Source organism: Mesorhizobium sp. M0833 (assembly GCF_040319905.1).
Taxonomy (GTDB): domain Bacteria; phylum Pseudomonadota; class Alphaproteobacteria; order Rhizobiales; family Rhizobiaceae; genus Mesorhizobium.
Genome location: NZ_JAMYOQ010000007.1, coordinates 54,974 through 229,894, shown reverse-complemented (window position 1 = coordinate 229,894; position 174,921 = coordinate 54,974). Strand labels below are relative to the sequence as shown.

Annotated in this window: 176 protein-coding genes, 2 tRNA genes and 3 pseudogenes (1 of these 181 running past the window's edge); 90 read left to right on the top strand and 91 right to left on the bottom strand. The window is 63.5% G+C overall.

What is annotated here, in order from left to right:
* Positions 1-286: 286 nt before the first annotated feature.
* Together NKH98_RS11150 and rplS are read right to left on the bottom strand one after the other, a co-directional pair.
* Positions 287-1,084: a transporter substrate-binding domain-containing protein gene (locus tag NKH98_RS11150; protein WP_254817834.1), complete on the bottom strand. Its 798-nt coding sequence runs from the start codon at positions 1,082-1,084 to the stop codon at positions 287-289.
* Positions 1,085-1,340: 256 nt separating this feature from the next.
* On the bottom strand, positions 1,341-1,880 hold the full coding sequence (gene rplS / locus NKH98_RS11145) for a 50S ribosomal protein L19 (protein ID WP_254817835.1): 540 nt from the start codon (positions 1,878-1,880) through the stop codon (positions 1,341-1,343).
* A 356-nt stretch (positions 1,881-2,236) separates the two neighbouring features.
* Between rplS and NKH98_RS11140 the strand changes: the two genes are divergently transcribed.
* Entirely contained in the window at positions 2,237-2,989 is a 753-nt protein-coding gene (locus NKH98_RS11140) for a sulfite exporter TauE/SafE family protein (protein ID WP_023679781.1), read from the top strand.
* Here NKH98_RS11140 and trmD read toward each other — a convergent pair.
* Both trmD and rimM read right to left on the bottom strand, forming a co-directional pair.
* Positions 2,971-3,669, bottom strand: coding sequence for a tRNA (guanosine(37)-N1)-methyltransferase TrmD (gene trmD / locus NKH98_RS11135; RefSeq protein WP_352751445.1), 699 nt, complete (start codon positions 3,667-3,669; stop codon positions 2,971-2,973). The genes NKH98_RS11140 and trmD overlap by 19 nt on opposite strands.
* Positions 3,666-4,265 (bottom strand): ribosome maturation factor RimM, encoded by a 600-nt coding sequence (gene rimM / locus NKH98_RS11130; protein ID WP_352802821.1) that lies wholly within the window; start codon positions 4,263-4,265, stop codon positions 3,666-3,668. The genes trmD and rimM overlap by 4 nt, the downstream gene beginning before the upstream one ends.
* A 115-nt stretch (positions 4,266-4,380) precedes the next feature.
* Between rimM and NKH98_RS11125 the strand changes: the two genes are divergently transcribed.
* Together NKH98_RS11125 and NKH98_RS11120 are read left to right on the top strand one after the other, a co-directional pair.
* On the top strand, positions 4,381-5,319 hold the full coding sequence (locus tag NKH98_RS11125) for a tyrosine recombinase XerC (RefSeq protein ID WP_254817838.1): 939 nt from the start codon (positions 4,381-4,383) through the stop codon (positions 5,317-5,319).
* 85 nt (positions 5,320-5,404) lie between these two features.
* Positions 5,405-6,472 (top strand): TraB/GumN family protein, encoded by a 1,068-nt coding sequence (locus NKH98_RS11120; RefSeq protein WP_352802152.1) that lies wholly within the window; start codon positions 5,405-5,407, stop codon positions 6,470-6,472.
* A gap of 373 nt (positions 6,473-6,845) precedes the next feature.
* On the opposite strand, the gene NKH98_RS11115 is transcribed toward NKH98_RS11120, so the two are convergent.
* The 10 genes from NKH98_RS11115 to mdh form a co-directional block, all read right to left on the bottom strand.
* Positions 6,846-7,175, bottom strand: a complete 330-nt coding sequence (locus NKH98_RS11115; RefSeq protein WP_352898341.1) for a hypothetical protein — start codon at positions 7,173-7,175, stop codon at positions 6,846-6,848.
* A gap of 58 nt (positions 7,176-7,233) precedes the next feature.
* Positions 7,234-8,640: a dihydrolipoyl dehydrogenase gene (gene lpdA / locus NKH98_RS11110; protein WP_352898340.1), complete on the bottom strand. Its 1,407-nt coding sequence runs from the start codon at positions 8,638-8,640 to the stop codon at positions 7,234-7,236.
* Positions 8,641-8,658: 18 nt separating this feature from the next.
* Entirely contained in the window at positions 8,659-9,414 is a 756-nt protein-coding gene (locus NKH98_RS11105; RefSeq protein WP_352898338.1) for an SDR family oxidoreductase, read from the bottom strand.
* On the bottom strand, positions 9,411-9,866 hold the full coding sequence (locus tag NKH98_RS11100; RefSeq protein WP_502894229.1) for a hypothetical protein: 456 nt from the start codon (positions 9,864-9,866) through the stop codon (positions 9,411-9,413). Before NKH98_RS11100 ends, NKH98_RS11105 begins: the two co-directional genes overlap by 4 nt.
* A gap of 95 nt (positions 9,867-9,961) precedes the next feature.
* Positions 9,962-11,263 (bottom strand): 2-oxoglutarate dehydrogenase complex dihydrolipoyllysine-residue succinyltransferase, encoded by a 1,302-nt coding sequence (gene odhB, locus NKH98_RS11095; protein WP_352738341.1) that lies wholly within the window; start codon positions 11,261-11,263, stop codon positions 9,962-9,964.
* Between the two features lie 29 nt (positions 11,264-11,292).
* Positions 11,293-14,280, bottom strand: a complete 2,988-nt coding sequence (locus tag NKH98_RS11090; protein ID WP_352898336.1) for a 2-oxoglutarate dehydrogenase E1 component — start codon at positions 14,278-14,280, stop codon at positions 11,293-11,295.
* A gap of 131 nt (positions 14,281-14,411) precedes the next feature.
* Positions 14,412-15,314 carry a succinate--CoA ligase subunit alpha gene (gene sucD / locus NKH98_RS11085; protein WP_352479658.1) on the bottom strand — a complete coding sequence of 301 codons (903 nt, stop codon included), beginning with the start codon at positions 15,312-15,314 and terminating at the stop codon, positions 14,412-14,414.
* A gap of 49 nt (positions 15,315-15,363) precedes the next feature.
* The gene (locus tag NKH98_RS11080) at positions 15,364-15,735 is read right to left on the bottom strand and encodes a cupin domain-containing protein (RefSeq protein WP_254817847.1); all 372 of its coding nucleotides are present in this window, start codon (positions 15,733-15,735) and stop codon (positions 15,364-15,366) included.
* A 4-nt stretch (positions 15,736-15,739) separates the two neighbouring features.
* Positions 15,740-16,933 (bottom strand): ADP-forming succinate--CoA ligase subunit beta, encoded by a 1,194-nt coding sequence (sucC, locus tag NKH98_RS11075; protein WP_352898334.1) that lies wholly within the window; start codon positions 16,931-16,933, stop codon positions 15,740-15,742.
* Positions 16,934-16,974: 41 nt separating this feature from the next.
* Positions 16,975-17,943 carry a malate dehydrogenase gene (mdh, locus tag NKH98_RS11070; protein ID WP_352898332.1) on the bottom strand — a complete coding sequence of 323 codons (969 nt, stop codon included), beginning with the start codon at positions 17,941-17,943 and terminating at the stop codon, positions 16,975-16,977.
* Positions 17,944-18,175: 232 nt separating this feature from the next.
* Here mdh and NKH98_RS11065 point away from each other — a divergent pair, with 232 nt between their 5' ends.
* On the top strand, positions 18,176-18,604 hold the full coding sequence (locus tag NKH98_RS11065) for a GNAT family N-acetyltransferase (RefSeq protein ID WP_352898330.1): 429 nt from the start codon (positions 18,176-18,178) through the stop codon (positions 18,602-18,604).
* 34 nt (positions 18,605-18,638) lie between these two features.
* Here NKH98_RS11065 and zapE read toward each other — a convergent pair whose 3' ends face one another.
* Both zapE and NKH98_RS11055 read right to left on the bottom strand, forming a co-directional pair.
* Positions 18,639-19,841: a cell division protein ZapE gene (gene zapE / locus NKH98_RS11060; RefSeq protein ID WP_352898328.1), complete on the bottom strand. Its 1,203-nt coding sequence runs from the start codon at positions 19,839-19,841 to the stop codon at positions 18,639-18,641.
* A gap of 144 nt (positions 19,842-19,985) precedes the next feature.
* Positions 19,986-20,525, bottom strand: coding sequence for a protease inhibitor Inh/omp19 family protein (locus NKH98_RS11055; RefSeq protein WP_352898326.1), 540 nt, complete (start codon positions 20,523-20,525; stop codon positions 19,986-19,988).
* A gap of 315 nt (positions 20,526-20,840) precedes the next feature.
* Between NKH98_RS11055 and NKH98_RS11050 the strand changes: the two genes are divergently transcribed.
* From NKH98_RS11050 to NKH98_RS11015, 8 genes are all read left to right on the top strand, one after another.
* Entirely contained in the window at positions 20,841-21,851 is a 1,011-nt protein-coding gene (locus tag NKH98_RS11050) for an MBL fold metallo-hydrolase (RefSeq protein ID WP_352898324.1), read from the top strand.
* Between the two features lie 71 nt (positions 21,852-21,922).
* Positions 21,923-22,084 carry a DUF1328 family protein gene (locus NKH98_RS11045; RefSeq protein ID WP_031195454.1) on the top strand — a complete coding sequence of 54 codons (162 nt, stop codon included), beginning with the start codon at positions 21,923-21,925 and terminating at the stop codon, positions 22,082-22,084.
* Positions 22,085-22,158: 74 nt separating this feature from the next.
* The gene (dapF, locus tag NKH98_RS11040) at positions 22,159-23,043 is read left to right on the top strand and encodes a diaminopimelate epimerase (RefSeq protein WP_352898322.1); all 885 of its coding nucleotides are present in this window, start codon (positions 22,159-22,161) and stop codon (positions 23,041-23,043) included.
* Positions 23,043-24,344: a tRNA (N(6)-L-threonylcarbamoyladenosine(37)-C(2))-methylthiotransferase MtaB gene (gene mtaB, locus NKH98_RS11035; RefSeq protein ID WP_352898319.1), complete on the top strand. Its 1,302-nt coding sequence runs from the start codon at positions 23,043-23,045 to the stop codon at positions 24,342-24,344. The genes dapF and mtaB overlap by 1 nt, the downstream gene beginning before the upstream one ends.
* 11 nt (positions 24,345-24,355) lie before the next feature.
* A complete protein-coding gene (gene ftsY, locus NKH98_RS11030) occupies positions 24,356-26,188 on the top strand; it encodes a signal recognition particle-docking protein FtsY (protein ID WP_352898317.1) in 1,833 nt (610 codons plus the stop codon).
* A gap of 61 nt (positions 26,189-26,249) precedes the next feature.
* On the top strand, positions 26,250-26,924 hold the full coding sequence (locus NKH98_RS11025; protein ID WP_352898357.1) for a septation protein A: 675 nt from the start codon (positions 26,250-26,252) through the stop codon (positions 26,922-26,924).
* Positions 26,925-26,992: 68 nt separating this feature from the next.
* A complete protein-coding gene (locus NKH98_RS11020; RefSeq protein ID WP_352898314.1) occupies positions 26,993-27,613 on the top strand; it encodes a pyridoxamine 5'-phosphate oxidase family protein in 621 nt (206 codons plus the stop codon).
* A gap of 33 nt (positions 27,614-27,646) precedes the next feature.
* The gene (locus tag NKH98_RS11015) at positions 27,647-28,180 is read left to right on the top strand and encodes an NADPH-dependent FMN reductase (protein WP_352479670.1); all 534 of its coding nucleotides are present in this window, start codon (positions 27,647-27,649) and stop codon (positions 28,178-28,180) included.
* Between the two features lie 7 nt (positions 28,181-28,187).
* On the opposite strand, the gene NKH98_RS11010 is transcribed toward NKH98_RS11015, so the two are convergent.
* Positions 28,188-28,397, bottom strand: coding sequence for a tautomerase family protein (locus NKH98_RS11010; protein ID WP_352802176.1), 210 nt, complete (start codon positions 28,395-28,397; stop codon positions 28,188-28,190).
* Positions 28,398-28,429: 32 nt separating this feature from the next.
* Positions 28,430-29,347, bottom strand: a complete 918-nt coding sequence (locus NKH98_RS11005) for an SMP-30/gluconolactonase/LRE family protein (RefSeq protein ID WP_352802177.1) — start codon at positions 29,345-29,347, stop codon at positions 28,430-28,432.
* Between the two features lie 262 nt (positions 29,348-29,609).
* Between NKH98_RS11005 and NKH98_RS11000 the strand changes: the two genes are divergently transcribed.
* On the top strand, positions 29,610-29,777 hold the full coding sequence (locus NKH98_RS11000; RefSeq protein WP_254817861.1) for a hypothetical protein: 168 nt from the start codon (positions 29,610-29,612) through the stop codon (positions 29,775-29,777).
* Between the two features lie 34 nt (positions 29,778-29,811).
* Here the strand turns inward: NKH98_RS11000 and NKH98_RS10995 are convergent, their stop codons facing one another.
* The 4 genes from NKH98_RS10995 to ccmA all read right to left on the bottom strand — a co-directional run bounded on the left by NKH98_RS10995 (position 29,812) and on the right by ccmA (position 32,040).
* Entirely contained in the window at positions 29,812-30,387 is a 576-nt protein-coding gene (locus NKH98_RS10995) for a DsbE family thiol:disulfide interchange protein (protein WP_352898310.1), read from the bottom strand.
* Positions 30,384-30,551 (bottom strand): heme exporter protein CcmD, encoded by a 168-nt coding sequence (ccmD, locus tag NKH98_RS10990; protein ID WP_352479673.1) that lies wholly within the window; start codon positions 30,549-30,551, stop codon positions 30,384-30,386. The genes NKH98_RS10995 and ccmD overlap by 4 nt, the downstream gene beginning before the upstream one ends.
* A 126-nt stretch (positions 30,552-30,677) precedes the next feature.
* Positions 30,678-31,343: a heme exporter protein CcmB gene (gene ccmB / locus NKH98_RS10985; RefSeq protein WP_352479674.1), complete on the bottom strand. Its 666-nt coding sequence runs from the start codon at positions 31,341-31,343 to the stop codon at positions 30,678-30,680.
* Positions 31,344-31,431: 88 nt separating this feature from the next.
* Positions 31,432-32,040 carry a heme ABC exporter ATP-binding protein CcmA gene (gene ccmA / locus NKH98_RS10980; RefSeq protein ID WP_352898307.1) on the bottom strand — a complete coding sequence of 203 codons (609 nt, stop codon included), beginning with the start codon at positions 32,038-32,040 and terminating at the stop codon, positions 31,432-31,434.
* 283 nt (positions 32,041-32,323) lie between these two features.
* Here ccmA and acnA point away from each other — a divergent pair, with 283 nt between their 5' ends.
* Positions 32,324-35,014 carry an aconitate hydratase AcnA gene (gene acnA, locus NKH98_RS10975; protein WP_352898304.1) on the top strand — a complete coding sequence of 897 codons (2,691 nt, stop codon included), beginning with the start codon at positions 32,324-32,326 and terminating at the stop codon, positions 35,012-35,014.
* A gap of 42 nt (positions 35,015-35,056) precedes the next feature.
* Here acnA and NKH98_RS10970 read toward each other — a convergent pair whose 3' ends face one another.
* The gene (locus NKH98_RS10970; protein ID WP_352898302.1) at positions 35,057-35,728 is read right to left on the bottom strand and encodes a ceramidase domain-containing protein; all 672 of its coding nucleotides are present in this window, start codon (positions 35,726-35,728) and stop codon (positions 35,057-35,059) included.
* A 175-nt stretch (positions 35,729-35,903) separates the two neighbouring features.
* On the opposite strand from NKH98_RS10970, the gene NKH98_RS10965 reads away from it, so the two are divergent.
* Together NKH98_RS10965 and NKH98_RS10960 are read left to right on the top strand one after the other, a co-directional pair.
* Entirely contained in the window at positions 35,904-36,653 is a 750-nt protein-coding gene (locus NKH98_RS10965; protein WP_352802182.1) for a DUF1223 domain-containing protein, read from the top strand.
* Between the two features lie 477 nt (positions 36,654-37,130).
* Complete coding sequence (locus tag NKH98_RS10960) at positions 37,131-37,517, top strand: DUF2794 domain-containing protein (protein ID WP_254817869.1); 387 nt, start codon at positions 37,131-37,133, stop codon at positions 37,515-37,517.
* Between the two features lie 4 nt (positions 37,518-37,521).
* On the opposite strand, the gene NKH98_RS10955 is transcribed toward NKH98_RS10960, so the two are convergent.
* The 4 genes from NKH98_RS10955 to NKH98_RS10940 all read right to left on the bottom strand — a co-directional run bounded on the left by NKH98_RS10955 (position 37,522) and on the right by NKH98_RS10940 (position 42,459).
* Positions 37,522-38,091, bottom strand: a complete 570-nt coding sequence (locus NKH98_RS10955; RefSeq protein ID WP_352898299.1) for a GNAT family N-acetyltransferase — start codon at positions 38,089-38,091, stop codon at positions 37,522-37,524.
* Positions 38,092-38,200: 109 nt separating this feature from the next.
* Entirely contained in the window at positions 38,201-38,980 is a 780-nt protein-coding gene (locus NKH98_RS10950; RefSeq protein WP_254817871.1) for a Bax inhibitor-1/YccA family protein, read from the bottom strand.
* A 219-nt stretch (positions 38,981-39,199) separates the two neighbouring features.
* Positions 39,200-41,749 (bottom strand): ABC transporter permease, encoded by a 2,550-nt coding sequence (locus NKH98_RS10945; RefSeq protein ID WP_352898296.1) that lies wholly within the window; start codon positions 41,747-41,749, stop codon positions 39,200-39,202.
* Complete coding sequence (locus NKH98_RS10940) at positions 41,749-42,459, bottom strand: ABC transporter ATP-binding protein (protein WP_352479681.1); 711 nt, start codon at positions 42,457-42,459, stop codon at positions 41,749-41,751. The genes NKH98_RS10945 and NKH98_RS10940 overlap by 1 nt, the downstream gene beginning before the upstream one ends.
* A gap of 108 nt (positions 42,460-42,567) precedes the next feature.
* Here NKH98_RS10940 and NKH98_RS10935 point away from each other — a divergent pair, with 108 nt between their 5' ends.
* From NKH98_RS10935 to NKH98_RS10920, 4 genes are all read left to right on the top strand, one after another.
* Positions 42,568-43,212 carry an arylesterase gene (locus NKH98_RS10935; RefSeq protein ID WP_352898293.1) on the top strand — a complete coding sequence of 215 codons (645 nt, stop codon included), beginning with the start codon at positions 42,568-42,570 and terminating at the stop codon, positions 43,210-43,212.
* Positions 43,213-43,349: 137 nt separating this feature from the next.
* Positions 43,350-43,946, top strand: a complete 597-nt coding sequence (gene thpR / locus NKH98_RS10930) for an RNA 2',3'-cyclic phosphodiesterase (RefSeq protein ID WP_352898290.1) — start codon at positions 43,350-43,352, stop codon at positions 43,944-43,946.
* A gap of 6 nt (positions 43,947-43,952) precedes the next feature.
* On the top strand, positions 43,953-44,249 hold the full coding sequence (locus tag NKH98_RS10925; protein ID WP_254817876.1) for a 4a-hydroxytetrahydrobiopterin dehydratase: 297 nt from the start codon (positions 43,953-43,955) through the stop codon (positions 44,247-44,249).
* 92 nt (positions 44,250-44,341) lie between these two features.
* Positions 44,342-44,704 carry a YkvA family protein gene (locus NKH98_RS10920; RefSeq protein WP_352650233.1) on the top strand — a complete coding sequence of 121 codons (363 nt, stop codon included), beginning with the start codon at positions 44,342-44,344 and terminating at the stop codon, positions 44,702-44,704.
* 40 nt (positions 44,705-44,744) lie between these two features.
* Here the strand turns inward: NKH98_RS10920 and NKH98_RS10915 are convergent, their stop codons facing one another.
* A complete protein-coding gene (locus tag NKH98_RS10915) occupies positions 44,745-45,353 on the bottom strand; it encodes a methyltransferase family protein (protein WP_352898286.1) in 609 nt (202 codons plus the stop codon).
* Between the two features lie 363 nt (positions 45,354-45,716).
* On the opposite strand from NKH98_RS10915, the gene NKH98_RS10910 reads away from it, so the two are divergent.
* The 3 genes from NKH98_RS10910 (at position 45,717) to NKH98_RS10900 (ending at position 48,166) form a co-directional block, all read left to right on the top strand.
* Positions 45,717-46,223, top strand: a complete 507-nt coding sequence (locus tag NKH98_RS10910) for an invasion associated locus B family protein (RefSeq protein ID WP_352802194.1) — start codon at positions 45,717-45,719, stop codon at positions 46,221-46,223.
* A gap of 261 nt (positions 46,224-46,484) precedes the next feature.
* Positions 46,485-47,717, top strand: a complete 1,233-nt coding sequence (gene rlmN / locus NKH98_RS10905) for a dual-specificity RNA methyltransferase RlmN (RefSeq protein WP_352898283.1) — start codon at positions 46,485-46,487, stop codon at positions 47,715-47,717.
* Positions 47,714-48,166, top strand: coding sequence for a hypothetical protein (locus tag NKH98_RS10900; protein ID WP_352898281.1), 453 nt, complete (start codon positions 47,714-47,716; stop codon positions 48,164-48,166). The genes rlmN and NKH98_RS10900 overlap by 4 nt, the downstream gene beginning before the upstream one ends.
* 46 nt (positions 48,167-48,212) lie before the next feature.
* Here the strand turns inward: NKH98_RS10900 and NKH98_RS10895 are convergent, their stop codons facing one another.
* Positions 48,213-48,854, bottom strand: a complete 642-nt coding sequence (locus NKH98_RS10895; RefSeq protein WP_352898279.1) for a LysE family translocator — start codon at positions 48,852-48,854, stop codon at positions 48,213-48,215.
* A gap of 168 nt (positions 48,855-49,022) precedes the next feature.
* Here NKH98_RS10895 and NKH98_RS10890 point away from each other — a divergent pair, with 168 nt between their 5' ends.
* The 4 genes and pseudogenes from NKH98_RS10890 (at position 49,023) to NKH98_RS10875 (ending at position 51,615) form a co-directional block, all read left to right on the top strand.
* Positions 49,023-50,246 (top strand): argininosuccinate synthase, encoded by a 1,224-nt coding sequence (locus NKH98_RS10890; protein ID WP_352898277.1) that lies wholly within the window; start codon positions 49,023-49,025, stop codon positions 50,244-50,246.
* A gap of 161 nt (positions 50,247-50,407) precedes the next feature.
* Positions 50,408-50,728 carry a hypothetical protein gene (locus tag NKH98_RS10885; RefSeq protein ID WP_352898275.1) on the top strand — a complete coding sequence of 107 codons (321 nt, stop codon included), beginning with the start codon at positions 50,408-50,410 and terminating at the stop codon, positions 50,726-50,728.
* A gap of 21 nt (positions 50,729-50,749) precedes the next feature.
* A pseudogene (locus tag NKH98_RS10880) lies at positions 50,750-51,144 on the top strand (argininosuccinate synthase); the annotation flags it as partial.
* Positions 51,145-51,318: 174 nt separating this feature from the next.
* A complete protein-coding gene (locus tag NKH98_RS10875) occupies positions 51,319-51,615 on the top strand; it encodes a hypothetical protein (RefSeq protein ID WP_352898273.1) in 297 nt (98 codons plus the stop codon).
* Positions 51,616-51,739: 124 nt separating this feature from the next.
* Here NKH98_RS10875 and NKH98_RS10870 read toward each other — a convergent pair whose 3' ends face one another.
* Positions 51,740-52,534, bottom strand: a complete 795-nt coding sequence (locus NKH98_RS10870) for a lytic murein transglycosylase (protein WP_352898355.1) — start codon at positions 52,532-52,534, stop codon at positions 51,740-51,742.
* Between the two features lie 185 nt (positions 52,535-52,719).
* Between NKH98_RS10870 and NKH98_RS10865 the strand changes: the two genes are divergently transcribed.
* The 7 genes from NKH98_RS10865 (at position 52,720) to rpsP (ending at position 59,760) form a co-directional block, all read left to right on the top strand.
* A complete protein-coding gene (locus NKH98_RS10865; RefSeq protein WP_352898272.1) occupies positions 52,720-53,967 on the top strand; it encodes a flavin monoamine oxidase family protein in 1,248 nt (415 codons plus the stop codon).
* Positions 53,968-54,057: 90 nt separating this feature from the next.
* The gene (locus tag NKH98_RS10860; RefSeq protein WP_352898271.1) at positions 54,058-55,152 is read left to right on the top strand and encodes a zinc-binding metallopeptidase family protein; all 1,095 of its coding nucleotides are present in this window, start codon (positions 54,058-54,060) and stop codon (positions 55,150-55,152) included.
* Between the two features lie 63 nt (positions 55,153-55,215).
* On the top strand, positions 55,216-55,818 hold the full coding sequence (locus NKH98_RS10855) for a DUF1236 domain-containing protein (RefSeq protein WP_352898270.1): 603 nt from the start codon (positions 55,216-55,218) through the stop codon (positions 55,816-55,818).
* A 147-nt stretch (positions 55,819-55,965) separates the two neighbouring features.
* Entirely contained in the window at positions 55,966-56,934 is a 969-nt protein-coding gene (locus NKH98_RS10850; RefSeq protein ID WP_352898267.1) for a CPBP family intramembrane glutamic endopeptidase, read from the top strand.
* 411 nt (positions 56,935-57,345) lie between these two features.
* Positions 57,346-58,974, top strand: coding sequence for a signal recognition particle protein (gene ffh, locus NKH98_RS10845; protein WP_254817889.1), 1,629 nt, complete (start codon positions 57,346-57,348; stop codon positions 58,972-58,974).
* Between the two features lie 7 nt (positions 58,975-58,981).
* Positions 58,982-59,308: a chorismate mutase gene (locus tag NKH98_RS10840; protein WP_352479697.1), complete on the top strand. Its 327-nt coding sequence runs from the start codon at positions 58,982-58,984 to the stop codon at positions 59,306-59,308.
* Between the two features lie 50 nt (positions 59,309-59,358).
* On the top strand, positions 59,359-59,760 hold the full coding sequence (rpsP, locus tag NKH98_RS10835) for a 30S ribosomal protein S16 (RefSeq protein WP_352898264.1): 402 nt from the start codon (positions 59,359-59,361) through the stop codon (positions 59,758-59,760).
* A 73-nt stretch (positions 59,761-59,833) separates the two neighbouring features.
* Here the strand turns inward: rpsP and NKH98_RS10830 are convergent, their stop codons facing one another.
* Positions 59,834-60,097 carry a YMGG-like glycine zipper-containing protein gene (locus NKH98_RS10830; RefSeq protein ID WP_023680734.1) on the bottom strand — a complete coding sequence of 88 codons (264 nt, stop codon included), beginning with the start codon at positions 60,095-60,097 and terminating at the stop codon, positions 59,834-59,836.
* 142 nt (positions 60,098-60,239) lie between these two features.
* A complete protein-coding gene (locus tag NKH98_RS10825) occupies positions 60,240-60,650 on the bottom strand; it encodes a DoxX family protein (protein WP_352898261.1) in 411 nt (136 codons plus the stop codon).
* 253 nt (positions 60,651-60,903) lie between these two features.
* On the opposite strand from NKH98_RS10825, the gene NKH98_RS10820 reads away from it, so the two are divergent.
* Positions 60,904-61,311, top strand: a complete 408-nt coding sequence (locus NKH98_RS10820) for an ACT domain-containing protein (protein WP_352898259.1) — start codon at positions 60,904-60,906, stop codon at positions 61,309-61,311.
* A gap of 522 nt (positions 61,312-61,833) precedes the next feature.
* Here NKH98_RS10820 and NKH98_RS10815 read toward each other — a convergent pair.
* A complete protein-coding gene (locus NKH98_RS10815; RefSeq protein ID WP_352898258.1) occupies positions 61,834-62,868 on the bottom strand; it encodes an aspartate-semialdehyde dehydrogenase in 1,035 nt (344 codons plus the stop codon).
* Between the two features lie 455 nt (positions 62,869-63,323).
* Between NKH98_RS10815 and NKH98_RS10810 the strand changes: the two genes are divergently transcribed.
* The 3 genes from NKH98_RS10810 to NKH98_RS10800 all read left to right on the top strand — a co-directional run bounded on the left by NKH98_RS10810 (position 63,324) and on the right by NKH98_RS10800 (position 66,726).
* The gene (locus NKH98_RS10810) at positions 63,324-65,171 is read left to right on the top strand and encodes a DEAD/DEAH box helicase (protein ID WP_352898256.1); all 1,848 of its coding nucleotides are present in this window, start codon (positions 63,324-63,326) and stop codon (positions 65,169-65,171) included.
* An 88-nt stretch (positions 65,172-65,259) separates the two neighbouring features.
* A complete protein-coding gene (locus NKH98_RS10805) occupies positions 65,260-65,973 on the top strand; it encodes a DUF805 domain-containing protein (protein ID WP_352898254.1) in 714 nt (237 codons plus the stop codon).
* Between the two features lie 108 nt (positions 65,974-66,081).
* Entirely contained in the window at positions 66,082-66,726 is a 645-nt protein-coding gene (locus tag NKH98_RS10800) for a DUF805 domain-containing protein (RefSeq protein ID WP_352898253.1), read from the top strand.
* Here the strand turns inward: NKH98_RS10800 and NKH98_RS10795 are convergent.
* The 6 genes from NKH98_RS10795 to leuD all read right to left on the bottom strand — a co-directional run bounded on the left by NKH98_RS10795 (position 66,716) and on the right by leuD (position 71,147).
* Positions 66,716-67,201 (bottom strand): GNAT family N-acetyltransferase, encoded by a 486-nt coding sequence (locus tag NKH98_RS10795; protein ID WP_352898251.1) that lies wholly within the window; start codon positions 67,199-67,201, stop codon positions 66,716-66,718. The genes NKH98_RS10800 and NKH98_RS10795 overlap by 11 nt on opposite strands.
* A gap of 4 nt (positions 67,202-67,205) precedes the next feature.
* Positions 67,206-68,309: a 3-isopropylmalate dehydrogenase gene (leuB, locus tag NKH98_RS10790; protein ID WP_352898249.1), complete on the bottom strand. Its 1,104-nt coding sequence runs from the start codon at positions 68,307-68,309 to the stop codon at positions 67,206-67,208.
* A 137-nt stretch (positions 68,310-68,446) separates the two neighbouring features.
* Entirely contained in the window at positions 68,447-68,797 is a 351-nt protein-coding gene (locus tag NKH98_RS10785; RefSeq protein WP_352570210.1) for a VOC family protein, read from the bottom strand.
* A gap of 51 nt (positions 68,798-68,848) precedes the next feature.
* Positions 68,849-69,232, bottom strand: coding sequence for a RidA family protein (locus NKH98_RS10780; protein WP_352738387.1), 384 nt, complete (start codon positions 69,230-69,232; stop codon positions 68,849-68,851).
* Between the two features lie 321 nt (positions 69,233-69,553).
* The gene (locus NKH98_RS10775; RefSeq protein ID WP_352898246.1) at positions 69,554-70,480 is read right to left on the bottom strand and encodes an Ivy family c-type lysozyme inhibitor; all 927 of its coding nucleotides are present in this window, start codon (positions 70,478-70,480) and stop codon (positions 69,554-69,556) included.
* Between the two features lie 61 nt (positions 70,481-70,541).
* The gene (leuD, locus tag NKH98_RS10770; RefSeq protein WP_352738391.1) at positions 70,542-71,147 is read right to left on the bottom strand and encodes a 3-isopropylmalate dehydratase small subunit; all 606 of its coding nucleotides are present in this window, start codon (positions 71,145-71,147) and stop codon (positions 70,542-70,544) included.
* A 155-nt stretch (positions 71,148-71,302) separates the two neighbouring features.
* Between leuD and NKH98_RS10765 the strand changes: the two genes are divergently transcribed.
* The 4 genes from NKH98_RS10765 (at position 71,303) to NKH98_RS10750 (ending at position 73,105) form a co-directional block, all read left to right on the top strand.
* Positions 71,303-71,728, top strand: coding sequence for a GNAT family N-acetyltransferase (locus tag NKH98_RS10765; RefSeq protein WP_352479709.1), 426 nt, complete (start codon positions 71,303-71,305; stop codon positions 71,726-71,728).
* 92 nt (positions 71,729-71,820) lie between these two features.
* The gene (locus tag NKH98_RS10760; RefSeq protein ID WP_031213186.1) at positions 71,821-72,132 is read left to right on the top strand and encodes an ArsR/SmtB family transcription factor; all 312 of its coding nucleotides are present in this window, start codon (positions 71,821-71,823) and stop codon (positions 72,130-72,132) included.
* Complete coding sequence (locus NKH98_RS10755; protein WP_352898243.1) at positions 72,132-72,593, top strand: SRPBCC family protein; 462 nt, start codon at positions 72,132-72,134, stop codon at positions 72,591-72,593. Before NKH98_RS10760 ends, NKH98_RS10755 begins: the two co-directional genes overlap by 1 nt.
* Positions 72,594-72,616: 23 nt before the next feature.
* Entirely contained in the window at positions 72,617-73,105 is a 489-nt protein-coding gene (locus tag NKH98_RS10750) for an SRPBCC family protein (protein WP_352898241.1), read from the top strand.
* Positions 73,106-73,141: 36 nt separating this feature from the next.
* Here the strand turns inward: NKH98_RS10750 and NKH98_RS10745 are convergent, their stop codons facing one another.
* From NKH98_RS10745 to NKH98_RS10730, 4 genes are read right to left on the bottom strand one after another with little or no spacing between them, the layout of a single operon-like run.
* Entirely contained in the window at positions 73,142-74,308 is a 1,167-nt protein-coding gene (locus tag NKH98_RS10745; RefSeq protein WP_352650265.1) for an NAD(P)/FAD-dependent oxidoreductase, read from the bottom strand.
* A 30-nt stretch (positions 74,309-74,338) separates the two neighbouring features.
* Positions 74,339-75,925, bottom strand: a complete 1,587-nt coding sequence (locus tag NKH98_RS10740) for an ATP-binding protein (protein WP_352898238.1) — start codon at positions 75,923-75,925, stop codon at positions 74,339-74,341.
* Entirely contained in the window at positions 75,913-76,605 is a 693-nt protein-coding gene (locus NKH98_RS10735; RefSeq protein WP_352479713.1) for a response regulator, read from the bottom strand. Before NKH98_RS10735 ends, NKH98_RS10740 begins: the two co-directional genes overlap by 13 nt.
* A gap of 4 nt (positions 76,606-76,609) precedes the next feature.
* Complete coding sequence (locus NKH98_RS10730) at positions 76,610-78,154, bottom strand: DUF4153 domain-containing protein (RefSeq protein WP_352898235.1); 1,545 nt, start codon at positions 78,152-78,154, stop codon at positions 76,610-76,612.
* Between the two features lie 281 nt (positions 78,155-78,435).
* Here NKH98_RS10730 and NKH98_RS10725 point away from each other — a divergent pair.
* Positions 78,436-79,312, top strand: a pseudogene (locus NKH98_RS10725) (HpcH/HpaI aldolase/citrate lyase family protein).
* A gap of 28 nt (positions 79,313-79,340) precedes the next feature.
* Entirely contained in the window at positions 79,341-79,547 is a 207-nt protein-coding gene (locus NKH98_RS10720; protein WP_352898233.1) for a DUF1737 domain-containing protein, read from the top strand.
* Positions 79,548-79,711: 164 nt separating this feature from the next.
* Here the strand turns inward: NKH98_RS10720 and NKH98_RS10715 are convergent, their stop codons facing one another.
* Entirely contained in the window at positions 79,712-80,134 is a 423-nt protein-coding gene (locus NKH98_RS10715) for a metallopeptidase family protein (RefSeq protein ID WP_023680515.1), read from the bottom strand.
* Between the two features lie 183 nt (positions 80,135-80,317).
* Between NKH98_RS10715 and NKH98_RS10710 the strand changes: the two genes are divergently transcribed.
* From NKH98_RS10710 to NKH98_RS10700, 3 genes are read left to right on the top strand one after another with little or no spacing between them, the layout of a single operon-like run.
* Complete coding sequence (locus tag NKH98_RS10710; protein WP_352898230.1) at positions 80,318-81,376, top strand: ImuA family protein; 1,059 nt, start codon at positions 80,318-80,320, stop codon at positions 81,374-81,376.
* On the top strand, positions 81,318-82,796 hold the full coding sequence (locus NKH98_RS10705; protein WP_352898227.1) for a DUF6504 family protein: 1,479 nt from the start codon (positions 81,318-81,320) through the stop codon (positions 82,794-82,796). The genes NKH98_RS10710 and NKH98_RS10705 overlap by 59 nt, the downstream gene beginning before the upstream one ends.
* The gene (locus NKH98_RS10700; RefSeq protein WP_352898224.1) at positions 82,793-86,101 is read left to right on the top strand and encodes an error-prone DNA polymerase; all 3,309 of its coding nucleotides are present in this window, start codon (positions 82,793-82,795) and stop codon (positions 86,099-86,101) included. The genes NKH98_RS10705 and NKH98_RS10700 overlap by 4 nt, the downstream gene beginning before the upstream one ends.
* 37 nt (positions 86,102-86,138) lie before the next feature.
* Here the strand turns inward: NKH98_RS10700 and NKH98_RS10695 are convergent, their stop codons facing one another.
* From NKH98_RS10695 to NKH98_RS10680, 4 genes are all read right to left on the bottom strand, one after another.
* Positions 86,139-86,378, bottom strand: coding sequence for a Trm112 family protein (locus NKH98_RS10695; RefSeq protein ID WP_352898222.1), 240 nt, complete (start codon positions 86,376-86,378; stop codon positions 86,139-86,141).
* Between the two features lie 84 nt (positions 86,379-86,462).
* Positions 86,463-87,134: an LON peptidase substrate-binding domain-containing protein gene (locus tag NKH98_RS10690; RefSeq protein ID WP_352898219.1), complete on the bottom strand. Its 672-nt coding sequence runs from the start codon at positions 87,132-87,134 to the stop codon at positions 86,463-86,465.
* Between the two features lie 163 nt (positions 87,135-87,297).
* Entirely contained in the window at positions 87,298-88,290 is a 993-nt protein-coding gene (gene trxA, locus NKH98_RS10685; protein ID WP_352898216.1) for a thioredoxin, read from the bottom strand.
* Positions 88,291-88,390: 100 nt separating this feature from the next.
* Positions 88,391-88,888 (bottom strand): prolyl-tRNA synthetase associated domain-containing protein, encoded by a 498-nt coding sequence (locus NKH98_RS10680; RefSeq protein WP_352898214.1) that lies wholly within the window; start codon positions 88,886-88,888, stop codon positions 88,391-88,393.
* 222 nt (positions 88,889-89,110) lie between these two features.
* Here NKH98_RS10680 and NKH98_RS10675 point away from each other — a divergent pair.
* Positions 89,111-89,185: transfer RNA gene (locus tag NKH98_RS10675), tRNA-Gly, on the top strand.
* 141 nt (positions 89,186-89,326) lie between these two features.
* Here NKH98_RS10675 and NKH98_RS10670 read toward each other — a convergent pair.
* Complete coding sequence (locus NKH98_RS10670; protein ID WP_352898212.1) at positions 89,327-90,199, bottom strand: ferritin-like domain-containing protein; 873 nt, start codon at positions 90,197-90,199, stop codon at positions 89,327-89,329.
* A 398-nt stretch (positions 90,200-90,597) separates the two neighbouring features.
* Between NKH98_RS10670 and NKH98_RS10665 the strand changes: the two genes are divergently transcribed.
* Together NKH98_RS10665 and NKH98_RS10660 are read left to right on the top strand one after the other, a co-directional pair.
* The gene (locus NKH98_RS10665) at positions 90,598-90,936 is read left to right on the top strand and encodes a hypothetical protein (protein WP_352898210.1); all 339 of its coding nucleotides are present in this window, start codon (positions 90,598-90,600) and stop codon (positions 90,934-90,936) included.
* A 187-nt stretch (positions 90,937-91,123) separates the two neighbouring features.
* Positions 91,124-92,362 carry a M24 family metallopeptidase gene (locus NKH98_RS10660; RefSeq protein WP_352898208.1) on the top strand — a complete coding sequence of 413 codons (1,239 nt, stop codon included), beginning with the start codon at positions 91,124-91,126 and terminating at the stop codon, positions 92,360-92,362.
* A 9-nt stretch (positions 92,363-92,371) separates the two neighbouring features.
* On the opposite strand, the gene NKH98_RS10655 is transcribed toward NKH98_RS10660, so the two are convergent.
* Complete coding sequence (locus NKH98_RS10655) at positions 92,372-93,244, bottom strand: helix-turn-helix domain-containing protein (protein WP_352701197.1); 873 nt, start codon at positions 93,242-93,244, stop codon at positions 92,372-92,374.
* 106 nt (positions 93,245-93,350) lie between these two features.
* Here NKH98_RS10655 and NKH98_RS10650 point away from each other — a divergent pair, with 106 nt between their 5' ends.
* The 6 genes from NKH98_RS10650 (at position 93,351) to NKH98_RS10625 (ending at position 101,656) form a co-directional block, all read left to right on the top strand.
* The gene (locus NKH98_RS10650; protein ID WP_254817929.1) at positions 93,351-94,622 is read left to right on the top strand and encodes an extracellular solute-binding protein; all 1,272 of its coding nucleotides are present in this window, start codon (positions 93,351-93,353) and stop codon (positions 94,620-94,622) included.
* Between the two features lie 204 nt (positions 94,623-94,826).
* Entirely contained in the window at positions 94,827-95,687 is an 861-nt protein-coding gene (locus tag NKH98_RS10645; protein WP_352650285.1) for a carbohydrate ABC transporter permease, read from the top strand.
* A complete protein-coding gene (locus tag NKH98_RS10640) occupies positions 95,684-96,550 on the top strand; it encodes a carbohydrate ABC transporter permease (RefSeq protein WP_023720571.1) in 867 nt (288 codons plus the stop codon). Before NKH98_RS10645 ends, NKH98_RS10640 begins: the two co-directional genes overlap by 4 nt.
* An 8-nt stretch (positions 96,551-96,558) precedes the next feature.
* A complete protein-coding gene (locus tag NKH98_RS10635) occupies positions 96,559-97,656 on the top strand; it encodes an ABC transporter ATP-binding protein (protein WP_352898206.1) in 1,098 nt (365 codons plus the stop codon).
* A gap of 56 nt (positions 97,657-97,712) precedes the next feature.
* A complete protein-coding gene (locus NKH98_RS10630; protein ID WP_352898204.1) occupies positions 97,713-99,746 on the top strand; it encodes an aldo/keto reductase in 2,034 nt (677 codons plus the stop codon).
* A 131-nt stretch (positions 99,747-99,877) separates the two neighbouring features.
* The gene (locus NKH98_RS10625; protein WP_352898202.1) at positions 99,878-101,656 is read left to right on the top strand and encodes an NAD(P)-binding domain-containing protein; all 1,779 of its coding nucleotides are present in this window, start codon (positions 99,878-99,880) and stop codon (positions 101,654-101,656) included.
* A 168-nt stretch (positions 101,657-101,824) separates the two neighbouring features.
* Here the strand turns inward: NKH98_RS10625 and NKH98_RS10620 are convergent, their stop codons facing one another.
* The 3 genes from NKH98_RS10620 to NKH98_RS10610 all read right to left on the bottom strand — a co-directional run bounded on the left by NKH98_RS10620 (position 101,825) and on the right by NKH98_RS10610 (position 104,049).
* A complete protein-coding gene (locus NKH98_RS10620; RefSeq protein ID WP_352898200.1) occupies positions 101,825-103,054 on the bottom strand; it encodes an amidohydrolase/deacetylase family metallohydrolase in 1,230 nt (409 codons plus the stop codon).
* 22 nt (positions 103,055-103,076) lie between these two features.
* Positions 103,077-103,442 (bottom strand): RidA family protein, encoded by a 366-nt coding sequence (locus tag NKH98_RS10615; protein ID WP_254817935.1) that lies wholly within the window; start codon positions 103,440-103,442, stop codon positions 103,077-103,079.
* Between the two features lie 178 nt (positions 103,443-103,620).
* On the bottom strand, positions 103,621-104,049 hold the full coding sequence (locus tag NKH98_RS10610; RefSeq protein WP_352701191.1) for an Lrp/AsnC family transcriptional regulator: 429 nt from the start codon (positions 104,047-104,049) through the stop codon (positions 103,621-103,623).
* 123 nt (positions 104,050-104,172) lie between these two features.
* Here NKH98_RS10610 and NKH98_RS10605 point away from each other — a divergent pair, with 123 nt between their 5' ends.
* The gene (locus tag NKH98_RS10605) at positions 104,173-105,276 is read left to right on the top strand and encodes a saccharopine dehydrogenase family protein (RefSeq protein WP_352802237.1); all 1,104 of its coding nucleotides are present in this window, start codon (positions 104,173-104,175) and stop codon (positions 105,274-105,276) included.
* Positions 105,277-105,445: 169 nt separating this feature from the next.
* Here NKH98_RS10605 and lpdA (NKH98_RS10600) read toward each other — a convergent pair whose 3' ends face one another.
* The 4 genes from lpdA (NKH98_RS10600) to NKH98_RS10585 all read right to left on the bottom strand — a co-directional run bounded on the left by lpdA (NKH98_RS10600) (position 105,446) and on the right by NKH98_RS10585 (position 110,649).
* Positions 105,446-106,840: a dihydrolipoyl dehydrogenase gene (lpdA, locus tag NKH98_RS10600; RefSeq protein WP_352898197.1), complete on the bottom strand. Its 1,395-nt coding sequence runs from the start codon at positions 106,838-106,840 to the stop codon at positions 105,446-105,448.
* A gap of 174 nt (positions 106,841-107,014) precedes the next feature.
* Positions 107,015-108,388, bottom strand: coding sequence for a dihydrolipoamide acetyltransferase family protein (locus tag NKH98_RS10595; protein ID WP_352898195.1), 1,374 nt, complete (start codon positions 108,386-108,388; stop codon positions 107,015-107,017).
* A 12-nt stretch (positions 108,389-108,400) separates the two neighbouring features.
* Positions 108,401-109,414, bottom strand: coding sequence for an alpha-ketoacid dehydrogenase subunit beta (locus NKH98_RS10590; protein WP_352648595.1), 1,014 nt, complete (start codon positions 109,412-109,414; stop codon positions 108,401-108,403).
* 2 nt (positions 109,415-109,416) lie between these two features.
* Positions 109,417-110,649 carry a 3-methyl-2-oxobutanoate dehydrogenase (2-methylpropanoyl-transferring) subunit alpha gene (locus NKH98_RS10585; protein WP_254817940.1) on the bottom strand — a complete coding sequence of 411 codons (1,233 nt, stop codon included), beginning with the start codon at positions 110,647-110,649 and terminating at the stop codon, positions 109,417-109,419.
* A 429-nt stretch (positions 110,650-111,078) separates the two neighbouring features.
* Here NKH98_RS10585 and holA point away from each other — a divergent pair, with 429 nt between their 5' ends.
* Positions 111,079-112,125, top strand: coding sequence for a DNA polymerase III subunit delta (holA, locus tag NKH98_RS10580; RefSeq protein WP_352898191.1), 1,047 nt, complete (start codon positions 111,079-111,081; stop codon positions 112,123-112,125).
* 242 nt (positions 112,126-112,367) lie between these two features.
* On the opposite strand, the gene NKH98_RS10575 is transcribed toward holA, so the two are convergent.
* The 5 genes from NKH98_RS10575 to mnmE all read right to left on the bottom strand — a co-directional run bounded on the left by NKH98_RS10575 (position 112,368) and on the right by mnmE (position 118,195).
* Entirely contained in the window at positions 112,368-113,249 is an 882-nt protein-coding gene (locus NKH98_RS10575; protein ID WP_352898189.1) for a ParB/RepB/Spo0J family partition protein, read from the bottom strand.
* Between the two features lie 39 nt (positions 113,250-113,288).
* Positions 113,289-114,089, bottom strand: coding sequence for a ParA family protein (locus NKH98_RS10570; RefSeq protein WP_254817943.1), 801 nt, complete (start codon positions 114,087-114,089; stop codon positions 113,289-113,291).
* 47 nt (positions 114,090-114,136) lie between these two features.
* A complete protein-coding gene (rsmG, locus tag NKH98_RS10565; RefSeq protein WP_352898186.1) occupies positions 114,137-114,778 on the bottom strand; it encodes a 16S rRNA (guanine(527)-N(7))-methyltransferase RsmG in 642 nt (213 codons plus the stop codon).
* Complete coding sequence (mnmG, locus tag NKH98_RS10560) at positions 114,775-116,649, bottom strand: tRNA uridine-5-carboxymethylaminomethyl(34) synthesis enzyme MnmG (protein ID WP_352898183.1); 1,875 nt, start codon at positions 116,647-116,649, stop codon at positions 114,775-114,777. Before mnmG ends, rsmG begins: the two co-directional genes overlap by 4 nt.
* Positions 116,650-116,866: 217 nt before the next feature.
* Positions 116,867-118,195, bottom strand: coding sequence for a tRNA uridine-5-carboxymethylaminomethyl(34) synthesis GTPase MnmE (mnmE, locus tag NKH98_RS10555; RefSeq protein WP_352898180.1), 1,329 nt, complete (start codon positions 118,193-118,195; stop codon positions 116,867-116,869).
* Between the two features lie 59 nt (positions 118,196-118,254).
* On the opposite strand from mnmE, the gene NKH98_RS10550 reads away from it, so the two are divergent.
* Positions 118,255-120,270 (top strand): thioredoxin domain-containing protein, encoded by a 2,016-nt coding sequence (locus tag NKH98_RS10550; RefSeq protein WP_352898177.1) that lies wholly within the window; start codon positions 118,255-118,257, stop codon positions 120,268-120,270.
* Between the two features lie 178 nt (positions 120,271-120,448).
* Here the strand turns inward: NKH98_RS10550 and rho are convergent, their stop codons facing one another.
* From rho to hemE, 3 genes are all read right to left on the bottom strand, one after another.
* Complete coding sequence (rho, locus tag NKH98_RS10545) at positions 120,449-121,714, bottom strand: transcription termination factor Rho (RefSeq protein ID WP_023675925.1); 1,266 nt, start codon at positions 121,712-121,714, stop codon at positions 120,449-120,451.
* Between the two features lie 166 nt (positions 121,715-121,880).
* Entirely contained in the window at positions 121,881-122,426 is a 546-nt protein-coding gene (gene hemJ / locus NKH98_RS10540) for a protoporphyrinogen oxidase HemJ (RefSeq protein WP_502894230.1), read from the bottom strand.
* A 2-nt stretch (positions 122,427-122,428) separates the two neighbouring features.
* Complete coding sequence (hemE, locus tag NKH98_RS10535) at positions 122,429-123,457, bottom strand: uroporphyrinogen decarboxylase (RefSeq protein WP_352898174.1); 1,029 nt, start codon at positions 123,455-123,457, stop codon at positions 122,429-122,431.
* A 401-nt stretch (positions 123,458-123,858) separates the two neighbouring features.
* Between hemE and NKH98_RS10530 the strand changes: the two genes are divergently transcribed.
* The 6 genes and pseudogenes from NKH98_RS10530 to NKH98_RS10505 all read left to right on the top strand — a co-directional run bounded on the left by NKH98_RS10530 (position 123,859) and on the right by NKH98_RS10505 (position 128,196).
* Positions 123,859-124,677 carry a pyruvate, water dikinase regulatory protein gene (locus NKH98_RS10530; RefSeq protein WP_254817949.1) on the top strand — a complete coding sequence of 273 codons (819 nt, stop codon included), beginning with the start codon at positions 123,859-123,861 and terminating at the stop codon, positions 124,675-124,677.
* A 170-nt stretch (positions 124,678-124,847) separates the two neighbouring features.
* A complete protein-coding gene (locus tag NKH98_RS10525; protein ID WP_352898171.1) occupies positions 124,848-125,447 on the top strand; it encodes a Maf-like protein in 600 nt (199 codons plus the stop codon).
* Entirely contained in the window at positions 125,440-126,282 is an 843-nt protein-coding gene (locus tag NKH98_RS10520; protein WP_352898168.1) for a shikimate dehydrogenase, read from the top strand. The genes NKH98_RS10525 and NKH98_RS10520 overlap by 8 nt, the downstream gene beginning before the upstream one ends.
* Positions 126,279-126,881: a dephospho-CoA kinase gene (gene coaE / locus NKH98_RS10515; RefSeq protein ID WP_352898165.1), complete on the top strand. Its 603-nt coding sequence runs from the start codon at positions 126,279-126,281 to the stop codon at positions 126,879-126,881. The genes NKH98_RS10520 and coaE overlap by 4 nt, the downstream gene beginning before the upstream one ends.
* Before the next feature lie 86 nt (positions 126,882-126,967).
* Positions 126,968-127,687 (top strand): DNA polymerase III subunit epsilon, encoded by a 720-nt coding sequence (gene dnaQ / locus NKH98_RS10510; RefSeq protein ID WP_352898162.1) that lies wholly within the window; start codon positions 126,968-126,970, stop codon positions 127,685-127,687.
* Between the two features lie 219 nt (positions 127,688-127,906).
* Positions 127,907-128,196: pseudogene (locus tag NKH98_RS10505) on the top strand (GIY-YIG nuclease family protein).
* Positions 128,197-128,460: 264 nt separating this feature from the next.
* On the opposite strand, the gene secB reads toward NKH98_RS10505, so the two are convergent.
* Together secB and NKH98_RS10495 are read right to left on the bottom strand one after the other, a co-directional pair.
* On the bottom strand, positions 128,461-128,961 hold the full coding sequence (gene secB, locus NKH98_RS10500; RefSeq protein WP_254817954.1) for a protein-export chaperone SecB: 501 nt from the start codon (positions 128,959-128,961) through the stop codon (positions 128,461-128,463).
* Between the two features lie 113 nt (positions 128,962-129,074).
* Positions 129,075-129,566 (bottom strand): FxsA family protein, encoded by a 492-nt coding sequence (locus tag NKH98_RS10495; RefSeq protein ID WP_352898159.1) that lies wholly within the window; start codon positions 129,564-129,566, stop codon positions 129,075-129,077.
* Between the two features lie 198 nt (positions 129,567-129,764).
* Between NKH98_RS10495 and NKH98_RS10490 the strand changes: the two genes are divergently transcribed.
* The 4 genes from NKH98_RS10490 to NKH98_RS10475 are packed head-to-tail and all read left to right on the top strand — an operon-like array spanning position 129,765 to position 132,557.
* Positions 129,765-130,472 (top strand): Tim44/TimA family putative adaptor protein, encoded by a 708-nt coding sequence (locus NKH98_RS10490; protein ID WP_254817956.1) that lies wholly within the window; start codon positions 129,765-129,767, stop codon positions 130,470-130,472.
* A gap of 23 nt (positions 130,473-130,495) precedes the next feature.
* On the top strand, positions 130,496-131,602 hold the full coding sequence (gene mltA / locus NKH98_RS10485) for a murein transglycosylase A (RefSeq protein WP_352898156.1): 1,107 nt from the start codon (positions 130,496-130,498) through the stop codon (positions 131,600-131,602).
* A complete protein-coding gene (locus NKH98_RS10480) occupies positions 131,599-132,135 on the top strand; it encodes a Smr/MutS family protein (protein ID WP_352898154.1) in 537 nt (178 codons plus the stop codon). The genes mltA and NKH98_RS10480 overlap by 4 nt, the downstream gene beginning before the upstream one ends.
* A gap of 53 nt (positions 132,136-132,188) precedes the next feature.
* A complete protein-coding gene (locus NKH98_RS10475; RefSeq protein WP_023675912.1) occupies positions 132,189-132,557 on the top strand; it encodes a helix-turn-helix domain-containing protein in 369 nt (122 codons plus the stop codon).
* Positions 132,558-132,566: 9 nt separating this feature from the next.
* Here NKH98_RS10475 and NKH98_RS10470 read toward each other — a convergent pair whose 3' ends face one another.
* The 3 genes from NKH98_RS10470 to NKH98_RS10460 all read right to left on the bottom strand — a co-directional run bounded on the left by NKH98_RS10470 (position 132,567) and on the right by NKH98_RS10460 (position 135,305).
* On the bottom strand, positions 132,567-133,184 hold the full coding sequence (locus tag NKH98_RS10470; RefSeq protein WP_352476804.1) for a transglutaminase-like cysteine peptidase: 618 nt from the start codon (positions 133,182-133,184) through the stop codon (positions 132,567-132,569).
* Positions 133,185-133,396: 212 nt separating this feature from the next.
* Entirely contained in the window at positions 133,397-134,674 is a 1,278-nt protein-coding gene (locus NKH98_RS10465) for a polyhydroxyalkanoate depolymerase (protein WP_254817961.1), read from the bottom strand.
* 271 nt (positions 134,675-134,945) lie between these two features.
* Positions 134,946-135,305 carry a septal ring lytic transglycosylase RlpA family protein gene (locus NKH98_RS10460; RefSeq protein ID WP_254817962.1) on the bottom strand — a complete coding sequence of 120 codons (360 nt, stop codon included), beginning with the start codon at positions 135,303-135,305 and terminating at the stop codon, positions 134,946-134,948.
* A gap of 303 nt (positions 135,306-135,608) precedes the next feature.
* On the opposite strand from NKH98_RS10460, the gene NKH98_RS10455 reads away from it, so the two are divergent.
* Positions 135,609-135,794: a hypothetical protein gene (locus tag NKH98_RS10455; RefSeq protein ID WP_352898152.1), complete on the top strand. Its 186-nt coding sequence runs from the start codon at positions 135,609-135,611 to the stop codon at positions 135,792-135,794.
* A gap of 58 nt (positions 135,795-135,852) precedes the next feature.
* Here the strand turns inward: NKH98_RS10455 and NKH98_RS10450 are convergent, their stop codons facing one another.
* From NKH98_RS10450 to tauA, 4 genes are all read right to left on the bottom strand, one after another.
* Positions 135,853-136,035, bottom strand: coding sequence for a hypothetical protein (locus NKH98_RS10450; protein ID WP_352476808.1), 183 nt, complete (start codon positions 136,033-136,035; stop codon positions 135,853-135,855).
* Between the two features lie 6 nt (positions 136,036-136,041).
* On the bottom strand, positions 136,042-136,908 hold the full coding sequence (locus tag NKH98_RS10445) for an ABC transporter permease subunit (protein WP_352898150.1): 867 nt from the start codon (positions 136,906-136,908) through the stop codon (positions 136,042-136,044).
* A complete protein-coding gene (locus tag NKH98_RS10440) occupies positions 136,905-137,678 on the bottom strand; it encodes a taurine ABC transporter ATP-binding protein (RefSeq protein WP_352898148.1) in 774 nt (257 codons plus the stop codon). Before NKH98_RS10440 ends, NKH98_RS10445 begins: the two co-directional genes overlap by 4 nt.
* Positions 137,679-137,790: 112 nt before the next feature.
* Positions 137,791-138,804, bottom strand: a complete 1,014-nt coding sequence (gene tauA, locus NKH98_RS10435) for a taurine ABC transporter substrate-binding protein (RefSeq protein WP_352898145.1) — start codon at positions 138,802-138,804, stop codon at positions 137,791-137,793.
* Positions 138,805-139,147: 343 nt separating this feature from the next.
* Between tauA and NKH98_RS10430 the strand changes: the two genes are divergently transcribed.
* The 11 genes from NKH98_RS10430 (at position 139,148) to NKH98_RS10380 (ending at position 151,289) form a co-directional block, all read left to right on the top strand.
* A complete protein-coding gene (locus NKH98_RS10430) occupies positions 139,148-139,339 on the top strand; it encodes a hypothetical protein (protein WP_352898142.1) in 192 nt (63 codons plus the stop codon).
* A 147-nt stretch (positions 139,340-139,486) separates the two neighbouring features.
* The gene (locus tag NKH98_RS10425) at positions 139,487-139,939 is read left to right on the top strand and encodes an RrF2 family transcriptional regulator (RefSeq protein WP_352476864.1); all 453 of its coding nucleotides are present in this window, start codon (positions 139,487-139,489) and stop codon (positions 139,937-139,939) included.
* Positions 139,940-139,988: 49 nt separating this feature from the next.
* Entirely contained in the window at positions 139,989-141,335 is a 1,347-nt protein-coding gene (locus tag NKH98_RS10420) for an FAD/NAD(P)-binding protein (RefSeq protein WP_352898139.1), read from the top strand.
* A 318-nt stretch (positions 141,336-141,653) separates the two neighbouring features.
* Complete coding sequence (locus NKH98_RS10415; RefSeq protein WP_352898137.1) at positions 141,654-141,860, top strand: winged helix-turn-helix transcriptional regulator; 207 nt, start codon at positions 141,654-141,656, stop codon at positions 141,858-141,860.
* A 319-nt stretch (positions 141,861-142,179) separates the two neighbouring features.
* Complete coding sequence (locus tag NKH98_RS10410; RefSeq protein ID WP_352802271.1) at positions 142,180-143,604, top strand: pyridoxal-phosphate dependent enzyme; 1,425 nt, start codon at positions 142,180-142,182, stop codon at positions 143,602-143,604.
* A complete protein-coding gene (locus NKH98_RS10405; RefSeq protein ID WP_352898134.1) occupies positions 143,601-144,782 on the top strand; it encodes a cystathionine gamma-synthase in 1,182 nt (393 codons plus the stop codon). Before NKH98_RS10410 ends, NKH98_RS10405 begins: the two co-directional genes overlap by 4 nt.
* Before the next feature lie 296 nt (positions 144,783-145,078).
* Positions 145,079-146,056, top strand: coding sequence for a GlxA family transcriptional regulator (locus NKH98_RS10400; protein WP_352898131.1), 978 nt, complete (start codon positions 145,079-145,081; stop codon positions 146,054-146,056).
* Between the two features lie 359 nt (positions 146,057-146,415).
* Entirely contained in the window at positions 146,416-147,720 is a 1,305-nt protein-coding gene (locus tag NKH98_RS10395; protein ID WP_352898128.1) for a M24 family metallopeptidase, read from the top strand.
* Positions 147,721-147,740: 20 nt separating this feature from the next.
* Positions 147,741-148,418, top strand: a complete 678-nt coding sequence (locus NKH98_RS10390; RefSeq protein ID WP_352898125.1) for an isochorismatase family protein — start codon at positions 147,741-147,743, stop codon at positions 148,416-148,418.
* Positions 148,419-148,434: 16 nt separating this feature from the next.
* Positions 148,435-149,436 carry an alpha/beta hydrolase gene (locus NKH98_RS10385; protein WP_352898123.1) on the top strand — a complete coding sequence of 334 codons (1,002 nt, stop codon included), beginning with the start codon at positions 148,435-148,437 and terminating at the stop codon, positions 149,434-149,436.
* A 212-nt stretch (positions 149,437-149,648) separates the two neighbouring features.
* Complete coding sequence (locus NKH98_RS10380; protein WP_352898120.1) at positions 149,649-151,289, top strand: ABC transporter substrate-binding protein; 1,641 nt, start codon at positions 149,649-149,651, stop codon at positions 151,287-151,289.
* Positions 151,290-151,338: 49 nt separating this feature from the next.
* Here the strand turns inward: NKH98_RS10380 and NKH98_RS10375 are convergent, their stop codons facing one another.
* Together NKH98_RS10375 and NKH98_RS10370 are read right to left on the bottom strand one after the other, a co-directional pair.
* Positions 151,339-152,826 carry a pyridoxal phosphate-dependent decarboxylase family protein gene (locus tag NKH98_RS10375; RefSeq protein WP_352898118.1) on the bottom strand — a complete coding sequence of 496 codons (1,488 nt, stop codon included), beginning with the start codon at positions 152,824-152,826 and terminating at the stop codon, positions 151,339-151,341.
* A 25-nt stretch (positions 152,827-152,851) separates the two neighbouring features.
* Entirely contained in the window at positions 152,852-153,937 is a 1,086-nt protein-coding gene (locus NKH98_RS10370; protein WP_352898116.1) for a PLP-dependent cysteine synthase family protein, read from the bottom strand.
* 246 nt (positions 153,938-154,183) lie between these two features.
* Here NKH98_RS10370 and NKH98_RS10365 point away from each other — a divergent pair, with 246 nt between their 5' ends.
* The 6 genes from NKH98_RS10365 (at position 154,184) to NKH98_RS10340 (ending at position 158,841) form a co-directional block, all read left to right on the top strand.
* Positions 154,184-156,181, top strand: a complete 1,998-nt coding sequence (locus NKH98_RS10365; protein ID WP_352898350.1) for a transcriptional regulator — start codon at positions 154,184-154,186, stop codon at positions 156,179-156,181.
* A 785-nt stretch (positions 156,182-156,966) separates the two neighbouring features.
* Entirely contained in the window at positions 156,967-157,374 is a 408-nt protein-coding gene (locus tag NKH98_RS10360) for a hypothetical protein (protein WP_352898114.1), read from the top strand.
* A complete protein-coding gene (locus tag NKH98_RS10355; protein ID WP_352898112.1) occupies positions 157,355-157,843 on the top strand; it encodes a hypothetical protein in 489 nt (162 codons plus the stop codon). Before NKH98_RS10360 ends, NKH98_RS10355 begins: the two co-directional genes overlap by 20 nt.
* Positions 157,840-158,076 (top strand): hypothetical protein, encoded by a 237-nt coding sequence (locus NKH98_RS10350; RefSeq protein WP_352898109.1) that lies wholly within the window; start codon positions 157,840-157,842, stop codon positions 158,074-158,076. The genes NKH98_RS10355 and NKH98_RS10350 overlap by 4 nt, the downstream gene beginning before the upstream one ends.
* Positions 158,073-158,480 carry a lysozyme inhibitor LprI family protein gene (locus tag NKH98_RS10345; RefSeq protein ID WP_352898107.1) on the top strand — a complete coding sequence of 136 codons (408 nt, stop codon included), beginning with the start codon at positions 158,073-158,075 and terminating at the stop codon, positions 158,478-158,480. Before NKH98_RS10350 ends, NKH98_RS10345 begins: the two co-directional genes overlap by 4 nt.
* A 70-nt stretch (positions 158,481-158,550) precedes the next feature.
* The gene (locus tag NKH98_RS10340) at positions 158,551-158,841 is read left to right on the top strand and encodes a DUF4087 domain-containing protein (RefSeq protein ID WP_352898104.1); all 291 of its coding nucleotides are present in this window, start codon (positions 158,551-158,553) and stop codon (positions 158,839-158,841) included.
* A 128-nt stretch (positions 158,842-158,969) separates the two neighbouring features.
* On the opposite strand, the gene NKH98_RS10335 is transcribed toward NKH98_RS10340, so the two are convergent.
* The 9 genes from NKH98_RS10335 to NKH98_RS10295 form a co-directional block, all read right to left on the bottom strand.
* Positions 158,970-159,054 (bottom strand) — tRNA-Leu (locus tag NKH98_RS10335).
* A 73-nt stretch (positions 159,055-159,127) separates the two neighbouring features.
* Entirely contained in the window at positions 159,128-159,748 is a 621-nt protein-coding gene (locus NKH98_RS10330; protein ID WP_352898102.1) for a 2,3-bisphosphoglycerate-dependent phosphoglycerate mutase, read from the bottom strand.
* A gap of 59 nt (positions 159,749-159,807) precedes the next feature.
* Complete coding sequence (dapB, locus tag NKH98_RS10325; protein ID WP_352477091.1) at positions 159,808-160,632, bottom strand: 4-hydroxy-tetrahydrodipicolinate reductase; 825 nt, start codon at positions 160,630-160,632, stop codon at positions 159,808-159,810.
* 20 nt (positions 160,633-160,652) lie between these two features.
* Complete coding sequence (locus NKH98_RS10320; protein WP_352898100.1) at positions 160,653-162,512, bottom strand: ABC transporter ATP-binding protein; 1,860 nt, start codon at positions 162,510-162,512, stop codon at positions 160,653-160,655.
* Positions 162,513-162,631: 119 nt separating this feature from the next.
* The gene (locus NKH98_RS10315) at positions 162,632-163,657 is read right to left on the bottom strand and encodes a glucokinase (RefSeq protein ID WP_352898098.1); all 1,026 of its coding nucleotides are present in this window, start codon (positions 163,655-163,657) and stop codon (positions 162,632-162,634) included.
* A gap of 121 nt (positions 163,658-163,778) precedes the next feature.
* Positions 163,779-164,864, bottom strand: coding sequence for a penicillin-insensitive murein endopeptidase (gene mepA / locus NKH98_RS10310; protein ID WP_352898096.1), 1,086 nt, complete (start codon positions 164,862-164,864; stop codon positions 163,779-163,781).
* A gap of 65 nt (positions 164,865-164,929) precedes the next feature.
* The gene (locus tag NKH98_RS10305; RefSeq protein WP_352898093.1) at positions 164,930-165,838 is read right to left on the bottom strand and encodes an SDR family oxidoreductase; all 909 of its coding nucleotides are present in this window, start codon (positions 165,836-165,838) and stop codon (positions 164,930-164,932) included.
* Positions 165,835-166,995, bottom strand: coding sequence for a tRNA epoxyqueuosine(34) reductase QueG (gene queG, locus NKH98_RS10300; protein ID WP_352898090.1), 1,161 nt, complete (start codon positions 166,993-166,995; stop codon positions 165,835-165,837). The genes NKH98_RS10305 and queG overlap by 4 nt, the downstream gene beginning before the upstream one ends.
* Entirely contained in the window at positions 166,976-167,668 is a 693-nt protein-coding gene (locus tag NKH98_RS10295) for a glutathione S-transferase family protein (protein WP_254817994.1), read from the bottom strand. Before NKH98_RS10295 ends, queG begins: the two co-directional genes overlap by 20 nt.
* A 161-nt stretch (positions 167,669-167,829) precedes the next feature.
* Between NKH98_RS10295 and NKH98_RS10290 the strand changes: the two genes are divergently transcribed.
* Together NKH98_RS10290 and NKH98_RS10285 are read left to right on the top strand one after the other, a co-directional pair.
* Entirely contained in the window at positions 167,830-168,636 is an 807-nt protein-coding gene (locus tag NKH98_RS10290) for an undecaprenyl-diphosphate phosphatase (protein ID WP_352898087.1), read from the top strand.
* A gap of 92 nt (positions 168,637-168,728) precedes the next feature.
* Positions 168,729-169,979 (top strand): flavin-containing monooxygenase, encoded by a 1,251-nt coding sequence (locus NKH98_RS10285; protein ID WP_352898085.1) that lies wholly within the window; start codon positions 168,729-168,731, stop codon positions 169,977-169,979.
* A 138-nt stretch (positions 169,980-170,117) separates the two neighbouring features.
* Here NKH98_RS10285 and NKH98_RS10280 read toward each other — a convergent pair whose 3' ends face one another.
* The 4 genes from NKH98_RS10280 to rsmI form a co-directional block, all read right to left on the bottom strand.
* On the bottom strand, positions 170,118-170,354 hold the full coding sequence (locus tag NKH98_RS10280; protein WP_254817997.1) for a metallothionein: 237 nt from the start codon (positions 170,352-170,354) through the stop codon (positions 170,118-170,120).
* Between the two features lie 87 nt (positions 170,355-170,441).
* Entirely contained in the window at positions 170,442-171,641 is a 1,200-nt protein-coding gene (locus NKH98_RS10275) for a complex I NDUFA9 subunit family protein (protein ID WP_352898083.1), read from the bottom strand.
* Positions 171,593-171,970, bottom strand: a complete 378-nt coding sequence (locus tag NKH98_RS10270) for a YraN family protein (RefSeq protein WP_352898081.1) — start codon at positions 171,968-171,970, stop codon at positions 171,593-171,595. The genes NKH98_RS10275 and NKH98_RS10270 overlap by 49 nt, the downstream gene beginning before the upstream one ends.
* A complete protein-coding gene (gene rsmI, locus NKH98_RS10265) occupies positions 171,963-172,889 on the bottom strand; it encodes a 16S rRNA (cytidine(1402)-2'-O)-methyltransferase (protein WP_352701138.1) in 927 nt (308 codons plus the stop codon). Before rsmI ends, NKH98_RS10270 begins: the two co-directional genes overlap by 8 nt.
* Positions 172,890-173,065: 176 nt before the next feature.
* Here rsmI and NKH98_RS10260 point away from each other — a divergent pair, with 176 nt between their 5' ends.
* A complete protein-coding gene (locus tag NKH98_RS10260) occupies positions 173,066-173,251 on the top strand; it encodes a hypothetical protein (RefSeq protein WP_352898079.1) in 186 nt (61 codons plus the stop codon).
* 259 nt (positions 173,252-173,510) lie between these two features.
* Here the strand turns inward: NKH98_RS10260 and NKH98_RS10255 are convergent, their stop codons facing one another.
* Both NKH98_RS10255 and hemW read right to left on the bottom strand, forming a co-directional pair.
* Positions 173,511-173,837, bottom strand: a complete 327-nt coding sequence (locus tag NKH98_RS10255; protein WP_352898076.1) for a low molecular weight protein tyrosine phosphatase family protein — start codon at positions 173,835-173,837, stop codon at positions 173,511-173,513.
* A gap of 4 nt (positions 173,838-173,841) precedes the next feature.
* Positions 173,842-174,921: the 3' portion of a radical SAM family heme chaperone HemW gene (gene hemW / locus NKH98_RS10250; RefSeq protein WP_352898074.1), read on the bottom strand. Its footprint extends 84 nt past the window's final position; only the last 1,080 of its 1,164 coding nucleotides appear in the window; its start codon lies off the right edge, out of view — the gene reads right to left on this strand; the stop codon is at positions 173,842-173,844.

Sequence of the window (174,921 nt, the reverse complement as noted above, 5' to 3'; positions counted from 1 at the left end):
GAAACCCCAAACAAGGGGGCGGAGCTCACAAAGACGAGCGAAATCCCTGCGATCCCGCCCCATCCAAACATCCCCGGTTACTGCGCAACAGGCCCTCAAGGGGTGAGATCGGCAGCTTTGACCTCGCCGCCCGTTCTGCAACACTGAAAATTAGCGAAAACCGATGCGAAATCCGATCTCCCCCCTTGCGGGAGAGATGGCCGGCAGGCCAGAGGGGGGTGTACGAGCGCAGAGTCAGCGCGAGTTCCCGCGCAAGATCGTCATGAAATGCGCGCCACAAGCGGGCCTACTGCCCCATCTTGTAGTCGAGGAACCACTTCTTGTTGAGCGCGTCGAGCGTGCCGTCGGCCTTGAGCGCGGCGATCGCCGCGTTGACCGGCTTCACCAGATCGGAGCCCTTGGGGAAGATGAAGCCGAAATCCTCGGTGCCGAGCGGCCCGCCGATCAGCTTCAGCCCGCCATTGGACGCATCGACATAGCCCTTGCCGGCAGTGCCGTCGGTGAGCACGACGTCGACGTCGCCGGCCTTCAGCGCCTGCACCGTCGCGCCGAATGTCTCGAACAGCTTTATGCGCGGGTTCTGCTCATTGCCGTCGAGCACGCTGTAGACGGCGGTGTAGAACGGCGTGGTGCCGGCCTGCGCACCGATCAGCCCGTCCTTGAAGGCAGCGAACGTCTTGGCATCGGTGAAGCGTTTCTCGTCGCCGCGCACCAGCATGAACTGTTCCGAGCGCATATAGGGATCGGAGAAATCGACCTTCTGCTTGCGGTCGTCCTTGATGGTGATGCCGGTCATGCCGATGTTGTATTGGTTGTCGGAAACCGCCTGGATCATCGCGTCCCACGAGGTGTTCTGGTACTCGACCTTGAAGTTCAGCCGTTTGGCGATCTCGTTCATCGCGTCATATTCCCAACCGATCTGCTTACCGGTCTTGGCATCGATAAACTGCAGCGGCGGATAGGCGTTTTCGGTCACCACCACCACTTTCCTGCCGCCAAGATCGGGCAGCGCCTGCGCCAGGGCCGCGATGGGCACGAGAAGGCAAGCCAGCAGGCCGGCCAGCAGCAGTTTCGATTTGGTCATGACACGCTCCCCAAGAACTGAACCGCCTCGATCGACCGAGGCATGCAGGAAATCCGGCGCAGACTTTAGCTTTCCGCAGGCGCCTTGCAAGCCGCTCCGATGCGCCGCTCGGCACGAAAATGAGTTTCCGATGCTTTCAATGGCGGCATTACGGAACGATCCGTATCGATTGCGGACCGGCAAAAATCGAATCCACCTCGCACAACAAAAAGGCGGCCGAAGCCGCCTTTCCGAAACCATGGGTTTTAACGACGCCTTATTCGGCGGCAGCTGCTTCCGCGGCCTTGGCGGCCTCGTCGGCGGCCTTCTTCTCGGCGGCGTCCTGCGCGGCCTTCTCGGCGGCCAGCGCCTGGGCGGCGGCCACCTTCTCGGCCTCGATACGCGCCTTCTCGGCGTTCAGCGCATCGCGCTCTTCATCGTTGAGCTTGCGGGCGCGCACGCCGGTGTTTTCCGAAATACGGGCCGACTTGCCGCGACGGTCACGCAGATAGTACAGCTTGGCGCGACGCACCTTGCCACGACGCACGATCTCGACGCCCTCGACCATCGGCGAATAGACCGGGAACACACGCTCCACGCCTTCGCCGTAGGAGATCTTGCGGACGGTGAAATTTTCCTGGAAGCCGGCGCCGGCGCGGGCGATGACGACGCCCTCATAGGCCTGGACGCGGGTGCGAGTGCCTTCGGTCACACGGACCTGGACGCGCACGGTGTCGCCGGGCTGGAATTCGGGAAGCTTGCGCTTGGCTTCGATCTTGGCGGCCTGCTCGGCCTCGAGCTGACGGAGGATGTCCATCTCAATAATCCACTTCTTGTTCTTCCGACAGTCAGAGCGTCCGACACTCGCCTTGCAGTCGCATCGACCGCTCGGCTATGCCCTTCGTTCGAGAACTTCTGTTCGAGAACATCGGGCAGGGGCGACTACACCGTCACTGTTGACGGGTCCGGGAGAATTTTCTTCCGGTTCGGCGCGCACATACAGCTATTTCGGCGCTTTGTCACGCCTTCGCTGGCTCTTTTTTGGCGCTGCTTCTTTTTGGCTGGCGCCGCTGTGGCAATCCCGTGATCGCTTGTGGTCCAGGGGGTTGCGCCCGCGCGTCAAGCTTTCTAAGCCGGAAGATAAGCATTTTTCCTCCAGCGACGACACCCCTCATGCCAATCTTGGACGCGGTCCTGCTCTTTCTCGCCGGCTTTCTATCAGGTGCGGTCAACGCCGTTGCCGGCGGCGGCACGTTCATAACCTTTGGCGCCATGACCCTGGCCGGCCTGCCGCCGATCGTCGCCAACGCGACATCGTCGGTGACGCAATTTCCTGGCTATATCACCTCGACGCTGGCCTATTGGCACGACATCAAGCATTTCTGGCGCGGCGCACTGCTGCTCAGCCTCATTTCGGCTCTCGGTGCGCTGTCTGGCGCGCTCATCCTTCTAGGCCTCGACAACCCGTCGTTCCGCGCCTTGGTGCCGTGGCTGCTGCTGGCGGCAACAGCGTTGTTCGCTGCCGGACCATGGCTGAAGCCGGCGCCCAAGCCGGAGCATGAGGCCGCGGTGGGGTCGCTGGTCGGGTCGCTGGCGCAGTTCGCCACCGCCGTCTATGGCGGCTTCTTCGGCGCCGGCATGGGCGTCATGATGCTGGCGACGCTCGGTCTAACCCAGTCCGGCGATTATCATCGGCTGAACGCATTGAAGAACATGCTGGCCGTGGTCATCGCTGCGGTTGCCATCCTGGTCTTCGTCTCTGGCGGCGTCATCGCCTGGCTGCAGGCGATCATCATGATCCCGGGTGGCGCGCTCGGCGGCTATGCCGGCGTCTGGATCGCCAGGCGCGTGCCGCAGAACGCGGTGCGCGGCTTCGTCATTGCCGTCGGCCTGTTCCTGGCCTTCTACTATTTCGATAAGGGCTGAGCGGCTAAAAGATCCGGCCGTCGCTCCTTCGTCAGCCTCTCCGCTTCGGCCCGCCGCCACGCCGCGATCTTGCTGTGATTGCCCGAAATCAACACTTCGGGAATCGGCCGGCCCTCGAATTCCTGCGGCCGCGTATAATGCGGATGTTCGAGCAGGCCGTTTTCAAAGCTCTCTTCCTCGCCCGATACCGCATTGCCCATCACGCCGGGTAGCAGGCGCACCACGGCGTCGAGCAGCACGAGTGCCGCCGGCTCGCCGCCGGACAGGATGAAATCGCCGATCGAGACTTCCTCGAGGCCTCGCGATTCGATGACCCGCTGGTCGACGCCTTCGAAGCGGCCGCAGACGATCACCGCACCCGGCCCGGCGGCGAGCTCACGCACACGGCGCTGTGTCAGCGGCTTGCCGCGAGGGCTCATCAGCAGGCGCGGACGTGGATCGCCTGCCGGCGAGGCATGGTCGATAGCGCTGGCCAGCACGTCTGCCCGCATCACCATGCCGGCGCCGCCGCCGGCCGGCGTGTCGTCCACGGTCCGGTGACGATCGCGGGCAAAGTCGCGGATCTGGATCGTTTCGAGCGACCAAATGCCGGTGTCGAGCGCGCGGCCGGCTAGCGACAGGCCAAGCGCGCCGGGAAACATCTCGGGATAGAGCGTCAGCACCGAAGCCGAAAAACTCACCGGTTGCCTCCGGCGTCCCTCGGCCCGCGCGGCCTGCCCTTGGGGTCGAAGCTGTCGCGCTCGGCGGATTCTCCGTCCTCGTCCTCGACCAACCCTGCCGCAGCCGGATCGATGCGGACAAAGCCGCCGGCGATCGACACTTCCGGAACAGCGGCCTGCGTGAACGGGATAAGCACGCCTTTGCGCCCCGCCAGCGTCACGTCGAGAATGTCGCCGCCGCCAAAATTATGCACGGCGACGACCTTGCCGATAATGGCACCGGTGTCGTCCTTGACCTCCAGCCCGACGAGATCGGTGTGGTAAAATTCGTCCTCTTCGCCCTCATCAGGCAACACCGAACGGTCGACGAACAATTCGGTGCCGGCAAGCGCCTCGGCGGCATTGCGATCGTTGACGCCTTTGAAGCGCACCACCACGACGGTGTTGGCAGGCCTGATGTCGACGATCTGGAAGGCGCGGCCATCCCTGGCGTAGAGCGGCCCGTAATCGGCCAGCGCCAGCGGGTCGCCGGTAAAGCTCTTGACGCGCAATTCGCCCTTGATGCCGTGCGCGGCACCGATCACGGCCATCTGGACGGGGTTTTGCGGTTTGCTCATCTGCGGAAAATCCTTTGCCTTGCTCTAACCCCAGCCCATCGTCATTTCAATGATGCCGCTCTTCACCGCTTCCTAACCCGCATGCCGGAAGATCGCGGAGAACTGGAAGAGCGCAATGCAGGAATTCCTCATACCGGCAAAACCCGATCTTCAGGCGGCGCGCGAGGCCTGGCTGAAGATGCTGGCGCGCGAACGCCGGCTGTCGCCCGAAACCGTCGAGGCCTATGAGCGCGACACGCGCCAGTTCCTGCATTTCCTGACCGGCCATTGCGGCGGCTCGCCCGGTATTTCAGACATCGCCGATCTGCGCCCAGCCGATCTGCGCGGCTTTCTCGCTGCCCGCCGTGCCGAGGGCGCCGGCGCCCGCACGCTCGGGCGCGGGCTGGCCGGCATCCGCTCGCTGCTGCGTTTCCTGGAACGGCGCGGCCTCGCCAATGCGGCAGGTGCGGCAGCCTTGCGCGCACCGCGGCAGCCGAAATCGCTGCCCAAGCCGCTGACCGCAAGCGATGCAAAACACGTCGTCTCGGTGGAAGGCCAACTGGCGGAGGAGCCGTGGATTGCCGCGCGCAACGCCGCCGTGCTGACTCTGCTTTATGGGTCCGGCTTGCGGATCTCCGAGGCGCTCGGCCTGTCGGGCGCCGATCTGTCCTCACCTGGTGATACTGTGCTGCGCGTCACCGGCAAGGGCGGCAAGACGCGGCTGGTGCCGGTGCTGCCGGTAGCGCTGCGGGCGATTGCCGAATACCGCCGCCTCTGCCCCTGGCATCTCGATCCCAAGGGCCTGCTGTTTCGCGGTGCCCGCGGCGGCCCGCTCAACCCGGCGATCGTCCAGCGCGACATGGCCAAGCTGCGCTCGGCCCTCAACCTGCCCGACACGGCGACGCCGCATGCGCTGCGCCATTCTTTCGCCACGCATCTGCTTGGGCGCGGCGGCGACCTGCGCACCATCCAGGAGTTGCTCGGCCACGCCAGCCTGTCGACAACCCAGATATACACCGGCGTCGACACCGCGAGGCTGCTCGAGATTTACGAAGCAGCTCATCCTCGTGCGTGATGGACGCTTGAATAGGTGACGATCTCGCAACAATTTTGATGCGCTGATTAACCGTTTTGCCGCTTTTTGCGCCTACAAGCGCAGCATGAAACGCCTCATCGCCATCGCCGACCGCGCGACCCAAGTGTCGCTGAAGCTGCTCGTCGCGCTCAACGCCCTGTTTTTTCTCTCCTTCCTCATCATCGCGCTGCTCGCCGCGGGCAAGGCACGCGCCGAGGCCCCGGCCTGCACCGGTACCGATATGCTGAGCGCGCTGCAAAAGAACGACCCGGCTGGCTACCGCAAGATCGAGGCGGACGCGGCAGCAACGCCGAACGGCAAAGGCTTGCTGTGGAAGCTGGAAAAATCGGGCGAAAAACCGTCCTTCCTGTTCGGCACCATGCACCTTACCGACCCGCGCGTCACCACGCTGCCACCCGCCGCGCAGAAGGCATTTGATGCGGCTGGCACCGTCATCATCGAAACCACCGAAGTGCTCGATAAGCAGAAGATGATGGCAGCATTGCTGAAAGAGCCGGATCTGATGATGTTCACCGACGAGACGACGCTTTCGTCGCTGCTGTCGCCGGAGGACGCGGCGGTGGTCGACAAGGCGCTCGACGCGCGTGGCATCCCGCCAGCGACCGTCGCCAAGATGAAACCTTGGTTGCTGTCGGCGATGGTGGCGCTACCAGCATGCGAAGTCGCCCGCCAGGCTGGCGGCGCGCCGGTGCTCGACGTCAAGCTTGCCAAGGACGCCGAGGCTGCGGGCAAATCAGTCGAGGGGCTGGAGACAATCGCCGACCAGCTGCGCGCCATGGCTTCGCTACCGATCGCCTTTCACCTGAAGGGTCTGGTCGATACGCTGAAGCTTGGCGACAAGGTGAACGACGTCAACGAAACCATGATCGTGCTTTACCGCCGTGGCGACACTGGCATGTACGTACCGCTGTTTCGGGCTGTCGTCCCCGAACAGGTCGACGACCAATCGGGTTACGCCGAATTCGAGCAGACCATGATCACCAGCCGCAACAGGGTGATGGTTGATCGTGCAGCGCCGATCCTCGCCCACGGCAATGTCTTCATGGCGGTCGGCGCCATGCACCTTCCCGGAGCGCAAGGCTTGGTCGAGGGTTTCCGCAAGACCGGCTATACTGTGACTGCCGTCAACTGAACAACACGGCGGAGTTGCACACCGAATCATCGCCAAGCCTGGGTCAACCCCTGCTCGTGGCGCGACGGCGGACCAGCCGCGCTTCGTGCCAAGAAACTGAAAAAGGTTCGGTTTGGCTTGATCGAACCCATTTTGCGGTGGAAATGCATGCCTGCAAGCGATTCCGGATCAGAATTGCCCTGTTTTCGGCGTTTTCAACGCCTAATGTGAAACTGATTCAACGATTGTACGTTGATGGCTATTACTTGATGTTTTTCATCCACGGAGGACACTTTTATGGCGAACACACCCAATCCGAACGACCCATTCACCTCGCCGGGCTCCGCACGGCCAAGCGGCGGCGGCAGCGGCTGGCTGATTGCCCTGGTCGTCGTTATCCTGGCAATTGTCGCCTATTATGTTTTTGGAAGACGTAGCGAGGCACCTGCGCCTGCCGAACCGCCCGCAGCCAGCACACCAGCTCCGGCCCCAGCGCCCGCCGAGCCGATGAAACCAGCCGAACCGGCTCCTGCGCCAGCTCCGGCAACACCGGCTCCGGCTCCGGCTCCGGCAGAACCCGCTCCTGCTCCGGCCCCTGCGCCGGCCCCGGCACCAGCACCAGCACCTGCCCCGGCTCAGTGATCAAACTGCTGATTTGATATAAGAACGGCCCGCTGAAAAAGCGGGCCGTTTTGTTTTTGGGAGCAGCCGTCGAGGGCTTCATCCCTGGGGTGACGAAGCGCGGATGTTTCAGCCAAAATCTAAGGTTTGCGATTCACCGCTCAGATATGGATCGGCTTGAAGAACGTCGCCAGTGCCGCCTCCTTTACCGCTTCCGACATAGTCGGATGGGCGTGACAGGTGCGGGCTAGGTCCTCCGACGAGCCGCCAAATTCCATCAGCACGGCCGCCTCGTGGATCATCTCGCCGGCGCCGAAGCCGACGATGTGGACGCCGAGCACACGGTCGCTGGCCTTGTCGGCCAGGATTTTCACAAAGCCGTCGGTGTGCAGCATGGCGCGCGCCCGTCCATTGGCGCTGAACGGGAATTTTCCGGCTTTGTAGTCGACGCCGGCCTTTTTCAATTCTTCTTCGGTCTTGCCGATCGAGGCGATTTCCGGCGTGGTGTAGACGACGCTCGGAATCACGTCATAGTTCACATGCCCGGCCTGGCCGGCGATGGTTTCGGCCACCGCCACGCCCTCGTCCTCAGCCTTGTGTGCAAGCATCGGCCCGGCGATGACATCGCCGATGGCGTAGATGCCGGGCACGTTAGTCCTGAGATGACCGTCGGTCTTGACCCGGCCGCGCTCATCGACGTCGACGCCTGCCTCCTTCAGCTCGAGAGCGTCCGAATAGGCCCGTCGTCCCGTCGCAATCAGCACCGCGTCCGCCTCGATCGTCTCGGCTGCTCCGCCCTTGACCGGCTCGAAGGTGACAATCGCCCCCTTCCTGGCCTTGGCGACGCCGGTCACCTTGGCACCCAGCCTGAACTCGAAGCCCTGCTTCGACAGCAGGCGCTGGAACTGCTTGGAGACCTCGCCATCCATGCCGCCCAGTATGGTGTCGAGGAACTCGACCACGGTGATCTTGGCGCCAAGCCGCGCCCACACCGAGCCGAGCTCCAGACCGATGACACCGCCGCCGACCACCACCAGATGGCCCGGCACCTTGTCCAGCGACAGCGCGCCGGTCGACGAGATGATCACCTTCTCATCGAAATCGACCTCGACGCCGGGAATGCCGGCGACGTCGGAGCCTGTGGCGATGACGATGTTCTTGGTCTCGATCTCCTCGACCTTGCCGTCATCGGAGGTCACCGACACCTTGCCGGCCGCAACTACCTTGCCGGTGCCACGAAAACTGTCGATCTTGTTCTTCTTGAACAGGAAGGCGACGCCATTGACGTTGGCCGTTACCGTCGCATCCTTGTGTGCCATCATCTTCCCAAGGTTGAGCTTGGGCGCGCCGATCTCGACGCCGAGCGCCTCGAAGGAATGGCCGGCCTCGGCAAACATCTCGGTCGCATGCAGCAGCGCCTTTGACGGGATGCAGCCGATGTTGAGGCAGGTGCCGCCGAAGGTCGGGTTCTTTTCGACCACCGCCGTCTTCAGACCGAGCTGCGCCGCCTTGATGGCGCAGACATAGCCGCCTGGTCCCGATCCGATGATAACGACATCATAGGCCATGATACTGTCCCTTTTGCTTTAGCGGCCGCCGCCGATTTCCAGATTGGCGCCTGTTGTGTAGGACGCCTCGTCCGACAGCAGCCACAGAATTGCGGCTGCGACTTCCTCGGCGGTGCCGACGCGCTGCATGGGCACCACCTTGCGCATTCTCTCGGCGCGATCCGGCTGACCGCCGGAGGCATGAATTTCGGTGTCGATGATGCCCGGGCTGACCGCGTTGACACGAATGCCTTCGCCGGCCACTTCGCGGGCAAGCCCGATGGTGAAGGAATCGAGCGCGCCCTTCGAGGCGGCGTAGTCGACATATTGACCCGGCCCGCCAAGCCTTGCCGCGATCGAAGAAACATTGGCGATGGCGCCACCCTCGCCGCCATGCCTGGTCGACATCCGCTTCACCGCCTCGCGGGCGCAAAGCATCGGCGCAATCACATTGATGCGCATCATGCGCTCCAGCCGTGCAGCGCTAAGCCCGTCGACGCGCGCGCTCTGGTCGACCACGCCGGCATTGTTGACGAGCGCGTCGAGCCGACCGAAACGGCCATCGACAGCCTCGAACATGGCCAATACGTCCGTCTCGCTGCCGACATCGGCCTTGACTGTGAAGGCTTCTCCGCCAGCAGCCTCGATGTCGGCGACCACCGTTTCGGCGGCTTTTGCATTCGACGCGTAATTGACCGCAATGCGATAGCCGGCCTTGGCGGCAAGCCTGCATGTAGCGGCGCCAATGCCGCGGCTGCCGCCGGTCACCAGCAGGATCTTTCCGCTCGCGCTCATTCCTGACATCCCTTCAGGGCAAAGACGTCCCAGGGCACCCTGGAAAAGCCGTTGGCGCCATAGGCCGCCGACATCTGCAACGACGCTCCCAAGTCCGGCAAGATCAGCTTCTTCGGCGCATCCTTTCCTTCGCCCGGCAGCAACGCGATATTGCCCTGGTCGTCGGCAGTGTAGATGACGCCCTCCCACACCGTGCAGGCGGCGAGCTCGTCGCCGGTGACGTCGCCGGCCGGGCATTTGTACATCAGCGAGCCGTGCGGCCGCGCCACGCCCTCCGTCCACATGACGATGCCGTCGAGCACGACGCCGTTGTCGAGCACCATCTTGAAGGTATTGGTGACGGTAGCCGACTCCATGGTCGGCCTGAAATCGATCTCGGCGGCGTTCTCAGGATCGCCATAGACGGCCAGTTCGAGCGGGCAGGCGGCGAGGGCCGCGGAGACCGTCTGCACGCCGAGTGCGCAGATTGTGACAAACAAACCGGACCGGAAACGGCACGAACTCATCCGGCGGCGCAGATCCATGCTCCGGCCCACGTCGGCCGCCCCTAGAGGTCGAGCACCAGCCGCTCAGGATCCTCCAGGCTTTCCTTGACCCGCACCAGGAAGGTCACCGCTTCCTTGCCGTCGACGATGCGGTGGTCGTAGGACAGCGCCAGATACATCATCGGCCGGATGACGATCTGGCCGCCGACCACCACCGGCCGCTCCTGGATCTTGTGCATACCCAGAATGCCGGACTGCGGCGCATTGAGGATCGGCGTCGACATCAGCGACCCGTAAACGCCACCGTTGGAAATCGTGAACGTGCCGCCTTGCATATCGGCGACGGAAAGCTTGCCGTCGCGCGCCGCAAGCCCCAGCCTGCCGATGTCCTTCTCGATTTCGGCGATGGACATCTGGTCGGCATTGCGCACAACCGGCACGACAAGGCCTTTCTCTGTACCGACGGCAACGCCGATATGAGCGTAGTTCTTGAAGATGATGTCGGTGCCGTCGATCTCGGCATTGACCGACGGGATCTCCTTCAGCGCATGGGTGACGGCCTTGGTGAAGAAGCCCATGAAGCCGAGCTTCACGCCGTGCTTCTTCTCGAACACGTCCTTGTATTTGCTCCTCAGCGCCATCACCGCGCTCATGTCGACCTCGTTGAAGGTGGTCAGCATGGCGGCGGTCGATTGCGCTTCCTTAAGGCGGCGCGCAATGGTCTGGCGCAGCTTGGTCATGCGCACACGCTCCTCGCGCGACGCATCGTCGGCAGCGGACGGCGCGCGCGCGGCAACGGGTGCCGGTACAGGCGCGGCCTTGGGCATTTCTGCCGGCTGCGACGGCGCGCCCCTGGCGATAAGGTCGAGCACGTCGCCTTTCAGCACCTGGCCGCGCTTGCCCGAGCCCGACACCTGGTCGACCGCGAGATTGTGCTCGGCCAGCAGCTTTGCCGCCGACGGCGCCGGCGGCATGGTGCGTGTCTCGATCGCGCCGGCGTCACCGGCAATCTTGGCGGTCTCGGCCGCAGCCTGCTTGACGCTCGAGGCTGCAGTCGGAGCCGAGGCCTGCGACACCGCCTCCTGCTTCGTTGCCGGAGCGGCGGCGGCATTGGCTGCCGCGCCGGCGCCTGCCGAAATCGTGCCGAGCAGTGCGCCGACGCCGACCGTCTCGCCTTCCTTGACGGCGATCTCGGCGAGCGTGCCCGCGGCGGCGGCCGGCACTTCCACCGTCACCTTGTCGGTTTCGAGCTCGACCAGCGGCTCATCGGCGGCGATCGCGTCGCCGACCTTCTTGAACCACTTGCCGATGGTCGCCTCGGTGACGGATTCACCAAGTGTCGGGACGCGGATTTCGGTTGCCATTGTGCCTGTCCGTTTCTTTCGGTTCTGTTCTATTCACCAAGCGCGTCGTCGAGCAAGGCGGCAAGCTGGGCGAGATGCTTCGACATCAATCCGGTCGCCGGCGAGGCGGCGGCCGGCCGGCCGGTATAGCGCACCCGCTGATGCTTGGCGTCGATATGCGCCAGCACCCATTCGAGATACGGGTCGATGAACGACCAGGCGCCCATGTTCTTGGGCTCCTCCTGGCACCACACCATCTCGGCATTACGGAAGCGCGACAGTTCGGTGATCAGCGCCTTGGCCGGGAACGGATAGAGCTGCTCGACGCGCAACAAATAGATGTCGTTGATGCCGCGCTTCTCGCGCTCTTCGTAGAGGTCGTAATAGACCTTGCCCGAACAGAGCACGACACGGCGGATTTTCGAATCCTTGGTGAGCTTGATGGCCTGGCCTGACAGCAGCTGCGCGTCGTCCCACAACAGCCGGTGAAAGGCGCTTTCGCCCGACATTTCCGGCAGCGTCGACACCGCCCGCTTGTGGCGCAGCAGCGACTTCGGCGTCATCAGGATCAGCGGCTTGCGGAAGTCCCGCTTCAATTGCCGGCGCAAGATGTGGAAGTAATTGGCCGGCGTCGTGACGTTGGCGACCTGCATGTTGTCTTCGGCGCAAAGCTGCAGGAAGCGCTCGAGCCGGGCCGACGAATGCTCGGGCCCCTGGCCTTCATAGCCATGCGGCAGCAGGCAGACGAGGCCCGACATTCTGAGCCATTTGCGCTCGCCCGACGAGATGAACTGGTCGAACACCACCTGGGCGCCGTTGGCGAAGTCGCCGAACTGCGCTTCCCACAGCGTCAGCGCCTTCGGCTCGGCCAGCGAGTAGCCATATTCGAAGCCGAGCACGGCCTCTTCCGACAGCATCGAGTTGATGACCTCGAAGCCGGCCTGCGCCGCCGACAGATTGTTGAGCGGGATATAGCGTGTCTCGTCGCGCTGGTCGTAGAGCACGGAATGGCGCTGCGAGAAGGTGCCGCGCTCCGAATCCTGTCCGGACAGCCGGATCGGATTGCCGTCGAGCAGGATGGCGCCGAAGGCCAGCGCCTCGGCCGTCGACCAGTCGATGCCTTCGCCGGACTCGATCGCCTGGCGGCGATTGTCGAGGAAGCGGATGATCGTCTTGTGCGCCTCGAAATCCTTCGGCACGTCGGTCAGTTTCTTGCCGATTTCCTTCAGCGTCTTGACCGGCACGGCGGTCTTGCCGCGCCGCTGTTCGTCCTGGTTGTCGGCCGAGCGCAAGCCGGACCACGCGCCGTCCAGCCAGTCGGCCTTGTTCGGCTTGTAATGCTGGCCGACCTCGAATTCCTGCTCGAGATGCGCCCGCCAATCGGCCTTCATCTTTTCGAACTCGGCCTGGGTGATGTGGCCTTCGGAAATCAGCCGGTCGGCATAGATCTGCACCGTCGTCTTCTGGTTGCGGATCTTGCGATACATGATCGGCTGGGTGAAGGCGGGCTCGTCGCCCTCATTGTGGCCGAAGCGGCGGTAGCAGAACATGTCCACCACGACAGGCTTGTGGAACTTCATGCGGAATTCGATCGCCACCTTGGTCGCATGGACTACGGCTTCCGGATCGTCGCCGTTGACGTGGAAGATCGGCGCCTCGATCATCTTGGCCACGTCGGACGGGTAGGGCGACGAACGCGAAAAGCGCGGGTTGGTGGTGAAGCCGATCTGGTTGTTGATGATGAAATGCAGCGTGCCGGCGACGCGGTGGCCGCGCAGGCCGGACAGGCCGAGGATTTCGGCAATCACGCCCTGGCCGGCAAAGGCGGCGTCGCCATGCAGCAGCAAGGGCAGCACCTTGGCACGCTCTTCCAGCGGCACGATCTCCTCGCGGCTGCGGCCGAACAGATAGTCCTGTTTGGCGCGCGCCTTGCCCATCACCACCGGATCGACGATTTCCAGATGCGAGGGATTGGCGGTCAGCGACAGATGCACCTTGTTGCCGTCGAACTCGCGATCCGACGAAGCACCGAGATGGTACTTCACGTCGCCCGAGCCTTCGACCTCGTCGGGCGCGGCCGAGCCGCCCTTGAACTCGTGGAAAATGGCGCGGTGCGGCTTGGCCATCACCTGTGACAGCACGTTCAGCCGGCCGCGATGCGCCATGCCGAGCACGATCTCCTTCATGCCGAGCTGGCCGCCGCGCTTGATGATCTGCTCCAGCGCCGGGATCAGCGACTCGCCGCCATCAAGGCCGAAGCGCTTGGTGCCCTTGTATTTGACGTCGATGAACTGCTCGAAGCCTTCGGCCTCGACCAGCTTCTGCAGGATCGCCTTCTTGCCGGCTGCGGTGAAGGAGATCTCCTTGTCGGTGCCCTCGATGCGCGCCTGGATCCAGGCTTTCTCCTCGGGGTCGGAAATATGCATGAATTCGACGCCGAGCGTCGAGCAATAGGTCCGGGTCAGGATGTCGAGCATCTGCCGGATGGTGCCGAATTCCAGCCCGAGCACATTGTCGAGGAAGATCGGCCGGTCGTAATCGGCTTCGGTGAATCCGTAATTCTCCGGCGACAGCTCGTTATAATCCTCGAGCGGCTTGGCAATGCCAAGCGGATCGAGATTGGCGTGGAGGTGGCCGCGCATGCGGAAGGCGCGGATCATCATGATGGCGCGGACGGAATCGCGCGTCGCCTGATGCACGTCGGCGTCGGAAAGCGCTGCGCCGTTGCCGGCTGCCCTGTCCTTGACCTTCTTTTCGATGTGCCTTTCGACCAGGCCCCAATTGCCGTCCAGCGCCGAGACCAGCTCGCCATTGGCCTGCATCGGCCAGGAGGGCTTGGCCCAAGAGGCCCCCTTGGCGTTCCTGCGCACGTCGCCGGCGTCATCCTTCAGCGCCGCGAAGAAATCCTGCCATTCGGGATCGACCGAAGCGGGATCGTCCTCGTAGGCGGCATAGAGCGCGTCGATATAATCGGCATTGCCGCCATAGAGGAAAGAGGTAAGCGAAAACTGGTCGTTGGCCTGATCTTGTCTTGCCATTTTTGTCCGCGGAGCCGCGCTCCGTCTCCTTTTCAGAGCGAATAGAGAGTAGCGAATAGCGAGTAGGGATTTTCCCTGGTTCGCGCCGTTACTCTGTTCTTACCTATTCGCTATTCACTACTCGCTACTCACTAACCTTTGATCGCCTCGACCAGCGTCGTGCCGAGCCGGGCCGGCGATGGCGAAACCTTGATGCCGGCCGATTCCATCGCCGCGATCTTGTCTTCGGCACCGCCCTTGCCACCGGAGATGACCGCGCCGGCATGACCCATGGTGCGGCCGGCCGGCGCGGTGCGCCCGGCGATGAAGCCGGCCATCGGCTTGCTGCGGCCGCGCTTTGCCTCGTCCTTGAGGAACTGCGCGGCGTCTTCCTCGGCCGAACCGCCGATCTCACCGATCATGATGATCGACTTGGTCTCGTCGTCGGCGAGGAACATCTCCAGCACGTCTATGAACTCCGTGCCTTTGACCGGGTCGCCGCCGATGCCGACGGCGGTGGTCTGGCCGAGACCGACATTGGTGGTCTGGAACACCGCCTCATAGGTAAGCGTTCCCGAGCGCGAAACAACGCCGACGGAGCCCTTGCGGAAGATGTTGCCGGGCATGATGCCGATCTTGCATTCGTCGGGGGTCAGCACGCCGGGGCAGTTCGGCCCGATCAGCCGCGATGTCGAGCGGTCGAGCCTTGCCTTGACCTTGATCATGTCCATCACCGGTATACCCTCGGTGATGCAGACGATCAGCGGGATCTCGGCCTCGATCGCTTCCAGGATCGCTTCGGCCGCTCCTGCCGGCGGTACGTAGACGACCGAAGCGTTGGCGCCGGTCCTGGCCTTGCCTTCGGCAACGGTGGAAAAGATCGGCAGCGTCTCGCCCTTGGCGCCGGTCCAGGTCTCGCCGCCCTTCTTGGGGTGGATGCCGCCGACCATCTTTGTGCCGTGATAGGCGAGCGCCTGTTCGGTGTGAAACGTGCCGGTTTTGCCGGTCAGGCCCTGCACCAGCACCTTGGTGTTCTTGTCGACGAGAATGGACATGGTGGTCCTTTTTAAAAACCGTTGATCGGGGAAGGCCGCGCGCTCATGGTCACAACCGCTTCAGGTCGGCGACGGTGAGGTCGCTTTTGGCGTTGCCGGTGTTGAGCGTCGTCGCCGGCTCGAACATCAGCACGACAGGTTCCTCGCTCAGCGAGCGCGGCCGGTGCTCGACGGCGCGCGGTACGACGATGAACTCGCCGCTGCCAAGTTCCACCGTGCCGTCGCGGAAATCGATGGCGATGCGGCCCCGCAGTACCAGGAACGCTTCGTCCTCATTATCATGTGCGTGCCAGTCGAAGACGTCGCCGAACTTGGCGATCTTGACCTGGCTGTCATTCACGTCGCCGGCAATGTGCGGATCGAACACCTTCTTGATCTTCGCATCGGCCGCTTCGACGAGGTTTATCTTATGCGGAGGCACAGACTCAGCCCTTCACCGCCGCGACAATCTTCTTGGCTGCGTCATCGAGGTCATCGGCCGAAACCACGTTCAGTCCGCTGTCGTTGATGATCTTCTTGCCGAGCTCGGCATTGGTGCCTTCCAGCCGCACCACCAGCGGCACTTGCAGGCCGACCTCCTTGACTGCGGCGATGACGCCCTCGGCGATAATGTCGCACTTCATGATGCCGCCGAAGATGTTGATCAGGATGCCTTTGACCGCCGGATCCTTGGTGATGATCTTGAACGCCGCCGTCACCTTTTCTTTCGACGCGCCGCCGCCGACGTCGAGGAAGTTGGCGGGCTCGGCGCCGTAGAGCTTGATGATGTCCATCGTCGCCATGGCGAGGCCGGCGCCGTTGACCATGCAGCCGATATTGCCGTCCAGCGCGACATAGGCGAGGTCGTATTTCGACGCCTCGATCTCCTTCTCGTCCTCTTCGGTGGTGTCGCGCAATTCAAGCACGTCCGGGTGACGGAACAGCGCATTGTTGTCGAACGACACTTTTGCGTCGAGCACGCGCAGCCGGCCGTTCTTCATGGCGATCAGCGGGTTGACCTCGAGCAGGCTCATGTCCTTTTCGACAAACGCCTTGTAGAGGATCGGAAACAGCCTGCCACCATCCTTGGCGGCGTCGCCGTCGAGCCTCAGTGCGGCGTTGAGCTTCTTCACATCGTCGGCCGTCACGCCCTTTTCCGGGTCGATGGCGACGGTAATGATCTTTTCCGGCGTGTCGTGGGCGACCGCCTCGATGTCCATGCCGCCCTCGGTCGAGACGACGAAGGCGACGCGCCCGACCGAGCGGTCGACCAGGATCGACAGATAGAGCTCGCGCTCGATGTCGGCGCCGTCCTCTATATAGAGGCGGTTGACCTGCTTGCCGGCCGGGCCGGTCTGCTTGGTGACCAGCGTATGGCCGAGCATCTCCTTGGCGTTGGCGACGACCTCGGCCACCGACTTCGCCAGCCTGACGCCGCCCTTGGCATCGGGCCCGAGTTCCTTGAACTTGCCCTTGCCGCGGCCGCCGGCATGGATCTGGCTTTTGACCACATAGAGCGGGCCGGGCAGCGCCTTGGCGGCAGCTTCCGCCTCGCTCGCCTTCAACACCGGCACGCCCTCGGCCACGGGTGCGCCAAAGCCTTTCAGCAGCGCCTTGCCCTGATACTCATGGATGTTCATGCGCTATGTCTCCAGCTTGCTTGGCGGGCTTGGTTACCGGCTTACTTGGCCGCGAGATGTGGAGCGATCTTGACGCAGGCGTCGCACAGGCCCTGCACCGCCGCGACCGAATTGTCGAACATCTTCTGCTCGTTCTTTGTGAGCTCGACCTCGATGATCCGCTCGACGCCGCCGGCGCCGATCACCACGGGAACGCCGACATAGGTGTTCTTGACGCCATATTGGCCGGAGAGGTACGCCGCACAGGGCAGCACCCGCTTCTTGTCCTTGAGATAGGCTTCGGCCATGGCGATGGCCGAGGCGGCCGGCGCATAAAAGGCAGAGCCGGTCTTGAGCAGGCCGACGATCTCGGCGCCGCCGTCGCGGGTGCGCTGCACGATCTGGTCGAGCCGCTCCTTCGAGGTCCAGCCCATCTTGATAAGGTCGGGCAACGGGATACCGGCAACCGTCGAATAGCGGATCATCGGCACCATGGAATCGCCATGGCCGCCGAGCACGAAGGCGGTGACGTCCTCGACCGAGACCTTGAATTCCTCGGCCAGGAAATAACGGAAGCGCGAACTGTCGAGCACGCCGGCCATGCCGACGACATGGCTCTTGGGCAGGCCGGAAAACTTCTGCAGCGCCCAGACCATGGCGTCGAGCGGATTGGTGATGCAGATGACGAAGGCTTTCGGCGCGTATTTCTTGAGGCCGGCGCCGACCTGCTCCATCACCTTCAGATTGATGCCCAGAAGATCGTCGCGGCTCATGCCGGGCTTGCGCGGCACGCCGGCGGTGACGATGCAGACGTCGGCGCCCTCGATGCCGGCATAGTCGTTGACGCCGGTCAGCCTGGAGTCGAACCCATCGACCGGCGACGACTGCGCGATGTCCAGCCCCTTGCCTTGCGGGATGCCTTCGGCGATATCGAACAGCACGACGTCGCCGAGATCCTTGAGGCCGACCATGTGGGCGAGGGTGCCGCCGATCATGCCCGAGCCGATGAGCGCTATCTTGTTGCGTGCCATGTCAGGATGTTTTCCCTTTGACTATGACGGCGCCCAAATCCTTGACGATTTGATGACGGCGTCGGAGGAAGAGGCCGGAATGCTGCGGAACCGCGAAATTCGCCGCACGCAATAGCCCCGGCCGCACAAAAATTCAAACGATTATTTTGCAGTGAATAATTTCAATCGGTTAGAAACAATGGGAATTACGTAAACGTCAAAATTCTGAAGCCGACTAGAGGAATTCTACACAATGGCACTGGAAATCAGAAGGCTGTTTCCTGGCGATGACGCTCTTTTGATGCGGGTTGCCGACGAAGTCTTCGACGAGCCGGTCAGGCCGGATCGGCTCTCCGCCTATCTCGCGGAGCCCGGTCATTTCATGGTCGTGGCCCTCGCCGACGGCATCGTCGTTGGCCAATGCGCAGCCGTCATCCACCGCCACCCTGACAAGGTGAGCGAACTCTACATAGACGAGGTCGGCGTGGCGCCGGCCTTTCAACGCCAGGGCATTGCGACGAGGATGCTCGGCGCCATGTTCGCACTCGGTTGCGAGCATGGCTGTGAGGAGGCGTGGGTCGGCACCGAGCCGGACAATGTTACTGCTCGCGCACTTTACGAGTCGCGAAAAGAGCTGCATGGGCCGGCGGAGGGGTTCGTCATGTATCTTTATCGGTTGTAGGCGCCGGCAGCAGCGGCCTCTTCTGTACTATCCCTCACGCCTGAGCCTGCCGTGCCTCGGTCGATGATCCCTGCGCCCTCTGCCTCTCCGCCCAGTTCTCCAGCCAGTCGTGGCTCTGCATCTCGATCAGCCGCGATGCGGTGCGCTCGAACTCGAAGACTTCGTTGCCGCGCTTGGCCGTATAGAGCTGCGCCGGCGGTGCCGCGGCGCTCATCACCAGCCGTACATGATGATCGTAGAGCGTATCGACCAGCAGGATGAAGCGCTTGGCTTCGTTGCGCTTGCCTTCGCCGAGCACCGGCACCCGGTCGATGACGATGGTCGAGAAACGGCGGGCAATGGCAAGATAGTCGCGGGCCCCGAGCGGCCTCTCGCAGAGATCGGCGAACGAAAACCGCGCCGCCTCGCCGGCAGTACGCGGCACCACGACGTGTCGGCCCTTAACCGTCAGCATCGTCTCGGCCGTCGGCCTGCCATGCGTCATCACCGCCCACAGCTCGTCGAGCGCATGGTCGGCGGCGGCATCGGCCGGGGTGATGTAGACCGGCATGCGGCTGAGCTTGTCCAGGCGGTAATCCTTGTCGGCGTCCAGCGCCAGCACGTGCGCGTGGCGCTCCAGGATAGCGACAAACGGCAAAAACAACTGACGGTTCAGGCCGTCGCGGTAGAGATCCTGCGGCGCGACATTGGAGGTGGCGACCAGCACCACGCCATTGGCAAACAACGCCGAAAACAACCTGGACAGGATCATCGCATCGGCGATGTCGGTGACCGAAAACTCGTCGAAGCACAGCACCCAGGCTTCCTCGGCAAGCGCGCGCGCCACCGGCGGGATCGGGTCGTCCTCCTTGACCGTACCCTCTTTACGCGCCTGCCGGTGCTTCTGGATGCGGTCCTGCACGTCGGCCATGAAATCGTTGAAATGCACGCGGCGCTTGCGCCGCACCGGCAGCAGCTCGAAGAACATGTCCATCAGCATGGTCTTGCCGCGGCCGACGCCGCCATGGATATAGAGGCCCTTGACCGCCTCGCGCCCCTCGCGCTTGCGGGCGAACAACCACCCCAGCGCGCTTGATTTATGCGCCAGCCGCTTTGCCGATATCTCGTCGATCAGACGGTCGAGCGCAGCGGCGATCCGCTCCTGCGCCGGATCGCGCCCGATGGCGCCCGTCTCGACCAGATGGTCATAGCGCTGCTTGACGGTCGCATGGGTCTGGAGGCCGTCACGCAGATGCATCGGTCACGTCGTTCCGGAGCAATTCCAAGAAAAGTGTGTTGCGGTTTTCTGTCCGGAATTGCGTAAAAAACAAAAGAGAGCAATTCCAGGAAAAGGGTGTAGCGGTTTTCTGCCCGGAATTGCGTAACAATGGGGGCCGTTCTCTTACCTTGTAAGCGAGATCGGCAGCCCGTTGGAAGTCTGGCCGTCGAATTTCTCGCCGCCCGAGGAATAAAGCCGTGCCAGCGTGCCGCCATTCTCGTCATAGAGCGTCAGTTGCTTGCCGGCGACGTTCCAGGATTTGATGCCGTCAAGCGGCGCCGGGCAATGCAGCGGTCCGGCGCGGTAGCCCGACCCGAATTTGGTCTGCGGCGTCGCCACCTGACAGCTCTGGCCGGACACGCTTGCTTTCCACACACCAGCGACGCTTGAGGCGGTCAGGTCGGCCGCACCGGCCGGCGCCGTCCCGTCGGGCGGCAGCGAGGCGACCTGCGTGTTCTGCGGCGCAGTCGGAAATTTCGACGGGTCGGCCGCGCCGGGTGTCGCCGGTGGCGGCAGCTGGTTTGCAGTCACCTTGCCGGCGGGCGCAGCTTCCAGCGGCGCCGGCTGCTGCTCGTCCATCGATGAGAACCGTGAGGTTGAACAGCCGCTCGCAACAAGCACGGCCAGCGATACGGCCAGCAGGCCGGTTTTCGAAAATTTCATTCTTCAACCTCCGTCGGATCGAGCTGGGGAAGCCGTCCGCGCAATGTCCCCCTCACCAAGATGGAGAAGGTGGCGAAATTTCAACCCGATATGGTTAAAATACGGTTTGCGCCGCTAATGTTGCAAATTTGTCGCAAAATGCACATTGCCTGAATTGCGTTGCGCCTTGGCCTTTTGGCCGCCCCCTCCGGTTGATGCGATACGGCGCGCTGGCGTCAAATCCTTCGCGTTTCCTTGGCGTTCACCTCAAATGCTTGTGCGGGCGGGCTCCGGCATTATCTCTTGGCGATCAGCAAACTGCAGGGAGCCGATTTCTTGGCCGCGAGAAAGAGAGCCGCCAACCGCTATTACAGCGGGCCGCCCAGCGATCATTTCGACGGCACCTTGTTCTTCAATCCCGGCGGACGGCCGCCGGGTCGCTTTGCCGATCTGTTGAAGTGGCAACTGAGCCGCGAGCGCTCGAAATGGCCGACGGCGGATCCGAGCCCGTTTCCGCCGGCAAGACCGGTCCAGCGCATCGATGGTTCTGCGCTGCGCCTCACCATGGTCGGTCATTCCTCGCTGCTCGTCCAGACAGCAGGCCTGAACATCCTGACCGATCCGGTCTGGTCGCGGCGTGTCTCGCCGCTCTCCTTCGCCGGGCCGAAACGCGTCAATCCGCCGGGCATCGCCTTTTCGCATTTGCCGCCGATCGACCTCGTGCTGGTCAGCCACAACCATTACGACCATCTCGACCTCGCCACGCTGAAGCGCCTGAAGGCAAGACACGACCCGCTGCTGCTGACGCCGCTCGGCAACGACACAATCATCGGCGCCGCCGTGCCCGGCATGCGGCTTTCCGCGCATGACTGGGGCGACCGGCTCGATATCGGCGATGGCGTCGCCGTCCATGTCGAGCCGGTGCATCACTGGTCGGCCCGCGGTACTCGCGACCGGCGCATGGCGCTGTGGGCGGGTTTCGTCGTCGAGACACCCGACGCAAAGATCTATTTCGCCGGCGACACCGGCTTCCATGGCGGCATCAATTACCGGCTGATGGCGCAAAAGCACGGTGGCTTCCGCCTCGCCATCCTGCCGATCGGCGCCTACGAGCCGCGCTGGTTCATGGCGCCTCATCACCAGGATCCGGAAGAGGCGGTGCAAGGCATGCTTTTGTGCAACGCCGCCTATGCCGCCGGCTGTCACTGGGGCACGTTCCGGCTCACCAACGAGCCGATCGGGGAGCCGCCCAGAAAGCTCGGCGAAGCGCTCGATGCTGCCGGCCTGCCGCGGCAACGTTTTCGCGCCTTGCGGCCGGGCGAAGTCTGGGACGTACCGGAGGTTTAGCGCGGCGGAACCTGAGGCATCACATAGACGTTTGTAGGTTGTTCAAACCTGTCGGTTGCGAGGTGCCTCTTATGATCAGGTGGATTATCATTCTTTTGATTATCGCGGCCGCGGCGAGCCTGCTCGGCATGCCGGCACTGGCCGGAGCCGCCGCCACCGGCGCGCGCATCCTCATCGGCATCGTGCTGATCATCTTCCTGCTGATCGTGCTTGGCGTCTTCGCGGTGACGTGAAAATCACGCCGCGCTGGTAATTTCTGCCGCTATCCGCCATATAGGCGCCAAACCGGCAAGAGACCTTTCGATCGATGGCAAGCGCGGCCCCTTTCGCCAAGATGAACGGCATCGGCAACGAAATCATTGTTGCCGATATGCGTGGCCGTGCCGATCGCGTGACGTCTGCGGCAGCCGTCGCGCTCAATGCCGACACGTCGACCCGGTTCGACCAGATCATGGCGATCCACGACGCCAGGACGCCGGGCACCGCCTTTTTCATCGATATCTTGAATTCGGACGGGACCAGCGCGCAAGCTTGCGGCAACGGCATGCGCTGTGTCGTCCAGGCGCTCGCCGCCGAGACCGGCCAGAAGACATTTGCCTTTGAAACAGTCGCCGGCATCCTAAACGCCGAGGAACATGCCGACGGAATGATCTCGGTCGACATGGGCAGGCCGCGCTTTGGCTGGCAGGACATCCCGCTGGCCGAGGAATTCCGCGACACCCGCATGATCGAGCTGCAGATCGGCCCGATCGATGCCCCGGTGCTGCATTCCCCGTCGGTCGTCTCGATGGGCAATCCGCACGCTATCTTCTGGGTCGACCGCGACGTCTGGTCCTACGAGCTCGAGCGCTTCGGCCCGCTGCTCGAAAACCACCCGATCTTCCCCGAGCGCGCCAACATCACCATCGCGCAGGTGACTTCGCCGGAGACCATGATCATCCGCACCTGGGAGCGCGGCGCCGGCCTGACCAGGGCCTGCGGCTCGGCCGCTTGCGCCGCCGTGGTCGCCGCGGCCCGCACCCGGCGCACCGGCCGCAGCGTCACACTGATGACGCCCGGCGGCGGCTCGCTGCATGTTCTGTGGCGCGACGACGACCACGTCATCCTCACCGGTGCCGCCGAATGGGAATTTTCCGGCAGCTTCGATCCGTCGACCGGGGCGTGGGCGCGCGACACCGAAAGCGCCGCCTGATGGCTCCTCTTGGCAACAAGGGCATCGAGGTCGTCACCTTCGGTTGCCGGCTGAACACCTATGAATCCGAGGTGATGCGGCGTGAAGCCGAAAGTGCGGGCCTCGGCGGCCTCGAAGGCGGCGCCATCATCTTCAACACCTGCGCCGTCACCGGCGAGGCTGTACGCCAGGCCAAGCAGTCGATCAGAAAAGCCCGCCGTGAGAACCCGGCCGCCCGCATCATCGTCACCGGCTGCGCCGCGCAGACCGGCCCGCAGGATTTCGTCGCCATGCGCGAGGTCGACCTCGTCCTCGGCAATGAGGAAAAGCTGAAGGCGCATTCCTATCGCGCGCTGCCGGATTTCGGCGTCAACGACACCGAAAAGGCGCGCGTCAACGATATTTTTTCGGTACGCGAGACGGCCGCCCACATGGTCGACGCCATCGAGGGCCGGGCACGCGCTTTCGTCCAGGTGCAGAACGGCTGCGACCACCGCTGCACCTTCTGCATCATTCCCTACGGTCGCGGCAATTCGCGCTCGGTGCCGATGGGCGCCGTTGTCGAGCAGGTCAAGCGACTCGTCGGCAATGGTTATGCCGAGATCGTGCTGACCGGCGTCGACATGACCAGTTTCGGCGCCGACCTGCCTAGCGCACCGAAGCTCGGCAAATTGGTCAAGACCATCCTGAAGCAGGTGCCGGACGTGAAACGCCTGCGGCTTTCCTCCATCGATTCGATCGAGGCCGACGACGATCTGCTGGACGCCATCGCCACCGAGCCCAGGCTGATGCCGCATCTGCATCTGTCGCTGCAATCGGGTGACGACATGATCCTGAAGCGGATGAAGCGCCGGCACAGCCGCGACCAGTCGATCCGCTTTTGCGAGGATGTGCGCAAACTGCGCCCCGGTATCGTTTTCGGCGCAGACATCATCGCCGGCTTCCCGACCGAGACGGACGCAATGTTCGAAAACTCGCTGGAGATCGTCGAGGAATGCGGCCTGACGCATCTTCATGTCTTCCCGTTTTCGCCGCGCGAAGGCACGCCCGCCGCGCGCATGCCGCAGCTCCGCCGCGACGTCGTCAAGCAACGCGCGGCACGCCTGCGCACCGCCGGCGAGGCCGCCTATCGCCGCCATCTTGCCTCGCTCGCCGGAACGCATCAATCGATCCTGGTCGAGCGTGACTGCCTTGGCCGCACCGAGGGGTTTACGCTGGCAGTGTTGTCGGCGGGCGCGCCTGGCGACATCGTCGAGGCTGATATCGCCGGCCATGACGGTGTCAGACTGATCGCCGCGCCGCTTGCCGCCCGCGGCGTCTGAGAGCGCAAGACATGGCTGGTTTTTTCAAGAAGATATTTTCGTTCGGCAAGAAGGAAGTGGTCGAGGAGCGGCCCGACGAGACCGCACCGCTGCCGCCGATCAAATGGGACGAACTGGAGGCGCTGAAGCCGGCCGCCGAGCAGACCGTTCCGGAGTTTTTGAAACGCGAAGAGCCTCGCCCCGAGACCGAAGCCGTACCGCCGGTCGAGGCGGAAGCACCCGCGCCGCAGCCGGCGCCTGTTGAAGAGGCCGAGCCCGAGCCTGCGCCGACCCTTCCGCCCGAGCCGGACATCCAGCCAGAATCCGCTCCGGTCGAGGAGCCAGAGGCGCCAGCCGAACAGGCGGCGTCAGACGCCGCTCCCGTCGTTCCCGAGCCAGCCCCGGAGCCAGAGCCGGAGGAAATTCCTGAGCCAGAGCCGACGCAGCCAGAAATCGTCCAGACTGAGCCTCCGCCATCCGAACGTGGCGCTGCCCCTCATCCGCCTGCCGGCACCTTCTCCCTGTATAGTAACGGGGAGAAGGGTGCTGATCGTCACGCCGAGCCTCGTTTTGAAAGCGGCAAAGAAAAAGCTCCGACGCTGACGCCCCCCTCTCCCCGTCCCTTACGGGGGTCCGAAGGACGGGTGAGACAAGCGGCTCGCCCCGGAACGGGTGAGGGTGAGGGGCAGCGCCAACCTGCGCAAGACGCGGCACCCACTGCCGAAATCACGCCACCAGCACCCGAAGCGCCGCCGCCGGCCGAAATCCCGCCGCCGATCCGCCAGCCAGCGCCCGTCGAGACGAAGCCGCCGCTCGCCGAGATCGCGCCCGAGCCGGAGGCCGTCCCGCAACCATCGCCGGAGCCAAAGCCCGCCCCCGGCAAAGTCACCGTAACCAAGAAGGTCGAGCAGAAAGCCGAGCCGCAGAAGGCGCCCGAACCGGCGCCGAGGCGCTCCTGGTTCCAGCGCATGCGAGACGGGCTTGCGCGCTCCTCCCGGGAGTTGTCGGGCAACATCGCCGGCGTCTTCACCAAGCGGAAACTCGACGAGGACACGCTGCAGGACCTGGAGGACGTGCTGATCCGCGCCGATCTCGGCATGGAGACGGCTTTGCGCGTAACCGATGCACTCTCCGCCAGCCGCTACGGTAAGGACGTCTCCGATACCGAAGTCCGCGCCATCATGGCGGCCGAGGTGGAGAAGGTGCTGTCCCATGTCGCCATGCCGCTGGAACTCGACCTCAGCCATAAGCCGCATGTCATCCTGGTGGTCGGCGTCAACGGCACCGGGAAAACAACGACTATCGGCAAGCTCGCCGCAAAGCTCACCGATGGCGGCCTCTCGGTGATGCTCGCCGCCGGCGATACCTTCCGCGCAGCCGCCATCGAGCAGCTGAAGATCTGGGGCGAGCGCACCAACTCGCCAGTCATTGCCTCGAAGCTCGGCGCCGACGCCGCTGGCCTCGCCTATGACGCGTTCGAGCGGGCGAAGGAGGCCGGCTCCGACGTGCTGATCATCGACACCGCCGGGCGGCTGCAGAACAAGACCGAACTGATGGCGGAACTGGAAAAGATCGTCCGCGTACTGGGCAAGCTCGATCCGGAAGCGCCGCACACGGTGCTGCAGACGGTCGATGCCACCACCGGCCAGAACGCGCTCAACCAGGTCGAGATCTTCCGCAATGTCGCCGGCGTCAACGGCCTGGTGATGACCAAGCTGGACGGCACGGCGCGCGGCGGTATTCTGGTGGCAATCGCGGCAAAGCATAAATTGCCGGTCTATTTCATCGGCGTCGGCGAACAGGTCGACGACCTCGAACCCTTTTCCGCAAGCGAATTCGCCAGGGCGATCGCTGGCGTGGCTTGACGAGCATGATCCCAATAAGGTGGCAGGCTTTTTGGAGTGAATCATGCGTAAGAAGGACCTTATGAGCCCACCCATTCTCGAACGCGACCCATCCGACCCGCAAAAGCAGAAGAAGGAAGCCGTCAATCCGCTGCTCAAGCTGGTGCTGGAGCTTGGCCCGCTGATGGTATTCTTCTTCGCCAATGCGCGCGGCGCATGGCTGGTGCAGAAATTCCCGGCGCTGGGCGAGTTCGGCGGACCGATCTTCGTCGCCACCGGCCTGTTCATGGCCGCGACCGCGATCGCGCTGATCGCTTCCTGGCTGCTCACCCGTACCTTGCCGATCATGCCGATGGTGTCGGGCGTCGTCGTCTTCATCTTCGGCGCGCTGACGCTCTACCTGCAGGACGATATCTTCATCAAGATGAAGCCGACCATCGTCAACACGCTGTTCGGCGGCGTGCTGCTCGGCGGCCTGTTCCTCGGCAAATCGCTGCTCGGCTATGTCTTCGAATCGGCCTTCAATCTCGACGCCGAGGGTTGGCGCAAGCTCACCTTCCGCTGGGGCCTGTTCTTCCTGTTCCTAGCCCTTGTCAACGAAGTGGTCTGGCGGAATTTTTCCACCGATACATGGGTTACCTTCAAGGTCTGGGGCATCATGCCGATCACGCTTCTGTTCACCTTCAGCCAGATGCCGCTGATCCTGCGCCATTCGCTCGAGGACAAGACCGAGAACGCGGGAAAGGCCGGCAAGTAGCAATTCCAGGAAAAGGTCTGTGCAGCGGTTTCCCCTGGGGAATTGCGTCAGAATAGGAGGGGACGTGGATGGAATTCATCATCACGCGCGACGAGCTGAGGACGATCTACAAGACGCCTCGGCCGACCGACGGCTCGATCCGCAAGGAATTGAAGACATTGGACGGCCATTGCCGTTCCTTCATCGACAAGAGCCCGTTCGTGCTGATCGGCTCGTCCGACGGCGCCGGCAATGCCGATGTGACGCCCAAGGGCGACAGGCCGGGCTTTGTGGCAGTGCTCGACGAGAAGACCATCGCCATCCCCGACCGGCCGGGCAACAACCGGCTCGACACGCTGGAGAACATCCTTCTCAATCCCTCGGTCGGGCTGCTCTTCCTCATTCCCGGCATGAACGAAACGCTGCGTGTCAACGGCGATGCCCGCATCACCGTCGATGCGGCATTGCGCGAGCGACTGGCGGTCGACTGCAAGGCGCCGCAAAGCGTCGTCGTGGTGACGGTCAAGGCTGCCTACATGCATTGTGCCAAGGCCTTCATGCGCTCCGAACTGTGGAAGCCCGAAACCTGGTACGACCGTGCGACGCTGCCGACGCTCGGCCAGATCCTGCGCGACCAGCTGGCGCTTGCCGAAACGGCGGAGGCCACCGACCGCTGGCTTGACGAGGATTACAAGCAGACCATGTGGTAGCGTGCCCGGCAACGAATCGCCGAGCCGGTCCCTTTGCTGAACATTCTCGCCATTTCCGGCAGCCTGCGCGCCGCCTCGACCAATTCGGCCCTGGTCGCGGCCCTCACGCAAAACGCGCCGCCTGACTGTCACGTCTCCGTCTATGACGGGCTTGGTCGGCTGCCGATCTTCAACCCCGACGACGAAGGCGAGCGGACGCCGCCGCAAGCAGCGGCGCTGATCGATGCCGTCACCGCCGCTGACGGCGTCATCGTCTCCTGCCCGGAATACGCACACGGCGTGCCAGGCGGCCTGAAGAACGCGCTCGACTGGCTGGTGTCGCGCGATGCCGCCGTCGGCAAGCCAGCCATGCTGGTGCATGCCTCGCCGCGCTCGCTGTTTGCCCGCGCCGCACTGGTCGAGGTCATGCGGACAATGTCTTTCGCGCTCTATGAGGAAGCAGCGCTCGAAATCGCCCTGCTCGGCAAGAGGCGGCCGGAGGTGGAGAAAATCCTGGCGGAACCGGAAAACCGGCTGGCGATGCGCGGCGCCGTTTCGGATTTCGCCGAGTTCATCCGCGTCGGCTGAGCGGCGCTCAAACCTTGCCTCTGCGCGTCTCGACGTCGGTCTCGCCGACGAACCAGTCGCGTGCGGCGACCTCCTCGAAGACCACCCAGACATCGTTGTTGGTCAGGCCGGTGACGCCGGTTATGGCCGCTGTCACCTGGGCGGCGATCGCGGCCTTTTTGCCGGCCGGGTCATCGGCAATCACCTCCTTGACCAGGCGGATGTTCACGAATGGCATGGGTCCCTCCCTTGGATATGCCTGGCGTCCGCTCAGTAGGTTTTGGCGCCGTTGACCATGAGCCGGACCATGTAGAGCGAGGTCGTGCCGGCGATATAGAGGCAGTTCAGCTTGTTGCCGCCGAACACGCAATTGGCAACGACTTCCGGTACCTTGACCTTGCCGATCAGCGTCCCGTCTGGATCATAGCAGTGCATGCCGTCGGCGGCGCTGGTCCAGATGCGGCCGTCCGCATCCAGCCTGAAACCGTCGAACAGGCCGGCGGTGCAGTCGGCAAAGACCTTTCCGCCTGAGACCGTCTTGCCGCCCTGGCCGACATTGAACACCCGGATGTGCGCCGGGTTTTGCGCACCATGCGTGCGGCCGGTGTCGGCGACATAGAGTTGGCGCTCGTCGAGCGAGAAGGCGAGTCCGTTGGGTCTGACCATGTCGGTGATCACCGCCTCGGTCTCGCCGGTGCCGGGATCGACCCGATAGACATGGCAGGCGCCGATCTCGCTTTCGGCCTTGTCGCCCTCGTAATCGGTATCGATGCCGTAGCTCGGATCGGTGAACCAGATCGAGCCATCGGACTTGACCACCGCGTCATTGGGCGAGTTCAGCCGCTTGCCGCGCCATTTGTCGGTAATGGTGATGACCGAGCCGTCATGCTCGGTGCGGCTGACGCGGCGGCCGGAATGCTCGCAAGTAACCAGCCGGCCTTGCCGGTCGACGGTGTTGCCGTTGGAATTGCCCGACGGCTGACGGAACACGCTGACACTGCCGTCGGTCTCGTCGTAACGCAGCATGCGATTGTTCGGGATGTCGGACCAGACCACATAGCGCCCGGCTGCAAACCAGGCCGGTCCTTCCGCCCATCGGCAGCCGGTGAACAGCCTGTCGACCTGTGCATTGCCGTTGAACAGCCGCGAAAAGCGCGGATCGAGAACTTCGTAGAATTCGCTGGCCATGGTTCCTCCCGGTAGCAGTCGCTTGGCGAGGCGCGATCAAGCCAGCCCGCGATCGATATGGCAAGATCGATGATGCGTCAGAAGCATTGTGGAAGCGAATGCTGGCCCGAACGGCAGGTCACATCCGGTTAACCGGCTATGCGCCCAGCGCAATGGTGCATTGCAACATCTTATTTTTGCAACGCACCATAACTATGTCATGCTTCGTATCGATCAAGGGAGGAACAACTGGCCGCAAATGCGGCGCAAAAGGAGACTCGCTATGATCATCGACAGCCTCATGAGCCGCGCTCGCGCCAGCATCGCCAAGCGCCGGCATTACAACCGCCTCGTCGCCGAAATCGACAGCTTCACCAGCCGCGACCTCGCCGACATGCGCGCCGACCGCTCAGAAATGCTCTACCAGGTCCACAAGCAGATCTACGGCTGAGTCTTTCGTCGACCTATGACGAAACGGCGGGCAATCAGCCCGGCACGGCCAGCGCCTTCTCGATCTCCGGCAGCAGCAGCGTCTGCGCCGAGTCCGGCGTCAGCGGCCCGACATGCTTGTAGGCGATCTTGCCATCCTTGCCGATGACGAAGGTCTCCGGCACACCGTAGACACCCCAGTCGATCGCCGTGCGCCCGGCCTGGTCGACGCCGATCGCCTGGAACGGATTGCCGAGATCGCCAAGGAACCGACGGGCGTTTTCCGGCTGGTCCTTGTAGTTCAACGCTGCCATGACGAAGCGTCTGTCCTGCGACAGCGCCAGCAGCACCGGGTGCTCTTCGCGGCACGGCGCGCACCACGACGCAAAGACGTTGACCAGCGTCACCTTGCCGGCGAACTGTTTTGAATCGAGGCCCGGCAAATTGGTGCCCTCGAGCGCCGGCAGGTTGGTCTGCGGCGCCGGCAGGCCGATCAGCGCCGACGGCACTTCCGACACGTCGCGCCCGGACAAGAGCTGCGCCAGGAACAATCCCGCCAGCCCGAGAAAGACCAGCAGCGGCAGCAGCACGATCAGGCGTTGGCGCGCCGGTGTTTCCGTTTCCGTGCTCATGGCTTGACTGCCCTATCGGAGCGCCGGCGCACGCCGGATGCTTCCAGCTCGGCGAGTTCTCGCTTGCGGCCGCGCTGGTCCAGCAGGATCCAGCCGATCAGCCCGCCCAGCACCACGGCCGTGATCGCATAGGCGGCGGTGACATAAAGCGCGTGTACGCTCATGCTTTTCGCTCCGCGGCGCTTTCCAAACGGTCCGTCTCGCCTTGTTCCGACATGTCTTCTCTTAACGCCGCGCCATCGGCTCCGCAATTGTTCGCCGCGCCGCAGGGATGAGCTGAAGCCAACACATCAATCCGTTCCGTGCCGCAACGCCAGCGCTGCCGCCACCGGCCCGAGCACGGCAAGGAACAGGGTCAGCGCGGCAAGAATGAGAAAGGGCTGCAGGAACGGATCGGGGTCCGCTACCGCGCCATAGCTTGCCGATACGCCGAAGATCAGCACGGGAATGGTCAGCGGCAGTACCAGCACCGAGATCAGCAGCCCGCCGCGCGGCAACGCTACCGCCACCGCAGCACCGGCGGCACCGATGAAGGTAATCGCCGGCGTGCCGACCAGCAGCGTCAGCGCCGTGGCGCCGATGCCGGCCGGTTCCATATTCATGAACAGGCCGAGCAGGGGAGCGGCGACGACCAGCGGCAGCACGCTTCCCGCCCAATGCGCGAGGCATTTCGTCAGCACGGTCAAGGCCAGCATTTGCCGGTCGTTGCCAAGCACCAGAAGATCGAGAGAGCCGTCTTCCCGATCAGCCTGGAACAGCCGGTCGAGGCCGAGCAGGCAGGCAAGCAAGGCGGCAATCCACAGGATCGCCGGGCCGATGCGGGCCAGCAGCCTCAGGTCGGGACCGACGCCGAAGGGGATGGTCGCGATGACGGCGAGAAAGAAAATCACTCCAGTCAGCGCTCCGCCGCCGGCGCGGATGCTCAGGCGGATGTCGCGCAGGAAGAGGGACCACATTATGGTTTGGTCCCGATGCAGGCGTGAAGGCCAAGCAAAGGATGGAGTTCCGTCGCAGGACGGAGGGCGGCGCCGTAGAGCACCAACATCAAACGGCCTCGCCCATCACCAGCCCTTGTGCCCGCTCGATCCCCAGCGGCAAATGCGTCGCCGCGACCACGATCCCGCCACTCTCGAGGTGCTTCTCCATCAATTCGCCGACTCTCTCCTCCGAAACCTTGTCCAGTCCTGCGGTCGGCTCATCAAGCAGCCACAATGGCCGATGGCTGACCAGCAGTTTTGCGATCGCCGCGCGCCGGCGCTGCCCGGTCGAGAGATAGCCGAACGGCAGATGGCCGATGCTGCCCAGGCCGACGGTTTCCAGCGCCTCTTCGATACCCGCAGAGCCCGCGCCCGAAAAATCGCGCCAAAAGCACAGATTCTCTTTAACGCTCAGCGCCGTCTTCATCGCGTTGAGGTGGCCGAGATAATGACAAGCCGAGGCGGCCGACGGGAAGTCTTCGCCACCACCTTCGAACCGCACACGGCCTGCCGCCACCGGCAACAGACCAGCGACGATCCTGAGCAGCGTCGATTTGCCGGCGCCGTTCGCCCCGGTGACGACCAGCGCCTGGCCATCTCCCAGCGCGAATTCGATGCCGGAAAATACCGTCTCGCCGCCGCGTTCGCCGCCCAGATTTTCGGCGATCAGCCGCATCCGTTCCCCTTCGCCGAAAAGTACAAATGCGGCTTCGGTGCGCCGCAGCAAAAATGGCGATTCCGTGTCTAGAACTATTCCAGAAAATTCTCTATATCCGCATCATCCGTGCCAGCGGTCGGCGCGGGAACCGAATTTGCGCCGAACCAGCGCGCGTGCCGCCTTGAACGGCCCGGACGCTTGGGAACGGACAGCGGAAATGGCCGTACCCGCACCTTTGCGCGTGATTTGCATGCCCACTGGCGTCCGTTCCCTCCCGGCAACCGACAGTTAGGGATCGCACGTGTCCAAATCACTCGACAGCTTCAATTGCCGCCGCACGCTGACCGCCAGCGGCACCGAGTACATCTACTATGACCTTGTCGAGGCCGAAAAGAACGGCCTCACAGGCATTGCCCAATTGCCTTATTCGATGAAGGTGCTGCTGGAGAACCTGCTGCGCAACGAGGACGGCCGTTCCGTTACCAAGGAGAGCATCCAGGCGGTCGCCGGCTGGCTGACCGACCGGGGCACTGCCGGCGTCGAGATCGCCTATCGCCCGGCCCGCGTTCTGATGCAGGATTTCACCGGCGTTCCGGCTGTGGTCGACCTTGCCGCCATGCGCGACGCCATGGCCTCGCTCGGCGGCGACCCGCAAAAGATCAATCCGCTGGTGCCGGTCGATCTGGTCATCGACCATTCGGTCATCGTCGACGAATTCGGTACGCCGCTGGCTTTCGCCCGCAATGTCGAGCTTGAATATGAGCGCAACGAGGAACGCTACAAATTCCTGAAATGGGGCCAGCAGGCGTTCCGCAATTTCCGCGTGGTGCCGCCCGGCACTGGCATCTGCCATCAGGTCAATCTCGAGTACCTCGGCCAGGTGGTGTGGACCAACAGCGAAGACGGCGAGACCACCGCCTATCCCGACACCTGCGTCGGCACCGATTCGCACACCACCATGATCAACGGTCTTGGCGTGCTCGGCTGGGGCGTCGGCGGCATCGAGGCGGAGGCCGCGATGCTTGGCCAGCCGGTTTCCATGCTGCTGCCGGAAGTCATCGGCTTTCGCCTCACTGGCAGGTTGAGGGAAGGCGTCACCGCCACCGACCTGGTGCTCACCGTCACCCAGATGCTGCGCAAGAAGGGCGTTGTCGGCAAGTTCGTCGAATTTTTCGGTCCGGGCCTGTCCAACATGACGCTGGCCGATCGCGCCACCATCGGCAACATGGCGCCGGAATATGGCGCCACCTGCGGCTTCTTCCCGGTCGACAGCGAAACCATCCGCTATCTCACCATGTCCGGTCGCGACGAAAGCCGCATCGTCCTGGTCGAGGCTTATTCGAAGGCGCAAGGCTTGTGGCGCGATGCCGGCTCGGCCGATCCGGTCTTCACCGACCTGCTGGAGCTCGATCTCGGCAGTGTCGTCCCGTCAATGGCCGGCCCGAAACGGCCGGAAGGCCGGGTCGCACTTGAAGACATTCCGGCCGGCTTCGCCAAGGCCATGGAGACCGAATACAAGAAGGCCGCCGAAATCGACAAGCGCTATGCCGTCGAGGGGACGGACTACGATCTTGGCCATGGCGATGTCGTCATCGCCGCCATCACCTCCTGCACCAACACCTCGAACCCGAGCGTGCTGATCGGCGCCGGGCTGTTGGCGCGCAACGCCAACCGGCTCGGCCTCAAGCAGAAGCCGTGGGTCAAGACCTCATTGGCGCCGGGCAGCCAGGTCGTGGCCGAATATCTCGAGAAATCCGGCCTGCAGAAGGAACTCGACCAGATCGGCTTCAACCTGGTCGGCTTCGGCTGCACCACCTGCATCGGCAATTCCGGCCCGCTGCCGGCGCCGATCTCCAAGACCATCAATGATAAGGGCTTGATTGCTGCGGCAGTCTTGTCCGGCAACCGCAATTTCGAAGGCCGCGTCTCGCCCGACGTGCAGGCGAACTATCTCGCCTCGCCGCCACTGGTCGTCGCCCACGCGCTGGCTGGGACCGTGACCAAGGATCTGACCACCGAGCCGCTCGGCGAGGATCGCAACGGCAATCCGGTCTATCTCAGGGATATCTGGCCGAGTTCGGTCGAGATCCAGGAATTCATCGAGAAGAACGTCACGCGCGAATTGTTCGCCCGCAAATATGCCGACGTCTTCAAGGGCGACGAGTACTGGCAGAACGTCAAGGCGCCGGAAGGCCAGACCTATGCCTGGGACGACAATTCCACCTATGTGCAGAATCCGCCCTATTTTGCCGGCATGACGTCAGGCTTCGGCAAGATCGGCGATATCAAGGGCGCGCGTGTGCTCGGTCTGTTCGGCGACAAGATCACCACCGACCACATTTCGCCAGCCGGTTCGATCAAGGCGGCCTCCCCGGCCGGCAAGTACCTCACTGACCACGGCGTCGGCGTCGCCGATTTCAACCAGTACGGCACGCGCCGCGGCAATCATGAGGTAATGATGCGCGGCACCTTCGCCAATATCCGCATCCGCAACCACATGCTGGGCGAGAACGGCCGCGAGGGCGGCTACACCATCCATTACCCATCGAAAGAAGAGGAATCGATCTACGACGCCGCCATGCGCTACAAGAAGGAAGGCGTGCCGCTGGTCATCTTCGCCGGCGTCGAATATGGCAACGGCTCGTCGCGCGACTGGGCGGCCAAGGGCACCAATTTGCTGGGCGTCCGCGCCGTCATCGCCCAGTCCTTCGAGCGCATCCACCGCTCCAATCTTGTCGGTATGGGCGTCATCCCCTTCGTCTTCGAGGAAGGCACCTCATGGGCCTCGCTCAACCTCAAGGGCGACGAATTGGTTGAGATCGACGGACTGGGCAACATCAAGCCGCGGCAGAAGATGATCGCCAAAATCACCTACGGCGACGGCAGCGTCAAAGAGGTTCCGATCATCTGCCGCATCGATACGCTGGACGAGCTCGACTACTTCAAGAATGGCGGCATCCTGCAATACGTGCTGCGCGATCTGGCAGCATAGAGAGAGGGGAGTAAGGCAGTAAGGGAATAGGGAACGCTTCCCCTATTCCCCTATTCCCGGCCTTCCAAACCGCGCTGTCGCCGCCAGCAGCACACCGAGCATCAGCCCGTTGAAGATGTGCCACAGGAAGTGTGTGCCGAGCGGGAAGCTGCCGCAGACCAGCGGATCGATCATTCGGCAGACGACCGATACGACGAAGATCGCCGAGCCCGCCAGATTGTACCAGCCGGCACGGTTGCCGCTCGCAGCCACCATGGCGCCGAAGAAGGCGAGCGCCAGGAAGGGCGGCAGATAGCCGGTCGTGCCGTTCGACGCCTCGCGCAGCCAGTCCGGCACGGCAAAGGTCACCAGCCCGGCGACAGCATAGAAGGCGACGAAGATGGCGATCGCCTTGCCCCATTTCATGCCGAGAAAACGCCGCAGGTTGAACAGTGTGTAGGCCAGCGTGAACCCGGCGATCGGCAGCACGTCGGCCCAGACCGTGCCACGGTTGGCAAAGGTGTGGAACAGCGACGAGCCGACGCCGATCGCCACCACCCACCAGGCCAGCACTTCGGCGAAGATACCGGTGCCGCGCTTGCGCACCTGCCAGACACCCCACAGCCCGGCGGCAAAAAAAGCCAGATTGCTCAGCGCATTGAGCGGTTCGGCCCAGAGTTCCGGCCCGGTCCGCTCGCAGTACAGGTCGACCGGCGCCAGGAGAGATTGCCACATGCTGATTGCCGCCCGAATCGCTTCCATCGTGTAGTGCAAGTCCACCTATTGCGCCCTTGCCAGCGGTTGCAACGGCAAAATTTCACCGCAACGTGACTTCCCGTTGACTGCCGCTTCTGCCACATATTTCGACAACCAGAACAAAGCCGGCGTCACCGGCGGGATCGGAACGGCCATGCCATCTCGAAGACCATTGCGGCTTGCGGCCCTTGCGCTGGCCCTCTCGGCATTTGCCGGAAGTGCCTTTGCCGAGCCAACCGACAAGCCATTAGGCGTCGTCGAGCTCTTCACCAGCCAGGGATGCAACTCCTGTCCGCCGGCCGACGAATTCTTCGCCGAGCTCGCCGCCAAGGAGGATATCGTCGCGCTCGCCTATCATGTCGATTATTGGGATTACCTCGGCTGGCAGGACACGCTGAGCCGCAAGGAAAATACCGAGCGGCAATACGAGTATATGCGCGCCTTCGGCAGCCGTTCCGTCTACACCCCGCAAGCCGTCATAAACGGCCGCAGCCATGTCAACGGCGCCAGCCGCAAGGAAGTCGACGGCGCGCTGGCCCGCATGGAGAGAGTCGGCGAAGGCATGCGCGTCGGCATCAAGGTCAGCCGGACCAGCGATCGCGTCATGATCGATGCCGGCGACGCCGTGACCGGCCCCGCCGACGCGCATGTCGTCATCGTCTATTTCAACCCGCCGCAGACGATAAAGATCGGCAAGGGCGAAAACAGCGGCCGCAGCATGACCTACTGGAACGCCGTCTCCAGCATCCAGACCGCCGGCATGTGGCACGGCAAGGCGCAGCGCTACGAACTGCCGATGAGCGAGATCGCCAAGAAGGGCGGCTGCGCCGTGCTGCTGCAGTCGGTCGGCAAGGACGGCATGCCCGGTCCGATCCTGGGCGCAGCCTTTATCCGCAAGCCTTAAATAGAGCGCTCCTCCTGCTTCCCTGTGGGAGAAAGGATAACCGCGCTCAAGCCTCCGACGACAGCCTGTCTGGAGGGATCGCACCGCCACGGCTCCGGCCAATAAAAAACCGGCGTCAGCTTGCTTCTGACGCCGGTCATTTAGGTTTTGGGATCGTCGCACCCGATCTTTCCAAGGAAAAACCGAGGTTGGTTCGATCCGACGCAGACCCGTGGGCGGGGGGCTTGGGGTTTACGAGCCGGTGCCGGACCGAACCGTCTCAGGCAACACCGGTAAATTCGTCGGACATTGGGGCATGAGCACGGATAAAAAAAGGCAGGATTGTGGCGAAGCATCACCAATTCCAACAGGCGTTTCGCAAACGTGACTGGACGCTGGAGAAACCGCACTGCGCTGCCCTTGCCCGGCCGGGCCTTGCAATTCGGCAACGAAAGCGCCAACTTTGGTCGGCGTACGATTCATTGCGAGGATCCAGGCATGACTGATCGCAGCAGCGGGATGGAGGATGGGGACGCATCCGCAATACTGATCCCGCTGCATGAGGCAAGACGCGAACGCCTCGACCAGCCGGTGCAGTTCGACCGGCGCGAACTGGACCAGATCCTCAGGCTCTACGGCCGTATGGTTGCCGCCAATGAGTGGCGCGACTATGCCATCGACCATCTCGCCGACCGCGCCGTTTTTTCTGTCTTCCGCCGCACCAGCGAAGTGCCGCTTTTCCAGATCGTCAAGGATCCGAAGCTGGCGCGCCGGCAAGGCGCGTTCGCCGTCATCGCCGCCGGCGGGCGCATCCTCAAGCGCGGCCAGGAGCTCGGCCGGGTGCTTGGCGTGTTCGACCGAACGCTGAAGCTGGTCGAAGCGTAACCTCTTATTTTTGTTCGCGGAACTTCCGCTCGGGCAGCGACTGCGGATCAGGCTGGATCGACGCCCCGCCATTGATCGGCAACTGCATGAACACCGTGTCGAGCCAGCGTCCGTGTTTATACCCTGAGCCTTCCAGGCGGCCGGAATGACGAAAGCCGAGCTTCTCGTGCAACCGTACCGAGGCGCTATCGGGCCGGCCGTCGCCGATCACCGCGATGATCTGGCGAAAACCTGCCGCCTTGGCCGCTTCGATCAGCCCTTGCATCAAGAGCAGCCCGACGCCTTGCCCTTTGGCCTCGGGCGCGACATAGACGGAATCCTCAACGACGAAGCGGTAGGCCGGGCGCGGCCGGAACGCCCCGGCATAGGCATAGCCGAGCACGCTGCCGGCCTTTTCCGCAACCAGATAGGGAAAGCCGCCCGCCATCAGGTTGTCGAAGCGCGCGCCCATCTCGGTGCGGCTTGGTGGCTCGAGTTCATAGCTGGCAGTGCCATTCGTCACCGCGTCGGCATAGATTTCCGTGATCCGGTCGAGATCGGCCGACGTCGCGGCCCGCAAGTTGATGCTGCTCATAATTTAGGCACGTCGTTCATCTGCCTATATCACAGCAAAAGCCGGCACAAAAGAAAAGGGCGGCCATTGGGCCGCCCTTTCCAAACTCGCCGGTCCAGGAAAACCGTATTTAGCGACGGTCGCCCATGAACTGCAGCAGGAACATGAACAGGTTGATGAAATCGAGATAGAGCCTCAATGCGCCCATAATCGCCTTGCGGCCGGCGACATCAGTCTCGTCACCCTCGAAATACATCTCCTTGATGTTCTGCGTGTCGTAGGCGGTGAGGCCTGCGAAGATCAGCACGCCGATCGCCGAAACGGCGAAGGAAAGCGCCGACGACTGCAGGAAGATGTTGATCACCATCGCAATGATCAGGCCGACCAGGCCCATGACCAGGAACGACCCGAACGCCGAGAGATCGCGCTTGGTCGTGTAGCCGTAGAGGGACAGCCCGCCAAAGGCGGCGGCGGTGGCGAAGAAGGTCTGCGAGATACTGGCGGTGGTGTAGACCAGGAAGATCGACGACAGCGACAGGCCGACGAGGCCGGCATAGACCCAGAACGTCGTCTGCGCGGCCGAAACGCTCATCGACTGGACGCGGAACGACAGGAACATCACCGCTGCCAGCGGGGCAAAGATCACCAACCATTTCAGCGGCGAGCCGAAGATCGCGTAGCCGAACGAGGTCAGCATCTCGCCGCTTGGCAACGTCGCGACCGCCGAGGCGGGATCGCTGGTCGTGGCCAGCATGATTGTGCCGACCGCGGCAAGGCCGGTGATGAGGAGGCCAAGCCCCATCAGATTGTAGACCTTGATCATGTAGGCCCGCAGGCCCTGGTCGATGGCAGCATCGACGCCGGCGCCGGGCACGGCGCGCGTCTGATAATTGCGAACGGGATCAGCCATGGAAATCCTCATATTGCTTCTGCCCCGTCCGGTGTCAGGTCCATTTGAACCCAGGCGCCGCTGGCGGGGCTCCAGCATGCCTGCGCCGAAATATGATGGTTCTTGGTGTAAAGGACAAGACCGTAACCAAACGTAATGCTCCGTGAAGTGCCAGAGATCCGGTTTTATTGGCCTTCCCGCCCGAAACATTAACGAGATTTAATCAAAACCGGCTCTGGCTCAAAGATTCCGCAGCACCGGCGCCGCCTTGTGGCCCAGCACCCGCCACGTGCCGGCAAGGCCGATGCCGACGGTGACCACCAGTGAAAAGCCGATGGTCGCCACCGCCACCTCGGGCATGAAGTGCGATGGCAGCGTCATGATGCGCGCGACGACGAACCATGCCGCCACACCGCCCGCCGCCAGCGCGAAGATCGCGGTGGCAAGGCCGATCAGCATGTATTCCAGCGAAAAAGCGGCGATCAGCGTTTTCCTGGTCGCACCCAGGGTCTTCAGCACCACCGCGTCGTGGATGCGAGCCCGGTTGCCGGCGGCGAGCGCGCCGGCCAGCACCAGCACCGAGGCGATCAACGCCACGCCCGCTGCCGCCCTGATTGCTGTGCCGAGCTGCGCCACCAGCCGGTTGACGATTTCGAGCGCGTCCTTGACCCTGACTGTCGTGACCGCGGGAAAGGCACGCGTGACGGCATTGAGAAGATGCGCGTCGTCGGCTGCCGACGCATTCGTCTCGGTAAGCGTCGCCAACCAGCCGTGCGGCGCCCCGGCGAATGTGTTGGGGGAGAACACCATGACGAAATTAATGCCCATGGTTTCCCATTCGACCTGGCGGAAATTGGCGATCTTGGCCGTGATGTTGCGGCCAAGCACGTTGACGGTGATGGTGTCGCCGAGCTTCAGCCCGATCTCGTTGCCTTCCTCGGCGGAAAACGAGACCAGCGGCTCGCCGGCATAGTTCTCCGGCCACCAGCTGCCCTCGGTCAGCGTCGCATTCTCCGGCAGCTTTGCGTCATAGGTCAGGCCGCGATCACCGCGCAGCACCCAGGCGCCCCCGGCCGGAACCTTGACCTTGTCGACAGCGACGCCGTTGAGCGCCATCACCCGGCCGCGCAGCATCGGCACCTTGATCAGCCTGCCCTGCGGCGCCTCTTTGCCGACCAGCGCAGAGAAAGCATCGACGTCGCCGCTCTGGATATCGACGAAGAAGAAGTTCGGTGCCCGTTCCGGCAGGCTGCCCGAGATCTGCCGCCTGAGATTGCCGTCGATCAGCGCCAGCGTCACCAGCAGCGTCAGCCCGAGGCCAAGCGACAGAACCACCGATGGCGTCAAGGCGCCTGGCCGATGGATGTTGCCGATGGCGAGCCTGAGCGCGGTCGAACGCACGCGCGGGCTTTTCTTTGCCGCCCACTGCACCAGCGAGCCGACGACACGCAGCACCAGGAACGACACCACCGTGGCCCCAATGAAGATCGAGGCAATACGGCGGTCGTCGGAAAACAGGATCACCAGTACCGCCAGGAGCAGGGCGATGCCCAATGCCGCGGCGATGTAGAGCGGGTGGGGAAAACCGCGGCCCTCGAAACCCATTTCGCGAAACAGCGCCGTTGCCGGCACGTCGCGGGCGCGGCCGAGCGGAAGCAAGGCGAAAGCCAGCGTCACCAGCAGCCCGAACAGCGCTGCCATGCCGAGGGCGCCGGGATAGAACCCACCTTCCGCCGGCACAGGAATAACCGATTGGAGTGCGGCGCTGGCCGCGAACGGCATCAATGCGCCGAGCACCAGGCCCAGCGTGATGCCGAGGGCGGCGATCATCAGGATCTGCACCAGATAGACGGCAAAGACGAACCCGCCCGAAGCCCCTAGGCTCTTGAAGGTGGCGATGACGCCGCGCTTGCAGTCGAGATAGGCACGCACGGCATTGGCCACGCCGACGCCGCCGACCACCAGCGCCGTCAGCCCAACCAGCGTCAGGAATTGCGAGAACCGCTCGATGTTCGAGGACAACGCCGGCGCCGCGTTGCTGCGCGTGCGGATCGACCAGCCGGCCTGCGGGAACTCTTTTGCCGCCTGATCCTGGATCGCCTTGATCTGTGCGTCGCCGGTGCCGCCGGGCAGCCGGACCTTATAGGCGTTCTCGACCAGGCTGCCCGGCTGGATCAGGCCGGAAGCGGCAAGCCCGTCGGTCGACACCATCAGCCGCGGCGCAAAGCCGAAGCCATCCGACACCGCATCCGGCTCGTTGACCAGCCTTGCACGCAGCTCGAATGTCACGCTGCCGAGCTTCAGCCGGTCGCCGATGCCAAGGTTCAGCCGCTCGAACAAAAGGTCCGGCGCGGCGGCGCCGAAGACGCCGGATTTTTCGCCGAACAGATCCTCTCGCGACAGGACCGGCTCGGTCTCCAGCGCGCCATAGAGCGGATAGGCGCCGTCGACCGCCTTGGCCTCGACCAGCGCCTGGTCGGAGCCGTCCTCGAGCCTGGCCATCGAGCGCATGTTGGCACTGTGCGAAACCGTGCCAAGCCGGTCGAGGAAGCTGCGTTCGGCTCTGGTAAGATCGCGCTGGTTGAGCTGGAAGCGGAGATCGCCGCCGAGCAGCGTCTGGCCCTGGTCGGCAACACCGGCGGAAATCGCTTGCGCGACCGAATTGACGCCGCCGATTGCCGCGACGCCGAGCGCGATGCAGGCAAGGAAGATCAGGAAGCCGGACAGCCCGCCACGCATTTCGCGCAGCGAAAACCGAAAGGCGAGCCTCAGCGTTTGCGACAACGGCATCAGGCGGTCACCTTGCCGGCCCTGGTGGCCGGCTCAGGCGCGTCCTCGATCAGCCCCGACCGCATCGACACCTGGCGCGAGCAGCGCGCGGCGAGTACCGGGTCATGTGTGACCAGCACCAGCGTCATGCCGCGCTCGGCGGCCTTGGCAAACAGCAGGTCGGCGACGTGCCGCCCCGTCGCCTGGTCGAGATTGCCGGTCGGCTCGTCGGCGATCAAGATGCGCGGCGACGGCGCCAGCGCCCGGGCGATAGCCACGCGCTGTTGCTCGCCGCCAGACAATTCGCCGGGGTAATGGGTGACGCGATCGCTGAGACCGACCGCCGCCAGCTCGCGCGCCGCCACGCCGAACGGATCGGCATGGCCGGCAAGCTCCAGCGGGACGGCAACGTTTTCCAGCGCCGTCATATTGGGGATGAGATGGAAAGACTGGAATACGATGCCGATGTTTCGCCCCCGAAACGATGCGATCTGGTCTTCGCTTTTGCCGTTGAGCAGCTCGCCGGCAATTCGAACCGTGCCCGAATCGACCCTTTCAAGCCCAGCCAAAACCATCAGTAGTGTCGACTTTCCCGAACCGGAGGGTCCAACGATGCCTGTCGCCTCGCCGCCCGCCACATTGAGGCTGACGCCCTTCAGCACATGGACCGAGGAGCCACCTTCACCGAGCGTTAGCGATACGTCTTTCAGCGAAATGACGGCTTCTTCCAAAATCAAATCGTCCTATATGGAGGATGAAGGCTAGAGCATCCGATGCTCGACAAAGATGAAAACCTGCCTTCGCCAACAGATGTTCCTGGTTCATATGGGGCCTGCCGCATGGCTTTCAAACACACCTTTGCCGCAGCCTTCGCCCTTTTCCTCGCCGTTTGCGGCGCCATTTCGTCGGCGAGCACCGAACCCTTCACCATTGTCGGTTTAGGCGACAGCTTGATGGCGGGTTATGGGCTCGGGCCAGGTCAGGGCTTCACCGAAAAGCTGCAGGCGGCGCTTCGCGCCAAGGGCTACGATGTCACGGTCGCCAATGCTGGCGTCTCCGGCGATACGACGAGCGGCGGCCTGTCACGGCTCGACTGGTCGGTGCCGGACGGAACGCAACTCGTCATCCTGGAACTCGGCGCCAACGACATGCTGCGCGGCGTTTCGCCCGCCATAGCGGAAAAAAACCTGGACGCCATGCTGGCAAAACTGAAGCAGCGCAAGATCGCCGTTTTGCTTGCCGGAATGCGCGCGGCGCCCAATCTCGGCGCCGACTACCAGAAGGCGTTCGACGCAATCTTTCCGCGACTGGCTGAAAAATACGGCGTGCCGCTCTATCCTTTCTTTCTCGAGGGCATCGCTGGTCAATCCGTCCTGCAGCTCGAGGACGGCCTTCATCCGAACGCCGGAGGCGTCGACCGCATCGTCGAGGGTATCCTGCCCGGTGTGGAGAAGGCCATTGCAACGGTGCGGGGTAATTCCTGAAGGCGAGGGTTCGCCGCCGCACCACATTCCGTGGGGGAAGCTTTTAGGCAGCCCTGCGACCAACAAACCGCTTGCCCCGTTCGAATATCGATGATTCGCTAGGGGCAAGAGTTCGATTCGAGGACAGGAGGCTTCCCATGCCGCGTCTTTTTACCGCCCTCGAAATACCGCGTGATGCCGCTCTTTCGCTGTCCCTGCTCAGGGGCGGCCTGCCCGGAGCCCGCTGGATCGACGTCGAGAACTATCATCTGACGCTGCGCTTCATCGGCGATGTCGAGGGCCATGTTGCCGACGAAATCGCCAACGCGCTCGACCGTGTTCACCGCTCCTCCTTCCCGCTGACGCTGTCCGGCGTCGGCGCCTTCGGCCAGAAGAAGCCGCATGCGGTGTGGGCCGGGGTCGCCGCTTCGCCCGATCTTTCCGCATTGCAGGCCGAGATCGACCGCATCTGCCAGCGGCTCGGCATCCCGGCCGACCCGCGCAAGTTCATGCCGCATGTGACGCTGGCCCGCCTGCGCAATTCGAGCCCGCTCGATGTCGCCCAGTACCTGTCGGCACGCGGCAATTTTTCGACGCTGCCGTTCCGGGTCGGCCGCTTCGTGCTGATGTCGTCGCGCGATTCGGTCGGCGGCGGGCCTTACGTCGTCGAGGAGGCCTGGCCGCTTTCAGGTGCCGACAACCGCGTCGCCAGCCGTTTGGTCGGCGCCGCTGACGCTTCGCGGATCATGCGGTAGGCGGATATGGCCAGGGAGAAACTAGCAAAAGAGGCGATCCGCGCCGAACTTGCCGGCCTGGAAGGCTGGTCGCTGGCCAAGGATGGCGGCTCGATCACCCGCACCTTTACCTTCAAGAATTTCTCCGAAGCCTTTGCCTTCATGACCCGCGTCGCCCTGGCGGCGGAAAAGATGGACCACCATCCCGACTGGTCGAACGTCTACAAGACGGTAAACGTGACCCTCAACACGCACGACGCCGGCGGCCTGACGGCGCTGGATTTCGATCTGGCCAGGAAGATGAACCGCTATTTCGGCGGCTGAGCCTAGCTGCACCTTGCAGCGAGGTTCGGCTTTCACCACATTTTGCCTCGTGGTCATGCGTGAAGTCACGCGACGGCCGCACGGAGAGATTGATGGTGCAAAAATCCGGTTTTGATTTCTTCGGCCTCGGCAGCAAGCCGGGCAACGAGAGTGAAGTGCGCGACAAGTTCTGGCGTACGGCGAAGAAAGCCGCCCGGCATATCCCGTTTATGGAAGAGGTGGTCGCCGCCTATTACTGCGCCATGGACAAGAAGACGCCGCTTCGCGCCAAGGGCACATTGCTGGCTGCGCTCGGCTATTTCGTGCTGCCGACGGACGTCATCCCCGATTTCATGGTTGGGCTTGGCTTCACCGACGACATCGCCGTGCTGACCGCCGCGATCACAACCGTCAGCGCCCACATCACGCCCGCGCACCGGCTCGCCGCCAAACAGGCCATCGCCGACAAGAGCTGAGCCGGCACGGCGCAAAAAATCGCGCGAGACTTTCCGGCCGTCAAACCCACCGCCGCACCCGCGCCTTGTAGGCGCGATAGGCATCTCCGAACTTCCGCTCAAGGTAGCGCTCTTCCGGCGCGATGACGCCGGTATTGATCACCCACAGCAGGGGGATGACGAGCGCGATAGCCCAAAGACTTCCGGCGGCGACGCCGAGGCCCAGATAGATGAGGGTCGCTCCCAGATACAAGGGGTTTCTGGTCCGCCGATAGATACCGTCGACGACCAGCGCCGTCGTTGGCAAGGTCGGTGGTATGTTGGTGCCAGCGGCCTGAAAGCGGCCCGCCGCCATAAAGAGGAACACGAAGCCGCACACCGCGAGCACGGCGCCGGCCAGATAGCGGGCGAGCGCCTGCCCGGCCATGACCGGGAGCGGCGCGAGCACCTCGAGCACGGTTGCCGCCGCCAGGAAGCCGAGGAAAATCAAAGGCGGTAGCGCAATGACCCCGGGTACGTCGGACGCGCCCGATCCGCCCGCCGCCTCTCCGCCATGCGACCGGGGCACCGCGCCGCTAGCCGCCGCGCGGACGGCGACACGAATGCCAAACACGATCGCCAGGACGACTGTGCCGCCCGCGAGGATCAGGACTGTCTCGGAAATGGCCATGGCCAAATCTCCCGTAAGCCGCCAAGGAGGGCACCTTGGCCGAGTGCCGTGGCGACGAACGCAGACATGGTACCGCCTGCAGGGAAATTCGTCACGTACCTCAAGAAAAGCGGGAATCGCCGCGAAACCTAGCTGCTTGAAAAGTCAAACTCTTGCCGTTTTCGTGGCCTCCAAGTCGCGGCAGGGACAGTGCGCCAGCCGCTTTTTTCGAGCGGCAGCGCGAAGACGGCGGCGGTTTCCTGGCGTGAACATCCTTTTCTCAGGGGAAATTCACCGTTTGGTAACCCAGATTAAATCAAAATGAAGCGACGGGCAGGACGCCGGGCCGGCCTGCCGCCGCACCAGTGGAATACGGGAAAAGCGATGCGCGGATTGATTGCTATAGTTTCCAGCCTGGCCCTGGTGGCCTTGACGGCGCCCGCGCTGGCGCAGTCGGCAACCAAGATCGGCCAGCATAATGCCTGGGGCACCTACAGTTATCAGGCGTCGGGCGGCGGCAAGGTCTGCTATGTCCTGACGGTGCCAACCGACAAACAGCCGCCGACGCTCGATCACGGCGACATGTTCTTCTTCGTCAGCCAGCGGCCGGGGCAGCAGGTGTCCTACGAGCCGCAATTCATCGCCGGCTACGCCTTCCAGGAAGGTTCCAAGGCCACCGTCACTATCGACAAGAAGTCTTTTTCGATGTTCACGCGCGGCAAGTCGGCCTGGGTCGAGAACGCCGCCGAGGAGCCGGTGCTGATCGCCGCGATGAAGACCGGCACCGACATGAAGGTGTCGGCCAAGTCCGGCCGCGGCAACACCACCACCTACGTCTTCTCGCTGAAGGGCATCTCGGCGGCGCTGGCCTCGATCGCCAAGTGCAAGTAGGCGGTTAGGCGCGGTCTTCCCTTCCCTCCTTGTGAGAGAAGGTGGATCGGTGCGCAGCGCCGAGACGGAAGAGGGGTGTTGGACGGAACGCGGTCGGCGCCAAGCTGGAACACCCCCGACCGAGCTACGCTCGGGCCACCTTCTCCCAGGGGAGAAGGAAAGACCACCTGCATGACTCCGCCGCTAACCTGTGCTATGCGCCGCGCTTCATTTCGGGCACGATGCTGTATTCGGCCGCAAATCGCTTATATTGGCGCAACAATGACCCTTTCATTCGATCTCACCACTGAGGGCGCGCGTGACGCGTTGCGCACCCGCACGACGCCTGAAAAGCCGTCGCTGATCGGCTTGACGCGCGCCGAACTCGGGGCCGCCCTCGTCGCCGCCGGCATCGTGCCGGAGCGCCAGGCGAAAATGCGCGCCCAACAGCTCTGGCATTGGATCTATGTGCGCGGCGTTTCCGACTTTGCCGGCATGTTCAACATCTCCAAGGATCTGCGCGCCGCCCTCGACACGCATTTCACCGTTGCCAGGCCCGAGATCGTCGAGGAGCAGATTTCCTCCGACGGCACGCGCAAATGGCTGTTCCGCTTTCCACCGCGCGGCGCCGGCCGGCCGGTCGAGATCGAGACCGTCTACATTCCCGAAGAAGGCCGCGGCACGCTCTGCATCTCTTCGCAGGTCGGCTGCACCCTGACCTGCTCCTTCTGCCACACCGGCACGCAGAAGCTGGTGCGCAACCTGACCGCCGAGGAAATCCTCGCCCAGCTTTTGACCGCCCGCGACCGGCTCGGCGATTTCCCCGACCGCGACACACCCGACGGCGCCATCGTGCCGGCGGAGGGCCGGAAGGTGTCCAACATCGTCATGATGGGCATGGGCGAGCCGCTCTATAATTTCGAGGCGGTGAAGAAGGCGCTGCTGATCGCATCCGACGGCGACGGGCTTTCCCTGTCGAAGAGGCGCATCACGCTCTCGACATCGGGTGTCGTGCCCGAGATCTTCCGCACCGGCGAGGAGATCGGTGTGATGCTGGCGATCTCGCTGCACGCCACCAATGACGATCTGCGCGACCTTTTGGTGCCGATCAACAAGAAGTATCCGCTCAACGAGCTGATCGCTGCCTGCCGGGCCTATCCCGGCCTGTCCAACGCCAAGCGGATCACCTTCGAATATGTGATGCTGAAGGACGTCAACGATTCGATCGAGGACGCCAAGGGGCTGGTCAAGTTGCTCAAGGGCATCCCAGCCAAGATCAATCTGATTCCGTTCAATCCGTGGCCGGGCACCAACTACCAGTGCTCGGACTGGGAGACGATCGAGAAATTCGCCGACTACATCAACAATGCCGGCTATGCTTCGCCGATCCGCACGCCGCGCGGCCGCGATATTCTCGCCGCCTGCGGCCAGCTCAAGTCGGACTCCGAGCGCATGCGCAAGGTCGACCGGCTGGCGCTGGAAGCGATGATGATCGCGGGGCATGGCGAGGTGTGAACCGCATCGTCGCCTATCTGATCCGCTTCGCCGTCATCCTTGTCGGCTATGGCGTTGCCTCGCTGGCGGCAAGCGCCTTCCTTAACATCATGTTCCTGGCGTCTCTTGGGCTGATAACGGATGAGACGCAACCGGCGGCGCAGGCATCGCTGTGGTTTTCAATCCCCTTCGTCGGGCTGTTCGTCGCCTATTTCGCTTTCATGCCGGCGGCGATCGCCATCCTGGTTTCCGAGATCCTTGGCCGGCGGGACTGGCTGTTCTATGCACTGGCGGGCGCGGCGGTGGCGGCGGTCTTCCTCGGCTTCGTCCACCAGACGGCCGATGCCAATTTCGAGGTTACCAACACAAGCGTCATGCTGGCGGTGATCGGCTGCGGTATGGTCGGCGGTATTTTCTACTGGCTGAGCGCCGGGCGCTCGGCCGGAAGCTGGCGCCAGATCAGCGCATGACCCCGAACCAAAGGTTCGGAAAGGATCATGCGCAAAATGAAAGTACCTATTTCGCCTGGGCGGTCAGGATCTTGAGCGCGAAGGCCGAAAAAACTCCGGCAAATAGATAGTCGACGACGCGGGTCACACGCGGGCTGGATTTCATCGCGGCCGAGAATTTTTCCGCCGCCAGCACCATCGGCGCCGTCACCGGGATCGCCAGCACGACGAACATCGCGCCGAGGAAGAACAGCTTTCCCGGCGCATTGGGGTCATGGGCGGAGACAAATTGCGGCAGGAAGGTCATGAAGAACAGGATGATCTTCGGGTTGAGCAGGTTGACCCCGAGCCCCGCGGCCCAGCTGCGGAACAGCGAGATCTGCGGCCCGCTCTTCTTCTCCGGTGAAAACGCCGACCCTTTTGTGATCGCCTGCCATGCCAGGAAGACCAGATAGCCGGCGCCGAAAATCTTCAGCACGAAGAACGCCATCGGCGAGGCGACGATCAGCGCCGAGACGCCGACCACCACCAGCGTGGTGTGAATCAGTGTGCCGCACAAGGCGCCGGCCATCGAGGCAAAGCCGGTGGCACGGCCCTGGCTCAGCGTGCGCGAGACGAACAGCGTCATGTCAGGCCCGGGCGTGATCGCCAGGATGAAGGTGGCGATGGCGAACTGGATAAGCGTCGTACTGTCGGGGATGAAGGACATGGCTCGTCTCGTAGCGGCAAAAGACGGCGCAGCCATAGCGCAGGACCCGTGTGCTCGCCAGCCTCTGAGCGATACAGCATCTGGTCCAGGCATCGTTCGTCCCTTGCGCTGGCCTAAAACGCCGTGATACCTCGCCCGCGAAGAACCCCTGTCGCGGAACTGCCCACCATGTCGAAAGCAAAAGCCGTCAAGAAAGTCGTGCTCGCCTATTCCGGCGGCCTCGATACCTCGATCATCCTGAAATGGCTGCAGACCGAGCTCGGCGCCGAGGTCGTCACCTTCACCGCCGATCTCGGCCAGGGTGGCGAACTGGAGCCGGCTAGGCGCAAGGCCGAGATGATGGGCATCAAGGACATCCGCATCGTAGATGTCCGCGAGGAGTTCGTATCCGATTTCGTCTTCCCGATGTTCCGCGCCAACGCCGTCTATGAAGGCAGCTATCTGCTCGGCACCTCGATCGCCCGGCCGCTGATCTCGAAACATCTTGTCGAGATCGCCAGGGAGACCGGCGCCGACGCGATCGCGCATGGGGCCACCGGCAAGGGTAACGATCAGGTGCGTTTCGAGCTTTCCGCCTATGCGTTGAACCCCGACATCAAGGTCATCGCACCCTGGCGCGACTGGTCGTTCAAGTCGCGCACCGACCTGATCAACTTCGCCGAGCAGCACCAGATCCCGGTGCCGAAGGACAAGAAGGGCGATGCGCCGTTCTCGGTCGACGCCAACCTTCTGCACTCCTCCTCCGAGGGCAAGGTGCTAGAGGACCCGTGGAGCGAGCCGCCGGAATTCGTCCACCAGCGCACCATCTCGCCGATGGATGCGCCCGATGAGGTCACCGAGATCGAGATCGAATTCCTCAAGGGCGACCCGGTTGCGCTCGACGGCAAGAAACTGTCGCCGGCGACGATGCTGGCGGCGCTCAATGATCTCGGCCGCGACAACGGCATTGGCAGGCTAGATCTGGTCGAGAACCGTTTCGTCGGCATGAAATCGCGCGGCGTCTACGAGACCCCCGGCGGCACCATCCTGATATCGGCCCACCGGGCGATCGAATCGATCACGCTCGACCGCGGAGCCGCCCATCTCAAGGACGAGTTCATGCCGCGCTATGCCGAGCTGATCTATAACGGGTTCTGGTTCGCGCCCGAGCGGCTGATGCTGCAGGCGATGATCGACAAGAGCCAGGAAGATGTCGAAGGCACGGTGCGGCTGAAGCTCTACAAGGGCAACGTCATCGTCACCGGCCGCAAGTCGAAGAAGACGCTCTATTCCGATGCGCTGGTCACCTTCGAGGACGATCGCGGCGCCTACGACCAGAAGGACGCCGAAGGTTTTATCCGCCTCAACGCGCTCAGGCTGCGCACGCTGGCGGCGCGTAGTCGTAAGGGCTGATGTTCCAACACACCTAATGCTTAGACGAGTTAGGAATCCGGTGAAGACGCCGGTCTTATTTAGTGTCTCTAATATAATCGAGACCACGCGCTCTTGCCGCTTGCTGTTTGACCTTTTCCACGGTTTAACCTTACTTGTCTTGCGGGTCGGAGCTTTGAAAAGTGAAAAACAGAATTTTTCTTCTGCTTGCGGCGGTGGCCGTCTTTACCGGGTGTCAATCCACACAAGCCCCGTCGGAGCAAACATCCAAATTCCGGACCTGCAAAAGTTTTGACGGCCCCTTCCAGATTCCCGCTTCCCAGCAATGCCCGTTGAGCGGCTACGCGCAGGGTTCCGGAGTCCCGGTGGTCATCGAGAGCAAGCCAAAGGCGGCTACCCCGGCGCCGTGGACGCTCAAGTTCCGTACCTGCAGCGGCGTTGACGGCACCTTCCAGGTTCCCATTTCCCAGAAATGCCCATTGAGCGGCTACGCGCATTATTGAGAGTGATGTGCCCAGGCGCTCAACCGTTTCGTCGGCACGAAGTCGCGCGGCGTCTACGAGACCCCGGCGGCACCATCTTGATATCAGCCCACCGGGCGATTCGAATCGATCCCGCTGGACCGGGGTGCCGCCCACCTCATGCCGCGCTACGCCGAGCTGATCTATAACGGCTTCTGGTTCGCGGTCGAGCGAACTGATACCGCAGGCGATGATCGATAAGAGCCAGGAAGACGTCGAAGGCACGGTGCGGCTGAAGCTCCACAAGGGCAACGTGATTGTCACCGGCCGCAAGTCGGAGAAGACGCGCTGGTCACCTTCGAGGGCGGCCGCGGCGCCTACAGAAGGACGCCGAAGGTTTTATCCGCCTCAACGCGCTGAGATTGCCGGCGTTGGTGGCGCGCAATCGTAACGGCTGAGTATATGTCGGACATAACCGGATTCGCTGGATATATGTGAATACGATTCTAATGTAGTTTCCGCTAACTATAGCAGCCAAGTTATAGCAGCCCAAGCCTTTTCTGCTTGACCTCCCGGTCGGATTATCGAATTGTCGTTTCGGGCACTGGGGGATTAACATGAGAATTAGCTTTTTGGCTCTGTCGGCGATGATCGTTGCGTTGGCCGGTTGCCAGACCGGACAAGATCCTGCGACGACGACGGGTCCCGAGGCAGCATTCGACCGATGCGTGAGCAAGATGGCGATAACAAACGTCTCTGCCAAGCAGGAAATCGCTGCTTTCATGGGCGTTTCAATGGAACGCATGCCGGCTCTCTTTTGTCGACGGCTGGTCAATGCAGCAGTCAGCGGCCGAATCACCTTCTCCGACATCAACAGCCTTCAGCTCAATCAATCCACCGACATCTGGAAAGTCATCAAGGGCAGGTGACCAACCGGACGTAGGCTGCCACAACGTTTGTTTCCGGCAGAACGATCAATCTGGCCGCGAAATGCTCTGGAGATCGAGCAAAGCCCGGCGCGTGGCCGGGCTTTCTCTCGAACAGAGAATTCTATCAATCGGCATCGATCGCGTCGGCGATCTGGGCGATGGCCTGTTGGTATACGCTCGCGGAATTCCAGCCGGCAATTGCACCGATATTCGCCTGCGCGCTGGCGCCCGGTCGCCAACCATGACTCTTGAGGAAGTTGGCGGTAGAAGCCAACGCAGTGGCCTTGTCGCGCAGGTTTTTGTTGCCTACGCCATATGTCAAAACATTTCCGGGCAGGAACTGCGTGTGACCAATCTCGCCATGCGCGGCACCGACCGACGAGGCGCTCAACGCTCCGCGATCAACCAGCTTCAGGGCCGCAATGGCATGCGGGTAGAAGAACTCCGGACGGCGGCAGTCATAAGCGAGCGTTAAAATGGCGGAGACCGTATTCTGGTTGCCCATGGCGGAACCGAAGCCGGTTTCCATGCCCCAGATGGCGAGCAACACGCCCGGCGACACGCCGTAATTCTGTTCGATCTTGTCGAACAGCGCAGCATTGGCCTTCTTCAGCGCACGGCCCCTGGCAATGATCGCGGACGCGCCACGGCGCTTCATGAAGGCTTCCACCGAGCCGCTGAAAGCCTTATGGATGGCGCGGTCGACGGAGATCGTCTTTGTCGCGTAGGTTGCGCGAGCCAGAGCGGCCAGACCCTTCGAGCCGACGCCGTCGGCCTTGGCCTCCGCGGCGAACTCCGGTTTCCACGCCTCGAAGCCGGCGCCGCTCTTGCCACAGCTGGCCGCCTGCGCGCCCGTCGCCAGCGCAAGCACCGCCACCACCGTGGCCACTACAAACATCTTCTTGGCAAGAAATGCCATGCTGCTCTCCTGGTTGCCTGAATCACGTTCCCAATTGCGAACTTGCCTGCGAAACACCTGCTTGTCACTGCTCCGGCGCCACGCCGATGCACTCAATACAGCAGGAACCTCAAATCCACCACACTGGCGGACGCCCGGGAATTTGCCTACGATCAAGTAATTATTGTGGCGGGGGCAGAATAAGCATGGAAGACGTTGATGTCGTGATCATCGGCGCCGGTTCAGCCGGGCTTTCGGCTGCCAAGACCCTGCGCGCTGCCGGTTTTTCCTTCAAATTGTTGGAAGCGATGAACCGCATTGGCGGCCGCGCCTGGACCTGCGATCAGCATTTCGGCGTGCCGTTCGACATCGGCTGCGCCTGGCTGCATGCCGCGGACCGCAATCCCTATTTTCCCGAGGCGAAAGCCGCTGCCTGGACGCTTCATCACCACGACATGAATGTCGACCATCTCTATCACCGCGAGCGAAAGGCAAGCGAAGCCGAGGAGGCGGCGATGAAGGTGGCCGACGCAAGGCTGTTCGAACTGGTGGCGGCACATCAGGTGAGGGAAGGCGACGACGACCGTCTTTCGGCATTGCTCGCCAAGGGACACGCGCCGCGCGCCGCCGCAACCTTCGCCGGGCCGATGGATTTCGGCGCCGACGAGGACGAGATATCGATCCGCGACTTTCAGGCCGCCGCCGATCTCGATCCGAACTATTTCACCAGGGAAGGCTTCGGTACGCTGGTTGCGCGCTTCGGGGCCGATGTGCCGGTGGAACTGGCGACACCGGTGCGCAAGATCGTCTGGGATGGGCCGGGCGTAGCCTGCGTCACCGATCGCGGTACCATCCGCGCCAAGGCGGTTATCGTCACCGCCTCGCCGGCAGTGCTCGCCTTCGAGGAGATTGCGTTCTCGCCTGCACTCCCCGATGCGCATTTCGGCGCCTTCTTCGACCTGCCGATGGGCATGCTGACCAAGCTGCCGGTCGAAATATCCGGTACAAGGCTCGGCCTGGAGCCGTTCGACGATTTGCTGATCGAGCGGTTGGCCCGGCACGAAATCTACTTCCTCTGCTTTCCCTTCGACCTCGATTTGATGGTCGGTTTCGTCGGCGGCGATTTCGCCTGGGAGATGTCGGCGGCGGGCGAGGCGGCCGGCATCGACTTCGTCGTCGACCGGCTCTGCGGCATCTTCGGCGGCGACATGCGGAAGCATGTCGGACGCGCAATGATGACCAATTGGGGCGCTGAGCGGTTCGTGCGCGGCGCCTATGCGGCGGCGCGGCCCGGCCGCTCGCAAGCGCGCGCCACGCTGATGCAGCCGGTGGCGGAAAAGATCTTCTTCGCCGGCGAGCATTTGGCCGGTCCGCTGATGCAGACCTGCGGCGGCGCCAGGCTATCGGGCGCGGCAGTGGCCAAGGAGGTCGTCGCCCAGCTTGCGGCAAAATAGCGTCGGCCGGCAGGAACGTGGGCAGCTGACAGGCGTTTGGCGTTCTCCTGCTCGTATTGTCCTTCGCATTTCGAATGATTTGAGACGCCAATGAAGCTTTTCGATTGCCCGCATTGCGGCCATCGTCTCTATTTCGAGAACGCGCAATGCCTGAACTGCGCCAGCCTCGTGCTCTACGATCCCGAGCATGCGTGCTTCGCGCTGTCCGGCGGCGACGTCTTCCATTGCACCAATGCCGACGAATGCGCCTGCAACTGGATGGCGGAGCCCGGCCACGCCTTCTGCCGCGCCTGTTCGCTGAACCAGCTGATCCCGGATCTGTCGGTCGACGGCAACCGCCGCCGCTGGATCCGTGTCGAGGCGGCAAAGAAGCGTGCCGTGTATTCGCTGCTCGCCTTCGGCCTGCCAGTCGCACCCAAGCAGAATCCCGGCGACGAGATCGGCCTCGCTTTCGATTTTCTTGCCGATCCGATCGGCGGCGGTCCCGGCGGCGAGCGTATCTTGACCGGCCACGACAACGGCCGGATCACGCTCAACGTCGCCGAGGCGGATTCGGCAGAGCGCGAGCGACGGCGCGTCGAGATGGGCGAGAACTACCGCACGCTGCTCGGCCATTTCCGCCATGAACTCGGCCATTATTACTGGGACCGCCTGATCCGCGACGATCCGCAAAGGCTTGCCGGTTTTCGCGCTTTGTTCGGCGACGAGCGCGCCGATTACGAACAGGCGCTGAAGACCTATTATGCCGATGGCGCGCCGCCCGACTGGCAGCAGCGCCATATCTCGGCCTATGCGACGTCGCACCCATGGGAGGACTGGGCCGAGACATGGGCGCATCACATGCACATCACCGACACGCTGGAGATGGTGCATGCCCTGAATTTCCCGCTCGGCCGGTTGGAGACCGTTGAAGCCAACGAGCTGCCGCGCGCCGATACCGGCGGCAAGTTGCAGCCGGCACCATCGGAACCCGCCGCCAGGCCAGAGCCTTTCGAAAGGATTCTCGAGCGCTGGCTGGTGCTGTCGGAGGCGTCCAACTCGATCAACCGCTGCATGGGCCTGCCCGATCTCTATCCGTTCGTCATCTCGGACGTGGCGGCGCAAAAACTTGCTTTTGTTCACGAGCTTTTGACCGACCTGCCGAAAACGACTGGAACAAATCGTGAGCCGGCCGAAGCCTTTTAGCCGGAACGCATGCGGCTTTGCTTCGTTTTCCGTGCCAAGGGACTGTGAAACGGAGAGAAAACCATGAAACGCATATTGTTTCCGGCGGTGGCCGGAGCGCTCATAGCGATGTCGGGCTCTGCTTTGGCCGACACCGCCGTCTCGGCCATTACCGATCTCAATGTACGCGCCGGCCCCGGCCCGCAATATCCGGTCATCGGTGTGCTCGCGGCCGGCCAGTCCGCGACGCTCGACGGCTGCATCGCCAATAGCAAATGGTGCACCATCGCCGAGGCCAACGGCCAGGGCTGGGTCTATTCCGACTATGTGACGGCCGATTTCGGCGGCAGCCGTGTGGTCCTGACACAGCGTCCGGCCAGCGCCGACATTGCCATCGTCACGCCGCCGGCCGATAGCGCCGAATATTCCGACACCTATACCGGAGCGATCGTTGCCGGCGAGGCGATCGAGCCCATCCGGAGACCGCCGGCCGAGATCCGGACCTATGTCCGTACGCATCGGCTCGATCCGGTCTATCTCGAGGGTGAGGTGGTTACCGGCGCGACGTTGCCTGACACCGTCGAGCTGCGCGAGATTCCGGACTATGATTACCGCTATGTCTATGTGAACGGCCAGCCGGCACTGGTCGATCCAGGCACCAGGCGCATCATGTACATCGAGCGCTGACAATACAAACAGGGCGGTCGCCCTATAGCGGCGGCCGCTCGCACTGCCGACATTGCCACACGCCGGTACTGCGGCTGCAATACCGGTTTCCACATTGCGGCCGATGTTCTAGACCTTGCGAGCCGAAGCACCAGCCAGCGAGCCCGCGTGACGATCGACCCAACCGCCTTCCAACAGTACCGGCACACCACCAACAACAAGACCACTTTGCCGCGGCTTCTGCTTGGAGCGGTGGTCGTCATCCTGTTCTGGCTCGGAACCACTGCCGCCGTGCTGTTCGGCGGCACATATGCCTTTGCCGTTTGGCAGGCGTCATCTGGCACCGCCTCGCCAGGTGGAGGAGCGGTGCAGGATTTCATGGCCTCTCCTGCGGGCATCCTCGCGGCGCTGGCTTCATTTGCCGGAATCTGGCTCGGCCTTTGGGCTGCAATGCGCTGGATCCATCGCGAGAAGCTGACCGCTCTGATTGGCGTCAGCCGGCGCATTTCTTGGGCGGGGTTCCTGAAAGGGTTGACCGCGGTGCTGATCACCTCGCTGCTTTCCGAGATCCTGCTTTATGGTTTGCAGCCCGACATCGCGCGCGGCGCGATCGGCCTGTCCGCGTGGCTTTTGTTCCTGATCCCGATTGCCGCCCTGACCTTTCTGCAGACCTCGTCGGAGGAGATGCTTTTTCGCGGTTATCTGCTCAGGAGCCTGGCGAGCCGGTTCCAGAACCCTTTCATCTGGGCGCTGCTGCCGGGATTGCTGTTCACCGCCCTGCACTGGAGCCCCGGTTCGAGCGCCGCCATCAATGCCTGCGTGCTGGCCTCGATCGCCGCCTTTGCGCTGTTGCTGACCCTTCTGGTCTATGCGACCGGCAATCTCGGTGCCGGCTTCGGCGCCCATCTCGGCAACAATCTGACCGGTTTCCTGCTGATTTCGCACCAGCAAAGCTATAATTCCTTCGCCCTGTTCAACGCCAAGCCGCTCGAATCCGCCGGCTGGACGACTTTAGACGCCGTCCTCATCGCTGTGATCGGCATCGTCAGCAGCCTGTTGACTGTTCTGTTGCTTTTGCATCCGCGCTCACCGCTGAAGGTCGAGCCGGATATGCCGCTCGCCGGCGGCGTGCGCTGATGCACCTTGCCTGGCCGCCCCAAGCATATTTGGCGCAAAGCCCGACCAAAGCTTGACTCTGCGGCCGATTTCCTATCTACACGCCGCGAAATCCGCGACGAGTATTCCTCCGAGCAAACCGACCGGGACGCCGAAACCTCTTTGAGGTGAAGTGCTGTAAATCGATCCCGGAGGCCAACACCCGGCAGCGCTGTGCGCCCCCGGGTGCTTTTTGGCTTTGGGCTTTTGCCCGGACCGGCTTTTGCTTGGACAGTTGGCGCGAACGCATTACCTCTCGGGCATCATCCGGGTGCCAGGGAAAAGGAAAAAGAATGTTTGAATCGCTACAGGAACGCACAAGAGGCGTGGAGGGCCATCGGCCCGACAGGGATCAAAATCCATCCAAGGCGCTGTCGTGCGGTGGGTTGACCAATGTTTGAGTCCCTGCAAGAGCGCCTTGGTTCGATCCTGAACGGCCTCACCGGCCGCGGCGCCTTGTCGGAGGCTGATGTCTCGGCGGCGCTGCGCGAGGTGCGCCGTGCGTTGCTCGAGGCCGACGTGGCCCTGGAAGTGGTGCGTTCCTTCACCGACAAGGTGCGCGAGAAGGCCGTCGGCGCCGCCGTGGTCAAGTCGATCAAGCCCGGCCAGATGGTCGTCAAGATCGTCCATGACGAATTGGTCGAGATGCTCGGCGCCGAGGGCGTCGCCATCGATCTCAATGCACCCGCTCCGGTCGTCATCATGATGGTCGGCTTGCAGGGTTCCGGCAAGACGACGACCTCGGCCAAGATCGCCAGGCGCCTCACCGACCGTCAAAACAAGAAGGTTTTGATGGCCTCGCTCGACACGCGGCGTCCCGCCGCGCAAGAGCAGCTCCGCCAGCTCGGCGAGCAGGTCAAGGTCGCCACATTGCCGATCGTCGCCGGCCAGACGCCGGTCGATATCGCCCGCCGCGCCGTGCAGGCGGCCAAGCTCGGCGGCCATGACGTCGTCATCCTCGACACTGCCGGCCGCACGCATATAGACGAGCCGCTGATGGTCGAGATGGCCGACATCAAGAAGATGTCGTCGCCGCACGAGATCCTGCTGGTTGCCGATTCGCTGACCGGCCAGGACGCCGTCAATCTGGCAAAAAGCTTCGACGAGCGCGTCGGCATCACCGGCCTCGTGCTGACCCGTATGGACGGCGACGGCCGCGGTGGTGCGGCGCTCTCGATGCGCGCCGTTACCGGCAAGCCGATCAAGCTGATCGGCACCGGCGAAAAAATGGACGCGCTGGAGGAATTCCATCCCAAGCGTATCGCCGACCGCATCCTCGGCATGGGCGACATCGTCAGCCTCGTCGAAAAGGCGGCCGAGAACATCGACGCCGAACAGGCGGCGGCGATGGCCAGGAAGATGCAGTCGGGCAAGTTCGACCTGAACGACCTCGCCGGCCAGCTTCAGCAAATGTCGAAAATGGGCGGCATGGGAGGCATCATGGGGATGATGCCCGGTATGGGCAAGATGAAGGATCAGATGGCCGCCGCCGGTCTCGACGACAAGATGTTCGGCCGCCAGCTCGCCATCATCTCGTCGATGACCAAGGCGGAGCGCGCCAACCCCGATATTCTGAAGCACTCGCGCAAGAAGCGCATCGCCGCCGGCTCGGGTACCGACGCGGCCGAAATCAACAAACTGTTGAAGATGCATCGCGGCATGGCCGACATGATGAAGGCGATGGGCGGCAAGGGCAAAGGCGGCGGCCTGATGCGCGGCATGATGGGCGGCCTCGCTTCCAAGATGGGGCTCGGCGGCATGATGCCTGGCGGCCCAGGCGGTCCCGGAGGCGGCATGATGGGCGGCGGCATGCCGGATCTCTCCAAGATGGACCCCAAGCAGCTCGAAGCCTTGCAGAAGCAGGCGCAGGCGGCCGGGCTCGGCGGCATGAAGGGCCTGCCCGGTGGTCTTCCCGGTGGCGGTGGCCTGCCTGGGCTGCCCGGCGGGATGAAACTTCCCGGCCTGCCGGGTGGTGGCGGGCTGCCAATGCTTGGCAAGAATGGCCTCGGCAAGAAGAAGTGAGAGCGCCATGAACGAAGAGAAGGACATGGCGGACGCGCGTGCGGCGCTGGCCAATTATCGCGCCTCGATCGACAATATAGACGCTGCGCTGATCCACATGCTGGCCGAGCGCTTCCGCTGCACCAAGGCAGTCGGCGTGCTGAAGGCGGAACATGGCCTGCCGCCTGCCGACCCGGCGCGCGAGCAGGAGCAGATCGCCCGTCTTCGCCAGCTGGCCAAGGACGCCCATCTCGACCCGGATTTCGCTGAGAAATTCCTGAACTTCGTCGTCCGCGAAGTGATCCGCCATCACGAGCAGATCGCCGCATCCAACGGCGTGACGAGAACCGGCTGAGGACCAGCCACCAACCGATCAACCACATCAGAGCTTTTAGGAGAAGAGAAATGCCACTGAAAATCCGATTGGCCCGTGCGGGCTCGAAGAAGCGTCCCTATTACCATGTCGTCGTCGCCGACGCGCGTTCGCCGCGTGACGGTCGTTTCATCGAGTCGCTAGGCTCGTGGAACCCGCTGCTGCCCAAGGACGGCGAGCGCGTCAAGGTCGACGCCGAGCGCGTCAAGCATTGGCTGTCGCATGGCGCCCAGCCGACCGACCGCGTGCTGCGCTTCCTCGATGAAGCCGGCATCGCCAAGCGCGAAGCCCGCTCCAACCCGAAGAAGGCCGAGCCCGGCAAGAAGGCGCAGGAGCGCGCAGCCTTGCTGAAGAAGGCGCAGGAAGATGCCGCCGCGGCCGTTGCCGCCGCTGCAGCCGCGCCGGCCGAGGCGGAAGCCGCCAACGCCGAATAAATCATCTCCCGACAACCACGAAACGGCGGGCCTTGCCCGCCGTTTTGCTGTTCGTCCGCATGGTGCGGCCCGATCAATAGCCCTCTGGGCAGCTCGCAACGTACACACGACCGTTACGATCGCGATAACGGCACTGGCCGCTTTCGCTGGCACGGCCGATCAGCGCACCGGCCAAAGCGCCGGCCGCACCGCCGATCACCGCGCCCTTGGTTGGGTTGCCGGCCACCGCAGCGCCGACCGCCGCACCGCCCAGGCCACCAACTGCCGCGCCTTGCTCAGTGCGGGAGCAGGCACCGAGCGGTACCAGCAAGGCCATCAAGATCATCACCTTTTTCATTGTCGTTCCTCTCCAACAGGGTGCCGTCCTCGCCGCTGAACCTCCTAACTCGCAACCAGGCGATTTGATCCAAAGAAGAAGATCGGCTGCCGCCCGGCGCTCTGGCGGCGTGGCCACCATCGAACGGCTTTCGAAGTCGCCGCTATTGGCTGAATGGGAACAACCCGCGCACCCTTGGATCGCGCAGATACAGGCCACCCCAGAGGATGGCGCCGAGATAGACGCCGAACAGTATGTGCGAGAACAAAGGGCTGCCGATCCGCACATGCGTAGCGACGGCGCCGCCGAGATAAGCGGTGAGCAGGATGGCGCCGAGCACCGAGGTGCGCGGCAGCGCGTAAAGCGCTGTCGAGACCAGTCCGATGATGCCGAGCATGCGCGAGACATTGGCATTGGCCGGCCAGCCGAGCTGCACCATGGTCTGGGTGACGATTTCGAGCGGCGGTAGCTTGATCACGCCGTCGAAGATCATAAACAGCACGACGACGGCGCTGAGCACGCGGCCGGCCCACAAGGCACGCGATGAGACGGGTGCTGCCTGAGACATGGTCATTGATGTTCCCTCCGGTCGTTGTGAGCACTGGCTCCTCCGCCAGCTCGAACCAAGGACGCGGCCCGTGACGGCGATCCGACATGCCTCCAGTTTTTTCACTCCGGCGGCGAACCTTGGGTGTGTACGTTCAGTCAGCAACGAACCTGGCCAAGTCCACCTTGCGGGGTGAGGTGGAGGGCGTTATCGAAAATCCATAGAAGTGTCTTCGAGCGCTCGACGCAGCAGCCGCCTAGTCGCACAACGAAAGCAATCGATGGCCGGAGAGACCGACCTGAAACAGTTGCTGGCGGCAATGACGCCGGAATTGCTTGCCGGGGTTCATGTGTTCACCACGTTGCCACCCGATGCGCCCGTTCCCGACAGGCTCCACCCGGTGATGCTATTTCGCGAGCGCGAGGGGATGACGCTGATCGTGCATGAAGACCATGCCAAGGCCGCTGGACTGAAAACCGTGTTCCGCTGCCGGATGCTGACGCTCAACATCCATTCGTCGCTGGACGCGATCGGCTTCCTCGCCGCCATCACCGCACGGCTGGCCGCGGCCGGCATCGGCGTCAATCCGGTCTCGGCCTTCTACCACGATCACCTGTTCGTGCCCGCCGACCGGGCGGAGGAGGCGCGGGAGTTGCTGTTGGACCTAGCGGAGGAGAACCGGCTGTGACGCCGGCACCTTGCTGCCTATTTGAGACGCCTGCGCTGCCCCTCATCCTCCTGCCGGAACCTCCCCGTGAGCGGGGAGAAGGGCGCTAACGGCCGAAGGCCGAGCCCGCGACTGCGGGCCGCCGGCCTTCCGGCGCCCCCCGCGCAGGGCCAGCCGCGATAGCGGCGATGCGGCCCGTGAGCGAAAAGCAAGCTGAGCAAAAATCGCGGCCGAAGGCCGAGCCTGCGACCGCAGGCCGGCGGTCGTCCGGCGCCCCGCGGAGGCCAGCCGCGTTAGCGGCGACACGGCCGTAAGCGAAAAAGCAAGCTGAGCAAAAATCACGGCCGAAGGCCGAGCCTGCGACCGCAGGCCGCCGGTCGTCCGGCGCCCCGGAGGCCAGCCGCGTTAGCGGCGACACGGCCCGTGAGCGAAAAGCAAGCTGAGCAGAGATCGCGAAGGCCGAGCCTGCGACCGCAGGCCGCCGGTCGTCCGGCGCCCCGCGGAGGCCAGCCGCGTTACCGGCGATACGGCCGTGAGCGAAAACTACGCCGCCTTCTTCTTTGGCTGGATCAGCCCGCGCTCGACCAGCAGCTCGGCGATCTGAATCGCATTGAGTGCCGCGCCCTTGCGCAGATTGTCGGAGACGATCCACATCGACAGGCCGTTGTCGATGGTCGAATCCTCGCGGATGCGCGAGATGAAGGTGGCGTCCTCGCCGGCCGATTCCAGTGGCGTGATGTAGCCGCCGTCCTCGCGCTTGTCGATGACCTGGCAGCCCGGCGCCTCGCGCAGGATCTCGCGCGCCTCATCGGCGGTGATCGGCTTTTCGAACTCGATGTTGACCGCTTCCGAATGACCGATGAACACCGGTACCCGCACGCAGGTCGCGGTCAGCTTGATCTTGGGGTCGAGCATCTTCTTGGTCTCGGCCACCATCTTCCACTCTTCCTTGGTGAAGCCGTCGTCGAGGAAGACGTCGATATGCGGGATGACGTTGAAGGCGATACGCTTGGTGAACTTCTTGATGTCGACGGTGTCGGCGACGAACACCGCGCGCGTCTGCGTGAACAATTCGTCCATGCCTTCCTTGCCGGCGCCGGAGACCGACTGATAGGTGGCGACGACGACGCGCTTGATGGTGGCAGCGTCATGCAGCGGCTTCAGCGCCACGACCAGCTGCGCCGTCGAGCAGTTCGGGTTGGCGATGATGTTCTTGCGCGTGAACAGCGAGATCGCATCCGGGTTCACTTCCGGAACGATCAGCGGCACGTCCTGGTCGTAACGGAAGGCCGACGAATTGTCGATGACGACGCAGCCCTGCTTGCCGATCTTCGGCGACCATTCCTTGGAGACGTTGCCGCCAGCCGACATGATGCAGATGTCGGTGTCTGAAAAATCATATTGGTCGAGCGCCCTGACCTTCAGCGTGCGGTCGCCGAACGACACTTCCGTGCCCTGGCTGCGCCGCGAGGCCAGCGCCACCACCTCGCTCACCGGAAAGCCGCGTTCCTCCAGTATGTTGAGCATTTCCCGGCCCACATTGCCCGTGGCGCCGACGATCGCAACCTTGAAACTCATCGAAATCTCCTGTCCCTCTCCGCTCGGTTTCTGGAGAAAACCCGCCGGCCGATGCGGGTTTCAACCCCCGGGCCGGACCCGGGAGAGGGTGGTTAGGCCAAGGGAATCAGACCGTTTTGGTGGTCGTTTTGCCGGTTTTTTGAGCAACAACGTGGGTTTGCTGGAACGAGGAGACGCACCGACGCACCCGGCCCAATGGTTCGCATTGGGGCCGGGGATGTCGAATGCAAGGAGCGCCATCATAAGGCCGCGCATCGAAACTATCCCGTTCGGTGCCGGCTTTTACGCGGTTTGCGTCCAGAGTCAATCGCAAGCAGGCCAACCCGCCCGCCCTGTACAATGACATCGGCACCAAGTACGAACGGGTATCGTCTGGCTCGTGGCGCCCGTCCGTGGCGCTTGCCGACATTTACCCGTCGCCGGGTATTTAAGAATCCGAATTTCGAAAGAGCAAGATGTCCAATTTCGAAGCTATTGTTCCCGCGCTGGCAAAGGCGCTGGAAAAACGCGGCTATGTCGAGCTGACGCCGGTGCAGAAGGCGGTTCTCGAGCTTGGCCAGGCCGATGCGCTGGTTTCGGCCCAGACCGGCTCCGGCAAGACCGTCGCCTTCGGGCTGGCTTTGGCGCCGACCCTTCTGGACGGCGCGGAACGCTTTTCCCACGCGGCGGCACCCCTGGCACTGGCCGTCGCGCCGACGCGGGAACTGGCCCTGCAGGTGACGCGCGAGCTGGAATGGCTCTACGAGCTGACCGGGGCAGCGATAGCCTCCTGCGTCGGCGGCATGGACATGCGCACCGAGCGGCGCACGCTGGAACGCGGTGCCCACATCGTCGTCGGCACGCCCGGCCGCCTGCGCGACCACATCACCCGCAACTCGCTCGACATGTCGGCGCTCAAGGCAGTGGTGCTCGACGAAGCCGACGAGATGCTCGACCTCGGCTTTCGCGAGGATCTGGAATTCATCCTCGATGCTGCCCCTGCCGATCGCCGCACGCTGATGTTTTCCGCCACTGTGCCGCGCTCCATCGCCACGCTGGCCAAGGGCTACCAGCGCGATGCGGTACGCATCTCGGCTGGTGGCGAGGAGAAACAACATCTCGATATCGAATACCGGGCGCTGAGCGTCGCCCAGGCGGACCGCGAAAACGCCATCATCAACGTGCTGCGCTTTTACGAAGCCAAGAACGCGCTGGTGTTCTGCAACACCCGCGCCGCCGTCAACCATCTGACGGCGCGCTTCAACAACCGCAACTTTTCCGTCGTGGCGCTGTCCGGCGAGCTTAGCCAGAACGAGCGCAGCCACGCGCTGCAGGCGATGCGCGACGGCCGCGCAAAAGTCTGCATCGCCACCGACGTCGCGGCACGCGGCATCGACCTGCCCAACCTCGAACTGGTCATCCACGCCGACTTGCCGACCAACCCGGAGACGCTCCTGCACCGAAGCGGGCGGACGGGACGGGCAGGACGCAAGGGCGTCAGCGCGCTGATCGTGCCCAACAATGCCCGCAGGCGCACCGAACGCCTGCTGCAAAGCGCCGGCCTTGCAGCGACGTGGGCGAGCCCGCCTTCGGCCGACGACGTCTTGCGCCGCGACGACGAACGCATCCTCGCCGACCCGGTCTTCAGCGAGCCGGTGACGGACGATGAGCGCGGCTTCGTCAACGCGCTTCTCGCCCAACGTGGCGCCGAACTGGTGGCGGCGGCCTTCGTGCGTCTCTGCCGCTCCAGCCGCTCGGCGCCCGAGGATCTCTTGGAGGTCGCTCCGTTCACGCCGTCGGGCGACAGACCCGCTGGCGACAGAGCCGCCCGCCGCGACGAGCCACCGAGCCGCCGCGACGATTTCGGCGACAGCGTCTGGTTCTCGCTGTCGGTCGGACGCCGGCAGAACGCCGAGCCGCGGTGGCTGATCCCGATGCTGTGCCGGACAGGCGGCATTTCCAAGCGCGAGATAGGCGCGATCAAGATGCAGCCGGAGGAAACCTTCGTGCAGATCGCGGCGGACTGGGCCGAGCGCTTCCTCGCTGCGATCGGTCCCGACCGCAAGCTGCAGGGCAACATTGCGGTCAAGCGGCTGGACGCTACGCCGGATTTGTCGCGAGCCGGCTATCAGGAACCGCGGCCCGACAAGAAGCCGCATCGCGGCAAGCGAACCTTCGATCAGCACGCGCCCAAATTCGAGAAGCGCGCACCCGCCGACCAGCGCCCGGCATTCGAGGCGAAGCCCTGGGCCGGGAAACCGGCCAAGGCGAAGTTCGAAGGCGGACCTGCGAAACACAAGAAATCGAAGAAACGGCCGGGGTAAATAGCCAGCACTCTCCATTTCCGCACGCCCCTTGCGGTCTGCCGGAACTTTGCACAGTCTGGGGCGGGGAAATGGGGGTGGGCAGGACATGCGCGGCGAAGTTCTTCATTACGACGAAGACCAGGGTTTTGGTTTCATCACCGGAGCCGACGGCAACCGCTACACTTTGGCCCGCGAAGATTTGCGCCGCGAAGCATCGGTTGCCGGAGGTACGACCGTCGAATTCCAGCCGGCTGGCGGACGGGCACGCGATGTTTTTTCGATCCGCGCCCAACCTCGCAGTGCGCCTGCCGACGCCTCCACTGCAACCGCCGTGCCATCTCAGGCCGGCAATGCGCCAGCGGCACGTCAGCCGCAGCATTTCGGCCGTTCCGCTGAACAAAGTCCGGCCGAATCCGCCGGCCTGTGGAACTATTTCTGGCTGGGTCTGACCGAGAATTACTTCAACTTCGCCGGCCGTGCCCGCCGCAAGGAATATTGGAGCTATTGCCTGTTCTGGACGATCGCGCTGATCGTGGTCATAGGCATCGGCGTCTTCATCGACGACGCCATGGGCAATCTCGACAACAGTGAATTGCCGGCAGTGACGGTCGGCCTTTTCGGCCTCTTTCTGCTGGCGACAGCCCTGCCGTGGTTCGGGCTGAACGTGCGTCGGCTGCACGACATCGGCCTGACCGGCTGGCTCTTCCTTCTTTTCCTGATCCCGACCTTCGGCACCGTGATCATCCTGATCTTCGCGCTGATCCCGACGCAGGCACGTGAAAACCAGTGGGGTCCGGTGCCGGCAGGCGTCAGGGTTTAGCCGGCGCCGTGCCTCGCAGCCGCTCCATTCGCACATGTCATGCGTGCATATTGCAATTGAAAACAACCTTAGATAGTATCCGTACGGCACAGTATTTGGGGGCAAGCAATGCGCGGCGCGATTTATCATTATGACCAGGATCAGGGTTTCGGATACATCAATGGAGCCGACGGCAAGCGTTACATCGTCGGGCATGAGGATCTGAGTCCCGGCGTGGCGTTGGTCAGAGACGCACCCGTCGAGTTCCAGCCGGACGATGGGACTGCGCGCGCCGTCATTGCAGGAAGGCCAAGGGCTGCCGAATCCCGCAGCCTCATTCCCAACGGCGTTGAACCTGCCCAATCCACCGGATTATGGGCTTATTTCTGGCGCGCATTCAAAGTGAGACATGTCAGCTTCACCGGCCGCGCCCGCCGCAAGGAATTTTGGGGCTTTTTTCTGCTCACGCTGATCGTGTTCTTCGCGCTTCTTGCGTTCGGCGTCCTCATCAATGCAGCGATCACAGCTGTCAGAGGCGACCTGGAATTTGGAGCTTTGGGTTATGCGCCAGCCTTCGTGTTCCTGCTACTGACTGTCCTGCCGTGGTTTGCCCTTATGGTACGACGCCTGCACGACATCGGCCTGAGCGGCTGGTTCGTTTTGCTGTACTTCGTTCCCGGCTTCAACACGCTGGGTCTGTTGGCGCTTGGGCTTATCCCATCCAAGGTCAGTGAAAACCCTTGGGGGCCGGTGCCGGCGGGCGTCAGGGTTTAGCGATCGCCTTCAGCGTCTCGCTCGAAAGCCTGAGGAAGACCTTCCGACCCTGGCGCTCCGCGCCGAGTCCGACGTAGAAGCGCAGCGCACGCTCGTTCCAGTCCTCGGTGGTCAGGTCGATGCGGCCGATGCCTTCGCGCAGGCAATGGCCGGCAAGGAATGCCATCAGCGCTCGACCGACACCGCCATTGCGGGCATCATCGCGTACGAATAGGTCCTTGAGGAACAGCAGCCGCTCGAGATCGATGCCGGGATGCGCGATCGCAACCGAGGCCAGCCCGCAAACTTCACCATCGACGAAGGCGAGCGCAAAATGCGGATAGGCCGGACTTTCATCGCCAAGCCATTTCTGCGCCGCCGACAAAGCTTGGCTGGCGTCGAGTGGCGGCTGCCGATAATGCACCGCCATTTCGCCAAGCATGGCGGCGAGTGCCGCGGCATCCCCGGTCGTCGCCCAGCGGACGTCGACCGACACCGGATCAGCCCAGGAACTTGGCGATGATCGCGTCGCCCATCTCAGCGGTGCCGACCTCGGTCATCCCCGGCGAATGAATATCCCTGGTGCGCAAGCCCTGGTCGAGAACGGCGGCGATCGCGCCTTCCAGCCGGTCGGCCTCTTCAACCATGCCGAAGGAATAGCGCATGCACATGGCGAAGGACGCGATCATGGCGATCGGATTGGCGATTCCCTTGCCGGCGATGTCGGGTGCCGAGCCGTGCACCGGCTCGTAGAGCGCCTTGCGCTTTTTTGTCTTCGCATCCGGCGCGCCGAGCGAGGCGGACGGCAGCATGCCGATCGAGCCGGTCAGCATGGCGGCGATGTCGGACAGCATGTCGCCGAACAGATTGTCGGTGACGATGACGTCGAACTGCTTCGGCCAGCGCACCAGCTGCATGCCGCCGGCATCGGCCAACATGTGATCGAGCTTGACGTCGGCATAGCGCGCCTTGTGCGTCTGGGTGACGACCTCGTTCCACAGCACGCCAGATTTCATCACATTGCGCTTTTCCATCGAGGTGACGTGGTTCTTGCGCGTGCGTGCCAACTCGAAGGCAACGCCCGAAATGCGCTCGATCTCGAACGTATCGTAGACTTGGGTGTCGATGCCGCGCTTCTGGCCGTTGCCGAGATCGATGATCTGCTTCGGCTCGCCGAAATAGACGCCGCCGGTGAGCTCGCGCACGATGAGGATATCGAGCCCTTCGACCACCTCCTGCTTGAGCGAGGAGGACGCCGCCAGCGCCGGATAGCAGATTGCCGGCCTGAGATTGGCAAACAGCTCCATGTCCTTGCGCAGCCGCAGCAGACCCGCCTCCGGGCGCACCTCGTAAGGCACCGCATCCCATTTCGGTCCGCCGACGGCGCCGAACAGCACTGCGTCCGCGGCCATCGCCTTGGCCATGTCGGCATCGGAGATCGCCGCGCCATGCGCGTCGTAGGCGGAACCGCCGACAAGGCCCTCATCGGTGACGAAATCGCTGCCGAGCCTGTCGTTCATGGCGGCGATCAGCTTCTTCACCTCGGCCATCGCCTCGGGGCCGATGCCGTCGCCGGCAAGCAGGAGAAGATTTTTCGAAGCCATGAGAACCGTCCCGATTGTTTAGCGCATGAACGCGGCCTTGCTAAACGCCAAGCAGCCGGCGCGCAAGCCTGCGGTTCATAGCATCGGACCAAAAGTGGAAACCGGTTTGGCAGAATCCGATGCTCAAGCCAAAACGCCTACAGATGCGAAAGAATATTGACCAGCCTGCCGAACGGGTCGCGTACGAAGAAGCGCCGCACGCCCCAGGGTTCGTCCGCCGGACCGTATTCGATGGCAAAGCCGGCCGTCCTCATGCTTTCAAGCGCGGCATCGACGTCGTCGACTTCGATAGAGATGTCCGGCACCGGCGTTCCTGATCCCCCTTCGGCCATGAAACTGACCTGCACGGACATCGTCTCTTGCGAGCCGTAGGTAGCGATCCAGCCCATATCCATCTTGAGATCGAGGCCGAGCACATCCTGATAGAAGGGTTTTGCCGCCGCGATATCCTGCGTGTCTATGTTTGCAACGATGCGCCTGACCTTCACCATGGGCCGATCCTCGTGCTAACCGTGTCGTTGTCGCAACCGTGACAGGCATCAGGCTGTGCGCCGCAGCGCCGTCACCTCGATCTCGATCTTCATCTCCGGCTTGTTGAGCTGGCACACGATCATCGTTGCCGCCGGCCTGATCTCGCCAAAGGCCTCGCCGAGGATCGGGAACACCACATCCACGAAAGCCGCATCGGTGATATAGTAATGTGCCCGCACCACATCGGCCATCTCGAAGCCGCCGTCTTGCAGTGCCTTGGCGATGGTAGAGAGGCAATTACGCGTCTGTGCCTCGACCGTCTCCGGCATCGTCATAGTGGCATAGTCGTAGCCGGTCGTTCCGGAGACGAAACACCAGTCGCCCTGCACCACGGCGCGCGAATAGCCGGCGGTCTTCTCGAAGGGCGAACCGGTGGAGATCAGTTTTCGCATGGGGCGGTCTCGTTGGGTTGCTGAGCGTCGTCTAGCAGAGGGGCCCGGGCGGGTCATGAGCCAAGCTAGGCAAATTGTTGTCACGAGGCGGCAAGACGCTAACCTTGGAGATTGGCCGGAGCATCTATCCCGTCGTCATCCTATGGCGGAGCAAGGAGCGTAGCGACGCAGCGTAGACCATAGGATCCATGCCGAGACATCATGGCTTTGCCACGGTGCAGAATTTCTGCTCAGCCGCGCCTTCCGACAACGGTCGCGGCAAGGATCCTCGGGTCAAGCCCGAGGATGACGAATGCGCAGTTGCGACCCCTTGTCGAAACCTTAATTCGCCGACCCCAGCGCCTTGTCCAGCGCTTCCTTGACGTCGGCCGGCCATGTACTCACCGCCGGCCACGCGTCCGGCTCGGGCTTGTCGCCGCGGCGGGCGAAATAGAGCTTATGGTTGACCGGGTCGACGGCCATGAAACCGTCATTGCCGCCGCAATCATGCGGTACGCAGCCGCTGGCAAAAAAGGTGCCCGAAGCGGTCTCCTCAGTACCGCCGCCGACCAGCAGGCTGGTCGCCATGTCGGGCATGTCCTTGCCGAGCAGCGTCTCGGCTAGCCTGTAGACGGCCTCGTTGTGAAAGGCATCAATGATGTTGTCGTATTTCGACGGATCGACGTCTTTCCAGTCCGTGCCCGGCTCCGGCATGTAGGTCAGATTACCGGACGTCGTCAGCCCGTCCGTCGGCGACCATTGCAGCGCCGGCTTGGAATCGCCCGGCAAAAGATAGGGTACGAAATAGATGGCGCTGTCGGAGATCGCGGCCGGTGGTGCGCCGCATTCATCCTGCTCGACCGTGGTCGTCTGGATCGTGCCGCCTTCCGGCTTCCATACAATCACCTTGGCCGGGCCGCATTGATTGCCGCCGTCGCCGACATCGACCAGCGCCACCTTGACACCGCCGACCTCGACGACCTTGTCGAAGAAGACGTCGTAATTGCGCGCCAGTTCCTTGCCGTCGAAGGCGAGCACCCGTTCCCCGTACTCTTCCTCCTGGGTGATGGTCAGCTGGCCGCCCTCGAACGGGATCGGCGCCTGTTTGTCATTGTCGACTAGGGCCGCGTTGCTCAACGCGCCCTGGTCGGCCCCGCCGGACGCATCGTCAGCCGGCACGAGCACCATATCGGTTTGTGCATGCGCGCCTGCCACCGGCATCAGAATCCACACCAGCGCGCAGGCCCCGGCAAGAAGCGAACGTATCATGACTGTCCCCTCCGTTCAGCCGCCACGAACCCGGTCTGTCGCGACCAGGTCATCGTACCGCTCAGGCCCAGGGTCGCTCAGCAGCATTCTTCTTCTCGAACGAAGCGATGGCGCCGGCCTTCTCCATGGTCAGACCGATATCGTCGAGCCCGTTGAGCAGGCAGTGGCGCTTGAATTCGTCGAGGTCGAACTTGACCACGCCCCCGTCCGGCCCGCGGATTTCCTTGGCCTCGAGATCGATCGACAGCGTCGCGTTGGAACCGCGCGAGGCATCGTCCATCAGCTTCTCCAGGTCTTCCGGGCTGACGGTGATCGGCAGGATGCCGTTCTTGAAGCAGTTGTTGTAGAAAATGTCGGCGAACGAGGTCGAGATGACGCAGCGGATGCCGAAATCGAGCAGCGCCCACGGCGCATGTTCCCGGCTCGAACCGCAGCCGAAATTGTCGCCGGCGACCAGGATCTGCGCCTTACGGTAGGCCGGCTTGTTGAGCACGAAGTCCGGGTTTTCCGAACCGTCGTCCTTGTAGCGCATTTCGGCGAACAAGCCGGTGCCGAGCCCGGTGCGCTTGATCGTCTTGAGATAATCCTTGGGGATGATCATGTCGGTGTCGACATTGACGATCGGCATCGGCGCGGCGACGCCGGTGAGCTTGGTGAATTTTTCCATGGTTCTTGCCCGTCTTCTTCTCGTTGCGGGGAATTGCTGGCGCCCGGTTTACACAAAGCCGCGGGCAAATAAAAGGCGGCTGTTTCTGGACTTCCGTCGTCGATCGAAACACAAAACGCTTCAAAACCACCGACCCATGGTGCACATTTATCGACATGACAACGCGATCCACGATCCTTTACGCCAGCGAACCGGGCCTCGGCATCGCCGAGTTCCGGCGCGTGCTGGTGGAATCCGGCCTCGGCGAGACACGGCCCGTCGATGACAACACTCGATTGAAGGCGATGTTGTCAGCGGCCAATTTGGTGCTCACCGCGCGTCTGGACACAGAAGGCAAGCCGCTGGTCGGTGTCGCTCGCGGCATCACCGACTTTTCCTGGGTCTGCTATATCTCCGAGCTCGCTGTTTCTGCATCGGCGCAAGGGCTGGGTATCGGCAAGGGTCTGATGGATGAGGCACGCCGGCAACTCGGACCGTCCGTCGCGATCAGCCTGATCTCCATGCCCGACGCCGTCGGCTTCTATGAGCGTATCGGCATGGAGCGCATGCCCAACGCATTCTGGTTCGGCCGCAAGCGCTGAAATCCACTTTCAGCGACCTCTGCCTGCGCATCCTCGGCCAAGGTTCTGCCTCTTGACATGCAACCAGATGGTTGCATATTAAGGTCATGAGCATGGATGCCGTCTTTCGCGCCTTGGCCGACCCGACACGCCGGCGATTACTGGACAGCCTTCATGCAAGGAACGGGCAGACGCTGAACGCGCTGTGCGGTGAGATGGACATGACGCGCCAGGCGGTGACCAAGCATCTGGCGATCCTGGAAGAAGCAAACCTCGTCACCACCATCCGCAAGGGACGCGAGAAGCAACATTATCTGAATCCGGTTCCCATCAACGAGATCGCCGAACGCTGGATCGGCAAATTCGAGCGGGGGCGACTGGGCGCCCTCAGCGATTTGAAGAAACGCCTCGAAAGGGAAGACTGATGAGCAACATTTTCGTTTATGTCACCTACATCCGCACCTCGCCCGAAAAACTCTGGCAAGCGCTGACCGAGCCGGAGTTCCATCGGCAATATTTCCTCGGCGCCCAGATGCTAAGCGACTGGAAACAAGGTTCGGCGTGGAAGATGGTTTACACCGACGGCCGCGTCACCGACAGCGGCGAGGTCCTCGAGATCGATCCACCCAAGCGCATCGTGCTCAAATGGCGCAACGAGTTCATGCCCGAGGTCAAGGCGGACGGCTACACACGCTGCACCTTCGCCATCGAGCAGGAGGGCGAGATGGTGAAGCTCGCCGTCACACACGAAGCCGATGGACCGCACAAGCTGCTTGGCCATGTGGCGAACGGCTGGCCGCTCATCCTGTCCAGCCTGAAGAGCCTGCTCGAAACCGGCAAAAGGCCTGTCACGCCCGGCGTCGAAGACTTGAGGTTGTTTCGATAGCGAAACGTTTCTGGAGACAGGCGATGTACAGTTCCGCGGTGCACAGCATGACCAATGGCAAGACCGTTATGGCGAGCGCCGATGTTTGCGCGCCGGCCGAGCGGATCTTTGACGCGCTCGTTACACGTGAGGTCGAGCGCTGGTGGGGGGCCGCCAAGACCTACCGGATGACCGGATGGACGGCCGACCTCCACGTCGGCGGCCGCTGGAGCGTCACCGTCGAGACGGCGGCCGGCAGACACCTGCCCGCCAGCGGCGAATTCCTGGAGATCGAAGAGCCGCGCCGGATCGTGCAGACGCGGAGATACGGCTGGGACCATCCGACGCTTGGCCGCCGCGAAACCAAAGTCGCCTGGCTGCTGGCGCCGATCGCCGGCGGCACACGCGTCACCATCTGCCATGGCGGCTTCGCCGGCCTCGCTGCTGCGGCGACGAAGCATGCCGAAGGCTGGGCCCAGGTGCTGGGCTGGCTTCAGGCGTATCTTGGTAAGGACGGCTTGGTGGCGGCTTAATCCACCAAGCAACGGTAGCATCCCTTCGGGCTAGCGTTAAATTACATTCAATTCCCGAAACGGCCGCCCATCGGCGATCCGGCTATACCCGAACGCCGAGCAATCCACCGTGCGATAGCCGCCATGCACGATCAGTTCGGCCAGCGCCTTGCCGACCGCTGGAGCCTGCTGCAAGCCGTGACCGGAAAACCCGTTGGCGAAGAGGAAATTACCGACCTCGGGATGCGGGCCGATCACCGCATTCTGGTCGAGCGTGTTGTAGTCGTAATGGCCCACCCAGGCGCGCGTCGGCTTGATCGCCTCGAAGGCTGGAATGCGGGTCGCCAGCACCGGCCAGATCACCTCTTCGAACAGCGGCCAGTCGGGGTCGAAGTCGGCGGGATCGGCTGGTCCTTCGCCCTCTTCCGGCTCGGCGCCGCCGGTGATGTAGACCGAGCCCTCCGGCCGGACATAGATGCCGCTCGGGTCGACCAGCAGCGGCATGTCCTCATATTTCTCGCGCGCCTCAAAGACGAAGACATTGCGCTTGCGCGGCTCCACCGGCAGCGCCAGCCCGGCCATTGCCGCCACCTTGCCGGCATTCGGCCCGGCGGCGTTGACGACCGTGCCGGCCTCGAGCCGCTCGCCATTGTCCAGAAATACACCAGTGACGCGGCCGCCTAGCCGCTCGATACCCGTCACCGACGCCGTGATAAAGTCGATGTCCTTCGTCCGCAGTGCCTTGCGGAACAGCATCAGCATCGCATGCGCGTCGAACCAGCCTTCGCCGCTGCGGCCATATGCGCCGGCGGAAATGCCTTCGACCGACAGCCACGGAAAGCGGCGGACGAGCGCCTCCGCATCCTCGAGCAGGATGTCGGCGCCCTCGGCCATCTGCGCTTCGTGGTTGGCCCGCAGGATAGGCAGCCCGTTTTCGCCGGCAAGGATGAGATAACCGCCTTCGCGAAAGCCGATATCGGCATCCGCGCCAAACTCCTCCCTGAGCCGCCGGAACAGTTTCAGCGTGAACTGCGACAGACGGATGTTTTCCGGGATCGAAAACTGCTGGCGGATGGAGGCGCAGGACAGTGTGGTCGCCGCATGAGAAAATTGCGGGTCGCGCTCGACAAGTGCAATCGAGCCCGAAAACCCTTCCTCGCGCAGGTAATAGGCAACCGACGAGCCGACGATGGCTCCACCGATGATGACGATGTCGTAATGCACCTTTTCGCCCTTCTGGTCTGAATCGCCGAGTCACGCCGCCGGCAGGATGATCTCGAAGCGCGTGCCGCTCGCGGAGTCAACCAGCCGGATCGTGCCATCATGCGCTTTCAGGAGGGCCAGCACGATGCCGAGGCCCATGCCGGTGCCGCCGGAATCGCGGCGCGTGGTGAAGAACGGCTCGAAGATGCGGCCTCGGTTGCTGGGCGAAATGCCGGCGCCGTCGTCGTCCACCACAATGGTGGCCTTGCCGTCCGCGCTTGCGGCCGTGATCGAAACCAGCGTTGCGCCGTGCCGCGCCGAATTGTCGATGAGATTGGCCAGCACGATCGCCGCGTTTTCGGCCGATATGCGCAGACCGATCCGGGCGCCCGCCTCGAGGCGCACCGCCAGCCTGTCGTCGGCCGGCAGCAGCGCCAGCGCAGCAGTGAGCGACGTGCTTTCGCCGCTGGGCTCGAGATTTTCGGCGCGCGCCAAGTCGAGCAGGCGGCGCACCAGCAGATTGAGCCGGCCGGCATCGGTGACGATATTGTCCGAAAAGCGCCGCCGTTCGGCCTCGTCCATCGCGCTGCCCGAATCGCGCAACAGTTCGGCGGCGCCCTGGATCGCCGTCAGCGGCGATTTGAGCTCGTGCGAGACGTGGGTGGCAAAAGTCTGGATGCCGTCGGAGCGTGCATGCAGTTTTTCGGCCATGTCGAGGAAGGCGGCAGAAAGCGCCGCCATTTCGCGCGTGCCGTGGTGATCAAGCGGCCTGATCGCCGCGCGGTCGCCGGCGGCGATGCGATTCGTGCGTTCCATCAGCGCATAGATCGGCCGGCTGACGGTGCGCAGGAAAACCAGCCCGATCAGCAGCGTGCCGCCTAGAATGGCAATTGCCGCCAGCGCCACCTTGCCGCGCTCGCCATAGAGATGCTTGACGATGTTGTTTGGCGTCCGCGACAGATAGACCACGCCGGCGACCTTGCCGGAAACGGCAACCGGCATGGCGACAAAGACGCGAACCTTGGTGCCGCGGCTGACCGAATAGAGCGGCGGCGAAGGCTGGTCCGGAACCCGCAGCCTGAGCGCGCTGGCGTAGCGGCCGGCAAGCGCTGCGCGAACTTCTTCGACAGCGGCGAGCGACAGGCCGGCCTCCTCACGGCCGGCGATGACCACGCCTCTGGGATCGAGCAGCCGGAAGCCGGCAAGTGTGGTTTTCTGCGTCTCGGCAAGAATGCCCGACAGCCGCGCGCCGATTGCCGCGAAGGCAGGATCGACGCTGGCCGCCGTGGCCGCTGGTCGGGTTGGCAGGATCCTGTCGGACGCAAGATCGAGGCGCGGTTCGATTGGCTGGTAGGGAGAAGCCCGATCCCCTGTACTGGGTGGAGGCATGGATGTGCCGAGCTTTTCCGGGGCAAGGCCGGCCTCACGAACCTCTTGCGCATAGATCGCGGCGAGGGCGGCGCCTTGTGCGATCAGCTCGGCCTCGGTCTGGCGGATCAGCTGGTTCTCGTAGAGCCGGAAGAAGAACAGGCCGGCCAGCGGCAGCGCCATCACCATGATCAGGATGGCAATGACGACCGTGGCAAGCCGTGGCCGCCATTTGCTGCCAATCCATTTTCGGGCGCTCAACTCCCGCATCGACCGAGCCGGAAGCCGACGCCATGCACGGTCTCGATCGCATCGACGCAGCCGATGGCCGCGAGCTTGGCGCGGATGTTGCGGATATGGCTGTCGACGGTGCGGTCGGCGACGTGGATGTTGGCGGCATAGGCATTGGCCATCACCATGTCGCGGCCGAGCACATGCGCCGGCCGCGCCAGAAACCCTTTCAGGATGGCGAATTCGATCGAGGTCAGCGCCAGCGGCTTGCCGTCGAAGCTGGCTGTATGGCTTGCCGGCACCAGCGCCAGTCTGCCATGAGAGAATTGCCGGTCGTCGGCTGGTTCGGGCGCAGGCCGGGCGCGGCGCAGGATGACGTTGACGCGGGCGACCAGCTCGCGCGGGCTGAACGGCTTGGTGACATAGTCGTCGCCGCCCATTTCCAGCCCCAGTATGCGGTCGATCTCCTCATCCCGCGCGGACAGGAACAGCACCGGCACGTCGGATGTGTGGCGAAGCCGCCGGCACACTTCCAGCCCGTCCATTTCCGGCATGCCGATATCGAGCACGACAAGATCGGGAGCACGGCGTTCGATCGCCAGCAAGGCAGCTGCGCCGTCCGGCACTGCCAGCGTTTTCATGCCGGCCTTTTCGAGCGCGAAGCAGATGATTTCGCGAATGTGCGGATCGTCGTCGGCGACCAGTATGTGGTGCGGCATCAAATCAGCGGCCCGGCATGAAGGGTTCGGACATCGGAGGAACCACAAACGGGCCACGCCTGTCGAGGGCGCGGTTGAGCCGCCAGTCACGAAAGCTCCAGCCGCGCCAGTTTTCCTGGCCGGCGCGGAAGCGTGCTTCGTCCTGTGCATACCAGCCGGCGAGTTCGCGGATGGAGGCATCCTGCGCGGAAACCGTCCTGCTCTGGTGCTGCACGAAACGATCGAGTGCCGGCAAGGCGCCGGGCCCGAGCGAGCGCAGGTACCAGACGTCGAGCTGGGTGCCTTGGCCGGTCATTTCGAAGGAATGGTCGACATTGTAGTTGGCGATCAGCGCGGCAAAGTTGATGAACGAGCAGGCATAGAGCGTCGCCGATAGCGTCAGAAGATTGGCGGAAAGCAGCCATTCGTTGGACTTTCCGCGCGCGATGCGGGCGATGATCAGGGCAAGGCCCGCCGCCACCAGCCCCATCCAGACGAAGGCGGCGACACGCCAGTAGGTCAGCGCATAGATGCCGATATAGAGATCGAGCCGCAGGATCGACGAGATCACCAGAACGATGTTCTGCGCCACCCAGACATAGACCAGCCGGCGGATGAGCGGATCGCCGGAGGTCGCGCTGCCCGGCCGCAGCGCCGCCAGCACGAAGCCGGCGGCCAGCAGTGCCGTGACGATCAGCAGGTAGGCACCGCGATGCGCGTAGGCGGCATAGGTCAGCCCGTCGGGAAGTGCGATGCCGCCCCACAGATAGGTGGCGTCGAGTGCGCTCTGCACCGCGAAAAGGATGTTGAAGACGACGAGCGCGCGGAGGATAGCGGCCTTGCCGAAGACGATTTCCTCGATCGTCGTCCTGGTGGCCGGCGTCGCCGCTGCGCTGGCTGGCGACACCCTGCGGCGGCGGAGAAACCGCGGCAGGCGCGGCCGCAGAAAGGCCCATACGCCGACGAGCACGGACAGCCAGAAGGCAAGACGCGGCAGCTGCATGAGGTTGAGCAGGGCGAAGAGGTCAATCAGCGAAAAGCAGTATTCGATGACCGGATTGGCGGCGCCGAACAGCGCGAGAAACACTGCGCCGAGGCTCAGCGGCATGACCCAGACGGCGATCGCCGCAAGGCGCACGCGCCGCCTGCCAAGCCGCCGCGCCGCCGTGCGCCAGCGGAAGAAATCGCCGATGAACCGAAAAGGCGCTGCGAGCAGGAAGGTCAAAAGCTGGCCGGCAACGCGGGCAAGCCCGTGTCGCAATCGCCCTCCCAGCGAAAGCACGAAGACGGCCATCGCCGCCAGCGCAATGGAGACGGACAGTGCGCTGACATTTTCCACAAGCGGCAGCAGCCCCACAAGCAGCGCAACCGGCTTGAACAAGAACTTGCCATCGTTGAAGACGCCGAGAGGATGGAGAGCCATGCTCGCCGCGGCAATCGCAACGCCGAACAGGAAAAGCGTGATGCCCGCCGGTTGGCCATAGAAGAAGAAATCGGCCAACGCGACGAGCAGGACGGCAACGCCGAAGCGGCTGCAATAGCTCGGCGCCGCCGAGAGGAATACTGTCATGATCGGGCTTTCTCGGCGGCTTTGATGCGGCCGGTGGGCAGGGATTTGCGGACGAAAGGGAGGAGGGTTGCCAAAGTCTGGGGCGGATCGACGAGCCACCAGCTTTCGCGGCGAAGCCGATACGGCACGGACCAACGGGAGTTCGTTTGCTCTTGCATGCCGCCCTTGTCGCATTCTGCCGGGTGGCAAGCGGGGCAGAGACGAGGAGATTTTCCGAAATTACGTGCAGTTTTTATGCACGGCTTGCCTCGGCTGGCTGCAGGCGGCATAGATCGAACATGATCACCGAAAGCTACCGCCCGCGCCGCTCGGTGCTTTACGTCCCGACCTCGAACGACAAAGCATTGGCCAAGATCCCGTCGCTGACCTGCGATGCCGTCGTCATCGATCTCGAGGACGCCGTCGCCCCGGCCGATAAACTTTCCGCGCGCGAGAAACTGGCGGCGATTTTCGCCGGCCGTTCCAACCGGGGCTGCGAGATGGTGGTGCGCATCAATGCGCTGTCGAGCGAATGGGGCGCCGACGATCTGCTGGCTGCGGCAAAATGCACGCCCGACGCCATCCTGCTGCCCAAGGTCGACACGCCGCGCGACATCCTCGAGGCCGGCGACGTGCTAGACGACAATTTTATCGCGGACGAGGTCAAGCTGTGGGCGATGATCGAGACGCCCAAGGCGCTGCTCAATATCGGGCCGATCGCCGAGCTCGGCCGCGACCCTGCCTCGCGCCTGGTTTGTTTCGTTGCCGGAACGAACGACCTGGTCAAGGACACCGGCATTCTCGCCACGCCCGATCGGCGCTATCTCGTGCCATGGCTGATGCAAATGGTGCTCGCGGCGCGTGCCGGCGGCCTCGACCTGCTCGATGGCGTCTTCAATGATTTTCGCGATATGGACGGGTTTGCGCGCGAGTGCACGGAAGCCGCCGCCATGGGTTTTGACGGCAAGTCGCTGATCCATCCAGCCCAGATCGAGGCGGCGAACCGCTTTTGCACCGACGCCTGACGCATTGGCCGAGGCGCGCGCGATCAAGGAAGCCTTCGCGCTTGCCGAAAATGCCGGCAAGGCGGTGATTGCGCTGAACGGAAAAATGGTCGAGCGGCTGCATCTGGCGCAGGCCGAAAAACTGCTGGCGAAGGCCGCCGCTGTTCGCGCATGATTATCGTAACTGACAACAGGATTGAAGAATGAAACTCTACCGCTTTCTGTCCGGCCCGGACGATGCCAGTTTCTGCCACAAGGTGACGGCGGCGCTGAACAAGGGCTGGCACCTGTTCGGCTCACCGACCTATGCCTATGACAAGGAAGCGAAAACCATGCGCTGTGGCCAGGCGGTGGTGAAGGACATCGAGGGCCAGGAATACGGCCCCGACACCAAGCTCAGCGATTTGTAAGCTTTGCAAAAGCGCCGAAGCAGGGTGTGTTGAGATTCAGGTCAGGCCGCGCCGAGAATGGTGGTTTCCGAGAACCGGAGCGGAGCGTACTTTTGGGTACGTGAGCACCGGAAGCGCAGGAAACCGCCGTTCGCAGGCCGGCATCACCTGAATATCAGCACATCCTACTCCGCTGCCTCTTCGATCTTCTCCATATCGTCGTCCGACAGGCCGAAATGGTGGCCGATCTCGTGGATCAGCACATGGGTGACGATGTCGCCCAGCGTTTCCTCGTTCTCGGCCCAGTAGTCGAGGATGGCGCGACGATAGAGCGTGATGCGGTTCGGCCCCTCGCCGGTCTGCGGATTCCAGCGCTCGGCGATGCCGCGCCCCTCGAACAGCCCCAACAGGTCGAAGGGCGTTTCCAGCGAAAGGTCGTCCATGATCTCGTCGGTCGGGAATTCGGCGATCTGAATGACGATCTCGCCGGTCAACTTGCGAAAGTCTTCCGGCAGATGGGCATAGGCCTCCAGCGCCAGGAGCTCGATTTCCTCCATCGTTGGCGAAAGCTGGTCGTGCCAGATGCGTGTTTGGTAGATGCGAGCCATGCTTTGTCCTTTGATCCCGGCATATAGGCTTTCGGGCCGGACTCGGCAAATGGCCGGGCTGGGGTGACCGTGCCACGCCCCTACTAGAGGAATAAATTCCCCATGACTCCGCTTGACTCTTTGGCCGGCCTCTGGAATCTATAGGAACATAACAGGAACAATTGTGAGTGGAAGCTGACCGTCATGGCGACAAGCGCCGTGGCGCGGGAGACTGTTTTTGCCCTGCGCCGCCAGATCGCGAAGATCGAGGGAACGCTGTCCGAGCGTCTGGAGGCGTCGGCCGGCGCAGCCCCCGTTGATGCGGATGTCAGCCCCCAGACTCTGACATTGCCTCGAAATCTAACTATTGTCCGGCGCGGCCTCGCCGTGACTTCGCAGGATGCGTTTTTGTCCACCGGCGCCGAGCGCCTCGACGCTGCGCTGAGCGGTGGCCTGCCGAAGTCGGCGCTGAGCGAGTTTCATGGCGCCGCGACGCGCGATGCCGGGGCCGTCGCCGGCTTTGTGCTCGCGCTCGTCAGCCTGATCCTCAGCCAGGGCCCGCGACTGCCGGTGCTGTGGATCGGCACATCCGAGGTTTTCCGCGAGGCCGGCTTCCCTTACGCCAGGGGGCTTCACGCCTTTTTCGGCATCGAGCCGGAGCAATTGCTGTTTTCCGAGGCGCCAAGGCTGCTCGATGCGCTGTGGGTCGCCGAGGAGGCTGCCCGGATGACGGCGCTGGCCGCTGTCATCCTCGAAATCCGCGGCAGCCCGCAGCGGCTGGATCTCACCGCGACGCGGCGGCTGCACGCCCGGGCGCAGAGTGCCGGCCGGCCGCTGTTCCTGCTGCGCCAGGCCGGCGAGCCCGAGCCGACGGCAGCGCCCGTCCGCCTCATCCTGTCGGCGGCACCGGCGGCAGCGCGCCAGACAATCGCCGGGCCGCTCGCCGGCTCGATCGGCCGGCCCGCCTTCACCGTCGCCATCGGCAAGAGCCGCACGGCCTTGCCCGGACAATTCACACTGGAGTGGAACCCCGATGAACGCATATTCGAAGAAAGACGGGGCGAGCAACGAAGGTCTCAGGAATCGGCCCCAGAGCGGCCAAAGAATCCTGTCCCTATGGTTTCCGCATCTCGCCGCCGAGAGGATCCTGCGGCAGCGTCTGGGGCGGTCCTGGCGTTCCCGGCCGTCGGATCACCTGCCGCTGGTGATCAGCCATCGCCAAGGGAACGCCCAGCGCATCGCCGCCCTAGACGAACGGGCTGAGGCGCTTAATCTGAAACGCGGCATGGGCATAGCCGACGCATGCGCCATGCATCCCTCGATCGACATCGTGGAGGCCGATCCGGAGGCCGACCGGCGCCTGCTCGAAGGCCTCGCCGACTGGTGCGACCGCTATACCCCGCTGGTGGCGCTCGACGGGACCGACGGCCTCTATCTCGACGTCACCGGCTGCACCCATCTTTTCGGCGGCGAACGGTCCATGCTGGACGATATCCTGTCGCGTTTTTTCCATCAGGGCTTCGATGTCCGCGCCGGGCTTGCCGCCACGCCTGGTGCTGCCTGGGCGGCGGCGCGGTTTGCCGGCGACCGCATCGTGCCCGATGGCGAGGAGGAAGCGCTTCTCGCGCCCATGCCGCTGGCGGCGCTGCGCATCGACCCGGAGGTCCGCGCCAGCCTCGAGAGCGTCGGCCTGCGCACGGCCGGCGCCGTCATGGCAGCACCGCGCGCGCCGCTGGCCCGCCGCTTCGGCGCATCGCTGCTCTTGCGTCTCGACCAGGCGCTTGGCCGCCTCGACGAAGCCGTGTCGCCGCGCCTGCCGGTGGCACCGCTTTCGGTCGAGCGTCATCTTGCCGAGCCGATTATGTTGACCGAGGACATCGAGCGGCTGACCGGCATGCTGGCGGCCACCTTGAAGAGCGACCTCGAGCGTCGCGGCGAGGGCGCAAGGCGGCTGGCGCTGCTGCTTTTCCGCGTCGATGGCGGCGTCAGCCGCATCGCGGTCGGCACCTCGCGGCCTCTGCGCGAGCCGCGGCTGATCCAGAAATTGTTCCACGAAAGGCTTGCCGCGCTCGAACGGGATATCGACGCCGGCTATGGCTTCGATCTCGTGCGCCTTTCGGTGCTGACCGCCGCCGCCTTCGACATGCAGCAGGCAGACCTTGCCGGCGAGACGAGCGACGACGGTGCCGATATCGCGCTTTTTGCCGACCGCATTCGCGCCCGGCTCGGCGAAGGCGCGGTCTTGAAGCCGGTTGCCGTCGAGAGCCATTTGCCGGAGCGCGCCGTCGCCACCCTTCCCTTCACGGAGGCGCCGCAGAGAAGCTCGCCGCCGAAGCAGCCGGACAAGGCGAAGGACGCTCCCACGACCGTCTTCCAGCCTGAGCGACCGATCCGGCTTTTCCGTTCGCCCGAGCCGATCGAAGTGCCAGCCACCGAAATGCCGGAAGGCCCGCCTTTGAACTTCCGCTGGCGGCGCGCGCTCTACCGGGTGGCGCGCGCCGAAGGGCCGGAGCGCATCGCGCCGGAATGGTGGCGAGAGGCGGCGGGACGAGAAGATGCCCCGACCCGGGATTATTTCCGCATCGAGGATGCCGACGGCCGCCGTTACTGGCTCTATCGCCAGGGCCTTTACGGCGCCTCTCAAGTCCCGCCGCGCTGGTTCATGCATGGGATCTTCGCATGAATGCGCTGACGGCCATCCCCTATGCCGAATTCGGCATCCAGTCGAACTTCTCGTTCCTGCGCGGTGCCTCGAAACCGGAGGAGCTGGTGGTCGCGGCAAAATTCCTGGGGTTTTCGGCGATCGGTCTCGCCGACCGAAACACGGTGGCGGGCGTGGTACGCGCCTGGCAGCAGGCCAAGGTGGAGGGTGTTTCCTATCATCCCGGCTGCCGCCTGGTTTTTTGCGACGGCACGCCGGACATCCTCGCCTACCCGCAGGACCGCAAGGGCTGGGGGCATCTCTGCCGCATGCTGACACAGGCCAATCTGCGCGACGAGAACGAAAAGGGCGCAACGCTTCTCAAACAGAGCGATCTTCTTGAATGGGGCGATCTCCTGTCGCTGGCCATATTGCCGGATCTGTCGGCGGACGCGGAAGCTGGCCTCGCACTGATTAGCCGGCTCAGGGATCGCTTCGGCGAAAACCTGAGGCTGGCGGTTTCGCCGGATTACCGCGGTAACGACCGCTTCCGTATCGAGCAGGCGGCGGCGATGGCCGAGCTGGCCGGCATCCCGCTGATGGCCACCAACGACGTTCTCTACCATACGTCGGAACGGCGCCCGCTGCAGGACGTGCTGACGGCGATCCGCCTCAATGTGCCCGTCGCCGAGGTGGGGCTGGAGCTGGCGGCCAATGCCGAGCGCCACTTAAAGCCGCCGCTGGAGATGGCACGGCTTTTCCGCAGGCATCCGCAAGCGCTGGCGGAAACGCTGCGTTTTGCCGGCGAGCTGACCTTCTCGCTCAGTGATCTGCAATACAACTATCCCGACGAGCCGACGGAATCGGGCCTCGGGCCGCAGGCCGAGCTGGAAAGGCTGGCCAAGGAGGGGGCCGCCATCCGCTACCCCTCGGGCGTGCCCGCTTTTGTGACGCAACGCATCGAGGAGGAGCTCGCCCTGATCGAGCGCCTGAACTACGCGCGCTATTTCCTGACTGTCCACGACATCGTCAAATTCGCCCGCAGCCAGAACATTCTCTGCCAGGGGCGCGGCTCCGCCGCCAACTCGATCGTCTGCTTCTGCATCGGCATCACCGAAGTTGGCCCGGACAAGATCGACACGCTTTTCGAGCGCTTCATTTCCGAGGAAAGAAACGAACCGCCCGACATCGACGTCGATTTCGAGCATGAAAAGCGCGAGGAGGTCATCCAGTACATCTATTCCAAATACAGTACCAAGCGCACCGCGCTGGCCGCTGCCGTCGTCAGCTACCGGGGCCGCTCGGCGATGCGCGAAGTGGCCAAGGCGATGGGCCTGTCGGACGACGTCCGCAGCGCGCTGTCCAGTTCGATCTGGGGCTGGTCGACCTCGGAACTCGGCGAAAAGGAGACAAAAGCCGGCGGCCTCGATCAGACCGATCCATCGACAAGGCACGTGATCGAATGCGCCAACGAGATCATGGGCTTTCCCCGTCATTTGTCGCAGCATGTCGGCGGTTTTGTCATCACCAGGGACCGGCTCGACGAGATCGTGCCCATCGTCAAGACGGCGATGGACGAGCGCAAGATGGTCGAGTGGGACAAGGACGACCTCGACGCGGTGAAAATCCTTAAAGTGGACGTGCTGGCGCTCGGCATGCTGACCTGCCTGCAGCGCGCCTTCACCCTGCTCCGGGATCATTATCCGGAGGCGCGGGACGATTACGGCCAACCCTATGTGCTGGCCACTCTGCCTGCCGAGGACAAGCGTGTCTACGACATGATCTGCCGCGCCGACACGATCGGCGTCTTCCAGATCGAATCCCGCGCGCAGATGTCGATGCTGCCGCGGCTGCGGCCGAAAAACTTTTACGATCTCGTCATCGAGGTGGCGATCGTGCGGCCCGGCCCGATCCAGGGCGACATGGTCCATCCCTATCTGCGCCGCCGGCAAGGCAAGGAAAAACCCGAATACCCCAAGCCGGAACTGGAAAAAATCCTCGGCAGGACGCTGGGCGTGCCGTTGTTCCAGGAGCAGGCGATGAAGATCGCCATCGTCGCCGGCGGCTTCAGGCCGGGCGAGGCCGATGAACTGCGCCGCGCCATGGCGACGTTCAAGCGCACCGGCACGATCGGCAATTACCGCAAGAGAATGGTCGACGGCATGGTCGCCAAGGGCTACGAAAAAGACTTCGCCGAGCGCTGCTTCAAACAGATCGAAGGCTTTGGCGAATACGGCTTTCCCGAAAGCCACGCCGCCTCCTTCGCCCTGCTGGTCTATGCCTCCTGCTGGTTCAAGACCTTCTATCCCGACGTGTTCTGCGCCGCGATCCTGAATTCCCAGCCGATGGGGTTTTACCAGCCGGCTCAGCTTGTCCGCGACGCGCATGACCACGGCGTCGAGATCCGCGAGGTCGACGTCAATTTTTCCGGCTGGGATTGCGCCTTGGAGAAATCGCCTTTCGATCCGGATCGTGTCCTTGACCGCCATGCCCAGATGCGCGGCGTCATCCGGACCAGCCATGCCGTCCGGCTTGGTTTTCGCCAGGTCAAGGGCCTGTCGAAGGAGCGCATGGAGACCTTTGTGCTGCGACGCGGCGACGGCTACGCATCCGTGCGCGATGTCTGGCTGCGCTCGGGCCTCAACGTCGACGAGATCGAAAAACTGGCACAGGCCGACGCTTTCCGCTCGCTTGGATTGAACCGCCGCGACGCTCTATGGGCGGTCCGCGCGCTCGACGGCAAGAGTGCCGCCGAAAAGCTGCCGCTGTTCGATCAGCCGGCGATCCGCTTGCGCGATCTCGAGCCTGAAACCCGGCTCCCGGCAATGCCGCTCGGCGAGCACGTCGTCCACGACTACCGCTCGCTCGGCCTGTCGCTGAAGGCGCACCCGGTCGCCTTTCTGCGTCAAAGGCTGGATCGGTCCGGCGTCACGCCCAATGCGCGGCTCGGCCAGGTGCGGGACGGCCGCCGGGTTTCGGTCGCCGGCCTCGTGCTGGTGCGGCAGCGGCCGGGCAATGGCAAGGCGATTTTCCTGACGCTGGAAGACGAGAATGCGGTCGCCAATATCATTTTCTGGGAAAGAACCTTCAACCGCTTCCGCCCCATCGTCATGGGCGCGCGTCTCATCCGCGTCACCGGCAAGCTGCAATCGGAATCGGACGTCATCCATATCGTCGCCGAGAAGGTCGAGGATCTGACGCCGTGGCTGTCGGTGCTGCTCGAGGAGGCAAGGCTTGTGGATGAACCTTCGAGCGGCCCCGAGGAGAAGCGGCCCGATAGCATCGTGCAAACGGAACTATTGGGAAAGGCAGAGGAGGTCATGCCCAAAGGGCGCAATTTTCAATAGACGGGGATCGCTATGGAGCGGCTCTGAACCGCAGCACTCAGGACGTTCCACCCAGGCGCGGTGGCGTGGGCACGGCATCGTCAATGGTGATCGTACGCGCCTCCGAGGGCAGCATGATCGGAATGCCGTCCCGCACCGGATAGGCAAGCTTTGCCACCCGCGAGATAAGCTCGCCGCGCTCCGGATCCCAGGCAAGCGGCCCCTTGGTCAGCGGGCAGGCCAAGAGCTCCAGCAGCTTGGGATCGACAGCCCTGTTCCCGTCACGTCCATCCGCCATTCGATCCATCCTTTCCACAAGGCGACCGCTTCAGGTTTTTGCGCGCGGCCTCCCCTTCTCCCTTGTGGGAGAAGGAGGGCCAACCTACTGCAAACTCGAACCGAAATCCTCATTGTCGCGCGCCAGCGCCATTTCGGTGATGGCGATCAGGGTCTCGGCGCGTGTCTTCAGATCGGCCGCTTCGAGCAGCGCCTGTTTCTCGGCTGGCCCGTAGGGCGCCATCATCGACAGTGCGTTGACCAGCATGGCGTTTTCGGCGCGGCTGACGCTCTCCCAGTCGGCCTCCAGATCGTTGGCCTGCAGATAGGCGCGAAACGCTTTGAGCAGCGCCGGCCGGTCGATCTCGGCGTCTGCCTGCTCCTCGTCGAGATCGGCGAGAAAAGGTGCCAGCCGGCACTGGCGGAACGGCGTCTTGACCGTGAGTTCATGAACAATGCGGAACCGGCACACGCCCTGCAGCGAAATCAGGTAACGGCCGTCGCCGCTCTCGGACAGCGCAATGATGCGCCCGGCACAGCCGACATTGCAGAGCTCCGGCTCACCGTCTGGACGCAGTGCACCGTCGAGGCTGGGCTGAATCATGCCGATCAGCCGCGGCCCGGCGATCGCTTCGTCGACCATCTGCAGATAGCGCGGCTCGAAGATGTTGAGCGGCATGCGGCCTCCCGGCAACAGCAACGCGCCCTCGAGCGGAAAGATCGGCATAGTCGACGGTAAGTCCGCAGCGAGCCGGTAATGCGCGTTTCCCGCCTGCACCTCAATCCTCCGATCGCTTTGTCAGGAAGCGCACCAAATCCGTCTCCTCCCGGCCGGCACAAGGCGCAACACCGGAAACCTGAAATCGAACGCCGTCCGAAAACCTAATCTGGCGCAGCTGCCGCCCACCGCAAGCCCGCGCGACAAAACAGTCTGCGCCGGCTCAGGAAAACAGCAGCGACGACAATTTGCGCCGTGCCGACAGCGTTGCTTCGTCGGTCATGCCCCATGCCTCGAAGAGCTGCAGCAACTGGGTTCTGGCGCCGTCGTCGTTCCACGAGCGGTCTGCCTTGATGATCGCCAGCAGATTGTCGGCCGCCGCCATGCGATCACCCTTGGCGTTCTGGATCATGGCGAGCTCGAACCGTGCCTGGTGATCCCCGGGATTTTCGGCCAGACGCCGTTCCAGTTCCGCCGGATTGCCGAGCACTGCTGCCTGCGCGGCGAGCGCCATCTTGGCGCGCAGCGCGGCGAGCTGGGGCGCATCCTTCTTCGCTTCCGGCGCCCGCGCCAACACCGCCTCGGCACCTTCGGTATCGCCGGCCTCGAACAGCAGATCGCCCAAGCCGGCGATCGCCTCAATCGTCTCCGGCGCCTGTTCCAGGATGGCATCATAAATGTCGGCAGCGGTCTGCACGTCACCGGCGTCGCGCGCCTCGGCAGCGGCGGCCAGTGCCTCGGCCACTTGCGGCGCGCCACCGTTCTTGCCGCCGACCTTCTGAATGAATTGCGTGATCTGGCTCTCGGGAATGGCGCCCATGAAGCCGTCGACCGGCTGGCCGTCCTTGAAGGCAATGACCGCCGGTATCGACTGGATGCCGAGCTGGCCGGCGATCGATGGATGGTCGTCGATATTCATCTTGACCAGCTTGACCTTGCCACCGGCGGCTTTCACCGCCTTCTCCAGCAGCGGCGTCAATTGCTTGCAGGGGCCGCACCACGGCGCCCAGAAATCGACCAGCACCGGCTGGCGACGCGATTCCTGGATGACGTCTGCAGCAAATCCAGCGGTCGTTGTGTCCTTGACGACGTCGGCCGGCGCCTCCGCAAGCGCGACCTTCTCACGCGCGGCATCGGTGCCGCCATATTGCACGGTGGTGGCATACTGGCCGCCATTGCTGCCAAATGGGCCGCCAAAGGGATTGCTATCGCTCATCTCGTCGCCTTTCGGTCGCGCCGCCGGCCAAGGGACGGGCGCAACATCCTTCTTTAGAACCCGGTTTCAGTCACCCCGGTCTTAGTCACCCATGTGGCGATCATGCCGAGACTTTCAAGATAACAGCATCATGTCCGGTTGCCTCGACGAATTTGACCAGGTCCGCGGCAGCGATGGAAGTCGTCGCTTCATTGGTCAGCGGGTGGGCATTGACCACCGCATGGCTCATCAGCTTCTCGTCCAAAACGACCTTGACCCTTCGCTCGGTGTCGTTGATCAGCCCGAACACCGTGACCGCGCCCGGGACGACGCCGAGAAGCTCCATCAGCATCTCCGGCCGGCCGAAAGACACGCGCCCCGCAGCGCCGATCAGATGGTGGATCTGCTTGAGATCGACCACCGCCTCCTCGTCGACGCTGATCAGGAAGAAATTGTCCTTCTTGTCCTTGAGGAACAGGTTCTTGGTGTGGCCGCCGGCAATCTCACCGCGCAGCGCCTGCGAATCGGCGACCGTGAACAGCGGCGGATGCCGCCGCGTCGATACCTCGATCCCGAGTCCGGCAAGAAAGGCGAAAAGTTCGGCTTCGGTCTTCGGCATCGGTCTTTCTTCTGGTGGCCCGCTTTCAACGGCTTGTTTGGCTAACGCCGTTTACGGCCAATGATGCGGCCAAGACAAGTCCGTCGCGCAACGCGGGGGGTGATTGCCTTGCGACGTCCCGGAGGAGCACTTCTCCGCAAGCAAAAAGCCTGCGAATTCCCTGTTGCAATCGCCGCGCTCTTCAGCCATATAGGCGCGGCTTGCGGCCCAAAAGCCGCGCGAGCGGGTGTAGCTCAGGGGTAGAGCACAACCTTGCCAAGGTTGGGGTCGAGCGTTCGAATCGCTTCACCCGCTCCATTTCTCTCAAGGGAAATCAAGCATCGAAAAGCCGCGGTCCGCCGCGGCTTTTTCGTTTTTGCGCGCCAACAGGGCGCAGCGCGCCGAATCGCCTGGCCGCGCGCGCAAGTTCATTTGCCACGAGATTCATCCGCAGACCGCTCAGGTGCTTTTGAGCGTTCCGTTCATTCCGTTCGGGTAGAAGCCGCCCTTGCTGACGCCTTTCTGGTCGGTCAGATAGACGATCCGAAGCACTTCTTGCGGCGTCCTCGTGAAGGCGATTGCATCCGGGGTCGATGGAACGATATTGGCTTTGCCGTCCACTCGGATGCCCTGGTCCTTGTCTTCCGGTCCATCGATCTTGTCGCGGGCGTCGGAAACCGCATTGGCGGCCTTCCAGGCATCCTCGCCCATTCGGTAAAGCGACGATCGCGCCATCCCCATGTGATAGGCCTCGACGGCCAGAATGCCAGCGGCGGCGGCCTGGAAATCCTTGTTTTTCAGAAGGGGCGCGGCGCCGGCATAGGCAGTGACGCCGACATCCTCGAACAGCATGCCGCCGAGCACGAAGTTCATCTGGTTGCCGAAAGGATCGAAGTCCGCTCCGAGCCCCGCCGCCTTGGCAACCGCCGCAAAGCCCGCATCGAAATCGATTGCCGGCCGGTCGACGGCATCGCTTCCAAGTGTCTTGCGATAGAACCTGACATGGGCAAGTTCGTTTTCGGCGACCTCACGCATGAACTCGCGGATTGCAGGCGTGTCAAAGCTAACCTGTTTGCCGCCAGCCACAGCGCCGGCCTTCGGGCCGGCATCCGAGTCATCGATCCCTTTTCCGGTGGTGCCGCGCAGGTAATATTCGGCTTCCATATATTCGAGATTGAGGGCGAACCGGAAAATGTCTTCGTCTTTGACCTCATCCTGCGCATAGGCGCGGGGAACCGGGGCAAGCCCGGTGGCCGAAGCGAGCGTCGCTCCCAGGCCAAACTGCAATGCGCGGCGGCGTGAAACACGAAATGCAGGCGTGACGCGGATCATGGCTTCCTCCCAAAAGCCCGCCGGCATCAAACATTTTGGCACCTCAAAAGCGGGCCTGCGCTCCCAACTTCACGAACTGTGGAATGTTCCTCAATCGCCTTAAATGATCTCGCCGGATGGCGAGCACCGAGGTTTCCTCGATTGTAACCTCATGTCAGCCGACGCACATGCGCTGTAGCGGCGCTGGATCTGACGGCAGCAAAATCCAGCCGTTGCGGTCGTCCGAAGTACGCTGTCGATAAAATTCAGGACTTTTGCGTGCCGGTTTCGGACCAAGGTCCGTCTTGTGGAATGCTGTATTTGAACAAAGCTAGGTAACAGCCGGCTTTCACATTGGAAGTCCTGACGTTTTTCATCTGGAACCCATCCTGGCGGGAGGGCGACTCGAAGGAGGAACTATGAAAACGCGCACCTGTCTATTCGCGACTGTGGCCGCTCTCACCCTTGTCGCATCTCCGGTCCTCGCTGCTCCCGGCGGCAATGGCAATGGCAACGGCAATGGCGGCAGCAACGGCAATGGCGGAAACTCGGCCGGGGCCGGCTCGCAGGGACACGGAGCCGCCACTTCCGCCGCGGCCAAGGACAAGTCGACGACCGGAGTTGCTCACGCAGCCGCGGTCGTTGCGACGACACCGGCCTCGCCGAAAGCCACGCTGGCCTTGCAGGCAGCGCTGGCAAGACAGACCGCGGATGACGCGGCAGACACTGCCGACGACACCTCCGACGAAACCGAATAAGGCTTCGAAGCAGCCACTTGTTGTGTTGAAAAGCCGCGGTTCGCCGCGGCTTTTTCGTTTCCCGACGACGAACTCTCAAGGTGAACAGCGCTTCCAGAAAAAAGCTGCTCCACGGCGGCACTGAAACTAGGCTAAGGCCAAACGCCGCCGCATCGGCGTCGGTTTCGATTCCATTTGAGGAGATCCCATGACCGGCTTTGTCGACCGCGAGCGCGCAACTGACCTGATGCAGCGCGCCGGCATCGAGGCGCTGGTGCTTTGCGAGCCCGAGGCGTTCCAATATGCCACCGGTGCCTGGATCGGCCCGGCCGGCCTGTTCCGGCGGGCCGGCGCCGGTTTCGTCGTTATTCCCAAGCGAGGCGACCTGCCGATCGGCGTCGTGGTGGCGGATTTCCAGGCTGCCCAGCTCCCGGCGGCGATGGCCGGCGCCATGGTACGCACGCATCCGATCTGGATCGAATCGGCGTCGCTCGAGCCGGCGACGGCCGACCGGCCTGTTGCGCAGCGCATCGAGCCCGGCCTGGTTGGCCGCGCCCCCGGTTTTTCACGTCCAGCGACCTTCGAGCTTGCCCGCTCCGTCCGCGAGCTGAAAACGATCCTCGCAGAATTGGGGCTGGAGCGTGCGACGCTCGGCATCGAGCTGGATTTCGTCTCGGCCAACGATTTTTCCGCGATGCAGGCGATGTTGCCGGGCACTGCCCTGGTCAACGGTTCGCCGATCCTCGACCGGCTGCGGGCGATCAAGTCGCAGAGCGAGATCGACCTGTTGCAGCAGGGCATCGTCCTGTCGGAGGCCGGCCTGTCGCGGCTGCAGCAGCATGCAGCGGCCGGCATGCGTCAGTCTGAGCTGGTCGCGCTTTACCGGCAAGGTGTCGCGGATGCAGCCGCCGGGTCGTCGCAGCAAATCTCGACGGCGGAATACGTCACGCTGGGCGCTCGCCCAAAAGGCGCCGACGCGATCGCCGCCGCCGGCGATCCGCTGAAGGCCGACATGGTGTGCAGCGTGAACGGCTATGCCTCGGATATGTCGCGGAATTTCACCTTCGCGCCGCCGTCGCCCGAACAGGCCGAATTGCATGCGATAGCCGAACGCGCCTTCGCCGACGGGCTTGCCGCGCTTATGCCCGGAAAGCCGTTGGCCACTGTGTATCGCGCCGCCAGCGACAGCCTGGCGCGCCAGGGCCTGCGTTCCTATCGCCGCGGCCATTTCGGCCACGGCGTCGGCCATTCCGTGTTTTCCGAGCAATGGCTGTTCATTTCGGCCGACTGCGATGTCGCGATCGAACCCGGCATGGTGCTGGCATTCGAGATCCCGCTCTACATCGACGGTCTCGCCAGTTTCAATCTCGAGGACCAGTTCCTGATCACCGCCAACGGGCCGCTGCCGATGAACCGCCTGCCGAGACGTCTGGGGGTTATCGGCTGAATCCAGCCGTTATCTGGCGCCGGCCACGCCCCTGCGGAAATCCGACGGCGACATGCCGGCAAGCTTGCGGAACGACTTGTTGAACGCGCTGAGGGAGCCGAAGCCCGATTCCATGGCGACGCGCAGCACATTGGCATCCTGATGCATCAGCAGCGCCTGCGCGTAGCTGAGGCGCAGCAGATTCACATATTCATTGAGCGTCATGCCGGTCGATTTCTTGAAGATGCTCATGGCGTATTTGGGATGGATGTCGGCCGCCGCGGCGATGTCGACGCAATCGATCTCGTAGAGGAAATTCTCCGCAATGAAGTCGCACATGCGCCCGACATTGCGCAGCGATTGCTGATCGAACGGGCTGCCTAGCTCCTGTTCGACCGGCGTTTCCGGCACCAGCCGGTAGGGCTCGAATCGCACCCGCTCAAGCCGCAGCAAAAGCTCGTTGACGGCATGCTCCGCCTTGACCGGGTCGCCGGAGCGGGCATAGCGGTTCCAGCGCTCGAAATTGTGGTCGTCCGACCGGTCGGTGGCGTCGGTCACCAGCGTCGCGCCGGTCATCAGCCTGTTGCGGACGTCGACGGGCAAATGCAGCCGGAAGAAATGAACCAGCGGCAGATGCGCGCCGGCGTAGATGGCATCGTCGGAGGCTTCGTCCATCTGGTGCGGCAGGCCGCCCCAGAACAGGCACATGTCGCCCGCAGAGAGCGAAAGCCCGTGCCCGTCCATGCGGTAATGCACGGCGCCACGCACGATGAAATTCACCTCGACCTGGGCATGCCAATGTGGCTTGAGCATCACCAGGGGCTGGGTGTGGAACATTTGCAGCAGCAGCGGCAGGCCCTCCACGCTGCTGGCGCCAGGCTGGTAAAACGGCCTTTCCGGCATCTTACTTTCCGCTCATTTCTTATTCCCTTTGTCGCGGACAAGGCTTTCCCGAAGCCTAGTCTAGCCACGCTCGCAAACAGAGAGCAACTGAAATGGGAGGATTTCAATGCGCTTAAAATTGACCTGCGCCGCGCTCGCGCTTGCCTTGGGCTCCAGCCCGGCCTTTGCGCAGTCCGGTGAAATCACGATCTGGAGCTGGAACATCGCCGCTTCGTCGCTGAAGGCCACCATAGCGGGCTTCAACAAGCAGTATCCCGACATCAAGGTCACGGTCGAGGACCTCGGCAACCAGCCGACCTACGACAAATCGATCGCCGGCTGTGCCGCCGGCGGCGAGGGGCTGCCGGACATCGTGACGATCGAGAACGGCGAGGCGGAAAACTACTGGAGCCAGTTCCCGGATTGCTTCGTCGACCTGCATACGCTCGGCTACACCGCGGAAGACCAGGCAAAATTCCCCGACTTCAAGCGTACCGAGCTCGAGGTTGACGACAAGGCCTATGCGATGCCCTGGGATTCGGGCCCTGTAGCGATGTTCTACCGCCGCGACTTCTATGAGAAGGCCGGCGTCGACCCGTCTTCGATCAAGACCTGGGACGATTTCATCGCCGCCGCAAAGAAGATCCAGGCCGCCAATCCCGGCGTGACGATGACCAACGCCGATTTCAACGGCGATTCCGAATTCTTCCGCATGATCTCCAACGAGCAGGGCTGCGCCTATTTCTCCGCCGATGGTCAATCGATCACCGTCAATCAGCCCAAATGCGTCGATGCCATGACCAAGATCAAGGAGATGAAGGACGCCGGCATCATTTCCTCTGCCGACTGGAGCACCAAGATCACCAACAACACCGCCGGCAAGGTCGCCAGCCAGATGTATGGCGGCTGGTATGAAGGCACCATACGCACCGAGTCGCCCGATGGCGCAGGCAAATGGGGCGTCTATCTGATGCCGAGCCTGACCGCCGACGGTCCGCGCGCCGCCAATCTCGGCGGCTCCTCGCTCGCCATCACTTCGGTGTCGAAGAACAAGGAAGCCGCCTACGCCTATCTGAAATACACGCTAGGGACGAATGAGGGCCAAATCACCATGCTGAAAGGCTTCGGCCTGGTGCCGTCGCTGATCTCGGCGCTCAACGACCCTTATGTCTCCGAAGGCCTGCCCTATTGGGGTGGCCAAGCCGTGTGGAAGGACATTCTCGGCACCTTGCCCAAGGTCGTCCCCAGCCGCGGCACTCCGTTCCAGAGCGACGCCGAAATCATCATCCGCGCGGTGCAGACCAAATATCTGGCCGGCGGCTATCCCGACGCCAAGGCAGCGCTCGACGATGCCGCAAGCCAGATCGCCGCGGCGACCGGCCTACCGGTCAAGTCGTGATCTAGACGAGGCGGCTCCGAGCGCACGGCTCCCCTTCTCCCCTTGTGGGAGAAGGTATCGCCGAAGGCGGCGGATGAGGGGTGCTCCAGCTTGGCGCCGGCGGCACTCCGGCCATCACCCCTCAACCGTCTCGGCGCTATGCGCCGATCCACCTTCTCCACAAGGGGAGAAGGTAAGAACTTGAAAGCAGAAAGGAGGAAAACGATGCGCTACCAGAACGCCACGGCTTATCGCTTTCTCGCGCCCTATCTGCTGATCTTCTCGATCTTCTGGCTGTGGCCGATCATCGATTCCTTCCTGATCTCGTTCCAGGCGACGCGCACCGTGCCGTGGCGGTTCGCGCCGACCTTCAACTGGGGCCGGCTGATCGGCGACCCCGCCTTCTTCAATGCCTTGAAGAACACATTGCTGATCCTCGTCATCCAGGTGCCGGTGATGATTTCGCTGGCGATAGTGATGGCGGTGCTTTTGAATTCGCCGCTGCTCAAGGCACGTGGCCTGTTCCGATTTGCCTTCTTCGCGCCTGTCGTGGTCGGTGAGGTCGCCTATTCGGCGGTTTTCCGGCTGATGTTCAATCTCGACTACGGCATCATCAACAAGTTGCTGAACAGCATCGGACTGCCCACTGTCGACTGGTTTACCAACGTCACCCCGGCGATGGCGGTGATCATGATGGCGGTGACCTGGCGCTGGGCCGGCTACAACGCCATCATCCTGCTCGCCGGCCTGCAGTCCATCCCCGAGGATGTCTACGAGGCGGCAACCCTGGACCGGGTCAGCAAGGTCAAACAGTTCTTTTATATCACGCTGCCCCTGCTCAAGCCGATCATCGTGTTCTGCGCCGTGCTGTCGATCATCGGCACCATGCAGCTGTTCACCGAGCCCTTCCTGATCACCGAGCGCGGCGGGCCGGGCGGCGGCACCGAAACGCTCGGGCTGCTGCTTTACCGCCAGGGCTTCCGGTCGCTCAATTTCGGCTATGCTTCGGCCGTCGCCTACACCATGGCCGGGCTGGCGATTGCCATTTCGTTGGTGCAGATATGGCTGACGAGGGAACCGAAATGACCTCGCGCTCCCCAATCAGCCATTCCCGGGTCAGCCGTTCCCAGGCCAGATTGGGCCGCAGCATCGCGCTGCATCTGTTCCTGACGCCGCTGGCGCTGGTCTGGCTGTTTCCGCTGTGGATGATGGTGGTCTTTTCCACGATGCCCGACAATGGCATCTTCAGCCCCGACATCGAGCTTTTGCCGCACGGCAATTTCCTCGACAATGTCAGCAATCTGCAGCGCGGCACCAATTTCATCGGCGCCATCGGCATCTCCGTCTCGGTGGCGGTGACCTATACCTTCCTGTCGGTGATGCTCACCTCGATGGCCGGCTGGGCGCTGGCGCGTTACAACTTCTTCGGCAAGGGCATGGTCGTAGCCATCATCTTCGGCACCATCACGCTGCCCTATGCGGTCGTGCTGATCCCGCAATTCATCATGGTGGCGCGCGACTTCAAGCTCGCCAACACCTGGGTGGCGCTGATCGTGCCGCCGCTGTTCAACTCGCTGGGCGTGCTGTTCATGCGGCAGAGTTTTTCGATGATGCCGCACGAGCTGTTCGACGCGGCCAAGGTCGAGGGCGTCAAGGAATGGCGGATATTCCTGTTCGTCGCATTGCCTCTGGCGCGGCCGATGCTGGCGGCGCTCGCCATCATTCTCTTCCTTGCTTCCTGGAACAATTATCTCTGGCCGCTGCTGATCAATTCCAAGCCGGGCGCAATGACCGCGCCGGTGGCGCTCGGCACGCTGATCGGTCTCACCAAGGTGTCCTGGGGCGGCATCATGGCGGGCGCGGTGATGCTGACGGCGCCAATGCTCGTCGTGTTCGTGCTTCTGCAGCGCCATTTCGTCGCCGGCATCGCCGCCGGCGCCATCAAGTAAGGATCAGCATGGCTGCAGTCACACTCAAAAACGTCATCAAGCGCTTCGGCGTCTTCGAGATCGTCCACGGCGCCAATATCGATATCGATGACGGCGAATTCGTCGTCTTCGTCGGCCCTTCCGGCTGCGGTAAGTCCACGCTGCTCCGGATGATCGCCGGGCTCGAGGACATCAGCGACGGCGAGATCGCCATTGGCGGCAAGGTGGTGAACGACGTCGAGGCGGCCGATCGCGGCATCGCCATGGTGTTCCAGTCGTACGCGCTCTATCCGCACATGACGGTCGAGCAGAATCTGAGCTTCGGCCTGAGAATGACCGGCAACCCCAAGGCAGATACCGAGCGTCGGGTGAAGCGGGCTTCCGAAATCCTGCGCATCGCCGAGCTGATGAAGCGGCGGCCGCGGCAATTGTCGGGCGGCCAGCGCCAGCGCGTCGCCATCGGCCGCGCCATCGTGCGCGAGCCGCAAGTGTTCCTGTTCGACGAACCGCTCAGCAATCTCGACGCCGAGCTCAGGGTGCAGATGCGCGTCGAGATATCGCGCCTTCACAAGGAGCTTGGCGTTACCATGGTCTATGTGACGCACGACCAGACCGAGGCGATGACACTGGCCGACAGGATCGTCGTGCTCAACGCCGGCAATATCGAGCAGATCGGTGCGCCGCTCGATCTCTACGACGACCCCGCCAACCGCTTCGTTGCCGGCTTCGTCGGCTCCCCGAAAATGAACTTTCTGGCGGCGAAAATGGTCGGGGCCGACAACGGCGCTGCGGTCGTCGAACTGGTCAATCATCGCGGCGCGCTCCTGCGCAAGCCGCTTTCGGATGCTCTGCCTGCGATAGGCGGCGATGTCGTGCTTGGCGTGCGGCCGGAGCATTTCTTCGACGCCGGCCAGGGCGATTGCGACCTTACCCTCAAGGCCGACGTCGCCGAGCACTTGGGATCGGTGAGTTATGTCTATGCCAATTCCGGGACCGGGGGCGGGCGCGAGGAACTGATCATCGAGCGCGAGGCCTCGCGGCATCGCGCGAACGGCGACGACCTGGTGGTGTCGATCAAGGCCGACCGCTCGCTTCTCTTCGACGCCACCGGCGCACGCATTCGCTAACCCATCTTTCTTTTGTCCGATCGCGACTGGTCGCGGCCACCCCACGGAGATTTGACATGACGTCCAAGCCAGAAAAAATTCGCTGGGGCATTCTCGGGCCCGGCAACATCGCCAAGGCGTTTGCCGGCGGCGTCGCCCATTCGCGCACCGGCACCTTAGTCGCCTTAGGGGCGCGCAATCCCGGCAAGGCCGGGCTCACTGAGGCTTTCCCCGGCGCCCGCATCCTCGATGGCTACGAGGCTTTGCTTGGCGATCCGGATGTCGACGCGATTTATATTTCAACGCCGCATCCAAGCCATGCCGAATGGGCGATCAAGGCAGCCGAAGCCGGAAAACATGTGCTTTGCGAAAAGCCGCTTGGCCTGACCGCATTCGAGGCCGACGCCATGATCCATGCGGCGCGCAAGGCCGGCACCTTTCTCGGCGAAGCCTTCATGTACCGGCTGCATCCGCAGACGGCCAGGCTGGTCGAGCTGATCAGGGCCGGCGCGATCGGCGACATCAAGATGATCAAATCCAGTTTCGGCTTCGCCATGCCGGGCTTCATGCCGGAGCACCGGCTTTACGCCAAGGATCTCGCCGGCGGCGGCATTCTCGATGTCGGCGGCTATCCCGTCTCGATGGCGCGGCTGATTGCCGGCGCCGCGGCGGGAAAGCCCTTCGCCGAGCCGGACAAAGTGGTCGGCGCTGCGCATCTCGGCCAATCCGGCGTCGACGAATGGGCGTCGGCGCTGTTGCATTTTCCGGGCGGCATCGTCGCGGAAGTCTCCTGCAGCATTTCGCTCGCGCAGGACAACGTATTGCGTATTCTCGGCAGCAAGGGCCGTATCGAGGTGGCGGATTTCTGGTATGCCGGCGGCCACCAAGGCGGCACCGGCGAAATCCGCATCATCCGTCCGGGTGACACCGAGGTGGTCGAGGTCAAGGAGGGCGGCTGGCTTTACGCATTCGAGGTCGACGCTGCCGGCGAGGCCATTCTCGGCGGGAAGCAGGAGTTCGCCTGGCCAGGCATGGGCTGGGCCGACAGTCTCGGCAATCTGCGCGTGCTCGATAGATGGCGGGCCGCCATCGGCCTCGAATATGACATCGAGAAGCCGGCAAAGCGCGTCAACACGATCTCCGGACGGAAGCTGCGCTCCGGCGGGACCACCATCCCCAAGCGCAGCATTCCGGGCCTGCCGCGGCCGGCCTCGTGCCTGGCGCTCGGCTTCGAGGATTTCCGCACCTTTTCGTCGGGCGCCATCCTGCTCGACGCCTATTTTGAGGCGGGCGGCAATCTGTTCGACACCGCCTTCGTCTACGGTTCCGGCTATACCGAGACGCTGCTCGGCCAGTGGCTGAAGAACCGCGGCGTGCGCGAGCAATCGGTGGTCATCGGCAAGGGTGCGCACTCGCCGCTCTGCTATCCCGACGTCATCGGCAAGCAGCTCACCCAGTCGCTCGAGCGGCTGCAGACCGACCATATCGACGTCTATTTCATGCATCGCGACAATCCGGACGTGCCGGTCGACGAGTTCGTCGATGCGATGGATCGCGAGGTCAAGGCCGGCCGCATTCGCGGTCCGTTCGGCGGCTCGAACTGGACGATGGAGCGCATGGACGAGGCGATTGCCTATGCCGAGCGCACCGGCAAGCAGAAGCCCGGCGCGCTTTCCAACAATTTCTCGCTGGCCGAGATGCTGGAGCCGATCTGGGCAGGCTGCGTCACGTCCTCCAGCGACGAGTGGAAGGCCTGGCTTACCGCCCGGCAAATGCCGAACTTCGCCTGGTCGAGCCAGGGCCGCGGCTTCTTCACCGACCGCGCCGGCCGCGACCGGCGCGACAATGAGGAACTGGTCCGGGTCTGGTACTCGGAGAGGAACTTCGGCCGCCGCGACCGCGCCATCGAGCTCGCCAAACGGCTGGGCAAAAGCCCGATCCACGTCGCGCTCGCCTATGTCCTGGCGCAGCCCTTTCCGTCCGTCCCGCTGATCGGGCCGCGCACGCTCGACGAGTTGGAAGACAGCCTCCAGGCGCTCGACATCTCACTTTCGCCGGACGATCTTGCATGGCTGGATAGCGGTTCGGATCAGGCCCGCGCGCGCGCCTGATAGCGGGGTCTTGCGCAGCGCCCTTAATTTCCGGACTGTTTGCGCTGCCCTCACCTACCCTCTCCCCGCTCTTCGGGAGAGAGGATAAGGTTAAAGGGCAGCGCCGAAGTCGCAGGAGATAGGGAAGACAGATGCTCGACATATCACCGTCGAAACAGGCGGCCACCTGGCTCGGTTCTTTTGCGCGAGCGCTCGAGGCGGGCGACGTCGCGGCCGCAATCAACCTGTTCGTCGAGGACTGTTACTGGCGCGACCTGCTGACCTTCACCTGGAACATCAAGACCATGGAAGGCCGCGCGGCGATCCGCGACATGCTGGAAGCCACGCTGGCAATGACAAGGCCTGCCCGGTGGCAGCTCAGCAGCGAAGCGACTTCGGACGAAGGCGTTATCGAAGCCTGGTTTTCGTTCGAGACGTCATCAGCGTGGGGCCAAGGCATCATGCGCCTCAGGGACGGCAAATGCCGGACACTGTTTACGGCGATGAGCGATCTCAAGGGGTTTGAGGAGCGCAAGGGCCCGGCGCGGCCTCTGGGCGTCCGCCACAAGGCCGATCCGGAGCGCGAGACCTGGCTGGAGGCGAGGGCGCGCGAGACGCGTGAACTCGGCGCCGGCCAGCAGCCTTATTGCCTGGTCATCGGCGGCGGCCAGGGCGGCATCATGCTGGGCGCACGGCTCAGGCAACTCGGCGTGCCGGCCATCATCATCGAGAAGAATGCGCAGGCCGGCGATTCCTGGCGCAATCGCTATCGCTCGCTCGTGCTGCACGACCCGGTCTGGTACGACCATCTGCCCTACATCCCGTTTCCCGAGAACTGGCCGGTGTTCACGCCCAAGGACAAGATGGGCGACTGGCTGGAAATGTATACGCGCGTCATGGAGCTCAACTACTGGACCTCCACAAGATGCATCAGCGCGTCCTATGACGAGGCCGAAAAGGTCTGGACGGTCGAGGTCGACCGCGCCGGCCAGCGCATCACGCTAAAGCCGAAGCACATCGTCTTTGCGACCGGTGCTTATGGCCCGCCCAGGCAGATCGACCTGCCGGGCGCCGAGGCCTTCCAGGGCGAGATCCTGCACTCCAGCCAATATTTCAGCGGCGAGAAATTCCGCGGCAAAAAGGTCGCCGTCATCGGCGCCGCAAGTTCCGGCCATGACGTCAGCGTCGATCTGTGGGAGAGCGGCGCCGAGGTGACGATGGTCCAGCGCTCGCCGACGACGGTGGTCAAGTCGGACACGCTGATGGAGATCGGTTTCGAGATCTTTTCGGAAAAGGCGCTGGCCCGCGGCATCACCACTGAGAAGGCCGACATGATCGTCGCCTCGACGCCGTTCGCGCTGCTGCCACAGGGCCAGCGCGCGCTCTACGACATCATCAAGGCGCGCGACGCGGCCTTCTACGACCGCTTGCGCGGCGCCGGCTTCGCCATCGATTTCGGCGACGACGAGACCGGACTTTTGATGAAGGCCTACCGCACCGGCTCGGGCTTCTACATCGACGTCGGCGCCTGCGATCTGATCATCGACGGCGAGATCGGCATCCGCAGCGGCGTCGGGATCAAGTCGCTGACGCCGACAGGCATCCTCTTCGACGACGGCACCGAACTGGCGGCCGACGCAATCATCGCCTGCACCGGCTATCTCTCGATGAACGAAACGGTGGCGGCGATCATCTCCCGTGAAGTCGCCGACAAGGTCGGGCCGTGCTGGGGGATTGGCTCGGGCGTGAAAGGCGACCCGGGTCCATGGCAAGGCGAATTGCGCAACATGTGGAAGCCGACCGCGCAGGAAGCGCTGTGGTTCCACGGCGGCAATCTGGCGCTGTCGCGCTTTTATTCGAAGTTCGTGGCGTTGCAGATCAAGGCGAGGATGGAAGGCATTGCGACGCCGGTTTATGGGACGCCGCGGTGAAGCTGTGATCTCGTCCTTGAGCGAGAGATGTCGCCAAAGGCGACAGAGGGGATCGCCGCGCGCCGAGCGCCAGCCTCCTCTACAAGCAGCAGCAGGCTGAGCCCCGTCGGACCTACCCCCTCTGGCCTGCCGGCCATCTCTCCCTCATGGGGCCTCAAAGGGGGGAGATCACCCACGCCCGAAATGCCGGGCGGCAACCTCGACATGCGTGTCGTGCGCATGCGCTTCGAAGCGCTCGGTTTCGCCGAAATCGTCCAGCGCCTCGTTCGGCCACCACGTGCCGCCGACCACAATGCCGTCAGAGACCAGCCTTTGCTCGGCGACCAACGAGGCGCCGACCGAGTCGACAAAGGTGAAGCGGCCGGGACGCAGCCGCAGCACCGCGATGTCGCCGACCGCACCAACCGCAAGCCTGCCCAAATCTGGCCTGGCGATCGCTTCGGCCGGCCGCTGTGTCGCGGCGCGCAGCACCTCGACCAGCGGCATGCCGAGGACCAGCAGCTTCGACATGCACACCAGAATGTCGAAGGCCGGTCCGTCGACGCAGTAGAGGTGCACGTCGCTGCTGATCACGTCCGGCGCCAGCCCCTCGCTCAGCATCGCCTTGGCCACCTCGAAATCGAACGAGCCCATGCCGTGGCCGATATCGAAGATGACGCCGCGTTCGCGCGCCAGCCGCATGTCCGGCCGCACCGCGCCCGAAGCCAAGACCGGTGCGTTGGGAAACGGCCGGAAGCAGTGGGTGAGGATATCGCCTTTGCGCAGCCGCGGCAGCACTTCCGAGCGGCCCGGCGGCGGCTCGTCTATATGCGCCATCAGCGGCAGGCCAGCCTTGTCGGCGGCTTCCAGCCCGAGATCGACCGGCGCGATGCCGCTGCTGCCGCCGGCATGGCGACCGGAGCGGACCTTGACGCCGACGATCACGTCTGCGTGCTCACGCGCCGCCGCCACCGTTTCGCGCGGTTCGCAGAGCCTGAGGTCGCTGCATTCGCCGACCGCGACGGTCTGCGAGAAGCCGAAAATGCCGGCAAAGGAGATGTTGACGTAAGCCAGGATACGGACCTTCGAGCGCTCGATGACGTGGCGGCGAAAGCCGAGGAAATTGCCGGCGCCGGCGCTTCCGGCATCGACGAAGGTGGTGGTGCCGCTCTTTGCGGCGAGCCGGTCGGCATCGACGCCGAGCGACGTGCCGCCCCAATAGACATGGCTGTGCAGGTCGATCAGGCCGGGCGCGACGATCGAGCCCGTGGCGTCGATGACGCGGGCTGCACGTTCGAAGGGGATTTCGGCGTCGATGGCGGCGATACGGCCGTCGCCAATCGCCAGATCGCGTTGTGCGTCGAGGCCCGACGCCGGATCGATGAGGCGGCCGCCTTTTATCAGGAGATCGAATTGCATTGCGCCTGTCTCCGTTTTTCCGTCAGGCCGGCCTGTAGGCGACGGCTTCGACCTCGATCTTGATGTCGATCATAAGCCGTGACTCCACCGTCGTGCGTGCCGGCGGATCTTTCGGGAAATGCCGGGCATAGACGGTATTGAAGATGCCGAAATCGCGCGCGTCCTCGAGCCAGACCGTCGTCTTGACCACGTCGTCGAGCGTGCAGCCGGCCAGCGCCAGTGCCGCCTTGACGTTCGACAGCACCTGTTCGGTCTGCTCGGCGATGCCGCCCTTGACCACCAGCCCGTCGCTGCCGACCGGCACCTGGCCTGAGACATAGACGAAATCGCCGGCCCTGACCGCCGGCGACAACGGCACATGGGATTTTCCGAAACACTGCTTGGGCAAGGAGGCCTCCTGTCTAGGTCCTTTGGGTGAACGCGCGATGCTGCGAGAGATTGGGGGCGGCTGCACGCCATCGATCCACATTTTGAAAGCCTATATCGCTTTGCTGCGGTAACGCCAGAACGATCACCACCCTTGGCGATCCTTCGCGCCAGCGTCTGGACCCGCGACACCAGCCGGCTCAGCGGTCGATCCGCGTCGACAGGATGATCGACGACGACGTCCGCTCGACCCCGTCCATGGCGCCGATCTGGTCGAGGAGCGTGTCGAGATCCCTGATCGACGGCGCTTCAACGACAACGATCATGTCGAAATTGCCGCTGACCGAGTGCAGCGTTCGAACCTGTGCCAGCGCCTGCAAGCTGCGCACCACCTTGTCGGCGAGCTTGGGGGTGACGGTAAGCAGGACATGCGCCCTGACCAGCCCCTGTTCGTAGTCGGGCGAAAGCCTGACACCGTAGCCGGTGATGATGCCGCGCTGTTCCAGCCGCTCGATCCGGCTCTGCACCGTGGTCCGCGACACGCCCAGCCGCCGCGCCAGTTCGGCGGTCGAGGCGCGTGCATTGATGCGCAGCAGGGAAAGTAGAGCCTGGTCGGCATCGCTGAGCATTTCGACGAACCTTGCCGGCACATTGCACAAAGAGAGACTGCGTTTCGTACAGTCTCACGCTTCCTTTCGACAGGCAAGCTGCGATTCTAGCCATCAATCCAATGTTGGTGCGAGGGACCTGTCATGAAGGAAATCATCGTCGTCGGCGCCGGCAAGATCGGCTCGACCATTGCCGAGATGCTGGCTTCCACGGGCAACTACCATGTCACGCTCGTCGACCGCTCGGCGGCGCAGCTCGGCGCGGCCGAACTGCCTGAAACGGTCGAGACGCTGGAACTCGACATCGAAGCCGCCGGCACCCTCGAAGCGGCCTTGGCCGGCAAATTCGCGGTGCTCAGCGCCGCGCCCTTCCATCTGACCACGCGCATCGCGGAGGCGGCGGCCAGTGCCGGCGTGCACTATCTCGATCTGACCGAGGATGTCGTCAGCACCAGGCGGGTCAAGGAACTGGCGCGCTCCGGCAGCAGCGCCTTCATTCCGCAATGCGGCCTGGCGCCGGGCTTCATCTCGATCGTTGCCAACGACCTCGCCAGCCGCTTCGACACGCTGGAGAGCGTGCGCATGCGGGTTGGCGCGCTGCCGCAGTACCCGTCGAACGCGCTGAACTACAATCTGACCTGGAGCACCGACGGCGTCATCAACGAATATTGCGAGCCTTGCGAGGCGATCGTCGAAGGCGAGCTGATCGAGGTGCCGCCGCTCGAGGAGCGCGAGGAGTTCTCGCTCGACGGCGTCACCTATGAGGCGTTCAACACCTCGGGCGGGCTGGGCACGCTGGCCGAAACGCTGAAGGGCAGTGTGCGCACGCTGAATTACCGCACCATCCGCTATCCCGGCCATGCCGCGATCATGAAGGCGCTGCTCAACGACCTCGGCCTGCGCCACCGCCGCGACGTGCTGAAGGACATTTTCGAAAGCGCCCTGCCGGCAACGCTGCAGGACGTGGTTATCGTCTTCGTCACCGTCAGCGGCCGCAAGAACGGCCGTCTGCTGCAGGAGACCTATGCCAACAAGATCTACGCCAGGCGCGACGGCGAAAAGGTGCGCAGCGCCATCCAGATCACCACCGCATCGGCGATCTGCGCCGTGCTCGACATGCTCGCCGACGGCACCTTGCCGGCAAGAGGTTTCATCAAGCAGGAGGACATCGCGCTCGACGCTTTTCTGGCCAACCGCTTCGGCCGCGCCTATGCGCAGCACGAGATGGTTAGCCGGCTTGCAGGGTGAGCTGCGTAATCTCCCCCCTCGAGGGGGAGACGTCGCCGAAGGCGACAGAGGGGGGTCGCCTCGCGAAGAGCGCCAACCTCCATCTGTCGCAAGGGCGGTCGCATCCAGTCGAACCGACCCCCTCTGGCCTGCCGGCCATCTCCCCCTGAAAGGGGGAGAGCGCGAGCCCTCAAACATGCACCGCCCGCCCAAGCGCCTTCAGCGCCGCTTCCTGAAAACCCTCGCCCTGTGTCGGATGGGCATGGATCGTCCCGGCGATATCCTCCAGCGTCGCACCCATCTCCAGCGCCAGCCCAAACGCAGTGGACAGCTCCGACACGCCCTGGCCGACGGCCTGGATGCCGAGCACCAGATGGTTGTCCGCCCGCGCCAATACCCGAACGAATCCGTCCTCGCCCAACTTCGTCATTGCCCGGCCATTGGCGGCGAGGGGAAACAGTCCGACCTTGATCTCGCCACGGGCCTTGGCCTCTTCCGGCGACAGGCCCGCGGTGACCAGCTCCGGATCGGTGAAGCAGACAGCCGGGATCGCTCGTCTGTCCCAGCTGCGCCTGTGGCCGGCGACGATCTCGGCGACCATTTCACCCTGCGCCATCGCCCGGTGCGCCAGCATCGGCTCGCCGGTGACGTCGCCAATGGCAAAGATACCGCGCATCGAGCTGCGGCACTGGTCGTCGATGCGGATGAAGGGGCCAACCATGTCGAGGTCGATCTGCTCCAACCCCCAGCCTTCGGTCACCGGCTTGCGACCGACCGTGACCAGGACCTTGTCGGCAGCGATCTTGCCGTTCTTGCCGCCATTCGTCTCGACCAGCAGCGCGTCGCGCTTGGTGGACAGCCCCTTGGCCTTGGCGTTCACGAGCACCTCGATGCCCAACTCGGCCAGCCGCTTAACCACCGGCCGGGTCAGTTCCGCATCGTATTGTGCCAGCACGCGCGGCAACGCCTCGACCACGGTCACCTTGGCGCCCAGCTTGGCAAAGGCGATGCCGAGTTCCAGCCCGATATAGCCGCCGCCGACCACCGCCAGCCTCTCCGGAACTTCGCTCAGCGCCAGCGCCTCGGTCGACGAAATGACCGGTCCGCCGAACGGCAGCGATAGCAGTTCGACCGGCGCCGAGCCGGTCGCAATCAACACCGTTTCGGCGCGGATCACCTGCATGCCGATCTCGGTGTCGACGGCAACGGTCTTGCCGTCGCGAAATGTCGCCCAGCCATGCACCGTCTTCACGCCAGCTTTCTTCAGCAGACCGGCAACACCGTTGTTCAGCCGGCTAACGATCCCGTCTTTCCAGGCCATGGTGGCGGCGAGATCAACCGATGGTGCGGCGATCGCAATGCCGAGCGGGTTCTTGCCGCTGGCCATGTGCGAGAGCTTCTCGAACTCCTCGGCCGCGTGGATCAGCGCCTTGGACGGGATGCAGCCGACATTGAGACAGGTGCCGCCCGGTCTGCCGAACTCGACGATAACCGTGTCTATGCCGAGCTGCCCGGCACGGATAGCGCAGACATAGCCGCCCGGACCAGCGCCGATGACCAGCAGCTTGCAGGAGATTTCCTTCATGGCGATAGGCTCTTGTTGGCGAAGAAAGGCCCCCTCATCCGGCCGCTTCGCGGCCACCTTCTCCCCGCTGGGGAGAAGAGGCTAGCGCCGGCGCTGGCGACCTCCTCTCCCCTCGGGGAGAGGGTAGCGAAGCGGAGGCCGGGTGAGGGGGCCGTTGCGACCGTTCTCATTACCTCAGTCCACAAAAATCAACGCCGGCGTCTCGAGCAGCGTCTTGATGCGTTGGATAAACACCGCGGCATCCCAGCCGTCGACGACGCGGTGGTCGAAGCTGGAGGACAGGTTCATCATCTTGCGCGGGATGAACTGGCTGCCGTCCCATACCGGCCGCACCATCATCTTGTTGACGCCGACGATCGCCACTTCCGGATGATTGATCACCGGCGTCGTCGCCACGCCACCCATGGCGCCGAGCGAGGTGATGGTGACGGTCGAGCCCGAAAGCTCGTCGCGTGTCGCCGTGCCCGACCTGGCCGCCTCGGCGAGCCTGTTGACCTCGGCGGCGCAGTCCCAGATGTCGCGCGCCTCGGCGTGCTTGACCACCGGCACCATCAGCCCCGCAGGCGTCTGCGCCGCGATGCCGATATGGACGCCGCCATGCTGGTGGACGATGCCGGCTTCGTCGTCGAACAGCGCATTGAGGTTCGGCTGGTCGGCAATGGCCTTGACCATCGCCCGCATCAGGAACGGCAGCAGCGTCAGCTTCGGCCTGTCCGCGCCCGGCCGCTTCTCCTTGTTGAGCGCGGTGCGCAAATCCTCGAGCGCGGTGACGTCGATCTCCTCGACATAGGTGATGTGCGGGATGCGCGACTTGGCCAGCGTCATCTTCTCGGCGATCTTTCGCCTGAGCCCGACTATCTTGATGTCCTCAACCGCCTCGTTGCGGGCGAAGCCAGGGGCCTTCGCCAGCTGTGGCCCCCGCGCCAGGAAGGCGTCGATGTCCTCATGCCGGATGCGGCCGGCCGGGCCGGTTCCCGAAACCTGCCGAAGGTCGATGCCGGCCTCTTTCGCCCTGAGGCGGACGGCCGGCGAGGCCAGTGGCTTTTCTCCCTCGGGACGCGGCGCGCTGTTGACCTTGGACCTGGCGCCGTCATCCTCGGGCTTGTCCCGAGGATCTACCGACCTCTCGGAACTGATCGCGTCATATCCGTGTGGGACGGCAGATCCTCGGGACAAGCCCGAGGATGACGGCGCCAAATTGGGTAATGACGGCTCCAAGCCCGAGGACGGGCGAGCCCGCGCATCGTCAGGGGCACCCTCCGCCGTAACGTCTGCAAGCGTCGCGCCAACCCTGACGTTCCCCTCGCCCGCCACTTTCAACCTGACAATCGGCGAGCCGATCGCCACAGTGTCGCCGATCTCCGCACCCAGCCAGAGGATCTCGCCATCGACGGGCGAAGGAATTTCGACCGTCGCCTTGTCGGTCATGACGGCGGCAAGCACGGCGTCCTCGCGCACGAGATCGCCGACCTTGACCTGCCATTCGACCAGCTCGGCCTCGGCGACGCCTTCGCCGACATCGGGCAGCTTGATGACATATTCGCCCATTGTCTTCCCCCCTCAGGCCTCCATCGTTTCGACGAGCGCGCGGCCTAGCCGGGCGGGACCGGGAAAATAGTCCCACTCCTGCGCATGCGGATAGGGCGTGTCCCAGCCGGTGACCCGCGCCACCGGCGCTTCCAGATGGTAGAAGCAGTTCTCCTGAACCAGCGCAGAAAGTTCGGCGCCGAAGCCGGATGTCAGCGTCGCCTCATGCACGACCACGCAGCGCCCGGTCTTGTTGACCGAGGCGACGATCGTCTCGAGATCCAGCGGCAGCAGTGTCCTCAGATCGATGACCTCGGCATCGATGCCGGTCTCCTCGGCTGCCGCTTGGGCGACATAGACCATCGTGCCATAGGCAAGCACGGTAACTGCCGCACCAGGCCGCCGGATCACCGCCTTGCCGAGCGGCACCGTGTAGTGGCCATCGGCGACTTCGCCGAGCTGATGCTTCGACCATGGCGTCACCGGCCGCTCGTGATGACCGTCGAAGGGGCCGTTATACAGCCGCTTCGGCTCCAGGAAGATCACCGGGTCGGGATCCTCGATCGCCGCGATCAGCAGGCCCTTGGCGTCGTGCGGATTGGACGGAACCACGACTTTCAGGCCGGAGACGTGGGTGAACAACGCCTCCGGGCTCTGGCTGTGGGTCTGGCCGCCGAAAATGCCGCCGCCGGTCGGCATTCTCACGACGATCGGGCAGGTGAAATCGCCGTTCGACCGGTAGCGCAGCCGCGCCGCTTCCGAGACGATCTGGTCATAGGCCGGATAAACATAGTCGGCAAACTGCACCTCGACGCAAGGCTTCAGCCCGTAGGCCGCCATGCCGATGGCCGCGCCGACAATCCCGGATTCGCTGATCGGCGCATCGAAGCAGCGGCTCTTGCCGTATTTCGCCTGCAGGCCTTGCGTGCAGCGGAAGACGCCGCCGAAGAAGCCGACATCCTCGCCGAACACGATGACGCGTTCGTCGCGCGCCATCGACACGTCCATGGCGTCGCGGATCGCCTCGATCATGGTCCGCCGCGGCATGGTCAGACCCCGGCCTGTTGGCGCTGGCGCCTGAGATGCGGCGGCATCTCGGCATAGACGCCCTCGAACATATCGCGCGCCGAAGGCTTGCCGCCGGCATGCAGCGTGCCGTGGCGCTCGGCCTCCCGCTGCGCTGAAATCACCGTGTCGAGGATTTCCGCCTCGGCCTGGGCGTGGCGTTCGTCTGACCAGACGCCGCGCTGGATGAGGTGGTTCTTCAGCCTGACGATCGGGTCGCCGAGCGGCCAGGCGTCGGACTCGGCCTTCGGCCTGTAGGCCGACGGGTCGTCGGAGCTCGAATGCGCGCCGACGCGGTAGGTGACGTATTCGACCAGCGTCGGCCCGAGATTGCTGCGCGCCCGTTCCGCCGCCCATTTGGCCACCGCATGGACGGCGAGATAGTCGTTGCCGTCGACGCGCAGTGACGGGATGCCGAAGCCGAGGCCGCGTGCAGCAAAAGTACCGGAGCCGCCGCGGGCAATGCCCTGGAAGGTCGAAATCGCCCACTGGTTGTTGACGACGTTAAGCACGACCGGGGCCTTGTAGGTCGAGGCGAATACCAGCGCCGAATGGAAGTCGGACTCGGCGGTCGAGCCGTCGCCGATCCAGGCGGCGGCGATCTTTGAATCGTTGCTGATTGCCGAGGCCATCGCCCAGCCGACTGCCTGGATGTACTGCGTCGCCAGATTGCCGGAGATCGAGAAGAAGCCGTGCTCCTTCGACGAATACATGATCGGCAATTGCCGCCCTTTCAGCGGATCGGCCTCGTTCGAATAGATCTGGTTCATCATCGTGACCATCGGGTAGCCGTCGGCGATGAGCAGGCCGGCCTGCCGATAGGTCGGAAAATTCATGTCGCCCCGCGACAGCGCCTTGCGAAAGGCGCAGCTCACTGCCTCTTCGCCGAGATGCTGCATGTAGAAAGAGGTCTTGCCCTGGCGCTGCGCCATCTGCATGCGCGCATCGAAGCTGCGCAGCGTCATCATATGGCGTAGCCCCTCCAGCAACTCGTCGTCCGAAAGCAGCCCTGCCCACGGCCCGACCGCCTCGCCAGCGCGGTTGAGCACGCGGATGATCGAGAAGGCCAGATCGCGGATGTCGCGCGGGTCGACGTCGATCTTCGGGCGCGGCACCGAGCCAGCTTTTGGAATGCTCACATTGGAGAAATCCGGCGTCCCGCCCGGCCGCACTTCCGGTTCCGGAACATGGAAGCGCAACATTCCGGCATCGGCCATGATCTCGGTCCTCCACTGTTGCCCGGCCAGGATAGTTGCACACCGCCGGACCAGTGCCAATTCGTCGGGCGCGGCTTGTCTGCCGCTGGTTACTGCCGGCGGCAGACAAGATGGAGATATGTCGGCGAAATTTCTTGTCGATCTTCCGCGCCAGCGCGCAATTTGGGAGATGATTGCGCCGGGTTTCTCGCCAGATAAGGCAATGCGTCGGGTTGGGCGGCGCGAGCACCTCCTTCTCCCCTTGTGGGAGAAGGTGGCCGAGCGAAGCTCGGTCGGATGAGGGGTGTTCCAGCTTGGCGCCGACAGCGTTCCGTCCAGCACCCCTCAACCGTCTTGGCGCTTCGCGCCAATCCACCTTCTCCCACAAGGGGAGAAGGAAAGGAGGGCGGCACCGTTCACCCAGCGCCTGCGTCATGCTAATCAGCGCCCATGGCACAGAAGAAAGGTTACGAGGTCGATTCGTGGTTGGCGCGGCCCGATCCGCGCGTCTCGATCGTGCTGCTTTACGGTCCCGATCGCGGGCTGGTTGCCGAGCGGGCAAAGGCCTTTGCCGGCAAGACCGGCCTGCCGCTCGACGATCCGTTCTCAGTGGTCAGGCTGGACGGTTCGGAAGTCGACCGCGACGAGGGCCGCCTGCTCGACGAGGCCCGCACCGTGCCGATGTTTTCGGAGCGGCGCCTTCTATGGGTGCGCAATGCCGGCGCCCAGAAGGCGCTTGCCGACGACGTCAAGGCGCTGACGTCGGAGCCCGCGCGGGACGCCACCATCCTTATCGAGGCCGGCGACCTGAAGAAGGGCGTCGGCCTGCGCGCCGTGGTGGAGGCGGCGGATAATGCCATGGCATTGCCTTGCTATGCCGATGAAGCCAGGGATATCGACACGGTCATCGACGACGAACTGCGCAAGGCCGGCATGTCGATGACGCTGGAGGCCCGGCAGGCGCTGCGCCGCAATCTCGGCGGCGACCGGCTGGCCTCGCGCGGCGAGATCGAAAAGCTTGTGCTTTATGCGCATGGCCAGGTCGAAATCGGCCTTGACGACGTCAAGGCGACGTCTGGCGACGTCTCAGGCCTCTCCTTCGATGCGGCGGTCGACGCCCTGCTCGAAGGCAGGATCGCCGACTTCGACACCGCCTTTACCCGCCATTGCCAGTCCGGCGGCCAGCCCTTCCTGGTGCTTTCATCGGCGATGCGGCAGCTGCAGACGATCCAGGCCATGCGCGGCCAGATGGACGCCGGCGGCCGCAATGCTGCTTCGGTCGTTGCCGCGGCGCGCCCGCCGGTTTTTTTCTCCCGGCGCAAGCTGGTGGAGAAAGCCCTCGAACGCTGGAGCAGCGAAGCGCTCGGCCGCGCACTCAACCGCCTGCAGACGGCGGTCCTGCAGACACGCCGGCGGCCGGATCTGTCGATCGCGCTGGCACGCCAGGCCCTGCTCGGCATTGCCGTGGAGAGCGCAAGGCTGGCGCAGCGAGCCTGATCTCCCTCTTCGAGGGGGAGACGTCGCCGAAGGCGACAGAGGGGGTCGCCGCGCGTGGAACACCAGCCCCTTCCGCGACGACAGACGACGTGAGCGCTTGATGTGAGACGACCCCCTCTGGCCTGCCGGCCATCTCCCCCTCAAGGGGGGAGATTAACTACTTCGACGATTTAGCCAATCACCGGCGCGGCGGCAGCCACACTTTGTTTGCCGGCTAAAGGCCTCGATGTCTTAGCAACCCACTACTCCCGCTTCAGCCTTCGGCAAAGCTCGTCAAGCTGCTCCAGCGTCCGGTAAGCGACGCTGATCACGCCGCCGCGCTGGTTGTGCTCGATCGTGACGATCATGCCGATCGTATTGGTCATCAATTTTTCCAGCGCCAGCGTGTCGGCATCCTTTTGCGGCGGGGGCGCGGGCTGGCGCTTTGCCGCCGGCGCGCCGACGGGCATTTGTGCCAGCGCCTCGGCCTGGCGCACCGAAAGCCCTTCATCGATGATCCGCTTGGCGAGCCCGGCCGGGTCGTCGGCCGTCACCAGGGTACGGGCGTGGCCGGCCGAGAGCGCGCCGTCGACCAGCATGTCGCGGATGACGTCGGGCAGCTTGAGCAGTCTCAACGTGTTGGCGACATGGCTGCGGCTCTTGCCGATCACCTGGCCGAGATCGGCCTGGGTATAGCCGTGGTCGTCGATCAGCTGCTGGTAGCCCAACGCTTCCTCGACCGGGTTGAGGTCGGTGCGCTGGACGTTTTCGATGATCGCCAGTTCGAGCGCCGTGCGGTCGTTGACGTCGCGTACGATGATCGGGATTTCGGTCAGCCCGGCGCGTTGCGCCGCGCGCCAACGACGCTCGCCGGCGATGATCTCGTAGCGGCCCGTTTGGGTTTTCGACGGCCGCGCCACCACCGGCTGCACCACGCCATGTTCGCGGATCGACTGGGCGAGGTCGGTCAGGTCGGCGTCGCCAAAATGCCGACGCGGGTTCTTCGGGTTGGGGCTGAGGAACTCGATCGGCACCTTGCCGTCGGCCGCCAGCCCTGGCTTTTCCGGAGCCGCCGGGCGATCGATTTCGCCGATCAGCGCCGCCAGCCCCCGTCCCAGTCTTTTTCTCGAAGGGTCTTCGTTCATTGTCTGTCCAGATCGTTTCGGTATCGAATCGGCTTATCGTTAGGCGGCCCGCAATTTGCGCTCGCGGCGGATCACTTCCGAGGCAAGCTGCAGATAGGCCTGGCTGCCCGAGCATTTGAGGTCGTAGAGAATCGCCGGCTTGCCATAGGACGGCGCCTCGGAAACGCGGACATTGCGCGGGATGACGGTCTCATAGACCTTGTCGCCCATATGCGCCCGGACATCCTGCACCACCTGGTTGGCGAGATTGTTGCGCCCGTCAAACATGGTCAGCACGATGCCCTGGATCGTCAGGTCGGGGTTGATCGAACGGCGCACCTGCTCGACCGTCTCCAAAAGCTGGCTCAGGCCCTCCAGCGCGAAAAACTCGCACTGCAGCGGCACCAGCACCGAATCTGCCGCAGCCATCGAATTCAGTGTCAGCAGGTTGAGCGAGGGCGGGCAATCGATCAGCACATAGCCGAAATTGGCCGAGCGCGCGGCCGAAGCCCGCAGCGCGTTGCGCAGCCGCAGCACCCGATCCGGCGCCGAGGCGATTTCCATCTCGATGCCGAGCAGGTCGAGCGTCGACGGCACGATCGACAGGCCAGGCACCGCCGTCGGGATTGCCGCCGCTTCGAGGTCCAGTTCGCCGGTCAGCACATCATAGGAGGAGACGGTGCGGTCGCGCCGGTCGATGCCGAGCCCGGTGCTGGCGTTGCCCTGCGGGTCGAGGTCGACGATCAGCACCTGTTCGCCTATGGCCGCCAGTGCGGTGGCCAGATTGATGGCCGTCGTCGTCTTGCCGACGCCGCCTTTCTGGTTGGCGACGGTGATGATTCGGGGGCCGTTCTTCATCATGGGTCTATGCCAGAAATTCATGCCAGAAATTCATTTGGGGTCGCCGGTCACAAGCCAGGGTGAGGTCGCAAGTCGGATACTTCGAGAATGACGCCCTGCGCGTCGGTTGCACTGGCATGTTCTACCAGATTGAAGGACCATCGTTGAGCGCTTTCTGCCACTTCGGCGCGGTAATCCCGGCCTTTGTGAAACAGGCCATGCGACCCCTTGGTCAGCCACGGCGCCGCCAAGTCGAGCAAGTCGGGCAGCGAGGCGAGTGCCCTGGCTGTGACGATTTGCGGTCCAGGAACAAGAGGATAGCTATCGTCGATGCGGCGCGCGATGACCTTGGCGGGCAGATTGAACTGTCCGACCACCGTTTGCAGGAACGATGCTTTTTTCCGGTTGCTTTCAACAAGATCGATGCTGGCGCCTTCCCGCTCGGCAAGCAAAAATGCCAGCACGAGGCCGGGAAACCCGCCGCCGGAGCCGAGATCGACCCAGCGCTTCGCCTCGGGTTTGATTCGCGCCAGCTGCGCGCTGTCGAGGATGTGGCGGCGCCAGACATCGTCCTGCGTCGATTGCGCGGCCAGATTGATCCGGCGATTCCATTTCTGGAAGACGGCCTCGAACGCGACCAGACGATCGAATGTTTCACGTGAAACCGGGCCCGCTGCCGCTTGCAGGTTTGCCCAGGACGCAGCGCTCACGCGACCTGCTTTCGCGCGGCCGCTTCGGCATTGCGCACATGGGCGACGATGATTGCCAGCGCCGCCGGCGTCATGCCCTCCATACGCTGCGCATCGGCAATGGAGCGCGGCTGGCGTGCCAGCATCTTCTGCTTCAACTCATTGGACAGGCCGGGAACAGAGGCAAAGTCGAGCGATTCGGGAATCAGCCTGCTCTCCTCATGCCTGATCTGCGAGACGTCAGCCCGCTGGCGGTCGAGATAGACAGAATATTTGGCTTCCGTTTCAAGACGTTCGGCCGTTTTGCTGTCGATCGCCGCGAAAGCCGGCTCGATCCGCGCCAGCCAGGCGATGTCGACGCCCGGATAGGCCAGCAACTCATAGGCTGAGCGGCGGACGCCGTCCCGGTTGATTTCGAGCCCATGGCGCGCCGCCTCATTGGGAGTCATCGTGGTGCCGAGGGCGAGCTGTCGCGCCTTCTCAAGGTTTTGCACGACATTGTTGAACCGCTGCATCCGCTCTGCCGAGGCGATCCCCAGTCTCATCGCCAGCGGCGTCAGCCGCTCATCGGCGTTGTCGGCTCGCAGCGATAGCCGGAACTCGGCCCGCGAGGTGAACATACGGTAGGGCTCGGCGATGCCGCGGCTGGTCAGATCGTCGACCATCACCCCGATATAGGCTTCGGTGCGGCTGAGCGCGATTTCATCGCTCGCCGAGGCCTTGCGCGCCGCGTTGAGGCCGGCGAGCAGTCCTTGCGCGCCGGCCTCCTCGTAGCCGGTGGTGCCGTTAATCTGGCCGGCGAGGAAAAGACCGCCGATCCGCTTTGTCTCCAGCGTTGGCTTGAGCTCGCGCGGGTCGACATGGTCATATTCGATGGCATAGCCCGGCTGCAGCATGGTTGCCCGCTCCAGCCCTGGAATGGTCTTTAGAATATCCAGTTGCACATCTTCCGGCAGCGAGGTCGAAATGCCGTTCGGGTAGACCGTGTCGTCGTCCAGCCCTTCCGGCTCCAGAAAGATCTGGTGGCCTTCGCGGTCGCCGAACTTGACGATCTTGTCTTCGATCGACGGGCAATAACGCGGCCCGACGCCTTCGATTGACCCCGAATACATGGCCGAGCGGCCGAGATTGGCGCGAATCAGCTCATGCGTGGCATCGGTCGTTCGGGTGATGCCGCAGTGGATCTGCGGGTTTTCGATGCGCTCGGTGAGCAGCGAGAACGGCACGGGATCTTCGTCCGCCGCCTGGCTCTCCAGCGACGCCCAATCGATCGTCCTGCCGTCCAGCCGCGGCGGCGTGCCGGTCTTCAGCCGCCCGAGCTTGAAGCCGGCGCGGCTCATCGTCGCCGAGAGGCCGACGCTCGCCTGCTCGTTCATGCGGCCGGCGACAATCTTCTTCTCGCCAATATGGATCAGCCCGCGCAAGAAAGTGCCGGTCGTCAGCACCACGGCGCCGCAGGCGAGCCGGCGTCCATCCGCCAGCAGCACCGCCGCGATGCGCCCATTGTCGATTTCAAAATCGAGAACCTCGCCCTCGACCACATCGAGACCGGCCTGCTCGCGAATCGCCGCTTGCATGGCGAGGCGATAGAGCTTTCTGTCGGCTTGCGTTCGCGGACCACGCACCGCCGGCCCTTTGCGGCGGTTGAGCAGCCGGAACTGGATGCCGGCCGCATCGGCAACGCGCCCCATCAGCCCGTCCATGGCGTCGATCTCGCGAACCAGATGGCCCTTGCCGAGGCCGCCGATCGCCGGATTGCAGGACATCACGCCGATCGTGTCGAAGCGCAGCGTCACCAGCGCCGTTCTGGCGCCAGCCCGCGCAGCGGCGCTTGCAGCCTCGCACCCAGCATGGCCGCCGCCCACCACAACCACATCGTAGCGATTGGTCATTTGTATATTCCGATTCAAATCTGCCGACACATGTGCCCACAGCCACATGCTGTCAAGAACACCGCTCGTTTCACGTGAAACAATGTAGCGGTATCAGCGCCTGGTGTTTCACGTGAGTCACGGCGTTGGTGCCTTCGGTGGCGCGGAACATCGGCGGACGGCGAAGGAGCGCCGTCGCTCGCCTTCTGTCACTGTTGCTTGCAATGTTTCACGTGAGTCATTTGCCGATACAGAACTGCGAAAAGATAACGTCCAGCATATCCTCGACATCGACCGCCCCGACGATTCGTCCAAGCCGATCCGCTGCCAGGCGCAGTTCCTCGGCCCGTAGCTCCTGCCCGCGATGACCACTGACCACTGCTGTGGCCAGGAAGCGTTTCGTCTCGTTGAGCAACTCGACGTGCCGCAGCCGCGACGGTAGGATATCGCCGGCCTTGCCGATCTGCGCTGCGGCACGACGCCCGATCTCGTCCAGCAATTCGGCCAGACCCGTGCCGTCCCGCGTCGAGATGGCGAAATCATAGTGCGCCGGGGGCGAGGGTGACTTGCCCCCCAACAGGTCAATTTTTGTTCCGACCCTCAGCGCCGGAATGCCGCTCGGCACCACACCGATCGCGACTGGCTCCGCCAGATCCTCCAGCAGCAACAGCAGATCAGCGCTGTGCGCCTTGGTCCTGGCCTTCTCGATGCCGATCGCCTCGATCTTGCCGGGCGCCTCCCGCAGACCGGCGGTGTCGGTTACCCTGACCCGCACCCCTTCCAGGTCCAGCACCACTTCTAGCAGGTCGCGGGTCGTGCCGGGCTCGCCGGTGACGATGGCCGCTTCGCGCCGCGCCAAGGCGTTGAACAGGCTGGACTTGCCGGCATTCGGCGCGCCAAGGATGACGACTTCGAACCCGTCGCGGATAATTTCGGCGGCACGAAAGCCGGCGACATGGCGCTCGATTTCGTCGATCATGGTCTGAACATCGGACCAGACCGTATCGGCGACCGAACCCGGCACGTCGTCCTCGTCGGCAAAATCGATCTCGGCCTCGATCATCGCCCGAGCGTGGATCAGCCGTCGGCGCCAGCCCAGATAGAGTTCGCTCTGCACGCCCTGAGCGTTGTGAACGGCAAAGCGCCGCTGCGCTTCGGTCTCGGCGTTGATGAGATCGGCCAGCGCCTCGGTCTCGACCAGATCGAGCTTGCCGTTGAGAAAGGCGCGGCGGGTGAATTCACCAGGCTCGGCGTGCCTGACGTCGTCGAAGGAGGCGATGGTTTCCAGCATCCTCGCCACGACGGCGCGTCCGCCATGCACATGGAACTCGGCGACGTCCTCGCCGGTGAAACTGTCGGGCCCGGCAAAGAAGACGATCAGGCCGCTGTCCAACACCGATCCGTCCGGCGCCCGGAGCTTGCGATAGGTGGCCACGCGGTTCGGCACGGTCGATCCGGAAATCGTTTCGACAACGAATCGACTCTGCGGCCCGGAAATCCGGATCACCGCAATGCCGGCCGGCAGGCGCCCGCTCGACAGCGCTACGATGGAGTCTTTTAAAATCATTTGCCCGCTCTGCCGAAGCGCCCTAGCTATGCCTGTTAAATCCGCTATCGAGTAGCGCCGTGACATTGCCTGCACAAAACCTGCTTGCCGAAGAGGCCAGCCCCTATCTGCAGCAGCACAGCGGCAATCCGGTGCACTGGCGGCCATGGTCGCCCGCCGCTCTGGCCGAAGCAAAGGCGCTGCAGCGCCCGATCCTGCTCTCTGTCGGCTACGCCGCGTGCCATTGGTGCCACGTCATGGCGCACGAGAGCTTCGAGAGCGACGACGTCGCCGCCGTCATGAACCGTCTCTTCGTCAATATCAAGGTCGACCGCGAGGAGCGGCCCGACATCGACCAGATCTACATGGCGGCATTGTCCTCGATGGGCGAGCAAGGCGGCTGGCCGCTGACCATGTTCCTGACGCCGGACGGCAAGCCGTTCTGGGGCGGCACTTACTTTCCGCGCGAGGCCCGCTACGGCCGGCCGGGCTTTGTTCAGGTGCTGGAGGCGGTTGACAAGGCTTGGCGGGAGAAGAAAGAAAGCGTTAACCAAAGTGCCGACGGCCTAACCGCGCATGTCGAGACGCGGCTGGCGGGCAGCCATGCCAAGGCCGTGCTCGACCGTGCCATGCTGGCAAAGTTCGCCACCGGCATTGACGGCATGATCGACCGCGAGCTGGGCGGCCTGCGCGGCGCGCCGAAATTCCCCAACGCGCCGTTCATGCAGAGCCTCTGGCTGTCCTGGCTGCGCGACGGCACCGCATCCCACCGCGACGCCGTTCTCCTCAGCCTCGAAAAGATGCTGGCCGGCGGCATCTACGACCATATAGGCGGCGGACTCAGCCGCTACTCGACCGACGCCGAATGGCTGGTGCCGCATTTCGAAAAAATGCTCTACGACAATGCCCAGCTCGTCCGGCTATGCAACTGGGCCTATGCCGCGACCGGCAAGGAATTGTTCCGGCTGCGAATCGAAGAGACGATTGCCTGGCTGTTGCGCGAAATGCGGGTCGAGGGCGGTGCCTTTGCCGCCAGCCTCGATGCCGATAGCGAGGGCGAGGAGGGGTTGTTCTACACCTGGAGCAGGGATGAAATCGAGAACGCCCTTGGCTACGAATCAGCTTTGTTTTTCAAATACTTCACACTTGCCGATCGGCATGGCTGGGAAGGCAAGCCGATCATCCACCAAACCGAAGCCCAGCAAATACAAAGCGTCGTCGATCGTGACCTCCTGGTTCCGCTCAAGCAAAGGCTGCTGGCAGCGAGGGAACAGCGCGTTCGGCCCGGGCGTGACGGCAAGGCCCTGACCGACTGGAACGGCTTGACGATCGCAACCCTTGCTGAGGCCGGACGATCGCTTGGCCGATCCGACTGGATCGAAGCGGCGGAAGCGGCCTTTGCCGCCATTGCGGGCGCCGCCCGCGACGCCCGCCTGCCGCATTCCATGCTCGAGGAGAAGAAATTGTTTCCCGCGCTGTCGAGCGACTATGCGGCCATGGCCAATGCCGCCATCTCACTGTTCGAGGCGACCGGCAATCCCGACTATATCGATCGCGCCGGGAACTTCATTGAGCAACTCGATCTCTGGCACCGGGACAGCGACAAGACCGGCTACTATCTGACCGCATCGGACAGCGCGGATGTGCCGATCCGCATCCGCGGCGATGTCGACGAAGCCATTCCTTCCGCTACCGGCCAGATCATAGAAGCCCTGGTCCGATTGTCGTCGCTTTTGGGCGATCTCGATCTCTGGGAAAAAGCCTGGACGGTCGCCGAGCATGCAGCCGGGCGGGCTGAGCACCAGGGCTATGGCCAGGCGGGTACAGTCAATGCCTGTACCTTGGCGTTCGAGCCGTTGAAGTTGGTGATCGTGGAGAGATCTGAGAATCCAAGGCTTGTTCCGGTTGCGAATCGAAATCCGGACCCGCGCCGGGTGGACATCGTGGTGCCTGTCGGCTCGGCGACAAACCTGCCGACGCTGCCAGGCGGCGTCCTGCCACCAACCGAAAAGCCCGGCGCCTGGCTCTGCACCGGGCAGGTCTGCCTGCCAGTGATAACGGAAGCTGAGGAGCTGGAACGGATGCTGCGGCGGTGATGGACCTGGCGCTCCGTCCCTTCTCCCTTGTGGGAGAAGGTGGATTGGCGCGCAGCGCCGAGACGGATGAGGGGTGTTGGACGGAGTGCCGTCGTTGCCAAGCTGGAGCACCCGTCATCCGACCGAGCGTCGCTCGCCACCTGCTGCTCCCACAACGAAGAAGGGAAGGCCCGCAACCCTACGTATTCATCGAATCGAAGAAATCCGCGTTGGTCTTGGTCTGCTTGAGCTTGTCGATCAGGAACTCGATGGCGTCGGTTGTTCCCATCGGCGCCAGGATGCGGCGCAGCACGAAGATCTTCTGCAGGTCCTGGCGCGGAACCAGAAGGTCCTCCTTGCGGGTGCCGGACTTGAGGATGTCCATGGCCGGGTAGATGCGCTTGTCCGCGACCTTGCGGTCGAGCACGATTTCCGAATTGCCGGTGCCCTTGAACTCTTCGAAGATGACTTCGTCCATGCGGCTGCCGGTGTCTATCAGCGCGGTGGCGATGATGGTCAGCGAACCGCCTTCCTCGATATTGCGGGCAGCACCGAAGAAGCGCTTCGGCCGCTGCAGCGCGTTGGCGTCGACACCGCCGGTCAGCACCTTGCCGGATGACGGCACGACGGTGTTGTAGGCGCGGCCGAGGCGGGTGATCGAATCCAGCAGGATGACGACGTCGCGGCCGTGCTCGACGAGGCGCTTGGCCTTCTCGATGACCATTTCGGCAACCTGGACGTGGCGAACCGCCGGCTCGTCGAAGGTCGAGGAGACGACCTCGCCCTTCACCGAGCGCTGCATGTCGGTGACTTCCTCCGGCCGCTCGTCGATCAGAAGCACGATCAGGTAGCATTCCGGGTGGTTGGTGGTGATCGAATGGGCGATGTTCTGCAACAGCACCGTCTTGCCGGTGCGCGGCTGCGCCACGATCAGGGCGCGCTGGCCCTTGCCGAGCGGCGCCACCAGGTCGATGACGCGCGCCGAAATATCCTTGGAGGTCGGAACCTCCATCTCCATCTTCAGCCGCGAGGTCGGATAAAGCGGCGTCAGATTGTCGAAATGGATCTTGTGGCGGATTTTTTCAGGGTCGTCGAAATTGATCGTGTTGACCTTGAGCAGCGCAAAATAGCGCTCGCCCTCTTTCGGGCTGCGGATCGGCCCTTCGACCGTATCGCCGGTCTTCAGTGAGAACCGCCGGATCTGCGATGGTGAAATATAGATATCGTCGGGGCCTGGCAGGTAGTTGGCATTGGCGGAGCGCAGGAAGCCAAAACCGTCCTGCAGCACTTCGACGACGCCGTCGCCGATGATCTCGATATCCTGGGTCGCCAGTCTCTTCAGGATCGCGAACATCAGCTCCTGCTTGCGCATGACGCTGGCGTTCTCGACCTCGAGCGATTCCGCATACGCGATCAGCTCTGGTGGTTTCTTGTTCTTGAACTCTGTGAGCTTCATTTCTTGCATCATTAGACGGACTCTGAGTAAGCTTTGGGAAAAATATCGGCGGGATGCGACAAATGCCGGGCGCGGCCGAAGCGATAAATGGGCGGCGCATGACGGGAAGGAAGACCCGTCTTTTATCGTCGGTCGGTTGAAAGAGCAAGCCGCCTTTTGCGGGCAACCGAGGACGTCAGAACGGTTTTACGATAACCAGGACGACGATGACGATCATCAGCAATGTAGGGATCTCATTGACGATCCGCCAGTGCCTTGCCGATTTTTCATTGCGGTCTTCGGCAAATTTGCGGACGGCGCCGGCGAGATAGCCATGCACGGCCGACAGACCAACCACCGCAGCGATCTTGGCGTGCAGCCAGCCGCCCTGAAAACCAAAGCCTTTCCAGGCGAGCCACAGGCCGAATGCCCAGGTAATCACCATTGCCGGATTGATGATGCCGCGCAGCAGGCGGCGCTCCATCACCTTGAAAGTCTCCGACTGGACGGAGCCTTTTTCGGCATCGGCATGATAGACCAGCAAGCGCGGCAGATAGAGCATGCCCGCCATCCAGGAGATGACGGCAATCACATGGATCGCCTTCGCCCAGGGATAGAAATCATCGGGCCCGAAGAAAAACAGCAGCCCGGCCAGCACCAGGAAGAGGGCGATCGCAATTGCCGCGCGGCGCATCGCCTCTCGACCGCTGTTGGTGCTGTTCGCATTGTCTGCGCCCATCATCGTCACGATGCGCTCCGCACCAGTTTCACCATCTGCTCGACATGCGCCAGCGGCGTCTCTGGCGTGATGCCGTGGCCGAGGTTGAAGATCAGTGGTCCGTCGCCCAGCGCCTTCAGGATCGCCGCTACGCCGTCGGCAAGCGCCTTGCCGCCGGCTACAAGCCTCAGCGGATCGAGATTGCCCTGCACGGCGCCGTCGCGCTGCAATTCCTTCGCCGTCGACAAGGGCACAGTCCAGTCGAGGCCGAGCCCCGTCACGCCGGTCTTCTGGCGATAGCTTCGATAGTGATCTCCCGCGCCCTTGGGAAAGCCGATGATCGGAACATTGGGATGGACAACCTTCACTTGCCGGACGATCTCGGCCACCGGCTCGACGCAGAACAATCCGAAAGACGCTTCGTCGAGCACGCCTGACCACGAATCGAAAATCTGCACGACATCGGCGCCGGCTTCGATCTGGCGGATCAGATAGGCAGCCGAATGATCGGCGAGCACCTTCAGCAGCCGAAGAAAGGCCGCCGGCTCGCGATAGGCGAACAGCCTGGCCGGCGCCTGGTCGGGCGTACCGTGGCCGGCAATCATGTAGGTCGCCACTGTCCAGGGCGCACCGCAGAAGCCGATCAGCGTCGTTTCATCGGGCAGTCTGGCGCGCAATCGCCGCACCGTCTCGTAGACCGGCTCGAGATTCACGTGAAACGTTTCGCCGTCGAGAGCCTCGATCTCCACAGCCGTGATCGGCGTCAGCAGCGGGCCGCGTCCTTCCTCGAAGCGCACGTCGCGGCCGAGCGCATGCGGCACGACAAGGATGTCGGAAAACAGGATCGATGCATCGAAGCCGAAGCGTTCGATCGGCTGCAGCGTCACTTCGACGGCGAGATCCGGGTCGTAACAAAGATCGAGGAAGGATCCGGCCCGCCTCCTCGTCTGCCGGTATTCCGGCAGATAGCGGCCGGCCTGGCGCATCATCCAGACCGGTGGCGGAAACGCCGTCTTGCCTCTCAACACGTCCAGCACGATCCGGTCTTGAGGCATTGAGCGCTAGCCCTTCCAGGCTTCCCTATAATTAAATATTCTATGTTTAGGAATCTTATGATTCTAAGAGTCTGTTGGTTGTGGTGGTTGTCTCCTGTCCCGCTTTGCCCTGGAAAAGACCAGCCAGCATATTGTCGCGCGCTTCTCCAGCGGGATTGCAGGACTTTGTGGAAAACCGCGAATTTACGACTGGAGTCAATGCGTTGCCGCCACGCCAGGGAAATTGCCCCTGTGGATGAAGCGAAGGCAAAAAGCTCCGTCCCCGGACTTGTCCCCAACCGCCCGGAGAAGCCGACAGCACATCGAATTGTGGACAAACCGGCATCTGATACAGTCGCTTTGCGGTGGCCGAGTTTTCCGCCCGGCTTATCCACATCGGCCCACAGCCTGGAATGTATCCTGTGAACAAACCGCAAAGCTTCTTTCATCTTCACCTGATTTCCGACGCGACCGGCGAAACGCTGCTGGCTGCCGGCCGCGCGGCCTCCGCGCAATACAAGGATGCGCGCGCCATCGAACATATCTATCCGCTCATTCGCACCGAAAAGCAGGTGACGAAGGTGTTCGAGGACATCGAAGAGGAGCCAGGCATCATCCTCTACACGGTGGTCGACCAGAAGCTTGCCCGCGGCATCGACGAACGCTGCGCGGCCATGGGCCTGCCCTGCGTCTCGGTGCTGGAACCGGTGCTGACGGTGTTCCAGTCCTATCTCGGCACGCCTGCCGGCCGCCGCGTCGGCGCCCAGCATGTGCTGGACGCCGAATATTTCCGCCGCATCGACGCGCTCAACTTCACCATGGAGCATGACGATGGCCAGCTGCCGGCCAATATGGATGATGCCGACATCGTGCTCGTCGGCATCTCCCGCACCTCGAAGACGCCGACCAGCATCTATCTCGCCAATCGCGGCATCAAGACCGCCAACATCCCGATCGTGCTCGGCGTGCCGGTGCCCGAAAGCCTGGTCAATGCCACGCGGCCGCTGATCGTCGGCCTGGTCGCCACCGCCGAACGGATCTCGCAGGTCCGGCAGAACCGCATTCTCGGCACCAGCGCCTACGAACCGACCGACTATGTCGACCGTGCCGCGATCGCCGAAGAGCTCGCCTATGCCCGCCAGATATGCACGCGGCATGGCTGGCCGATGATCGACGTCAGCCGCCGTTCGATCGAGGAGACGGCGGCGGCCATCGTTGCCCTGCGCGGCAAGACGCGGTAGGGCATGTCGATATTCAGGTGATGCCGGCCTGCGAAGGCGGTTTCCTGCGCTTCCGGTACTCACGGACCCAAATGTCCGCTCCGTTCCGGTTCTCGGAACCCACCATTCTCGACTCGGCCTGACCTGAATCTCGACACACCCTAGTGAGCGCCAGGAAACGGGCGAAAAAAATGGCCGAAAAAATCATCCTTGCCTCGGGCAGCCCGTTCCGCAAGGCGCTGCTCGTCAATGCCGGCGTCACTGTCGAAGCGGTTCCGGCTTCTGTCGATGAGCGCGCGCTGGAGGCGCCGCTGCAGAATAGTGGCGTGTCGCCGGAGGACGTCGCCCTGGTGCTCGCCGAAGCCAAGGCCACCGAAGTCAGCGAGCGCAGGCCCGGCGCCCTGGTGCTCGGCTGCGACCAGACGCTGTCGCTCGGCGACGAGCTGTTCCACAAGCCGGCCGATATGGAAGGAGCGCGCCGTCATCTGCTGGCGCTGTCGGGCAAGACGCATCATCTCAACAGCGCCGTCGTGCTCGCCCGTGACGGCCAGGTTCTGTGGCGGCATGTCGGCATCGCCAGTCTGACCATGCGCAAGCTCGATCCGGCCTTCATCGGCCGCCATCTGGCGCGAGTCGGCGCCACGGCGTTGTCCAGCGTCGGCGCCTACCAGATCGAAGGCGAAGGCATCCAGCTATTCGAAAAAATCGAAGGCGATTATTTTACCATTGTCGGTCTGCCACTCTTGCCGGTGCTGGCCAAGCTGCGTGAGTTCGGGGCGATCGATGGCTGAGGCCTCGAAAAAAGCCTTCGTCACCGGCCACCCGATCGCCCATTCCAGGTCTCCGAAGATCCACGGCCATTGGCTGGCGAAATACGGCATCGACGGCGTCTACGAGGCCATTGACGTTGCACCGGAGGCCTTTGCCGAATTCCTGCAGACGCTGCAGGCACAAGGCTATCGCGGCGGCAACGTCACCATCCCGCACAAGGAAGCCGCCTTCGCTTTGGCCGAGCGGCGTGACGCCGACGCCGAACAGATCGGTGCGGTCAATACGCTGTGGTTCGAGAATGGCGAATTGTGGGGCGGCAACACCGATGCCCATGGCTTCGCCGCCAATCTGGACGAATATGCACCGGGCTGGGCGGCCAACGGCCCCGCCGTGGTGCTCGGTGCCGGCGGCGCCGCGCGCGCGGTCATCCATGCGCTGAAGCAGCGCGGCATCAACGATATCCGCATCGTCAACCGGACGCTTGCGAGGGCGCAGGAGCTGCGCGACCGCTTCGGTGCCGGCGTCTCCGCCCATGGCATGGCGGCGACCGGCGAATTCCTCGAAGATGCCGGCCTGCTGGTCAACACGACGGCGCTCGGCATGCATGGCAATGAAGGCCTGTCCGCGGATCCGGGCAGACTGCCGGACCGCGCCATCGTCACCGACATCGTCTACGTACCGCTGGAGACGCCGCTGCTTGCCGCCGCCAAAGCGCGCGGCCTGAGAACCGTAGATGGGCTCGGCATGCTGCTGCACCAGGCGGTGCCCGGCTTCGAGCGCTGGTTCGGCATCAGGCCAGAAGTCACCGCCGAACTGCGGCAAATAGTTATTGCCGATATCGGCGCGATAAAATGATCGTGCTCGGCCTCACCGGATCGATCGGCATGGGCAAATCGACCACGGCCAAGATGTTTGCCGAGGCCGGCGTGCCGGTCCATGATTCCGACGAGGCTGTGCATCGCCTTTATGCCGGCAAGGCCGCGCCCTTGGTCGAGGCGGCCTTTCCCGGCACCACCAGATCCGGTGCGGTCGACCGCGCGGCACTGGCGGCGCGGGTGCTCGGCGACGCCCCCGCGCTGCAACGGCTGGAAGCGATCATCCATCCGCTGGTCCGTGCCGATGCCGATGCGTTCCTGGCTGAAAATCGTGCCGCCGGCACGCCGCTTGCCGTGCTCGACATACCGCTGCTGTTCGAGACCGGCGGCGGGAACCGCGTCGACAAGGTCGTGGTCGTCACCGCGCCGCCTGAAGTCCAGCGCGCCCGCGTGCTGGCGCGGCCGGGCATGAACGAGGAGAAACTGGCGTCGATCCTGGCCAGGCAGGTTCCCGACGCCGAAAAGCGCCGGCGCGCCGACTTTGTCATCGACACTGGTCAGGGCTTTGACGCCGCTCGCGCGGCCGTCAAGGCCATCATCGCCGAACTAGTCGTGGATAAGGCAGCCAGGCCTGGTTAAGAGGCTTGCAGACCCACATTACTTGTTGCCATTTTGTTCCTGGTGTGATTCGGCTAGAATGATGCCGGAACCAGTGGACTGATTCGATGCGTGAGATCATCTTCGATACGGAAACCACCGGCCTCGACACGCGCGAGGACCGCGTCATCGAGCTTGGCGGCGTCGAGTTGGTCAACCGTTTCCCGACCGGCCGAACCTTCCACAAATATATCAACCCGCAAGGCCGCCAGATCCATCACGAGGCGCAGGCCGTGCACGGCATCAGCGCCGCCGATCTCGTCGGCAAGCCGACTTTCATGGAGATCGCCGAGGAGTTTCTGGCCTTCATCGACGGCGCCAAACTGGTCGCGCACAATGCCGGCTTCGACATCGGCTTCCTCAATCTCGAATTCGGCCGGCTTGGCCATCCGGCCATCGATCCGGGACGGATCGTCGACACGCTGGCGCTGGCGCGCCGCAAGCATCCGATGGGCCCCAATTCGCTCGACGCGCTCTGCCGCCGCTACGGCATCGACAACGGCCGCCGCACCAAGCACGGCGCGCTGCTCGATTCGGAATTGCTGGCCGAGGTCTATATCGAGCTCATCGGCGGCAAGCAGGCAAGCCTTATCCTCGACAGCATTCTGACTCCGACGGGCGGCAGGCAGAATGTCGAAGACATCGATATTTCGATCGGCGTCAGGCCGATCGCCTTGCCGTCGCGCCTGACCGACGCCGAGCGCACCGCGCACGCGGGCATGGTTGGCAGCCTCGGAGAAAAAGCGCTTTGGTTGCGCGTCGCTCCGGAAGCGAGTTCCGCGGCGTAGTTAGGGCCGATCGGCAGCGAACGTCGATAGTCCCGTTCGGTGGAAAGTCGCCAAGCTTCGAGATTTGCCGAAACATCCCTCCACTTCGTCATCCCAGGGCGGAGCAAGGAGCGAAGCGACGCGGCGCAGACCCTGGGATCCATGCCATTACCTCAGTCGAAGAATGCAGCGGTTCAGAACGGCACTTGTGACGGCACCGGGGCAAGCTACCCTTCAGCCATGACCGGCTACACCTATATGACCGCGAGCCAGAAGCGCGGCACGAGCTATATCGGCGTCATCAACGATCTCGGCCGCCGCATGCCGGAGCACAAAACCGGCCAGGGCTCGCGCTTCACCAGCCGTTACGGCGTGCAGCGCCTGGTCTGGTGTATGAGGAACATTTCGACATTCGCGACGCCATCCAGCGCGAGAAGTCGCTGAAGCGCTGGCCACGCCAGTGGAAGATCGAACTGATCGAGAAGGCCAATCCGGAATGGTTCGAGCTTTTTCGCGGAACAGGTTGGTAGAGGACGCCCAGCCGGTGCCAAGAAGCATTCGATTCTGGTCAGAGCGGAGCACTGCCGACAGGTAACGGCATGGATCCCAGGGTCTGCGCCGCGTCGCTTCGCTCCTTGCTCCGCCCTGGGATGACGAAGGAATAGGTGTTTCGGCTAATCGCGAAGGTCTACGACGGCTCACCAAACGCAGGTGCGGGCTCGCTTCTGATGCATCGCCCCAACAAAAAACCCGGCGCAAGGCCGGGTTTTCAAACGCTAGCGAGACAGCCGCGCTCAGCTCACCTTGACCTTGGCGGCAGCCTGGTCCTCGGCCAGCTTCTGCTGGAACATCTGCGCGAAATCGATCGGGTCCAGCATCAGCGGCGGGAAGCCGCCGTTGCGTGTTGCCTCGGCAATGATCTGCCGCGCGAACGGGAACAGCAGCCGCGGGCATTCGATGAACAGGATCGGCAGCATGTGCTCCTGCGGGAAGCCGCTGATGGCGAAGACGCCGCCATAGACCAGTTCGACATTGAACAGCACTTCCTGGTCGAACGACGCTTTGGCATTCAGCGTCAAATTGACATCGAACTGCTTGTCCGAAAGCGGGTTGGCGTTGACGTTGACGTTGATGGCGATGCCGGGTGCCTTGTCGCGACCGCGCAAGGAGTTCGGTGCACCGGGGCTTTCGAAAGACAGGTCCTTCACATATTGCGCAAGCACGTTGAGCGAAGGCTGCGCCGCATTTCCATTACCGTTGGCTGCGCCGGTCGGCGCGTCGTCGTTGCTGGCCATAAGCTGTGGTCCTTTTGCCTGGGCAGCGTTGCTGACCGGATTGAAATTCGGGCGTTCGCTATCATGGCCGGCCCGACAAGACAAGTTTGCAAAAGACGCTGGTTGCTTTGCGGCTACTCGTCCTTGAGACGGCGCCAGGGAGAATCCGGTCCGCGCGTATGGTCGTCGGCACGCGAATAGTCGCCGTCGTCGAGGTCGATGATCTTGCCGCGTTGCCTTGCCCGCAAACCACTGCTGAAATCGGTGGCCAGCACGATGCGGCTTTTCAGCATCCGCCAGGCAAGATCGCGCACTGGCGGCAGGAACAGCAGAATGCCGAAAATATCCGAGATGAAGCCGGGGATAATCAAAAGGATCGCGGCCAGCACGATCATGGCGCCATGCGCAAGCTGGCCGCTCGGATCACGCCCGGCGTCCATTTCGGCACGTACCCTGGCCATGACGCCAAAACCCTGGTGTCGAAGGAGCAAGGCGCCGGCGACGCTCGAGGCCAGCACCAGCCCGACCGTCGCCAGCGCGCCGATCTGGCGGCCGACAATGACGAAACCGGCTATCTCCAGCAGCGGAAGCGCGAGAATGAACAGGGGAAACAGCGAGATACGCAAATCTTGACCGATCGTTTCGATGTTTTGCCGGCCGGCGAGCAATCGCCGCTGGCACCAGAGCTGTTAGATAGGTATGGCTGCCTTTGATTTGAATGATTGCGCCATGCGTTCTATATGCTTTGGATACCGAACGCTATGTGATCACGGCCCCTGCTTGGCCGCTGGTCCGGCCAAAGCAGGGATTGATCGGCGCAAGATATGGGCTTCTTCGACTTCGGCACGATTTTCTTTCTGATCGCGGCGGTGGTGATCTTCTTCCAGCTGCGCAACGTGCTTGGCCGTCGCACGGGAAACGAGCGCCCGCCCTTCGATCCATATACGGCAGCGCGCAAAAACGACAAGGATGCCGCCCAGAAACCCGAGAACGTGGTTTCGCTGCCGCGCAAGCGCCTGACAGGAGAGCCGGCGGCCGACACCTATGCGGCGATCGATGCCTTTGCCAAGCCCGACACCGATCTCAACCGGGGCCTGCGGGCGATCAAGGACAATGATCCGACGTTCGACCCGAAGACCTTCGTCGACGGCGCAAAGATGGCTTATGAGATGATCGTCATGGCCTACGCGGATGGCGACCGCAAAACCTTGAAGAACCTTTTGTCGCGCGAGGTCTATGACGGCTTCGTCGCGGCCATCGGCGACCGTGAGGCGAAAGCCGAAAAAATCCAGTCCTCCTTCGTCGGCATCGACAAGGCCGACATCGTTTCGGCCGAGATGAAGGGCAGCGAGGCGCACATCACGCTGCGCATTGTCAGCGAGCTGATTTCGGCGACCCGCGACAAGGCCGGCGCTGTCATCGACGGCGATCCCGAGACCGTCGCCGAGGTCAAGGATGTCTGGACCTTCGCCCGCGACACGCGCTCGCGCGATCCGAACTGGAAGCTCGTCGCCACCGAAGAAGAAGACTGAACTGGACGGCGGCGGAGGCTGTCGTGTCGCTTTCTCGAGCCTTCAGCGAAAGATCCTTTGGCGAATTGCCGGGCTGGGGCGAGGACGACCATCTCCCTGCCTTTGACGCCTTTCGCCGCTCGGCCTTTCATATCCTGACCAAACCCTACCGCTCCGGCGCGCTCGGCGTCGACTACAATGGCTTTGCCGATGCCTATGCCGAAGCGCGTACCGTTTCGTCGCCGAATCGGTTGCAGGCACGAAGCTTTTTCGAGCGCCATTTCGTTCCGGCCCGTATCGATGCCGAAGATAGTGGTCCCGGCCTGGTAACCGGCTTTTATGAGCCGGAGGTCGAAGCCTCGCCGGTGCGCACGGAACGATTTTCGGTACCGTTGCTGGCGCGCCCTGCCGACCTGGTCGACATCGACGACGGCAATCGTCCTTCCGGCTTGGATCCTTATCTCGCCTTCGCTCGTGCGGCGCCGAACGGCCCGGTCGAATATTTCGACCGCGGCGAGATCGAACGCGGCGCGCTTGCCGGAAAAGGGCTGGAAATCGCCTGGCTCGCCGACAAGGTCGACGCCTTCTTCATTCACGTGCAGGGCGCGGCACGGCTCAACATGACCGATGGCAGGCTTCGCCGCATCACCTATGCCGCCAAATCCGGCCAGCGCTTTACCGGACCGGGCAAGATCCTGAGCGAGGAAGGCGAGATCCCGCCGGAGAAGGTGACGATGCAGTCGATCCGTGCCTGGTTCAAGGCGCATCCGGAGCGCGTCGACGAGACCCTGTGGCGCAACCGCTCCTATATCTTCTTCTGCGAGACGGGCGTCGACGACCGGGAGCTCGGCCCGATTGCTGCCGCCAAGGTGCCGCTGACACCCGGCCGCTCGATCGCCGTCGACCGGCTGTTGCACACGTTCGGCACGCCCTTCCATATCGATGCGCCGTCGCTGACCGCCTTCGACGGAAAACCGTTCCGGCGGCTGATGATCGCGCAGGACACCGGTTCGGCAATCACCGGCCCGGCCCGCGGTGATCTGTTTGCCGGGTCGGGCGAAGCGGCCGGCGAGATCGCCGGCGTTATTCGCAACGCCGCGGATTTTTATGCGCTGATCCCCCGGTCGCTGGTTTCAGGAGCAGGCCGATGACCCGGCGCATCGACAGGCTGAGCGAGGACGACCGGGTGCTGTGGAACCTGGTCGCGCGCACGGCACAACCCCTGAAGGGCAGAACCGCCGTCGAAATTCCACACGTTGGGCCGGAGATCGACGAGACCAGGCAGGCGCCGCCGCCGGCACAGGTCGCGGGCAATCCTGCCGCGGCCGCAAAGCCGAAGGCGCAGCATGTCTCCCACGCACTCGACGAACCGACGCTGGACAAGCTGTCGAAGGGCCGGCTGCCGATCGAGGGCCGCGTCGACCTGCATGGCCTGACCCAGGACGAAGCCTATTCGCTGCTGTTTTCCTTCCTGTGCCGGGCGCATGCCGGCGGCATCCGCTACGTCCTGGTGATCACCGGCAAGGGCTCTTCGTCGGGCGGTGATGGCGTCTTGCGGCGCGCCGTGCCGTCATGGCTGTCGACACCCGCTTTCCGGCCCCTCGTCTCCAGCCACGACCATGCCGCCCGCAAACATGGCGGCTCGGGTGCGCTCTATGTCCGCTTGCGGCGGGCACGCTCATGAGGGCATGCCGATGAGGGACGCACCTATGAGGATGCATCCATGAAGGTGCGCTTGTGACCCCGTTCGGCGAAAAGCTTCGCGTGCTGCGAAACGAGCGCGGCGTCAGCCAGAAAGACATGGCCAAGGCGATCGGCGTCAGCGCAGCCTATCTCTCGGCGCTGGAACACGGCCGCCGCGGTGCGCCGAGCTGGACGCTGATCCAGAAGATCATCGGCTATTTCAACATCATTTGGGACGACGCCGAGGAACTGGCGCGGCTGGCCGAAACCTCGCATCCGCGCGTCAAGCTCGACACGTCGGGCCTTAGCCCGGCGGCGACCGAGCTTGCCAATCTCCTGGCCGACAACATTGAAAAGCTCGACGAAGCCGAGCTTCGCCGCATCATTGCGTCGATCCGCGCCGCGCTGGCACGGCCGAAATGAGTTGCCTTGTTACTGGACCGAGCCGACCAGAACCTGCTGGCCGCCGCGGATGGAGACCCAGCGGCCGGTATTGTCGATCGCCTGCCGCTTGAGGAAACGATAGCCGGTCTGGTCCCAGGGACGGACCTGGTCGGTCAGATTGTCAAGGATGTAGTCGCCCTTGTCGGTGCGCACCGTCAGCACGGCGTGGCCTTCGCCATCCGGCTTGCGCACGACGGTCATCAGCAGATCGGCAAACGAGACGCCCAGCCGGTTCAGCTCACGGCGCTTTTCCAGGACATAGTCCTCGCAATCGCCAACGCCCTTGTCGGGATAGGCCCAGACCTCATCCTTGCCGTAGATGTCGAAGTCGCTCTCCGGCTTGACGGCGGCGTTGACCTTTGCCGTGACGCTGAGCAGCTTGCGCCACAGCGAGCCGGTCAGGCTGGCGGGCGACAGATCCTTCGGGCGGATCGAGCATTCGGAGGCGTAGCTCTTGCAGAAATCATAATGGCCGATCGGCTGCGAGGTCGGGCCACCTGTTATCATCGGGCCGGCCGCCGAGGCCGAACTGGCCCAACCTGCCGCCACAGTAAGTCCGGCCAGCGCGCACAGGCGCAGCGTTCTCGCCATTGGTGAGGAAATCATTGTCCCCGCTTGTCCCTTGTTATTAACGAAACGTTAAGGGGTATTTACAGTCCGTGTCAATTATGAGGATGGATTGATTTTTGCGGCATGGTTACCCGCGTGGCGCCAACGCGACTATTGTGCAACAGGTCGACTGGCCGCACGGCCGCGCCAGCCGATGATTTTGGCATAGACCGACCTGATGCGGATTGACGGGCATCATCACTGGTCGCCTATTTCTTGCCGGTCCTGACCAGCTTGGGCTTCACCGCAACACGGTTCTGACGGCCGTAGCTGGTGATGAAGTCGACGATGCGCGGCACGATTTCGGAACGGAAGCGCGAGCCGTTGAACACACCATAATGGCCGACCGCAGGCTGCATGTAATGGGCGTGCCTGTCGGCTGGGATGTTGATGCACAGATCGTGCGCGGCCTTGGTCTGGCCGAGGCCGGAGATGTCGTCGTTCTCGCCCTCGACCGTGAACAGGGCGACATTGCGGATCGCCGAAGGATCGACCGCCACGCCGCGATGCGTCATCGTGCCCTTGGGCAAGGCCTGGCGGACAAACACGGTGTCGACGGTCTGCAGGTAGAATTCCGCCGTCAGATCCATCACCGCCAGATATTCGTCGTAGAACTCGCGGTGCTTCTCGGCATTGTCACCGTCATGCTTCACCAGATGCATGAAGAAGTCCTTGTGGGCGGTGATGTGGCGGTCGAGGTTCATGCTCATGAAACCCGAAAGCTGCAGGAAGCCGGGATAGACCTCGCGGCCGAAGCCCGGCACCGGCCAGGGCGCGCGCATGATGACATTGTCGCGGAACCAGTCGATGCCCTTTTCCTGCGCCAGCAGATTGACCGCCGTCGGATTGCGGCGCGTGTCAATTGGCCCGCCCATCAGCGTCATCGTCGAGGGCACGAACGGATCACCCTTGGCTTCCATCAGTGCCGCCGCCGCCAGCACCGGCACCGAAGGCTGGCACACCGCCATCACATGGGTGTCGGGGCCCAGCGCATGCAGCATGTCGACGATGTAGTCGATATAGTCGTCAAGATCGAAGCTGCCGTCGGCCAGCGGCACCATGCGGGCGTCGACCCAGTCGGTGATATGCACGTCGGCATAGGGCAGCATCGCCTCCACCGTGCCGCGCAGCAGCGTCGCGTAGTGGCCCGACATCGGCGCGACGATCAACAGCTTCGGATCCGGCCGGCGCCCGGCAGGAACCGCCCGCTCGAAACGAACCAGGTTGCAGAACGGCCGCGACCAGACGGTGCGTTCGCTGACCTCGACGTTTTTCCAGTCGACCACGGTCTTGGTCAGGCCGAATTGCGGCTTGCCGTAGCGGCGCGTCGTGCGCTCGAACAGTTCGGCCGTTGCCGCAACCGAGCGGCCCCAGGACGTGTGTGAGACCGGATTGAGCGGATTGGAGTAGAACAGGCGCACCGCATCGGCATAGAGGCGCGCCGGCTGCAAGGCGGCGTGGTTCAGTTCGTAGAGCTGGTAGAACATCGAGAACCCCGCTGCCGACTGCGATCGAAGGGCCGACGAGCAGCGCCGAGCCTTGAATGCTTTGCGGGGAAGTTAGCAACAATCTGCTGCGATGCAATACGTCAATCTGCGTGATTTATGCTCATTCTTTCGTCCAAGGCATTGAGAATCCGCCTGGAAGGGCAACAGCCGGCTCAATGTGCACCTGCGAAGTGCACCTGCGAAGGCCAGGCAAGGGCACGGCTATTGGGAAGATCGTTGGAGGCGGCGTCCGGCCGTGGCGGCCGGACCGTTAGACCCGTGCCATGCAGACAGCGGTATGGCCCGAGCTGATGAAGCCAAGCTGACTGGCTGCGCCCTTCGACAGATCGAGCATCCGGCCCCTGATAAAGGGGCCGCGGTCGTTGATGCGCACGACGACGCTGCGGCCATTGTTGCGATTGGTCACCTTCAGCTTGGTGCCGAACGGCAGGCTGCGATGCGCGGCGGTCAGCGCCGACGGGTTCATGCGCTCGCCGGAAGCGGTTCTGGAATGCAGTGAGTACCAGGAGGCACGACCGCACTGAGCAGCGGCGTTGGTGGCGGATGCGCCGACCGTCAGGCCGGCCGCAATCGTGGCCGCGACGAGCGCGGCCTGATAGCTTTTCTTCATGCTTGGGGTTAGCTCCGTTGACAGACCCAAGCCGTTAGGTGCCGAACAAGGCAGCAAATGCGGCAATGATCTGTCGGTTCCATGGCAATGTTACACGTTTGGAGTCGGCGCGAAACAATTTGTCAGAGACTTTCTGCAGCGAGGCGCAGCTTCTTTGATGATGTCTGCGCCGATCTCCGGGCGTCTTGCACAAGATCAGAGATTAGCATCCAAGTAGAAGTTGGTGTAATCGAGCAGCGTCTTCTCGCTGTTTCATTCCGGCCGGAACGCGGTTTATGATCGACTTGGAACGGAGTTCTAGCGATGAGATTGATCAAAAATCTGCTGGCCTTGATTGTGCTCACCATCGGCGTGCTGTGGACGTTGCAAGGCATCGGCGTTATCGGCGGCAGCTTCATGACCGGCCAGTCGCAATGGCTCTATGTCGGCATCGTCACCGCGCTGGTCGGCTTGGCCGGCCTGGCCTGGGCGAACCGTTCGCGCGTTTGAGCAGGCGTCGATCCTCAGGCTCCCGCCAGAGCGCCACAGCGTACCCGTGGCGGCCGGGTCACCGCGACCAGTATTGCCAGCCCCAGTAGAAACTTTCGTCGCGCGGCGGCAGGCGGTTGCGCTCCGCGTCCAGTTGCACCGGCGTTTTGCGTTCGCCGTCAGGCGGCTGTTTGTCCCCGGCCTTGATCAGGCGGAGCCAATGGCCGAAATGCGCGAACAATACAGCGATGGAATGGGGCATTGTCGGTCACTCCCGCCCTGCCCACGGGACGAGCACCCGCTCGATCCTGCGGATGATGAATTCGAGCACGAAGGCAATGGCCGCGATCACCAGTATGCCCATCACCACCACGTCGGTGACGAGGAACTGGGCAGCGGACTGGATCATGAAACCGAGCCCGCGCGTCGCGGCCACCAGCTCGGCGGCGACCAGCGTCGACCAACCGGCGCCAAGCGCGATGCGCAGACCGGTCAGGATCGAGGGCAGCGCGCTGGGCAGGGTGACGTGCCTGATCACTTGGCGCTGCGTGGCGCCAAGCGCGCGCGCTGCATTGATGCGTTCCTGCGAGACGCCGCGAACACCCGATGCCGTCGACAGCGCAACCGGTGCCAGCATGGCAACGGCAATCACCAGGATCTTGGACGGCTCGCCAATGCCGAACCAGATAATGATCAGCGGCAGATAGGCGAGCGGCGGGATCGGCCGCAGGAATTCGAGCAGCGGATCGAAGAGGCCACGCCCGATCGTGCTGACGCCGATCGCCAGCCCGATGGGAACGCCGACGACGATGGCGACGATCAGCGCTGCAAACACGCGCCACAGGCTGGCGGCGATATGCTGGAGCAGCGTCGCGTCGACAAAGCCGTCACGGGCGACGACGACAAATTTGTTCCAGACTGCCACAGGCGACGGCAGGAAAACCGGCGGCACCAATTGCAGGCGGGCCGATACCGTCCACACTGCCAGCACCATCAGAATGGTGATCGCGCTAACCACGCGGGCCGAAACGCGGCTGCGTCTCGGCCGCGGCCGCGACCATGGCACCGACAGCGCGTCGGCTCCGTCGTCGACTTTGGAGCGCTGCGGCCGCTCGGTATAGGAGGTAACGGTCATGCTGCCTCCCCTTCGAAGATCGCGTCGGTCAGCTCGCCGCGCGCCGCGGCGAAGGCGGGATCGGCCTTGATGCTACGAATGGCCTCGCCGGCTGCATAGCGCCGGCTGAAACCGGCCTCGAAACTCCGCACCACCCGGCCAGGGCCGGGAGCGAGCACAATGATGCGGGTGGCGAGCACCAGCGCTTCGTCGATGCCGTGCGTGACCATCAGCACGCCGACCTGGCTTGCCGTCCACAGATCGAGCAGCGTTGTCTGCATGCGTTCGCGTGTCAGCGCATCGAGTGCGCCCAGCGGTTCGTCGAGCAGCAGGAATTGCGGCTCGGCTGCCAGCGCCCTGGCCAGGCCGACGCGCTGGCGCATGCCGCCGGAAAGCTCCCAGATGCGCTTGTCGCCGGCGCCGTCGAGCTTCACCAGCGCCAGAAGGTCGTCGGCAGTCCGCGCCCGTTCGGCGGCCCTGACACCGCGCAGCCTGAGAGCAAAGGCGACATTTTCCCGCGCGGTCAGCCACGGAAACAATGCGTCGTTCTGGAACACGACGGCGCGGTCCGAGCCTGGCGCCGTGATCGGCCTGCCGCCAATCGTGGCGCGTCCGCGCACAGGCTGGACCAGGCCCGCAGCGACGTTGAGCAGCGAGGTCTTGCCGCAGCCGGAGCGGCCGACCAGGACAACGAAGTCATCCTTGGCGATGTCAAGCGACACGCGTTCGACGGCCGGCGCCGGCTGGCCGTCATAATGAACCGAGACTTGGTCGAGCATGAGATGCGTCATGTGGGGTCGCCGATATTGTAAACCTGCCAGCCCCGAAGCCGTTCCTCGTCAGCGGCTCCGGGGCAGGCAACGCGCGTGTCAGGGAAGAGAGGACGCGCGTATTGAGCCGCCGCTAATTCGAGGCCAGCGCCTCGCCGACATATTTCGACGACACGTATTTCGAATAATCCGGCAAGACGGCGTCAATCTTGCCCTGCTCCTTGAGGAAGGCCGATGTCGCCTCGACCGCCTTGACCGTGCCGCCACCGAGGAACTTGTCCGAGGCCTGCTCCTCGAGCGTCGGGAAGACATAGCCTCTCAGCAGTTGCGGCACGTCTTCGAGCTTGGCCCCGGTGATCCTGGTGATCTTGGCCGCTTGCGGCGAGGACACCGACCATTGATCCGGCTTGGCCAGGAAGTCGGCATAGGCAGCGCCCGTCACTTTGACGAAGTCGCGCACCGCTTCCGGGTTCCTTTCGGCGAAGTCGGTGCGCACGATCCAGGCGTCGAAGGTCGGCGCGCCCCAGGCTGCGACCTGCGAGGAATCCAGCACGACCTTGCCCGTCGTCTTGATCTGGCCGAGTGCCGGATCCCAGACATAGGCGGCGTCGATGTCGCCGCGCGCCCATGCCGCCGCGATCTCCGGTGGCCGCAGGTTGAGAATATCGACCGACTTCGGGTCGACACCCTCATGCTTCAGCGCGGCAAGCAGGCTGTAATGCGTCGTCGAAACGAAGGGCACCGCCACCTTCTTGCCGGCAAGGTCGGCGGCCTTCTCGATGCCGGCGCCATTGCGGGCGACAAGGGCCTCGGATTCGCCGATCAGCCCGACAATGAAGATTGTCTGGATGGGAAGCTCGCGGCTCGCCGCCGCCGCCAGCGGGCTCGAGCCGACATAACCGATGTCGACCGAACCGGAAGCGATGGCGGCGATCACGTCGGCGCCGGAATCGAATTTCCGCCAGTCGATTGCCGCCTTGGTCGCGCTCTCATAGGCGCCGTCGGCCTGCGGCACCTTCGAGGGTTCGACGACTGTCTGGTAGCCGATAGTGATCTTGAGGTCCTGCGCATCGGCTGGGCCGAGAAAGACGGCACCTGCCAGAGCCGCCGAGGACAAGAGAACGATACGTCGCGAAATGGTGGACATGAAAGGCTCCTTGGAAACGAGAAAACCCGGATTGCGTTTCATATTCACCTAACTCTATCGTTCTTGTAGAGTTAAATCCTTCCAATCGGCTCGGCCTTGTTAGAAAAAGTCGTCTGGCTAGGGCAGTTGCCCATTCGCACGCTTCTGGGTGATGGCCCGGGTGAGAACCAGCGTCCTTGCCCGGGAACCTCTTCCATGTCGTCCATACGCGCAGCAAGGATTTTCCCGTTTTCACCTGCATCGGCAAACCCATGCTGCGAGCAGCCAAGAAATTGGAAACAAGTTCCCTGTGTTCGCGGTTAAGTCTAGTATCCTTATCGACATTGAAGGATTGGAGAGGACGATGAGCGACGCCACCCTCCTTGTTGCCGTGCGCGGCATGCTTTGGCCTTCAAATTCAGGGGCAGAAGCTGCCGTCGGTATTCTCGCCGATCGGGACATTCCTGCCGCCGGCCAGTTTGCCGGTGTGCCATTCGCGGCGGCTCCTGTGCTCGCAAGGGCACAAGCCCCGACCAAAATGGCCATTGCGGCTTGAAAACGAAGCAAAATCAACGTTTCTCGGCTTGTATATCATGTCACTAGAATTTATCTGTAGTGACAGCTTGGACGCGGCGGGGAGGCACGCCAGGCGTTTCGCAACCGATGGCCTTGCGCCATCGCATGACAGAGAAACGTTCGGGTTATGCTCACGAAAAAAGGTAAGTACGGCCTCAAGGCGCTCGTCCATCTGGCGCGCCTGCCGGTTGGACAGCTCGCCTTCGTCAACGACATCGCTACAGGAAACAATATTCCGAAGAAGTTCCTTGATGCCATTCTTGGCGAATTGCGCAATGCCGGGTTCGTCCAGAGCCGCAAGGGCAAGGACGGCGGCTATCGGCTGGCGCGCCCGGCGGACGAGATCAAGGTCGGCCACGTCGTGCGCGTGCTCGACGGGCCGCTTGCCCCCATTCCTTGCGCCAGCCGCACCCAGTATCAGCGCTGCGAAGACTGCAACGAGGCGACATGCCAAGTCCGACACCTGATGCTGGAGGTCCGGCAGGCCATCGCCGAGGTGCTGGATCAGCGCAGCCTCGCCGAAATGCGCGATATCGTCGGCGACGAAGACTTTTCGGCGGCGTTGAAAATCCAGGCCTGAACCAATCTCTCCTGAGCCGGCGACGATCGCCAGCACAGCTGGTGTGCGTATGACCGGGCGCGCTACGCCAAATTCGATCATCATTGTCGGTGGCGGCGCCAGCGGCGTCGTGCTTGCGGCGCATCTGCTGAAGTCGCCCAATCCCGATCTCCGCGTCAGCCTGATCGAAAAACGCCCGCATTTTGGGCAAGGCATGGCCTATTCAACGCTGCTGTCGGCGCATGTGCTGAATGTCAGCGCGTCGGGCATGAGCGCCTATGCCGACGATCCCGGCAATTTCTCGCGCTGGCTGCTTGAACGCGGGATAGCGACGCCGGAACAGGCGCCGGTCTATGCACCGCGCAGCGTCTACGCCCGCTATCTCAAGGAGCTGCTCGACGAGCTCGAGGCGCGTGAGCAGCAGACGGGCCGGCTGCGCCTGATCCGCGAGGAGAGCCTGTCGATCTCGCCGACCGCCTCCGGCGTCGAGGTGGCGCTGGCCAACGGCACCAGCGTGGTCGCGCATCTTGCCGTGCTCGCCACCGGGCATGACGAAGAGCCGGGGGCGGGGCAGGGGCATGCGATCAGGATGGGATCCGAGGCGGACACTGCGCTCGACCCCGAAGCCCAAGTCCTGGTGCTGGGCACCGGCTTGAGCATGGTCGATGCCTTCCTGTCGCTCGAGCAGCGCGGCCACCGCCGCGCGATCGTCGCGGTGTCGCGGCGCGGCCTGCTGCCTTCGCCGCATCGCAAGGGCAATCCGATCAAGCTCGACGTCGCCGACATTCCGCTCGGCACCCAGCTTTCCTATTTCGTCGGCTGGTTCCGCGACCTGATCCGGGAAAACCAGAAGGCCGGTATCGACTGGCGCGACGTCGTCGACGGTCTGAGACCCTTCAACCAGAAGATCTGGCAGAACTGGCCGTCCTCGGCCAAGCGCCGCTTCGTCGAGCACACCAAGGCCTGGTGGGACATCCACCGCCATCGCATGGCGCCGGAAGTCTACACCCGCGTTGCCGAGGCGGTGCAAGCGGGCCGCATCCGCCTTGTCGCCGGGCGCGTCGTCGAGATCGCCGCCGGCGACGGCTTCAGCGTACAGGTCCAGTCGCGCCACACACAGCAGCTCGAAAGGTTCGACGTCACCCGCATCTATGATTGCACAGGCATCGCCAGGGACATCTCGACCACCTCGAACAGCGTGGTGCGGTCGCTGGTCGAGCGTGGACTGGCACGGCCGGATCCGCTGCGCCTCGGCCTCGACGTGACCGCTAACTGCGAGGTCATCGCCGGCGACGGCACGGTATCCGCCAAGATCCTCGCCGTCGGGCCACTGACGCGCGGCACCTTCTTCGAGATCGACGCCATTCCCGATATTCGTGTGCAGTGCGCGCGGCTGAGCAAGCGCTTGCTCGGATGAGGCTCCCTTTGTCTTGACGCAATTCGGATGCAAGACCGCCGCCGTCGGGTGAAAAGATCTCGACGGCATAACCGCGTTCGCTGAAGGCGAACCAGGGCGCGGGAGCTCGCTCCACCAGAAGTCAGCCCGTGGTGGTCGAGACAGCTAAGCGATGACGCCACGTTCGGCCGTCTCGCTTTGACCGGATTGGTGTCGCGTACGCTCGTCTTCGGTCTCCTCCATGGATTTTGTACTCGGCGAGGCCGTAAGCCGCGACCCTGGCCAGATGGCCGGGCAAATTCTGCTTTCGTCGTCACCGTGCCTTGCCTACCATGGCCCATGACCCAACGGGGAAGACCCTACGGCTGTCCGGTCGAGTTCGCGCTCGACGCGCTCGGCGGCAAATGGAAGACGGTGATCCTGGCGCGCATCAAGGAACAGCCGATGCGCTATTCCGACCTGCGCCGGCTGATCCCTTCGCTTTCCGACAAGATGCTGAAGACCTGGTCAGCCTCTCGGTCTATATCGCCGGCGACCTGGATATAGGGCCGGCCTTCGGCGCCTGGATGGCCTTCTGGGCAAACCGTGGCGCGCCGCCGATCATCAAGGTGCTGCGCGTCGCCGGCCTCGGCAATCCGGATTTTCTGATCGAGATCGAAGCCCAAGCCGCGATCGCCTGAACCCCAAGCAGGTTCTGCAAATCTTTTGCCCTGCCTGGAGCCGGCGAAGCTTTCGCGAAATTCCATTCCCCTGCTGGCGGCCGGATTGGCACGATCTATCTTCTTTCCAACTGCAAACGGCTGGAAAAGACGGTAGGTTGCCGTCTTTCAGGGCGGTTGCTCATTCTGGCAACGGAGCATCTGACATGAGCAAGCACAAGATCGTGGCACAGGACGATGCATCGTCCCGCCTGCGCCCGCCCTATGCCTCGGTTCTCGACCTGATCGGGCAGACGCCGATCGTCGAGCTGACCAAATTCGACATCGGCAAGTGCCGGCTGTTCATCAAGCTCGAAAGCCAGAATCCCGGCGGCTCGATCAAGGACCGCATCGCGCTGTCGATGATTGCCGCCGCCGAAAAACAGGGCAAACTGAAACGCGGCGGGACGATCGTCGAGGCGACCGCCGGCAACACCGGTCTTGGTCTCGCCCAGGTCGGCATCCCCAAGGGCTACCACATCATCCTTGTCGTGCCTGACAAGATGTCGCGCGAAAAGATCCAGCATTTGCGGGCGCTCGGCGCCGAAGTGCGCATGACCCGTTCCGATGTCGGCAAGGGCCATGCCGAATACTATCAGGACATGGCCGAAAAAATCGCCGCCGAGTTGCCCGGCGCCTTCTACGCCAACCAGTTTGCCAACCCGGCCAATCCGCATGCCCACGAGACCACGACCGGGCCGGAAATCTTTCAACAGCTCGAAGGCGATGTCGATGCGGTGGTCGTCGGCGTCGGCTCCGGCGGCACGCTGACCGGGCTCGGCCGCTATTTTGCGAAAGTCTCGCCGAAGACCGAGATGGTGCTCGCCGATCCGGTCGGCTCGGTGCTGGCGCCCCTGATCAAGACCGGCAAGATGGTAGAGGCCGGAAGCTGGACCGTCGAAGGCATCGGCGAGGATTTCGTGCCGCCCAATGCCGATCTGTCGCTGGTCAGGAAGGCCTATTCCATCCCCGACAAGCAGAGCATGCTTGCGGTGCGCGACCTGCTTTCGAAGGAAGGCATTCTCGCCGGCTCGTCGTCGGGCACGCTGCTTTCGGCAGCACTCCGCTATTGCCGCGAGCAGACCGTGCCCAAGCGCGTCGTCACCTTCGTGTGCGACAGCGGCAACAAGTACCTGTCGAAAGTTTTCGACGACTTCTGGCTGGCCGAGCAGGGCCTTGCCGAGCAGGAGCAGCATGGCGACCTGCGCGACCTGGTGATGCGCACGCTCCGCACCGGCGATGTCGTGTCCGTCGGCCCCGACGAAAGCCTGCTCAACGCCTATGGCCGCATGCGCCGCTCGGATGTCTCGCAACTGCCGGTGCTGGACGAGGGCAAGCTCGTCGGCATCATCGACGAAAGCGATATCCTGGCCAAGGTCGAAGGCCCCTATGACAGTCGCTGGGACCGCTTCAAGGCCCCGGTTAGGACGGCGATGACCACGAATCTGCACACGCTGCAGGCCAGCCAGACGCTGGACGCGCTGCTGCCGGTGTTCGACCGCAACGAGGTCGCCATCGTCTTCGACGGCGACGAGTTCATTGGCCTGATAACCCGCATCGACCTGATCAACCATCTGAGGCGCGCCCGATGACCGTCAAAGCCACTGTATCGGGCAAAAACCGCCTCGCCTTCTCGACCCGCACCATCCATGGCGGCCAGAGCCACGACCCGACGACGGGCGCGGTGATGGTACCGATCTACGCCACCTCGACCTATGGCCAGCAGAGCCCGGGCGTGCACAAGGGCTTTGAATATGCCCGCAGCCAGAACCCGACCCGCTTTGCCTTCGAGCGCGCTGTGGCCGACCTCGAAAGCGGCACAGCCGCCTTCGCCTTCGCTTCGGGGCTGGCGGCGATCGCCACGGTGTTTGAACTGCTCGATTCAGGCGCGCATATCGTCGCCACCGACGACATCTATGGCGGCACGTTCCGATTGCTCGAGCGGGTGCGCAAGCGCTCGGCCAACCTCCAGGTCGACTTCGTCGACTTCACCGATCTTGCCGCGGTCGAGGCGGCGATCCGCCCGGAAACCAAAATGCTCTGGGTCGAGACGCCGACCAATCCGCTGCTGCGCGTCGTCGATCTGGAAGCCGTCGCGGCTCTGGCCAGGCGCAAGGGCGTGATGTCGGTTGCCGACAACACCTTCTGCAGCCCCTATCTGCAGCGGCCGCTGGAGCTCGGCATCGACATATCAATCCATTCGACGACCAAATACCTCAATGGCCATTCCGACATGGTCGGCGGCGTCGCCGTGGTCGGCGACAACAAGGATCTCACTGAGCGGCTGAAATTCCTGCAGAACGCCATCGGTGCCATTTCCGGACCGTTCGATAGTTTCCTGGCGCTGCGCGGCTTGAAGACGCTGGCGCTCAGGATGGAGCGCCATTCGTCGAACGGCCAGAAGATCGCGCACTGGCTGGAAAGCCGCCCCGACATCCGTCGTGTCATCTATCCCGGCCTGCCCAGCCATCCGCAGCACGCCATCGCCAGGCGGCAGATGCACGCCTTCGGCGGTATGATCACCGTCGAGCTCGACCGCGACCTCGCCGGCACCAAGCGCTTCCTCGAACACACGCAACTGTTCACGCTGGCCGAAAGCCTCGGCGGTGTCGAAAGCCTGATCGAGCACCCGGCGCTGATGACGCACGGCTCGATCCCGGCGAAAAAACGCGCCGAGATCGGGATATCCGATTCGCTGGTGCGCTTGTCGGCCGGGATCGAGGATGGCGACGATCTGATCGCGGATCTGGATCAGGCGCTGGCGAGTTGAGCCCGGCAGCAAGAACCTTGCGAGACTTCGGCGGACAGTGCCCCCTCTGCCCTACCGGGCATCTCGGCCACGAGGGAGATTGGCCGTCATCTTGCGCTTTCGCCAACCTCCAACGCTGAAACACAGACGGGACGGCGAAGCTGCCGTTCTCCGGCAGGACAGAGGGGGGCGTGAAGGATCGCCAACGAGCGGCGCTTGCATCCATCCATGTGTCTTACATTCTATTCCGTTGACCTTGGCGCCATCTGGCAGAATTGTAGCTTCCTGATCCACCTTGCTGCCTGGCTCCGGAAGCTATGAACAACCGACAACGCAACCAACCGACGGCAAGCGATACCCCGCTCACCTTCGCCATCCTCGTCTTCCCCGGCTTTCCGATGATGGCGTTCAGCTCGGTCATCGAGCCGCTCCGCGCCGCCAACGTTCTGGCCAAGCGGGACTGCTATCGCTGGATCATCGTCGGCGCCGCCGAAGGCCCGGTGGAGGCCTCGAACGGCGTCGTCATCCAGCCCGGTTTTTCCGCCCATGACGCGCCGAAGGTCGATCGCATCGTCGTCTGCTCGGGCGGCGATGCCGATCATCTCGTCGCATACGATGCCGTGAGCTGGATCCGCAAGAGCCTGCGCGGTGGCGCCCATATCGGTGCTGTGGCGGATGCGGCGTTCTTCCTTGCCCGCGCGGGCCTGCTCGACGGCCATGCCTGCACCTTGCACTGGACCAGCCAGGCCGCCTTCACCGAGGCCTTTCCCGACATCGAGCTGAGGCGCGATCTCTATGTCATCGACCGCAAGCGCTTCACCTCGGCCGGAGGCATCGGCAGCCTCGACATGATGCTGGAGATCATCACCGACGACTATGGCGCCGAGCTGTCGGCCGGCGTCGCCGAATGGTTCGTGCACAGCCCGCTGCGCTCCAGTGTCGACCGCAAGCTGATGCCGCTGCGCTTACGCACCGGCGTGCAGAACGATCTGGTGCTGTCGGCCATCGCCATCATGGAGGATGCAGTGGAGGAACGGCTCGGCATGGCGGAGTTGGCGAATAGGCTTGGCGTCTCCTCCGACAAGCTCGAACGCAATTTTCGCTCCGAGCTCAGCATTTCGCCCAACGGCTACTACCGCCGGCTGCGGCTGAAGCGTGCCGCCGATCTTTTGGCCCATTCGACGCTGATGGTGCGCGACGTGGCGCTGGCCTGCGGCTTTGCCTCAATGTCGAGCTTTGCCCGCGCCTTCAGGGAAGAGCATGGGCATGCGCCGAAGGTGATGCGCAGGCATTAGGGGCCTTCGCAAGCCGCAAACGTCGGAGATTAGCCGAACCACCCCTCCGTGCCGCGCTTCTGGCTTGCGGTCATGTAAACGTAGCCGGTCATGGTTTCAGGGTAGCGAGCATCGATGCGCGCACAAGCGCCATTCCGCCGCATTCTACGACCAATGTCACGGCATGGATCCTAGGGTCTGCGCTGCGTCGCTTCGCTCCTTGCTCCGCCCTGGGATGACGAAAACGTTCGGGCCCACAGTCAATCGCCGAGGTAATTGAAGGGGGCTGCCGCCTAGCGGCATCCGGCACAACACCTGCGGGATTCCGCACAGACTTTGCGCAACGCATGGCTCATCGTCGCCGCTTCCAGGAGGCACCCATGAGCATTGTCGTTTTTGACCCCGACAGCACCGAGGACGTCGACTTCAAGGACCGCATGCGCCATCCGGCGGCGGCCGATCCGGCCGGCGGCATGTGGCTGTCCGATACCGAGCCGTCCTTCATCGACGCCGACGCGCTGCGCAAGGGGCGCCTTGCCAGGCTGCGTGCCTGGATGCGCGAGGCCGGCTATGGCGGCGTCGTTTTGTTCGACCCCTACAACCAGCGTTACGCCACCGGTTCGCGCAACATGTTCGGCTATTTCCTGCGCAACTCGACGCGCTACTTCTTCATCCCCACCGAAGGGCCGATCGTGCTGTTCGAATATCCGCAGAGCTACCACGTCTCGATGGTGCTCGACACGATCGACGAGGCGCGTCCGTCCAAGCTGGTATGGTCTTCGGTGTCGGGCCGCGACGACGAAACCGCGGGTCCCTTCGCCGACGAGATCGCCGATTTGCTCAAGGCGCATGGCGGCGGCTCGATGAAGCTCGGCCTCGACCGCTGCAGCCATCTGCAGGCGCTGGCGCTCGAAAAGCGCGGCTGCGACGTCCGCGATTGCCAGGGCGAGATTTTGGCGGTGCGCGCGGTCAAGACGCCCGAGGAAGTAAAATGCCTGCAGGTTTCGATGGCCGGCGCCGAGGCCGCCGTCTATGCCGTGCGCGAGGCGATCAAGCCCGGCGTTTCCGAAAACGAGCTGTTCGCCATCATGTATGGCGAGGTGATCCGGCAGGGCGGCGAGTTCATCGAAACCCGGCTGCTTACCTCGGGCCAGCGCACCAATCCATGGTTCAACGAGGCGAGCGGCCGCAAGATCAGGCCGGGCGAACTCCTGGCGCTCGATACCGACACGATCGGCTGCTACGGCTATTATTCGGACTTTTCCCGCACCTTCCGCTGCGGCCCGGGCAGGCCGACGGATTACCAGAAGTCGCTCTACCGCATGGCGCACGACCAGGTTCAGCACAATATCGGGGTCGTCAAGCCGGGTATGGCGTTTCGCGAGATTGCCGATAAGGCCTGGAAGATCCCGGACCGCTTCGTCGACCAGCGTTATACCTCGGTCATGCACGGCGTCGGCATGCATGGCGAGACGCCGTTCATCGCGCATGCCATGGATTACGAGACCTATGGCCGCGACGGGGTCATCGTGCCCGGCATGGTGGTCAGCGTCGAGAGCTATATCGGCGAGAAGGGCGGTCGCGAGGGCGTCAAGCTGGAGGACGAGATCCTGATCACCGAGACCGGCACCGAGCTTCTGTCGCGGTTCCCTTATGAGGACGAGTTCCTTGACAGGCAAGTTTGAGTGCTGACAGGCAGTTTTGCATGAAAAGCCCGATCTCGATCAAGTCCGGCAAGGCGGCGGCGGTGTTCATCGATCTCCAGGAGGAGCATCGGCGGGACAAGCGCTATCTGGTCGAAGGCTATGGCGATATCCTCGCCAACGTACAGCGCCTGCAGGCAGCGGCACGGGCCAATCATGTGCCGTTGTATCACTGGGCCTATGTCGTCGATGTCGCCACAGCACGGCCGTTCCACCCGGTCGAGACCAACGGCAAGTCGGCTTTCTCCGACAAGGACGATCCGCTGACGGCGATCTGTCCGGAAGTGGCGCCTGCAGCCGGCGAGACGATGCTGGTCAAGACGCAGGCCAGCGCCTTTGGTGGAGGGCCTGCCGCCGGGCGGCTCAAGGCCGACGGCATCGAATGGCTGGTCGTTGCCGGCGTCTGGACCGAGGCCTGCATCGATGCCACCGTCAAAGATGCGGTGGCGTCGGGCTTTCGTGTGCTGCTGGTCAAGGATGCCTGCGGCAGCGGCAGCACGGCGATGCATCAGACGGCCATCCTCAACCTCGCCAACCGGCTCTATGGCGGTGCCGTCACCACCACCGAGGCCGCCTGCCGGCTGCTGGCCGGCGAGACGGTCGATGCCTGGCAGGTCGAGGGCTCGGTGCCGCTGCGTTTCAGCTACGAAAACGCCGCCCGGCTCTACGCCGAGCTCTGAGCGGGATCGCGCCGCGATGGTCACCGAAGCCGAGCGACCCGAAACGACAGACCGCGGAAAATACCTGACGCTGCTCGATCCGGAACTGTGGGCCTATATCGACAGTGTCAACGAGTGGTATCCGCCCGAAATCGTCTACATGCCGATCGACAGGCAGCGGGCGGTCTATGATGCCATGTGCCGGGCGTTTCGCGAGCCCTATCCACCCGGCGTCAAGGCCAGCGACAGCAGCGTCGGCGACCGTGCGATCCCGGTCCGGCGTTACCATATGGCGGGAACGGCGCCGCAGGCGATGGTCGTCTATTATCACGGCGGCGGTTTCGTGCTTGGCGGGCTCGACAGCCATGACGACATCTGCGCCGAGATCTGCGCCGGCACCGGCTTTGCGGTTCTGTCCGCCGACTACCGGCTGGCGCCTGAACATCTGCATCCGGCGGCCTTCGAGGATGCGCTGGCGGTGTTCGAATGGGCTGCGGCGACGACCGGCTTGCCGATCGTGCTCTGCGGCGAGAGCGCCGGCGGCAACCTGGCCGCAGCAGTGGCGCAGGCGACGCGCCGCCATCCTCGCCGCGCGATCGGCCAGGTGCTGATCTATCCCGAATTGGGCGGTGACGAGCTAGACGGCCCAGAGCTGGACGGCAAAGCGCGCACCGGCTCCTATATCGAGCACGCCGAGGCACCGCTGCTGAGGTTGCGGGACGTCGAATTCTACCGCCATATCCGGGCAGCGAAGGGGCAGTCGCCGGACGACCCGACATTTTCGCCACTTAACGATAGCGACTTCTCCGGCCTGCCGCCGACGGTCATCGTCACCGCGCAATGCGATCCGCTGTCATCGGACGGCCAGACCTATCGCGACCGCATCCTTGCCGCCGGCGGTAAGGCATGGTGGCGCGAGGAGCCGCGCCTCGTGCACAGTTTCCTGCGCGCCCGCAAGACCGTGCCGCGCGCCGGCGAGGCCTTTGATCGCATCGTCGCGGCCATAGCCGCGCTGGGCGGGGGCAAGTGGCCGGAGTGACGGCGGAGTGCGGCTCTCATGCCGGCCAGGCAAGCGCAGAAATCCCCTCTCCTCAAGCTCCCCACTGCGGAACACCGCACAACAACTGCGGAAACCCGAACACTTGCCCGCTCAGGCCAGCATTATCATCACCTCACGTAAGGCGCCCCTGCGAAACGCATCCACCCCCGCGGCGCGGCCGGTCGGAGGCGCCCAACCAAGAGGGAACGACGATGAAGTTCATGCTGACCGATCGGAAATTGCATCCGCAGGCCGCGCCCGTCGCCGCCGGCTTCAAGAAGGGCCAGATGAACCGGCGCGAATATCTCGCCACTATGGCCGCGTTTGGTGTCAGCGCTGCCGGCGCGCTGGCGCTTGGCGGGCTTGCTCCGTCACCGGCCAGGGCCGAGGAGGCGAAGCGCGGCGGCGTCTTGCGCGTTGCCATGAACGTCAAGGGCTGGAAGGATCCGCGCACCTTCGACGGCGTCGAGATGTCCAACGTCGCCCGCCAGTGTAATGAATATCTGGTGCGCTGGAACCGCGACTTCACCTTCGAGCCATGGCTGCTCGAGAGCTGGGAGACCAGCGACGATGCCCGCGTGCTGACGCTGCATGTCCGCAAAGGCGTCAACTGGTCGAATGGCGACACCTTCAACGCCGACGATGTCATTCACAATCTGACGCGCTGGTGCGATGCGTCCGTCGCCGGCAATTCTGTCGCCGCGCGGATGGGCGCACTGGTCAACGCTGACACCAAGAAAGCCGTCGACGGCGGCATCGAACGCGTCGACGACTTCACCGTGCGGCTCAATTTGCCCAAGCCCGACATCTCGCTGATTGCCGGCATGGCCGACTATCCGGCGCTGATCATGCACCGCAGCTATCAAGGCGACGGCGACCCGCTGAAGGCATTGGCGATCACCACCGGGCCGTGCGAACTCGTGGCATGGGACGCCGAGGTCGGCGCCGAAGTCCGCCGCAAGGACAAGCCATGGTGGAAGGGCGAGTTCTACCTCGACGGCATCAAATGGGTCGACTACGGCTCCGACCCCAACGCCATGCTGTCGGCCTTCGAATCGGGCGAGATCGACACCGACCACGAAACCGCCTCCGACAGGGTTGCGCAGACGGACTCCATGGGCCTGAGCAATTCCGAGATCGCCACCGGCTCGACGATCGTCGCGCGTTTCAATGTCGCCAATCCGCCCTATGACGACATCAAGATGCGCCGCGCCGCCCAGCTCGCCGTCGACAACGCCGCTGTGCTGAAGATCGGCATGGACAACCGTGGCAAGCCGGCCGAGAACCATCATGTCGGGCCGATGCATCCCGAATATGCCGATATCGGCCCAGCCGTGCGCAACATCGATCAAGCCAAGGCCCTGCTCGCCGAGGCCGGCAAGGCCGATCACGAATACGAGCTCATTTCCGTTGATATCGACTGGCAAAAGGGCACCGGCGACGCCATCGCAGCGCAGATGCGCGAGGCCGGGCTGAAGATCAAGCGCACGGTGCTGCCGGCCGCCACCTTCTGGAACGACTGGAGCAAATATCCGTTCTCCTGCACCGAATGGCTCGGCCGGCCGCTGGGCGTCCAGGTGCTGGCGCTGGCCTACAAATCGGGCGCCGCCTGGAACGAGAGCGCCTACGCCAATCCGGAATTCGACAGCCTGCTCGACAAGGCGCTGGCGATGCCCGATGCCGGTGCCCGCAAGGAGATCATGGCAAAGATCGAGCAGAATCTCCGCGATTCCGGCATCATCATCCAGCCCTACTGGCGCTCGGTCTACCGCACCTACCGCAAGGGCGTCCATGGCTGCGAGCAGCACCAGGCGCTCGAGCAGCATTTCGAGAAGGTCTGGCTCGAGGCGTGAGTCGTGCCGCTCGATGGAAAGCCGGCACCCAAGGCAGCGGAAGCCGGCGTCAGCCGGCGGTGCCCGCCCTTGAAATCTCCCGCCCGAGGCGCACCGTTTCCCGCACCAGCAGGTCCAGATCGTCGCGCCGGGTACGGTGGTTGTTGATGGCGACCCTGAGGCAATGTTGGCCATGCACCGTCGTGTCGGAAATGGCGGCGATGCCTTCTTCCTGCAGCCTCAGCATGATCTCGGTGTTGAGCGCTTTCAGGCGCTCAGCGTCCAACCCATCGGCGCGATAGCGAAAGCAGACGATGTTGATGTTCACCGGCGCCACCAGCTGGAGCGCCGGTTCGGCCTCGATCAGCTGACCGAGATACTGCCCTTGCGCGATGTTCTGGTCGATCAGCCGGCCGAACTTTTCGATGCCATGTTCTCTCAGCGCCATCCACACCTTCAGCGCCCGGAAGCCGCGTGACGTCTGCAAGCCGTAGTCGTGCAGCCATTGGCCGGAGGCCAGGCCGCGCGGCGTCGATTCCAGATATTCCGGCGTCACCGCGAACGTGCGGCGATGCGCGGAGGCATCCCGGATCAGCGCGCAGCCGACCTCGAAGGGCGCGTGCAGCCATTTATGCGGATCGAGCGCGATTGAGTGGGCGCGCTCGATGCCGGCAACGCGATGCGAATTGTCCGGCGCAATCGCAAGCAAGGCGCCGATGCAGCCATCGACGTGAAACCACAGATCCTCTTTTGCCGCCAGGTCAGCCAGCGCTTGCAGATCGTCGATTGCGCCGGTGTTCACCGTGCCGGCCGTACCGATTACGCAGGCCGGCTTGAAACCGGCGTCACGGTCCTCGGCGATCGCCGCCCGCAACGCAGCGATGTCGATCCGCAGCCCGGCATCGCTCGGGATGCGGCGCAGCGCCCGGTTGCCGAGGCCGAGCGCCTCCATCGCCTTGCGATGACAGGAGTGAAGCTGGTCGGAGCCGTAGAAACGCAGTGGCTTGTCGATGCCGGCAACGCCGTGCTCGCGTATGTCGATGCCGGCCTTGGCGTTGCGCGCCACGGTCAGACCGATGATGTTGGCCATCGAGCCGCCGCTGACCAGCGTGCCGCTGGCCGATTGCGGAAAGCCCATCATTTCCTTGCACCAGTCGACGACCTGATTGTCCATCAGCGCGGCGGCATGGTTGCCGCCGCCGAGGTTGGAGCCCTGGATCGCCGCCAGGAAATCGCCGAGCGCGCCGGTGAAATTGCTCGAGCCCATATACCAGGACCAGAAGCGCGGATGGATGTTGCCCATCGGATAGGGCATCAAGCTCCTGGTGACGTCGCCATAGATTTCTGCCAGCGGCGCCGGCGAACGCGGCAGCGGCGATGCGAAGAAGGTCCTCACATCGACCGGCATCTCCTGCCACACCGGACGCTCTCTGACATCACGCAGGTAAGCGACGGCATCGTCGACGATCCGATGCGACAGGACCTGCACATCGGCCCAGTTCGAGGGGTCAAGCGTTTCCTCGCTGGCCGTGACGGCCAATCCAGGTTTCGTGTCCATGCAGGCCGCTCCCGATGTGCCGCCGTCACGCCGGAAACTGGCAGCCGGGTGTCGACTGCGAAAGCGCGGTCTCCTCGGCGTCCATCTCCGCTTCGATGCCGTCGAACAGCGGCGTGGTCATGTAACGTTCGCCGGTGTCGGGAAGCATGCACAGGATCACCGAGCCGGGCACCGCCTTTTCCGCGATCTGCCGCGCCACCGCGAAGGTCGCGCCGCCAGAGATGCCGGTGAAAATCCCTTCCTTCTGCGCCAGCGCCTTGGCCCATTTCATGCCCTCGGGCCCGGCAATCGGCACCACCTCGTCGTAGAGGCTTGTGTCGATCGCCTCCTGCAGCACGTCCGGAATGAAGTCGGGCGTCCAGCCCTGGATCGGATGCGGCTCGAACGCTGGATGGCTGGCGGCAGGCGCGCCGCCGGCGCCGCGCTGCTGCGGCTTGCCGCTGCCGATAAGCTGCGCATTGGCCGGTTCGGCGAGCACGATCCGGGTCTCCGGCCGCTCGCGGCGCAGCACGTGCCCGACGCCGGCGACGGTGCCGCCCGTGCCATAGCCGGTGACGAAACAGTCGAGCCGCGAGCCGGCGAAATCGTTGATGATCTCGCGCGCCGTGGTCGCTTCGTGAATGGCGGCATTGGCCTTGGTCTCGAACTGGCGGGCAAGGAACCAGCCATTGGCCTCGGCGAGCTCCACCGCCTTCGTGTACATGCCAAAACCCTTCTGCGCGCGCGGCGTCAGCACCACCTTGGCACCCAGCATGCGCATCAGCTTGCGGCGTTCGATGGAAAAACTGTCGGCCATCGTCACCACCAGCGGATAGCCCTTCTGGGCGCAAACCATGGCCAGGCCGATGCCGGTGTTGCCGCTGGTCGCCTCGACGACGGTCTGGCCCGGCTTCAAGGCGCCGCTGCGCTCGCCCTCCTCGATGATGTTGAGCGCCAGCCTGTCCTTTACCGAGGCGGCGGGATTGAAGAACTCGGCCTTCACATAGATCGTGGCATGGTCCGGTCCGAGATTATTGATGCGGATCACCGGCGTATCGCCGACCGTGTCGAGAATGCTGTCGAACAGACGTCCGCGCCCGGCGGTGGTTCTGATTTTCTGTTGATGCAACATGTCGATCTCCTCGCGTTGTCGTTGTCTCTTGTCGTCACGGGCCGGTTACAGACTGGTGGCTTGGGCGGCGAGGTTTCGAGACCTTGCCGCGCTACATTTGGACCCGGCAATGCCAGCATCCGGCGCGGGAATTCGCTGCCGGATGCACCGTGTCACGTTTGGTGATAAAACAAAGGCCGACTGGCCAGCGTGGGAGCAGGCGTGGAAACTTACGTGGAATCCGCCCGATCGAGCCTCGGCGGCGAGATGGCCGGTCTTTGCGTGCGTCTGCTCGGACCGCTGACGATCACACGCAACGGCATCATCATCCAGCTCCCAAAATCGCGCAAGCTGCGTGCGCTGCTCGCCTATCTGGCGCTGGCGCCACATCCGGTCGGCCGCAGCCGCCTCTGCGAGCTTTTGTGGGATGTGCCGAACGACCCGCGCGGCGAGCTTCGCTGGTGCCTGAGCAAGCTTAGAGGCATCCTCGATGAACCGCACCATCGCAGGGTCGAGACACCAGACGACACGATCGCGCTTGATCTGAAAGGTGCTTCCGTCGACGCTGTCGGCATAGCCTCGGCCGCCGCCAAGGGCGTTGAGACGCTCGGTCTGGAGCGGCTGCAGGCTCTTTCCGGAATGTTCGCCGGCGATTTTCTCGATGGGCTGGAGATCGACCGCAGCCCGCATTTCAACGGTTGGCTGATCGCTCAGCGCCGCCGCTTCAGCTCTTGGCACGCCGCAATCCTGGAACACCTCGTCAACAAGCTTCCGGCGGATGCCGACGAAATGTCCTCGCATCTGGACAAATGGCTGGAACTCGCTCCGTTCGACGGGCGCGCGCATGTGGCTCTTCTGAAAAGGCTGGCGCAGCGCGGCCAGTTTGGCGCGGGCGAGGAACATCTCGCTTCCGCGGCGCGGCTGTTTGCTTCAGAGGATCTGGATTTCGGAGCCGTTCGGGAGGCATGGCGGACGATCCGCGGCGAACGACCTGCAGCAGCGCTCTGGGCGCGACCTTCACTCGTACCCGCGGCCCCCCACGCGTCAATTGTGCCTCCCCGTTCCGATACTGCTGCATCGCAGAAGGCTTCGCTCGCCGTGATGCCGTTTGCCGAAGAGGCGGCTGTCGGCGGCCCGCGCGGTGGATTGGCCGACGGCCTCACCCACGACATCATCACCCGCCTGGCCAAGCTCAGGGACTTTTTCGTCATCGCGCGCGGCTCGGTGTTTGCGCTCGCCGAAAAAAACATTGCGCCGGAGGACGCCGGCCGCCGGCTCAACGTCGACTATGTCGCCACCGGCACGGTACGTAGCCAGGCAGCCCGCGTCGTGGTCAGCGTGGAACTTGTAGAGGTGCGCACAGCCAGGATCGTCTGGGCCGAGACGTTCGAGCGCAGGCCGGACGACATCTTTACCGTGCTCGACGATATCGGCAACAGCATCGTCTCATCGATCTCGGCCGAGATCGAAACCGTCGAGCGCAACCGCGCCATGCTGAAGGCGCCCAATTCGCTGAACGCCTGGGAAGCCTACCATCGCGGCCTCTGGCACATGTATCGCTTCACCCGCACGGAAAACGAGCAGGCCCGGCATTTCTTCGACACGGCCTTGAAGCTCGATCCGACCTTCGCCCGCGCCTATGCCGGCCTCTCCTTCACCCATTGGCAAAATGCCTTCCAGCGTTGGGGCGACCGCGACCGGGAAAGCGCCCTGGCCTTCGAGGCAGCCGGCCAGAGCCTGCTCGTCGATGATCACAATCCGGCCGCTCACTGGGCGATGGGGCGGGCGCTGTGGCTGCGCGGCGAACAGGACGGCTCCCTCACCGAGCTCGAACGCGCCGTAGATCTCAGCCCGAATTTCGCGCTCGGCCACTATGCGCTGTCATTCGTCCATTCGCAGTCCGGCGACCCGCAGGCCGCGATCGGCTCGTCCGACCATTCCAGGCATCTGAGTCCCTTCGATCCGCTGCTGTTCGGCATGTTGGGCGCCAGGGCGATGTCGCATGTCCGGCTTGGCCAGTTCGATGAAGCCGCCGAATGGGCGCTGAAAGCAGCCGCCCGTCCCAACGCCCATGCCATAATCCTGGCGATTGCCGCGCATTGCCTTGCGCTGGCGGGCCGGCTGAGCGAGGCACGAAGTTTCGCCGCTGCGCTGCGCAAGATGCTGCCGAACTACTGCGCCGACGATTTCATCGGCACCTTCCGCTTCGAGCCGGGCGCCGAGGCGCTGTTCCGGCAAGGCGCCAAGCGGATCGGGCTGGGGTGAGACAAGGCGTGGTTCGTCCGGCTTTCTAAACCGCTCATCGCGGCTGGCGCCACGAAACATCGTCATGTCCGCAGCCAAGGCGCATCGTCAGGCTGACCTTGAGGATGTTTGCCGTCGCCTGGCCCGACGGCCAGTACGAAAAGTCGGCAAAGGGGCGGCGTTTCTTTCGGCCCTCGCAACGAGTTGGGCTGGGTTCGAAAAAAATACCACAATAGATCACGATTAGGGCGATCTTATAAGAAACGGTCTCGTCGCGTTTTTTCGTAGAGCAGGCGCAAAAGTCACAACGACATGGAGTATTACTTGTATCAACGAGAAACAAAGCTAATGAGACGTTCCGTAATCTTGTTGGAGATGCATGTTTCAGTGTCTGCTAAGATAACCTGTTCTGATTCCGAAATATTAAGCATCTGCCAAATTCAATCCTGCGATATTGAGATTTGTCCTTGTCACAGGCGGACTCGGATGCAATTTCTTGGAAGCACAACCGCGTCAGCGGATTGTTGAAACATGCTTGGGCGGACGGGGCACTAAGCATGGAGAGGAATATTGACATTCGCTAATGCGGCGGCCCCCGCCGGGAGCGTTCCCTCCGACGTTAGAGATTACGACAACCATCGGCTAAGTCGTCGAATGCGTCGCCCACAGCCTGGCTCTCGTTCGATGGCCGGCGAAGCTTTGCCCTCCTCCGATTGGCGCCAGACTCCGCGGCAAAGGCGGGGATCGCCGCCTGCAACGGCCTTCCGATATGGACGATGTCCGCCAGCCAGTCGGAGGAATGAACCATGAAATTCGTAATCTGTGCGGCCTTGGCCACTGCTGTGATGGCGATCGCCGGTTGTACCACCGACGATTACGATGATTGTCGCGGAAAGGGCTGCCTGGTTGATCCGCCCCACAAAGCCGGCCGAAAGATTGATGACCGGCCGCAGTTCGACAGGAACGGCAATCCCAACTTCGATACCAGGGGCCGTTACATCGGCTGCCATGGGCTCGGATGTAAAGTCGACGATCCTGATGACGGGGATCAAACCATCGACGACAGACCGCAGTACGACAAAGAAGGCAATCCGAACTTCGATACGCAAGGCAACTACCAAGGCTGCCGCGGTATCGGCTGCGAGGTCGATACACCGGACGATGACAATTCGTCGGGCGATGACAGTTCATCGGATGATGACGATTCCGATTAGTCGGCTCCCGGGCGAAAAAAGGAGGAAGCCAATTATGTCTGAATTCAGCAGCCTGGTCCGGCGACATTTCAAAATCGTTATGGCCGGCCTCGCGGGGCTGGGAATGACGCTGACCTCCGCTTTCGCTGCGGGTAACGCCTGCGACGGCATAAAGGTCGAAGCGACGAAGGCGCGCAAGCAGGAATATGCCACGCTCGTCGCCTCGGCGTTGAACAACAAGGTCAAGCCCGCTCGGGTGAAGTTCATCACGATCATGGAGAACGGCAACTGGAGCGCCGCTTACGTCTCCACGCCCGTGAGCGACGACGGTGTGATGTTCTTCCAGACAGTCGATGGAAAGAAGCAGTTCCGCGACGTCTGGGGCGGCTATGCCGAGCCGTCGGAAAAACCTGAACTGGTATCCTGGGCGAAGAAGCTCGGAGCGCCGCAAGACCTGGCAAAGTGTTTTGCCGAGCAAGTTACGGAATGATGGTGATCGGTGGAGATTTGCCGCCGACGCCGTTGGCGCATGAGGAAAACAACTATTCCGGCGTGACGGAAGTCGCGTCACGGTCTCCGAAGGTGACAAAGCTGATCCGACGAAAACCAGATAATCAGGCCATGGGCACGGCTGACCGTGGCAATGACGGACAGCTGAAGAGGACATGGGGCGGGGCTGAGCAACTTAAGAGCTTGACTGCAACCGGAAAGGGAAATCGATGAAAACCGCAATACTGATTGCTGCCGTGGTTCCGGCCATGCCGACTGTCGCCTTCGCCGAGGACAAGTGCGCCGATGCCAAGGATCAGGCCACCATGAACCAGTGCTTCGGTGCCGAGTTTCAGAAATCCGACAAGAAGCTCAACGAGCTTTACAAGCAGATCGAAGCCCGCCTGAAGAACGACGCGGATACCAAGAAGCTGCTTGTCCAGGCACAGCGCGATTGGGGCAAGTTTCGCGACGCGGAGTGCAGTTTCCAGACCGCGGGAGCGGCCGGAGGAAGCATGATGCCAATGCTCATCGCGCAGTGCATGGACGGCCTTACGCAATCCCGTGCCAAAGACTTCGAAGGCTATCTGAAATGCCAGGAGGGCGACATGAGCTGCCCTGTTCCGGCCGCGAACTGACACATGCCACAGCTGATCTGATCACGATGACGCAGGCGACGAGCTTGGCGTCGCCGCCGGACATGAAAGGATGCGAGGCGCGCCAGGGCAGTGCGGACAATTTGCTCAACGGCGATTTCATCGACGGTCCACTAGGCGATGTCCAGAGGGAGCCTGTGACGGCATCGACAATGTGCCGGCCTTTGACGACCGACAATTCGTCGAGACCAATGTGCCTGGTTCGGGCTACGGCTACGGCTGTGCGTGCATGACCGTCGTGACCAACGCTAAGCGGCAAAAGATCACCAGAGTGATCTCGGGCCAAATCCTTCCGCTGGCGCGCTGCCGCAACGACCGATCGCTGCCCAACCCGGACGGGTAATTATTGGATATTAATAGGTACCTAGGTGACGGCGAACGGCCTAGGCTCCAGTTCAACAAAAAAGCCCGGCAAAACCGGGCTTTTTCTTGGAGTCTCCGAACCATATCAAACGGTCCGAAACGGGAATTTGGTGCCCAGAAGAGGACTCGAACCTCCACTCCTTGCGGAACACGGACCTGAACCGTGCGCGTCTACCAATTCCGCCATCTGGGCTGGTGCGCGCTCATTAAGCGGGCGAGGGATGAGTGTCAACGCGCTTTTTTGAATGCCGCGCTCCTTCTCCGCCTCAGCCCTCCAGCACTTCCTTCGCTGCCACCGTCGAATCGGCGTTGAGCGTGTATATGATCGGCACGCCGGTGCCGAGTTCGAGCTTGACGATCTCCTCGCCCGATTTGCCATCCAGCGCCATGATCAGCGCGCGCAGCGAATTGCCGTGCGCCGCCACCAGCACCGTGCCGCCGCGCAGCACATGCGGCTGCAGATCGTGCAGGTAATAGGGCCAGACGCGCGCGCCGGTGTCTTTCAGGCTTTCACCGCCGGGCGGCGCCACGTCGTAGGAGCGGCGCCATATATGCACCTGCTCCTCGCCCCATTTCTTGCGCGCATCATCCTTGTTGAGGCCGGAGAGATCGCCATAGTCGCGCTCGTTCAGCGCCTGGTCGCGGATGATCTCGAGCTCGCTCTGGCCAACGGCGTCGAGAATATGCTGGCAGGTCTTCTGCGCCCGGATCAGCGACGACGTGAAGGCGATGTCGAATTTCATGCCGCGCGCCCTGAGCTTGGCGCCGGCCGCCTTGGCCTCGGCATGGCCCAGTTCGGTCAGGTCGACGTCGCGCCAGCCGGTAAACAGGTTCTTGAGGTTCCATTCGCTCTGGCCGTGGCGCACGAGCACGAGAGTTCTCGACATATTTGCTCCTTCAAATTTTGTGAATCAGCCAAATCTTGTGGATTAGCCAAGTCTGTGGATCAGCTTGTCAGGCCGAGCACGTCCCGCATCGAATAGAGGCCCGGCTTGCGGCCGCGCGCCCACAGGGCTGCCTTGACCGCGCCACGGGCAAAGATCGCCCGGTCTTCGGCGTGGTGGGCAAGCGTGATGCGCTCGCCGGTACCGGCCAGCACCACACTGTGGTCGCCGACCACCGAGCCGCCGCGCAGGCTGGCGAATCCGATCGAGCCGCTCTTGCGCACGCCGGTATGGCCGTCGCGGACGCGAACATCGTTGCCGGCAAGTGCCACGCCGCGCCCGGCAGCGGCGGCTTCGCCGAGCAGCAGCGCCGTGCCCGATGGCGCATCGACCTTGTGCCGGTGGTGCATTTCCAGGATCTCGATGTCGAAATCGTCGGCGTCGAGCGCGCGCGCCGCCTGCTCAACCAGCACTGCCAGCAGATTGACGCCGAGGCTCATATTGCCTGACTTGACGATCGTCGCGTGTCGTGCCGCCGCCGCGATCCTGGCATTGTCTTCGGCCGAGCAGCCGGTTGTGCCGATGATATGGGCGATGCGCGCCTGCGCGGCATAGCCGGCGAATTCGACGGTTGCCGCCGGCGTGGTGAAGTCGAGCACGCCGTCGGCCTTGGCGAAGGCCGGCAGCGGATCGTCGCCGATCGCCACCTCGAGCCTGCCGACGCCGGCCAGCTCGCCGGCATCCTTGCCGATATGGGGCGAACCGGCCCGCTCGATCGCGCCGGCGACGCGGGCGCCCGGTATCGTGTGGATGGCGCGGATCAGCGCCTGGCCCATGCGGCCGGCCGCGCCCACCACCACCAGGCCCATTTCCCCCGTTTCATTGATGTTGACGGTCGGTGTGTCGCTCATGAATGTCTCCCGGCCGCCTGTTTCGCGCGACCATTTTGCGCCGCAGTCTGGATTGGCTTGGCGTCATCGACAAGCCCCAGCCCTTTCCTGCCCTGCACCCGGTGGAACCGCGCATAGACGCTGTGCGGGTCGGCCATCAACGAGGCATGCGTGCCCTGTTCGACCAGCCGGCCCTGCTCCAGCACGATGATGTGGTCGGCATTAACCACGGTCGACAGCCGGTGCGCGATGACGATGGTGGTGCGCCCTTCCATGACATGGGTCAGCGCTTCCTGGACGCGGGCCTCGGCCTCGTTGTCGAGCGCCGAGGTGGCTTCATCGAGCAGCAGGATCGGCGCCTGCCGAACGATGGCGCGTGCAATCGATACACGCTGGCGCTGGCCGCCCGACAGCGTCACGCCGTTCTCGCCGACCGGCGTGTCGTAGCCTTGCGGCTGCTGGCGGATAAAATCGTCGGCCGCGGCCTGTTGCGCGGCGCGTTCAATCTCCGCGTCGGTGGCGCTCAGACGTCCGTAGCGGATGTTGTCGCGGATGGTGCCTTCGAACAGATAGGGCTGCTGCGAAACATAGGCGATCGAGCCGCGCAGCGAATGCTTGGTGACCTTTGAAATGTCCTGGCCGTCGATTTCGATGCTGCCAGACTCGACGTCGTAGAAGCGCTGCAGCAGCGCAACCAGCGTCGTCTTGCCGGCGCCCGAGGCGCCGACGATGGCGGTCACCTTGCCGGCGGCGGCGACAAAGCTCAGATCCTGCAGGACCGGCGCCTCTTCGACATAGCGAAAGGACACGTTGTTGAAGCGCACTTCGCCAGAGGTGAATCTCGCCTCGGCGGCTCCCCGCACGTCACCCTGCTGCGGCTCGAGGTCGAGAAGCTCGTAGATCATGCGCGCATTGACCAGCGACTTTTCCATGCCGACCTGCATGCGCGCCAGCCGCCTGGCGGGGTCATAGGCAAGCAGCAGGGCGGTGATGAAGGCAAACACCGCGCCCGGCGGCTGGCCGCCGACGGTCGCCCGGTAGCCGGAATAGGCGATGACGCCGGCGACGGCGAAGCCGGCCAGCATTTCGGAGATCGGCGTCAGCCGTTCCGAGACGCGGGCGATCTTGTTTGCCCGCTGCTCGGCGCCCGCGACGAGGCCGCCGATGCGGCGCGACAGCTCGTCTTCCAGGGTGAAGGCCTTGACGATGGCGATGCCTTGCGTTGCTTCCTGCATGGCGCCGATCAGCCGCGAGTTGATCTGCACCGATTCACGGGTGATGCGACGCACCCGGCGCATCAGATAGGTGACACTGTAGATCAAAGGCGGGCCGATCAGCAGCGACATCGCGGAGAGCATCGGGTCCTGCCAGATCATGACGCCGACCAGCGCGACAAGCGATACCGCATCGCGCGCCAGCGATGTCAGCGTCATCGACAGGAGATCGCGGATGCCGTTGACATTCTCGTTGATCTGCGCGGCGAGCCGGCCCGAGCGGGTGTCGTTGAAGAAGCCGACGCCGAGCTTCATCAGGTGGTCGAAGATGCGGCGTTGATAGCGCGCCACCAGATTGTTGCCGATTTTGGCCAGCGTCACTGCCTGGCCGTAGCTGGCCAGCCCGCGTAGCATGAAGGCGGCCAGGATCGACACGCTGATCAGCGCGATAAGATCGCCGCGCCGTTGGTAGAAGATCTGATCGATGACATCCTTCATGATCCAGGCTGTGAAGGCGGTCGTCGCCGCGATCGTCACCAGGCACAGCACGGCAAGAGCATAGTACCAGCGATAATCGCGGCTGTTCTCGGCGATGATGCGGCGGATAACAGCCACGATCTCGCTGGGACGGACTTTCCCTTTGGTTGGTGCTGGAAGTGTCACGTTTGAGCGCTTTGTGGTTTCGGTTCGGCCGGGCTGCAATTCGGCAACCTCTTAACGCCCCAATGGCGGCTTGCCTATGGCCGGGGACGGCGAAACTTCGTCGCGGCGCGGCTTGGGTCCTAAACCCGCCAGCGTCGCCCCGCCGTCTGCACGCCGAACAGCGACGGATTTCTGCCATAGGCGGCCAGCCCTAAAAGCGCTGCCAGCGGATGGGTGATGACGTAGACCGGCATGCTGCGCATCAGGGCGCTGTGCGGCGCCTTGTCCTCGAAGGCAGCGCGGAAACTGCCGGTCCGCAGCGCCGGCAGGATTTTTTGCGCGATGCCGCCGGTGAGGAAAACACCGCCGCGGCTCATGAACACCAGAGCGAGGTCGCCGGCGGTGCGCCCCAGGCAGGTGACGAAGATCGACAGCGCCTCTTCGGCCACCGGATCGTTCTTTGCCAGCGCCGCGGCGGTGATCTCGGCAGGCGTGGTGAAGGGCGACGGCTTGCCGTCCGCTTTGGCCACCGCCCGGTAGGCGTTTACCAGGCCGCGTCCTGACAGGATTTGTTCGCCGGAGATGCGACCCTCGAGCTTCTCGATATGCGGAAACACCTCGAAATCACGCGGCGAGCGCGGCCCGATATCCATATGGCCGCCCTCGCCGGGCACCGGTATCCAGTGATGCAGCGCATAAACCAGCCCGGCGACGCCGAGCCCGGTTCCCGGGCCGAGCACCACCCGCCCGGAATTCGGTTCCGGCTCGTCGCCGCCGATCTTTTCCATGTGCTCTTCGCCGAGCGCGACGACAGCCAGCGCCTGCGCCTCGAAGTCGTTGAGCACCACGACGTCGCCGAGACCGAGACTGGCGAACATCTGTCTCGGCTTGACGATCCATGGGCAATTGGTGAGGGGGATCTCGTCGCTCTCGACAGGGCCGGCCACCGCCAGCACAGCTGAATTCGGCCGGACCGACGAGCGGTCGAGCACGGCCGACTGGATCGCCTCGTCGATCGTATTGAAGTTCGCGGTTTGGACGATGGTCGGCTCGCCGGCCTCGGAATTCGCGTCAAGTACGATCGAGAAGCGCGCATTGGTGCCGCCTATGTCGCCGATCAGGATCGGAAATCGCAACAGAGTGTCGTCGTCGCTTACGCCTGGCATGCTCTCGTCCGTTCCCGACGCGTATCGCCGTTCTCTCGTTGACTAGCGCATGACCGCAAAAAGGGAAATCGGTTTTCGAAGTGGAGATGCACGGATGCAGACAGCGAACACGCTGCCCGCATCAGTGCCCCGGTCGTGGCCGCGGCAGCGGAATGCCGAACTCGGGCGTCGCCATAAAGGCGTTCGCCGAGGCCGGAAGCGATGCCGCGCCGGCTGCGAGCGTCGGCGGCGGCGAAGGCTCTGCCGCGGGAGCAGGTGCGGCCGCAACCGGCACGCCGTCGCCATAGTAGGTGACTGCTTCCGCCGAGGGCGGAGCCGGCGCGTCGAGCACGAACTGGCATTGCCTGGGCAGGTTCGCCATCGTCATCACGTCGCGTGCCTTCGGCTTGTCCGGGTTCTTGTTGGGACGCCACGGCTCCTCGGTGAACCACCAGGCCAGCGCCTGGTCGCAGCCATCGCCCGGCGCCGTCGCTTCCTGCGCCTTGCAGTCGGGTGACCCAGGCTGGCAGCCGATGCGAATGTGGAAGTGGTAGTCGTGGCCCCAGAACGGCCTGACCTTGCGCAACCAGCTACGGTCGCCTTTGACCGTGTCGCAGAGCTTCTTCTTGATCCCGGGATTGACCAGGATGCGCTCGGCTTCGGGATAGCTCGCGGCGCGCCTCAACAGCCGCGTATGCATCGGCGTCCACAGGCCGTCCTTCACCAGATGGGTCTTTTCGTCGACCATCAAGGTAGCGCTGATGTTTTCGCGCTCTTCGGCCGAGAGCTTGCGGTCAGGCATCGGCGTCAGCCAGATGTCGGCATCGAGGCCGATCTGGTGCGAGGCATGGCCGGTCAGCATCGGACCGCCGCGCGGTTGCGAGATGTCGCCGATCAACAGGCCCGGCCAGCCGTCTGCAGCGGCATCGCGCGACAGCTTCTCGATCAGCGCGATCATTGCCGGATGGCCCCAGCGGCGGTTGCGCGACGGTCGCATCACCTCCCAGTGCCGGCCGTCCAGGGGCAGGGCGACGCCGCCGGAAAAACAGCCTTTGGAATAGAAGCCGATCGATTGCGCTGCTGCGAGTGCCGGCAGTTTTTTGGCGCCGAACAGGTCCTTTGCCCGTTGCTCGGCGCTCCCTGGCTGCGTTGCAAGCGCCGCCAAGCTGGCGACGGCCAGTGCTGCCGTCAGCGGCAGCGTTTTGCCGGGCAAGGCTCGCTTCAACATTTTCCCCAAGCTGGACCCCTCCGCGATTTGAACCGCATCATACCATAGCCCGCGCAACGTATCGATCAGGACCGTTTCATCGGGCTGCGCGCCTCACCGTCGCGCCAGTCGCCGCTCGCCCACATGGCATTGAGCGCCGAGCGATAGTCGGGAAAGCGAAAGCCATAACCGGCCGCCTTGATCGCCGCGTTGGCGACACGCTTGTTCTCGCCATAGAAAGACCGCGCCATGGGCGAAAGTTGGGCGGTCTCGAACGGAATTTCGGGCGGCGGCTCGATGCCTATCAATTGGGCGGCATAGGCGACGACGTCCTGCGGCGGCGCCGGCAGGTCGTCGGTGATGTTGAAGATGCCGCCGCGATTGCCTTCGGCCAGATGCCAGAGCGCGCCGGCAATGTCGTCGCAATGGATGCGGTTGAACACCTGGCCCGGCTTGACCAACCGCCGGGCGGTGCCGTTTTCCAGATTGACCAGGGCGTTGCGGCCTGGCCCATAAATGCCGGAAAGTCGCAGGATCGCCACCGGCCGGCCAACGTCGTGGCCCAGTTTCAGCCAATCCTGCTCGGCGGCAACCCTCATCGCTGATCGCTTCGATACTGGCCGGCATTCGGCGGCCTCGTCCACCCAATTGCCGCCATGGTCGCCATAGACGCCGACGGTGGAGAGATAGGCGATCCATTCGAGCTCCGGCATGTTGGCCGCGATCTCCTCGCGGGCCGCGGCCAGCACCGGGTCGCCGGCCTCGTCCGGCGCGACCGAGACGACGAGATGGGTTGTCTTCCCAAGGGCATCGCCGATTTCGGAGGTCAGTGTGCCATCGAAACGCAGCGGCACGATACCGGCTTGCCGCAGCGCCGGGAATTTTTCCAGCGACCGTGTTGTACCGAAGATCGTTGTGTCGGCATCCCTGTTGGCGCGGGCAAAGGCCTTGCCCGAATAACCGGCGCCAAAGACGAAAATCTGCTTTTTTGTCATGTATGCGCCTCGATCGGCTTCGGCAGGGCCAGAAGCCATTCGCCTCTCACCGCCCCGTCATCTTCTGCCTGCAAAGCGGCTGCGGCACGTTCGGCAAACTCCCGACCCGGCACCAGCCGCGACAGCGCCCATACCGCGGCTCCGCGAACCAGGGGCGAGGCGTCGTCGAGCAGCGCGAGAACGGCGCCGGCCAGCGACAAGTCCTGGGAATTGCCGGCCGATATCAGCACGTTGCGGATAAAACGGTCGCGGCCGATGCGCTTGATCGGCGAGCCTGAAAAGAGCGTTCGGAAGGCAGTGTCGTCGAGACGCAGCAGCTCGGTGATCGGCGGTTCGCGCAAGTCCGCGCGGGCGGCAAGCTTTGCCTCCGAAGCGGCTTGGGCGAACTTGTTCCACGGGCAGGCGGCCAGGCAGTCGTCGCAGCCATAGATGCGATTGCCGATCTTTTCCCGGAACTCATGCGGGATCGGTCCTTTGTTCTCGATGGTGAGGTACGAAATGCAGCGCCGCGCATCGAGCCGGTAAGGCGCCGGAAAGGCATCGGTCGGGCAGGCGTCGAGGCAGGCCCGGCAGGAGCCGCAATGATCGTTCTCAGGCGCGTCCGGCACCAGCTCGGCCGTCGTGAAGATGGTGCCGAGGAACAGCCAGGAGCCATGCGCGCGGCTAACCAGGTTGGTGTGCTTGCCTTGCCAGCCGAGGCCGGCCGCCTCGGCCAGCGGCTTTTCCATCACCGGAGCGGTGTCGACAAACACTTTCACGTCACCGCCGGCGCGCGCCACGATCTTGCCGGCGATCTCCTTCAGCCGGCCTTTCATCACGTCATGATAGTCGCGGTTCTGCGCATAGGCCGAGATCGCGCCGCGGTCGCGCTTCGCCAGCACCTCGCGTGGGTCGTGGTCGGGGCCGTAATTCATCGCCAGCACGACGATCGAGCGGACCTCTGGCCAAAGCGTCGTCGGTTTGCCTCGCCGCTCGAGCGTTTCGGCAATCCAGCCCATCGAGCCGTGAAAGCCGTCGGCAACGAACTCGGCCAGCCGCTCTGGCGCCTGCGGGATCGCATCGGGCGTGGTGACGGCAACGGCGTCGAAGCCGGCGTTCCGCGCCTCGCGGTCGATGAGCGCGCGCAGCTTTGCCGTATCAGAAATCGAGATCCGCATAATGTGACACCGGCGACAGGCCGCGCACCCGGTCGGACAGAAGCGGCCGGAACGAAGGCCGTGATTTCACCCTTGTATACCATTCGCGCGCGGCGCTGTGTTCGCGCCAGTCGATCTCGCCGAGATAGTCGAGCACCGACAGTGCCGCCGCCGCCGCGAGATCGGCATAGGTGACCTTGTTGCCGGCCAGCCAATGACGGGTGCCGGCCAGCCAGTTGGTGTATTTCATATGCTGGCGGATATTGGCGCGGGCGGCGCGGATCGCCGCCGAATCGGGCGACCCGCCGCCTGCCGTTTCCGGCATGACCGGCTTCAGGACGCGCTCGCGCACCAGATGCCGGGTAACCTCGCTTTCCGCCTTGTTGAGGTACCAGTCGGTCAGCCGGCGGATTTCGGCGCGCTCCATCGGATCCTCGGCGAACAGCCGCTTGTCGCGCTTGAGTACGCCGCGCGTCTCGTCGAGATATTCGGCGATGACCATCGCGCCGACGATCGGCACGTCGCCCTCGGCAAGCAGGATCGGCAGCGTGCCGGCCGGGTTCAGTGCCAGGAACTCCTTGCGCCGCGTCCACGGCTTTTCTTCGATCAGCGCCAGTTCCTCGGCATACTCGCCAAAGGCGAGGCGGACGAAGCGGCAGCTGGCGAACATCGGATGGTGGAAAAGCGTCAGCATGGTCCCGCGATAATAGAGCGCACTGGCAAATCGCCGGCTGCGCCGGTAAGTCTTGGCCGCCCGATTCAGGGGCTGTCAGGGTGCTGCGACCTATAGGGGGAGTTCCGCGCCGTGACAAGCAAACCGTTTTCTCAAGCCCGCCCTCCAACGCCGAGGTTGCCATGGAAAGCCAAACCGTAGTCGAAGCGCTGCTGCTCGGCATGCTCGAGGGCCTGACCGAGTTTATTCCGGTGTCTTCGACCGGTCATATCCTGCTCGCCGGCCATTTCCTCGGCTTTCATTCGACCGGCAAGGCCTTCGAGATCCTGATCCAGCTCGGCGCCATATTGGCGATCCTCAGCGTCTATTTCCGCCGTCTCTGGAAGATGCTGCTCGAGCTGCCCTACGATCGGCTGACGCGGCATTTCGTTCTTGGCATTCTCATCGCATTCCTGCCGGCGGCCATTATCGGCGCACTGGCGCATGACTTCATCAAGACGGTGCTGTTCGAATCGCCGCGGCTGATCTGCATCATGCTGATCATCGGCGGTGTCATCCTACTGCTGGTCGATCGCATGACGCCGAAGCCGTATTACCACGATGTCGAGCGGTTTCCGACCAGGCTTTATCTGCAGATCGGGCTGTTCCAGTGCTTGTCGCTAATCCCCGGCACGTCGCGTTCGGGCTCGACCATCGTCGGCGCGCTGCTGCTCGGCGTCGACAAGCGGGCGGCGGCGGAATTCTCTTTCTTCCTTGCCATCCCGACGATGGTCGGCGCCTTCGCCTTCGACCTGTTCAAGAACCGCAATGTGCTGAGCAGCGCCGACTTGCCCATCATCACGGTCGGCTTCGTTGCCGCCTTCGTCACCGCGCTAGTCGTCGTGCGCTTCCTGCTCGACTACGTCTCGCGCCATGGCTACGCGCTGTTCGGCTGGTGGCGGCTGGTCGTCGGCATCGTCGGGCTGACGGGGCTGGCAATCTGGGGGTGAGCCGGCTCGGATAGCGCAATCCCAGCCGGAATTCTATTCTTGCCCGAAGCCGAGCCATACGATCTTGTGGACGTGGTTGGCAGGGGGAATGCGTGAGCGAAGTTCTTGACGCCCTCGTTATTGGCGCCGGTCCGGCGGGTCTCGGCGTCAGCTACTTCTTGAAACGGCAGGGCCGCAACCACCGTGTACTCGATCGAGGCCGGATTGGCGAAACGTGGCGAACGCAGCGATGGAACTCGTTTCGACTGAACTCGCCGACCATCCGCTCCATCTTACCCGGTGATTCCTACGACGGCCCCGAGCCCTGGGGCGCGATAACCCACCATGAGTTCGTCGCATACCTCGAAGGCTATGCCGAGCGGCACCGCTTGCCGGTAAGCACCCAAACTCCGGTGCAAGAGCTGACGAGAGACGATGGGATCTTTCGCATCACCACGGCGGACGGGGCATTTCTGGCGCGCAATGTGGTGATCGCCACCGGCGACCAGAATCGGCAGGTCCGGCCAGCAGGGTCGGCGGATTTGCCAACCGCAATTCGCCAAGTCGATTCCTCGGCTTATCGCAACCCGGCCGAGTTCGAGAGTGGCGCGGTGCTGGTGGTCGGCAGCGGCCAGTCGGGCGGCCAGATCGCCGAGGATCTGGCGTTGGCAGGACGTGTGGTCTTTTTGGCGACCAGCCGCAACGGCCGTTGGGTGCGGCGCTACCGCGGGGGCAACATACTCAAATGGCTGACGCTGTCCGGTTTTCTCGACGTTCCGCGCAAGGAACTCGTCCTCCCCTCCGGCAAGCTGCAGGCCCGCGCGCTGGTCGGCGCGACCCACACGATCAGCCTGCAATCGCTGAGCGCGCAGGGCGTGGTGCTGCTCGGCCGCTTCAGGGGTGTGGAGAACGGCAACCTCGTCTTCGGCGACGAGCTCGACGACCATATGCGATTTGCCGACGAAGTCTCCGCGAATGCCAAGCGCCTGGTTGACGAGTACATCGAGCGCGCCGGCCTCGATGCGCAACTGGCCGAGGATGATCCGGCCGAGACGATTGAACCGCGCTTGCCCGATCCTCCGATCCGCTCCCTCGACTGGACGGCGAGCGGCATCAGATCAGTGATCTGGTGCACGGGCTTCACCGGCGATTTCTCATGGGTTCGGCTTCCCGGCGCGCTCGATGCAGCCGGCCAGCCCGTCCACGAGGATGGCGTCGGCGCTGTTCCAGGTCTGTTTTTCGCCGGCCTCGATTTCGGATCGACGCGGAAGTCGGGCACCATACCGGCCATTCCAGAGGAGGCGGCCGCCGTCGTGGAGCGACTTGTCCAAGCGCGAGCCGACTTGCCACGGAACGGCGTCTAAACGAGCCGTCGAACGCGGTTCTTGAACGTGCAAGAACATGACAGCTCTGGCGCGATCAAGACGACGTACGCTGCCTAGCGGACCGAGCCGGCACAGCCGTTCGGAATGGTCGACCTGGAGACGCCAAAAGGAGGTGCGTCAAGGCGCGCGATCGGTCAGCGCGCTCGCGCCTTCCTCCGCGGCGCAATGTGCGCAGCAGTAGATGATGTCATCCTGTTCGACGCCATGTCCGATGATCCGGCATCCGCAATGCGGACACGTCGGAGCAAGTTTCTGGACCGCGCATTCGAAGCTGTCGAATGTGTAGGTCTCGTCGGCCATCGTCACGTTGAAAGCCTTGTCGTAGTCATTCCCGCATTGATCGCATCTGGCCATGGTTCTTTTCCTTCTTTCACTGGCTCCAAGCTCGACCAACCTGTCGCGCGGCGATAGGTTCCCGCCAGGATCAGGGGGCCGTCCTAGCTAAGGCGGAGACGAGCGCGAGCCTACGCCACGGCGCTGTTCGATCGCACGGATCACCGCGTCGATACCCCGCGGCTCGATGTCGAGTTCCTTAAGGCCCGGCGCGTCGATTGCTGCCACATTGTCCTGACGCATGAGGTCGATCTGGTTGCGCGTTATGGGGGCAGCCGGGAGGAGTTCCGCGACGCCAGCCAAGGCGTTCCATACCGCAAACGGCACCGGCATCAGCTTGACGTGCGTATCGAGCTGTCGGGCGATCTCCCGAAGCAGTTCCTTATAGGTATAGATACGCGGGCCACTGAATTCGAATATGGATGAACCCTTGTGGCTTCGCCCGTCGAGCAGCCGGCTCACTGCTTCTGCGACGTCTGCCACATAGACCGGCTGAAGCCGTGTGCCTCCATCGCCGAACAGCGGATAGACCGGCAGGAGGCGTATCAGCCTCACAATGGTCGTCAGGAAAGCGTCGTCAGGTCCTGTCATGACGGCGGGACGCACAATGAAAGCGCCGGGAAATGCGCTTTCCACGGCACCTTCTCCGCGCCCACGCGCCCTTATGTAATTCGAATCCGATTGGGGATCGGAGCCGATCCCTGAAATCTGGACGAACTGGTCGATCGCGCGGTCGCGCGACGCGGCAGCGAGATCGGCCGCGGCTTTCACATGCACGCGTTCAAAGGTCTGGACGCCCTGCTCGACGTAAAGACTGACGGCATTCACGACCGCCTGCGATCCGGCAATGGCCGACCCGATCGAGGACGCATCCGTTATATCCGCGTCGACTGCTTCGGGCATCCTCGTAATCGAGGAAAAGACCAGGGCCACGCGAGCCGGATGGCGAGATGCGGCGCGCACCGTGAAACCTCTTTCGAGGAGTCGCTTCACGATCCTGCGCCCGAGAAAGCCAGTTCCGCCGAACACGGTGACGATCCGTTCCGGGTTGAGATCGTCGGGATCCATTTGCCTCGCCATCCCTTTGTCCTCGCATAGCTGCCACGAGGACTGCCCTGGCCGGCATTTGAACCAGCCGTGGAACATCAGGACGATTGGAGGACAACGCAGGAACGCTTTTGTTCCAGTCAGGTAGGCAAACCGAACGATAACAGTCTGAACCGGAGATCGCAGCAAAATCGACCCACCTCGGGAATAGCCTAGCTCCGCCCGTAGAAAACGTTCTCGACATGCACCGGCCAGCGCCACGGCAGCACCGCCACCATGTCGAAGCGCACCGATAATTTTCCGTAGTCGGATTGGCGCGACAGCCAGAAATCGGCGGCGCCTTCGATGCGGTGCTCCGATTCGCGACCGATGGCTTCCATTGCCTCCATCAGCGTGCGGCGCGCCTTGACCTCGACGATCAGCACCAGATCGCCACGCCGCGCGATCAGGTCGATCTCGCCGAACCTGGTGCGGTGGCGGCGGGCAAGAATTCGGTAGCCTTTCAGCATCAGCGCCGCCGCCGCCAGCCATTCGCCGTGATGGCCGCGCCGGTAGGCCTTTTGCCGGCTGGCGCTTGGCCGTTCAACCATCGCCGTCTCCGCCGGCCCCGTCTCTTCCAGCATTCTTGAGGTCGAGCAGCCGACGATAGAGCGTCTGCTTCTGGCCACCCGTCATCTTGGCGGCTTCCGCCGCTGCCTTGGAGGCCGGCATTTCGGCGGCGAGCGAAAGCAGCAGCCGGTCGATGTCTTCTGGCTCATCAGCGACCGCATCGGCCGGGCCGACGCAGATGACGATTTCACCCTTGGGCGTATCGGCTCCCGCATAATGGCCGGCGAGCGATTGCAGGGTGCCAGTCCGCATCTCCTCGAAAGTCTTGGTCAGTTCGCGGCCGATCGCCGCCTTGCGGGCACCGCCGAGCACCTCGACCATGGCACTGAGCGTCTCGGCCAGCCGGCGCGGCGATTCGAAGAAGATCAACGTTGCCGGCACCGCCTTCAGCGCTTCCAGCCGCGTCAGCCGCTGCCCGGTCTTCACCGGCAGGAAGCCGGCAAACAGAAACGCGTCCGAGGGCAGGCCGGATGCCGTCAAAGCGGCAAGTGCTGCTGACGGGCCGGGGATCGGCACGACACGAATGCCGCGTTCCAGCGCCTCACCGACCAGCCGGTAGCCGGGGTCGGAGATGAGCGGCGTGCCGGCATCCGAGATCAGCGCTACGCTTTGGCCGGCCAGCAGCGCCGCGATCAGCTTCGGTCCGGCCTCGCCGGCATTGTGCTCGTGGTAGGCGGTGGTGCGGCGGCGGATGCCGTAGCGGTCGAGCAGCACGCGGCTGACACGTGTGTCCTCGCAAGCGACGATATCGGCGGCGGCGAGCGTTTCCAGCGCGCGCAGCGTGATGTCGGCGAGATTGCCGATAGGCGTCGCCACCAGGTAGAGCGCCGGCTCGAGCGGCCGAGCGGCGATTTCGGTCTGCCCGACCACATAACTGCGTTTGGCCGATTCGCCGGTCACCTGCACAACTCCGTTCGACCCTGTTTGGCACGGCTCACGCTTGCTTGCAAAAGCCTGGGTTGCAAAGGCCCGGGTTCCAAAAGGGATGCCGACGTGAACCAGCCGCCATGCCTTCGCCATAGTAGGGAACGAAACCGTTGCCGGCGAATTTTACACCTGATCTCGGGAGGAGCAGGATGAACAGCCTGACCATACAGGACGTTTTCGAACCCTACTATGCCGGCCGCAAACGCTTCGCCGCGCCATGCGACAAGAGCCTGCCTGCCGAAGCCGCAGATGACAGAGCCAAGAAGCCGCTTGCACGCCAGCGATCGACAGAGAGCAAGCAAGCAAACAAAACCGACCGCACGATGGAGCACTGACCGGACGATGCCCAATCGCTTCGACATTTTCATCACCCGCCTCGAAACAAAAAGCGCCCGCGATGGCGCAGCGTCACATTCCGCAGACGACCAGCACCATGCCTCACGCGACAAAAGCGAGATCAAGCCGGCCCGTTCCGGAGAGACCAGCGAAAAAGATCGCGCCAAACACCGCCATAAGCACGAGGCTTGACCCCGCAAACCTTAGCGATCGGTCGAGACAGTTCTCGAAGCGCGGTTGCGAATGCTCTGCGATGTATCATTCACCTAGATACTTCGAGACACAGGCCTCCAGCAGGCCCACCAGAGCCGGGTCTATGAATGCATAGTCGTCGGGAATATCGAGGCAGATTACTCGAGCCTTTTTCAGGCTTGTCTTGAATTTCTGCTGCAGTTTGGCGCGGTGCGTTTTTTCCATCACGAAGATGATGTCGGCCCAGGCGACGAGTTCATGCGTCAACGGAATGTCGGCGTCGTGATTAGTGCCGGCCGAAGCGACCTCGATGTCCCGCCGCTTGGAAAACACCTGCTCCGCCGTCGGGCTGCGCAAGCGATTCTGGCTGCAGGTGAAGAGAACGTTCTTCAACGTGCTATCTGGCCAAATCCGCCACGACCGCATCGAGCACGATCATGCCGGCCGGCGTGGCGCGCAGGCGGGCATTGCCGATCGGTGCCACCAGGCCTTCGTCCTGCAGCACCGACAGCCGTGCCGTCGACAGGCCGCGCCCTGAAAATGCCTCGTAGCGGGAAAGGTCGATGCCTTCCGCCAGCCTAAGCCCCATTAGCAGGAACTCGTCGGCCTCTTCCGACCGCGTCAGGATTTCGCCGCCGGTAACGCCATGGCCCTTGGCCTCGACCAGATTGGCCCAGGTCTCCGGCATTCTCTCGGCGATCGTCACCACGCGGCGGCCATTTTCGACGAACCGGCCATGCGCGCCGGGACCGACGCCGACATATTCGCCATAACGCCAGTAGGTGAGATTGTGCCGGCTTTCGGCGCCGGGCCTGGCGTGGTTGGAAATTTCGTAGGCCGGCAGTCCGCGCGCGGCGGTGATCTCCTGCGTTAATGCGTAGAGATCGGCGGCAAGCTCATTGTCTGGAATGATGAATTTCCTTGCCGCATGCAGTGCATGGAACGGCGTGCCTTCCTCGATGGTCAGCTGATAGAGCGACAGATGATCTGCGGCGTGGCCGATCGCCTGCTCGAGCTCCGCCTGCCACGCTTCCGGCGTCTGACCGGGTCGCGCGTAGATCAGGTCAAACGACAGCCGTGGGAATATCTCGCGCGCCAGGCTGATCGCATGCAGGGCCTCATCGACATTGTGCAAACGGCCGAGGAAGCGCAGATCCTTGTCGTTCAGCGCCTGCACGCCAAGCGACACCCGGTTGACGCCGGCCGCGCGATAGCCGCGAAAGCGCTCGGCCTCGACCGAGGAGGGATTGGCCTCCAGCGTCACCTCGATGCCATCAGGCACCGTCCAGTTCTTCGCCACTGCATCCAGCACCGCCGACACGGTCTGCGGCTTCATCAGCGAGGGCGTGCCGCCGCCAAGAAAGATACTGGTCACCTCGCGCGGCCCGGTGCGGCCGCGCATCGTCGCCAGCTCGGTCTCGAAGGCGCGGGCAAAACGCTCCTGGTCGACCGGCTGGTGGCGGACATGGCTGTTGAA

Excerpts from the sequence above, each read along its gene's own strand:
- NKH98_RS11150 (WP_254817834.1), bottom strand. The coding sequence starts at position 1,084 with ATGACCAAATCGAAACTGCTGCTGGCCGGCCTGCTGGCTTGCCTTCTC.
- rplS (WP_254817835.1), bottom strand. The coding sequence starts at position 1,880 with ATGGACATCCTCCGTCAGCTCGAGGCCGAGCAGGCCGCCAAGATCGAA.
- NKH98_RS11140 (WP_023679781.1), top strand. The coding sequence starts at position 2,237 with ATGCCAATCTTGGACGCGGTCCTGCTCTTTCTCGCCGGCTTTCTATCA.
- rimM (WP_352802821.1), bottom strand. The coding sequence starts at position 4,265 with ATGAGCAAACCGCAAAACCCCGTCCAGATGGCCGTGATCGGTGCCGCG.
- NKH98_RS11125 (WP_254817838.1), top strand. The coding sequence starts at position 4,381 with ATGCAGGAATTCCTCATACCGGCAAAACCCGATCTTCAGGCGGCGCGC.
- NKH98_RS11120 (WP_352802152.1), top strand. The coding sequence starts at position 5,405 with ATGAAACGCCTCATCGCCATCGCCGACCGCGCGACCCAAGTGTCGCTG.
- NKH98_RS11115 (WP_352898341.1), bottom strand. The coding sequence starts at position 7,175 with ATGAAGCCCTCGACGGCTGCTCCCAAAAACAAAACGGCCCGCTTTTTC.
- lpdA (WP_352898340.1), bottom strand. The coding sequence starts at position 8,640 with ATGGCCTATGATGTCGTTATCATCGGATCGGGACCAGGCGGCTATGTC.
- NKH98_RS11105 (WP_352898338.1), bottom strand. The coding sequence starts at position 9,414 with ATGAGCGCGAGCGGAAAGATCCTGCTGGTGACCGGCGGCAGCCGCGGC.
- odhB (WP_352738341.1), bottom strand. The coding sequence starts at position 11,263 with ATGGCAACCGAAATCCGCGTCCCGACACTTGGTGAATCCGTCACCGAG.
- NKH98_RS11090 (WP_352898336.1), bottom strand. The coding sequence starts at position 14,280 with ATGGCAAGACAAGATCAGGCCAACGACCAGTTTTCGCTTACCTCTTTC.
- sucD (WP_352479658.1), bottom strand. The coding sequence starts at position 15,314 with ATGTCCATTCTCGTCGACAAGAACACCAAGGTGCTGGTGCAGGGCCTG.
- sucC (WP_352898334.1), bottom strand. The coding sequence starts at position 16,933 with ATGAACATCCATGAGTATCAGGGCAAGGCGCTGCTGAAAGGCTTTGGC.
- mdh (WP_352898332.1), bottom strand. The coding sequence starts at position 17,943 with ATGGCACGCAACAAGATAGCGCTCATCGGCTCGGGCATGATCGGCGGC.
- NKH98_RS11065 (WP_352898330.1), top strand. The coding sequence starts at position 18,176 with ATGGCACTGGAAATCAGAAGGCTGTTTCCTGGCGATGACGCTCTTTTG.
- zapE (WP_352898328.1), bottom strand. The coding sequence starts at position 19,841 with ATGCATCTGCGTGACGGCCTCCAGACCCATGCGACCGTCAAGCAGCGC.
- NKH98_RS11055 (WP_352898326.1), bottom strand. The coding sequence starts at position 20,525 with ATGAAATTTTCGAAAACCGGCCTGCTGGCCGTATCGCTGGCCGTGCTT.
- NKH98_RS11045 (WP_031195454.1), top strand. The coding sequence starts at position 21,923 with ATGATCAGGTGGATTATCATTCTTTTGATTATCGCGGCCGCGGCGAGC.
- dapF (WP_352898322.1), top strand. The coding sequence starts at position 22,159 with ATGGCAAGCGCGGCCCCTTTCGCCAAGATGAACGGCATCGGCAACGAA.
- mtaB (WP_352898319.1), top strand. The coding sequence starts at position 23,043 with ATGGCTCCTCTTGGCAACAAGGGCATCGAGGTCGTCACCTTCGGTTGC.
- ftsY (WP_352898317.1), top strand. The coding sequence starts at position 24,356 with ATGGCTGGTTTTTTCAAGAAGATATTTTCGTTCGGCAAGAAGGAAGTG.
- NKH98_RS11025 (WP_352898357.1), top strand. The coding sequence starts at position 26,250 with ATGAGCCCACCCATTCTCGAACGCGACCCATCCGACCCGCAAAAGCAG.
- NKH98_RS11020 (WP_352898314.1), top strand. The coding sequence starts at position 26,993 with ATGGAATTCATCATCACGCGCGACGAGCTGAGGACGATCTACAAGACG.
- NKH98_RS11010 (WP_352802176.1), bottom strand. The coding sequence starts at position 28,397 with ATGCCATTCGTGAACATCCGCCTGGTCAAGGAGGTGATTGCCGATGAC.
- NKH98_RS11005 (WP_352802177.1), bottom strand. The coding sequence starts at position 29,347 with ATGGCCAGCGAATTCTACGAAGTTCTCGATCCGCGCTTTTCGCGGCTG.
- NKH98_RS11000 (WP_254817861.1), top strand. The coding sequence starts at position 29,610 with ATGATCATCGACAGCCTCATGAGCCGCGCTCGCGCCAGCATCGCCAAG.
- NKH98_RS10995 (WP_352898310.1), bottom strand. The coding sequence starts at position 30,387 with ATGAGCACGGAAACGGAAACACCGGCGCGCCAACGCCTGATCGTGCTG.
- ccmD (WP_352479673.1), bottom strand. The coding sequence starts at position 30,551 with ATGAGCGTACACGCGCTTTATGTCACCGCCGCCTATGCGATCACGGCC.
- ccmB (WP_352479674.1), bottom strand. The coding sequence starts at position 31,343 with ATGTGGTCCCTCTTCCTGCGCGACATCCGCCTGAGCATCCGCGCCGGC.
- ccmA (WP_352898307.1), bottom strand. The coding sequence starts at position 32,040 with ATGCGGCTGATCGCCGAAAATCTGGGCGGCGAACGCGGCGGCGAGACG.
- NKH98_RS10970 (WP_352898302.1), bottom strand. The coding sequence starts at position 35,728 with ATGTGGCAATCTCTCCTGGCGCCGGTCGACCTGTACTGCGAGCGGACC.
- NKH98_RS10965 (WP_352802182.1), top strand. The coding sequence starts at position 35,904 with ATGCCATCTCGAAGACCATTGCGGCTTGCGGCCCTTGCGCTGGCCCTC.
- NKH98_RS10960 (WP_254817869.1), top strand. The coding sequence starts at position 37,131 with ATGACTGATCGCAGCAGCGGGATGGAGGATGGGGACGCATCCGCAATA.
- NKH98_RS10955 (WP_352898299.1), bottom strand. The coding sequence starts at position 38,091 with ATGAGCAGCATCAACTTGCGGGCCGCGACGTCGGCCGATCTCGACCGG.
- NKH98_RS10950 (WP_254817871.1), bottom strand. The coding sequence starts at position 38,980 with ATGGCTGATCCCGTTCGCAATTATCAGACGCGCGCCGTGCCCGGCGCC.
- NKH98_RS10945 (WP_352898296.1), bottom strand. The coding sequence starts at position 41,749 with ATGCCGTTGTCGCAAACGCTGAGGCTCGCCTTTCGGTTTTCGCTGCGC.
- NKH98_RS10935 (WP_352898293.1), top strand. The coding sequence starts at position 42,568 with ATGGCTTTCAAACACACCTTTGCCGCAGCCTTCGCCCTTTTCCTCGCC.
- thpR (WP_352898290.1), top strand. The coding sequence starts at position 43,350 with ATGCCGCGTCTTTTTACCGCCCTCGAAATACCGCGTGATGCCGCTCTT.
- NKH98_RS10925 (WP_254817876.1), top strand. The coding sequence starts at position 43,953 with ATGGCCAGGGAGAAACTAGCAAAAGAGGCGATCCGCGCCGAACTTGCC.
- NKH98_RS10920 (WP_352650233.1), top strand. The coding sequence starts at position 44,342 with ATGGTGCAAAAATCCGGTTTTGATTTCTTCGGCCTCGGCAGCAAGCCG.
- NKH98_RS10915 (WP_352898286.1), bottom strand. The coding sequence starts at position 45,353 with ATGGCCATTTCCGAGACAGTCCTGATCCTCGCGGGCGGCACAGTCGTC.
- NKH98_RS10910 (WP_352802194.1), top strand. The coding sequence starts at position 45,717 with ATGCGCGGATTGATTGCTATAGTTTCCAGCCTGGCCCTGGTGGCCTTG.
- rlmN (WP_352898283.1), top strand. The coding sequence starts at position 46,485 with ATGACCCTTTCATTCGATCTCACCACTGAGGGCGCGCGTGACGCGTTG.
- NKH98_RS10895 (WP_352898279.1), bottom strand. The coding sequence starts at position 48,854 with ATGTCCTTCATCCCCGACAGTACGACGCTTATCCAGTTCGCCATCGCC.
- NKH98_RS10890 (WP_352898277.1), top strand. The coding sequence starts at position 49,023 with ATGTCGAAAGCAAAAGCCGTCAAGAAAGTCGTGCTCGCCTATTCCGGC.
- NKH98_RS10870 (WP_352898355.1), bottom strand. The coding sequence starts at position 52,534 with ATGGCATTTCTTGCCAAGAAGATGTTTGTAGTGGCCACGGTGGTGGCG.
- NKH98_RS10865 (WP_352898272.1), top strand. The coding sequence starts at position 52,720 with ATGGAAGACGTTGATGTCGTGATCATCGGCGCCGGTTCAGCCGGGCTT.
- NKH98_RS10860 (WP_352898271.1), top strand. The coding sequence starts at position 54,058 with ATGAAGCTTTTCGATTGCCCGCATTGCGGCCATCGTCTCTATTTCGAG.
- NKH98_RS10855 (WP_352898270.1), top strand. The coding sequence starts at position 55,216 with ATGAAACGCATATTGTTTCCGGCGGTGGCCGGAGCGCTCATAGCGATG.
- ffh (WP_254817889.1), top strand. The coding sequence starts at position 57,346 with ATGTTTGAGTCCCTGCAAGAGCGCCTTGGTTCGATCCTGAACGGCCTC.
- NKH98_RS10840 (WP_352479697.1), top strand. The coding sequence starts at position 58,982 with ATGAACGAAGAGAAGGACATGGCGGACGCGCGTGCGGCGCTGGCCAAT.
- rpsP (WP_352898264.1), top strand. The coding sequence starts at position 59,359 with ATGCCACTGAAAATCCGATTGGCCCGTGCGGGCTCGAAGAAGCGTCCC.
- NKH98_RS10830 (WP_023680734.1), bottom strand. The coding sequence starts at position 60,097 with ATGAAAAAGGTGATGATCTTGATGGCCTTGCTGGTACCGCTCGGTGCC.
- NKH98_RS10825 (WP_352898261.1), bottom strand. The coding sequence starts at position 60,650 with ATGACCATGTCTCAGGCAGCACCCGTCTCATCGCGTGCCTTGTGGGCC.
- NKH98_RS10820 (WP_352898259.1), top strand. The coding sequence starts at position 60,904 with ATGGCCGGAGAGACCGACCTGAAACAGTTGCTGGCGGCAATGACGCCG.
- NKH98_RS10815 (WP_352898258.1), bottom strand. The coding sequence starts at position 62,868 with ATGAGTTTCAAGGTTGCGATCGTCGGCGCCACGGGCAATGTGGGCCGG.
- NKH98_RS10810 (WP_352898256.1), top strand. The coding sequence starts at position 63,324 with ATGTCCAATTTCGAAGCTATTGTTCCCGCGCTGGCAAAGGCGCTGGAA.
- NKH98_RS10805 (WP_352898254.1), top strand. The coding sequence starts at position 65,260 with ATGCGCGGCGAAGTTCTTCATTACGACGAAGACCAGGGTTTTGGTTTC.
- NKH98_RS10800 (WP_352898253.1), top strand. The coding sequence starts at position 66,082 with ATGCGCGGCGCGATTTATCATTATGACCAGGATCAGGGTTTCGGATAC.
- leuB (WP_352898249.1), bottom strand. The coding sequence starts at position 68,309 with ATGGCTTCGAAAAATCTTCTCCTGCTTGCCGGCGACGGCATCGGCCCC.
- NKH98_RS10780 (WP_352738387.1), bottom strand. The coding sequence starts at position 69,232 with ATGCGAAAACTGATCTCCACCGGTTCGCCCTTCGAGAAGACCGCCGGC.
- NKH98_RS10775 (WP_352898246.1), bottom strand. The coding sequence starts at position 70,480 with ATGATACGTTCGCTTCTTGCCGGGGCCTGCGCGCTGGTGTGGATTCTG.
- leuD (WP_352738391.1), bottom strand. The coding sequence starts at position 71,147 with ATGGAAAAATTCACCAAGCTCACCGGCGTCGCCGCGCCGATGCCGATC.
- NKH98_RS10765 (WP_352479709.1), top strand. The coding sequence starts at position 71,303 with ATGACAACGCGATCCACGATCCTTTACGCCAGCGAACCGGGCCTCGGC.
- NKH98_RS10760 (WP_031213186.1), top strand. The coding sequence starts at position 71,821 with ATGGATGCCGTCTTTCGCGCCTTGGCCGACCCGACACGCCGGCGATTA.
- NKH98_RS10755 (WP_352898243.1), top strand. The coding sequence starts at position 72,132 with ATGAGCAACATTTTCGTTTATGTCACCTACATCCGCACCTCGCCCGAA.
- NKH98_RS10750 (WP_352898241.1), top strand. The coding sequence starts at position 72,617 with ATGTACAGTTCCGCGGTGCACAGCATGACCAATGGCAAGACCGTTATG.
- NKH98_RS10740 (WP_352898238.1), bottom strand. The coding sequence starts at position 75,925 with ATGCGGGAGTTGAGCGCCCGAAAATGGATTGGCAGCAAATGGCGGCCA.
- NKH98_RS10735 (WP_352479713.1), bottom strand. The coding sequence starts at position 76,605 with ATGCCGCACCACATACTGGTCGCCGACGACGATCCGCACATTCGCGAA.
- NKH98_RS10730 (WP_352898235.1), bottom strand. The coding sequence starts at position 78,154 with ATGACAGTATTCCTCTCGGCGGCGCCGAGCTATTGCAGCCGCTTCGGC.
- NKH98_RS10720 (WP_352898233.1), top strand. The coding sequence starts at position 79,341 with ATGAAACTCTACCGCTTTCTGTCCGGCCCGGACGATGCCAGTTTCTGC.
- NKH98_RS10715 (WP_023680515.1), bottom strand. The coding sequence starts at position 80,134 with ATGGCTCGCATCTACCAAACACGCATCTGGCACGACCAGCTTTCGCCA.
- NKH98_RS10710 (WP_352898230.1), top strand. The coding sequence starts at position 80,318 with ATGGCGACAAGCGCCGTGGCGCGGGAGACTGTTTTTGCCCTGCGCCGC.
- NKH98_RS10700 (WP_352898224.1), top strand. The coding sequence starts at position 82,793 with ATGAATGCGCTGACGGCCATCCCCTATGCCGAATTCGGCATCCAGTCG.
- NKH98_RS10695 (WP_352898222.1), bottom strand. The coding sequence starts at position 86,378 with ATGGCGGATGGACGTGACGGGAACAGGGCTGTCGATCCCAAGCTGCTG.
- trxA (WP_352898216.1), bottom strand. The coding sequence starts at position 88,290 with ATGAGCGATAGCAATCCCTTTGGCGGCCCATTTGGCAGCAATGGCGGC.
- NKH98_RS10680 (WP_352898214.1), bottom strand. The coding sequence starts at position 88,888 with ATGCCGAAGACCGAAGCCGAACTTTTCGCCTTTCTTGCCGGACTCGGG.
- NKH98_RS10670 (WP_352898212.1), bottom strand. The coding sequence starts at position 90,199 with ATGATCCGCGTCACGCCTGCATTTCGTGTTTCACGCCGCCGCGCATTG.
- NKH98_RS10665 (WP_352898210.1), top strand. The coding sequence starts at position 90,598 with ATGAAAACGCGCACCTGTCTATTCGCGACTGTGGCCGCTCTCACCCTT.
- NKH98_RS10660 (WP_352898208.1), top strand. The coding sequence starts at position 91,124 with ATGACCGGCTTTGTCGACCGCGAGCGCGCAACTGACCTGATGCAGCGC.
- NKH98_RS10655 (WP_352701197.1), bottom strand. The coding sequence starts at position 93,244 with ATGCCGGAAAGGCCGTTTTACCAGCCTGGCGCCAGCAGCGTGGAGGGC.
- NKH98_RS10650 (WP_254817929.1), top strand. The coding sequence starts at position 93,351 with ATGCGCTTAAAATTGACCTGCGCCGCGCTCGCGCTTGCCTTGGGCTCC.
- NKH98_RS10645 (WP_352650285.1), top strand. The coding sequence starts at position 94,827 with ATGCGCTACCAGAACGCCACGGCTTATCGCTTTCTCGCGCCCTATCTG.
- NKH98_RS10640 (WP_023720571.1), top strand. The coding sequence starts at position 95,684 with ATGACCTCGCGCTCCCCAATCAGCCATTCCCGGGTCAGCCGTTCCCAG.
- NKH98_RS10635 (WP_352898206.1), top strand. The coding sequence starts at position 96,559 with ATGGCTGCAGTCACACTCAAAAACGTCATCAAGCGCTTCGGCGTCTTC.
- NKH98_RS10630 (WP_352898204.1), top strand. The coding sequence starts at position 97,713 with ATGACGTCCAAGCCAGAAAAAATTCGCTGGGGCATTCTCGGGCCCGGC.
- NKH98_RS10625 (WP_352898202.1), top strand. The coding sequence starts at position 99,878 with ATGCTCGACATATCACCGTCGAAACAGGCGGCCACCTGGCTCGGTTCT.
- NKH98_RS10620 (WP_352898200.1), bottom strand. The coding sequence starts at position 103,054 with ATGCAATTCGATCTCCTGATAAAAGGCGGCCGCCTCATCGATCCGGCG.
- NKH98_RS10610 (WP_352701191.1), bottom strand. The coding sequence starts at position 104,049 with ATGCTCAGCGATGCCGACCAGGCTCTACTTTCCCTGCTGCGCATCAAT.
- NKH98_RS10605 (WP_352802237.1), top strand. The coding sequence starts at position 104,173 with ATGAAGGAAATCATCGTCGTCGGCGCCGGCAAGATCGGCTCGACCATT.
- lpdA (WP_352898197.1), bottom strand. The coding sequence starts at position 106,840 with ATGAAGGAAATCTCCTGCAAGCTGCTGGTCATCGGCGCTGGTCCGGGC.
- NKH98_RS10595 (WP_352898195.1), bottom strand. The coding sequence starts at position 108,388 with ATGGGCGAATATGTCATCAAGCTGCCCGATGTCGGCGAAGGCGTCGCC.
- NKH98_RS10590 (WP_352648595.1), bottom strand. The coding sequence starts at position 109,414 with ATGCCGCGGCGGACCATGATCGAGGCGATCCGCGACGCCATGGACGTG.
- NKH98_RS10585 (WP_254817940.1), bottom strand. The coding sequence starts at position 110,649 with ATGGCCGATGCCGGAATGTTGCGCTTCCATGTTCCGGAACCGGAAGTG.
- holA (WP_352898191.1), top strand. The coding sequence starts at position 111,079 with ATGGCACAGAAGAAAGGTTACGAGGTCGATTCGTGGTTGGCGCGGCCC.
- NKH98_RS10575 (WP_352898189.1), bottom strand. The coding sequence starts at position 113,249 with ATGAACGAAGACCCTTCGAGAAAAAGACTGGGACGGGGGCTGGCGGCG.
- NKH98_RS10570 (WP_254817943.1), bottom strand. The coding sequence starts at position 114,089 with ATGATGAAGAACGGCCCCCGAATCATCACCGTCGCCAACCAGAAAGGC.
- mnmG (WP_352898183.1), bottom strand. The coding sequence starts at position 116,649 with ATGACCAATCGCTACGATGTGGTTGTGGTGGGCGGCGGCCATGCTGGG.
- mnmE (WP_352898180.1), bottom strand. The coding sequence starts at position 118,195 with ATGATTTTAAAAGACTCCATCGTAGCGCTGTCGAGCGGGCGCCTGCCG.
- rho (WP_023675925.1), bottom strand. The coding sequence starts at position 121,714 with ATGCAAGAAATGAAGCTCACAGAGTTCAAGAACAAGAAACCACCAGAG.
- hemJ (WP_502894230.1), bottom strand. The coding sequence starts at position 122,426 with ATGATGGGCGCAGACAATGCGAACAGCACCAACAGCGGTCGAGAGGCG.
- hemE (WP_352898174.1), bottom strand. The coding sequence starts at position 123,457 with ATGCCTCAAGACCGGATCGTGCTGGACGTGTTGAGAGGCAAGACGGCG.
- NKH98_RS10525 (WP_352898171.1), top strand. The coding sequence starts at position 124,848 with ATGGCCGAAAAAATCATCCTTGCCTCGGGCAGCCCGTTCCGCAAGGCG.
- NKH98_RS10520 (WP_352898168.1), top strand. The coding sequence starts at position 125,440 with ATGGCTGAGGCCTCGAAAAAAGCCTTCGTCACCGGCCACCCGATCGCC.
- coaE (WP_352898165.1), top strand. The coding sequence starts at position 126,279 with ATGATCGTGCTCGGCCTCACCGGATCGATCGGCATGGGCAAATCGACC.
- dnaQ (WP_352898162.1), top strand. The coding sequence starts at position 126,968 with ATGCGTGAGATCATCTTCGATACGGAAACCACCGGCCTCGACACGCGC.
- secB (WP_254817954.1), bottom strand. The coding sequence starts at position 128,961 with ATGGCCAGCAACGACGACGCGCCGACCGGCGCAGCCAACGGTAATGGA.
- NKH98_RS10490 (WP_254817956.1), top strand. The coding sequence starts at position 129,765 with ATGGGCTTCTTCGACTTCGGCACGATTTTCTTTCTGATCGCGGCGGTG.
- NKH98_RS10480 (WP_352898154.1), top strand. The coding sequence starts at position 131,599 with ATGACCCGGCGCATCGACAGGCTGAGCGAGGACGACCGGGTGCTGTGG.
- NKH98_RS10470 (WP_352476804.1), bottom strand. The coding sequence starts at position 133,184 with ATGATTTCCTCACCAATGGCGAGAACGCTGCGCCTGTGCGCGCTGGCC.
- NKH98_RS10465 (WP_254817961.1), bottom strand. The coding sequence starts at position 134,674 with ATGTTCTACCAGCTCTACGAACTGAACCACGCCGCCTTGCAGCCGGCG.
- NKH98_RS10460 (WP_254817962.1), bottom strand. The coding sequence starts at position 135,305 with ATGAAGAAAAGCTATCAGGCCGCGCTCGTCGCGGCCACGATTGCGGCC.
- NKH98_RS10455 (WP_352898152.1), top strand. The coding sequence starts at position 135,609 with ATGAGATTGATCAAAAATCTGCTGGCCTTGATTGTGCTCACCATCGGC.
- NKH98_RS10450 (WP_352476808.1), bottom strand. The coding sequence starts at position 136,035 with ATGCCCCATTCCATCGCTGTATTGTTCGCGCATTTCGGCCATTGGCTC.
- NKH98_RS10445 (WP_352898150.1), bottom strand. The coding sequence starts at position 136,908 with ATGACCGTTACCTCCTATACCGAGCGGCCGCAGCGCTCCAAAGTCGAC.
- NKH98_RS10440 (WP_352898148.1), bottom strand. The coding sequence starts at position 137,678 with ATGACGCATCTCATGCTCGACCAAGTCTCGGTTCATTATGACGGCCAG.
- tauA (WP_352898145.1), bottom strand. The coding sequence starts at position 138,804 with ATGTCCACCATTTCGCGACGTATCGTTCTCTTGTCCTCGGCGGCTCTG.
- NKH98_RS10430 (WP_352898142.1), top strand. The coding sequence starts at position 139,148 with ATGAGCGACGCCACCCTCCTTGTTGCCGTGCGCGGCATGCTTTGGCCT.
- NKH98_RS10425 (WP_352476864.1), top strand. The coding sequence starts at position 139,487 with ATGCTCACGAAAAAAGGTAAGTACGGCCTCAAGGCGCTCGTCCATCTG.
- NKH98_RS10420 (WP_352898139.1), top strand. The coding sequence starts at position 139,989 with ATGACCGGGCGCGCTACGCCAAATTCGATCATCATTGTCGGTGGCGGC.
- NKH98_RS10415 (WP_352898137.1), top strand. The coding sequence starts at position 141,654 with ATGACCCAACGGGGAAGACCCTACGGCTGTCCGGTCGAGTTCGCGCTC.
- NKH98_RS10410 (WP_352802271.1), top strand. The coding sequence starts at position 142,180 with ATGAGCAAGCACAAGATCGTGGCACAGGACGATGCATCGTCCCGCCTG.
- NKH98_RS10405 (WP_352898134.1), top strand. The coding sequence starts at position 143,601 with ATGACCGTCAAAGCCACTGTATCGGGCAAAAACCGCCTCGCCTTCTCG.
- NKH98_RS10400 (WP_352898131.1), top strand. The coding sequence starts at position 145,079 with ATGAACAACCGACAACGCAACCAACCGACGGCAAGCGATACCCCGCTC.
- NKH98_RS10395 (WP_352898128.1), top strand. The coding sequence starts at position 146,416 with ATGAGCATTGTCGTTTTTGACCCCGACAGCACCGAGGACGTCGACTTC.
- NKH98_RS10390 (WP_352898125.1), top strand. The coding sequence starts at position 147,741 with ATGAAAAGCCCGATCTCGATCAAGTCCGGCAAGGCGGCGGCGGTGTTC.
- NKH98_RS10385 (WP_352898123.1), top strand. The coding sequence starts at position 148,435 with ATGGTCACCGAAGCCGAGCGACCCGAAACGACAGACCGCGGAAAATAC.
- NKH98_RS10380 (WP_352898120.1), top strand. The coding sequence starts at position 149,649 with ATGAAGTTCATGCTGACCGATCGGAAATTGCATCCGCAGGCCGCGCCC.
- NKH98_RS10375 (WP_352898118.1), bottom strand. The coding sequence starts at position 152,826 with ATGGACACGAAACCTGGATTGGCCGTCACGGCCAGCGAGGAAACGCTT.
- NKH98_RS10370 (WP_352898116.1), bottom strand. The coding sequence starts at position 153,937 with ATGTTGCATCAACAGAAAATCAGAACCACCGCCGGGCGCGGACGTCTG.
- NKH98_RS10365 (WP_352898350.1), top strand. The coding sequence starts at position 154,184 with ATGGCCGGTCTTTGCGTGCGTCTGCTCGGACCGCTGACGATCACACGC.
- NKH98_RS10360 (WP_352898114.1), top strand. The coding sequence starts at position 156,967 with ATGAAATTCGTAATCTGTGCGGCCTTGGCCACTGCTGTGATGGCGATC.
- NKH98_RS10355 (WP_352898112.1), top strand. The coding sequence starts at position 157,355 with ATGATGACGATTCCGATTAGTCGGCTCCCGGGCGAAAAAAGGAGGAAG.
- NKH98_RS10350 (WP_352898109.1), top strand. The coding sequence starts at position 157,840 with ATGATGGTGATCGGTGGAGATTTGCCGCCGACGCCGTTGGCGCATGAG.
- NKH98_RS10345 (WP_352898107.1), top strand. The coding sequence starts at position 158,073 with ATGAAAACCGCAATACTGATTGCTGCCGTGGTTCCGGCCATGCCGACT.
- NKH98_RS10340 (WP_352898104.1), top strand. The coding sequence starts at position 158,551 with ATGCGAGGCGCGCCAGGGCAGTGCGGACAATTTGCTCAACGGCGATTT.
- NKH98_RS10330 (WP_352898102.1), bottom strand. The coding sequence starts at position 159,748 with ATGTCGAGAACTCTCGTGCTCGTGCGCCACGGCCAGAGCGAATGGAAC.
- NKH98_RS10315 (WP_352898098.1), bottom strand. The coding sequence starts at position 163,657 with ATGCCAGGCGTAAGCGACGACGACACTCTGTTGCGATTTCCGATCCTG.
- mepA (WP_352898096.1), bottom strand. The coding sequence starts at position 164,864 with ATGTTGAAGCGAGCCTTGCCCGGCAAAACGCTGCCGCTGACGGCAGCA.
- NKH98_RS10305 (WP_352898093.1), bottom strand. The coding sequence starts at position 165,838 with ATGACAAAAAAGCAGATTTTCGTCTTTGGCGCCGGTTATTCGGGCAAG.
- queG (WP_352898090.1), bottom strand. The coding sequence starts at position 166,995 with ATGCGGATCTCGATTTCTGATACGGCAAAGCTGCGCGCGCTCATCGAC.
- NKH98_RS10295 (WP_254817994.1), bottom strand. The coding sequence starts at position 167,668 with ATGCTGACGCTTTTCCACCATCCGATGTTCGCCAGCTGCCGCTTCGTC.
- NKH98_RS10290 (WP_352898087.1), top strand. The coding sequence starts at position 167,830 with ATGGAAAGCCAAACCGTAGTCGAAGCGCTGCTGCTCGGCATGCTCGAG.
- NKH98_RS10280 (WP_254817997.1), bottom strand. The coding sequence starts at position 170,354 with ATGGCCAGATGCGATCAATGCGGGAATGACTACGACAAGGCTTTCAAC.
- NKH98_RS10270 (WP_352898081.1), bottom strand. The coding sequence starts at position 171,970 with ATGGTTGAACGGCCAAGCGCCAGCCGGCAAAAGGCCTACCGGCGCGGC.
- NKH98_RS10260 (WP_352898079.1), top strand. The coding sequence starts at position 173,066 with ATGAACAGCCTGACCATACAGGACGTTTTCGAACCCTACTATGCCGGC.